This is a genomic window from Pseudomonas sp. IT-P2 (assembly GCF_949767575.1).
GTDB lineage: Bacteria > Pseudomonadota > Gammaproteobacteria > Pseudomonadales > Pseudomonadaceae > Aquipseudomonas > Aquipseudomonas pharyngis.
The window spans coordinates 1-224,780 of sequence record NZ_CATKQA010000044.1; the positions used below are offsets into that span (position 1 = coordinate 1).

Annotated in this window: 217 protein-coding genes, 1 other RNA gene and 1 riboswitch (1 of these 219 running past the window's edge); of the genes, 94 read left to right on the forward strand and 124 right to left on the reverse strand. The window is 62.0% G+C overall.

Going from position 1 to position 224,780, the window contains the following annotated elements:
- The 6 genes from ACM6JM_RS19315 to tkt form a co-directional block, all read right to left on the reverse strand.
- On the reverse strand, window positions 1-711 hold a 711-nt coding region (locus ACM6JM_RS19315), incomplete at its 3' end, for a ketose-bisphosphate aldolase (protein ID WP_414882357.1).
- A 125-nt stretch (window positions 712-836) separates the two neighbouring features.
- A complete protein-coding gene (locus tag ACM6JM_RS19320; protein ID WP_414882358.1) occupies window positions 837-1,169 on the reverse strand; it encodes an MliC family protein in 333 nt (110 codons plus the stop codon).
- Window positions 1,170-1,226: 57 nt separating this feature from the next.
- Window positions 1,227-1,448 carry a hypothetical protein gene (locus ACM6JM_RS19325; RefSeq protein WP_007959706.1) on the reverse strand — a complete coding sequence of 74 codons (222 nt, stop codon included), beginning with the start codon at window positions 1,446-1,448 and terminating at the stop codon, window positions 1,227-1,229.
- A gap of 34 nt (window positions 1,449-1,482) precedes the next feature.
- Entirely contained in the window at window positions 1,483-2,646 is a 1,164-nt protein-coding gene (locus ACM6JM_RS19330) for a phosphoglycerate kinase (protein ID WP_103385366.1), read from the reverse strand.
- Window positions 2,647-2,658: 12 nt separating this feature from the next.
- Window positions 2,659-3,711 carry an erythrose-4-phosphate dehydrogenase gene (gene epd, locus ACM6JM_RS19335; RefSeq protein WP_039767974.1) on the reverse strand — a complete coding sequence of 351 codons (1,053 nt, stop codon included), beginning with the start codon at window positions 3,709-3,711 and terminating at the stop codon, window positions 2,659-2,661.
- A gap of 165 nt (window positions 3,712-3,876) precedes the next feature.
- A complete protein-coding gene (gene tkt / locus ACM6JM_RS19340; protein ID WP_414882359.1) occupies window positions 3,877-5,874 on the reverse strand; it encodes a transketolase in 1,998 nt (665 codons plus the stop codon).
- A gap of 271 nt (window positions 5,875-6,145) precedes the next feature.
- Here tkt and ACM6JM_RS19345 point away from each other — a divergent pair, with 271 nt between their 5' ends.
- The 4 genes from ACM6JM_RS19345 (at window position 6,146) to ACM6JM_RS19360 (ending at window position 10,663) form a co-directional block, all read left to right on the forward strand.
- Entirely contained in the window at window positions 6,146-7,141 is a 996-nt protein-coding gene (locus ACM6JM_RS19345; RefSeq protein WP_074692072.1) for an ArsR/SmtB family transcription factor, read from the forward strand.
- A gap of 18 nt (window positions 7,142-7,159) precedes the next feature.
- Window positions 7,160-8,350: a methionine adenosyltransferase gene (gene metK, locus ACM6JM_RS19350; RefSeq protein ID WP_011336330.1), complete on the forward strand. Its 1,191-nt coding sequence runs from the start codon at window positions 7,160-7,162 to the stop codon at window positions 8,348-8,350.
- Window positions 8,351-8,493: 143 nt separating this feature from the next.
- Window positions 8,494-10,170 (forward strand): NAD-dependent DNA ligase LigB, encoded by a 1,677-nt coding sequence (gene ligB / locus ACM6JM_RS19355; protein ID WP_414882360.1) that lies wholly within the window; start codon window positions 8,494-8,496, stop codon window positions 10,168-10,170.
- A gap of 97 nt (window positions 10,171-10,267) precedes the next feature.
- On the forward strand, window positions 10,268-10,663 hold the full coding sequence (locus ACM6JM_RS19360; RefSeq protein ID WP_007959697.1) for a DUF1090 domain-containing protein: 396 nt from the start codon (window positions 10,268-10,270) through the stop codon (window positions 10,661-10,663).
- 42 nt (window positions 10,664-10,705) lie between these two features.
- Here the strand turns inward: ACM6JM_RS19360 and ACM6JM_RS19365 are convergent, their stop codons facing one another.
- Window positions 10,706-11,155 carry a c-type cytochrome gene (locus ACM6JM_RS19365; protein ID WP_039767969.1) on the reverse strand — a complete coding sequence of 150 codons (450 nt, stop codon included), beginning with the start codon at window positions 11,153-11,155 and terminating at the stop codon, window positions 10,706-10,708.
- Window positions 11,156-11,283: 128 nt separating this feature from the next.
- Here ACM6JM_RS19365 and ACM6JM_RS19370 point away from each other — a divergent pair, with 128 nt between their 5' ends.
- Window positions 11,284-12,456: a murein transglycosylase A gene (locus ACM6JM_RS19370; protein WP_414882361.1), complete on the forward strand. Its 1,173-nt coding sequence runs from the start codon at window positions 11,284-11,286 to the stop codon at window positions 12,454-12,456.
- Window positions 12,457-12,505: 49 nt separating this feature from the next.
- Here the strand turns inward: ACM6JM_RS19370 and ACM6JM_RS19375 are convergent, their stop codons facing one another.
- Together ACM6JM_RS19375 and ACM6JM_RS19380 are read right to left on the reverse strand one after the other, a co-directional pair.
- Window positions 12,506-12,889: an MAPEG family protein gene (locus ACM6JM_RS19375; protein WP_085746665.1), complete on the reverse strand. Its 384-nt coding sequence runs from the start codon at window positions 12,887-12,889 to the stop codon at window positions 12,506-12,508.
- Between the two features lie 39 nt (window positions 12,890-12,928).
- Window positions 12,929-13,762: an EamA family transporter gene (locus ACM6JM_RS19380; RefSeq protein WP_414882362.1), complete on the reverse strand. Its 834-nt coding sequence runs from the start codon at window positions 13,760-13,762 to the stop codon at window positions 12,929-12,931.
- Window positions 13,763-13,980: 218 nt separating this feature from the next.
- On the opposite strand from ACM6JM_RS19380, the gene ACM6JM_RS19385 reads away from it, so the two are divergent.
- Together ACM6JM_RS19385 and ACM6JM_RS19390 are read left to right on the forward strand one after the other, a co-directional pair.
- Window positions 13,981-15,150, forward strand: coding sequence for an MFS transporter (locus ACM6JM_RS19385; RefSeq protein ID WP_007959692.1), 1,170 nt, complete (start codon window positions 13,981-13,983; stop codon window positions 15,148-15,150).
- A 106-nt stretch (window positions 15,151-15,256) separates the two neighbouring features.
- On the forward strand, window positions 15,257-16,522 hold the full coding sequence (locus ACM6JM_RS19390; RefSeq protein ID WP_039767965.1) for a cation:proton antiporter: 1,266 nt from the start codon (window positions 15,257-15,259) through the stop codon (window positions 16,520-16,522).
- Here the strand turns inward: ACM6JM_RS19390 and ACM6JM_RS19395 are convergent, their stop codons facing one another.
- Together ACM6JM_RS19395 and ACM6JM_RS19400 are read right to left on the reverse strand one after the other, a co-directional pair.
- Complete coding sequence (locus ACM6JM_RS19395; RefSeq protein ID WP_414882363.1) at window positions 16,523-17,428, reverse strand: formate/nitrite transporter family protein; 906 nt, start codon at window positions 17,426-17,428, stop codon at window positions 16,523-16,525.
- A gap of 73 nt (window positions 17,429-17,501) precedes the next feature.
- Window positions 17,502-17,909: an acyl-CoA thioesterase gene (locus ACM6JM_RS19400; protein ID WP_011336338.1), complete on the reverse strand. Its 408-nt coding sequence runs from the start codon at window positions 17,907-17,909 to the stop codon at window positions 17,502-17,504.
- A 192-nt stretch (window positions 17,910-18,101) separates the two neighbouring features.
- Window positions 18,102-18,200: riboswitch (S-adenosyl-L-homocysteine riboswitch) on the forward strand.
- A 23-nt stretch (window positions 18,201-18,223) separates the two neighbouring features.
- Here ACM6JM_RS19400 and ahcY point away from each other — a divergent pair.
- From ahcY to ACM6JM_RS19420, 4 genes are all read left to right on the forward strand, one after another.
- Window positions 18,224-19,633 (forward strand): adenosylhomocysteinase, encoded by a 1,410-nt coding sequence (ahcY, locus tag ACM6JM_RS19405; RefSeq protein WP_039767963.1) that lies wholly within the window; start codon window positions 18,224-18,226, stop codon window positions 19,631-19,633.
- 193 nt (window positions 19,634-19,826) lie between these two features.
- Window positions 19,827-20,672: a methylenetetrahydrofolate reductase [NAD(P)H] gene (metF, locus tag ACM6JM_RS19410; RefSeq protein ID WP_007959683.1), complete on the forward strand. Its 846-nt coding sequence runs from the start codon at window positions 19,827-19,829 to the stop codon at window positions 20,670-20,672.
- 148 nt (window positions 20,673-20,820) lie between these two features.
- The gene (locus ACM6JM_RS19415; RefSeq protein ID WP_039767962.1) at window positions 20,821-21,633 is read left to right on the forward strand and encodes a substrate-binding periplasmic protein; all 813 of its coding nucleotides are present in this window, start codon (window positions 20,821-20,823) and stop codon (window positions 21,631-21,633) included.
- Window positions 21,634-21,855: 222 nt separating this feature from the next.
- A complete protein-coding gene (locus tag ACM6JM_RS19420) occupies window positions 21,856-23,724 on the forward strand; it encodes a DEAD/DEAH box helicase (protein ID WP_064600025.1) in 1,869 nt (622 codons plus the stop codon).
- Window positions 23,725-23,862: 138 nt separating this feature from the next.
- Here the strand turns inward: ACM6JM_RS19420 and ACM6JM_RS19425 are convergent, their stop codons facing one another.
- From ACM6JM_RS19425 to ACM6JM_RS19435, 3 genes are all read right to left on the reverse strand, one after another.
- Window positions 23,863-24,456: a YceI family protein gene (locus ACM6JM_RS19425; protein ID WP_039768113.1), complete on the reverse strand. Its 594-nt coding sequence runs from the start codon at window positions 24,454-24,456 to the stop codon at window positions 23,863-23,865.
- Between the two features lie 32 nt (window positions 24,457-24,488).
- Entirely contained in the window at window positions 24,489-25,040 is a 552-nt protein-coding gene (locus tag ACM6JM_RS19430; protein WP_064600029.1) for a cytochrome b, read from the reverse strand.
- A 277-nt stretch (window positions 25,041-25,317) separates the two neighbouring features.
- Window positions 25,318-27,096, reverse strand: coding sequence for a flavin monoamine oxidase family protein (locus ACM6JM_RS19435; protein ID WP_039767959.1), 1,779 nt, complete (start codon window positions 27,094-27,096; stop codon window positions 25,318-25,320).
- Between the two features lie 223 nt (window positions 27,097-27,319).
- Between ACM6JM_RS19435 and ACM6JM_RS19440 the strand changes: the two genes are divergently transcribed.
- Window positions 27,320-28,726, forward strand: a complete 1,407-nt coding sequence (locus tag ACM6JM_RS19440) for an adenosylmethionine--8-amino-7-oxononanoate transaminase (RefSeq protein WP_163976701.1) — start codon at window positions 27,320-27,322, stop codon at window positions 28,724-28,726.
- Window positions 28,727-28,871: 145 nt separating this feature from the next.
- The gene (locus tag ACM6JM_RS19445) at window positions 28,872-29,591 is read left to right on the forward strand and encodes a 16S rRNA (uracil(1498)-N(3))-methyltransferase (protein WP_108563458.1); all 720 of its coding nucleotides are present in this window, start codon (window positions 28,872-28,874) and stop codon (window positions 29,589-29,591) included.
- 4 nt (window positions 29,592-29,595) lie between these two features.
- Here the strand turns inward: ACM6JM_RS19445 and ACM6JM_RS19450 are convergent, their stop codons facing one another.
- Entirely contained in the window at window positions 29,596-30,498 is a 903-nt protein-coding gene (locus ACM6JM_RS19450; RefSeq protein ID WP_414882365.1) for a transporter substrate-binding domain-containing protein, read from the reverse strand.
- 41 nt (window positions 30,499-30,539) lie between these two features.
- Window positions 30,540-31,781: a D-amino acid dehydrogenase gene (locus tag ACM6JM_RS19455; RefSeq protein WP_414882366.1), complete on the reverse strand. Its 1,242-nt coding sequence runs from the start codon at window positions 31,779-31,781 to the stop codon at window positions 30,540-30,542.
- Between the two features lie 108 nt (window positions 31,782-31,889).
- Here ACM6JM_RS19455 and ACM6JM_RS19460 point away from each other — a divergent pair, with 108 nt between their 5' ends.
- Window positions 31,890-32,801 carry a LysR family transcriptional regulator gene (locus ACM6JM_RS19460; RefSeq protein ID WP_414882367.1) on the forward strand — a complete coding sequence of 304 codons (912 nt, stop codon included), beginning with the start codon at window positions 31,890-31,892 and terminating at the stop codon, window positions 32,799-32,801.
- On the opposite strand, the gene trhA is transcribed toward ACM6JM_RS19460, so the two are convergent.
- Window positions 32,798-33,415 carry a PAQR family membrane homeostasis protein TrhA gene (trhA, locus tag ACM6JM_RS19465; protein ID WP_011336351.1) on the reverse strand — a complete coding sequence of 206 codons (618 nt, stop codon included), beginning with the start codon at window positions 33,413-33,415 and terminating at the stop codon, window positions 32,798-32,800. The genes ACM6JM_RS19460 and trhA overlap by 4 nt on opposite strands.
- Before the next feature lie 141 nt (window positions 33,416-33,556).
- Here trhA and ACM6JM_RS19470 point away from each other — a divergent pair, with 141 nt between their 5' ends.
- The gene (locus tag ACM6JM_RS19470; protein WP_039767953.1) at window positions 33,557-34,477 is read left to right on the forward strand and encodes a LysR substrate-binding domain-containing protein; all 921 of its coding nucleotides are present in this window, start codon (window positions 33,557-33,559) and stop codon (window positions 34,475-34,477) included.
- 61 nt (window positions 34,478-34,538) lie between these two features.
- Here the strand turns inward: ACM6JM_RS19470 and madM are convergent, their stop codons facing one another.
- The 15 genes from madM to pilG form a co-directional block, all read right to left on the reverse strand.
- Window positions 34,539-35,303, reverse strand: a complete 765-nt coding sequence (gene madM / locus ACM6JM_RS19475) for a malonate transporter subunit MadM (protein WP_007953314.1) — start codon at window positions 35,301-35,303, stop codon at window positions 34,539-34,541.
- Between the two features lies 1 nt (window position 35,304).
- Window positions 35,305-35,721, reverse strand: coding sequence for a malonate transporter subunit MadL (gene madL, locus ACM6JM_RS19480; protein WP_414882368.1), 417 nt, complete (start codon window positions 35,719-35,721; stop codon window positions 35,305-35,307).
- Between the two features lie 64 nt (window positions 35,722-35,785).
- On the reverse strand, window positions 35,786-36,706 hold the full coding sequence (mdcH, locus tag ACM6JM_RS19485) for a malonate decarboxylase subunit epsilon (RefSeq protein ID WP_414882369.1): 921 nt from the start codon (window positions 36,704-36,706) through the stop codon (window positions 35,786-35,788).
- Window positions 36,703-37,323, reverse strand: a complete 621-nt coding sequence (locus tag ACM6JM_RS19490; protein WP_414882370.1) for a malonate decarboxylase holo-ACP synthase — start codon at window positions 37,321-37,323, stop codon at window positions 36,703-36,705. Before ACM6JM_RS19490 ends, mdcH begins: the two co-directional genes overlap by 4 nt.
- Window positions 37,317-38,102, reverse strand: coding sequence for a biotin-independent malonate decarboxylase subunit gamma (gene mdcE, locus ACM6JM_RS19495; RefSeq protein ID WP_414882371.1), 786 nt, complete (start codon window positions 38,100-38,102; stop codon window positions 37,317-37,319). Before mdcE ends, ACM6JM_RS19490 begins: the two co-directional genes overlap by 7 nt.
- Complete coding sequence (locus tag ACM6JM_RS19500; protein WP_414882372.1) at window positions 38,099-38,950, reverse strand: biotin-independent malonate decarboxylase subunit beta; 852 nt, start codon at window positions 38,948-38,950, stop codon at window positions 38,099-38,101. The genes mdcE and ACM6JM_RS19500 overlap by 4 nt, the downstream gene beginning before the upstream one ends.
- Window positions 38,943-39,242, reverse strand: a complete 300-nt coding sequence (locus ACM6JM_RS19505; protein ID WP_039767948.1) for a malonate decarboxylase subunit delta — start codon at window positions 39,240-39,242, stop codon at window positions 38,943-38,945. The genes ACM6JM_RS19500 and ACM6JM_RS19505 overlap by 8 nt, the downstream gene beginning before the upstream one ends.
- Window positions 39,242-40,114, reverse strand: a complete 873-nt coding sequence (locus ACM6JM_RS19510; RefSeq protein ID WP_074690174.1) for a triphosphoribosyl-dephospho-CoA synthase — start codon at window positions 40,112-40,114, stop codon at window positions 39,242-39,244. Before ACM6JM_RS19510 ends, ACM6JM_RS19505 begins: the two co-directional genes overlap by 1 nt.
- The gene (gene mdcA / locus ACM6JM_RS19515; RefSeq protein WP_134334149.1) at window positions 40,114-41,784 is read right to left on the reverse strand and encodes a malonate decarboxylase subunit alpha; all 1,671 of its coding nucleotides are present in this window, start codon (window positions 41,782-41,784) and stop codon (window positions 40,114-40,116) included. Before mdcA ends, ACM6JM_RS19510 begins: the two co-directional genes overlap by 1 nt.
- Window positions 41,785-41,883: 99 nt before the next feature.
- Complete coding sequence (locus ACM6JM_RS19520; RefSeq protein ID WP_414882373.1) at window positions 41,884-42,354, reverse strand: chemotaxis protein CheW; 471 nt, start codon at window positions 42,352-42,354, stop codon at window positions 41,884-41,886.
- A complete protein-coding gene (locus ACM6JM_RS19525; RefSeq protein WP_414882374.1) occupies window positions 42,347-48,262 on the reverse strand; it encodes an Hpt domain-containing protein in 5,916 nt (1,971 codons plus the stop codon). Before ACM6JM_RS19525 ends, ACM6JM_RS19520 begins: the two co-directional genes overlap by 8 nt.
- 35 nt (window positions 48,263-48,297) lie before the next feature.
- Complete coding sequence (locus ACM6JM_RS19530) at window positions 48,298-50,358, reverse strand: methyl-accepting chemotaxis protein (RefSeq protein ID WP_414882375.1); 2,061 nt, start codon at window positions 50,356-50,358, stop codon at window positions 48,298-48,300.
- A 13-nt stretch (window positions 50,359-50,371) separates the two neighbouring features.
- Window positions 50,372-50,911 carry a chemotaxis protein CheW gene (locus ACM6JM_RS19535; protein WP_039767942.1) on the reverse strand — a complete coding sequence of 180 codons (540 nt, stop codon included), beginning with the start codon at window positions 50,909-50,911 and terminating at the stop codon, window positions 50,372-50,374.
- A 10-nt stretch (window positions 50,912-50,921) separates the two neighbouring features.
- Entirely contained in the window at window positions 50,922-51,287 is a 366-nt protein-coding gene (gene pilH, locus ACM6JM_RS19540; protein ID WP_011336365.1) for a twitching motility response regulator PilH, read from the reverse strand.
- Between the two features lie 60 nt (window positions 51,288-51,347).
- Window positions 51,348-51,752, reverse strand: a complete 405-nt coding sequence (gene pilG, locus ACM6JM_RS19545; RefSeq protein WP_007953330.1) for a twitching motility response regulator PilG — start codon at window positions 51,750-51,752, stop codon at window positions 51,348-51,350.
- Between the two features lie 224 nt (window positions 51,753-51,976).
- On the opposite strand from pilG, the gene gshB reads away from it, so the two are divergent.
- The 7 genes from gshB to ACM6JM_RS19580 all read left to right on the forward strand — a co-directional run bounded on the left by gshB (window position 51,977) and on the right by ACM6JM_RS19580 (window position 57,908).
- Complete coding sequence (gene gshB / locus ACM6JM_RS19550; protein WP_039767940.1) at window positions 51,977-52,948, forward strand: glutathione synthase; 972 nt, start codon at window positions 51,977-51,979, stop codon at window positions 52,946-52,948.
- A gap of 106 nt (window positions 52,949-53,054) precedes the next feature.
- Window positions 53,055-53,954: an energy transducer TonB gene (locus ACM6JM_RS19555; protein ID WP_039767939.1), complete on the forward strand. Its 900-nt coding sequence runs from the start codon at window positions 53,055-53,057 to the stop codon at window positions 53,952-53,954.
- 59 nt (window positions 53,955-54,013) lie between these two features.
- Window positions 54,014-54,586: a YqgE/AlgH family protein gene (locus ACM6JM_RS19560; RefSeq protein WP_039767938.1), complete on the forward strand. Its 573-nt coding sequence runs from the start codon at window positions 54,014-54,016 to the stop codon at window positions 54,584-54,586.
- Window positions 54,586-55,023, forward strand: coding sequence for a Holliday junction resolvase RuvX (gene ruvX / locus ACM6JM_RS19565; RefSeq protein ID WP_007953334.1), 438 nt, complete (start codon window positions 54,586-54,588; stop codon window positions 55,021-55,023). Before ACM6JM_RS19560 ends, ruvX begins: the two co-directional genes overlap by 1 nt.
- An 81-nt stretch (window positions 55,024-55,104) precedes the next feature.
- Window positions 55,105-55,608, forward strand: coding sequence for a bifunctional pyr operon transcriptional regulator/uracil phosphoribosyltransferase PyrR (pyrR, locus tag ACM6JM_RS19570; protein ID WP_039767937.1), 504 nt, complete (start codon window positions 55,105-55,107; stop codon window positions 55,606-55,608).
- Window positions 55,609-55,635: 27 nt separating this feature from the next.
- Window positions 55,636-56,640, forward strand: coding sequence for an aspartate carbamoyltransferase catalytic subunit (locus tag ACM6JM_RS19575; RefSeq protein ID WP_007913665.1), 1,005 nt, complete (start codon window positions 55,636-55,638; stop codon window positions 56,638-56,640).
- The gene (locus ACM6JM_RS19580; RefSeq protein WP_085611974.1) at window positions 56,637-57,908 is read left to right on the forward strand and encodes a dihydroorotase; all 1,272 of its coding nucleotides are present in this window, start codon (window positions 56,637-56,639) and stop codon (window positions 57,906-57,908) included. The genes ACM6JM_RS19575 and ACM6JM_RS19580 overlap by 4 nt, the downstream gene beginning before the upstream one ends.
- A gap of 35 nt (window positions 57,909-57,943) precedes the next feature.
- Here the strand turns inward: ACM6JM_RS19580 and ACM6JM_RS19585 are convergent, their stop codons facing one another.
- On the reverse strand, window positions 57,944-58,378 hold the full coding sequence (locus tag ACM6JM_RS19585; RefSeq protein ID WP_064600078.1) for an NINE protein: 435 nt from the start codon (window positions 58,376-58,378) through the stop codon (window positions 57,944-57,946).
- Between the two features lie 247 nt (window positions 58,379-58,625).
- On the opposite strand from ACM6JM_RS19585, the gene ACM6JM_RS19590 reads away from it, so the two are divergent.
- Complete coding sequence (locus ACM6JM_RS19590) at window positions 58,626-59,243, forward strand: C40 family peptidase (protein ID WP_039767935.1); 618 nt, start codon at window positions 58,626-58,628, stop codon at window positions 59,241-59,243.
- Window positions 59,244-59,418: 175 nt separating this feature from the next.
- Here ACM6JM_RS19590 and ACM6JM_RS19595 read toward each other — a convergent pair whose 3' ends face one another.
- Entirely contained in the window at window positions 59,419-60,453 is a 1,035-nt protein-coding gene (locus ACM6JM_RS19595; RefSeq protein ID WP_414882376.1) for a type IV pilus twitching motility protein PilT, read from the reverse strand.
- A gap of 56 nt (window positions 60,454-60,509) precedes the next feature.
- Between ACM6JM_RS19595 and ACM6JM_RS19600 the strand changes: the two genes are divergently transcribed.
- The 10 genes from ACM6JM_RS19600 (at window position 60,510) to ACM6JM_RS19645 (ending at window position 67,484) form a co-directional block, all read left to right on the forward strand.
- Window positions 60,510-61,196, forward strand: a complete 687-nt coding sequence (locus ACM6JM_RS19600; RefSeq protein ID WP_103385348.1) for a YggS family pyridoxal phosphate-dependent enzyme — start codon at window positions 60,510-60,512, stop codon at window positions 61,194-61,196.
- Window positions 61,197-61,219: 23 nt separating this feature from the next.
- A complete protein-coding gene (gene proC, locus ACM6JM_RS19605) occupies window positions 61,220-62,038 on the forward strand; it encodes a pyrroline-5-carboxylate reductase (RefSeq protein WP_085667385.1) in 819 nt (272 codons plus the stop codon).
- 10 nt (window positions 62,039-62,048) lie between these two features.
- Window positions 62,049-62,639 carry a YggT family protein gene (locus ACM6JM_RS19610; RefSeq protein WP_011336374.1) on the forward strand — a complete coding sequence of 197 codons (591 nt, stop codon included), beginning with the start codon at window positions 62,049-62,051 and terminating at the stop codon, window positions 62,637-62,639.
- On the forward strand, window positions 62,636-62,923 hold the full coding sequence (locus tag ACM6JM_RS19615) for a DUF167 domain-containing protein (protein ID WP_039767931.1): 288 nt from the start codon (window positions 62,636-62,638) through the stop codon (window positions 62,921-62,923). The genes ACM6JM_RS19610 and ACM6JM_RS19615 overlap by 4 nt, the downstream gene beginning before the upstream one ends.
- Before the next feature lie 194 nt (window positions 62,924-63,117).
- Window positions 63,118-64,257, forward strand: coding sequence for a homoserine O-succinyltransferase MetX (gene metX / locus ACM6JM_RS19620; RefSeq protein ID WP_103385346.1), 1,140 nt, complete (start codon window positions 63,118-63,120; stop codon window positions 64,255-64,257).
- A 7-nt stretch (window positions 64,258-64,264) separates the two neighbouring features.
- Window positions 64,265-64,885 (forward strand): methionine biosynthesis protein MetW, encoded by a 621-nt coding sequence (metW, locus tag ACM6JM_RS19625; RefSeq protein WP_011336377.1) that lies wholly within the window; start codon window positions 64,265-64,267, stop codon window positions 64,883-64,885.
- Between the two features lie 26 nt (window positions 64,886-64,911).
- Window positions 64,912-65,346, forward strand: coding sequence for a DUF4426 domain-containing protein (locus tag ACM6JM_RS19630; protein ID WP_011336378.1), 435 nt, complete (start codon window positions 64,912-64,914; stop codon window positions 65,344-65,346).
- Window positions 65,343-65,939: an RdgB/HAM1 family non-canonical purine NTP pyrophosphatase gene (gene rdgB, locus ACM6JM_RS19635; RefSeq protein ID WP_103385345.1), complete on the forward strand. Its 597-nt coding sequence runs from the start codon at window positions 65,343-65,345 to the stop codon at window positions 65,937-65,939. The genes ACM6JM_RS19630 and rdgB overlap by 4 nt, the downstream gene beginning before the upstream one ends.
- A complete protein-coding gene (gene hemW, locus ACM6JM_RS19640) occupies window positions 65,936-67,141 on the forward strand; it encodes a radical SAM family heme chaperone HemW (protein WP_103385344.1) in 1,206 nt (401 codons plus the stop codon). The genes rdgB and hemW overlap by 4 nt, the downstream gene beginning before the upstream one ends.
- 19 nt (window positions 67,142-67,160) lie before the next feature.
- The gene (locus ACM6JM_RS19645) at window positions 67,161-67,484 is read left to right on the forward strand and encodes a DUF3392 domain-containing protein (protein ID WP_074690154.1); all 324 of its coding nucleotides are present in this window, start codon (window positions 67,161-67,163) and stop codon (window positions 67,482-67,484) included.
- A gap of 144 nt (window positions 67,485-67,628) precedes the next feature.
- On the opposite strand, the gene trmB is transcribed toward ACM6JM_RS19645, so the two are convergent.
- The 4 genes from trmB to ACM6JM_RS19665 all read right to left on the reverse strand — a co-directional run bounded on the left by trmB (window position 67,629) and on the right by ACM6JM_RS19665 (window position 69,872).
- Window positions 67,629-68,354 (reverse strand): tRNA (guanosine(46)-N7)-methyltransferase TrmB, encoded by a 726-nt coding sequence (trmB, locus tag ACM6JM_RS19650; RefSeq protein WP_103385343.1) that lies wholly within the window; start codon window positions 68,352-68,354, stop codon window positions 67,629-67,631.
- 9 nt (window positions 68,355-68,363) lie between these two features.
- On the reverse strand, window positions 68,364-69,158 hold the full coding sequence (locus ACM6JM_RS19655; protein ID WP_103385342.1) for a thiazole synthase: 795 nt from the start codon (window positions 69,156-69,158) through the stop codon (window positions 68,364-68,366).
- Window positions 69,159-69,218: 60 nt separating this feature from the next.
- Window positions 69,219-69,419: a sulfur carrier protein ThiS gene (gene thiS, locus ACM6JM_RS19660; RefSeq protein WP_007953386.1), complete on the reverse strand. Its 201-nt coding sequence runs from the start codon at window positions 69,417-69,419 to the stop codon at window positions 69,219-69,221.
- Between the two features lie 72 nt (window positions 69,420-69,491).
- The gene (locus tag ACM6JM_RS19665) at window positions 69,492-69,872 is read right to left on the reverse strand and encodes a DUF423 domain-containing protein (protein ID WP_103385341.1); all 381 of its coding nucleotides are present in this window, start codon (window positions 69,870-69,872) and stop codon (window positions 69,492-69,494) included.
- A 74-nt stretch (window positions 69,873-69,946) separates the two neighbouring features.
- Between ACM6JM_RS19665 and mtgA the strand changes: the two genes are divergently transcribed.
- Entirely contained in the window at window positions 69,947-70,669 is a 723-nt protein-coding gene (gene mtgA / locus ACM6JM_RS19670; protein ID WP_103385340.1) for a monofunctional biosynthetic peptidoglycan transglycosylase, read from the forward strand.
- A gap of 71 nt (window positions 70,670-70,740) precedes the next feature.
- On the opposite strand, the gene rpoH is transcribed toward mtgA, so the two are convergent.
- The 4 genes from rpoH to ftsY all read right to left on the reverse strand — a co-directional run bounded on the left by rpoH (window position 70,741) and on the right by ftsY (window position 74,906).
- Window positions 70,741-71,595, reverse strand: a complete 855-nt coding sequence (gene rpoH, locus ACM6JM_RS19675) for an RNA polymerase sigma factor RpoH (protein WP_007953393.1) — start codon at window positions 71,593-71,595, stop codon at window positions 70,741-70,743.
- 115 nt (window positions 71,596-71,710) lie between these two features.
- On the reverse strand, window positions 71,711-72,736 hold the full coding sequence (ftsX, locus tag ACM6JM_RS19680) for a permease-like cell division protein FtsX (RefSeq protein WP_007953395.1): 1,026 nt from the start codon (window positions 72,734-72,736) through the stop codon (window positions 71,711-71,713).
- Window positions 72,733-73,404, reverse strand: a complete 672-nt coding sequence (gene ftsE, locus ACM6JM_RS19685; protein ID WP_007953396.1) for a cell division ATP-binding protein FtsE — start codon at window positions 73,402-73,404, stop codon at window positions 72,733-72,735. The genes ftsX and ftsE overlap by 4 nt, the downstream gene beginning before the upstream one ends.
- Entirely contained in the window at window positions 73,401-74,906 is a 1,506-nt protein-coding gene (gene ftsY, locus ACM6JM_RS19690; RefSeq protein WP_103385339.1) for a signal recognition particle-docking protein FtsY, read from the reverse strand. The genes ftsE and ftsY overlap by 4 nt, the downstream gene beginning before the upstream one ends.
- On the opposite strand from ftsY, the gene ACM6JM_RS19695 reads away from it, so the two are divergent.
- From ACM6JM_RS19695 to ACM6JM_RS19730, 8 genes are all read left to right on the forward strand, one after another.
- Window positions 74,905-75,099: a hypothetical protein gene (locus ACM6JM_RS19695; RefSeq protein WP_039767922.1), complete on the forward strand. Its 195-nt coding sequence runs from the start codon at window positions 74,905-74,907 to the stop codon at window positions 75,097-75,099. The two genes, ftsY and ACM6JM_RS19695, sit on opposite strands and share 2 nt — an antisense overlap.
- 151 nt (window positions 75,100-75,250) lie before the next feature.
- Entirely contained in the window at window positions 75,251-76,606 is a 1,356-nt protein-coding gene (locus ACM6JM_RS19700; protein WP_085605895.1) for a M16 family metallopeptidase, read from the forward strand.
- Window positions 76,599-78,086, forward strand: a complete 1,488-nt coding sequence (locus ACM6JM_RS19705; RefSeq protein ID WP_414882377.1) for a M16 family metallopeptidase — start codon at window positions 76,599-76,601, stop codon at window positions 78,084-78,086. The genes ACM6JM_RS19700 and ACM6JM_RS19705 overlap by 8 nt, the downstream gene beginning before the upstream one ends.
- On the forward strand, window positions 78,086-78,691 hold the full coding sequence (gene rsmD, locus ACM6JM_RS19710) for a 16S rRNA (guanine(966)-N(2))-methyltransferase RsmD (protein ID WP_085611985.1): 606 nt from the start codon (window positions 78,086-78,088) through the stop codon (window positions 78,689-78,691). The genes ACM6JM_RS19705 and rsmD overlap by 1 nt, the downstream gene beginning before the upstream one ends.
- A gap of 116 nt (window positions 78,692-78,807) precedes the next feature.
- A complete protein-coding gene (locus ACM6JM_RS19715; RefSeq protein ID WP_414882378.1) occupies window positions 78,808-80,151 on the forward strand; it encodes a M16 family metallopeptidase in 1,344 nt (447 codons plus the stop codon).
- A complete protein-coding gene (locus ACM6JM_RS19720) occupies window positions 80,144-81,637 on the forward strand; it encodes a M16 family metallopeptidase (protein WP_235375878.1) in 1,494 nt (497 codons plus the stop codon). The genes ACM6JM_RS19715 and ACM6JM_RS19720 overlap by 8 nt, the downstream gene beginning before the upstream one ends.
- 45 nt (window positions 81,638-81,682) lie before the next feature.
- Complete coding sequence (locus tag ACM6JM_RS19725; protein ID WP_052266540.1) at window positions 81,683-82,720, forward strand: hydrolase; 1,038 nt, start codon at window positions 81,683-81,685, stop codon at window positions 82,718-82,720.
- 4 nt (window positions 82,721-82,724) lie between these two features.
- The gene (locus ACM6JM_RS19730; protein WP_102716712.1) at window positions 82,725-83,555 is read left to right on the forward strand and encodes an AraC family transcriptional regulator; all 831 of its coding nucleotides are present in this window, start codon (window positions 82,725-82,727) and stop codon (window positions 83,553-83,555) included.
- A gap of 4 nt (window positions 83,556-83,559) precedes the next feature.
- On the opposite strand, the gene ACM6JM_RS19735 is transcribed toward ACM6JM_RS19730, so the two are convergent.
- Window positions 83,560-84,414 carry a sulfurtransferase gene (locus ACM6JM_RS19735; RefSeq protein ID WP_414882379.1) on the reverse strand — a complete coding sequence of 285 codons (855 nt, stop codon included), beginning with the start codon at window positions 84,412-84,414 and terminating at the stop codon, window positions 83,560-83,562.
- A 28-nt stretch (window positions 84,415-84,442) separates the two neighbouring features.
- On the reverse strand, window positions 84,443-85,114 hold the full coding sequence (locus tag ACM6JM_RS19740) for a TetR/AcrR family transcriptional regulator (protein ID WP_039767914.1): 672 nt from the start codon (window positions 85,112-85,114) through the stop codon (window positions 84,443-84,445).
- A gap of 146 nt (window positions 85,115-85,260) precedes the next feature.
- Between ACM6JM_RS19740 and ACM6JM_RS19745 the strand changes: the two genes are divergently transcribed.
- The 5 genes from ACM6JM_RS19745 to ACM6JM_RS19765 all read left to right on the forward strand — a co-directional run bounded on the left by ACM6JM_RS19745 (window position 85,261) and on the right by ACM6JM_RS19765 (window position 89,848).
- Window positions 85,261-86,691 (forward strand): coniferyl aldehyde dehydrogenase, encoded by a 1,431-nt coding sequence (locus tag ACM6JM_RS19745; protein ID WP_103385335.1) that lies wholly within the window; start codon window positions 85,261-85,263, stop codon window positions 86,689-86,691.
- Between the two features lie 24 nt (window positions 86,692-86,715).
- Window positions 86,716-87,261 (forward strand): twin-arginine translocation pathway signal protein, encoded by a 546-nt coding sequence (locus tag ACM6JM_RS19750; protein ID WP_103385334.1) that lies wholly within the window; start codon window positions 86,716-86,718, stop codon window positions 87,259-87,261.
- Window positions 87,262-87,303: 42 nt separating this feature from the next.
- Entirely contained in the window at window positions 87,304-88,899 is a 1,596-nt protein-coding gene (locus tag ACM6JM_RS19755; RefSeq protein ID WP_103385333.1) for a GMC family oxidoreductase, read from the forward strand.
- Window positions 88,900-89,014: 115 nt separating this feature from the next.
- Complete coding sequence (gene coaD, locus ACM6JM_RS19760; protein WP_007953414.1) at window positions 89,015-89,494, forward strand: pantetheine-phosphate adenylyltransferase; 480 nt, start codon at window positions 89,015-89,017, stop codon at window positions 89,492-89,494.
- A 102-nt stretch (window positions 89,495-89,596) separates the two neighbouring features.
- Window positions 89,597-89,848, forward strand: a complete 252-nt coding sequence (locus tag ACM6JM_RS19765; RefSeq protein ID WP_003195146.1) for a YfhL family 4Fe-4S dicluster ferredoxin — start codon at window positions 89,597-89,599, stop codon at window positions 89,846-89,848.
- Between the two features lie 38 nt (window positions 89,849-89,886).
- Here the strand turns inward: ACM6JM_RS19765 and ACM6JM_RS19770 are convergent, their stop codons facing one another.
- From ACM6JM_RS19770 to ACM6JM_RS19780, 3 genes are all read right to left on the reverse strand, one after another.
- Complete coding sequence (locus ACM6JM_RS19770) at window positions 89,887-90,210, reverse strand: multidrug transporter (RefSeq protein ID WP_074690137.1); 324 nt, start codon at window positions 90,208-90,210, stop codon at window positions 89,887-89,889.
- A gap of 69 nt (window positions 90,211-90,279) precedes the next feature.
- On the reverse strand, window positions 90,280-91,092 hold the full coding sequence (gene mutM, locus ACM6JM_RS19775; RefSeq protein ID WP_007953423.1) for a bifunctional DNA-formamidopyrimidine glycosylase/DNA-(apurinic or apyrimidinic site) lyase: 813 nt from the start codon (window positions 91,090-91,092) through the stop codon (window positions 90,280-90,282).
- A 29-nt stretch (window positions 91,093-91,121) separates the two neighbouring features.
- Window positions 91,122-91,934 carry an HDOD domain-containing protein gene (locus ACM6JM_RS19780; protein WP_163976907.1) on the reverse strand — a complete coding sequence of 271 codons (813 nt, stop codon included), beginning with the start codon at window positions 91,932-91,934 and terminating at the stop codon, window positions 91,122-91,124.
- A gap of 227 nt (window positions 91,935-92,161) precedes the next feature.
- Here ACM6JM_RS19780 and ACM6JM_RS19785 point away from each other — a divergent pair, with 227 nt between their 5' ends.
- From ACM6JM_RS19785 to ilvD, 6 genes are all read left to right on the forward strand, one after another.
- Complete coding sequence (locus ACM6JM_RS19785; protein ID WP_103385332.1) at window positions 92,162-92,701, forward strand: type 1 glutamine amidotransferase domain-containing protein; 540 nt, start codon at window positions 92,162-92,164, stop codon at window positions 92,699-92,701.
- 123 nt (window positions 92,702-92,824) lie between these two features.
- Window positions 92,825-94,021: a class I SAM-dependent rRNA methyltransferase gene (locus ACM6JM_RS19790; RefSeq protein ID WP_074690133.1), complete on the forward strand. Its 1,197-nt coding sequence runs from the start codon at window positions 92,825-92,827 to the stop codon at window positions 94,019-94,021.
- 441 nt (window positions 94,022-94,462) lie between these two features.
- Window positions 94,463-95,536, forward strand: coding sequence for a SagB family peptide dehydrogenase (locus ACM6JM_RS19795; RefSeq protein ID WP_103385331.1), 1,074 nt, complete (start codon window positions 94,463-94,465; stop codon window positions 95,534-95,536).
- Entirely contained in the window at window positions 95,533-96,489 is a 957-nt protein-coding gene (locus tag ACM6JM_RS19800; RefSeq protein ID WP_414882380.1) for a diiron oxygenase, read from the forward strand. The genes ACM6JM_RS19795 and ACM6JM_RS19800 overlap by 4 nt, the downstream gene beginning before the upstream one ends.
- Window positions 96,482-97,699, forward strand: a complete 1,218-nt coding sequence (locus tag ACM6JM_RS19805; RefSeq protein ID WP_414882381.1) for a multidrug effflux MFS transporter — start codon at window positions 96,482-96,484, stop codon at window positions 97,697-97,699. The genes ACM6JM_RS19800 and ACM6JM_RS19805 overlap by 8 nt, the downstream gene beginning before the upstream one ends.
- Window positions 97,700-97,954: 255 nt before the next feature.
- Entirely contained in the window at window positions 97,955-99,796 is a 1,842-nt protein-coding gene (gene ilvD / locus ACM6JM_RS19810) for a dihydroxy-acid dehydratase (protein WP_011336405.1), read from the forward strand.
- Window positions 99,797-100,003: 207 nt separating this feature from the next.
- Here ilvD and ACM6JM_RS19815 read toward each other — a convergent pair whose 3' ends face one another.
- Window positions 100,004-101,065, reverse strand: coding sequence for a phosphorylcholine phosphatase (locus ACM6JM_RS19815; protein WP_011336406.1), 1,062 nt, complete (start codon window positions 101,063-101,065; stop codon window positions 100,004-100,006).
- 241 nt (window positions 101,066-101,306) lie between these two features.
- On the opposite strand from ACM6JM_RS19815, the gene ACM6JM_RS19820 reads away from it, so the two are divergent.
- Window positions 101,307-102,695: an L-cystine transporter gene (locus ACM6JM_RS19820; protein WP_039767903.1), complete on the forward strand. Its 1,389-nt coding sequence runs from the start codon at window positions 101,307-101,309 to the stop codon at window positions 102,693-102,695.
- 93 nt (window positions 102,696-102,788) lie between these two features.
- Here ACM6JM_RS19820 and ACM6JM_RS19825 read toward each other — a convergent pair whose 3' ends face one another.
- On the reverse strand, window positions 102,789-103,301 hold the full coding sequence (locus ACM6JM_RS19825; RefSeq protein WP_414882382.1) for a dihydrofolate reductase: 513 nt from the start codon (window positions 103,299-103,301) through the stop codon (window positions 102,789-102,791).
- Window positions 103,302-103,386: 85 nt separating this feature from the next.
- On the opposite strand from ACM6JM_RS19825, the gene ACM6JM_RS19830 reads away from it, so the two are divergent.
- On the forward strand, window positions 103,387-104,760 hold the full coding sequence (locus tag ACM6JM_RS19830) for a DUF2868 domain-containing protein (protein WP_414882383.1): 1,374 nt from the start codon (window positions 103,387-103,389) through the stop codon (window positions 104,758-104,760).
- Window positions 104,753-106,138, forward strand: a complete 1,386-nt coding sequence (locus tag ACM6JM_RS19835; protein ID WP_414882384.1) for a GTPase/DUF3482 domain-containing protein — start codon at window positions 104,753-104,755, stop codon at window positions 106,136-106,138. Before ACM6JM_RS19830 ends, ACM6JM_RS19835 begins: the two co-directional genes overlap by 8 nt.
- Here ACM6JM_RS19835 and ACM6JM_RS19840 read toward each other — a convergent pair.
- The 8 genes from ACM6JM_RS19840 to ACM6JM_RS19875 all read right to left on the reverse strand — a co-directional run bounded on the left by ACM6JM_RS19840 (window position 106,135) and on the right by ACM6JM_RS19875 (window position 115,795).
- Complete coding sequence (locus ACM6JM_RS19840) at window positions 106,135-106,560, reverse strand: hypothetical protein (protein WP_039767899.1); 426 nt, start codon at window positions 106,558-106,560, stop codon at window positions 106,135-106,137. The two genes, ACM6JM_RS19835 and ACM6JM_RS19840, sit on opposite strands and share 4 nt — an antisense overlap.
- Before the next feature lie 86 nt (window positions 106,561-106,646).
- A complete protein-coding gene (locus ACM6JM_RS19845; protein ID WP_414882385.1) occupies window positions 106,647-107,213 on the reverse strand; it encodes a phosphonate degradation HD-domain oxygenase in 567 nt (188 codons plus the stop codon).
- The gene (locus tag ACM6JM_RS19850; RefSeq protein ID WP_414882386.1) at window positions 107,207-108,346 is read right to left on the reverse strand and encodes a TIGR03364 family FAD-dependent oxidoreductase; all 1,140 of its coding nucleotides are present in this window, start codon (window positions 108,344-108,346) and stop codon (window positions 107,207-107,209) included. Before ACM6JM_RS19850 ends, ACM6JM_RS19845 begins: the two co-directional genes overlap by 7 nt.
- 152 nt (window positions 108,347-108,498) lie before the next feature.
- A complete protein-coding gene (locus ACM6JM_RS19855; protein ID WP_074690117.1) occupies window positions 108,499-109,524 on the reverse strand; it encodes a putative 2-aminoethylphosphonate ABC transporter substrate-binding protein in 1,026 nt (341 codons plus the stop codon).
- A 47-nt stretch (window positions 109,525-109,571) separates the two neighbouring features.
- Window positions 109,572-111,296, reverse strand: coding sequence for a putative 2-aminoethylphosphonate ABC transporter permease subunit (locus ACM6JM_RS19860; RefSeq protein ID WP_414882387.1), 1,725 nt, complete (start codon window positions 111,294-111,296; stop codon window positions 109,572-109,574).
- Window positions 111,296-112,372, reverse strand: coding sequence for a putative 2-aminoethylphosphonate ABC transporter ATP-binding protein (locus tag ACM6JM_RS19865; protein WP_007953451.1), 1,077 nt, complete (start codon window positions 112,370-112,372; stop codon window positions 111,296-111,298). Before ACM6JM_RS19865 ends, ACM6JM_RS19860 begins: the two co-directional genes overlap by 1 nt.
- A 233-nt stretch (window positions 112,373-112,605) precedes the next feature.
- Window positions 112,606-113,469 carry a LysR family transcriptional regulator gene (locus ACM6JM_RS19870; protein ID WP_414882388.1) on the reverse strand — a complete coding sequence of 288 codons (864 nt, stop codon included), beginning with the start codon at window positions 113,467-113,469 and terminating at the stop codon, window positions 112,606-112,608.
- A gap of 16 nt (window positions 113,470-113,485) precedes the next feature.
- Window positions 113,486-115,795 (reverse strand): heavy metal translocating P-type ATPase, encoded by a 2,310-nt coding sequence (locus tag ACM6JM_RS19875; protein WP_414882389.1) that lies wholly within the window; start codon window positions 115,793-115,795, stop codon window positions 113,486-113,488.
- An 84-nt stretch (window positions 115,796-115,879) separates the two neighbouring features.
- On the opposite strand from ACM6JM_RS19875, the gene cadR reads away from it, so the two are divergent.
- A complete protein-coding gene (gene cadR, locus ACM6JM_RS19880; protein ID WP_007953454.1) occupies window positions 115,880-116,329 on the forward strand; it encodes a Cd(II)/Pb(II)-responsive transcriptional regulator in 450 nt (149 codons plus the stop codon).
- A 119-nt stretch (window positions 116,330-116,448) separates the two neighbouring features.
- Here the strand turns inward: cadR and ACM6JM_RS19885 are convergent, their stop codons facing one another.
- From ACM6JM_RS19885 to ACM6JM_RS19895, 3 genes are all read right to left on the reverse strand, one after another.
- A complete protein-coding gene (locus tag ACM6JM_RS19885) occupies window positions 116,449-117,420 on the reverse strand; it encodes a thymidylate synthase (RefSeq protein ID WP_011336420.1) in 972 nt (323 codons plus the stop codon).
- Window positions 117,421-117,470: 50 nt separating this feature from the next.
- Entirely contained in the window at window positions 117,471-118,286 is an 816-nt protein-coding gene (gene lgt / locus ACM6JM_RS19890) for a prolipoprotein diacylglyceryl transferase (RefSeq protein WP_039767887.1), read from the reverse strand.
- A gap of 96 nt (window positions 118,287-118,382) precedes the next feature.
- Window positions 118,383-119,165, reverse strand: a complete 783-nt coding sequence (locus ACM6JM_RS19895; RefSeq protein WP_085612006.1) for a sulfite exporter TauE/SafE family protein — start codon at window positions 119,163-119,165, stop codon at window positions 118,383-118,385.
- Window positions 119,166-119,296: 131 nt separating this feature from the next.
- On the opposite strand from ACM6JM_RS19895, the gene ACM6JM_RS19900 reads away from it, so the two are divergent.
- Window positions 119,297-120,043, forward strand: coding sequence for an NRDE family protein (locus ACM6JM_RS19900; protein WP_414882390.1), 747 nt, complete (start codon window positions 119,297-119,299; stop codon window positions 120,041-120,043).
- A 225-nt stretch (window positions 120,044-120,268) separates the two neighbouring features.
- Here the strand turns inward: ACM6JM_RS19900 and ptsP are convergent, their stop codons facing one another.
- The gene (gene ptsP / locus ACM6JM_RS19905) at window positions 120,269-122,545 is read right to left on the reverse strand and encodes a phosphoenolpyruvate--protein phosphotransferase (RefSeq protein WP_414882391.1); all 2,277 of its coding nucleotides are present in this window, start codon (window positions 122,543-122,545) and stop codon (window positions 120,269-120,271) included.
- 22 nt (window positions 122,546-122,567) lie between these two features.
- Window positions 122,568-123,047, reverse strand: coding sequence for an RNA pyrophosphohydrolase (locus tag ACM6JM_RS19910; RefSeq protein ID WP_003229203.1), 480 nt, complete (start codon window positions 123,045-123,047; stop codon window positions 122,568-122,570).
- 143 nt (window positions 123,048-123,190) lie between these two features.
- Between ACM6JM_RS19910 and ACM6JM_RS19915 the strand changes: the two genes are divergently transcribed.
- Window positions 123,191-123,847 carry an HAD family hydrolase gene (locus ACM6JM_RS19915; RefSeq protein ID WP_039767882.1) on the forward strand — a complete coding sequence of 219 codons (657 nt, stop codon included), beginning with the start codon at window positions 123,191-123,193 and terminating at the stop codon, window positions 123,845-123,847.
- A 104-nt stretch (window positions 123,848-123,951) separates the two neighbouring features.
- Here the strand turns inward: ACM6JM_RS19915 and ACM6JM_RS19920 are convergent, their stop codons facing one another.
- A complete protein-coding gene (locus tag ACM6JM_RS19920) occupies window positions 123,952-124,365 on the reverse strand; it encodes a DUF2269 family protein (RefSeq protein ID WP_039767881.1) in 414 nt (137 codons plus the stop codon).
- Window positions 124,366-124,406: 41 nt separating this feature from the next.
- Window positions 124,407-125,921 (reverse strand): threonine ammonia-lyase, biosynthetic, encoded by a 1,515-nt coding sequence (gene ilvA / locus ACM6JM_RS19925; RefSeq protein ID WP_011336426.1) that lies wholly within the window; start codon window positions 125,919-125,921, stop codon window positions 124,407-124,409.
- A gap of 146 nt (window positions 125,922-126,067) precedes the next feature.
- Between ilvA and rpiA the strand changes: the two genes are divergently transcribed.
- The gene (gene rpiA, locus ACM6JM_RS19930) at window positions 126,068-126,742 is read left to right on the forward strand and encodes a ribose-5-phosphate isomerase RpiA (RefSeq protein WP_007953476.1); all 675 of its coding nucleotides are present in this window, start codon (window positions 126,068-126,070) and stop codon (window positions 126,740-126,742) included.
- Window positions 126,743-126,826: 84 nt separating this feature from the next.
- Here the strand turns inward: rpiA and ACM6JM_RS19935 are convergent, their stop codons facing one another.
- The 4 genes from ACM6JM_RS19935 to ACM6JM_RS19950 all read right to left on the reverse strand — a co-directional run bounded on the left by ACM6JM_RS19935 (window position 126,827) and on the right by ACM6JM_RS19950 (window position 131,150).
- Entirely contained in the window at window positions 126,827-127,744 is a 918-nt protein-coding gene (locus tag ACM6JM_RS19935) for an SdiA-regulated domain-containing protein (RefSeq protein WP_039765416.1), read from the reverse strand.
- Between the two features lie 117 nt (window positions 127,745-127,861).
- The gene (locus ACM6JM_RS19940; RefSeq protein ID WP_074690097.1) at window positions 127,862-128,785 is read right to left on the reverse strand and encodes an SdiA-regulated domain-containing protein; all 924 of its coding nucleotides are present in this window, start codon (window positions 128,783-128,785) and stop codon (window positions 127,862-127,864) included.
- Between the two features lie 264 nt (window positions 128,786-129,049).
- Window positions 129,050-129,715, reverse strand: a complete 666-nt coding sequence (locus ACM6JM_RS19945) for a fumarylacetoacetate hydrolase family protein (protein WP_007953483.1) — start codon at window positions 129,713-129,715, stop codon at window positions 129,050-129,052.
- A 40-nt stretch (window positions 129,716-129,755) separates the two neighbouring features.
- The gene (locus ACM6JM_RS19950; RefSeq protein WP_039765411.1) at window positions 129,756-131,150 is read right to left on the reverse strand and encodes an FAD-binding oxidoreductase; all 1,395 of its coding nucleotides are present in this window, start codon (window positions 131,148-131,150) and stop codon (window positions 129,756-129,758) included.
- Window positions 131,151-131,354: 204 nt separating this feature from the next.
- Here ACM6JM_RS19950 and serA point away from each other — a divergent pair, with 204 nt between their 5' ends.
- Window positions 131,355-132,584, forward strand: coding sequence for a phosphoglycerate dehydrogenase (serA, locus tag ACM6JM_RS19955; RefSeq protein ID WP_007953487.1), 1,230 nt, complete (start codon window positions 131,355-131,357; stop codon window positions 132,582-132,584).
- 112 nt (window positions 132,585-132,696) lie between these two features.
- Here serA and ACM6JM_RS19960 read toward each other — a convergent pair whose 3' ends face one another.
- Window positions 132,697-133,122: a DUF4399 domain-containing protein gene (locus ACM6JM_RS19960; RefSeq protein WP_007953489.1), complete on the reverse strand. Its 426-nt coding sequence runs from the start codon at window positions 133,120-133,122 to the stop codon at window positions 132,697-132,699.
- Window positions 133,123-133,254: 132 nt separating this feature from the next.
- Between ACM6JM_RS19960 and ACM6JM_RS19965 the strand changes: the two genes are divergently transcribed.
- Window positions 133,255-133,833, forward strand: coding sequence for a transporter substrate-binding domain-containing protein (locus tag ACM6JM_RS19965; protein ID WP_074690095.1), 579 nt, complete (start codon window positions 133,255-133,257; stop codon window positions 133,831-133,833).
- 11 nt (window positions 133,834-133,844) lie between these two features.
- Here ACM6JM_RS19965 and ACM6JM_RS19970 read toward each other — a convergent pair whose 3' ends face one another.
- Together ACM6JM_RS19970 and ACM6JM_RS19975 are read right to left on the reverse strand one after the other, a co-directional pair.
- Complete coding sequence (locus ACM6JM_RS19970; RefSeq protein WP_414882392.1) at window positions 133,845-134,330, reverse strand: DUF523 domain-containing protein; 486 nt, start codon at window positions 134,328-134,330, stop codon at window positions 133,845-133,847.
- A 1-nt stretch (window position 134,331) separates the two neighbouring features.
- Complete coding sequence (locus ACM6JM_RS19975) at window positions 134,332-134,964, reverse strand: 2OG-Fe(II) oxygenase (RefSeq protein WP_163976753.1); 633 nt, start codon at window positions 134,962-134,964, stop codon at window positions 134,332-134,334.
- A 108-nt stretch (window positions 134,965-135,072) separates the two neighbouring features.
- Between ACM6JM_RS19975 and ACM6JM_RS19980 the strand changes: the two genes are divergently transcribed.
- Entirely contained in the window at window positions 135,073-135,825 is a 753-nt protein-coding gene (locus ACM6JM_RS19980; protein ID WP_007953496.1) for a DUF2059 domain-containing protein, read from the forward strand.
- Between the two features lies 1 nt (window position 135,826).
- Here the strand turns inward: ACM6JM_RS19980 and ACM6JM_RS19985 are convergent, their stop codons facing one another.
- Window positions 135,827-136,777 (reverse strand): alpha/beta hydrolase, encoded by a 951-nt coding sequence (locus tag ACM6JM_RS19985; protein ID WP_039765400.1) that lies wholly within the window; start codon window positions 136,775-136,777, stop codon window positions 135,827-135,829.
- Between the two features lie 97 nt (window positions 136,778-136,874).
- Here ACM6JM_RS19985 and ACM6JM_RS19990 point away from each other — a divergent pair, with 97 nt between their 5' ends.
- Window positions 136,875-137,453, forward strand: coding sequence for a DUF6436 domain-containing protein (locus tag ACM6JM_RS19990; RefSeq protein WP_039765399.1), 579 nt, complete (start codon window positions 136,875-136,877; stop codon window positions 137,451-137,453).
- A gap of 103 nt (window positions 137,454-137,556) precedes the next feature.
- Complete coding sequence (locus tag ACM6JM_RS19995; RefSeq protein ID WP_414882393.1) at window positions 137,557-139,968, forward strand: penicillin acylase family protein; 2,412 nt, start codon at window positions 137,557-137,559, stop codon at window positions 139,966-139,968.
- A gap of 14 nt (window positions 139,969-139,982) precedes the next feature.
- On the opposite strand, the gene ACM6JM_RS20000 is transcribed toward ACM6JM_RS19995, so the two are convergent.
- A complete protein-coding gene (locus ACM6JM_RS20000; protein ID WP_074690220.1) occupies window positions 139,983-140,948 on the reverse strand; it encodes a GlxA family transcriptional regulator in 966 nt (321 codons plus the stop codon).
- 190 nt (window positions 140,949-141,138) lie between these two features.
- Here ACM6JM_RS20000 and ACM6JM_RS20005 point away from each other — a divergent pair, with 190 nt between their 5' ends.
- Window positions 141,139-141,780: an HD domain-containing protein gene (locus tag ACM6JM_RS20005; RefSeq protein ID WP_414882394.1), complete on the forward strand. Its 642-nt coding sequence runs from the start codon at window positions 141,139-141,141 to the stop codon at window positions 141,778-141,780.
- Between the two features lie 58 nt (window positions 141,781-141,838).
- Here the strand turns inward: ACM6JM_RS20005 and ACM6JM_RS20010 are convergent, their stop codons facing one another.
- The 7 genes from ACM6JM_RS20010 to ACM6JM_RS20040 all read right to left on the reverse strand — a co-directional run bounded on the left by ACM6JM_RS20010 (window position 141,839) and on the right by ACM6JM_RS20040 (window position 150,208).
- Window positions 141,839-142,729 (reverse strand): ABC transporter permease subunit, encoded by an 891-nt coding sequence (locus ACM6JM_RS20010; RefSeq protein ID WP_007953503.1) that lies wholly within the window; start codon window positions 142,727-142,729, stop codon window positions 141,839-141,841.
- Window positions 142,726-143,607 carry an ABC transporter permease subunit gene (locus ACM6JM_RS20015; RefSeq protein ID WP_170844921.1) on the reverse strand — a complete coding sequence of 294 codons (882 nt, stop codon included), beginning with the start codon at window positions 143,605-143,607 and terminating at the stop codon, window positions 142,726-142,728. Before ACM6JM_RS20015 ends, ACM6JM_RS20010 begins: the two co-directional genes overlap by 4 nt.
- Window positions 143,608-143,642: 35 nt before the next feature.
- A complete protein-coding gene (locus ACM6JM_RS20020) occupies window positions 143,643-144,785 on the reverse strand; it encodes an ABC transporter ATP-binding protein (protein ID WP_007953506.1) in 1,143 nt (380 codons plus the stop codon).
- A gap of 73 nt (window positions 144,786-144,858) precedes the next feature.
- Window positions 144,859-145,956: a polyamine ABC transporter substrate-binding protein gene (locus tag ACM6JM_RS20025; protein ID WP_085667368.1), complete on the reverse strand. Its 1,098-nt coding sequence runs from the start codon at window positions 145,954-145,956 to the stop codon at window positions 144,859-144,861.
- 187 nt (window positions 145,957-146,143) lie between these two features.
- A complete protein-coding gene (locus tag ACM6JM_RS20030) occupies window positions 146,144-147,256 on the reverse strand; it encodes a polyamine ABC transporter substrate-binding protein (RefSeq protein ID WP_011336446.1) in 1,113 nt (370 codons plus the stop codon).
- Window positions 147,257-147,428: 172 nt separating this feature from the next.
- Window positions 147,429-148,793 carry an aspartate aminotransferase family protein gene (locus ACM6JM_RS20035; protein ID WP_039765388.1) on the reverse strand — a complete coding sequence of 455 codons (1,365 nt, stop codon included), beginning with the start codon at window positions 148,791-148,793 and terminating at the stop codon, window positions 147,429-147,431.
- 56 nt (window positions 148,794-148,849) lie between these two features.
- Window positions 148,850-150,208, reverse strand: a complete 1,359-nt coding sequence (locus ACM6JM_RS20040; RefSeq protein ID WP_007953514.1) for a glutamine synthetase family protein — start codon at window positions 150,206-150,208, stop codon at window positions 148,850-148,852.
- Window positions 150,209-150,937: 729 nt separating this feature from the next.
- On the opposite strand from ACM6JM_RS20040, the gene ACM6JM_RS20045 reads away from it, so the two are divergent.
- Together ACM6JM_RS20045 and ACM6JM_RS20050 are read left to right on the forward strand one after the other, a co-directional pair.
- A complete protein-coding gene (locus ACM6JM_RS20045) occupies window positions 150,938-152,314 on the forward strand; it encodes a glutamine synthetase family protein (protein ID WP_039765386.1) in 1,377 nt (458 codons plus the stop codon).
- A gap of 227 nt (window positions 152,315-152,541) precedes the next feature.
- Entirely contained in the window at window positions 152,542-153,174 is a 633-nt protein-coding gene (locus ACM6JM_RS20050; protein ID WP_039765384.1) for a TetR/AcrR family transcriptional regulator, read from the forward strand.
- A 180-nt stretch (window positions 153,175-153,354) separates the two neighbouring features.
- Here ACM6JM_RS20050 and ACM6JM_RS20055 read toward each other — a convergent pair whose 3' ends face one another.
- The 8 genes from ACM6JM_RS20055 to ACM6JM_RS20090 form a co-directional block, all read right to left on the reverse strand.
- Window positions 153,355-153,570, reverse strand: a complete 216-nt coding sequence (locus ACM6JM_RS20055) for a TOBE domain-containing protein (RefSeq protein ID WP_007953520.1) — start codon at window positions 153,568-153,570, stop codon at window positions 153,355-153,357.
- Window positions 153,571-153,676: 106 nt separating this feature from the next.
- Window positions 153,677-154,483 (reverse strand): aliphatic sulfonates ABC transporter ATP-binding protein, encoded by an 807-nt coding sequence (gene ssuB / locus ACM6JM_RS20060; protein WP_039765381.1) that lies wholly within the window; start codon window positions 154,481-154,483, stop codon window positions 153,677-153,679.
- Window positions 154,480-155,262 (reverse strand): aliphatic sulfonate ABC transporter permease SsuC, encoded by a 783-nt coding sequence (gene ssuC, locus ACM6JM_RS20065; RefSeq protein ID WP_011336451.1) that lies wholly within the window; start codon window positions 155,260-155,262, stop codon window positions 154,480-154,482. Before ssuC ends, ssuB begins: the two co-directional genes overlap by 4 nt.
- Window positions 155,263-155,271: 9 nt before the next feature.
- Window positions 155,272-156,420, reverse strand: a complete 1,149-nt coding sequence (gene ssuD, locus ACM6JM_RS20070; protein WP_011336452.1) for an FMNH2-dependent alkanesulfonate monooxygenase — start codon at window positions 156,418-156,420, stop codon at window positions 155,272-155,274.
- Between the two features lie 25 nt (window positions 156,421-156,445).
- Window positions 156,446-157,426 (reverse strand): sulfonate ABC transporter substrate-binding protein, encoded by a 981-nt coding sequence (locus ACM6JM_RS20075; protein ID WP_007953529.1) that lies wholly within the window; start codon window positions 157,424-157,426, stop codon window positions 156,446-156,448.
- Between the two features lie 89 nt (window positions 157,427-157,515).
- On the reverse strand, window positions 157,516-158,109 hold the full coding sequence (ssuE, locus tag ACM6JM_RS20080; RefSeq protein ID WP_011336454.1) for an NADPH-dependent FMN reductase: 594 nt from the start codon (window positions 158,107-158,109) through the stop codon (window positions 157,516-157,518).
- Window positions 158,110-158,354: 245 nt separating this feature from the next.
- Window positions 158,355-158,993: a peroxiredoxin gene (locus ACM6JM_RS20085; RefSeq protein ID WP_011336455.1), complete on the reverse strand. Its 639-nt coding sequence runs from the start codon at window positions 158,991-158,993 to the stop codon at window positions 158,355-158,357.
- Between the two features lie 295 nt (window positions 158,994-159,288).
- Complete coding sequence (locus tag ACM6JM_RS20090) at window positions 159,289-160,632, reverse strand: OprD family porin (protein WP_039765378.1); 1,344 nt, start codon at window positions 160,630-160,632, stop codon at window positions 159,289-159,291.
- Window positions 160,633-160,997: 365 nt separating this feature from the next.
- Between ACM6JM_RS20090 and tauA the strand changes: the two genes are divergently transcribed.
- A complete protein-coding gene (tauA, locus tag ACM6JM_RS20095) occupies window positions 160,998-161,987 on the forward strand; it encodes a taurine ABC transporter substrate-binding protein (RefSeq protein ID WP_414882395.1) in 990 nt (329 codons plus the stop codon).
- A 39-nt stretch (window positions 161,988-162,026) separates the two neighbouring features.
- Here tauA and argA read toward each other — a convergent pair whose 3' ends face one another.
- A complete protein-coding gene (gene argA / locus ACM6JM_RS20100) occupies window positions 162,027-163,325 on the reverse strand; it encodes an amino-acid N-acetyltransferase (protein ID WP_007951778.1) in 1,299 nt (432 codons plus the stop codon).
- A gap of 135 nt (window positions 163,326-163,460) precedes the next feature.
- The gene (gene argE, locus ACM6JM_RS20105) at window positions 163,461-164,609 is read right to left on the reverse strand and encodes an acetylornithine deacetylase (protein ID WP_085667367.1); all 1,149 of its coding nucleotides are present in this window, start codon (window positions 164,607-164,609) and stop codon (window positions 163,461-163,463) included.
- A 156-nt stretch (window positions 164,610-164,765) separates the two neighbouring features.
- Here argE and ACM6JM_RS20110 point away from each other — a divergent pair, with 156 nt between their 5' ends.
- A complete protein-coding gene (locus tag ACM6JM_RS20110) occupies window positions 164,766-166,136 on the forward strand; it encodes an inorganic triphosphatase (RefSeq protein ID WP_007951783.1) in 1,371 nt (456 codons plus the stop codon).
- A gap of 158 nt (window positions 166,137-166,294) precedes the next feature.
- Here ACM6JM_RS20110 and ACM6JM_RS20115 read toward each other — a convergent pair whose 3' ends face one another.
- Window positions 166,295-166,765 carry an Lrp/AsnC family transcriptional regulator gene (locus ACM6JM_RS20115; protein WP_007951785.1) on the reverse strand — a complete coding sequence of 157 codons (471 nt, stop codon included), beginning with the start codon at window positions 166,763-166,765 and terminating at the stop codon, window positions 166,295-166,297.
- A gap of 126 nt (window positions 166,766-166,891) precedes the next feature.
- Between ACM6JM_RS20115 and ACM6JM_RS20120 the strand changes: the two genes are divergently transcribed.
- From ACM6JM_RS20120 to ACM6JM_RS20130, 3 genes are all read left to right on the forward strand, one after another.
- Window positions 166,892-167,230 (forward strand): hypothetical protein, encoded by a 339-nt coding sequence (locus ACM6JM_RS20120; RefSeq protein WP_039765371.1) that lies wholly within the window; start codon window positions 166,892-166,894, stop codon window positions 167,228-167,230.
- A gap of 90 nt (window positions 167,231-167,320) precedes the next feature.
- Window positions 167,321-169,105: a GspE/PulE family protein gene (locus tag ACM6JM_RS20125; RefSeq protein ID WP_414882396.1), complete on the forward strand. Its 1,785-nt coding sequence runs from the start codon at window positions 167,321-167,323 to the stop codon at window positions 169,103-169,105.
- A gap of 69 nt (window positions 169,106-169,174) precedes the next feature.
- Window positions 169,175-169,492 (forward strand): DUF2388 domain-containing protein, encoded by a 318-nt coding sequence (locus ACM6JM_RS20130; protein WP_007951791.1) that lies wholly within the window; start codon window positions 169,175-169,177, stop codon window positions 169,490-169,492.
- 52 nt (window positions 169,493-169,544) lie between these two features.
- Here ACM6JM_RS20130 and gcvP read toward each other — a convergent pair whose 3' ends face one another.
- The 10 genes from gcvP to ACM6JM_RS20180 all read right to left on the reverse strand — a co-directional run bounded on the left by gcvP (window position 169,545) and on the right by ACM6JM_RS20180 (window position 181,929).
- Window positions 169,545-172,418, reverse strand: a complete 2,874-nt coding sequence (gene gcvP, locus ACM6JM_RS20135) for an aminomethyl-transferring glycine dehydrogenase (protein ID WP_414882397.1) — start codon at window positions 172,416-172,418, stop codon at window positions 169,545-169,547.
- 134 nt (window positions 172,419-172,552) lie between these two features.
- Complete coding sequence (gene gcvH / locus ACM6JM_RS20140) at window positions 172,553-172,936, reverse strand: glycine cleavage system protein GcvH (protein ID WP_103385899.1); 384 nt, start codon at window positions 172,934-172,936, stop codon at window positions 172,553-172,555.
- Window positions 172,937-172,985: 49 nt separating this feature from the next.
- Window positions 172,986-174,068 carry a glycine cleavage system aminomethyltransferase GcvT gene (gcvT, locus tag ACM6JM_RS20145; protein ID WP_414882398.1) on the reverse strand — a complete coding sequence of 361 codons (1,083 nt, stop codon included), beginning with the start codon at window positions 174,066-174,068 and terminating at the stop codon, window positions 172,986-172,988.
- Window positions 174,069-174,225: 157 nt separating this feature from the next.
- Window positions 174,226-175,842, reverse strand: coding sequence for an ABC transporter permease (locus ACM6JM_RS20150; RefSeq protein WP_039765360.1), 1,617 nt, complete (start codon window positions 175,840-175,842; stop codon window positions 174,226-174,228).
- Window positions 175,843-176,005: 163 nt separating this feature from the next.
- A complete protein-coding gene (locus tag ACM6JM_RS20155) occupies window positions 176,006-177,010 on the reverse strand; it encodes an extracellular solute-binding protein (protein ID WP_007951802.1) in 1,005 nt (334 codons plus the stop codon).
- Window positions 177,011-177,117: 107 nt separating this feature from the next.
- Window positions 177,118-178,335, reverse strand: coding sequence for a 2-octaprenyl-3-methyl-6-methoxy-1,4-benzoquinol hydroxylase (locus ACM6JM_RS20160; RefSeq protein ID WP_414882473.1), 1,218 nt, complete (start codon window positions 178,333-178,335; stop codon window positions 177,118-177,120).
- Window positions 178,336-178,344: 9 nt separating this feature from the next.
- Window positions 178,345-178,830 carry a DUF4442 domain-containing protein gene (locus ACM6JM_RS20165; protein ID WP_074690061.1) on the reverse strand — a complete coding sequence of 162 codons (486 nt, stop codon included), beginning with the start codon at window positions 178,828-178,830 and terminating at the stop codon, window positions 178,345-178,347.
- Window positions 178,823-180,010, reverse strand: coding sequence for a 2-octaprenyl-6-methoxyphenyl hydroxylase (gene ubiH, locus ACM6JM_RS20170; protein WP_011336470.1), 1,188 nt, complete (start codon window positions 180,008-180,010; stop codon window positions 178,823-178,825). The genes ACM6JM_RS20165 and ubiH overlap by 8 nt, the downstream gene beginning before the upstream one ends.
- Window positions 180,007-181,341 carry a Xaa-Pro aminopeptidase gene (gene pepP, locus ACM6JM_RS20175; RefSeq protein ID WP_039765352.1) on the reverse strand — a complete coding sequence of 445 codons (1,335 nt, stop codon included), beginning with the start codon at window positions 181,339-181,341 and terminating at the stop codon, window positions 180,007-180,009. Before pepP ends, ubiH begins: the two co-directional genes overlap by 4 nt.
- Window positions 181,342-181,368: 27 nt before the next feature.
- Complete coding sequence (locus ACM6JM_RS20180; protein WP_039765349.1) at window positions 181,369-181,929, reverse strand: YecA family protein; 561 nt, start codon at window positions 181,927-181,929, stop codon at window positions 181,369-181,371.
- A 125-nt stretch (window positions 181,930-182,054) separates the two neighbouring features.
- Here ACM6JM_RS20180 and ACM6JM_RS20185 point away from each other — a divergent pair, with 125 nt between their 5' ends.
- From ACM6JM_RS20185 to ACM6JM_RS20200, 4 genes are all read left to right on the forward strand, one after another.
- The gene (locus tag ACM6JM_RS20185) at window positions 182,055-182,264 is read left to right on the forward strand and encodes a TIGR02449 family protein (RefSeq protein WP_007940359.1); all 210 of its coding nucleotides are present in this window, start codon (window positions 182,055-182,057) and stop codon (window positions 182,262-182,264) included.
- On the forward strand, window positions 182,261-182,578 hold the full coding sequence (locus ACM6JM_RS20190) for a cell division protein ZapA (RefSeq protein ID WP_039765346.1): 318 nt from the start codon (window positions 182,261-182,263) through the stop codon (window positions 182,576-182,578). The genes ACM6JM_RS20185 and ACM6JM_RS20190 overlap by 4 nt, the downstream gene beginning before the upstream one ends.
- Before the next feature lie 30 nt (window positions 182,579-182,608).
- A non-coding RNA gene (gene ssrS, locus ACM6JM_RS20195) (6S RNA) lies at window positions 182,609-182,787 on the forward strand.
- An 80-nt stretch (window positions 182,788-182,867) separates the two neighbouring features.
- Entirely contained in the window at window positions 182,868-183,473 is a 606-nt protein-coding gene (locus ACM6JM_RS20200) for a 5-formyltetrahydrofolate cyclo-ligase (RefSeq protein ID WP_039765344.1), read from the forward strand.
- A gap of 35 nt (window positions 183,474-183,508) precedes the next feature.
- Here ACM6JM_RS20200 and ACM6JM_RS20205 read toward each other — a convergent pair whose 3' ends face one another.
- On the reverse strand, window positions 183,509-183,664 hold the full coding sequence (locus tag ACM6JM_RS20205) for a hypothetical protein (protein WP_007911192.1): 156 nt from the start codon (window positions 183,662-183,664) through the stop codon (window positions 183,509-183,511).
- A gap of 197 nt (window positions 183,665-183,861) precedes the next feature.
- Between ACM6JM_RS20205 and ACM6JM_RS20210 the strand changes: the two genes are divergently transcribed.
- Complete coding sequence (locus ACM6JM_RS20210; protein WP_414882399.1) at window positions 183,862-184,314, forward strand: EVE domain-containing protein; 453 nt, start codon at window positions 183,862-183,864, stop codon at window positions 184,312-184,314.
- Between the two features lie 156 nt (window positions 184,315-184,470).
- Here ACM6JM_RS20210 and ACM6JM_RS20215 read toward each other — a convergent pair whose 3' ends face one another.
- Window positions 184,471-184,878 (reverse strand): flagellar basal body-associated protein FliL, encoded by a 408-nt coding sequence (locus ACM6JM_RS20215; RefSeq protein ID WP_007951814.1) that lies wholly within the window; start codon window positions 184,876-184,878, stop codon window positions 184,471-184,473.
- Between the two features lie 150 nt (window positions 184,879-185,028).
- Between ACM6JM_RS20215 and ACM6JM_RS20220 the strand changes: the two genes are divergently transcribed.
- Window positions 185,029-186,006 (forward strand): NADPH:quinone oxidoreductase family protein, encoded by a 978-nt coding sequence (locus tag ACM6JM_RS20220; protein WP_414882400.1) that lies wholly within the window; start codon window positions 185,029-185,031, stop codon window positions 186,004-186,006.
- 338 nt (window positions 186,007-186,344) lie between these two features.
- Complete coding sequence (gene glpT, locus ACM6JM_RS20225) at window positions 186,345-187,694, forward strand: glycerol-3-phosphate transporter (RefSeq protein WP_007951819.1); 1,350 nt, start codon at window positions 186,345-186,347, stop codon at window positions 187,692-187,694.
- Here the strand turns inward: glpT and ACM6JM_RS20230 are convergent.
- From ACM6JM_RS20230 to ACM6JM_RS20260, 7 genes are all read right to left on the reverse strand, one after another.
- Entirely contained in the window at window positions 187,670-188,338 is a 669-nt protein-coding gene (locus tag ACM6JM_RS20230) for a gamma-glutamylcyclotransferase (protein WP_103385894.1), read from the reverse strand. The genes glpT and ACM6JM_RS20230 overlap by 25 nt on opposite strands.
- 197 nt (window positions 188,339-188,535) lie before the next feature.
- On the reverse strand, window positions 188,536-189,504 hold the full coding sequence (locus ACM6JM_RS20235) for a CDP-6-deoxy-delta-3,4-glucoseen reductase (RefSeq protein WP_414882401.1): 969 nt from the start codon (window positions 189,502-189,504) through the stop codon (window positions 188,536-188,538).
- Window positions 189,504-190,970 carry a 4-hydroxy-3-polyprenylbenzoate decarboxylase gene (ubiD, locus tag ACM6JM_RS20240; protein WP_039765334.1) on the reverse strand — a complete coding sequence of 489 codons (1,467 nt, stop codon included), beginning with the start codon at window positions 190,968-190,970 and terminating at the stop codon, window positions 189,504-189,506. The genes ACM6JM_RS20235 and ubiD overlap by 1 nt, the downstream gene beginning before the upstream one ends.
- 69 nt (window positions 190,971-191,039) lie before the next feature.
- On the reverse strand, window positions 191,040-193,037 hold the full coding sequence (locus tag ACM6JM_RS20245; RefSeq protein WP_414882402.1) for an acyltransferase family protein: 1,998 nt from the start codon (window positions 193,035-193,037) through the stop codon (window positions 191,040-191,042).
- Between the two features lie 169 nt (window positions 193,038-193,206).
- A complete protein-coding gene (gene rho / locus ACM6JM_RS20250) occupies window positions 193,207-194,466 on the reverse strand; it encodes a transcription termination factor Rho (protein WP_011336486.1) in 1,260 nt (419 codons plus the stop codon).
- Window positions 194,467-194,714: 248 nt separating this feature from the next.
- Window positions 194,715-195,044, reverse strand: a complete 330-nt coding sequence (gene trxA, locus ACM6JM_RS20255) for a thioredoxin TrxA (RefSeq protein WP_003206727.1) — start codon at window positions 195,042-195,044, stop codon at window positions 194,715-194,717.
- A 120-nt stretch (window positions 195,045-195,164) separates the two neighbouring features.
- A complete protein-coding gene (locus tag ACM6JM_RS20260) occupies window positions 195,165-195,872 on the reverse strand; it encodes a FadR/GntR family transcriptional regulator (protein ID WP_039765330.1) in 708 nt (235 codons plus the stop codon).
- Between the two features lie 256 nt (window positions 195,873-196,128).
- Between ACM6JM_RS20260 and ACM6JM_RS20265 the strand changes: the two genes are divergently transcribed.
- The 5 genes from ACM6JM_RS20265 (at window position 196,129) to ppx (ending at window position 200,752) form a co-directional block, all read left to right on the forward strand.
- Window positions 196,129-196,914, forward strand: coding sequence for a transporter substrate-binding domain-containing protein (locus ACM6JM_RS20265; RefSeq protein WP_414882403.1), 786 nt, complete (start codon window positions 196,129-196,131; stop codon window positions 196,912-196,914).
- Window positions 196,915-196,935: 21 nt separating this feature from the next.
- A complete protein-coding gene (locus ACM6JM_RS20270; protein ID WP_039765327.1) occupies window positions 196,936-197,616 on the forward strand; it encodes an amino acid ABC transporter permease in 681 nt (226 codons plus the stop codon).
- Window positions 197,613-198,263 (forward strand): amino acid ABC transporter permease, encoded by a 651-nt coding sequence (locus tag ACM6JM_RS20275; protein ID WP_011336490.1) that lies wholly within the window; start codon window positions 197,613-197,615, stop codon window positions 198,261-198,263. The genes ACM6JM_RS20270 and ACM6JM_RS20275 overlap by 4 nt, the downstream gene beginning before the upstream one ends.
- The gene (locus ACM6JM_RS20280) at window positions 198,250-198,987 is read left to right on the forward strand and encodes an amino acid ABC transporter ATP-binding protein (RefSeq protein WP_064600296.1); all 738 of its coding nucleotides are present in this window, start codon (window positions 198,250-198,252) and stop codon (window positions 198,985-198,987) included. The genes ACM6JM_RS20275 and ACM6JM_RS20280 overlap by 14 nt, the downstream gene beginning before the upstream one ends.
- 262 nt (window positions 198,988-199,249) lie before the next feature.
- Window positions 199,250-200,752, forward strand: a complete 1,503-nt coding sequence (gene ppx / locus ACM6JM_RS20285; protein WP_039765323.1) for an exopolyphosphatase — start codon at window positions 199,250-199,252, stop codon at window positions 200,750-200,752.
- Between the two features lie 66 nt (window positions 200,753-200,818).
- Here ppx and ppk1 read toward each other — a convergent pair whose 3' ends face one another.
- Window positions 200,819-203,044 (reverse strand): polyphosphate kinase 1, encoded by a 2,226-nt coding sequence (gene ppk1, locus ACM6JM_RS20290; protein ID WP_064600299.1) that lies wholly within the window; start codon window positions 203,042-203,044, stop codon window positions 200,819-200,821.
- A gap of 18 nt (window positions 203,045-203,062) precedes the next feature.
- Entirely contained in the window at window positions 203,063-204,076 is a 1,014-nt protein-coding gene (hemB, locus tag ACM6JM_RS20295) for a porphobilinogen synthase (RefSeq protein ID WP_007951836.1), read from the reverse strand.
- Between the two features lie 208 nt (window positions 204,077-204,284).
- Between hemB and ACM6JM_RS20300 the strand changes: the two genes are divergently transcribed.
- Entirely contained in the window at window positions 204,285-204,941 is a 657-nt protein-coding gene (locus tag ACM6JM_RS20300; protein WP_039765319.1) for a DedA family protein, read from the forward strand.
- Here the strand turns inward: ACM6JM_RS20300 and ACM6JM_RS20305 are convergent.
- Window positions 204,922-206,157, reverse strand: coding sequence for a sterol desaturase family protein (locus ACM6JM_RS20305; RefSeq protein ID WP_414882404.1), 1,236 nt, complete (start codon window positions 206,155-206,157; stop codon window positions 204,922-204,924). The genes ACM6JM_RS20300 and ACM6JM_RS20305 overlap by 20 nt on opposite strands.
- 115 nt (window positions 206,158-206,272) lie before the next feature.
- Between ACM6JM_RS20305 and elbB the strand changes: the two genes are divergently transcribed.
- Window positions 206,273-206,941 (forward strand): isoprenoid biosynthesis glyoxalase ElbB, encoded by a 669-nt coding sequence (elbB, locus tag ACM6JM_RS20310; RefSeq protein ID WP_039765316.1) that lies wholly within the window; start codon window positions 206,273-206,275, stop codon window positions 206,939-206,941.
- A gap of 154 nt (window positions 206,942-207,095) precedes the next feature.
- On the opposite strand, the gene ACM6JM_RS20315 is transcribed toward elbB, so the two are convergent.
- Window positions 207,096-207,551: a YaiI/YqxD family protein gene (locus ACM6JM_RS20315; RefSeq protein ID WP_085654031.1), complete on the reverse strand. Its 456-nt coding sequence runs from the start codon at window positions 207,549-207,551 to the stop codon at window positions 207,096-207,098.
- A gap of 4 nt (window positions 207,552-207,555) precedes the next feature.
- On the reverse strand, window positions 207,556-209,451 hold the full coding sequence (locus tag ACM6JM_RS20320; RefSeq protein WP_414882405.1) for an FTR1 family protein: 1,896 nt from the start codon (window positions 209,449-209,451) through the stop codon (window positions 207,556-207,558).
- Window positions 209,452-209,602: 151 nt separating this feature from the next.
- Between ACM6JM_RS20320 and ACM6JM_RS20325 the strand changes: the two genes are divergently transcribed.
- The 5 genes from ACM6JM_RS20325 (at window position 209,603) to ACM6JM_RS20345 (ending at window position 214,335) form a co-directional block, all read left to right on the forward strand.
- Entirely contained in the window at window positions 209,603-210,976 is a 1,374-nt protein-coding gene (locus tag ACM6JM_RS20325) for a COG3014 family protein (protein ID WP_103385889.1), read from the forward strand.
- Between the two features lie 203 nt (window positions 210,977-211,179).
- On the forward strand, window positions 211,180-212,574 hold the full coding sequence (locus ACM6JM_RS20330; RefSeq protein ID WP_414882406.1) for a COG3014 family protein: 1,395 nt from the start codon (window positions 211,180-211,182) through the stop codon (window positions 212,572-212,574).
- Window positions 212,575-212,589: 15 nt separating this feature from the next.
- Complete coding sequence (locus tag ACM6JM_RS20335; protein ID WP_011336502.1) at window positions 212,590-212,964, forward strand: YcfL family protein; 375 nt, start codon at window positions 212,590-212,592, stop codon at window positions 212,962-212,964.
- Between the two features lie 36 nt (window positions 212,965-213,000).
- On the forward strand, window positions 213,001-213,588 hold the full coding sequence (gene lpoB, locus ACM6JM_RS20340) for a penicillin-binding protein activator LpoB (RefSeq protein ID WP_007951848.1): 588 nt from the start codon (window positions 213,001-213,003) through the stop codon (window positions 213,586-213,588).
- 3 nt (window positions 213,589-213,591) lie between these two features.
- A complete protein-coding gene (locus ACM6JM_RS20345; RefSeq protein ID WP_210710247.1) occupies window positions 213,592-214,335 on the forward strand; it encodes a penicillin-binding protein activator LpoB in 744 nt (247 codons plus the stop codon).
- Window positions 214,336-214,396: 61 nt separating this feature from the next.
- On the opposite strand, the gene ACM6JM_RS20350 is transcribed toward ACM6JM_RS20345, so the two are convergent.
- From ACM6JM_RS20350 to ACM6JM_RS20360, 3 genes are all read right to left on the reverse strand, one after another.
- Window positions 214,397-215,029, reverse strand: a complete 633-nt coding sequence (locus ACM6JM_RS20350) for a LysE family transporter (protein ID WP_064600316.1) — start codon at window positions 215,027-215,029, stop codon at window positions 214,397-214,399.
- Window positions 215,030-215,143: 114 nt separating this feature from the next.
- On the reverse strand, window positions 215,144-215,725 hold the full coding sequence (locus tag ACM6JM_RS20355; protein ID WP_011336505.1) for a mechanosensitive ion channel family protein: 582 nt from the start codon (window positions 215,723-215,725) through the stop codon (window positions 215,144-215,146).
- Entirely contained in the window at window positions 215,725-217,635 is a 1,911-nt protein-coding gene (locus ACM6JM_RS20360; protein WP_414882407.1) for an ATP-binding cassette domain-containing protein, read from the reverse strand. The genes ACM6JM_RS20355 and ACM6JM_RS20360 overlap by 1 nt, the downstream gene beginning before the upstream one ends.
- 50 nt (window positions 217,636-217,685) lie before the next feature.
- Between ACM6JM_RS20360 and ACM6JM_RS20365 the strand changes: the two genes are divergently transcribed.
- Entirely contained in the window at window positions 217,686-218,147 is a 462-nt protein-coding gene (locus ACM6JM_RS20365; RefSeq protein ID WP_414882408.1) for a TIGR02444 family protein, read from the forward strand.
- On the opposite strand, the gene ACM6JM_RS20370 is transcribed toward ACM6JM_RS20365, so the two are convergent.
- A complete protein-coding gene (locus tag ACM6JM_RS20370) occupies window positions 218,144-219,325 on the reverse strand; it encodes an AlgP family protein (RefSeq protein ID WP_414882409.1) in 1,182 nt (393 codons plus the stop codon). The two genes, ACM6JM_RS20365 and ACM6JM_RS20370, sit on opposite strands and share 4 nt — an antisense overlap.
- A 192-nt stretch (window positions 219,326-219,517) precedes the next feature.
- On the opposite strand from ACM6JM_RS20370, the gene ACM6JM_RS20375 reads away from it, so the two are divergent.
- Entirely contained in the window at window positions 219,518-220,183 is a 666-nt protein-coding gene (locus ACM6JM_RS20375) for an FKBP-type peptidyl-prolyl cis-trans isomerase (RefSeq protein WP_085612051.1), read from the forward strand.
- A 60-nt stretch (window positions 220,184-220,243) separates the two neighbouring features.
- Here ACM6JM_RS20375 and ACM6JM_RS20380 read toward each other — a convergent pair whose 3' ends face one another.
- From ACM6JM_RS20380 to ACM6JM_RS20400, 5 genes are all read right to left on the reverse strand, one after another.
- Complete coding sequence (locus ACM6JM_RS20380) at window positions 220,244-220,702, reverse strand: Rsd/AlgQ family anti-sigma factor (protein ID WP_007951863.1); 459 nt, start codon at window positions 220,700-220,702, stop codon at window positions 220,244-220,246.
- A gap of 185 nt (window positions 220,703-220,887) precedes the next feature.
- Window positions 220,888-221,439, reverse strand: coding sequence for a disulfide bond formation protein B (locus ACM6JM_RS20385; protein WP_039765294.1), 552 nt, complete (start codon window positions 221,437-221,439; stop codon window positions 220,888-220,890).
- A 221-nt stretch (window positions 221,440-221,660) separates the two neighbouring features.
- Window positions 221,661-222,899 carry a heme biosynthesis protein HemY gene (locus tag ACM6JM_RS20390; protein ID WP_414882410.1) on the reverse strand — a complete coding sequence of 413 codons (1,239 nt, stop codon included), beginning with the start codon at window positions 222,897-222,899 and terminating at the stop codon, window positions 221,661-221,663.
- The gene (locus ACM6JM_RS20395) at window positions 222,896-224,038 is read right to left on the reverse strand and encodes a uroporphyrinogen-III C-methyltransferase (protein ID WP_414882411.1); all 1,143 of its coding nucleotides are present in this window, start codon (window positions 224,036-224,038) and stop codon (window positions 222,896-222,898) included. The genes ACM6JM_RS20390 and ACM6JM_RS20395 overlap by 4 nt, the downstream gene beginning before the upstream one ends.
- A gap of 16 nt (window positions 224,039-224,054) precedes the next feature.
- Window positions 224,055-224,780 carry the 3' portion of a uroporphyrinogen-III synthase gene (locus ACM6JM_RS20400; protein WP_414882412.1) on the reverse strand. It continues 42 nt past the right edge of the window, so 726 of the gene's 768 nt are visible here — the last part of the coding sequence; the start codon falls outside the window, past its right edge; it ends in the stop codon at window positions 224,055-224,057.

The following is a 224,780-nucleotide window of genomic DNA, read 5'->3' on the forward strand; positions in this document are numbered from 1 at the left end:
AACCGACGAGGAACCGTGCATCACCAGGTGGGTGTTCGGGATGCGTTTGTGGATTTCCTTGATGCGGTCGATCGCCAGCACGTCACCGGTAGGTGGCTTGGTGAACTTGTAGGCGCCGTGGCTGGTGCCGATGGCGATGGCCAGGGCATCAACTTGAGTCTTCTTGACGAAGTCAGCGGCTTCTTCCGGGTCGGTCAGCATCTGGCTGTGATCCAGAACGCCTTCGGCGCCGATGCCGTCTTCTTCACCGGCCATGCCGGTTTCCAGCGAACCCAGGCAGCCCAGCTCGCCTTCTACCGAAACGCCGCAGGCGTGAGCCATGGCCACGGTTTGTTGGGTCACGCGGACGTTGTATTCGTAGTCGGTCGGGGTCTTGCCGTCTTCACCGAGGGAGCCGTCCATCATGACCGAGCTGAAGCCCAGCTGGATCGAGCGCTGGCAGACGTCAGGGCTGGTGCCGTGGTCCTGGTGCATGCACACCGGGATGTGCGGGAATTCTTCGATTGCCGCCAGGATCAGGTGACGCAGGAACGGGGCGCCGGCGTATTTGCGGGCACCGGCCGAAGCCTGAACGATCACCGGGGAGTCAGTCTTGTCAGCGGCTTCCATGATGGCGCGCATCTGCTCAAGGTTGTTGACGTTGAAGGCTGGAACGCCGTAGCCGAACTCGGCTGCGTGGTCCAGCATCTGGCGCATGCTGATAAGTGCCATTGTGTGTGTCTCTCCCGGTTTGGGTCGTTAATCGTGCCAGCCTGCCGGAGCGGCGGCGGCTATTCAAGTGATTGCAGATCGGGGGTTGAGGCCCGGCCTGGTGATTCGATAAAGCAAATTCTGTTTTATTCGGCTTTGCAGCCCCGGCCGATCAAATCATTGGTGGCGACCCAGTAAACCAGGCCTTCATTACCTTTGATGTGAAACGCCAGCATGTCGTCGCTGTACAGCGCGCCCGAGGCGCCCGGCTCTTCCTTCAGGCGATAGACCTGATCACCGCCGCCCAGACGCACATCGACTTTCTTGCGGGCGGCATCGGTGTAGCGCCACAGCACCTTTGCCTGGCTGTCGCAGGTCCAGGTGGTCCAGTTATCCACAGGGGCGGACGACTGGAACGGGTTCCACTGCGCGCAACCACCCAACAATCCCAGCGCCGCAACGGCGATCAAGCCTTTCATCCGTGTTCCTCGACCGGCAGCGCACGCCGCCGGCCCTGAGTTAAAGAGTCAGACCGGTCAAGGACAACCATGTTCCTTGGCCGGGGTTTGCGTCTCGTATTTGTCCAGACCGTCCGGGCCCGAGCGCTTGTTCAGCACCGGGTTGGTTTCGGCCTGCCAGTCGGCCTGGTAGCAGCCTTTCTGGGCCTCGCCCGGTGCCGGTGTCGGCTCGGCCTTCGGGTTACTCCCGCAGGCCGCCAGCGTACCGGTCAGCAGCAACAGCGCTAACGACTTGACCATCTGAACACTCCTTTGCCTGGCCAATCGGGCGGCCTCAGGCCTTGGCCCGGCTTTCCAGGACTTCAACGGCCGGCAGCACCTTGCCTTCGACGAATTCGAGGAACGCGCCACCGCCGGTGGAAATGTAGGAGATCTTTTCAGCCACGCCATATTTATCGATGGCCGCCAGGGTGTCGCCACCGCCGGCAATCGAGAACGCCGCGCTTTCGGCGATGGCTTCGGCCAGCACTTTGGTGCCGTTGCCGAACTGGTCGAATTCGAACACGCCGACCGGGCCGTTCCACAGGATGGTTTTCGACGACTTCAGCAGTTCGGCGAAGTTGGCCGCGGTTTGCGGGCCGATGTCGAGGATCATGTCGTCGGCAGCCACGTCAGCGATCAGCTTCACGGTCGCTTCAGCGCTTTCGGCAAATTCCTTGGCAACCACCACGTCGACCGGCAGCGGCACGCTGACTTTGGCGGCGATGGCGCGCGCGGTGTCCAGCAGGTCCGGCTCGTACAGCGACTTGCCGACCGGGTGACCGGCCGCAGCGAGGAAGGTGTTGGCGATGCCGCCGCCGACGATCAGTTGATCGCAGATCTGGCTCAGGCTGTTCAGCACGTCGAGTTTGGTCGAGACCTTGGAACCGGCAACGATGGCCGCCATCGGCTTGGCCGGGGCGCCCAGGGCTTTGCCCAGTGCATCGAGTTCAGCGGCGAGCAGCGGGCCGGCAGCGGCGACTTTGGCGAACTTGGCGACGCCGTGGGTCGAGCCTTCGGCGCGGTGAGCGGTGCCGAAAGCGTCCATCACGAACACGTCGCACAGGGCGGCATATTGCTGGGCCAGTTCGTCGGCGTTCTTTTTCTCGCCGTTGTTGAAGCGCACGTTTTCGAACAGCACGATGTCGCCGGCCTTGACGTCAACGCCGCCCAGGTAATCAGCCACCAGCGGCACTTCGCGGCCCAGAGCCTTGCTCAGGTAATCGGCGACAGGCTTGAGGCTGTTCTCGGCAGAGAATTCGCCTTCGGTCGGACGACCCAGGTGCGAGCAGACCATCACGGCCGCGCCTTTTTCCAGGGCCAGCTTGATGGTCGGCAGCGAAGCCAGGATACGCGCATCGCTGGTGACAACACCGTCCTTGACTGGGACGTTGAGGTCTTCGCGGATCAATACGCGCTTACCTTGCAGATCGAGGTCGGACATCTTCAACACGGTCATGGGTCGCACTTCCTACGGTTTTTTTGAAGTCGCTGTTTGCAGATAGTGTTCTGCAACATCCAGCATTCGGTTGGCAAAACCCCACTCGTTGTCGAACCAGGCCAGGATGTTCACCAGCCGAGGGCCGGAAACGCGGGTCTGACTGGCATCGACGATGGCCGAATGTGGGTCATGGTTGAAATCACAACTGGCGTGAGGCAATTCGGTGTAGGCCAGCAGACCTTTGAGCGGGCCGCTGGTGGCGGCGTCGCGCAGGATCCGGTTGACCTCGCCGGCGTCGGTGTCGCTCGCGGTCTGCATCGTGATGTCGAGGCAGGACACGTTGACCGTCGGCACGCGTACGGCTTTGGCCTGAATTCGCCCGGCAAGTTCCGGCAGCAGGCGCTCGATACCACGCGCCAGACCGGTGGACACCGGGATCACCGACTGGAACGCAGAACGGGTGCGGCGCAGGTCTTCGTGGTGATAGGCGTCGATCACCGGCTGATCGTTCATCGCCGAGTGAATCGTGGTGATCGACACGTAATCCAGGCCGACCGCCTGATCCAGCAGACGCAACAGCGGCACGCCGCAGTTGGTGGTGCAGGAGGCGTTGGACACCAGCAGTTCGTCGCCGGTCAGGCAATCCTGATTGACGCCGTAGACGATGGTGGCGTCGACATCCGCCTCGCTGGCCATTGGCTGCGAAAACAGTACACGCGGCGCGCCGGCGTCGAGGAAACGCTGGCCATCTGCGCGGGTGTGCCAGGCGCCGGAGCATTCGAGCACCAGATCGACGCCCAGCGATGCCCAATCGATGCCTTCGGGGGTGGCACTGCGCAGGACCTTCACGCAGTCGCCATTAATATGCAGACAATCGCCGTCGACCTTCACTTCGCCGGGGAACCGGCCGTGGGTGGAGTCGAAGCGTGTCAGGTATTCGATGCTGGCCATGTCGGCCAGATCGTTGATCGCGACAATCTCGAACCCGGCCTTCTCGCCTCGCTCGAACAACGCACGCAAGACGCAACGACCAATGCGGCCGTAGCCGTTGAGTGCAACTTTGTAGGGACGCGGTTGAGGCATGGGGTTCTCGATTACCGTGGTGAAACCGTCAGTGTTGCGGTGCTTCAACTACCGCTATCGCGAGCAGGCTCGCTCCCACAGGAAAATGCATTCCAATGTGGGAGCGAGCCTGCTCCGGGCGGCGTTCCGACGATGGACCGCAGTCCAGACGACAAAACTTCTGGATCAGTCTTCCAGCAGCTCTTCAGCCTGACCCAGGATGTTTTCCAGGGTGAAGCCGAACTCTTCGAACAGTGCCGAAGCCGGAGCCGATTCGCCGTAGGTGGTCATGCCGATCACGCGACCTTCCAGACCCACGTACTTGAACCAGAAGTCGGCATGGGCCGCTTCGATCGCAATACGTGCGCTGACCTGCAACGGCAGGACCGATTGCTTGTAGCTGGCGTCCTGAGCGTCGAACGCGCTGGTGCATGGCATGGAAACCACGCGAACCTTGCGGCCCTGCTCGGTGAGTTTGTCGTAGGCCTGAACGGCCAGACCAACTTCCGAACCGGTGGCGATCAGAATCAGCTCAGGCTCGCCTGCGCAGTCCTTCAGCACGTAGCCACCACGGCGGATGTCGGCGATCTGGCCGGCATCACGGGTCTGGTGCTGCAGGTTCTGACGCGAGAAGATCAGCGCCGACGGGCCGTCCTTGCGCTCCAGCGCGTTTTTCCAGGCCACTGCCGATTCAACGGCATCGGCTGGACGCCAGGTGTCGAGGTTCGGCGTGCTGCGCAGACTGGTCAGTTGCTCGATCGGCTGGTGCGTCGGGCCGTCTTCGCCCAGACCGATGGAGTCGTGGGTGTAGACGTGGATCACGCGCTGCTTCATCAGGGCGGACATGCGCACTGCGTTGCGGGCGTACTCCATGAACATCAGGAAGGTCGCGCCGTAAGGCACCAGACCGCCGTGCAGGGCAACGCCGTTCATGATCGCGGTCATGCCGAATTCGCGCACGCCGTAGTACATGTAGTTGCCGCTGGCGTCTTCGGCGCTGACGCCTTTGCAGCCTTTCCACAGGGTCAGGTTGGAACCGGCCAGGTCAGCCGAACCGCCCAGCACTTCCGGCAGCAGCGGACCGAACGCGTTCAGGGCGTTCTGGCTGGCCTTACGGCTGGCGATGGTTTCGCCTTTGGCCGCAACGTCGGCGATGTAGGCGTCAGCCTTCTCGGAGAAGTCAGCCGGCAGCTCGCCGCTCAGGCGACGGATCAATTCGTTGGCTTCGGTCGGGAACGCGGCGGAGTAAGCAGCGAAACGCTGGTCCCACTCGGCTTCGGCGGCACGGCCTTTTTCCTTGGCATTCCACTCGGCATAGATGTCGGCCGGGATTTCGAACGGGCCGTGGTTCCAGTTCAGCGCCTGACGGGTCAGGGCGATTTCCGCGTCACCCAGCGGGGCGCCGTGGCAATCTTCCTTGCCTTGCTTGTTCGGCGAACCAAAACCGATGGTGGTCTTGCAGCAGATCAGGGTCGGCAGCGGGCTCTTGCGAGCGGTCTCGATGGCGGTCTTGATCTCTTCCGGGTCATGACCGTCAACGTTGCGGATCACTTGCCAGTTGTACGATTCGAAACGCTTCGGCGTGTCGTCGGTGAACCAGCCCTCGACTTCGCCGTCGATGGAAATGCCGTTGTCATCGTAGAAGGCGATCAGCTTGCCCAGGCCCAGAGTGCCGGCCAGGGAAGCGACTTCGTGGGAAATGCCTTCCATCATGCAGCCATCACCCAGGAACACGTAGGTGTGGTGGTCGACGATGTTGTGGCCGGGACGGTTGAACTGCGCGCCCAGTACTTTTTCTGCCAGGGCGAAGCCCACAGCGTTGGCCAGACCCTGACCCAGCGGGCCGGTGGTGGTTTCAACGCCCGGGGTGTAACCGAATTCCGGGTGGCCCGGGGTACGACTGTGCAGTTGACGGAATTGCTTCAGGTCGTCGATCGACAGGTCGTAGCCGGTCAGGTGCAGCAGCGAGTAGATCAACATCGAGCCGTGGCCGTTGGACAGCACAAAGCGGTCACGGTCGGCGAACGATGGATTGCTCGGGTTGTGCTTGAGGTAGTCGCGCCAAAGCACTTCGGCGATATCTGCCATACCCATAGGGGCACCGGGATGGCCGCTGTTGGCTTTTTGCACGGCATCCATGCTGAGGGCACGAATGGCGTTGGCACGCTCACGACGGCTAGGCATCGCTGATCTCCTGGGTGTGAATAGATTGAAACGGAAAAAAGGAGGGCATTTTCCCTCACCCGAGCGCCTCGGGGCAATGACAGATAGTCATCCGGAGGCGTTTTTCCATTGGATAACATCGGTTTCGGTTGGTGAAACCTTTCCGCTGTTCGTTTGTAGAGTTGATCGGGCAGTGAGAAGTGCAATCGAATGCGCCATCCATCGAGCAATATCAAAACTTTTTGATATAGACCTTGCGATGCTTCCGGGCCGTCACTAGACTGCCAGCCCTATGAACTTACGCGTGCCTTCCATTCGCCATGACGATTGCGACGAGCTGGCGGCCCTGTGCAAGGCCGGCGGCGATCCGCTGCGGCTGAATGTATTGCGTGCCCTGGCCAACGACTCGTTCGGCGTACTGGAACTGGCGCAGATTTTCGGTATCGGCCAGTCCGGCATGAGCCATCACCTTAAAGTGCTGGCGCAGGCGGATCTGGTGGCGACTCGCCGCGAAGGCAATGCGGTGTTCTATCGCCGCGCCCTGCCCCACACCGAGTTGCTGGGAGGCAAGTTGCACGCTGCATTGTTAGAAGAAGTCGACAATCTGGCGCTGCCGGCCGACGTGGAAACCCGGATCGCACTGGTTCACGGGCAACGCGCGGCCAACAGCCAGGACTTTTTCGCAAGGGTTGCAGAGAAATTCCGCGCCCAGCAGGATTTGATTGCCGGCCTGCCGCAGTACCGTGAAAGCGTGCTGGCCCTGCTCGACAAACTGAATTTCGATGGCGCAGCCACGGCCATTGAAGTCGGCCCCGGCGATGGTGCATTCCTGCCGGAACTGGCGCGTCGCTTCGACACCGTAACCGCACTGGACAACAGCGCGGCGATGCTCGAACTGGCTCGCCAGGTATGTGAACGTGAACAGCTGGCTAACGTCAGCCTGCAATTGGCCGATGCATTGAATGGCGTGAGCCTTCAGGCCGATTGCGTGGTGTTGAACATGGTGTTGCACCATTTCGCCGCGCCGGCCGAAGCGCTCAAGCACATGGCCAGCCTGCTGCAACCGGGCGGTAGCCTGCTCGTGACAGAGTTATGTAGCCACAACCAGAGTTGGGCCAGGGAGGCCTGCGGTGATCTGTGGTTGGGGTTTGAACAGGACGATCTGGCCCGTTGGGCCACCGCTGCGGGACTCGTTCCCGGGGAAAGCCTCTATGTAGGCTTACGTAATGGTTTCCAGATCCAGGTCCGCCATTTTCAGCGACCGGCTGGCGACACTCACCATCGGTAAATTCAGGAAAACATCGAGATGAGCGAATACTCCCTCTTCACCTCCGAGTCCGTGTCTGAAGGACATCCGGACAAAATCGCCGACCAGATTTCCGATGCAGTGCTGGACGCCATCATTGCCCAGGACAAGCACGCACGCGTTGCGGTGGAAACCCTGGTCAAGACTGGCGTGGCCATCGTTGCCGGTGAAGTGACCACCAGTGCCTGGGTCGACCTGGAGCAGATCGTTCGTGACGTGATTTGCGACATCGGCTACACCAGCTCCGACGTCGGCTTCGACGGCGCGACCTGCGGCGTGATGAACATCATCGGCAAGCAGTCCCCTGACATCAACCAGGGTGTTGACCGTGCCAAGCCTGAAGATCAAGGCGCCGGCGACCAGGGCCTGATGTTCGGCTACGCCAGCAACGAAACCGACGTGCTGATGCCAGCACCGATCACCTTCTCGCACCAGCTGGTGCAGCGTCAGGCCGAAGCCCGTAAATCGGGTCTGCTGCCTTGGCTGCGTCCGGACGCCAAGTCGCAAGTGACCTGCCGTTATGAAGGCGGCAAGGTTGTCGGTATCGACGCCGTGGTTCTGTCGACCCAGCACAACCCTGAAGTGTCGTACAACGACCTGCGCGAAGGCGTGATGGAGCTGATCGTCAAGCACGTGCTGCCTGCCGAACTGCTGAGCAAGGACACCCAGTTCCACATCAACCCGACCGGCCAGTTCATCATTGGCGGCCCGGTAGGTGACTGCGGTCTGACCGGTCGCAAGATCATCGTCGACAGCTACGGCGGCATGGCCCGTCACGGCGGCGGCGCGTTCTCCGGTAAAGATCCATCCAAGGTTGACCGTTCGGCTGCCTACGCTGGCCGTTATGTTGCCAAGAACATCGTGGCGGCCGGCCTGGCCGAGCGTTGCGAGATTCAGGTTTCCTACGCGATCGGTGTAGCCCAGCCTACCTCGATCTCGCTGAACACCTTCGGCACCGGCAAGATCAGCGATGACAAGATCATCAAACTGGTCCGCGAAGTGTTCGACCTGCGTCCATACGCGATCACCACCATGCTGGACCTGCTGCACCCGATGTACCAGGAAACCGCAGCCTACGGCCACTTCGGCCGCGCTCCGCAGACCAAGACCGTTGGCGAAGACACCTTCTCGACGTTCACCTGGGAAAAAACCGACCGCGCCGACGCTCTGCGTTCCGCTGCCGGCCTGTAATTTTCCTGGCGGTACAAGAAGCCCCGCACGGTTCGCCGTGCGGGGCTTTTTCATGGCCGCGAAACAACCGGCAAAACAGCCGCCCGGCCCGCTTCAAAATCCCGGCTAGCCTTCAGGTATCTCTCTGAGCAAGGACGCTCACGATGCTTGCCACACTGCGCCTGTTTTTGTTTTTCCTGCCGTTTTTCCACCTCAACACCTTCGCTGCCGACTGCCCCGACTGGGCCGCCGCCCGGGCTTCGAGCGAAGTCGCCGCCCTGCAACAACAGATCGACCGCTGGGACGACGCCTATCATCGCGAAGGTCGTTCGGTGATCGCCGATGAGCTCTACGATCAGTCCCGCCTGCGCCTGAACCAATGGCGCCGGTGCTTCAAACTTCCCTCACCGCCCGAGCCGTTGCGCACCGCATCAGGCCCGGTTGCGCACCCGGTCGCTCACACCGGTCTGGACAAGCTTCACGACGCGGCGGACATCGCGACCTGGCTGCGCGACCGCCAAAACGTCTGGGTACAACCCAAGGTCGATGGCGTGGCGGTCACCCTGATCTATCGCAACGGCCGACTGCATCAGGCGATCAGTCGCGGGGATGGGGTTCGCGGGCAGGACTGGACGGAGTCGGCAAAAAGGATCGGAGCCATTCCACAGCGGCTGACGCAACAGCAGGATCTGTTGGTGCAAGGCGAACTCTACTGGCGCTTGAACGGCCATAAGCAGGCACGTGCCGGCAGCGCCAACGCCCGCGCCACCGTGGCCGGGCTGCTGGGGCGTAAGGATCTCGACGCGGAACACGCTGCAGGCATCGGGCTGTTTGTCTGGGACTGGCCGCAAGGGCCGAAGGACTTGCCGGAGCGAATCGCGGCGCTGACGCAGTTCGGTTTTCCCACCACGGAGCCCTACACCCAGGCCGTCGCCAGCCTGAACGAAGCGCAACACTGGCGCGATCACTGGTATCGCTCGCCACTGCCATTTGCCACGGACGGAGTGGTTCTGCGCCAAAGCCTGCGGCCACCGGCAGAGCGCTGGCAAGCTCGTCCGCCCTATTGGGCTGTCGCCTGGAAATACCCTTTTGCCCAGGCGCTGGCCGATGTGCGCAAAGTAAATTTCAAGATCGGCCGCACCGGGCGCATCACGCCGGTGCTTGAACTGTCGCCGGTGATGCTCGATGACCGGCAGATCAAACGGGTCAGTGTCAGTTCGCTCAGGCGCTGGCAGGAACTGGACATTCGCCCCGGCGATCAGGTGGCAATCAGCCTGGCCGGGCTGACGATTCCGCGCCTCGACAGCGTGGTGCTGCGCAGCACTGAACGCGTGGATCTGAACGTTCCGCTCGCCAGCGACTTTCACGCCCTGAGCTGCTGGCAACCGACGCCGGGCTGCGAAAGCCAGTTCCTCGCCCGCCTGACCTGGCTCAGCGGCAAGCAGGGACTGGCCCTGCCCCATGTCGGTCGCGGCACCTGGGAGAAACTTCTGGAAACAGGCCGCCTGAACAGCCTGCTGGATTGGTTGACCCTCGACGGGCCGGAGCTTGCTAACATTGCCGGTCTCGGCGAGCGCAGCAGTGCCCGCCTGCTGCACAGTTTTCACAGCGCCCGCCAACGGCCGTTCCTGCAGTGGCTCAAAGCCCTGGGGCTGCCACCGACCGGTCAGGCAACACTCGCCGATTCATGGCAGACGCTGGCACAACGCAACACCGAACAATGGCAGGCAGAAGCCGGAATCGGCCCGGGTCGCGCGGCGCAATTGAGCGCCTTTTTTCGTGACCCGCAGGTACTGGCCCTGAGTAAAACCTTGCAAGCCGCCGGTGTCGACGGCTTCTGAACACGCAATCCCCGGCCCACCGGGAACCCAAGTCCGCCGGAGCGCTCCAACAGCGCAGTGCTTCACCGATACGATTGCCTTTGCACATGGAGCTTTTATGAAATTTCTCGCACCGCTCGCCCTGCTGTCTTTCTGCGCAGTCCTCGCCGCCCCCGTGATGGCCGACGAAGACGCGCCGGGCCTGACCGGTTGTGCTGCCAAGAAGCAGGGCATCATCAATCAGATCGAACAGGCCAAGTCCCGCGGCAATGCCGACCAGCAGGCCGGCCTCGAAACCGCCCTGCGCGAAGTCACCGAACACTGCACCGACGCCGGCCTGAAGAAAGAGCGGGAAAACAAGGTACTCGACGCCAAGCACGAAGTGAGCAAGCGTCAGGCCGATCTGGACAAGGCCATGAAGAAGGGCGATCCGGAGAAGATCGACAAGCGCAAGAACAAGCTCGCCGAATCGCGCAAGGAATTGCAGGACGCGCTGGACGAACTCGACAAGTAAGAAAGCCGGGGATCACGGCCAAAGGCTGTGATCCCTTGAACATCAGTGGTCGCGAAACTCTTTATGGCAGGCACTGCAGGCATCTTCGACTCTCTGCACCGCCGGCCCCAGGTTACTGGCCTTGTAGGGTTGAACCTTGCTGGCGATCACCAATTCACCGGTGGCCGCTTCAAGGGTGCGGGCCATTTCCTGGAAGCGGGCCTGTTTCTGCCAGACATCGTCCTTGGCGCTGGTGTGATCTTCTTCGCGCACCTGCGGGAAATGTTTCCACGGCTCATGGGACAACGCATCGAGCTTGACCGCGCCTTCGGCGAATTTCGCTCCGTCGAACGGGATGCGCCCACGCAACATGCCACCCAGGTCTTCGCCGGTTTTGAGCATCTGCTTGAAGATCGCCTTGCGCTGGCCCAGCGGGGAATTCGGGTCGACACCGCCACAGGCGGACAAGGTCAGACAGGCCAGCAATACAACAGAAATTCTTTTAAGAGTCATGGTGGCTTCAGGTCACGGAAATCGGCGGCCAGTATCCTCGGGTCACCGCCAAACACCAATAGCCCTATTAACAATAAGGGTTGCTTGAGCGCATGGAGCACTTCTGCAACCGGCACAGGAAATTCTCCATGAACAGCCGCTTCAAGGCCTGGCGTCATCCGCTCATCGTCACCCTTCCGCTGCTGGCGATCCTCGCCGGGTGCACCGGTGGCGACAGCGCCAAGCCGAAAACCCACGCCCTGGCTACCTACTCCAGCGCCACTTGGGAAGCGTTGCCTGCGGTGTCCGACAGCGATCTGGTGGCCGGATTCAGCTCGTGGCGCAGCGCCTGCACCCGGCTCAAGGCTGACCCGGTCTGGGGCCCGACCTGTGCAGCCGCCGCCAATGTCCCGCAAAGTGCCGGCGACATCCGCGCCTTCCTCAAGCAGAACCTCGACGTGTTCGGCCTGCGCGCCGAAAACGACAATCCCAACGGCCTGATCACCGGCTACTACGAACCGGTCTATCCCGGCAGCCTGACGCAAACCGCCACCGCCAACGTGCCGGTGTATGGCGTGCCCGAAGACATGATCATTGTCTCGCTGGACAGTATTTACCCGGAACTCAAAGGCAAGCGCCTGCGCGGCCGCCTCGAAGGTCGCGTGCTCAAGCCTTACGACGATGCGGCGACCATCGAAAGCCAAGGCGTCAAGGCGCCGGTCGTGGCCTGGCTGACCGACCCGATGAACCTGCAATTCCTGCAGATTCAGGGTTCGGGGCGGATTCAGACCGAGGACGGTCGCCAGCTGCGCATCGCCTATGCCGACCAGAACGGTCACCCGTACCGACCGATCGGCCGCTGGCTGGTGGAACAGGGCGAGCTGAAAAAAGAAGAAGTCACCATGGGCGCGATCAGCAACTGGGCCAAGGCCAACCCATCGCGCATTCCGGAACTGCTGGCGAGCAATCCGAGCTACGTGTTTTTCACCCGCAACCCGGACAGCAACGAAGGGCCGCGCGGCTCGCTGAACGTGCCATTGACCGCCGGTTACAGCGCGGCGGTGGATCGCAAGGTGATTCCGCTGGGCAGCCTGTTGTGGCTGTCGACCACTCGCCCCGACGGCACGCCGCTGGTACGCCCGGTGGCTGCGCAGGACACTGGCGGCGCGATTGCCGGTGAGGTTCGCGCGGATCTGTTCTGGGGCACCGGCGATGCCGCCGGGCAACTGGCGGGCGACATGAAGCAGCAAGGGCAGATCTGGATGCTCTGGCCGAAAGGTGCGGCGTTGCCGCAAGTACCGCAGGTTGCCGACAAGCCGTAAGCACAATGCAAAAGATCGCAGGCCTCGTCAGCCTGCGATCTTTTCAGGTTCAGACCGAAACGAAGAAGAAGCTGGCAATCAGCACCATCCCGACGAACCAGACCAACGAGCGCAAAGCCGCCCAGTCCGCCAGATAGCAAATGATGTAGAGCAGGCGACTGGTGATGAACAGCACCGCCAGCACATTGACCGTCACCAGCTCTGCCGTGCCCACCAGGTGCGCGACGATCACCGCCGCCGCAAACGCCGGGGTCACTTCAAAACTGTTCAGTTGCGCCGCATGGGCACGGCGCGCCACGCCATCCACGCTGTCCAGAAAGTCCCGGGGATCATGATTGTCCCGCAGTCTGAAACCGCCCGAGGCCTTGGCCACGACGGTGCACAGATAGGGCAGAAAAATCGCGATCAACACACACCACAAAGCCACCGTCATAACACCGTCCTTCTTTCGAGTTTTAGAGTTGCCGGGCGGTCAGAACTTCATCACCAGCATACCGATCAGCACCAGCCCACAGGCTAAGAGCCGCGGCCGGCCGAAAGGTTCTTTCAGGTAACGCATGCCGAACAGCACCACCAGGATCACGCTGATTTCACGCAACGCCGCCGCTTCGGCAATCGAGCCCAACTGCATCGCCCACAGCACCAGAGCGTAGCTGAACAACACGCAGAACCCGACCGCCAGTCCCAGCTTCCATTGCTCGCGCCAGAACAGCTTGAACGCCGGACGCTTGGCCACCCACGCCAGCAGCGGGAACGGCCAGGCACTGAGCAGCGTGACCCAGACCAGGTAATCCAGCGGATGCGACCAGCGCCGCAACGCCTGACCGTCGATGTAGGTGTAGCAACCGATGCACAAGCCGATCAGCGCCACCACCGGCAGCATCGCCCACGGCAAATGTTTCCCGCCGCCGCCCTGCCAGAGCAGGCAAGCCATGCCCAGCGGGATCAACAGGATTCCGAAGATTTGCTGGGTGGTCAGCACTTCGCCGGCGAAGATCAGGGTCAGCGCCAGTACCACCAGCGGCGACAATCCGCGCATCAACGGATAGACCAGCCCCAGGTCGCCGACCCGATAGGCCTGGATCAACAGATAGCGATAGAGCAGCTCGAACGCCGCCGACGCCAGAATCCACGGCCAGATTTCCGCCGGCGGCAGGCTGATGAAAGGCATCGTCAGCGCCACGAACAACAGCGCCACGGTGTCCATGCAGGCCACCACCAGCAGCCGTTCGGCGCTGAACTTGATCAACGTGTTCCACGCTGCGTGCAACAGCGCCGCCACCAACACCAGAGCTGTCGCCAGCACGTGCCACTCCTTTGTTCTTGTTGTTGAACCTGAGCCAATTAGTCAGATTATTGATTCGCGATGTGTCAGCAGCTGTTTATACTGCAAGCGACCACGCCGCACTCAGTTGCGCACAGATAAATTCCAATAATTCCTGCCTGCCCGTTCTCGCCCGAGACCGGTCGCCGGCCTGCGTATGCCTGATCAAAGCGTCAAGACTACCGACAGAGACCTTGCGCATGCCACTCGCTTTGCTTGCACTCGCTGTTGCCGCTTTCGGCATCGGCACCACTGAATTCGTCATCATGGGCCTGCTGCCCGATGTCGCCCGCGACCTCGCGGTGAGCATTCCCCACGCTGGCCTGTTGATCACCGGCTACGCCCTGGGCGTAGTGTTCGGTGCGCCGATCCTCGCGATCGGCACCGCCAACATGCCTCGCAAGGCCACGTTGCTGGGCATGACGCTGATGTTCATCCTCGGCAACGTGCTGTGCGCACTGGCACCGAACTACGCAACGCTGATGGCGGCGCGAGTGGTCACCGCGCTGTGCCACGGCGCGTTCTTCGGCATCGGTTCGGTGGTGGCCGCCGGGCTGGTCGCACCGAACAAGCGGGCGCAGGCGATTGCCATGATGTTCACCGGCCTGACCCTGGCCAACGTTCTCGGCGTACCGCTGGGCACGGCGCTCGGCCAGTACGCCGGCTGGCGCTCGACCTTCTGGGCGGTCTCGGTGATCGGTGTGATCGCCGCCCTCGCTCAATGGCTGTGGTTGCCGAAACACATCCCGATGGACAAGGCCAACCTCGCCAGCGAGTTCAAGGTGCTGGGCAAGGTCAACGTGTTGCTGGCACTGGGCATGAGCGTGCTGGCGTCCACCAGTCTGTTCAGCGTGTTCACCTACATCGCGCCGATTCTGCAGGACATCACCGGCGTCAGCCCCCACGGCGTGACGGTGATGCTGCTGTTGTTCGGTGTCGGCCTGACCGGCGGCAGCATGCTCGGCGGACGCCTGGCCGACAGCCGTCTGTTGCCGTCGCTGGTGGGTGTTGCGCTGGCGGTGGTGGTGATTCTGGCGGCGTTCAGCCAGACCAGTCGCTCGGTGGTTCCGGCGGCGATCACGCTGGTGCTGTGGGGAATTTTCGCCTTCGCCCTGTGCCCGATCCTGCAACTGCTGATCATCGATCAGGCTCACGAGGCACCGAACCTCGGTTCGACCCTGAACCAGAGCGCGTTCAACCTCGGCAATGCCGCCGGCGCTTGGATCGGCGGGCTGGTGGTGGCCAGCGGCGCGGACCTGGCGGACCTGCCGTGGACCGGCGCGCTGGTAGGCGTGCTGACCGTGCTGACGGCGCTGTTTTTCATCTACCTGCAACGTCGGGGTGTCGCTGCGGTCAATGTGTCCGGCTGATTTTCCCGGGGGACACAATTGTGTCCCCACCCGGCGTCAGCCCATCCAACCCTTGCGTCCATGAACGGGCGCGCTGTCTTTCCATCCCCCATCCAAAGGACCCCGGATGCTTGAACTCGTCGCCGCTTTCATCTGCCTCACCACCCTCCTCACTTTCGTGAATTTCCGCTTCATCGGCCTGCCCCCGACCATCGGCGTGATGGTTACCGCACTGATGTTTTCCCTGTTGCTGCAAGGCTTGAGCCTGCTCGGTTACCCCGGTCTGGAAGAGCGCGTGCAGCAACTGATCGGCCAGATCGACTTCGGCGATCTGCTGATGAACTGGATGCTCTCGTTCCTGCTGTTCGCCGGTGCGTTGCACGTGAACCTCAACGACCTGCGCAGTTACCGCTGGCCCATCGGCCTGCTGGCGACCTTCGGCGTACTGATCGCCACCGCCGTGATCGGCAGCCTCGCCTATTACATTTTTGCCCTGTTCGGCTGGCACGTGAGCTTCCTCTACTGCCTGTTGTTCGGCGCGCTGATTTCCCCGACCGACCCGATCGCGGTACTCGGCGTGCTGCGTACGGCCAACGCCTCGAAACCGCTGAAGACCACCATCGTCGGCGAATCGCTTTTCAACGACGGCACCGCCGTGGTGGTGTTCACCGTGCTGCTGGGCATCGCGCAACTGGGCGAAACCCCGACTGTCGGCGCCACGGCCATGCTGTTTGCCCATGAAGCCATCGGTGGCGTGCTGTTCGGCGGGCTGATCGGTTATCTGGTGTACCTGATGATCAAAAGCATTGAGCAGCATCAGATCGAAGTCATGCTGACCCTGGCCCTGGTGATCGGCGGTTCGGCGATGGCCACCGAGCTGCACGTGTCGGCGCCGATTGCGATGGTGGTCGCCGGTCTGATCATCGGCAACCTCGGTCGCAACCTGGCGATGAACGACATGACGCGCAAATACCTGGACGGTTTCTGGGAGTTGCTCGACGACATGCTCAACGCGTTGCTGTTCGCACTGATCGGGATGGAGCTGTTGCTGCTGCCGTTCAACTGGCTGCACGTGGCGGCGGCAAGCCTGCTGGCGCTGGCGATTCTGCTGTCGCGGCTGCTCACCGTGGCCCCGGCCATCGTCTTGCTGCGGCGCTGGCGCACGGTGCCGCGCGGCACCATCCGGATCCTGACCTGGGGTGGTTTGCGCGGCGGTGTTTCGGTGGCACTGGCCCTGGCCCTGCCGCTGGGCCCGGAGCGCGATCTGCTGCTGAGCATCACTTACATCGTGGTGCTGTCGTCGATCCTGTTGCAGGGCCTGACCATCGGCAAACTGGTCAAGCACGCAACCCGCGACGAGCCGGTGACCGCTGCCGAGCCGGCGCACCACTGATCATTTTTTGATCTGCTGCGGATCGGGCTTTTCGGCCTGATCCGCAGATTCCTTCGGCGCATCCGTTTCTTTCGGCGCACCGCTTTCACTGCGGATCTGCGCATGACTGATCAGGGCAAAGATGAAACTGCCGCCGATGATGTTTCCCGCCAGGGTCGGCCCGGCAAACACCGCCCAGAAATCACTCCACGGCAACTCGCCGGCAAACACCAGATACGACACCTCCGCCGACCCCACCACGATGTGAGTGAAATCGCCCAGTGCCATCAGATAGGTGATGAGGATGATGATCCACATCTTCGCGCTTTCCATGGACGGGATCATCCAGACCATGGTGGCGATCATCCAGCCCGAGACGATGCCCTTGGCGAACATCTGACTCGCATGGTTCTCCATGACCTTGCGGCCGATTTCGAGGAAGGCCTCGTCGGTCTTGCTGTCGAAGATCGGCAGTTCGAGCATCACGTACGCCACCAGAATCGTCCCGCACAGGTTGCCGAACAGCACCACGGTCCAGAGCCGGATCAGCCGGCCGAAATTTCGGATCGTCGGTTTGGTCATCACCGGCAGTACGGCAGTCAGGGTGTTTTCGGTGAACAGTTGCTGGCGGGCGAGGATCACCGCGAGAAAGCCTGCGCAGTAGCCGAAGCTGGCAATCACCTTGAATTCGTCGCCCTCGGGCAGACGCGAGTTGAGCAGGCCCATGCCCATCAGCGACAGGCCCATGGTCAGCCCGGCCGCCAGCGCCGACCACCACAGCGCGGCGATGCTGCGTTCCAGTTCCTGGTCGCCCTGTTTGCGGATGATTTCATGCAGGACCGCCGCCCGGGGCGGCTGGTTTTTCTCGACTTCGTGTTGTTCCTTGGCCGAGAGGTCGGGGGTCTTGCCGTCTGTTGGTGTGGTCATGGCGGGAAACCGGTGGCGGGGTCATAAGGCTACGACACGCGCCGCTCGGCTTCCGTTCGCCGGTGTGACGCGATTACTCGGTAACGGGCACGTCATCCTTGAACTGGTCTTTGACATACCTGATCTCGGTCCGCCCGTGCGGCGCCGGCAAGCCGTCTTCGCCGAGGTTGACGAAGACCATCTTCTCGACGGTCAGGATGCTCTTGCGGGTGATCTTGTTGCGCACTTCGCAGGTCAGGGTGATCGAGGTGCGGCCGAATTCGGTGGCGGTGATGCCCAGTTCGATGATGTCGCCCTGGCGCGAGGCGCTGACGAAGTTGATTTCGGAAATGTACTTGGTCACCACGCGCTGGTTGCCCAGTTGAACGATGGCGTAGATCGCCGCCTCTTCGTCGATCCAGCGCAGCAGGCTGCCGCCGAACAGGGTGCCGTTGGGGTTGAGGTCTTCGGGTTTTACCCACTTGCGGGTGTGGAAATTCATGGGGGGGCGGCCTCCGAGTTGTTTGTGCAATAGGGTTACGCCCCCAGCTTCAAGCTTCAAGCGACGAGCTGCAAGTTAAAAGCCGAGCCGCTGTTACTTGTCGCTTGCGGCTTGCCACTCGCAGCTCAAAGAAAGCTATAATCGCCCCCGTTTCAAAACGGTAACCTTCACTTGATACCGTTTTCCCGCCACCTGTCCGAGGGGCGCTGCAGCAGGTTCAACCTGTCAGGCTCGGATGGGGCGTTGACCGGCTCAGGCCGGACACTAAACGCACAACGGCGCCCATTCGCATACATTACGAATGGAGGCTCTTCATGAGCGCTGTTATCACGCCTGCCGATTTTAACGATTACAAAGTTGCCGACATGTCCCTGGCTGCCTGGGGCCGTCGCGAAACCATCATCGCCGAATCGGAAATGCCGGCCCTGATGGGTCTGCGCCGCAAGTACGCTTCCGAGCAGCCTTTGAAAGGCGCAAAAATCCTCGGCTGCATCCACATGACCATTCAGACCGCCGTGCTGATCGAAACCCTGGTTGCCCTGGGAGCCGAAGTGCGCTGGTCGTCCTGCAACATTTTCTCGACTCAGGATCAGGCCGCTGCTTCCATCGCCGCTGCCGGCATCCCGGTTTTCGCCTGGAAAGGCGAGACTGAAGAAGAGTACGAGTGGTGCCTGGAGCAGACCATCCTGAAGGATGGCCAGCCATGGGACGCCAACATGATCCTCGACGACGGTGGCGACCTGACCGAGCTGTTGCACAAGAAATACCCACAGGTTCTGGACCGCGTCCACGGCGTGACCGAAGAAACCACCACCGGCGTGCACCGTCTGCTGGACATGCTGGCCAAGGGCGAGCTGAAAATCCCGGCCATCAACGTCAACGACTCGGTGACCAAGTCCAAGAACGACAACAAGTACGGCTGCCGTCACAGCCTGAACGATGCCATCAAGCGCGGCACCGACCACCTGCTGTCCGGCAAGCAAGCGCTGGTCATCGGCTACGGTGACGTGGGCAAGGGTTCGGCCCAGTCCCTGCGTCAGGAAGGCATGATCGTCAAGGTCTCCGAAGTCGACCCGATCTGCGCCATGCAAGCCTGCATGGACGGTTTCGAACTGGTTTCGCCGTTCATCGACGGTATCAACGACGGCACCGAAGCGAGCATCGACAAAGCGCTGCTGGGCAAGATCGACCTGATCGTGACCACCACCGGCAACGTCAACGTTTGCGATGCAAACATGCTCAAAGCCCTGAAGAAGCGCGCCGTTGTCTGCAACATCGGTCACTTCGACAACGAAATCGACACCGCTTTCATGCGCAAGAACTGGGCATGGGAAGAGGTGAAGCCACAGGTACACAAGATCCACCGTACCGGTGCTGGCTCGTTCGACCCACAGAACGACGACTACCTGATCCTGCTGGCCGAAGGCCGTCTGGTGAACCTGGGCAACGCCACCGGTCACCCGAGCCGCATCATGGACGGTTCGTTCGCCAACCAGGTGCTGGCACAGATCTTCCTGTTCGGCCAGAAGTACGCCGACCTGTCGCCAGCCCAGAAAGCCGAGCGCCTGACCGTTGAAGTACTGCCGAAGAAACTCGACGAAGAAGTGGCCTTGGAAATGGTTCGCGGCTTCGGCGGCGTGGTCACTCAACTGACCAAGCAACAGGCTGACTACATCGGCGTGACCGTAGAAGGCCCGTTCAAGCCGCACGCTTACCGCTATTAAAAGCAGCTGCGAGCTTCAAGCTGCAAGCTGCAAGCTGCAAGTAGAAGCGGTTGGTTTACTTGCTGCCTGCGGCTGTCGCTGGCTACTTCATCGTCATTATGCAGCCGCTGGCCGCAAGCTTCAGGTGCAAGGTTTGGGCGCTCCGCTCTCTTGCAGCTTGAAGCTTGCAGCTCGTAGCTGGAGGTCCCCTCCGATGTCCCAAGACCGTCGCTACAGCTTCGAGTTCTTCCCGACCAAGACCGATGCTGGGCATGAAAAACTGCTCGCCACTGCCCGTCAGTTGGCCACCTACAACCCTGACTTCTTTTCCTGCACCTACGGCGCGGGCGGTTCGACCCGTGACCGCACGCTGAACACCGTGTTGCAGCTGGAAAGCGAAGTCAAAATCCCCGCCGCCCCGCACCTGTCGTGCGTCGGCGACAGCAAGGACGACCTGCGCGGCCTGCTGAACGAGTACAAGGCCGCCGGCATCAAGCGCATCGTCGCCCTGCGCGGCGACCTGCCGTCCGGCATGGGCATGACCAGCGGCGAGCTGCGTCACGCCAATGAACTGGTTGAATTCATTCGTGAAGAAACCGGCAATCATTTCCACATCGAAGTCGCCGCCTACCCGGAGATGCATCCGCAAGCGCGCAACTACGAAGACGATCTGGCCAACTTCGTGCGCAAGGCCCGTGCCGGCGCCGACAGCGCGATCACCCAGTACTTCTTCAACGCCGACAGCTACTTCTACTTTGTCGACCGTTTGCAGGCGCTGGGCGTGGACATTCCGGTCGTGCCGGGGATCATGCCGATCACCAACTACAGCAAACTCGCGCGCTTCTCAGATGCCTGCGGTGCGGAAATCCCGCGCTGGATCCGCAAGCAGCTGGAAGCCTACGGCGATGACAGCCAAAGCATTCAGCGTTTTGGCGAACAAGTCGTCACGGAAATGTGCGAACGCCTGCTGCAAGGCGGCGCACCCGGTCTGCACTTCTATTCCATGAACCAGGCCGAACCGAGCCTGGCGATCTGGAACAACCTGAAGCTGCCGCGCTAAAAAGACGTAACCGCAGAACCAGAAGATCGCAGCCACGACAGTGCCTACAGCGCTTTCGCCGCTGCGATCTTTTGCTTTTAAACGCCCGAAACAGAGCTTCTGCGGCCAGTTTCTGGCTCTTTGCCGTTTCTCGTCGTAATCTCAAGCCATGCCTTTGATCACGCAGTTATTCGCCGTGCTGGTTTTTGCTTGCCTGAGCTTTGCCGCTCGGGGCGAGAAGCTGCGTATCGTCACCGAACCGTGGGCGCCGTACGTCTATGAACAAGACGGCAAGAACCTCGGACTGGACTACGAAACCACCGCCATCGTGTTCAAGCGTTTGGGCATCGAAGTCGAATGGCAGTTCCTGCCGTGGAAACGCTGCCTGTCGATGCTCGAAACCGGCCAGGCCGACGGCGCGCTGGACATCTTCCATAGCGACGAACGCGACGCCACCCTGCTCTATCCGAGCGAACCGCTGTCGGACGTCGAGTTCGTGATGTTTTACGCCAACGACCGCCCGCACCCTTTTCGCAGCCTCGAAGACCTCAAGGGCCTGACCATCGGCACCTCACCGGGCTATCTGTACAGCCCCGACTTTCGCGAATCGACGCTGTTCACCCGCGAGCCGGCCCCGACCCACGAAGCCAATTTCGGCAAACTGGTGCGCGGGCGTATCGACCTGCTGATCACCGACCGCCGCGTGGGCCAGCATTTGCTCGATGAATTGGATATCCGCAACCAGATCACTGAAAACCCCACGGTCATCAGCCGCCAGAGCCAGTTTCTGGCCGTGCGACGCAATGCCGGAATGGATTTGCTGGTGCAGCGCTTCGGCGCCGAACTCAAGCGTTTCAAGCGCGAACCGGCCTATGCCGAGCTCAGCGCTCGCTACGGCGCGGCCCCCGCCCTGGCGGCACCGCTGGGCAACGCCACCGCCAGCGGCAAAACCGTTGAGCAGCAGGAAAGCGGCGCGCAGTGATTGCTCTGTTATACTCCGGCGTTCCCGCCAGGCTCACGCCCGGACGCCCGGAACCGTAACAGGCCTCCCGACCCGCTACAGCGCAGCTTTTCAGCCCGCGCGAGCGCTCCGGACGTGCCTTCGGAACCGCAGCAGGACCGGACGGGATTGCGTCCTCTTAAACGCCATTCGCGCCAGGCAAGACTCCCATTGGGCCAAGCCCTAACTGAAACAGGATTACTCATGTCCTTTGCTTCCCTCGGTCTCTCCGAGGCTTTGGTCCGCGCTATCGAAGATGCGGGCTATACCGAGCCTACTCCGGTGCAACAGCGGGCCATTCCCGCCGTGTTGCAAGGTCGCGACCTGATGGTTGCGGCTCAGACAGGTACTGGTAAAACCGGCGGTTTCGCCCTTCCGATCCTGGAGCGGCTGTTTCCCAACGGTCACCCGGACAAATCCCAGCGTCACGGCCCGCGCCAACCGCGCGTGCTCGTGCTGACCCCTACCCGCGAACTCGCGGCGCAGGTTCACGACAGTTTCAAGATCTACGCCCGCGACCTGAAATTCGTCAGCGCGTGCATCTTCGGCGGCGTCGGCATGAACCCGCAGGTTCAGGCCATGTCCCGTGGCGTTGACGTGCTGGTGGCGTGCCCCGGTCGACTGCTCGACCTGTGCGGCCAGGGCAGCGTCGATCTGTCCCACGTCGAAATTCTCGTGCTCGACGAAGCCGACCGCATGCTCGACATGGGCTTCGTCCATGACGTGAAGAAAGTCCTCGCGCGTCTGCCGGCCAAGCGCCAGAACCTGCTGTTCTCGGCGACCTTCTCCAAAGACATCACCGATCTTGCCGGCAAACTGCTGCACAACCCGGAACGCATCGAAGTGACGCCGCCGAACACCACGGTCGAGCGCATCGAACAACGCGTGTTCCGTCTGCCGGCCAGCCACAAGCGTGCGCTGCTGGCCCACCTGATTACCGCCGGCGCGTGGGAACAGGTGCTGGTGTTCACCCGCACCAAGCACGGCGCCAACCGTCTGGCCGAGTACCTGGACAAACACGGCCTGCCGGCTGTGGCGATCCACGGCAACAAGAGCCAGAACGCCCGCACCAAAGCCCTGGCCGACTTCAAGGCCGGTGAAGTGCGCATCCTGGTTGCCACCGACATCGCCGCCCGTGGCCTGGACATCGACCAGTTGCCACACGTGGTCAACTTCGAACTGCCGAACGTCGATGAAGACTACGTGCACCGTATCGGCCGTACCGGCCGGGCCGGTCGTTCGGGCGAGGCGATCTCGCTGGTCGCACCGGACGAAGAAAAACTGCTGAAAAGCATCGAACGCATGACCAAGCAGAAAATCGCCGACGGCGACCTGATGGGCTTCGATGCCAGCACCATCGAGGCCGAGAAGCCGGAAGCCCGTGAACGTCCGGACATGCGCAACCCGCGCAATGCCCGTGGCCCACGCGGCGACGGCCCGAATGGCGGCGGCGGTGGCGGCGGTCGTAAAGACAAAGGCAAAGACAAGGGCAAGGAAAAACCTGCCGGTGAGCGTGGCGAGCGTCCAGCCCGTCAACAGAAGCCGCGTGAAGGCACTCCGGCCCGCGAACAGCGCCAGCCAAGCCAGCCGCCACGCGCCGCTGCTGACCGTGCTCCGGACGAATTCCTCGACGACGATATCGATAACTTCGGTAACCGCGTCGACTACGTGCCGAAGCAGGCTCCGGCCGGTGGTCGCAACCGTCGTCCAGGCGCTCCGGCGCAAGGCGCAGGTTCGGGCGCCCCCCGCGGCGGTCAGTCGCAAGGTCGCCAGAACGGCCCGCGCAACAGCAACGGTTCGAGCACCGGCACCCCGCCAGGCAAACGCAGTGGCCCACGCAACGGTGCACCGCGTGACGGTCAGGGTCGTCGCGACGAAAACCCGCGCAACCGCCGCCCGGCCCGTGACGATCAGCAACGCGCTGAACCGGCCGTGCAGAACCCGCGCAGCAGCGGGCCGAAGATCATGCACAAGGAGTCGAAAGCCGACCGCTTCCCGACGCCTGAGCAACTGGATCAACTGCCAAGCCGCCCACGCGGTGAAAAACCGGCCTTGCTGACCCGTAATCGCTGAGTTTTCGACTGCAATGAAAAATGCCCCGGCCTGAAAACCGGGGCATTTTTTGTGCGCCGCTGAAACGAAAGTGGCGGCAGGCAATAAAAAACGCCCCCGATCGCAAGACCGGGGGCGTTTTTGTATGGCCGGCGAAAATTACTTCGCTTTGACACCTTCGAACGAGATGTACAGGTCGACTTTGTCAGACTGTGGACCCAGGTCCATCATCTTGCCGAAATCAGAACGCTTGATGCTGGTAGTGCCTTCGAAGCCGGCACGGTAGCCGCCCCATGGATCCTTGCCTTCACCCAGGAAAGTGGCCTTGACCACGATCGGCTTGGTCACGCCGTGCAGGGTCAGGTCACCCGTCACGTCGGCAGTGTCTTTGCCATCGGCGTTCTTGCCGGTGGACTTGACGCTGGTGGAGACGAACTTGGCATCAGCGTATTTGCCCACGTCCAGGAAGTCTTTGCTGGAGATGTGCTTGTCACGCTCGGCGTGGTTGGTGAACACGCTGGCGGTCTTCACGTCGAACTCGATCTTGCTGTCTTCAGGCTTGGCAGCATCGAAGCTGAACTTGCCGCTGATGTCCTTGAAGGTACCGGTGATGTAGCTGTAGCCCAGGTGGCTGATCTTGAAGTCGACGAAGGCGTGCTGGCCTTCTTTGTCGACTACGTAGTCAGCGGCCATCACATTGGCGGACAGGACGGCAGAGCCGATTGCCAGAGCGGCCAGAGTCTTTTTCAACATGCTTTGTTTTCCTTTGGAGTCGAGGTTGAACATCAGGCTTTGCGTCCCAGCATTCGTGTCAGGGTCGCATCACGATCGATAAAGTGGTGCTTCAATGCTGCCAACGCATGAAGGCCGGAAAAAATTACCAGCGCCCATGCCAGGTACAGATGAATCACACCGGCGGTATCTGCCTGATCCGGTAGTCCGGAAACCAGTGCAGGAACTTCAAACAGGCCAAACACCGGAATCCCGACACCGTCTGCGGTGGAAATCAGGTAACCGGCAATCATCACGGCGAACAGCGCAAGGTAGAGGAACCCATGGCCGAACTTGGCGCCGATGCGGGTCATGCGGCTGTAGCTCTGGAGCGTTGGCGGCGGTGGGCTGACAAAGCGCCACAACACCCGCAACACCATCACACCCAGCAGCACCAGACCGATGCTCTTGTGCAGATCCGGCGCGTCTTTGCGCCAGGTGCTGTAGTAATCCAGCCCCACCATCCACAGACCGAGCGCGAACAGCCCGAAGACCACCAGCGCCACACCCCAGTGCATGAAGATGCTGACCCAACCGTAGCGCGAAGAAGAGTTACGTAGCTGCATTGCCCAAATCCTGTGAGAACTGCGAACCAAGACTAGCGAGTTATCTATCGAATTAAAGCGGAAAATTTCGCTTTGAAATATCGAGAAATACGATCAAGAGTCTTGAACAGGGGAGTTAAGGAAAGATTAAAGACAAAAGTGTGACTGGAGGTTAGCTGAGAGGTCTTCAAATTTCAGTGCCCGCATTGATCCCATCGCGAGCCTGCTCGCGATGGCGATCTTTCAGGCAAAAAAAAGCGCGGCCTGAAAGCCGCGCTTTTTCATTCACCGCCAAGCCTTACTGCGCTTTGGTCTCGGTGCTTGCCGCCGGTTTGGCCGCTGGCTTCTTCGCCGGTTCAGCTTTTTTCGCCGCAGGTTTCGCTGCAGGTTTTTTCGCTTCGGTCTTGGCCGCCGGTTTCTTCGCTGCTGGTTTGGCTGCCGCTTTCTTCGCCGGCTCGGCTTTCACCGGGGCCGCTGGCTTCGGTGCTTCCACCGGGGCTGGCGCAGGGGCCGGAGCCGGTGCAGGCGCTGGGGCGGCTGGAGCAGGTGCCGGCTCTGGCGCTTTCACCGGTTCTGGCTTCTTGTCGTCGTCCGAACCGCCGAACAGGTTGGTGAAGAAGTTGCCTTTCTTCGCCGCTACTGCCGCGCCCGCACCCGCCGCTGCGGCGGTGGCCGCTGCCGGGCCGACCTTGGCCGGTTCGAAGGATTTGCCCGCCGCCAGGTCTTCAACCTGACTGGCTGCGCGCTGACCGGTGCGCAGTGCGCCTTCCAGCGTGCCAGGGTACAAGGTGTCGGTGTGTTCGCCGGCAAACGCTACGCGCTGCAGCGGACGCTCCCACAGGCGCCAGTATTTGCTGATCTGGCCAGGGCCGAAGGCCAGGTAGGAACCACCGGTCGATGGATCGGTGCTGTAGCGACGGATTTCATAACCGGTGAACGAGCCACGGGCCTGTGGATAAAACGTGTGCAGGCGAATCAGCACCTGATCGACCATCTGCTTGTCGCCGAAGGCCTGCATGACGCGGGCGTTATCGCCGGACAGGTTGATCACCACGTTGGCGCCGCCCTTCAGGGCCGGCTCGATCCACAACATGCCAAGGCCAGTGTTGCTGTAGATCTCGCCGGACATCCGCGCCTTGCTTTCCCATACCGGCGTCTTGAACTTCAGCATGATCTGGTCGCGCCAGCCGTAGTTGGTGCCTTTGATCGCGGCCAGGTGCTGGGCGTCCAGCGCCGGAGTCAGCTGGATCTTGTTGAGGGCGCGCAACGGCACCGCCAGCACAACGTAATCGGCCTGGTAGCCGACGCTGCCGACCTTGACGGTCACGCCGTCCTTGTCCTGGGTGATGGCAGATACTGGCGAGTTGGTCTTGATGGTTTTCAACTGTTTGACGAAGGCCTGGGCCAGCACCGGGCTGCCACCGACCAGACGCGAAGCGCGCAGGTCACGGTCGGACACGCCGCGATACACCCGGCTTTGCTGTGCGAAGTACAGCAGCGACAGGCGCGAAGGCTCGTCGTAGTGGGTGCGGATGTCCTGGTTGATCAGCTGACGTGCGGTGGCCGGCAGGTTCTGCTTGTCGAGCCAGCTCGAGACGTTGATCTGGTCCAGGGCGTGCAGGGTGTTGGTCGCCGCCGGGTTCTGCGGATCGTCGATCGAACGCGCCAGATCGTCACGGGTTTTCTCGTAGCGCTTGAGCGCTTCGGCCGTGGCGGGCTGTTTGGTGGTCAGGTCCGCGGCGGAGAAATACTCGCCGTCGATCAGGTAACCCGGAGTCCGTACGAATTCAGGCGCCGGCGTGGTGCTCAGCTTGAACGTCGAAACGTACTTGTTCAGCACCGGTTGAGTCTTGTCGTTGCCGATCCACTCGCTGGTGGCCATGCCCGAGCGACCGCCCAGGCTCGGCTTGGCTTCGAGCAGCGTGACCTGCCAGCCCTTGTTTTGCAGTTCGTAAGCCGCCGTCAGGCCCGACAGGCCGCCGCCGATCACGATCGCGGTTTTATCCTTGGCCAGCGCCGTAACGCTGAACAGCCCCAACACCACCAGCGCACAGGCGCGCAGCCAACCGACAGACATTCAGCGAACTCCGGAAATACACGTAGGAAAAAGCAGTTTTGCGGGTCAGACGACCCAAAGAACCGCGAAGAATACGTCAGCCATCAAAACGCCGCCAGCGACGTCTATCGGCCCATACAAAGTAGCTCAATCGACACAATGGGTTGTTCCGGCGCGATGCATTGCATAGGCTTGCGCGATTGTTTGCCCGCGCCTGACGCGAGCCGCCTCGAGGAGACTGAACATGGGCCTGAACAACCAGTGGATGCAACGCGATCTCGCGGTGCTGTGGCATCCCTGCACCCAGATGAAAGACCACGAACAGCTGCCGCTGATCCCGATCAAGCGCGGTGAAGGCGTCTGGCTGGAAGACTTCGAGGGCAAGCGTTATCTGGATGCGGTCAGCTCCTGGTGGGTCAACGTGTTCGGCCACGCCAACCCGCGCATCAATCAGCGCATCAAGGATCAGGTCGATCAACTGGAGCACGTGATTCTGGCCGGTTTCAGCCATCAGCCAGTGATCGAGCTGTCCGAGCGTCTGGTGAAGATGACGCCGGAAGGCCTGAACCGGGTGTTCTACGCCGATAACGGTTCGTCCTGCATCGAAGTCGCGCTGAAAATGAGCTTTCACTACTGGCTCAACCGCGGTCAGCCGAACAAGAAACGCTTCGTCACCCTGACCAACAGCTACCACGGCGAAACCATGGCGGCGATGGCGGTTGGTGACGTGCCGTTGTTCACCGAAACCTACAAAGCCCTGCTGATGGACACCATCAAGGTGCCGAGCCCGGATTGCTACCTGCGCCCGCAGGGCATGAGCTGGGAAGAGCATTCGCGCAACATGTTCGCGGCCATGGAACAGACGCTGGCGGAAAATCATGACAGCGTCGCTGCGGTGATCGTCGAGCCGCTGATCCAGGGCGCCGGCGGCATGCGCATGTATCACCCGGTGTACCTCAAGCTGCTGCGCGAGGCCTGCGACCGTTACGGCGTGCACCTGATCCATGACGAAATCGCCGTCGGCTTCGGCCGCACCGGGACGATGTTCGCCTGCGAACAGGCCGGCATCCGCCCGGACTTCCTGTGCCTGTCGAAAGCCCTGACCGGCGGTTATCTGCCGTTGGCCGCGTGCCTGACCACCGACGAGGTGTACAGCGCGTTCTACGACGATTACCCGACCCTGCGCGCCTTCCTGCATTCGCACAGCTACACCGGCAACCCGCTGGCGTGTGCGGCGGCGTTGGCGACCCTGGATATCTTCGAACAGGACAACGTGATCGAAAACAACCGGGCGCTGGCTCAACGCATGGCGTCGGCGACGGCGCATCTGGCGGATCATCCGAATGTTTCGGAAGTCCGGCAGACCGGCATGGTCCTGGCGATCGAGATGGTCAAGGACAAAGCCACGAAAGAGGCTTATCCGTGGCAGGAACGTCGCGGCCTGAAGGTGTTCCAGCATGCGCTGGAGCGTGGTGCGCTGCTGCGTCCGCTGGGCAGCGTGGTGTATTTCCTGCCGCCGTACGTGATCACCCCGGAGCAGATCGACTTGCTCGCCGAAGTCGCCAGCGAAGGCATCGACATTGCCACCCGTGACAACGTCAGTGTGGCGGTGCCGAAGGATTTCCATCCCGGGTTTCGTGATCCGGGCTGATCCAAACACTTAAGTTGACGGCTCGTTCCCATGCTCTGCGTGGGAACGCCTCACAGGACGCTCTGCGTCCGCTCTTGGGACGCAGAGCGTCCCGGGCTGCATTCCCACGCGGAGCGTGGGAACGATCTAATCAGAGAGACCCGAAATGAGACTGTCCCGCTTTTTTATCGACGCCCCGCTCAGCACTGGCGAACACGAACTGCCGGAAGCCCAGGCGCATTACATCAGCCGCGTGCTGCGCATGGCCGAGGGCGATGCGGTGCAGTTGTTCGACGGCTCCGGCCATGAGTTTCGCGGATCGCTGGTGGAAGTCGGCAAGAAGCGCGTGGTGGTGCAGATCGACGAGCAGTTCGCCGGTCAGGTCGAATCGCCGCTGCACATCCACCTCGGCCAGGGCCTGTCCCGGGGCGAGCGGATGGACTGGGCGATCCAGAAAGCCACCGAACTGGGCGTGACTGAAATCACCCCGATCTTCAGCGAGCGCTGCGAAGTCCGCCTCAAGGACGAACGCGCCGACAAACGCCTGCTGCACTGGCGTCAGGTGGCGATCAGCGCTTGCGAGCAATGTGGTCGTTCGCGGGTGCCGGTGATTCATCCACCGCTGTTGCTGGCCGACTGGCTAAAGCAGACCGAAGCCGAACTGAAACTGGTGCTGCACCCGGTGGCCGAACCGCTGGTCAGCCATGCCAAGCCATCAACGCTGGCGTTCCTGATCGGCCCCGAAGGCGGCCTGTCCGACACCGAAGTCGAGCAAGCCAAGGCCAACGGCTTCCACGCCGCCCGCCTCGGCCCGCGCGTGCTGCGCACCGAGACCGCGCCGGTTGTGGCACTGGCGGTGGCGCAGCAACTGTGGGGTGATTTCTAACCCGTCACTGCACCGGATCACTGGTTGGTCTGGCGATGATTGCCTTGAGTTCGCTGGTCATCGGGAACTCAAGGTTCAGGCCCTTCGGCGGGATCGGCTGCTCGAACCACTTGCGGTAGATCCCGTTGATCTCCCCCGAGCTGTACAGGTCGGCCAACACGCCGTTCACCAGCGCAAGAAACTGCGGATCATCCTTGCGCACCATGCAGCTGTAGATTTCCCGCGACTGCTCCTCCCCCACCACGACCCAGTTGTGCGGATCGCGTGCCTTGGCCCGCTCGCCGTAGAGCAGCGCATCGTCCATGTAGAACGCCGCCGCGCGCCCTGATTGCAGCATCTGGAACGCCTCGCCGTGATCCTTGGCGCTGATCACGAACATATTCAGTTTGTGGTCGAGGTTGTAGTTCTTCAGATAGCGCTCGTTGGTGGTGCCGGCGGTGGTCACCACGTTCTTGCCGCGCAGGTCGTCGAAGCTGTGGATGCCGCTGTCCTTGGCGGTCAGCAGCTGACCTTTGACGTAGATGAAACCGTAGGAGAACGCGACCTGCTTCTGCCGCTCGGCCGTTACGCCGGTGGAGCCGCATTCAAGGTCGACCGTGCCGTTCTGCACCAGCGGAATCCGCGTCTGCGACGTCACCAGGTTGTACTTCACCTTCAGCTCCGGCAGCACCAGTTGTTGCTTGATGCGCTCGACGATCTTGTCCGCCAGCTCCACCGAATACCCCATCGGCTGCCCGGTGTGATCGCCCACATACGAGAACGGCACCGACGCATCGCGATACCCCAGGGTAATGCTGTTGGCGCTGGCAATCTTGCCAAGCGTACCGGTCAGCGGAACTTCATTGGCCTGCGCCTGAGCGCCGAAAACCAGCGCCAGTGTGCAGCCGAGCAACGTGATTTTTTGCATTGTTATTCTCCGTTGTGGGTGGGGTGTTTTAGCAGAAACCGTCACGCCGCACGGGGATTGAACCCGTGTAGGTCAATGGATGTGCGCTGCTCGCCAATCAGTTCGCTGAGCAACTGCCCGCTGCCGCAGGCCAGGGTAAAACCCAGCGCGCCGTGGCCGAGGTTGAGCCACAGATTGCGATAGGCCGTGGCGCCCAACAGCGGAACGCCGGTGGGCGTGGCCGGGCGCATGCCAGCCCATTCGACGGCGGCGTCATAGTGGCCGGCGTCGGGAAAGGTGTCGCGGGCCTGGCGCTTGATCAGCGCCAGCCGCTCGGGGTCCAACGCCGGGTCGAAACCGACGATGTCGACCATTGCCGCTACGCGCAGTTGTTCGCCGATACGCGCGTAGACGATCTTGCGGTCGTAGTCGGTGATGCTCACGTCCGGCGCCCGGTGCTCGTTGCCAATCGGCACGGTCAGGCTGTAGCCCTTCAGCGGATACAGCGGCAGGCGCAGGCCGGGCAGCGCGAGCAACGGGCTGCGATGGCCGGCGGCGATCACCAGTTGTTCGACCGGCAAAGTCTCTTCGCCAAGTTCAATGGCCGTGACGGCGCCGTGACTATGGCGAATGCCGGTGACTGCCTGACCGAGACGAAATTCGCAACGGCCCGACGTCTTCAATCGCGCCGCCAGCTGCTGGCAGAAACCGTGACAGTCGCCAACTTCTTCATCCGGCGTGTAGATCGCGCCCACAAACAGCGCATCGGTCAGTGCCGGCTCCAGTCGCGCACATTCGGCGGAGGACAACACCTGCTGTTGCTGCGGATCGGCCAGGCCTTTACGTGCATGCTCGAAGCTGGCGGCGTTGCGAAAAGTCACCAGTTTGCCGTTGCGTCGCCAGTTGAAGCCGACGAGTCCGTCGTCCTCACGCCAGCGTTTCAGCGTGCTCTGGCTGAACAGCGCCAGACGCAACAGATGCGCGGCGTTTTCGCGGTTGACCGAGGTGCGGCACGCGGCGAGAAACGAGGCCATCCAGCGCCACTGCGCCGGGTCCAGGCGCGGGCGAAGTTTCAGCGGTGAGTCGCCACGCAGCATCCAGCCGATTGCCTGCAACGGCACGCCGGCATCGGCCAGTGGCGCGACGTAGCGGTAGGACAACTGGCCGCCGTTGGCGAAACTGGTTTCACTGCCCAGCGACTGCCGCGCCTCGACCACTGTCACTTCGAAACCGTCGCGCACCAGCGCCCAGGCCGTTGCCAGCCCGATCACGCCGCCGCCGATGATGCACACACGCTGAGCCATGTCCGTCCTTAATCGTTCTTGAAGACGAGGCCGAGGTTAGGGTGAGGTGACAGGCGCCGAACAATGAATAAAGATGCCAAACCTATAAACAAAGGTTATGGGATCGTCATGCGCCTTCGTCACATCGAGATTTTCCAGGCCATTCGCCAGACCGGCTCGGTCAGCGCTGCTGCGCAGTTACTGCACGTCTCGCAACCGGCGGTGACCAAGGTGCTGCAGCACGCCGAGCAGCAATTGGGCTTTCCGTTGTTTCTGCGGGTGCGCGGCAAGTTGCAGGCGACCCCTGAAGCGCTGGAACTGGAACGCGAAGTCGACAAGGTCACCGAAAGCCTTCAAGGCGTACGGCGTCTGGCCCAGAGCCTGCGCCGCGAACCCGGCCACAGCCTGCGGATCGGCGCGACCCCGGCGCTGGCGCTGTCGTTGCTGCCGCCGGCGATCCAGCAGTGGACGGCGCAGTTCCCGGACATCGCCTGCGAACTGTCGAGCGCCCACAGCCGCGAGCTGATGCAGAACCTGCTGATGCGCGAAGTGGACGTGGCGCTGACGTTGCAGTTGCCGGACCATCCAGGGCTGAAGGCCCAGGCTTTGGCCTCGGGGGTTCTGGTGGCGCTGGCGCCGAAAGGTTACTGGCCGGAAGAAGACGCTGGTCAGCCGTTGCCGCTGATGGCGTTGGCGGGAGCGCCGCTGATCGGCCTGTCCAGCGCCGATCCATTGGCCGCCCGCCTCGATAGTTATCTCGAAGCGGTCGAACCGCCGCCGCGTGTGCGGATCGCCGTGCAGACGTATTCGCTGGCCCGAGCGATGGTGGAGTCTGGCGCTGGTGTCACGGTGATCGATCCGTTCACCGCGCTGGGTGCCTCATCGGCCACCACCACTATCCGCCCTCTCGCCCCGCCGCTGCCGATCACGCTGTACGCGGTGACTCGCGCCACCGAACCACCGCCACATACGCTGAATGATTTGCTGCAGATCTTCAGTCAGCGCGCCAGCGAACAACTCGGCCGACTGATAGGCGCTTAAAGGACGTAAAACAGAATCGCCACAAAGTGCAGCAAACTCCCGGCGATCACGAACAGATGCCAGATCCCGTGGGCATGCCGCAACCGATGGTCGAGGGCAAAGAAGATGATCCCCACGGTGTACAGCACGCCACCCGACGCCAGCCAGGCAAACCCCGCCGTCCCGAGCGCGGCGATCAGCGGCTTGACCGCCACCAGCACGATCCAGCCCATCACCGCGTAGATCACGATCGACAGGATCCGCGCCTCCGAGCGTGGCTTGATCTCCTGCAGGATGCCGATCAGCGCCAGCCCCCAGACAATCCCGAACAGCGTCCAGCCCCACGGCCCGCGCAGGGTCACCAGGCAGAACGGCGTGTAACTGCCGGCGATCAGCAGGTAGATCGAAAAGTGATCGACCTTCTTCATGATCGCTTTCTTGCGCCCGCGCACGCTGTGGTACACGGTGGACGCGCTGTAAAGCACCAGCAACGTAAAGGCATAAATCGCCACGCTGACGATCTTCCAAGGGCTGCCGTCGAGGCTGGCAATCACCAGCATCCAGACGCCCCCGACAAACGCCGCTACCGCACCGACCAGATGCGTCCAGGCGTTCAGTTTTTCTCCGTGATACATGTGTCGCACACCTCGATTTCGTTACCGCAACGCGCAAGGCTCGGGCCTTGAGCGTAAAAGCGCAATGTTTCCGTTCAACGCAGGCAGGCACCTGTCCTGATATTTGGGCACAATCGAGCGATACCAAGAAGAGTCCGCGCCATGCTGATCGACGAAGAATTGACCCTGAAGAAACTCGAGGTGTTCCTCGCCTTCATGCGCACCGGCAACCTCGCCCGCGCCGCCGCCGAGTTGCAGACCAGCAACGTCAGCGTGCACCGCGCGATCCATTCGCTGGAAAGCGCCCTGCGCTGTCCGCTGTTCAAACACGAAGGGCGCAACCTGACACCGCTGGAAAGCGCCTACGTGCTCGAAGAACGGGCGCAGAAGCTGATTCAGGACGTGGTCGAAAGCGTGCGCCTGACCCGCGAAGCCGCCGGGTTCTCGGCTGAACGCTTCAAGCTCGGCTCACTGTATTCGCTGACGGTGAAGACCGTGCCGCAATTGATCATGGGTTTGAAGATCCGCCGCAGCGAACTCAACATCGACCTGATTCTCGGCTCGAACATCGACCTGCTCTACAAGCTGAAAAACATGGAAGTCGACGCGATCCTGGTGTCGCTGGACGACACCGTCAACGACCCGGACTGCGAGCAGATTCCACTGTTTTCCGACGACATTTTCCTCGCCACTCCGGCCGATTCGCGCTTCGCCCAACGCAGCGAAGTGGATCTGGCGGAGGTGCGCGACGAAACCTTCATCACCCTCACCCAAGGCTTCGCCACCCACCAGGACGGCATCCGAGTGTTTCGGCAGGCGGGGTTCGAGCCAAAGGTAGCGATGCAGGTCAACGACATCTTCACCCTGCTGAGCATGGTCAGCTCCGGGGTCGGTTATGCGTTGCTGCCGGGGAGGATTGCGGCGGTGTACGAGAACCGGGTGAAGCTGATTCCGCTGCAGGAGAAGTACCGGTTGCAGCAGCACATTGGGGTGGTGTTTTTGAAGGCTAAAGAGCGGGATCCGAATCTGCTGGCGTTGTTGGCGGAGTGCCGGATGTATGCGAATCGCCAGACTACCCAATGATCGCGGCTGATGATCGTTCCCACGCTCCGCGTGGGAACGATCATGAGGGCGCTTTTGACGTTCAGCCAACAATCCCGCGAACAATGAAGAACAGCAGCGAAGGCCCCAGCAGGCAGCCAAGCCCGGTGTGGAACGTCGCCGTCAACGCCCCATAAGGCACCAACCGCCGATCCGTCGCCGCCAGCCCCGCCGTCACGCCACTCACCGTCCCGGCCAGCCCGCCGAACACCATCGCCGAGCGCGGGTTATCCAGGCCCATCCAGCGCGCCGCCACCGGCGTGCCGACCATCACCAGAATCGCCTTGATCAACCCGGTGGCAATCGACAGCGCCATCACATCCGACGTCGCGCCAATCGCCGCACCGGTCACCGGCCCGACAATGTAAGTCACCGCACCGGCGCCGATGGTGGTCATGCTCACCGCATCGCGATAACCGAACGCGTAGGCCATGCATGCGCCGACAATGAACGGCAGGATCGTGCCCAGCAGCAGCGCAATCACGCCGATCATCCCGGCCTTCTTCGCCTCGGTCGCCTGCACTTCAAACGCCGTGGCAACGATGGCGAAATCCCGCAGCATCGCGCCGCCCATCAGGCCGATGCCGGAGAACAGCGTCAGGTCCGCCAGGCCCTTCTGCCCGCCGGTCATGGTGCCGCCGACCCAGGCCAGCACCAGGCCGATGACGATGGCAATCGCCGAGCCGTGAATCCGCCCGAAGGTCAGGCGTTTGGAGAGAATCACCGAGACCCACATGATCACGCCGACGAAGGCAAAGGCAGTGATCAGACCGTTGTGCTCCAGACCTTTTTCAATGAGATCCCACATGTCAGCGACCTCCTACCGGTGTGCCGACCGGGGAGATTTCCGCCGGCTCGTCGGGCAAAGGCTCGCCTTTATGGGTGCGGCTGATCAAAGCAATGGTGCAGCCACAGACCACCACCGAGCTAATCGCCGCCAGCACCGCCACCGGGCCGCCGTGCAGGGCGGTGACGACGTTCTGTTGCGCGGCCATCGCCACCACCACCGGAATGTACATGGCGCCCCAGAAGCCAACGCCCATCTCGCAATCCTTGGTCATGCCGCCGCGTTTCTGCATCCACAACCGCGCGCAGATCAACAGGATCATGGCGATGCCGACCCCGCCGACGTTGGATTTGACGCCCAGAAGAACACCGAGCATGTCACCCATGATCACCCCTGCCAGCGTACAGATCGCCAGCAGCGCCACACCGTAAATAATCATTGTTGTAGTCCTCAAAGTGCATCGTCGAATTGTTTTTGTTGTTCGAAGCCTGAGTCGCGGCGGTCTAGAGTCGGCGGCTACCCTCCTCACGCAACAGCGCCTGCAAGGTGTCGAGGCGGGCACTGTCGAAGGCAGCGACAGTCCCCTGTTCGAACACCCGGCGCGCCAGCCCGGTCAGCACCGCTCCAGGCGGCAGTTCGATCTGTAGACGTACGCCGCGCTCGTAGGCGCTTTGCACGGTGCCGCGCCAGTCCACCACGCGGCACATGTTGAAGGCGAGGTCGTCGCGCAGCGCTTCTACCTGGGTCACAGGCCTTGCGCGACTGCCGCTCAGGTAAGCGATTTTCGGTGTTTGCATTTCTACCCTGATGAACGCTTCGGCGAGGGTTTGCGCAGGCTCATCCAGCAACGGGCAGTGCGACGGCACGCTGACCGCCAGACGTTTTGCCAGACCGGCGCCACGACTGCGCGCCAGCTCGGCGACCGCTTGCATCGCCTTGTCGCTGCCGGCAATCACCACCTGGTTATCGGCATTGATGTTGGCCAGGTACACCGGTGTTTCTGCGCCGTGCACCTGAGCCAGCAAATCTTCGACTGTGGATAATTGCAGACCGATGATCGCGGTCATGCCGAAGCCCTGTGGATAAGCCTGCTGCATCAACTCGCCGCGCAGGCTGACCAGATGCAGCGCATCGCTGAAGCTCAAGGCTCCGGCGACCACCGCTGCCGGGTAGGCACCGATGGACAGGCCGGCGACGTAATCTGTGGTGAGTCCGTCCTGCAACAACTGACGCGAGGCTGCAACGCCGGCGATCAGCAAGCAGAGCTGAACCGCCCGGGTGCTGCGCAGCGCTTCACTGGAATCCAGCCGCAAGACATCCTCACCGAGCTCGTCGCTGGCCTCGATCAGCGTTTCCCGAGGCAAACGCTGGAGCATGCCGGGCTGCTGCGCGCCCTGGCCGGGAAACACCAGCAGGCTGCTCACGCTGCCTGCTCCTGCGGGTTCCACGGATCAGACACCAGACAGGCTTCATGGGCGTTTTTCAAAAGCACCCGCGAAGCATTTCCGGCCCATTCGCGCAGGGCGACGGCACCGAACGGCGTCTGCAATTGCAGGTCGACCCGGCAGATCGCCTGATCGAAATGCGCCACCAGTTTGCGCGCCTGGTTACGGGTGATGAGTTGCGGTGTCCGCAGGATCAGGTCGAGATCGCTGGCCTCATGCATGGCCGCAAACCCGCTCGCCAGTTCAAACCCGACACTGCCACTGACGCCCCAGATCCATCCGCAATCTTCGAGCACCGGCCGCAGTTGCCGCAGCGCCTGCATGACCGGCAGATCACGCGCGCTCTCGACCTGACAAAGCGCTTCCGGGCTGACCCGGCAAGCAATCGAATCGACAGACATAAACGCCGCCAGCCGCTGCTCGCGAAACCGACCGCGCACGCCCACCGCCACGCATCCGTCTTCACTCAACGCCCGCCGCACCACCACCGGTTGCCCGGCAGCCAGCGAATCAATCGCCCACTGCGGCGCATCCGCCGGCAACTGCGCCGGCGTCATGCCCCACAGCAAGTCGTGGGCGAGAACGCTGTTCACCACTGCGCCCTCAGCAGTTCACGTACGCGGCTGGAGGCTTCGCGGTTTTTCGCGCCGAGACGATTGCTCAAATCAGTCGCACCAACATCTTCGATGGCTTGCTTCAGGCATTCGCCGACCCGCGCCAGATCCTCCGCCGTCGGCTGTTCGATCTGCTGCACCGACAAGGTTTCCCAAAGCAATCCGAGGCTGGCGTAGCTGTCGATATCATAGGCCATCGGCGGCACGCTGGACGCCAGAGCTTCCAGTTCTTCGACGCTGCGCAACGTCACCCGCGCCGCCGACGCCTTGCCCATCGCATGCACCATCACCCCCGGATCACGCAGGGCGATCAAGCGATTGGCCTGATATCCGTGAGCGAGAAACGCCCCGGACATGGCCTTGCCCACCAGCAGCGCAATCACCGGATGCCCGACCAGCCGCGCGCGGGCATAAGCGTCTGCCGCACCGGCCAAAGCCTGATGAATGCCGAGGGCTTCTTCGCGGCGACCGTAGGCCTGGCTCGGCACATCGACGATGGCGATCAAGGGCCGTTTTTGCGATTTGTCCTGGTCGGCGGTGATCGCGTCATCCACCGCCTTGGCCAGACCCCAGCCTTCGAGCAAACCGACTTCGCCGTTGCGAGCGCGAGGAAAACGGTTTTGCGGATCGGCGACCACCGCGATAAAGCGCCCGAGTGGCCCGTCAGCGACCTTCAGCGAGGGCGGTAAACCTTCAACGGCATTCGCACCCGCGCTCAAGGCGTTGAACCAGTTCAAACCGCGCACGGAATAACCACTCATGAGCGCTCTCCTTGATACAGATCGCGAACCACCGAGGGCTCGATTTGCTTGTCAGTGTCCAGACTCGTCAGGCGTTGCAGGAACCACTCGGCCCGTTGACTGCGCGGTTGCGCCGGCAAGCCTTGTTGCAGCAACTCGCCGACCTGCTGGCGAATCTGCGCCACGTCATCGGCGACATAGCGATCCACCAGACCACTGGCGAAACGTTGCTCGCCACCGGTCAGGCTCCAGATGAAGGGCCGGTCGCGGGAGTCGTATTCCTCGATCCCGGCTTCCTGCTCGATCACCTGCGGGCCGTTCAGGCCTAGGCGTGCTTCCTGAGTCACCAGCAAGTAGCTGCACAGCGCAGCGGCAATCGACATCCCGCCAAAGCATCCGACGCTGCCGGCCACTACGCCGACCACCGGTTGGTATTGCTGCAGATCGACAATCGCCGCGTGGATGTCGGCAATCGCCGCCAAGCCAAGGTTGGCTTCCTGCAGGCGCACGCCGCCGGTTTCCAGCAGCAGGATGGCGCGGGTCGGAATGCCTTTGCGGTTGTCTTCGGCGGCCAGCTCCAGCGCGCCGGCGATTTTTGCGCCGCCGACTTCACCGAGGCTGCCGCCCTGAAACGCGCCTTCAATCGCCGCGATCACCACCGGCAAACCGTCGAGGCTGCCCTTGGCGATCACCACGCCGTCATCGGCCTGCGGCACCACGCCCTGGCGTTCCAGCCATGGCGACATGACGCGCTGAAACGGGTCGAGCAGTTCGCGGAAAGTGCCGGCGTCGAGCAAGGCGTTTGCCCGCTGCCGTGCGCCGAGTTCGACGAACGAATGTTTGTGTAGAAGCGCTGAGGTGTCAGTCATGGCCGATCTCCTCGAAGCCTTGTTCCAGCCGCAGGCGCACCACGCCCGGGGTCGCACCGAAGTCGTGGATATCAATGGCCATCGCCGGTGGTGTGGTGCCGTCGAACATCCGTGCGAACAGATGCTGCCAGCGCTGCTCGGCACCGTTGACCGAAGTCTGCACGTTGATCGTCAGCTTGCCGGCCAGGCCCGGTTCGATCAGCACTTCCAGATCGCCCGAACCGACACAACCGACCAGCGCCCGACCGCGTGGCGGCTGCCCGGCGGGGAATTCAAAGGATAAGGTTTCCATCAAAACGCTCCCTGAAGGATGCCGTCGCGCTCGATTCGATCGAGCAGCAGGCTGGCGGCGAGCAAGTCGGCGGCGCCACCGGGCGAGGCATTCAATGCGATGAGTTGTTGATCCAGTTCGTGCAGGCGGCGGCGACCGGTGAGGCTGGCGCTGCCACCGGCGTCGAGCACTGTCTGGGCGCCGTGTTGCATGGCGTGCAGGCCCGGTTCGCCAGCGCGATAGAGGACGCAGGTGTCGACGAGGTCGGTCATGATTGCGAGCAAGGCGTCGAGCCGGGCGTTCTGTTCGCCATGGCCGGCGGCGCGGCTGCGTTTGAGCTGCGGCAGGCCGCGTTGCACTACCGACGGGAAACCAAGTTGTGCTTCTTCGCGGGCACCGCGAGCGCCGTAGCGTTGGGCGACTTGGGCGCCATGACTCAGCGGACGCGGCGCATAACGGTCATCGAGCAATGCCAGACGCGCAGCGCGCAGAGTCACGGCGCTGGCGCTGGTGGATTTCGTGTCCAGCGCAGCAGCCGTGACCAGCAGGCCCAGCGCCCAGATCGCCCCGCGATGGGTGTTCACGCCATTGGTGGTGGCGAGCATCGCTTGCTCGCCTTCCCGGCCGATGCGGCCAATGGCTTCGCGCAGGGGAAAGCCGATCTCGCCGAACTCAAGTGCCGCTTCGGCCATTTCCTTGAACGCCGGCCACAGCGCCAATGCCGAGGCATGCATCAATCCCAGGTGCAGATCGGTGTGGGCACCGTTGCCGCGACGGTCGACCAGCGCCGGTTTCGGCGACAGGTCGGCTTCGTCGATCAGCGCGTCCACGGCCAGGTCCGCCAGCCGTTCCGCGAGGGTGATGGTTTTGGGTTGCAGGTTGAGTGCGTGCATTACCAACTCCTGAACTTGGCGGGCGGGTTGTAGAGGCCGCCGGACCACTCGACCAGATCGGCCACGCTTTTCGCCGCCAGCAATTCGCGGGTGGCGTCGGTGCGACGGATGCCGAGGTCTTCGGGCAAGGCAATCAGGCCTTCGCGGCGCATGCGTTCGGTGTCTTTCGGGTTATGGCGCAGGCCGATGGCGGTGACGCCGGCGACCGCAGCGATCATCGCCTGACGCTCTTCCAGCGAGCGCGCCTTGTACAGGTAGGCGATGCCTTCTTCGGTCAGCAGGTGGGTGACGTCGTCGCCGTAGATCATGATCGGCGCCAGCGGCATGCCGCTTTTTTTCGCGACCTCCACCGCATCGAGGGTTTCGACGAAGGTCGGTTTGCCGCCCTCCTGGAAGGTCTCGACCATCTGCACCACGAGTTTCTTGCCGCGTTCGAGCATCGGTTGCTGCGAATCATCGTGGCGCATATCAAGCCACGCCGGGGTGCCGTGACGACGGCCGCGCGGGTCGTGGCCCATGTTCGGCGCGCCACCAAAACCGGCGAGACGACCACGGGTGACGGTGGAGGAATGACCATCGCCATCGACTTGCAGGGTCGCGCCGATGAACAGGTCCACCGCGTACTGCCCGGCCAGTTGGCAGAACATCCGGTTGGAACGCAGCGAGCCGTCGCGACCGGTGAAGAACACGTCGGGGCGAGCGGCGATGTAGTTTTCCATGCCCAGTTCGGTGCCGAAGCAATGCACGCTTTCGACCCAGCCGCTTTCAATCGCCGGGATCAGCGTCGGGTGCGGGTTGAGCGTCCAGTTGCGACAGATCTTGCCCTTGAGGCCGAGGGATTCGCCGTAGGTCGGCAGGATCAGTTCGATGGCCGCGGTGTTGAAACCGATGCCGTGGTTCAGCGACTGCACGTTGTGTTTTTCGTAGATCCCGCGGATCGCCATCATCGCCATCAGCACGTGCACAGGCTTGATGTGCCGAGGGTCGCGGGTGAACAGCGGTTCGATGTAGAACGGCTTGTCCGCCACCACCACGAAATCGACCCACGATGCGGGGATGTCCACACGAGGCAGTTCGCTGACGTCGTCCACCAGTTGATTGACCTGGACGATGACGATGCCGTCGCTGAAGGCTGCCGGTTCGATCAGCGCCGGAGTGTCTTCGGTGCTTGGGCCGGTGTAGATGTTGCCGGCACGGTCGGCCATGAACCCGGCCGAGAGCACGACATTGGGAATCAGGTCCACCACCAGCCGGGCGTAGAGTTCGATGTAGGTGTGGATCGCGCCGATTTCCAGCAGACCGTCTTCAAGCAACTGGCTGATGCGCAGGCTCTGGGTGCCGGCGAAGGAGAAATCCAGCTTGCGGGCGATACCGCGCTCGAACAGGTCCAGATGCTCGGAGCGACCGACACTGGGCATGATCATGTGCAGGTCGTGGAGCTTTTCAGGATCGGCCTTGGCCAGAGAGCGCGAGAGGAAATCCGCCTGCTTCTGGTTGTTGCCCTCCAGCACCACACGGTCGCCGGGCAGGATCAGCGCTTCGAGTGCCGCGACGATCCTGTCGGTGGGCAACACCGCACCGTCGGCCAGCCCGCGCACCTTGTCGAGGCGCCGCTGCTTCTCGTCACGCCGCCGCGTCCAGCGCGAGTCGGGGGAATTGGTTGTTGTCATGCTCACTCCACGGGGTTCGCTGTCGTGGAGCTACCTTAGGAGTGTCGAGTGGGGGCATCAATCAAGCGCGGTGATGAATCATTACGGTCAGCGTAACGATCAGTCGACAAGCCCCGCATCTACCAACAACGTCTCCAGCGCCAACAAATCCGGCACCTTCGCCACCTGCTCCCCCACCTGCACCGCCGCCTGCTCCAGCGCACACAACGGCACGTCGACATAACTCAACTGACTGTCGAGCTTGTACGAGCGCGGAATCCCCTGCACCAGCAGCGCGATGAACTTCAATTCCGGCCGCCCGCCGAGGGCGTTGAGGATGACGATCCGTGCCCGTTCGCCGATGACGATCCTGTTGCCGCACGCCGACTCGAAACTCAGCAGCGGAATCTGCCGCTCACGCCAGGTCACCCGACCGAGATACCACGGCGGTGTGTCGAGATCGAAGGCGCTGGACTGGTAGTCGATCAGCTCGGCGACGGCGACGTTGGGCAGGATCAGGTTGCGATCCGCCAGCGGCAGCAGCAGCCCGGTGAGCTGGCTGGCGCGTTGATTGTGCTGGCGTTCATGCATGTTTTTTGCTCCACAGGGCGATGCTTTCGAGCAGCACCGATTCCTGGTACGGCTTGCCGAGGTAGTCGTTGACGCCGATGGCCATCGCGCGGTCGCGGTGTTTCTGCCCGGTGCGCGAGGTGATCATGATGATCGGCAGATGTTGCAGGCGTTCGTCGTGGCGCACCTGGGTCGCCACTTCGAAGCCATCCATGCGCGGCATTTCGATGTCGAGCAGCATCAGGTCCGGCATGTGTTCTTCCAGCAGCAGCATGGCATCGACCCCGTCCTTGGCGGTCAGCACGTTCATGCCATGACGTTCGAGCAGGCGGCTGGTGACCTTGCGCACCGTGACCGAATCGTCGACCACCATCACCAGCAACGGCTTGTGCGGTTCGCTCTCGATTTCATGGCCGGCCGGACGCTGCGGCAACCGCGCCTGCATCGCGCGGATCGGCGCCAGCAGGTCGAGAATCAGCACCACCCGACCATCGCCGAGAATCGTCGCCCCGGACACGCTCTGCACCGATGCGAACTGCGGGCCGAGGCTCTTGACCACGATCTCGCGGGTGCCGGCCATCGTGTCGACCTGCACGGCGATGTGCCGGTCGCCGCACTGTACCAGCAACACCGGCACCGGCAGGCTCTGGCCGGACAGCTTCGGCCGTGGCGCGGTTTTCAGTAGCTCGCCCAGGTAGCACAGCTCATAACGCTGGCCGCCGTACTGATAAGTCGGCGGATCGAGGCGGAAATGCCCGTCCAGTTCATTCGGCAGCACGCGGACGATGCCGTCGATGGTGTTCAGCGGAATCGCGTATTGATCCTCGCCACACTGCACCATCAGCGCACGGTTGACCGATACGGTGAACGGCAGGCGAATGCGAAAATGCACGCCCTGCCCCGGCACCGAATCGATGCTCATGCTGCCGCCCAATTGCCGGACTTCTTCGTGCACCACGTCCATGCCCACGCCGCGCCCGGAAATCTGGGTGATTTTCTCGGCCGTGGAAAAGCCTGGCTGGAGGATGAACTGCAACACTTCGCGGTCGCTGATGTCGGCGTCCGGCGCCAGCAGACCGCGCTTGATCGCCTTGCGCCGCACGGCATCCAGCGGCACACCGGCGCCATCGTCGCGGATGTCGAACACGATGTCGCCGCCCTCGCGGGACAGGTCGAGGCTGATCTGCCCTTGCGCCGGTTTGCCCGCCGCCAGTCGGACGTCGGCGGACTCCAGACCATGGTCGACGGCATTGCGCAGCATGTGTTCCAGCGGCGCCGCCATGCGTTCGAGGACATTGCGGTCCATCTCGCCTTCGGCGTTGCCGACGCTGAACGCCACGTCCTTGCCCAACTCTTCGGCGACCTGTCGGACGATGCGTTTCAGACGCGGCAACATGCGCTCGAACGGCACCATGCGCGTGCGCATCAGGCCTTCCTGCAACTCGGTGTTGATCCGGCCCTGCTGCTGCAACAGGTTCTCGGCGTCGTGGGTGCGCCGGTCGAGGGTTTCCTTCAAATCCAGCAAGTCGGAAGCGGATTCGAACAGCGCCCGAGACAGCTGCTGCAACTGCGAATGGCGGTCCATTTCCAGCGGGTCGAAATCTTCGTAGCCGAGGCGTTCGGCGTCCACTTGCTGGCGGCTGAGGATCCGTCCCTGGGTTTCGGTGTCGAGCCGGCGCAACTGGTCGCGCATACGCTCGATGGTGGTTTCCATCTCGTGCAGGGCGGTCTGCGCATCGTTGACTTGCTGCTCGATGCGCCCACGGAAAATCGAGGTTTCGCCAGCGAGGTTGACCAGTTCATCCAGCAGTTCGGCGGAGACCTTGACCATGTCCGCCCCGGTCTCGGGCGCCGGGGCCGCAGGCTCGGCCTTGACCGCAACCGGCGGCACGGGCGCCGGGGTTTGCACCGGCACGGGATGGCTGAAATTCTGGATCGCGCTGATCAGGCGGTCCGCCGGCGGACACGGCTGACCGGCGCGCACCCCGTCGAGCATCTGCGCCAAGCGGTCATGGCCACGCTGCAACAGCGCGAACAGTTCGGCGCTGCCCTGCAGGGTGCCGGCAGACAGGCTTTCGTAAAGGTTTTCCAACTCATGAGCAAGGTCGCCGATCGGGCCGATTTCCACCATCCGCGCGCCGCCCTTGAGGGTGTGCAGATCGCGCAGCAGGGTTTCCACTTCCTGGCGATTGCCGGGTTCGGCCTGCCAGCGCAGCAACGCGGCGCCGGAGTTTTCGATGATGTCGAAACCTTCCTCGAGGAAGATCTCCAGCAGCTCCGGATCGTGTCCGGGGCCATCCTGTGTGGCGGAAACGGTCGGCGTCTCAGGACTGGCGCTCGGGCCCTGGCGAAAGCGGCGGATCGCCTCGATCAGGTCCTGCGCCGGATCCAGCGGCTGGTGCCGGTGCAACTGTTCGAGGAACAGCGCCAGGCGCTCGTGGCTCTGGCGCAGCAATCGATCCAGAGCTTCGCTGTGGCTGTACCGACGATCCACCAGCCCTTGGTAAAGGCCTTCCAGTTCATGGGCCAGATCACCGACGGCCGCCACCTCGGCCATCCGCGCGCCGCCCTTGAGCGTGTGCAGATCCCGTTGCAGCGACGACAGCGGTGCGCCGTTTTCCGGATCCTTCAGCCAGCGCTGCAAGGCTTGGCCGGCGCTGTCGAGAATGTCCACCGCTTCTTCGAGGAAGATCTCGACGATCTCGTCGTCCGCCCCGCTGTCGATGCTGTGTTGCTGCAGTTCGGCGGTGGCGCTGCCCAGTTCACGGATGCTCAGGGTGCGGCTGCCGTCGCTGCGGATCAGACCCATGGACGACGGATCGAGGCTCTCGTCGAGCAACTCGTGCAAGGCGCGGATGCGCTGCGGTTGCGGGGTAATTTCCTGGCCGGCGGCCAGTTCGTCGAGCATGTTGATCAGCGCTTCATGAGCCTGCTGCGCCTCATGGAAAAACCGCTCGCTGACCGCCAGGCTGCTTTCTTCGACAGCGCCGTAAAGATCGAGCAAGGCTTCACACAGCACATCCACCGGCAGCAGATCCGCCAGGTGCGCGCCCTCGCCCAGGGTGGTCAGCTCATCCAGCAGCGCGCTGAGTTCCTGACGTTCGCCGGGGTGCTGCTGCCAGCGCTGCAAGAGGCTTTCGGCGTCGAGCAGGATGTCCATGCCCTGGGCCAGAAAGTTGTTGATCAGTTGCGGATCGCGTTTGACCCGCAAGGCGCTGCTGGGGGCGCTGAGGATCGACTCCAGGCGCTCGCCGAGCAGGGTTTCGGTACGTTTGATCAGCGACTGCGCGCCGACAATCGGCGCCAGCGGATCGTGTTTGAGCTGACGCAGACCGACGCGAAACAGGCCCTCGGCTTCGAGCAGCAGTTCCACTTCGTCGAGGTCCAGCGCCAGCTGATGGGCCTTGAATTCCCGGGCGAGCTTGTCGAGCGGTGCCGCCAGTTCGGCAATCGGTGACACCCCCGCCATCGAGGCGCTGCCCTTGAGGGTGTGCAGCGCGCGCTGCAACTCGTCGCTGGCCTGCAACGGCACATGCTCGGCAGCCTGATCGAGAAAACGATTGAGGCTGGCGAGGTGGGTTTCGGCTTCGTTGCGGAAGATCTCCAGCAACAGCGGATCGAGGGCCGCGACATCTTCCACATCTTCGGCCGGCAGCGGCGTGTCGCCCTTGGCCAGCGCGTGGGCGCGGGCCGCCAGTTGATCGACATCGTGGCGTTGGCGCTGGCCGTTGGTGGCGAATTCGCCGATCAGGTCCGGCAACAGCAGCAGCGTGTCGGCCAGCAACTGGCGCACCGCCGGGCCGGGTTCGACGCTGTGTTCCAGCACGCGGTTGAGCAGGTTTTCCACTGCCCAGGCCAGCTCGCCGAGGACCAGCGCGCGCACCATCCGGCCGCTGCCCTTGAGGGTGTGGAAGGCGCGGCGCAGTTCACTCAGGGCGGCGCGGTCATCGGGCGCGGCAGACCAGCGCGGCAGGTATTCGCTCAGCACCTCGAGCACTTCCCCGGTCTCTTCGAGGAACACTTCGCGCAGCTCGTCGTCCACCGGTTCTTCATCGGCCGGTGGCGGCAGCAGGCTGCCCGGCGTGGTCAGCGCCGGCGGGTTGACCGCCGACACCGGGCTGGCCAGCACTTCCGCCAACGACTGCACGATCTGCGGGTCGTCCAGCTCCTGCAAATCCTGCATCACCAGCGCTTCGCTGGGGCTGAGCACATCATCGAGCACAGGCACATGCGGCTCGCCGGGCTGTTCGTCAGGAAAGAAACCGAGACTGGCGAGGCTTTTCTGCGCGATATCCAGCAAGTGCTCGCTGGGTGCCTGCGGGTCGTCGCTCAGGCGCTCGAGGTAGTACTCGAGGCTGGTGATGGCGTCGGCGAGGCTGTCGAGTTGCTGCCACCCCGGCTCGTGCGGGTCGAGCAACAGGTGCTCGCGGATAAATCCGTTGCAGGCTTCGAGCAGGCTGGCCGCCCGCGCCAGCGGAATCATCGCCAGCGCGCCGCGCACCTGGGTCAGCAGCGCCGGCAGGCTTTGCAGTTGCTGGCGATCCCAGTCGGCGTCGATGTAGTCGACGATCATGTCCTTGGCCTGTTGCAGACAGATGCGCGCTTCCTTGATCACGATCTGATGAATCTGCGTCAGGTCGGTGGTCGGCAGCCGCGAGTCATCCGGGCTCTCCGGCTCCACCGTACCGACCATCCCGGCCAGCGTCGCCTCGACGTAGAGCAAGGCGCCGGCGACGTCCATCAGCGTGGCGTCGTTCGGTTCGCGCTGACCCTGGGCGAGACTGAGCACCACCGCCAGTTGATCGATGATCACCTTGCGCGGCTGGCCGAAACCGAGCACCGCCAGGGTGTCGGCGATCTGCCGCAGCGGCGCCAGCAGGCTGTCCAGGTCCGAGGCGTGCTGGCGGTCGCTGCGCACGAACAGGTCGAGGCGTTCCTTGACCCGCACCAGCTCTTCGCACAGCGCCGCGAGCACCGAGCGCATGGCATCGCGGTCGGGGCCGGCCAGACGCGCGCGTTCTTCGTCGACCATCGCGCTGTCGGGCAGCGCGTCGTCCAGGGAGTAGCGATCTTTCATGGTCAGCATCTGCCCGGTGGGATGTTCGGCTTTGGCGATATAAAACAGCAGGCTTTTCAGCAGTTCAGGCGGTGGCGGCTGGTTGAGGCCGGGCATGCCCTGTTCGAGCAGGCGCTTGAGTTCCTTGTCGGCGTCCTTGAACAGGCTGCGCAGGGCCGGACTGTTGGCGATCCGCCCCTCACGCATGCCCTCGACCAGCGCCGACGCGACCTGCCACAACGGGCTCAGCGGCGAGTTACCGCTCAACGCTTCGAGGCGGGTGAAGACCTTGGCCAGATAACCGAGGTGCGTCTGGTCATCCTGTTCGCGGAGCAATCCGACCAGCGCCATTTGCAGCATCTGGCGCAATTTGCGCAGCACATTCGGCAGTTCTGCCGGTTCAAGCAGGGCCAGCGCTTGCGGACTCAGGGGTGACAGCTCGGGCAACTGCGGGCTGAACAGGCTGGTTTCCGACAACAGGCTTTCGCCCCGGGCGCTGCGCAAGTCGTTGATCAGCGGCAGCACCACCAGCGGCAGGTCACGGCGGGCGCCCTGCACCCGGTCGAGGTAGGTCGGCAATTGACCCAGCGCCTGCAACAGCAAGTGCAGCGCTTCGTCGCGGTGGCTGACGCGGTCGTTCTGCAACGCTTCGACCAGGTGTTCCATTTCTTCGGCGAGCAATGCCGCGCCGTAGAACTCGACCATCTGCAGGCTGCCGTGTACCTGATGGATGCAGGCCAGGCATTCGTCCAGCCCGGGCACGGACTGCGGATCGTCGAGCACGGCTTCGATGGCCTGATGCGCCTGCCTCAGCGTCTCGGCGATTTCACCCTTGACCCATTCGAGGGCCACGTAATCGTGCCGGTCACCCATAACCACTCCGCTCGACATTGCCTCGCCCGCAGGCCTCACGCCTTGTCCGCGACGGGCGCTGGCGCCGCCGGCAAGGTGAACCCGGACACCGAGCGGCGCAACTGGCTGGCCATTTTCGCCAGGTTGCCGATGCTCTCGGCGGTGGCCGTGGAGCCGGACGAGGTCTGCGAGGTGATCTGCTGGATCACGTTCATCGTCAGGGAAATCTGCCCGGCCGAAGACGTTTGCTGCTGCGCCGCGTTGGAAATGCTCTGGATCAGCGCCGCGAGGGTCTTGGACACGCCTTCGATTTCTTCCAGGGCCACACCGGCATCCTGCGCCAGCCGCGCGCCGCGCACCACTTCGGTGGTGGTCTGTTCCATGGAAATCACGGCTTCGTTGGTGTCGGTCTGGATCGCTCGCACCAGCGTTTCGATCTGTCGGGTCGCGGCGGACGAGCGCTCGGCCAGCCGCTGCACTTCGTCGGCCACCACGGCAAAACCGCGCCCGGCATCACCGGCCATCGACGCCTGAATTGCCGCGTTGAGGGCGAGGATGTTGGTCTGGTCGGCAATGTCATCGATCAGGCTGACGATGTCGCCGATTTCCTGGGACGACTCGCCCAGGCGCTTGATGCGCTTGGCGGTGTCCTGAATCTGTTCGCGGATGTTGTCCATGCCGTGGATGGTGTTGTGCACCACTTCGTTGCCCTTGTTGGCGATCTCCACCGAACGCTCGGCCACCGCCGAGGATTCGGCGGCGTTGGCCGACACCTGATCGATGGATTGGGCCATGTCGCTGATCGCGGTCGAGGCTTCGGAAATCTGCTGGGCCTGATGCTCCGAGGCCTGGGCCAGGTGCATGGCGGTGGCCTGGGTTTCCTGCACCGCAGCGGCGACCTGGCCGGCGGTGAGGTTGATGGTGGCGACCAGATCGCGCAACTGGTCGACGGAATAGTTGATCGAGTCGGCGATGGTCCCGGTGAAGTCTTCGGTCACCGAGGCGGTTACGGTCAGGTCGCCGTCGGCTAGGTCTTCAATCTCGTCGAGCAGGCGCATGATCGCGTTCTGGTTGCGCTCGTTCTTTTCTGCGGTCTCGCGCAACTGACGGTTGGTTTCCCGGACCATGACCAGGCCGATCAGGATGATCGAGGCCAGCGCCAGCAGGCCCAGTACGTAGCCGCCGATGGTGTCGGTGTTGCGCCCGCCGGCAAGGTTTTCGAAACGGCTGGCCAGGTGCGAGGCTTCGTCGAGCAGGGTCTGCGACAGGCTGAAGATATTGGTGGCCGACTCACGGACCTTGAACAGCTCCGGCGAGGTTTCGAGGATTTCATCCACGGAACCCGAGACGAACTGGAACAGCTCGGAAATCTCGCTCAAGCGAGCGCGGGCATCGCGGTCTTCGACCTGGCTGACTTTCAGCGCCGGGTTGCCTTGCAACATGCCGTTGAGCACCTGGCCGAAGCGTGCGGCATCGCGACCGAACGCGTCGGCAGCCTGCTGGGAGTTTTCATCGCCCGAGAGTACGGTGTTCACCGCACCGAGAATCCGTTCGGCCAGCAGCGACTGACGCTGGGCCATCGCCACCTGCGCCGCCGGCGCGCCGCGTTGCAGGAGGATTTCCACGACCTTCTCGTATTCGATCTGCAACTGCGGCACGGTTTCGGCCAGAGTCGCGGCCACTTGATGCAGGGACAGCACGGTCTGCTCGCTGGAGAGAATCGCGTCGGTGTTTTTCAGCAGGCGTTCCCAGTCCAGCTGCACGGCGCGCATTTCCGGGCGCACGACGGATGGCGCCGGCGGCAGGCCGGTGCTCGGGTCGCCCTTCTTGAGGTAACCCCAGCGTTGGGCAAAATCGTTGCGCGCATCGCTGAGCAGCTTGAACGCGGCGGCTTTGCCGGCGGCGGCTTCGGTGGCGTTCTTGGCGATCCGCTGCGACAGCACCCGCAGCTCGCCGGCGTGGCCGATGTACTGCTTGTCGTAGTTGGCCTGGGTGTTGAGGTAAGCGAAGTTGGCGAACAGCAGCATGATGAACACGATCAGCGCGATGAACAGCACGATGATCTGCGAGCGGCTGCGCGAGCCTTCTGCGGGCTTGCCTGTTTTTGCTTTGATCATCGGTCCTCGCCTGTTAAACCGCGACGTGCATGAAACTCGGTGACTGCGCCAGCGCAAACAGGCTGAACACCCGCCAGTTCTGCTCGCGCCGGAAATAGCCCTTGATGAACTCGCCCTTGGAGCCTTGCCGCTTACTGATCGAGACGGATTCGAAACTGTCCTGCTCGAAGTGCTGCAGGCCGAAGACTTCATCGACCAGCAACCCGGCAAACACGTCCTGATGCTCTACCACCAATACCCGCCGCTGCTTGCGCATCGGTGACAGTTCATGGCCGAAAAAGCCGCACAGGTCCATGACCGGCAGCAGCCGTCCGCGCAGGTTGGCCACGCCCTTGACCCACGTTTTGACGCCCGGCAACTGCGTGACACGCAGTTCGGGCAGCACTTCGCTGACTTCGCCCATCGGCGTGACGTACCAGTGCTCGCCCAGACGAAAGCCGATGCCGCTCCAGCGATCCTGGCGCGCCGGTTGCGACGGCAGGTCCGCCGCCAGCAGGCGACAGCGCTGGTCGATCTGCCACAACAGTTCGAACGCGGTCAGCGACTCGCTCATGGCGGCGCGATCAACCGGCCAGCACGTTGTTCAGGGTCTTGATCAGCGTGTCTTCGTCGACCGGTTTGGTCAGGTAGTCCCTGGCGCCCTGGCGGGTGCCCCAGACCTTGTCGGTCTCCTGATCCTTGGTAGTAATGATGATCACCGGGATGTGGCTGGTTTCCGCATCCTTGGTCAGCTGACGGGTAGCCTGAAAGCCGTTGAGGCCGGGCATGACGATGTCCATCAGCACCGCGTCGGGTTTTTCCTGACGAGCCAGGGCCACGCCGTCGGCGCCGTTTTCGGCTTTCAGCACTTCGTGCCCGTGCTTTTCCAGCATGCCGGTGAGTTTGTACATTTCGGTCGGCGAATCATCGACGATCAGGATACGTGCCATGGTCTTCCCCATTTTTCTTGTCGACACCGGGCCCGCTGGCCGAGCGTCTCTGTGCGTGTCTTACTGCGGCAAAGCGGCAGCGAAGCCCGGAACATGGGCCGAAATCGCGTCGAGCAGTTCTTCCTTGCTGAAAGGCTTGGTCAAAAATTGATCGGAACCGACAATCCGCCCCTTGGCCTTGTCGAACAGCCCGTCCCGGGACGACAGCATGATCACCGGCGTGCCCTTGAACGCATTGTTGTTCTTGATTAAAGCGCAGGTCTGATAACCATCCAGACGCGGCATCATGATGTCGACAAAGATGATCCCGGGATGGTGGTCGGCGATCTTCGCCAGGGCGTCAAAACCGTCGATCGCGGTGATGACTTCGCACCCTGCATTTTTCAACAGGGTCTCGGCGGTGCGACGAATCGTTTTCGAGTCGTCGATCACCATGACCTTCAAGGCGCTGGACTGCTGTTCCATAAGGGGGCTCTACCGTCGCCTTTGCGAATCAATTTGTCCGTTTTGCGATGACTGATGGCTGGAAACCCTTGATGCTCAAGGGCCAGCGCGGCTGGGAGCCTTTTTAGCACAGTCTCCAGACGCAATCTATCGACGGGTTTTTCCTTGACCGAAAACCCGCCCGGCGCCACTCTGGCGGCACTTTTTTCATACCGATCCGGTAGCCAATTTTCGAGGAAAACCCAATGAGCGTTCGCGTCGGGATTGTCATGGACCCTATCGCCAGCATTTCCTATAAGAAGGATAGCTCGCTGGCCATGCTGCTGGCGGCGCAGAAGCGCGGCTGGGAACTGTTCTATATGGAACAGAAAGACCTTTATCAGGGTGAAGGCCAGGCACGGGCGCGGATGAAGCCGCTGAAAGTCTTCGCCAACCCGGAAAAATGGTTCGAACTGGGCGCCGAACAGGATTCGCTGCTCAGCGACCTGAACGTGATCCTGATGCGCAAGGATCCGCCGTTCGACATGGAGTTCGTCTACTCCACCTACCTGCTCGAACAGGCCGAGTCTGCCGGGGTGCTGGTGGTCAACAAGCCGCAGAGCCTGCGCGACTGCAATGAAAAACTGTTCGCCACGCTGTTCCCGCAGTGCACGCCGCCGACCGTGGTCAGCCGCCGCGCCGACGTGCTGCGTGAATTTGCCGCCAAACATGGCGACGTGATCCTCAAGCCGCTGGACGGCATGGGCGGCACCTCGATTTTCCGTCACCGTGCCGGCGACCCGAACCTGTCGGTGATCCTGGAAACCCTGACCGCCCTCGGCGCCCAGCAGATCATGGGCCAGGCCTACCTGCCGGCGATCAAGGACGGCGACAAGCGCATCCTGATGATCGACGGCGAGCCGGTGGATTACTGCCTGGCGCGGATTCCGGCCCAGGGCGAAACCCGTGGCAACCTCGCGGCCGGCGGTCGTGGCGAAGCCCGTCCGCTGACCGACAAGGATCGCTGGATCGCGGCCCAGGTCGGCCCGACCTTGCGCGAAAAAGGCCTGCTGTTCGTCGGCCTGGACGTGATCGGCGAGCACCTGACCGAAATCAACGTCACCAGCCCGACCTGCATCCGCGAAATCGACAATGCCTTCGGCACCGACATCGGCGGGATGCTGATGGATGCGATCGAAGGCAAGCTGCAAGCGTCGAGCCGCAAGCCGCAAGCTTAAAGCCAGTGGTGTGCAGCTTGTCGCTTGAGACTTCAAGCTTGCAGCTAAAAACCAACATTGCGTTATCATGCCGAGCCCGTAAAAACGCGATGTTGGTTTTTCTCGAATGACACTTCCGTCCGATCTGCCCGCTGAACTCGCCCATAAAGGCGTGCGCCCGGTCGATCGCCTCGGATTTACCCTGTTTCTCGCGGCGCTGATCCATCTGGCGCTGTTGCTCGGCGTGGGTTTCACCATGGTCGAGCCCAAGCAGATCAGCAAAACCCTGGAAATCACCCTCGCTACCTTCAAGAGCGAAAAGAAGCCGGCGAAGGCTGATTTCCTCGCCCAGGAAAACCAGGAAGGCAGCGGCACCCTCGACAAGAAGGCGATCCCCAAGACCACCGAGGTCGCGCCGTTCCAGGCAAACGAAGTCAAGAAAGTCACCCCGCCACCGGCCGCCAAGCCGGAGGTGCAGGAAGCCGCACCGAAAGCGGCGGTGACCACCGTCGCGCCGAAACCGAAAAAGGCGCCGACCAAGAAAGAAGAAGCCAGGACCGAGACCAAACCGACGGTCGATGCGCCGACTTTCGACAGCTCGCAGCTCTCCAGCGACATCGCCAGCCTCGAAGCCGAACTGGCCAACGAACAACAGCTGTACGCCAAGCGTCCGCGCATCCACCGCCTCAGCGCCGCGTCGACCATGCGCGACAAGGGCGCCTGGTACAAGGACGAGTGGCGCAAGAAGGTCGAGCGCATCGGCAACCTCAATTACCCCGACGAAGCCCGGCGCAAGCAGATCTACGGCAATCTGCGCCTGATGGTGTCGATCAACCGCGATGGCTCGCTGTACGAAGTGCTGGTGCTGGAGTCTTCCGGCCAGCCGCTGCTGGATCAGGCAGCACAGCGCATCGTGCGCCTGGCGGCACCGTTTGCACCGTTTACCGGGGACCTGTCGGACATCGACCGGCTGGAAATCATCCGCACCTGGAAATTCGCCCGGGGTGACCGGCTGTCCAGTAACTGAGTCGATCTTTTGCCCGCTCCAGCTTGTCAGTTCGCCCCCCGAACGCCACACTAGCGCACATGAAAAACGTCAGCCCCAGCTACCTCAAGCATCACTTCCTGATCGCCATGCCACACATGGCCGACCCGAACTTTGCCCACACCTTGACCTACATCGTCGAGCACACGGCCAATGGCGCCATGGGGCTGGTGGTCAACCGACCGCAAGAGCTGAATCTGGCCGACATCCTCGAACAACTGCGCCCGGACATCGATCCGCCAGCGCTGTGCCAGCATGTGCCGATCTTCATCGGCGGCCCGGTGCAGACCGATCGCGGTTTTGTCCTGCACCCGGCGGGCAAGACGTTCCAGGCCACCGTCGAGCTGGAGGGCGATCTGGCCCTGTCCACCTCGCAGGACGTGCTGTTCGCCATCGCCGACGGCGTAGGCCCGGCCAAAAGCGTGATCACCCTCGGTTATGCCGGCTGGGAAGCCGGGCAACTGGAGGCCGAGTTGGCCGACAATGCCTGGCTGACCTGCCCGTACGACGCCGACATCCTGTTCAACACCAGTAGTGAACTGCGCCTGGAAGCAGCGGCCAAGCACCTGGGGATCAACCTCAGCCTGCTGACCAGCCAGGCAGGACACGCCTGATGGCCCTGCGCCTGATCCTCGGCTTCGACTACGGCACCAAACAGATCGGCGTGGCGGTCGGCCAGGTGATTACCGGCCAGGCCCGCGAACTGTGCACCTTGAAGGCGCAAAACGGTGTGCCGGACTGGAATCAGGTCGAAGCCCTGATAAAGGAATGGAAACCCGACGCCGTGGTGGTCGGCCTGCCGCTGAACATGGACGGCACGCCCAGCGAAATGTGCGCCCGCGCCGAGAAATTCGCCCGCCGCCTCAATGGCCGCTTCAACCTGCCTTTCTATACCCACGATGAACGCCTGACGACCTTCGAAGCCAAGGGCGAGCGACTGGTACGCGGCGGACAGAAAGGCAGCTACCGCGACAACCCGGTGGACGCCATCGCCGCCGCCCTGCTGCTGCAAGGCTGGCTCGACGAAAACACCGCACTATTTGAATCCTGACAAGCGCTACGGCGCTTTTCTTTTGGTTACAACCCGAGCCCCGGTTCGCGAGAACCGGCTCGACCCCGAGAAGGAGCAACCATGAGCCTGCCCAATCCCGCCGATCTGATCAGCCAGATGGCGACCCGCCTCAAGGCGCACCTTGCCCAGCGTGATATCAGCGAACCGCGTTACATCGGCATCCGCACCGGCGGCGTCTGGGTCGCCCAGGCCCTGCTCAAAGAGCTGGGCAGCGATGCGCCATTGGGCACGCTGGATGTTTCCTTCTACCGCGACGACTTCAGCCAGAACGGCCTGCACCCGCAAGTGCGTCCGTCCGCCCTGCCCTTCGAAATCGAAGGCCAGCATCTGGTGCTGATCGACGACGTACTGATGAGCGGCCGGACCATCCGCGCCGCCATGAACGAACTGTTCGACTACGGCCGCCCGGCCAGCGTGACGCTGGTCTGCCTGCTGGACCTGGACGCCGGCGAATTGCCGATCCGCCCCAACGTGGTCGGCGCGACGCTGTCGCTGGCCGCCCACGAGCGGGTCAAGCTGTCCGGGCCGGAGCTGGCCCTCGAACTGCAAGACCTTGCCCTTTAATCCGCCCTATTGAGAGTCCCCCTCGCGATGACGCCTCTAGATACCAAGCGCCCGCTGCAGCTCAATGATCAGGGCCAGCTGCGCCACTTCCTCTCGCTCGACGGCCTGCGCCGCGAGTTGCTGACGGAAATCCTCGACACCGCCGACTCGTTCCTCGAAGTCGGTGCCCGGGCCGTGAAAAAGGTTCCGTTGTTGCGCGGCAAGACCGTGTGCAACGTGTTCTTCGAAAACTCGACCCGCACCCGCACCACCTTCGAACTCGCGGCCCAGCGGCTGTCGGCGGACGTGATCACCCTGAACGTGTCGACCTCGTCGGCCAGCAAGGGCGAAACCCTGCTCGACACCCTGCGCAACCTGGAAGCCATGGCCGCCGACATGTTCGTCGTGCGCCACGGTGACTCCGGCGCTGCGCACTTCATCGCCGAACATGTCTGCCCGCAAGTGGCGATCATCAACGGCGGCGACGGCCGGCACGCGCACCCGACCCAGGGCATGCTCGACATGCTGACCATCCGCCGCCACAAGGGCGGTTTCGAGAACCTCTCGGTGGCCATCGTCGGCGACATCCTGCACTCGCGGGTGGCGCGCTCGAACATGCTCGCCCTGAAGACTCTCGGCTGCCCGGACATCCGCGTGATCGCGCCGAAAACCCTGCTGCCGATCGGCATCGAGCAGTACGGCGTGAAGGTCTACACCGACATGACCGAAGGTCTGAAAGACGTCGACGTGGTGATCATGCTGCGTCTGCAGCGTGAGCGCATGACCGGCGGCCTGCTGCCGAGCGAAGGCGAGTTCTACCGCCTCTTCGGCCTGACCACCGCGCGCCTGGCCGGCGCCAAGCCCGATTGCATCGTCATGCACCCGGGGCCGATCAACCGCGGCGTGGAGATCGAGTCGGCGGTGGCCGACGGCCCGCACTCGGTGATCCTCAATCAAGTCACCTACGGCATCGCGATCCGTATGGCCGTGCTGTCCATGGCCATGAGCGGACAGACTGCCCAGCGCCAATTCGAGCAGGAGAACGCCCAGTGAAGCTCAGCATTCTCGGCGCCCGCGTCATCGATCCAAGCAGCGGCCTGGATCAAATCACCGATATTCACGTTGAAGCCTGCAAGATCGTCGCCCTCGGCGCTGCTCCGGCCGGTTTCACCGCCGTCGAAACCATCGACGCCACAGGCCTGGTGGCCGCTCCGGGGCTGGTCGACCTGAACGTCGCCCTGCGCGAGCCGGGCTACAGTCGCAAAGGCACCATCGCCAGCGAAACCCGCGCTGCGGCGGCCGGTGGCGTAACCAGCCTGTGCTGTCCGCCGAAAACCAAACCGGTGCTCGACACCTCCGCCGTGGCCGAACTGATCCTCGACCGCGCCCGCGAGGCCGGCAACACCAAGGTGTTCCCGATTGGCGCGTTGAGCAAAGGTCTGGATGGCGAACAGCTTGCAGAACTGGTTGCTCTGCGTGACGCCGGTTGTGTTGCGTTCGGCAACGGCCTCGAAAGCTTCCGCAACACCCGCACCCTGTGCCGGGCGCTGGATTACGCGGCGACCTTCGACCTGACGGTGATTTTCAACTCGCAGGATCACGACCTGGCCGACGGCGGGCTGGCCCACGAAGGCGCTACCGCCAGTTTCCTCGGTTTGCCGGGCATTCCGGAAACCGCTGAAACCGTGGCCCTGGCCCGTGATCTGCTGCTGGTCGAGCAGACCGGCGTGCGTGCGCACTTCAGCCAGCTGACCAGCGCTCGCGGCGTGGCCCTGATCGCTCAGGCCCAGGCTCGTGGCTTGAAAGTCACGGCGGATGTCGCCCTGTATCAGTTGATCCTGACGGACGAAGCGCTGATCGACTTCAGCAGCCTGTATCACGTGCAACCGCCGCTGCGCACCCGTGCGGATCGCGACGGTCTGCGCGAGGCGGTGAAGTCCGGCGTGGTTTCGGCCATTTCCAGCCATCACCAGCCCCATGAACGCGATGCCAAACTGGCACCGTTCGGCGCCACCGAACCGGGCATCAGCAGCGTCGAGCTGTTGCTGCCGCTGGCGATGACGCTGGTCGAGGATGGTCTGCTGGACCTGCCGACCCTGCTGGCCCGCCTGAGCGCCGGCCCGGCCGAGGCCCTGCGCCTGCCGGCGGGCAAACTGGCGGTGGGGGGTGCGGCGGATATCGTGCTGTTCGATCCGAAGGCCTCGACCGTTGCCGGCGAAACCTGGCTGTCGAAAGGCGAGAACTGCCCGTTCCTCGGCCATAGCCTGCCGGGTGTGGTGCGCTACACGCTGGTGGATGGCCGGATCAGTCACCAGGCGTAAAAAAATGGCGAGGGAGTCAGCTCCCTCGCCATCACTTACTGAAAGGCACCGCGCCCTTCGGCATTACGCACCGACACCTGATCGTTCAGCGTCCAGAAGTCATACAGCACCCCAAGAAAGAACAACCCGCCGGTCAGCAGATACACCAACCCGCTGATCCACTTGCCCTGATACATCCGGTGCACGCCGAGCGCGCCGAGGAAGGTCAGCAGAATCCACGCCACGTTGTACTCGATAGGACCCGCGGCGAAACGCAGGTCGGCTTCGCGATCCATCGCCGGGATCAGGAACACGTCGATCAGCCAGCCGATCCCCAGCAACCCGAAAGTGAAAAACCAGATCGTGCCGGTCACCGGTTTGCCGTAATAGAAGCGGTGGGAGCCTGTGAAACCGAAAATCCACAACAGGTAACCGATCACCTTGCTGTGGGTGTCTTTTTCCTTCACACGGGGCAGTTGATAGCCGTTCATTAAGACCTCGATACACGCGATAGATAAATATTCTTTAATTCTTTGTGACTTTTTTACAGGTAGCCGACGTATGGCAAATGCTACCTTGTGTCCCGTCAAAGCCTTATAGCACCGGACTTCTGTCCGACAATTGCGTCTTTTTGCCGCTTATTTGGTTCCGTTGGCATCGGATTGAATCGACCAACGGCCTCGGAAGTGACAAAAAAGCTGTTATAAAGTTGCGCTAACACATCAAGAGCCCTGCCTAATGCGTCCATTTTTCAAGACATGGCTAACTATTTGCCTATTAATGCCACTGGCCGCCCACGCCACCAATCGTGAGCAACGTCTTCCCAACGTTAACGGTTTCACCCCTAAATCCCATGCCTCTGCTCCTTCGAACAAAGGCAAACAGGTCAAACACACCACGCTGAGCAGCACCGGCCGCAGCAAGCTGGTGCCACCGATGGCGACCAAGGAAAGCAGCAATGTCCTCAGTCGCGCGGTAAACGTCCTCGGTACGCCTTACCGTTGGGGCGGCAGCAGCCCGAGTAAAGGCTTCGACTGCAGCGGTCTGGTGAAATACGCGTTCAACGACGCCACGTTCGATCTGCCACGCACCTCGAACGCCATGGCCAGCGGTCACGGCGAGAAAGTCGAACGCAAGGACCTGAAGCCGGGCGACCTGATTTTCTTCAACATCAAGAGCCGTCGGGTCAATCACGTTGCCATCTACCTGGGCAACGACCGTTTCATCCATGCACCACGGCGCGGCAAAGCGGTGAGCATCGACACACTGAACAAGCCGTACTGGGAAAAGCATTACGTAGTGGCCAAACGCGTATTGCCGAAAGAGCAAGGGCAGATGCGCGTCGTTCAGCGCTAACACCATACCGATCGTTCCCACGTCGAGGCGTCGAACCGTCCGCGTGGGAATGCCTCAATGGACGCTCCGCGTCCGCTTCGGCAGGGACGCGGAGCGTCCCGGGCTGCATTCCCACGCAGAGCGTGGGAACGATCAGAACGAAAAATCGCAGCCCACGGGCTGCGATTTTTTTTGCCTAGAAGTTATCTGGCGTGCGCGCTTTCTCCCGCGCATGTTCGCGGCTGATCAAGCCCTTGGTCACCAGATCCTTCAGGCACATGTCGAGTGTCTGCATTCCCAGCGAGCCACCGGTCTGTATCGCCGAATACATCTGCGCCACCTTGTCCTCGCGGATCAGGTTACGGATCGCCGACGTGCCCAGCATGATCTCGTGCGCCGCCACCCGACCGCCGCCGATCTTCTTGATCAGCGTCTGCGAGACTACCGCCAGCAACGACTCCGACAGCATCGAGCGCACCATGGATTTTTCGTCCCCGGGGAACACATCCACCACCCGGTCGATGGTCTTGGCTGCCGACGTGGTGTGCAAGGTACCGAACACCAGGTGCCCGGTCTCGGCCGCGGTAAGCGCCAGGCGGATGGTTTCCAGATCACGCATCTCGCCCACCAGGATCACGTCCGGGTCTTCGCGCAGTGCTGAACGCAACGCGGTGGCGAAACTGCGGGTATCGCGATGGACTTCGCGCTGATTGATCAGGCATTTGCGCGATTCGTGGACGAATTCGATCGGATCTTCGATGGTCAGGATGTGGTGATGACGATGGGTGTTGAGGTAATCGATCATCGCCGCCAGGGTCGTCGACTTGCCGGAGCCGGTCGGCCCGGTCACCAGCACCAGCCCGCGCGGCGCATCGGTGATTTTGCGAAAGACGTCGCCCATGGCGAGGTCTTCCATACTCAGCACTTTCGACGGGATGGTCCGGAACACCGCGCCGACGCCCCGGTTCTGGTTGAAGGCATTGACCCTGAAGCGCGCCACGCCGGGGACTTCGAAGGAAAAGTCGGTTTCCAGATGTTTCTCGAAGTCCACCCGCTGGGTGTCGTTCATGATGTCGTAGATCAGCTCGTGCACTTGCTTGTGATCCAGCGCCGGCAGATTGATCCGCCGCACATCGCCATCCACGCGGATCATCGGCGGCAGACCGGCCGACAGGTGTAGGTCGGAAGCGCCCTGTTTGGCGCTGAAGGCCAGCAGTTCAGTGATATCCATAGCGTCCCTCAATTCCAGTAGAATGCCGCGAACCTTCAGACCGCTGGCGCCTCTTGATGTCCACGATAGCAGACAACATTCTCCAGGTTAGTTCGCGTATTCATGCCGCCACCGCTGCCGCCGGACGCGATGAAAACAGCGTCCAGCTGCTGGCCGTGAGCAAGACCAAACCGGCCGAAGCCCTGCGCGAAGCGCACGCCGCCGGCCTGCGCGACTTTGGCGAGAACTACCTGCAAGAGGCCTTGGGCAAACAGCTCGAACTGGCCGACCTGCCCTTGATCTGGCACTTCATCGGCCCCATTCAGTCGAACAAGACCCGCTCGATTGCCGAGCATTTCGCCTGGGTGCACTCCGTGGATCGCTTGAAAATCGCCCAACGCCTGTCCGAACAACGCCCGGCGGATCTGCCGCCACTGAACATCTGCATTCAGGTCAACGTCAGCGGTGAAGCCAGCAAGTCCGGCTGCACCCCGCAAGACCTGCCAGCCCTGGCCCAGGCCATCAGCGCCCTGCCGCGCCTGAAGCTGCGCGGGTTGATGGCAATTCCCGAGCCGACCGAAGATCGCGCCGAGCAAGACGCTGCATTCGCTGCCGTTCAGAGATTGCAGGCCAGCCTCGATCTGCCGCTCGACACACTTTCCATGGGCATGAGCCACGACCTCGAGTCGGCCATTGCCCAGGGCGCGACCTGGGTCCGTATCGGTACGGCCCTGTTCGGCGCCCGCGACTATTCCCAATCTTGAGCATTTCCAGATAAGGACCTGACATGAGCAACACACGTATTGCCTTTATCGGTGCCGGCAACATGGCCGCCAGCCTGATCGGCGGCCTGCGGGCCAAGGGTCTGGAAGCTGCACGGATTCGCGCCAGCGATCCGGGCGAAGAAACCCGCGCCAAAGTCAGCGCCGAACACGGCATCGAAACCTTCGCCGACAACGCCCAGGCCATCGACGGCGCTGACGTTGTCGTGCTGGCGGTCAAGCCACAAGCCATGAAGCTGGTGTGCGAAGCGATTCGCCCGAGCCTGAAACCGAATCAACTGGTGGTCTCGATCGCCGCCGGCATCACCTGCGCCAGCATGACGGCCTGGCTGGGTGAGCAGCCGATCGTGCGCTGCATGCCGAACACCCCGGCACTGCTGCGTCAGGGCGTGAGCGGCCTGTACGCCACCGGCGCAGTGAGCACCGAACAACGCCAACAGGCTGAAGAACTGCTGTCCGCCGTGGGCATCGCCCTGTGGCTGAACGAAGAGCAGCAACTGGACGCGGTCACCGCCGTTTCCGGTTCCGGCCCGGCGTACTTCTTCCTGCTGATCGAAGCCATGACCGCCGCCGGCGTCAAACTCGGCCTGCCGAAGGAAACCGCCGAGCAACTGACCTTGCAGACCGCGCTGGGCGCCGCGCACATGGCGGTGTCCAGCGACGTCGACGCGGCCGAACTGCGCCGCCGCGTGACCTCGCCGGCCGGCACCACGGAAGCTGCGATCAAATCGTTCCAGGCCAGCGGCTTCGAAGCCCTGGTGGAAAAAGCACTCGGCGCCGCCGCGCACCGCTCGGCCGAAATGGCCGAACAACTGGGCAAATAAGGAGCCTTACATGATTGGATTGAATACCGCAGCGGTCTACGTGCTGCAAACCCTCGGCAGCCTGTACCTGCTGATCGTGCTGCTGCGCTTCGTCCTGCAACTGGTGCGGGCGAACTTCTACAACCCGCTGTGCCAGTTCGTGGTCAAGGCCACCCAGCCGCTGCTCAAGCCACTGCGCCGGATCATCCCGAGCCTGTTCGGCCTCGACATGTCGTCGCTGGTGCTGGCGATCCTCGTGCAACTGGCGCTGATGGCGCTGACCCTGCTGCTGACCTACGGCACCACCGGCAACCCGCTGCAACTGCTGATCTGGTCGCTGATCGGCGTAACGGCGCTGTTCCTGAAGATTTTCTTCTGGGCCATGATCATCAGCATCATCCTGTCCTGGGTCGCACCGGGCAGCCACAATCCGGGCGCCGAGCTGGTGAACCAGATCTGTGAGCCGGCCCTTGCGCCGTTCCGCCGCATCCTGCCGAACCTCGGCGGTCTGGACCTGTCGCCGATCTTCGCCTTCCTCGTGCTGAAGCTGATCGACATGCTGGTGATCAACAACCTCGCGGCGATGACGATGATGCCGGAAATCCTGCGCCTGCTGATGTGAGCTGGTTTCGCTGGGACGGTGACGACCTGATTCTGGAGTGTCACCTGCAACCGGCCGCCCGCAGCGACGACTTCTGCGGGCTGCACGGTGATCGCCTGAAGATCCGCCTGACCGCGCCGCCGGTCGAGGGCAAGGCCAATGCCTATCTGATGGGGTTTCTGGCCAAGGCCTTTGGGGTCTCCAAAAGCCAGGTCAGTTTGCTCAGCGGTGAGTTGAACCGGCAGAAGCGGGTGAAGATCTGCTCGCCGAAGAAGTTGCCGGATCTGCCCGGACTAGTCAGCTGATCGTTCCCACGTCGAGGCGTCGAACCGTCCGCGTGGGAATGCATCCCGGGACGCTCCGCGTCCCCCGCCGAAGCGGACGCGGAGCGTCCAATGAGGCGTTCCCACGCGGAGCGTGGGAACGAGCGCAGGTAGTTGCTTGCCGCTAACCCCACCGGTCTTTAGACTTACGCCTCATTTCAACGAGAGCAGGGTCGATGCCAGCTGCCTTTCCCCCCGATTCTGTTGGTCTGGTGACGCCGCAAACGGCGCACTTCAGCGAACCGCTGGCCCTGGCCTGCGGCCGTTCGCTGGCCGATTATGACCTGATCTACGAAACCTACGGCACGCTGAACGCGCAAGCGAGCAATGCCGTACTGATCTGCCACGCCTTGTCCGGCCACCACCACGCTGCGGGTTACCACAGCATCGACGACCGCAAGCCCGGTTGGTGGGACAGCTGCATCGGCCCCGGCAAACCGATCGACACCAACAAATTCTTCGTGGTCAGCCTGAACAACCTCGGCGGTTGCAACGGTTCCACCGGCCCGAGCAGCCTCAACCCGGAAACCGGCAAGCCGTTCGGCGCCGACTTCCCGGTGCTGACCGTGGAAGACTGGGTGCACAGCCAGGCACGTCTGGCCGACCTGCTCGGCATCGGCCAATGGGCCGCGGTGATCGGTGGCAGCCTCGGCGGCATGCAGGCGCTGCAATGGACCATCACGTATCCGGATCGCGTTCGCCACTGCCTGGCCATCGCCTCGGCCCCCAAGCTGTCGGCGCAGAACATCGCCTTCAACGAAGTGGCGCGCCAGGCGATCCTCACCGACCCGGAGTTCCACGGCGGCTCGTTCCAGGAACACGGCGTGATCCCCAAGCGCGGCCTGATGCTGGCGCGGATGGTCGGACACATCACGTATCTGTCCGACGACTCCATGGGCGAGAAATTCGGCCGTGGCCTGAAGAGCGAAAAGCTCAACTACGACTTCCACAGCGTCGAGTTCCAGGTCGAAAGCTACCTGCGCTATCAGGGCGAAGAGTTCTCCGGGCGCTTCGATGCCAACACCTATCTGTTGATGACCAAGGCGCTGGACTACTTCGATCCGGCGGCGAACTTCAACGATAACCTGGCGAAAACCTTCGAAGGTGCAAAAGCCAAGTTCTGCGTGATGTCGTTCACCACCGACTGGCGCTTCTCCCCGGCCCGCTCGCGGGAACTGGTGGATGCGCTAATGGCCGCGCGCAAGGACGTCAGTTACCTGGAAATCGACGCACCCCAGGGCCACGACGCCTTCCTGATTCCGATCCCGCGTTATTTGCAGGCGTTCGGCAATTACATGAACCGCATTACGTTGTGAGAAAGCCATGAGAGCTGATCTGGAAATCATCCAGGAATGGATCCCCGCCGGCAGCCGCGTGCTCGACCTCGGTTGCGGTGACGGCGAGTTGCTGACCTGGCTGCGCGACCACAAGCAGGTCACCGGCTATGGCCTGGAAAACGACCCGGACAACATCGCCGAGTGCGTGGCCAAGGGCATCAACGTCATCGAGCAGGACCTGGACAAGGGCCTGGGCAACTTCGCCAGCAACAGCTTCGACATCGTGGTGATGACCCAGGCCCTGCAAGCCGTGCATTACCCGGACAAGATCCTCGACGAAATGCTGCGGGTCGGTCGCCAGTGCATCATCACCTTCCCCAACTTCGGTCACTGGCGCTGCCGCTGGTACCTGGCGAGCAAGGGCCGGATGCCGGTGTCGGAATTCCTGCCGTACACCTGGTACAACACGCCGAACATCCACTTCTGCACCTTCGAAGACTTTGAAGAACTTTGTCGCGAACGTGAGGCGAAGGTCATTGATCGGCTTGCCGTGGATCAACAGCACCGCCACGGGTGGGCCAGTAAGCTATGGCCTAATCTGTTAGGTGAGATCGGTATCTACCGCGTCAGCAGCCCGGGGCTTGCGGATCACAGGATCGCGGTCTGAACCACGACATTGCGAGGAGAACGAACATGGGACGCTTGATTACCGCGCTATTGGCCGCCTGCCTGAGCCTGTCGGCCGTGGCTGCCGATGCCATCAAGGGCGAACGCAAGGAAGTGTTCGGTGATGTCACCGTGCATTACAACACCTTCAACTCGACCTTCCTGACGCCGGACATCGCCAAGGCTGCCGAGCTGATCCGCAGCAAGAATCAGGGCGTGATCAATGTCTCGGTGATCAAGGACGGCAAACCGCTGATCGCCCAGGTCACCGGCACCGTCAAGGACCTGACCAGCCAGAGTGTGCCGCTGACCTTCCGCCAGATCACCGAACAGGGCGCGATCTACTACATCGCCCAGTACCCGGTGGAGCAGCAGGAAACCCGCACCTTTGAAATCAAGGTGCAGACCGGCGACAAGATCAACACCCTCAATTTCAACCAAGAGCTTTTCCCTGGCCAATGATCAATCTCACGCAACTCGTACTGGCCAGCCATAACGCCGGCAAACTCAAGGAACTCCAGGCCATGCTCGGCGAATCGGTGCAATTGCGCTCGATCGGCGAATTCAGCAGCGTGGAGCCGGAAGAAACCGGTCTGTCGTTCGTCGAGAACGCGATCCTCAAGGCCCGCAATGCTGCGCGCATTTCCGGGCTGCCGGCGCTGGCCGACGATTCGGGCCTGGTGGTGGATTTCCTCGGCGGTGCGCCGGGCATCTACTCGGCGCGCTACGCCGACGGCAAGGGTGACGCGGCGAACAACGCCAAACTGCTAGACGCCTTGAAGGATGTGCCTGAAACCGAGCGCGGCGCGCAGTTCGTCTGCGTACTGGCACTGGTGCGTCATGCCGATGATCCGCTGCCGATCCTCTGTGAAGGTCTGTGGCACGGGCGCATTCTGACCGCCGCCAGCGGTGAGCACGGTTTCGGCTACGACCCACTGTTCTGGGTGCCGGAGCGCAACGTGTCCAGCGCCGAGCTGAGCCCGAGCGACAAGAACCAGATCAGCCACCGCGCCCGTGCAATGGATCTGCTGCGCCAGCGTCTGGGCTTGAAATGACCGATAGTTCCTCCGCGTCGTCGCTGATTATCGGCGGCGCCGCCTCCTCGCCTCGGGCGCCGTTGCCGACGCTGCCGCCCCTGGCGCTGTACATCCACATCCCGTGGTGTGTGCGCAAATGTCCGTATTGCGACTTCAACTCCCACACCGCCAGCCCGGTGCTGCCGGAGCAGGAATACGTCGACGCGCTGCTCGCCGACCTCGATCAGGATCTGCACGCAGTGTATGGCCGTGAGTTGAGTTCGATCTTCTTTGGCGGCGGCACGCCGAGCCTGTTCAGTGCCGAAGCCCTTGGTCGCTTGCTGGAAGGCGTGAAACAACGCATTGCGTTTGCCGATGACATCGAAATCACCCTGGAAGCCAACCCCGGGACCTTCGAACAAGAGAAGTTCGTCGCCTACCGCAAACTGGGGATCAATCGCCTGTCGATCGGCGTCCAGAGCTTCCAGCAGGAAAAGCTCAAGGCCCTCGGCCGTATCCACAACGGCGACGAAGCGGTACGCGCCGCCGGCATGGCGCGCCAGGCCGGGTTCGATAACTTCAACCTCGACTTGATGCACGGTTTGCCGGACCAGTCGCTGGACGATGCTCTGAGCGACCTGCGCCAGGCCATCGCCCTGAAGCCGACGCACATTTCCTGGTATCAGCTGACACTGGAGCCGAACACCGTGTTCTGGAACCAGCCGCCGGTGCTGCCGGAAGACGACACGCTGTGGGACATTCAAGAGGCCGGGCAGGCGCTGCTGGCCGAGCACGGTTACGCGCAGTACGAAGTTTCGGCCTACGCGCAACCCGGTCGCCCGGCGCGGCATAACCTCAATTACTGGAGCTTCGGCGACTTCATCGGCATCGGCGCCGGCGCTCACGGTAAGCTCAGCCATCCGGACGGGCGCATCGTGCGCACCTGGAAGACGCGCCTGCCGAAGGACTACCTCAACCCGGCCAAAAGTTTCCAAGCCGGCGAGAAAGCCCTGACCAACGACGAGATGCCGTTCGAATTCCTGATGAACGCCCTGCGCCTGACCGCCGGCGTCGAATCGCGCCTGTACCCGGAGCGCACCGGCCTGCCGCTGGAGAGCCTCGACGAACACCGGCGCGAGGCCGAACAAAGCGGTCTGTTGCAGGTCGAACCGTCACGTCTGGCGGCCACCGAGCGCGGACAACTGTTCCTCAACGACTTGCTGCAGAAATTTCTGAGCTGATCGCTCTTAAGGAAACCGCATGGATTTGATACTCGACTTGCTCGCCACCGTGTCCCGCTGGAGCCGCAGCAACCTCTCGGAAATCGCTCTGGCCCTGGTGGGCTGTCTGCTGGTGCTGTTCGGCGCTGACTTCAAGGGCTGGGTCGAGCAACGCCTCGGCAGCATCGCCGGCGCCCTGCGCGTGCCGCTGATGGCCCTGCTGTGTCTGATCGGCAGCGGCGCGGCGCTGATCTACGCCACACCCTGGGTGGTGAAGGGCTTGAGCCAGTTCAACAACTACAGCCTGGCGCCGGTGTTGTTGGTGGTGCTGGTGTTGATTGGCGTGGTCGCTGACCGCCGCTGATCTCCAACGTGCTCGTTCCCACGCTCCGCGTGGGAATGCAGCCCGGGACGCTCTGCGTCCCTGAAGCGGACGCGGAGCGTCCATCGAGGCATTCCCACGCAGACGGTTCGACGCCTCGACGTGGGAACGATCACTGCGCAGTACTTACGACTGCTTTTCGAACTTCAGATCCCACACGCCATGCCCAAGACGTTCGCCGCGGCGTTCGAACTTGGTGATCGGGCGTTCGGCCGGGCGTGGCACGCACTTGCCGTCTTCGGCGAGGTTGCGATAGCCCGGGGCGACGTTCATCACTTCCAGCATGTATTCGGCGTACGGTTCCCAGTCGGTGGCCATGTGCAGAATGCCGCCAACCTTCAGCTTGCTGCGCACCAGCTCAGCGAAGGACGCCTGAACGATGCGGCGCTTGTGGTGACGGCTCTTGTGCCACGGATCCGGGAAGAACAGCATCAGGCGATCGAGGCTGTTGTCGGCGATGCAGCGGTTGAGCACTTCGATCGCGTCGCAATCATAGACCCGCAGGTTGGTCAGGCCCTGAGTCAGCACGCCGTTGAGCAGTGCGCCGACACCCGGACGGTGAACCTCGACACCAATGAAATCCTGCTCCGGCGCAGCCGCGGCCATTTCCAGCAGCGAGTGACCCATGCCGAAACCGATCTCCAGCGAACGCGGCGCGGAACGGCCGAACACCTGGTCGTAATCCACCGGCGCATCGGCCAGCGGCAGGACGAACTGCGGCGCGCCCTGATCCAGGCCGCGCTGCTGGCCTTCGGTCATGCGCCCGGCGCGCATCACGAAACTCTTGATGCGGCGGTGTTGGCGCTCGTCGCCTTCTTCCGTCTGGATTGGCGTGTCGTTCGATTCAGTCATCAATAGCTCTTACTTGATCAGACCATCCAGCGGCGAAGAGGCGCTGGCATAGAGTTTTTTCGGCATGCGGCCGGCGAGGTAGGCCAGACGGCCCGCGACGATCGCGTGTTTCATGGCTTCGGCCATCATGATCGGCTGCTGGGCGTGGGCGATGGCCGAGTTCATCAGCACCGCGTCACAGCCCAGCTCCATCGAGATGGTAGCGTCGGAAGCGGTGCCGACACCGGCATCCACCAGCACCGGGATCTTGGCTTCTTCGAGGATGATCTGCAGGTTGTACGGATTGCAGATCCCCAGGCCCGAACCGATCAGACCGGCCAGCGGCATGACCGCGATGCAGCCGATTTCCGCCAGTTGCCGGGCGATGATCGGGTCATCACTGGTGTAAACCATCACGTCGAAGCCTTCCTTGACCAGCACTTCGGCGGCCTTGAGGGTTTCGATCACGTTGGGGAACAGGGTTTTCTGGTCGGCCAGCACTTCCAGCTTCACCAGGTTGTGGCCGTCGAGCAGCTCACGGGCCAGGCGGCAGGTGCGCACGGCTTCGATCGCGTCGTAGCAGCCCGCGGTGTTCGGCAGGAAGGTGTAGCGATCCGGCGACAGCACTTCGAGCAGGTTCGGCTCGCCTTCGATCTGGCCCAGGTTGGTGCGGCGCACGGCGAAGGTGACGATCTCGGCACCCGAGGCTTCGATGGCCAGGCGGGTTTCTTCCATGTCACGGTACTTGCCGGTACCGACCAGCAAACGCGACTGGTAAGTACGACCGGCCAGAACGAAAGGCTTGTCGCTACGAACGATGCTCATGGGGAATCCTCTGTTGGGGTGAGGGTCTTGCAGAATTCTCGGCCCATGCAGGCCTGGCGATCAGCCGCCGCCGATGGCGTGCACGACTTCGACGTTGTCGCCGTCGTTCAAAGTCGTGTCGGCATGCTGGCTGCGCGGGACGATATCCAGATTGAGTTCGACCGCGACGCGGCGTCCGGTCAGATCCAGACGGGTCAGCAGGGCCGCAACGGTTTCACCGTCGGGCAGTTCAAAGGATTCACCGTTCAACTGAATGCGCATGCGCAACGCCGCCATCACTTTTTAGGGGGTGGCATTCTAGCCCGATCATGACCTAAAGGTCAGCACCAAGCGTCAAGCGGTTGGATACAGGCGCCAGGCGGCCAGCCCCAGGCACATCCAGCCAATCAGGAATGCCAGACCGCCCAACGGGGTGATGATGCCGAGCTTGCCGATGCCGAGGGTGGTCAGCAGGTACAGGCTGCCGGAAAACAGCAGGATGCCGACGCTGAACGAGATGCCGGCCCAGGCGACCAGCCGCCCCTGTAGCTGCGTGGCCAGCAGTGCCACGCCAAACAGCGCCAGCGCATGCACCAGTTGATAGGTAACGCCGGTGTGGAAGATCGCCAGGTATTCGGGTGTCAGGCGATTTTTCAAGCCATGGGCGGCGAACGCGCCGAGGCCGACACCGGTGAAACCAAAGAAGGCAGCCAGCATCAGAAAGCTACGCAGCATGTAGAACTCCAGTCAGACTCGATCGGCAGGGTCTGTATAATGGCCCGCTCAACCGGTTCGGCCAAGCCATCTCTATGCTGCGTATATTTCTCCGTCGTTTCACGAAGGCCCTGCTCTGGTTCGCGGGCGGCAGTGTATTGCTGGTGTTGGTGTTTCGCTTTGTGCCGCCACCGTTCACGGCGCTGATGGTCGAGCGCAAGATAGAGTCCTGGGCCGACGGCGAGCCGATCGATCTGCAACGCACCTGGAAGCCATGGGACGAGATCTCCGATGACCTGAAGGTCGCGGTGATTGCCGGCGAAGACCAGAAATTCCCCGAGCATTGGGGTTTTGACCTGAGTGCGATCAAGGCAGCACTGGCCCACAACGAACTCGGCGGTTCGATCCGTGGTGCCAGCACCTTGAGCCAGCAAGTGTCGAAGAACCTGTTTTTGTGGTCCGGCCGCAGTTATCTGCGCAAGGGCCTGGAGGCGTGGTTTACCGCGCTGATCGAAGTGTTCTGGCCCAAGCAACGGATTCTTGAGGTGTACCTGAACAGCGTCGAGTGGGATGACGGCGTGTTTGGCGCCGAAGCGGCGGCAAGGCATCACTTTGGCGTAGGCGCCAGGTCGCTGTCCCGGCAGCAGGCGAGTTATCTGGCGGCTGTGCTGCCGAATCCCCGGGTCTGGAGCGCCAGTCATCCGACCGCTTACGTGTCGCGCCGGGCCGGCTGGATTCGCCAGCAAATGAGCCAGCTGGGTGGCGACAGCTACCTGCTGACACTGAATGATTCGCGCCGCGCGCCCTGGGCCCAATGACGTTCTGACAGGCAAACAAAAACGCCCCGATCATCACTGATCGGGGCGTTTTTTTATTGCCGGACTACCGGTTATGCGGCAATCGACAACTTGAGCTTGTTCATCGCGCTCTTCTCGAGCTGACGGATCCGCTCGGCCGACACGTTGTACTTCTGCGCCAGGTCGTGCAGCGTGGCTTTCTCTTCTGCCAGCCAGCGCTGGTAGAGGATGTCGCGGCTGCGTTCGTCCAGCACTTCCAGCGCTTCGTGCAGATTGTGATTGGAGTTGTCGCTCCAGTCGGCGTCTTCCAGTTGACGCGCCGGGTCGTACCGGTGGTCTTCCAGGTAGTTGGCCGGCGACTGGAAAGCGCTGTCGTCGTCGGCTTCAGCAGCCGGGTCGAAGGCCATGTCATGGCCGGTCAGGCGACTTTCCATCTCACGCACTTCACGCGGCTCGACACCGAGGCTTTCCGCCACACGGTGGACTTCCTCGTTGTTCAGCCAGGCCAGACGTTTCTTCTGGCTGCGCAGGTTGAAGAACAGCTTGCGCTGGGCCTTGGTGGTCGCGACTTTAACGATCCGCCAGTTGCGCAGGATGAACTCGTGAATCTCGGCCTTGATCCAGTGCACCGCGAAGGACACCAGACGCACGCCCATTTCCGGGTTGAAACGCTTCACGGCCTTCATCAGGCCGACGTTACCTTCCTGGATCAGGTCAGCCTGAGCCAGACCGTAGCCGGAATAGCTACGGGCGATGTGTACGACAAACCGCAGGTGGGCGAGCACCATCTGCCGAGCCGCCCCCAGATCCTGCTCATAGTAGAGACTCTCGGCCAGTTCACGCTCCTGCTCCGGCGTCAGCAATGGAATGCTGTTGACGGTGTGCACGTAGGCTTCCAGGTTTGCGCCTGGAACCAATGCATACGCAGGTTGCAAAGAATTGGACATACGGAAAAACCTCCGACTTACATACTCATGCTTTTCAGCATTGCGAAAAATTGACCGGAAACTCAAATGAAAGTTTCCTTAACCACTGAAAGGTCAATCACGCGCAAAAAAGATTCTACTTCGGCGCCAGCTCCCTGAGATGACGTGCGACTGCAATCCATGCACCGATATAACCCAACAGCACCGCGCCAAGCAAGAGCGACAGACCGTCGGCAACTGGCACGCCGGCCAGTGCGAAATCGCTGCCGTACAAGCCGGCCAGCCCGACCACCGCATCGTTCAGCCAGTTCAGGCCGAACGCCAATACACCCCAGGACAGCAGCCCCGCACCGAAGCCATACAACGCGCCCATATAAAGGAAGGGACGACGCACATAGCTGTCGGTGCCGCCGACGAGTTTAATCACTTCTATCTCGGTGCGGCGGTTTTCAATATGAAGACGAATGGTATTGCCTATCACCAAAAGTAATGCGGAAACCAGCAACACCGTCAGACCGAACACGAAACGGTCGCCGAGCTTGAGGATGGCGGCCAGACGCTCGACCCAGACTAGATCAAGTTGCGCCTGTTGTACCTTGGGCAGCTCGGAAAGTTTTTGTCTTAATGCTTCCAGGGTCGACTTGTCGACCTCGTTCGGCGTCACCAGCACCACACCCGGCAGCGGGTTTTCCGGCAGTTCGCGCAGGGCTTCGCCCAGTCCCGACTGCTGCTGGAACTCTTCCAGCGCCTGGTCGCGGCCGACATATTCAGCATCAGCTACGCCCGGCATACCTTTGATCTGGTCGCGCAATGCTTCGCCCTGAGCCGGGCTCGCCTCAAGCTCCAGGTACAGCGAAATCTGCGCCGCACGCTGCCACGAACCGCCCAGGCGCTCGACATTGCTCAGCAACAGCGAAAGACCCATCGGCAGACTCAGCGCAACCGCCATCACCATGCAGGTGAAGAAGCTGCCGATCGGCTGCTTGCCGAGACGGCGCAGGCTGTCGATCCAGCTGGCGCGATGGCTTTCGATCCAGGCACGGAACAGCGTGGCGAAGTCCGGGCCGTCGTCATCGTCGTGCTTTTTCTTCTTTGGCGGTTGCGGATCGGCGGCCTTCGGGGCCACACGCTCGGAAACCTTCGGACTACGTGTCGCACTCATACGCCGGCCTCCCCGTCGCCGATCAATCGGCCGCGTTGCAGGGTCAGCATGCGATGGCGCATGCGCGCGATCAGCGCCAGGTCGTGACTGGCGATCAGCACGCTGGTGCCCAGACGGTTGATGTCTTCGAACACGCCCATGATCTCGGCCGCCAGACGCGGGTCGAGGTTACCGGTCGGTTCGTCCGCCAGCAGCAGGGCCGGACGGTGAACGATGGCGCGGGCAATGCCGACGCGCTGTTGCTGACCGGTCGACAGGTCGCCCGGATACAGCTCGGCCTTGTCCGACAGCGCCACGCGCTCCAGCGCCGAATCGACACGTTTGGCGATTTCGACCTTGGACAGCCCGAGAATCTGCAACGGCAGCGCGACGTTGTTGAACACCGTGCGATCGAACAGCAGTTGATGGTTCTGGAACACCACGCCGATCTGCCGACGCAGGAACGGAATCTGTGCATTGCTGATGGTGCTCAGGTCTTGCCCGGCCAACAGCAGCTTGCCACTGGTCGGACGTTCCATCGCCAGCAGCAGGCGCAACAACGTGGATTTACCGGCACCGGAGTGGCCGGTGACAAACAGGAACTCGCCGCGACGGACTCGAAAGCTCAGCTCATGCAAGCCGACGTGACCGTTCGGGTAGCGCTTACCGACCTGTTCGAAACGAATCATGAACGCTCCCGCTCGGCAAACAGTGCCTGGACAAAGGGTTCGGCTTCAAAGGTACGCAGATCGTCGATGCCTTCACCGACGCCGATATAGCGGATCGGCAGGCCGAACTGCTTGGCCAGGGCGAAAATAACCCCGCCCTTGGCGGTGCCGTCGAGCTTGGTCAGCGCCAGGCCGGTCAGTTCGACGGTCTGGTTGAATTGCTTGGCCTGGTTGATGGCGTTCTGGCCGGTGCCGGCGTCGAGCACCAGCAGCACTTCGTGCGGCGCGTCGGCGTCGAGCTTGCCGATCACCCGGCGAACCTTTTTCAGTTCTTCCATCAGGTTGTCTTTGGTGTGCAGACGACCGGCGGTGTCGGCGATCAGCACATCAATGCCACGGGCCTTGGCGGCCTGCACGGCGTCGAAGATCACCGAAGCCGAGTCCGCGCCCGTGTGCTGGGCGATCACCGGAATCTTGTTGCGCTCGCCCCAGACCTGCAACTGCTCGACAGCCGCGGCACGGAAGGTGTCACCGGCAGCGAGCATGACTTTCTTGCCTTCCAGTTGCAGTTTCTTCGCCAGTTTGCCGATGGTGGTGGTCTTGCCGGCGCCGTTGACGCCAACCACCAGAATCACGAATGGCTTGTTCTGGGAAGCGATCTTCAGCGGCTGCTCGACCGGTTTGAGCATTGCGGCCAACTCGGCCTGCAGGGATTTGTACAGGGCGTCGGAATCGGCCAGCTCTTTACGCGCGACCTTCTGGGTCAGGCGCTGGATGATCACCGAAGTCGCCTCGACGCCGACGTCGGCTGTCAACAGGCGGGTTTCGAGATCGTCGAGCAGATCGTCATCGATGGCTTTCTTGCCGAGGAACAGGCTGGCCATGCCCTCGCCGATGCTGGCGCTGGTCTTGGACAGGCCTTGCTTGAGGCGGGCGAAGAAGCCGGCCTTGGTTTCTTCGGTGCGCGGGGCTTCTACCGGGGTTTCAGCCTGGATTTCCACAGGAGCGACTGGCGCTACGGCGACCGGTGCAGGTGCAGGTGCAGGTGCAGGCTCGGGCGCTTCAACAATCGGAGCAGCCGGAGCAACCGGGGCAACAACCACAGGTTCTGGAATGACCGGAGCAGCTTCCACCACCGGCGCAGGAACCGGCTCGGGGGCGAACGCAACCGGCGCAGGAATCGGCGGCGTAACGTGCGGTGCAGCCTCTTCAACCAGCGCCACCGGCTCTTCCGCCACCGGTAAGCTCAGCCACGGCTCGCTGGCCGGGGACAGCGGCAATTCGGCGGCAGCCGGCGCTTCAGGCTCGGCCTCGACCACCGGTTGCAGCACCGGCTCGGCGATCGGCAGCACAACCGGCGCCGGCGCTTCTTCTATTACGGGAGCGGGCGCAGGGGCTGGCTCAGGAATGGCAGTCGGCTGTTCGACGACGGGTTCCTGCGGTTTCTTGCGCAGCCATCCGAACAGGCTTTTCTTCTCGCCAGCCGCAGCTGGGGTCTTCTTGTCGTCGTTGGAACCAAACATGGAGGACGGCTATCTCACGGTAGCGACGCGCCACAGGGGCGCCCCGGCAAATAAATATTCGATGCAGAACAGACTGTGTTTCACCCAGCTTGTTCACGCGCAACATTTTGTCGAGGCACCAACGGCACCTCAAAAGAATCGTTTTAATAAAGGACTGGCCGGCAAAATCGGCGAAAAAGCGAAGTTTAGCTGATAAACCAAAGCCTTCTGCCGCAAACCCATACAACCTGATCAGGTTTCAAAACCGGATAGGCGTGGTCGCCGGTAAAACGGATCAGTATCCTAGCACCCTCTCGCCCGCCGACGCTAAGACCAAGCGGGCAGCCCAACAGGTTTAAAAACGAATGAATGCTCTAGCCCGCCGCGCCGCAGGCCTGCTGCTCAGCACAGTCTGCCTGCCCCTTTCGGCCCTGGCGGCCGATCCGCAACCGACCCATGAATTCACTCTCGACAACGGTTTGAAGGTCGTCGTGCGCGAAGACCATCGCGCGCCAGTGGTGGTGTCGCAGGTCTGGTACAAGGTCGGTTCCAGCTACGAAACCCCGGGCCAGACCGGTCTCTCCCACGCCCTCGAGCACATGATGTTCAAGGGCAGCGAGAAAGTCGGTCCCGGCGAAGCCTCGCTGATCCTGCGCGATCTCGGCGCCGAAGAGAACGCCTTCACCAGCGACGACTTCACCGCTTATTACCAGGTGCTGGCCCGCGACCGTCTGGGCGTGGCCTTCGAACTGGAAGCCGACCGCATGGCCAACCTGCGCCTGCCGGCCGACGAGTTCGCCAAGGAAATCGAAGTCATCAAGGAAGAGCGCCGCCTGCGCACCGACGACAAGCCGATGGCCAAGGCCTTCGAGCGCTACAAGGCCATGGCCTACCCGGCCAGCGGTTATCACACGCCGACCATCGGCTGGATGGCTGACCTTGAGCGGATGAAGGTCGAAGAGCTGCGTCACTGGTATCAGTCCTGGTACGTGCCGAACAACGCCACTCTGGTGGTGGTCGGCGACGTGACCCCGGACGAGGTGAAGACCCTCGCCCAGCGCTACTTCGGGCCAATCGCGAAGCGTGACGTGCCGCCGGCGAAAAAACCGCTGGAACTGGCCGAGCCCGGTGAACGCCAGATCACCCTGCACGTGCAGACCCAACTGCCGAGCCTGATGCTCGGTTTCAACGTCCCGAGCATCGCCACCGCCGAAGACAAACGTTCGGTCAACGCCTTGCGCCTGATCTCGGCGTTGCTGGACGGCGGCTACAGCGGCCGCATCCCGACCCAACTGGAGCGCGGTGAAGAGCTGGTGTCCGGCGGTTCGTCGAGCTACGACGCCTACACTCGCGGTGACAGCCTGTTCACCCTGTCGGCCACGCCGAACACCCAGAAGAAAAAAACCATGGCCCAGGCTGAAGCCGGTCTGTGGAAACTGCTGGAACAGCTGAAAACCACCGCGCCGTCCGCCGAAGAACTGGAGCGCGTACGCGCGCAGGTCATCGCCGGCCTGGTTTTCGAGCGTGATTCGATCACCAGCCAGGCCACCGCCATCGGCCAGCTGGAGACCGTCGGTCTGTCGTGGAAGCTGATGGACACCGAACTGGCCGATCTGGAAAGCGTCACCCCGCAAGACATCCAGAACGCCGCCAAGCTGTATTTCACCCGCGAACGTCTCAGCGTCGCCCACGTCCTGCCACTGGAGACGACTCATGAGTGAGCGCAAAGTCCCACGCCTGCTGCTCGGCCTGATCGCCGTGGCCATCATCGGCTCCGCTGCGTTCTACCTGGTGCCGAGCGACAACACCAAGGCCAGCGAAGCGCTGGATAACGCCAAGTCCAGCCAGAAACTGCAATCGCTGGCCGAGCTAGACGGCAAGGCCCCGGCCAGCCGCAAGCTCGACGTGCAGACCTGGAACACCGCCGAAGGCGCCAAGGTGCTGTTCGTCGAAGCCCGCGAACTGCCGATGTTCGACATGCGCCTGATCTTTTCCGCCGGCAGCAGTCAGGACGGCAACGCGCCGGGCCTGGCCCTGCTGACCAACGCCATGCTCAACGAAGGCGTGGCGGGCAAGGATGTCGGTGCCATCGCTCAGGGCTTTGAAGGCCTGGGCGCGGATTTCGGCAACGGCGCCTATAAAGACATGGCCATCGCGTCGCTGCGCAGTCTGAGTGCCGCCGACAAGCGCGAGCCAGCGCTGAAGCTGTTCTCGGAAGTGGTGGGCAAACCGACCTTCCCGGCCGATTCCTTCGCGCGCATCAAGAACCAGATGCTCGCCGGTTTCGAGTACCAGAAACAAAACCCCGGCAAACTCGCCAGCCTGGAGCTGATGAAGCGCCTCTACGGCGATCACCCGTACGCCCACGCCAGCGACGGCAATGCGCAAAGCGTGCCGAAGATCACGCTGGCGCAACTGCGTGAGTTCCACGCCAAGGCCTATGCAGCCGGCAACGTGGTGATCGCGCTGGTGGGCGATCTGTCCCGTAGCGAAGCCGAGGCGATCGCCAATCAGGTGTCCGCCGCACTGCCAAAAGGCCCGGCGCTGGCGAAGGTCGAGCAACCGACCGAGCCGAAACCCGGCATCGGCCACATCGAATTTCCGTCGAAGCAGACCAACCTGATGATCGCGCAACTGGGCATCGACCGTGACGACCCGGATTACGCCGCGCTGTCGATGGGCAACCAGATCCTCGGCGGTGGCGGTTTCGGCACCCGGCTGATGAGCGAAGTGCGCGAGAAGCGCGGCCTGACCTACGGCGTGTATTCGGCATTCAGCCCGATGCAGGCGCGCGGCCCGTTCATGATCAACCTGCAGACCCGCGCGGAAATGAGCGAAGGCACCCTGAAACTGGTGCAGGACGTGCTCGCCGACTACCTCAAGACCGGCCCGACCCAGAAAGAACTCGACGACGCCAAGCGCGAACTGGCCGGCAGCTTCCCGCTGTCCACCGCGAGCAATGCCGATATCGTTGGCCAGCTCGGCGCCATGGGCTTCTACAACCTGCCGCTGAGTTATCTGGACGACTTCATGCGTCAGTCCCAGAGCCTGACGGTCGAGCAGGTTCGCGACGTCCTCAACAAACACTTGAGCACGGATAAACTGGTCATCGTCAGCGCTGGCCCGACCGTGCCGCAAAAGCCGTTACCGGCCCCATCTGATAAACCTGCCGAGCAGCCGCTCGGGGTTCCGGAGCATTAATGGCCAGTCCAAAGAAACCTGTACAAAAACTGCACAACGGTGTGAACCAGTTGCGCATCATCGGCGGCGAATGGCGCAGCCGAAAGCTGAGCTTTCCTGATGCGCCGGGCCTGCGTCCGACCCCGGACCGGGTGCGCGAAACCCTGTTCAACTGGCTCGCGCCGTACGTTGCCGGGGCCAAGGTGCTCGACCCGTTCGCCGGCAGCGGCGCGCTGTTTCTGGAAGCGCTGTCCCGTGGCGCGGCCCTGGGTCAGGCGCTGGATGCCAGCCATGTCGCGGTGTCCAGCCTGAAAGAACACCTCGGCACGCTGCGCTGCACCAACGGTCACGTACAGACCGCCGATGCGCTGCGATATCTGGAAACCCAGACCGCCACTGCGTTCGACCTGGTGTTCCTCGACCCGCCGTTCAATCAGAACCTGCTGCCCGCCGTGTGCACGCTGCTGGAAGAGCGCCAATGGCTGGCCGACGATTCGTGGATCTACACTGAAAGCGAAACCGCGCCATCGACCCTCGGCCTGCCGGGCAACTGGCGCCTGCACCGCGAGCAGAAATCCGGGCGGGTGTACTACGCATTGTGGCAACGGGGCCTGCCCTCTCTCTGACAATCGTCTGGCGAACGCCGAATCTGGCGCGCGGTAGATAACTACCGCACGCCGCCCACACAAAATCTCCACAGTGGATTACGCCATTTCAGTAATCCATTGAGGACCCATCATTTATGGACACTTTGTGCAGCAGGATGCTGCCTTGCCTGGCCCTGGCCCCGCTGTTGGCGCTGGCCGCCCCACCACCGACCACCCATGAGTTTCTGCTGGACAACGGCCTGAAGGTCATCGTCCGCGAGGATCACCGGGCCCCGCTGGTCACTTCCCAACTGTGGTTCAAGGTCGGATCGGCTGACGAAGCACCGGGCCAGACCGGACTGTCACACGCGCTGGAACACATGCTTTACAAGGGCAGCAGCAAGACCTGTCCGGGCGAGGCATCCGCCATACTGGAATCCCTGGGGGCATCGGAAAATGCCTTTACCGGCAAAGACGTCACTGCCTACCACCAGACTTTGCCCAAGCCTTATCTTGGGGTCGCATTCGAACTGATGGCCGACCTGATGTCGACTGCTCACCTCAAACCTGAAGATTTCGCTTCCGAGATAAATGTCATTCAAGAAGAGCGCCGCTTGAGTGTGGAAGACAGTCCCCTGGACACTGCAATGGAGCGTCTGGAAAGCCTGGCCTATCCCTCCAGCAGCTATCGGACCCCCGTCATCGGCTGGATGAACGACCTGCGCACCTTGAACACCGCTCAGTTGCGCGACTGGTATGAGTCACGCTATGCCCCTGGCAATGCCACATTGGTTGTCGTCGGCGACGTCACCCTCGATTACGTTCAACCTCTGGCTCAACGCTACTTCGGCGGCCTCGCCAGTCGCCCCCCCACCCAAACCGTAAAACCGCGCGAATTGCCGCAGCCAGGCGAACGCCGCCTCATCCTCAACCAACCGGTGCCCGCCTCGCAGTTGATCATGGCGTTCAACGTTCCCAGCCTGGCTACGGCAGATACATACCGGACTGCGCATGCGCTGCGCCTGATGGAAATGTTGCTGGCAGGCTCCCAGAGCGCTCGCCTGCAAAAACACCTGCAACACAAGGAACATGTATTCAGCCATGTCAGCGCCAGCTACGACCTTTACAGTCGCGGCGATACTCTTCTGACATTGAGCACCCGCCTCGACAGCTCACAACCCACCAGCCCGGAAACCGCACAAATGCGCGTCTGGGATCTGCTCGAAGAACTGCGCACCACGCCCCCCTCTCCCGAAGAACTGGAACGCGCACGGACCCAACTGATCGCCCAGAGAGTTTTTGCCCGGGATTCGATCATGAACACTGCCATACATCTGGCCGCCCTCGAGAGCGCTGGCCTGTCGTGGCAATTGCTCGATCAGGAGATCGCCGAGCTCAAGAAAGTGACCCCCGAGGACCTCCGCCAGGTCGCTGAAAAGTACCTGATCCGCGAACGCCTCAGCACAGCCCACGTGCTTGCGGAGAAAAAACATGGATAAATCTGCGCACCTCTTTCGGTCTGCCATGGCCGGTTTTGCATTCATCCTCTGGCTGTCTGCCAGTCCGGTTGCTGCCGATACTGCGCCAGCCGGTTTTCCCAAATCACGATTGCAATCGCTGTCGGAAACAGACACGTCCCGACAGACGCCACGCCCATTGACCATCAAGGGCTGGAAAACCACGACGGACATCAAAACGTTATTCATCCGTACGACGGAGTTGCCGATGTTCGATGTTCACGTCAGTTTCGCCGCCGGCAGTGCACACGATGGCGACAACCCCGGCCTGGCAGCGTTGACATTCAGCCTGTTCAACGAGGGGGTGAGCGGCAAGAATGACCATGCAGCGATCGCCGAAGTCTTTGACGGGGTGGGTGCAAAAGTCGGTATGGTTCTGGATCAGGAGCGTGCCACGTTCACGTTGCGCAGCCTCAGCGATCCAGACAAAAGCGCCCCGGCGCTGCAACTGTTTACGCAAATGCTGGGGCAGCCCTCCCTTTCCGATGAAGCGCTGCTGAGGGTCAAGAGCGAGCTTCGTGGCTTGCAGCTGGCACAACAGCAACAACCTGCTGACATTGCCAGGCAACACCTTCAGGAGCTGCTGGCTCCGGACACGCCCTACGCCCGCTCGATCTACGGAACCGATACCGACATGACCTCGATCACCCGTCAGGCCGTTCAAACGTTCCACCGACAAACCCACTCGGCAAGACAGACACAAATTACGTTGGTGGGAGACCTTTCCGTCGAACAGGCACAGGCCATCAGCCTGCAAATCGCCAACGCGCTACCCGCGCCCATCGTTGCACTGCCCGCAGTCGAACCGCCCAAAGCGTTCGGCACTGAAATGCATCACCATGTCGAGCGCACACAAGAACAGACTCACGTATTGCTTGGGCAACCCAGCCTGTCGCGCCAACACGAGGATTTCATTGCGCTGTATGCCGGGACGCTGATTTTCGGCAGTGGTGCGAACTCCCGCCTGATGACAGAACTGCGCAACAAACGAGGCCTGGTATACGGCGTCAGCATTCGCACCAAAGACTGGGCAGGCGGCGGACTGACATCAATCGCTCTGCAGACCAGCCCCCAATTCGCGAATGAAACAGTGGCACTGGTGAAATCGATGCTCAGCAATTTCCGGCGTGACGGCCCCTCGCAGGAGGAACTCGATCACTTCAAACGCCGACTGGCCAACGCCAACATCACAGACAGTGCCAGCAACGAGCAGATTCTCGCGCGCCTGACCGAGATCAACCGTCATCACTTGCCGCTCGACCTGGATTTCTTCGCGCAACAGGTGCAGAGCCTGACGCTGGAGCAGATCAGAATGGCAGTGGACAAACATCTGCCTGACGATCAGTGGCGGGTAGTGACCGTGGGCCCGACGGTACCCCAACTGCCGCTGCCGCAACCGGCCACTGTCCCGACCGTCGAGCCGTCCGGGCATTCGTGTCGCGCTGATGCAGGCTTTGTGGCAAGTTAGATCTCCCTTGAAGTGGCAGCCCTTTGTGTGGCGACCACTTCATGCATGACACCGTCGAGATTTACTGTGCGCGCACCTCTTTCTCCTTCAGAACCCGGATTTCGCTTCACACCCGCCTTCGGCCTCGGCAATCCACACCTGCAAACCTTGTGGGGGCCGCTATGGCGTAAAACCGTGCACCTTGATCGCCAGCGCGAACGGCTGTGGCTGGACGACGGCGACTTCCTCGACCTCGACTGGCACGGCCCGCACAGCGCCGACGCGCCTCTAGTGCTGGTGCTGCACGGGCTGACCGGTTCTTCCAATTCGCCTTACGTCGCCGGAATCCAGGCAGCCCTCGCCGCGCAAGGCTGGGCCAGTGTTGCGCTGAACTGGCGCGGCTGCTCCGGCGAGCCGAATCTGTTGCCCCGCAGCTACCATTCCGGGGCCAGCGAAGACCTCGCCGAAACCATCCGCCATCTGAAAGCCAAGCGGCCATTGGCGCCGCTGTATGCGGTCGGCTATTCCCTCGGCGGCAATGTGCTGCTCAAGCATCTGGGGGAAACCGGCAGTGCCAGCGGCGTGCTCGGCGCGGTGGCGGTGTCGGTGCCGTTTCGCCTCGATCAATGTGCCGACCGTATCGGCCAAGGCTTCTCGAAGGTCTATCAGGCGCACTTCATGCGCGAGATGGTCGCCTACATCAAGAACAAGCAGCGCCAGTTCCAGCATGACGGCCGCGAGGACGGTCTCGCCGCACTGGCTGCCCTCGGTTCGCTGGAAAACATGCGCACCTTCTGGGATTTCGATGGCCGGGTGACCGCGCCGCTGCACGGGTTCGTCGATGCCGAGGATTACTATCGCCGCGCGTCGAGCCGCTATTTTCTCGGCGAGATCCGCACACCGACCCTGATCATTCAGGCAGCGGACGATCCGTTCGTGTTTCCCCACAGCCTGCCTTCGGCCAGTGAATTGTCGGCCACGACCCAGTTCGAATTGCAGAACAAGGGCGGGCATGTAGGTTTCGTCGACGGCACGCTCCGTCAGCCGGGTTATTACCTGGAACGACGGATTCCGCAGTGGCTGGCCGACGCGGGGCGCGGGTGAGGTCATGAGCGATCAGGGCGAGTCGATCCGCTTCTGGCAAGCCGCGCCCCTGGCCGGGGTCGAGCTGTTGACCGCGCGCTACATCGAGCATCGTTTCGCCCCGCACGTCCACGACGGTTATGTGATCGGCATGATCATGGCCGGCGCCCAGCGCTACCGTTATCGCGGCGCCGAACACCTGGCGGGCAGCGGCACGCTGGTGCTGATCAATCCGGACGAAGTGCATAACGGCCACAAGGGCACCGAGGACGGCTGGCTGTACCGGGCGTTTTATCCCGACACCGGGCAGATCGTCGCGCTGTTGAATGAACTGGAACTGCCGACCGCACCGATGCCGGCCTTCGGTGCGACGTTGTATCGCGATCCGGACCTGGTCAACGGGTTCTGTCAGTTGCACCGCTTGCTCGAAAGCCCCGCCACCGCACTGCAACAGCAAACGGTGTGGCGCGAGATGATGATGTTGCTGTTGCAGCGTCACGCGGCGGTGCAGATCAACGGCAATCCCGGCAAGGAGCATCGCGCGGTGGCAATGGCCAAGGAGTTGCTGCACGCGCAATTGGCGGCGCCGCCCTCGCTGGAAGAACTGGCGGCGGCGGTGAACCTCTCGCCCTTCCACTTCGCCCGGGTGTTCCGCCGCGCCACCGGCATGCCGCCGCACAGCTGGCTGATGCAGCAGCGAATCGCCTGCGCGCGCGGCTTGTTGCAGAGCGGCTGCCTGCCGGTGGAAGTCGCCACGCAGCTGGGATTTGCCGACCAGAGCCATCTGAGCCGGCAGTTCAAACAGGTTTACGGCGTAGGCCCCGCAGCCTATCGCAGCGCGCGGCTGGATCGCTGAGCGTTTACTCGCCGGTGGCGATACCGCGCGCAGGATCGTTGATCCACTCGCTCCACGATCCGGCATACAGCGAACCCAACGGGTAACCCGCCAGACACAGGGCAAACAGGTTGTGACACGCCGTCACCCCGGAGCCGCAGTAAGCCACCAGATCGTTCGGCGAACGCCCGCCGAGTTTCGCGGCGAAACGCTGCTTGAGCTGATCGGCCGGCAGGAAACGCCCGTCGCTGCCCAGGTTGTCGGTAAACGCCGCGCATTGTGCGCCGGGGATGTGCCCGGCGATCGGGTCGATCGGTTCCACTTCGCCCTTGAAACGCGGCAGCGCTCGGGCATCGAGCAGGGTCAGCGCCGGCTGGCCGAGGCGCTGTTGCAATTGCTCGGCGCTGAGCAGCAGGCTCATGTCCGGCTGGCCGCTGAAGTTGCCCCGGGCCGCTGACGGTGGATCGAGACTCAACGGCAGCCCAGCCGCATGCCAGGCCTTGAGCCCGCCATCGAGAATGAACACGCCGTCGCGTTTGCCCAGCCACGCCAGCAACCACCAGGCCCGTGCCGCATAGGCACCGGGACCGTCGTCATACAGAACCACGTCACTGTCATTGTTGATGCCGAACGCTTGCAGGCGTTCGATCAGCGCCACCGGCTCCGGCAGCGGATGGCGTCCGGTGACACCCTTGGTCACTAAGCCGCTGAGGTCGCGCTCAAGATCGGCGAAATGTGCCCCGGCAATGTGCCCCTCGGCATAGCTGCGCTGGCCATAATCCGGGTCTTCGAGGGCAAAACGGCAATCGAGAATCACCAGCCCCGGTTGCGCCTTGCGGGCATCCAGTGCGGTCGGGCTGATCAGTTGCGCAATCGGCATAGCGAACGACTCCAGTGAGGAAATGGGATTAGGGTCTTTCTTCGAGGGCCTGGGCCAGCGGCACGTAGAATTCTTCGAACAAGGCGTTGACCTCATCGCGGGCCTGCTCGGTGACGAACCCTGCTTCCAGCACCAGCACCTGATACACGCCACGTTTGATGGCCTGTTCGCTGAGGTAGTTGGAATTTTCCCGGGTCGTGCACAGGAAGCGCACCCACGAGGTGAGAATGATCCACGCGTTGAGAGTCAGGGATTCGATCTGCACCCGATCCATTTTCAGGATGCCGGCGGCAACGAACCCTTCATAGATCGCCGCGCCCTGGATCACGCAGCGCTGGGAGAAGCGCCGGTAGCGCCCGGCCAGCTCAGGATCGCTGTCGAGCAGATGCTCGAGATCGCGGTGCAGGAAACGGTAGCGCCACATTGCCGACAGCAGCTCCTTGAGATAGAAGCGCTTGTCTTCGACCGTCGCAGCACGGCCCTGAGGCGGACGCAGGAAGCTGTCCACCAGGCTTTCGTACTCACTGAACAGCACGGCGATGATCGCCTGCTTGTTGGGGAAGTGGTAGTACAGATTGCCCGGAGAAATCTCCATGTGGGCGGCGATGTGATTGGTGCTGATGCTGCGCTCGCCCTGCTGATTGAACAGCTCGAGGCTGTTCTGCACGATGCGCTCGCTGGTTTTGATCCGTGGGGCCATGGCTTGAGCTTTAATTCAGAGTGCGTTGGGGGGCATCTTACGGCCTAACCGGAACGGGATAAAACCAGGATGCGCAAGGAAGCCATTTGACTTTCTAGAGCATAGACTCTAAAAGGCTCCTCACAACAACAACTCCGGAGCCGCCGATGACTGCCGATATTGCCTACCTGCAAACGCTGCAACAGCCGCTGGAAGAGCTTAACCGGCTGTTTGACGCGCAGCGTGCCGCCTACGCCGCCAACCCGATGCCGCCTGCGGCCCAGCGCCAGCAATGGCTCAAAGCCCTGCGCGATTTGCTGAGCAGCGAGCGGCAGGCCCTGATCGACGCCATCAGCTCCGACTTCAGCCACCGCAGCGCCGATGAAACCCTGCTCGCCGAACTGATGCCGAGCCTGCACGGCATTCACTACGCCAGCCAGCACATCAGTCAGTGGATGAAACCTTCAAAACGCAAAGTCGGCGTTGCCTTCCAGCCCGCATCGGCGAAAGTCGTGTACCAGCCGCTGGGCGTGGTGGGCGTCATCGTGCCGTGGAACTACCCCTTGTTCCTGGCCATCGGCCCGTTGACCGGCGCCCTTGCGGCCGGCAATCGGGTGATGCTCAAGCTCAGCGAATCGACCCCGGCCACGGGCCTTTTGCTCAAGGAACTGCTGGCGCGGATCTTCCCCGAAGATCTGGTGTGCGTGGTGCTCGGCGAGGCCGATGTCGGCGTGGCGTTTTCGAAGATGCGCTTCGACCACCTGCTGTTCACCGGCTCCACCAGCGTCGGCAGGCACGTGATGCGCGCAGCGGCGGAAAACCTGACGCCGGTGACCCTGGAACTGGGCGGCAAATCCCCGGCCATCGTCTCCCGCGACGTACCGCTCAAGGACGCCGCCGAGCGCATCGCTTTCGGCAAGACCCTCAACGCCGGCCAGACCTGCGTGGCCCCGGACTACGTGCTGGTCCCGGAAGAGCGCATCGGCGGCTTCGTCGAAGCCTATCGCCAGGCCGTGCGCGGGTTTTATCCGACACTCGCCGACAACCCGGACTACACCGCCATCATCAACGAGCGCCAACTGGCGCGGCTCAACAGCTACCTCAGCGACGCCACCAGCAAAGGCGCGCTGCTGATTCCGCTGTTCGACCAGGGCCAGGGCCGGCGCATGCCGCACAGCCTGCTGCTGAATGTCAGCGACGAGATGACGGTGATGCAGGACGAGATCTTCGGCCCGCTGTTGCCGATCGTGCCGTATCAGGATCTGGATCAGGCATTTGCTTACATCAATCAGCGGCCACGTCCTCTGGCTCTTTACTACTTCGGCTACGACAAGCACGAACAGAAGCGCGTGCTCAGCGAAACCCATTCCGGTGGCGTCTGCCTCAACGACACGCTGCTGCATGTGGCGCAGGACGACATGCCGTTCGGCGGCATCGGCCCGTCGGGCATGGGCCATTACCACGGACACGAAGGTTTCCTGACGTTCAGCAAGGCCAAGGGTGTGCTGTTCAAACAACGCTTCAACGCGGCGAAGCTGATCTACCCGCCTTACGGTAAACCCATTCAGAAACTGATCCAGAAACTGTTCATTCGCTAACGTCACCGCCGGGTAATAACAATAATGCACCCAAGCCTGACCGAAACACCTGCCCTGTCGCGCCGTGGCCTGCTGAAATTCAGCCTCGGCGCCACGGCTTTCCTCGCCACCGCTGGCCTTGGTGCCAGCCTCAGCGGCTGTTCGTCGAACGTTTCAGCCAACGGGTTCGCCACGCTGCGCAGCGCTGATCTGCTGTTTCTGCGTGCGTTGATTCCAGTGATGCTGGATGGCGCCGTTGCTGTGGAAAAGATGCCCGCTGCTGTCGACGGAACGCTTAAGTCGCTGGACTACAGCCTCGATCACCTGTCGCCGGAAATGCTCAAGCTCACGCGACAACTGTTCGACGTGCTGGGCATGGCGGTGACGCGCGGGCCATTGACCGGAATCTGGGGCAGTTGGGAAAACGCCAGCCCCGAGGCGATCCGCCACTTCCTCGAGCGCTGGGAAAACAGCTCCCTGAGCCTGCTGCGCATGGGCCACAGCTCATTACTGCAAATGGTGATGATGGCCTGGTACACCCGCGCCGAATCCTGGGCCCATTGCGGTTACCCCGGCCCGCCCGCCGTTTGAGCCTGGCGACCCACGCATAACAATAATAAGAGAACCTGATCGATGCCCGTACCCGACCCGTTTCGCGAAGGCCTTGCCCGTGGCTGGAAAACCTACAACGGCGCGCAACTCACCGATGACCTGACTCTGGAAGCCGATGTCGCCATCATCGGCAGCGGCGCCGGCGGCGGGACCACGGCGGAAATCCTCAGCGCCGCCGGCTATAAAGTTCTGCTGATCGAAGAAGGCCCGCTCAAGACCAGCAGCGATTTCAAACTGCTGGAGGACCAGGCCTACAGCAGCCTCTATCAGGAAGGCATCGGCCGCATGAGCAAGGACGGCGCGATCACCATTCTTCAGGGCCGCGCGGTCGGCGGCACCACGCTGATCAACTGGACATCGAGTTTTCGCACCCCCGAACCGACCCTCGAACACTGGGCCAGGGAACACGACGTCAAAGGCCACAGCCCCGCCGACATGGCGCCGTGGTTCGAAAAAATGGAGCAACGTCTCGGCGTCGCCCCGTGGATGGTGCCGCCCAACGCCAACAACGACGTGATCCGCAAAGGCTGCGAACAACTCGGCTACAGCTGGCACGTGATCCCGCGCAACGTGCGTGGCTGCTGGAACCTCGGCTACTGCGGTATGGGCTGCCCGACCAACGCCAAGCAATCGATGATGGTCACGACCATTCCGGCGACTTTGGAAAAGGGTGGCGAACTGCTCTATCTGGCCCGGGCCGAAAAGCTTTTGATCAGTGGCGACAAGGTCACCGGCCTGCAATGCGTGGCGATGGACGAACGCTGCGTCGAGCCGACTGGACGCAACATTACCGTCAAGGCGCGGCATTACGTCCTGGCCGGCGGCGGGATCAACAGCCCGGCGCTGCTGATGCGCTCGGATGCACCGGATCCGCACCAACGGCTGGGCAAGCGCACCTTCCTGCATCTGGTGAACATGTCCGCCGGGCGTTTCGACGAAGTCATCAACCCGTTCTACGGCGCGCCGCAGTCGATCTATTCAGATCATTTCCAGTGGAAGGACGGCACCACTGGCCCGATGGCCTACAAACTCGAAGTGCCACCGCTGCACCCGGCGCTGGCCGCCACGTTGCTCGGTGGTTTCGGTCAGGAAAGCGCGCAACACATGGCGGACCTGCCGCACACCCACGCGATGCTGGCCCTGCTGCGTGACGGTTTTCACCCGGACAGCCCGGGCGGCAGCGTCGAGCTGCGCGGTGACGGCTCGCCGGTGCTCGACTATCAGGTGTCGCCTTACACCTGGGAAGGCTTGCGCCGATCCTTCCACAGCATGGCCGAGATCCAGTTCGCCGGCGGCGCCAAAGCGGTGATGCCGATGCACGCCGATGCGCGCTACGTGAACAGCCTGGCCGAGGCCCGCTCGTTGATCGACAGCCTGAGTCTGGAGTTGTATCGCACCCGTCTGGGCAGCGCCCACGTCATGGGCGGTTGCGCGATGGGCGAGGACCCGAAAACCGCGGTCACCGACAGCCTCGGCCGCCATCATCAACTGAGCAATCTGTCGATCCATGACGGCTCGCTGTTCCCCACCAGCATCGGCGCCAACCCGCAGTTGTCGGTGTACGGTCTGACGGCGCAACTGGCGACATCCCTCGGCGAACGGCTGAGAAACCCGTGAAAAAGACGAAAATTCCGATCGTCTATAGTGCTTTCTTACCCAACAGCCGACTTTCCCGACCGGGACGGCTGCGATACCATCCGACTCCCCAACGGATTCCCGCCAGGACGACGCGATGAACCGAGTGTTGTACCCAGGTACCTTCGACCCTATTACCAAGGGCCATGGCGATCTGGTCGAACGCGCCTCGCGCCTGTTCGACCACGTGATCATTGCCGTCGCCGCCAGCCCCAAGAAGAATCCGCTGTTCCCGCTGGAACAACGGGTCGAGCTGGCCCGCGAGGTCACCAAACACCTGCCGAACGTGGAAGTGGTCGGCTTCTCGACGCTGCTGGCACATTTCGCCAAAGAGCAGAACGCCAACGTGTTCCTGCGTGGCCTGCGCGCGGTATCGGACTTCGAATACGAATTCCAGCTGGCCAACATGAACCGCCAGTTGGCGCCGGATGTGGAGAGCCTGTTTCTCACCCCGTCCGAACGTTATTCGTTCATTTCCTCGACTCTGGTGCGGGAAATCGCCGCCCTGGGCGGCGATATCAGCAAGTTCGTCCACCCGGCGGTGGCCGAAGCCCTGACCCTGCGCTTCAAGAAGTAACGACCGTTCAAACGGCGCCCGCGTGCACTACGGGCGCCAATGCGGCACAATTGCGCGCATTGATTCATAGCGCCCGGGCTCCCCGCCCCGGCTGGAGTTAGCATGTCCCTGATCATCACCGACGATTGCATCAACTGCGACGTCTGCGAACCCGAGTGCCCGAACGCCGCCATCTCCCAAGGCGAAGAGATCTACGTGATCGACCCGAACCTGTGCACCCAGTGCGTCGGCCACTACGACGAGCCGCAGTGCCAGCAGGTCTGCCCGGTGGATTGCATTCCACTGGACGAAGCCCATCCGGAGACTGAAGAACAGTTGATGGAGAAGTACCGCAAGATCACCGGCAAGGCTTGAGCCACTGAATCCGATCGCAGCTCCCGGCTGCGATCGCGTCATTCACGCTGCTCGAACCCCTCCCCTGTGCAGCCCAGGCAACGCACGAACGCCGCTTTCGCCGGCGCCACCACCAGCGCCTCTCCCGCATCGCCAATCCCGCCACCCAGCGCGGTGAACGGCAACGACACGACAAATGCCCCGGCGCCGATCACCGTCGCCACCACCAGCAATGGTCGGGCAATCAGCAGATCGCCGAGCATGGCGTAGGCCGGTGGATTCTGGATGGCGTAACGCGGATCACCGCTGCCGCCTTCGGTGGCCTGAACGGTCAGACTGAAGCACAGCAGCAGTGCGGCGATGAGGGTTTGCAAGGACTTCATGGCACGATCCTTCGGGCTGAACAGTGAGACATCTCACTATAGACCGTAGGACTTTTTCGGACGCCCTGCTCAGCTCTGGCAGCGCGGACACCAGACGCTGGCGCGCTGGCCGAGCTTCATTTCCCGCAGGCCCGTGCCACAGACCTTGCAGTGCTCGCCACCGCGACCGTAGACAAACAGTTCCTGCTGGAAATACCCCGGCTGCCCATCGCCACCAATGAAATCGCGCAACGTGGTGCCGCCGCGCTCGATGGCGGCAGCGAGGATGCGTTTGATCTCGATCGCCAGCTTCAGGTAACGCGCCCGGGAAATGCCCTTGGCTTCGCGGCGCGGATCGATGCCGGCGGCGAACAGCGCTTCGGTCGCGTAGATATTGCCGACCCCCACCACCACGGCGTTGTCCATGATGAACGGCTTGACCGCCATCGACCGCCCGCGTGACAGCTGATACAACCGCTCGCCATCGAACAGATCGGTCAACGGCTCCGGACCCAGACGGATCAGCAATTCGTGATTGAGCGGGTCGGTGCTCCAGAGCATCGCCCCGAAACGCCGCGGATCGGTGTAGCGCAGGGCCAGGCCCGACTCCAGTTCGATATCGACATGCTCATGCTTGGCCGCCGGCATCCCGACCTCAACCAGCCGCAGGTTTCCCGACATGCCCAAGTGGCTGATCAGCGTGCCGACTTCGGCGTTGATCAACAGATACTTGGCGCGCCGCTCGACCAGCACGATGCGCTGCCCGGACAGCCGCACATCAAGGTCTTCGGGAATCGGCCAGCGCAAACGCCGGTCACGCACGATCACCCGGCTGACACGCTGGCCTTCCAGGTGCGGGGCAATACCGCGGCGGGTGGTTTCGACTTCCGGCAATTCAGGCATGAGTGTCTCGAATCAAGGGTCTTTTTAAATCAGTGCGCGCCAAGTTCGCGGATGGTCTGCTTCAACGTTTCAAAGTCGTAATCCGAGAGGCCGATGTACTCCAGCACCAGCGGCCCGACCGCCTGCCATTCGAAGTCTTCGGTCTGGTTACCCAAAACCCGATACGACGCGCAGATGTGCTCGGCCATTTTCAGGATCGCCAGCAGGTTTTTCATCTGACTGTTGCGCGAAGTTTCGTCGCTGAAGATCGCCAGGGCATTGTGGTGGTTGGCGATGGCCGCGCTGACATGCTCCGGCAAGCGCCAGGACTTGGCGGTGTAATAACCGACCACCGAGTGGTTGGTGTTGTAGACATCGTTCTCGGTGTCCACGACCCGGCGCTCGGCACCCGCGTTGGCGTAAGCCGTTTCGAGCGTCGTCATGTAGTCCGGGAAACGCTGAAGCATCAGCGGCACGCCGCAGTCATGGAACAGGCCCAAGGCATAAGCCTCGTCGCTCGCCTCGGTGCCGACGCGTTTGGCCAGGGTCAGGCAGGTCATGGCCACGTCCTGGGCGGTATCCCAGAATCGGTTGAGAGTGACGATGGTGTCGTCGTTCATCTCGCCCTTGATCGACATCGCGTTGATCAAATTGATGATCGAACGGCTGCCCAGCAGGTTAACCGCGCGCTTGATCGAAGTGATCTTGTTGCTCAGGCCGTAATACGGCGAATTGACGATTTTCAGCAGCGAGCCGGACAGTCCGGGATCCTGGGAGATCAGCTTGGCGATCGTCTCCAGATCCGGGTCGGGCATGTACTGCTCCATTTGCAGATCCACCATGATCTGCGGCTGCGCGGGCACACTGATGCCCTGCAGGGACTGTTGAATCTGTTCGGTGGTCAGCTCTTGGGACATAAGTACACACTCTGGGACAGGCGGCGATTCTAACCTCTAAAAACCGACGCACGACACACCAGTGGGCAATTCGCAGGAACTTTCACTTTCCACCAGGCTTCGGAATCTGTAGTGCCCGGAGCAGTTCTCCATCTGTCTCGGGCAGTAATTCCAACAGACTCAGGAGCTTATCGATGGCCACTTCTCTCAGCGGCAAGCGCGTCGCTTTTCTGGTAACCGATGGATTCGAGCAGGTCGAGCTGACCGGCCCGAAACAGGCACTGGAGCAGGCTGGCGCGCAGGTCGACATCCTTTCTGCCGAAGCCGGCAAGGTCAAAGGCTGGAACCATGACAGACCGGCGGACGACTTCAAGGTCGACCAGACGTTCCGGGGCGCAAGCATCGAACAATACGACGCAGTGGTGCTTCCCGGCGGTGTGCAGAACTCTGACACCATCCGCATCGACCAGGACGCCCAGCACCTGGTCAAGACCGGCACCTCCGCCGGCAAACCGATCGCGGTGATCTGCCATGGCAGCTGGCTGTTGATTTCGGCAGGACTGGTCAATGGCAAGACCATGACCAGCTACAAGACGGTCAAGGACGATCTGGTCAACGCGGGGGCAAACTGGGTCGATCAGGAGGTGGTCAAGGACGGCAACCTGATCAGCAGCCGCCAACCGGACGATATTCCGGCGTTCAGCGGCGCACTGATCGACGCGCTGTCGGCATAGGGCTCAGGCCCACAGACGCGGGGCGGGCCTGCTCGTGACGGGGTCTGCCGCGTTTCATCGCACGCCAGACCCGGCATCAGGTGCAACACGGTATACTCCCGCTCTTTTTTCCGGAGCGACGTCATGTCCCTGCCTAGCTTGCGCCTCAAAGCCAACGCCGACCGTCGCCTGCGCGCCGGTCACCTGTGGATCTACAGCAACGAAATCGACGTGGCCGCGACCCCGTTGCACGGCTTCAAGGCCGGCGACCAGGCGATCCTCGAAGCCGCCGGCGGCAAGCCGCTGGGCATCGTTGCCATGAGCCCGAACAACCTGATCTGCGCGCGCCTGCTGTCGCGCGACATCAAGCTGGCGCTGGACAAGTCGCTGCTGGTGCATCGCCTGAACGTGGCCCTGTCGCTGCGCGAGCGCCTGTTCGACAAGCCGTTCTATCGTCTGGTCTACGGCGATTCCGATCTGCTGCCGGGTCTGGTGGTCGACCGTTTCGGCGACATCCTCGTGGTGCAACTCGCCTCCGCGACCATGGAAGCCCATAAAGATGACGTGATCGCGGCGCTGACCCAAGTGCTCAAGCCAAGCGGCATCCTGTTCAAGAACGACTCCGCCGCCCGCGATGCCGAAGGCCTCGAGCGTTACACCGAAACCGTATTCGGCGTGGTGCCGGAGTGGGTGGCTCTGGAAGAGAACGGCGTGAAATTCGAAGCGCCAGTGGTTCAAGGTCAGAAAACCGGCTGGTTCTACGATCACCGCATGAACCGCGCGCGCCTGGCCCCTTACGCCAAAGGCAAACGCGTGCTGGACCTGTACAGCTACATCGGTGGCTGGGGTGTGCAGGCCGCTGCGTTCGGCGCCAGCGAAGTGTTCTGCGTCGACGCTTCGGGCTTCGCCCTCGATGGTGTTGAGCGCAATGCTGCGCTGAACGGTTTCGCCGACAAGATGACCTGCATCGAAGGCGACGTCTTCGAAGCCCTCAAGGAACTCAAGGCCAGCGAAGAGCGCTTCGACGTGATCGTTGCCGACCCGCCTGCGTTCATCAAGCGCAAGAAAGACCTGAAAAACGGTGAAGGCGCCTACCGTCGCCTGAACGAGCAAGCCATGCGCCTGCTCAACAAGGACGGCATCCTGTTCAGCGCTTCGTGCTCGATGCACCTGCCGGAAGACGACCTGCAGAACATCCTGCTGACCAGCGCCCGTCACCTGGACCGCAACATTCAGCTGCTGGAGCGTGGCGGTCAGGGCCCGGATCACCCGGTACACCCGGCCATCCCGGAAACCCGCTACATCAAGAGCATCACCTGCCGCCTGCTGCCGAACAGCTGACAGACGCAAGGCTTTGACGCTATCGGAAGGGGGGCCCACGGGGCCCCCCTTCTTTTTGTCCTGAACTTTCCTACATTTATCGTCCTACCGACGCGCAGGAAATTTCCTTAAATATTTTATTTACGGAATTTAACTTACACACTCACCCCTATACCAAAGATCACTCCGACAGAATTACTGGATTATTCCTACTTAATATTTGCTTGCGATTAATCCATTACAAACTATTATTAAGTCGTCACCACGAAGGTGGCACCAACTAACCACGAAGCAAAATGAACAAGGAGTTCAATCATGAAAGCAATTACTCTGGAATCCCGCACCCTCGCAAACCTGGCTTTTCTGGTCGCACCTAAAGCTCGTTAAGTAAGGTTGGCGCTGGGTATAGCCGGCTACCCAGCGCCTCTGAGAATTTACCTGTCCAGAGCAGCGCGATCCAACATGCATATAAACCCTTATTTATTCATATTGCCCCGAACGCCCGGCCAGATAGTCTGGAATTACAAAGACCATGCTCAACATGAACTTGATCTTGAGTACGCTTCCCGACTGGCGCAACTTGTTCACAACCCTGACTTATACGACAACAACAACATAATAGATACGCAGCTTTTAAATGCAGGAATACTGACTTCTTATAAAATCCCGGCGCCTGCCTGGGGCTGGGATGAACTGTCCAGGATCTACCATATCGGGACCCGGGATATCCCCTGCGAACACACTCCCCGAAATATTCAGGAATGGTCTCGGCAGTACCTGGAACACTGCAACACAGTGCTTACCATTCCACCGCCGGCCGATGCCCCTGTGGATACCGGTCCGAACGCACTTATCGCACTGCCCGAACCGCTGGCACTGAATGACGACAGCCTGTTGAACTCACTGACCCGGCGAAAAACCTGCCGCTCCTTCACCGGTGCCGCCGTTTCGCTGGACGATGTCGGCACCTTGCTTTACCTGTCACTCGGTTACCTGCGAGAACGCGAAGCCGACCGCGACGACAGCATTGCCGATGGACTGAGCGCACGACGCAGCAGCCCTTCCGGAGGCGGCCTCAATGCCTGCGCCGGGTTCGTGCTGGTGCAGAACGTCGACGCTTTGGCGCCTGGCGCGTATGCCTACCACCCTGCCGAACACGCCTTGAGCTTTATCAGTCCCTTGCCCGACAGCGAATTTGGCAATCTGCTGGGGGGCCAGCACTTCATCAACAACCTGCCATTGGGCCTGTTCATCACCGCCCGCTTCGACCGGCTCTGGTGGAAATACCCGCATTCGCGCGCCTATCGAATGGCGTTCGTCGAAGCCGGGCACCTTTCGCAGACGTTTCAACTGGTGGCGACAGCGCTCGGCATGAACACCTGGCTCACAGGCGCGTTTTCCGATGAGCAGGTCGAAGCGTTGCTGAAGCTCGAGAACAGTGCGGAACAACCCTTGTTCTTTGTCGGTTGCGGGGAAAGCGACGGCCAGGCGATGTGTGAGGAAATGCGCGACCTGTTGCGTGAGGCACAGCCATGAACGCCCTCGCCCCGGAGCCGGTCTTTCAGTTCACCCTGAGCGACTGGAACAGCCGCGCCTCGGTTCGCACCAGTCCTCACGATTACCGCTTGCCGGACAACGTGCAGGAACAACTGGAGACCCGGCACTGGTTTCCGCCGGCGTTCCTGCCGTATCTGGCCCATCCAGCCATCGAAGCGGCGGGCCGTTCGATGCTGCATCGACTTACGGCTCGACATCTGGTGCATTTTCTCGACTACACCACGCTGCTCGAACACCGGATCGTCAATCGCGCCGTCGAAACCATCGTCCACGGCGAGCTGCCCGTCGCGGTGCCGGCGCCGATGAAAACCGCCGCGCTCCAGCTCTACACCGACGAGGGCTACCACGCCCTGTTTTCCAGTCAGGTGGCCGAGCAGATCGCCAGCCTCTACGCCATCACCGGGCGCCCGGTGATGCCCAGACGGATCACCCGGATGAACCTGCTGATAGCTCGCACCAGTCAGGAGCAACGGCCACTGGCGTGCTTTCTTCTGGGTTTCGTCTCGGAAACCATCATTGCCCGTGAACTGCTGGATGTCTGCCGCGACAGTCTGGTGTCCGGCGTCAACGACATGTTGCGCGATCACCTCACCGACGAAGCGCGTCACAGCCGCTATTTCACCGAAGTGTTCCACTACCTCTGGCTGCACTTGAATTCGCGACAGCGAACGTTTGCCGCGACGACCTTGCTCGACATTCTGCAAATCTTCTTCGAAGTGGATGAGCACTGGCTGCAGGAAAGCCTCGGTGGCGCGGGCATTGCAAACACCACGGTGAGAGACATTCTCGGCACGATGACAACGACCCAGGCCAGTCGGCAACGAGCGCGAGCTGGCAGCCTCGCCACATTGAGCGCACTGAAAAAAGCCGGTTTTTTCGCCGAACCTCAAAACCAGACACTATTTGCCAGGGCAGGACTGATCGATGGATGACGGACAATCTATGGTGACCCGACGACAGCGGCGCGGGGCTGTCAGTCTTTTGCTGGCAATGGTGTTGCTCGGCGTCTTTCCGCTGGATGTCCTGCTGCCTTCGTTTCCGGCACTGGCGGAGCACTTTCGCCGCACCCCGGCGGACATCGCCCTGTCGATCAGCCTGTTTGCGGTCGGGATTGCCTTCGCCCAGTTGCTGATCGGGCCGCTGTCGGATGTGATCGGACGCAAGGGGCTGCTGCTCGCCGGCATGAGCGTTTCCATACTCGGTGCCCTCGGGTGCGTGATGACCTCGGACTATTCGCTGTTTCTGATTTTTCGGGTGGTGCAGGCGCTGGGGTGCGGTTGCTTCGTGCTGTCACAGGCGCTGGTGCAGGACCTGTTTGAAGGCGAGCAACGTGATCGCCTGCGGATCCTGATGGTGACCGCCGGCGGAATCTTCATCTCGATATCGCCGCTGGCTGGCACCTTTCTTCAGGCGACATTGGGCTGGCGCGGCAGTTTCTGGGTGTTCATCGCATTATCAGCCGCAGTACTGCTCAAGGCCTGGCTGTTTCTGGAGAACACCCGACCGATCGCCAGTGGCACCCGGACGAACTTCCTCACGGCCTATCGACAGGTTCTGGGAGATTTCGACTTCGTCGGCTACTGGCTGATTTCGGCATTTGCGTTCGCCTGCCACTTTTCATTCATCGTGATCTCGCCGCTGATCTTCATGGATCGGCTGCAACTGTCCGCTTACGAATTTTCGTTGATCCTGCTGATCTACGGTGCGGCTTACGTCACCGGGGGTATCCTCGCCAGCGTGCTGAGCAGGCGCATCAACAGCGGCCAGCAGATGGTCGTCGGCTTGAGTCTGATCCTGTTCGCCGGCGTGACCCTGGTGTACCTGTCGTCAAGCTTTGCACTGGCTCCGGCGACCGTGCTGATCCCGATGCTGATCTGTACCGCCGGCACCACCATTGCCCGGCCGGCGGCCACGTCCCGAGCCATGAGTCTGTTTCCGGAAAACGCCGGCACCTCGGCCTCGGCCGGCAGCACGATCATTTTCATCTGCGGAGGCTTGATCAGTGCCTTGATCAGCCTGAGCCCCACCAATCTGCAATCCACGCTGGGCTACAGCTTCGTGATACTCAGCGGGGTGGCACTGGCGTTGAACGCGCGGATCAGTCGGCGCAACGATCTGGTGGGGCAACCGGACAGCGATTAATCCTGCCGGTCGTCATCCCGCACGCTTCGTCAGCACTGGAACAACGCTTTGCGCCATTCCCTCCTGACGCCAGCGGTGTAGAATCGCGAGATTCATCGCCATTCATCCCCGGCGGGTTTATGAGCTCAGGCTGAGACCAGCGGCGATCCCGCAACGTCATCGGCAACATCAGGACACACGGCCATTTCTGAGTGTTCCAGACGTCAATAGAAGCTCACTCCCCTTTGATACCTGATTAGCCGCCCGGAGTGCTCCATGCCAGATTACCGCTCGAAAACATCCACCCACGGCCGCAACATGGCCGGCGCCCGCGCACTGTGGCGCGCCACCGGGATGAAAGATGACGACTTCAAGAAGCCGATCATCGCCATTGCCAACTCCTTCACCCAGTTCGTACCGGGCCATGTGCACCTGAAGGACCTGGGCCAACTGGTTGCCCGCGAGATCGAACGCGCTGGCGGCGTTGCCAAAGAATTCAACACCATCGCCGTGGACGACGGCATCGCCATGGGCCACGACGGCATGCTCTATTCGCTGCCGAGCCGCGAGATCATCGCCGACTCCGTCGAGTACATGGTCAACGCCCACTGCGCCGACGCCATCGTCTGCATCTCGAACTGCGACAAGATCACCCCGGGCATGCTGATGGCCGCTCTGCGCCTGAACATCCCGGTGATCTTCGTCTCCGGCGGCCCGATGGAAGCCGGCAAGACCAAACTGGCCAGCCACGGTCTCGACCTCGTCGACGCCATGGTCATTGCCGCCGACTCCAGCGCTTCTGACGAGAAGGTTGCCGAGTACGAGCGCAGCGCCTGCCCGACCTGCGGTTCGTGCTCCGGCATGTTCACCGCCAACTCGATGAACTGCCTGACCGAAGCCCTGGGCCTCGCACTGCCGGGCAACGGTTCGACCCTGGCCACCCACAGCGACCGCGAACAGCTGTTCCTGCAGGCCGGCCGCACCATCGTCGAGCTGTGCAAACGCTACTACGGCGAGAACGACGAGTCGGTACTGCCGCGCAACATCGCCAACTTCAAGGCGTTCGAGAACGCGATGATGCTCGACATCGCCATGGGCGGTTCGACCAACACCATCCTGCATTTGCTGGCCGCTGCCCAGGAAGCCGAGATCGACTTCGACCTGCGTGACATCGATCGTCTGTCGCGCAAGGTGCCGCAACTGTGCAAAGTTGCGCCGAACATCCAGAAGTACCACATGGAAGACGTTCACCGCGCCGGCGGCATCTTCAGCATCCTCGGTTCGCTGGCCCGTGGCGGCCTGCTGCACACCGACCTGCCGACCGTGCACAGCCGCAGCATGGAAGAAGCCATCGCCAAGTGGGACATCACCCAGACCGACGATGAAGCCGTGCACCATTTCTTCAAGGCAGGCCCGGCGGGCATTCCGACGCAAACCGCGTTCAGCCAGTCAACCCGCTGGGAAACCCTGGACGACGACCGTGAAAACGGCTGCATCCGCAGCTTCGAACACGCCTATTCGAAAGAAGGTGGCCTGGCCGTGCTGTACGGCAATATCGCCCTGGACGGCTGCGTGGTGAAAACCGCCGGCGTCGACGAGTCGATTCACGTCTTTGAAGGCAACGCGAAGATCTTCGAAAGCCAGGACAGCGCGGTACGTGGCATCCTCGCCGACGAAGTGAAGGAAGGCGACATCGTCATCATTCGCTACGAAGGCCCGAAAGGCGGCCCGGGCATGCAGGAAATGCTCTACCCGACCTCGTACCTGAAATCCAAAGGCCTGGGCAAAGCCTGCGCCCTGCTGACCGACGGCCGTTTCTCCGGCGGCACTTCCGGTCTGTCCATCGGCCACGCTTCGCCAGAGGCTGCGGCCGGCGGCGCGATCGGTCTGGTACAGGACGGCGACAAGGTGCTGATCGACATTCCGAACCGCTCGATCAACCTGTTGATCAGCGACGAAGAACTGGCAGCCCGCCGGGTCGAGCAGGACAAGAAAGGCTGGAAACCGGTCGAACAGCGTCCACGCAAAGTGACCACCGCCCTCAAGGCCTACGCCTTGCTGGCGACTAGCGCCGACAAGGGTGCGGTGCGCAACAAGGCGATGCTCGACGGGCTGTAAGCGTCAAATCGCAGAAACAAAAATGCCCCGCCAAGTGCGGGGCATTTTTTTGCCTTCAGTTTGATCGTTTGATCGTTCCCACGCTCCCGCGTGGGAATGCCTCAAGGGACGCTCTGCGTCCAGTGACGCGGAGCGTCACGGGCTGCATTCCCACGCGGAGCGTGGGAACGATCATCGCGCTCTGCTCGAGAGCGATCACCGTAGCAATTACTGGATTTCTTCCGGCTTCACGATCACCCAGTTCTTGTCCGCCGTCACCGGCAAACCTTCTTTCGCCTGGGCCGCCGCATGCTTGGCCATCATGCCCTGAATCTGGGTCATGTATTTGTCCTTGCGGTTGACCCACAGGTGAATGCCGCCCTTGGCCACGTCCACATCGTGGAACAGCATGTAGCCGTCGCTGGTCGGGGTGTCGCCACCCACCAGTACCGGTTTTTTCCATTCGTCGATGTAGGTCAGGATCGCCGCGTGCTTGCCGGCCATCCAGGTCGCCGGGGTCCACAGGTATGGGGTCAGTTCGAGGCCGAGGTTGGCTTTCTCGTCATACTTGCCGGCGGTGATCTGCTTGCGCGCGGTGGTCAGCTCGCCGGTCTCGCGGTTCTTCAGCAACGTGGTCACGCCGATCACATTCTGCGGTTTGACGTTGTAGCCATACTTCGGATCGGCCGCGACCATCCGCACCAGTTCTTCGGAGGCGGCGGTCATCACGTAGACCTCGATGCCGTTCTCCATCAGCTTGTTGTACAGCTCTTTCTGGCCAGTGAAGATCTTCGGCGGATTCACATCCAGATTCTTGACCACGTCACCTTCGTAATAGGTCGCCGGCACCGGTTTGCCCGAGGCCATCAGCTCATCGACGTAGCCCTTGAGTTCCTTGAGGGTGAAGCCGGAAAACACCTGAGCCACCCATGGATAGCAGACCATGTCGTCGACTTCGCAGAGGCGGTAGTAATAGCTGAACAGGCTTTCCTTGTGGTCGGCGGTGTCCTTGAACGGCATCAGTTTCAGGGAAGGGTCGAGCTTGTCGCGGGTGATCAGGCCCTTGTTTTCCATGAACGGCAGCAACGACTCTTCGAGGTCGTAGCGGTAACTGGTGTTGTCCATGTCGAACACCGCGTAGTTACCCTTGTTGGCGTTGGCAGCGATCATTGCGTCCAATGCCTTGGCCTGATCCGCCGGCCAGTGTTTCAGGTCGGTGGCGAATGCCTGAGTGGCCAGGCCCATCCCCACAGTCAGTGCGACAGCCAGAAATTTCGGTGTGAACTTCATTGGCGCTTTCTCCCTGGGTCAAAGAAATCGACGCTAACAAATATGTGTGACAGTCCTCGTCTGTCAGCGACCGTCCACGTCCGTTTCGCGCCAGCTGCATCCCCGAGAGCGACACCCGCTTATTCCAAAAACGACGGACGACCTCTGATTTCGGTATTAAATCATTGCAAATCAAACTGTTAGGCTTGCCGGTTCGCAGCAGCCCCGGAAGGCTGTTGGCACAGTCTTTTCTGGAGTCCTCATGAATCTGCCCCTGATTCTCAACCTGCTGGTGTTCCTCGCCCTGCTCTTCGGCCTGGCGCAAACCCGCCACACTTCGTGGAGCCTGGCGAAAAAAGTCCTGCTCGCGCTGGTGCTGGGCGTGGCATTCGGTGTCGCGCTGCACACGATTTACGGTGCCGGCAACCCGGTACTGAAAGCCTCGATCGGCTGGTTCGATCTGGTCGGCAACGGTTACGTGCAACTGCTGCAAATGATCGTGATCCCGCTGGTATTCGCCTCGATCCTCAGCGCCGTGGCCCGTCTGCACAACGCTTCTTCGCTGGGCAAGATCAGCTTCCTGACCATCGGCACGCTGCTGTTCACCACCGCGATTGCGGCGGTGATCGGCATCGGCCTGACCAACCTGTTCGGCCTGACCGCCGAAGGCCTGGTCGCCGGCACGCAGGAAATGGCCCGTCTGCAAACCATTCAGACCGACTACGCCGGCAAGGTCGCCGACCTGAATGTGCCGCAACTGCTGTTGTCGTTCATCCCGCAGAACCCGTTCGCCGACCTGGCGCGGGCCAAACCGACCTCGATCATCAGCGTGGTGATCTTCGCCGCGTTCCTGGGGGTTGCCGCGCTGCAACTGCTCAAGGATGACGTCGAGAAAGGTCAGAAAGTGATCAACGCCATCGACACCCTGCAAGCCTGGGTGATGCGTCTGGTGCGTCTGGTGATGAAGCTGACCCCGTACGGCGTGCTGGCGCTGATGACCAAAGTGGTGGCCGGTTCCAACCTGCAGGACATCATCAAGCTCGGCAGTTTCGTGGTGGTGTCGTACCTCGGCCTGGGCCTGATGTTCGTGGTGCATGGCTTGCTGGTATCGGCCGCCGGGATCAATCCGCTGCGTTTCTTCCGCAAGATCTGGCCGGTGCTGACCTTCGCGTTCACCAGCCGCTCCAGTGCGGCGAGCATCCCGCTGAGCATCGAAGCGCAGACCCGTCGTCTGGGCATTCCGCAATCGGTGGCAAGCTTCGCCGCATCGTTCGGTGCGACCATCGGCCAGAACGGCTGCGCCGGTCTGTACCCGGCGATGTTGGCGGTGATGGTTGCGCCAACCGTCGGCATCAACCCCCTGGATCCGCTGTGGATCGCGACGCTGGTGGCGATCGTGACCTTAAGTTCGGCCGGTGTGGCGGGCGTGGGTGGAGGTGCGACCTTCGCCGCGCTGATCGTGCTGCCGGCCATGGGCTTGCCGGTTTCGCTGGTGGCGTTGCTGATTTCGGTCGAGCCGCTGATCGACATGGGCCGTACGGCGCTGAACGTGAGTGGTTCGATCACGGCCGGTGCGATTACCAGCCAGGTGATGCAGCAGACCGACAAGGCCCTGCTGGATGCCGATGAGCATGCGGAGCTAGCGAGCTAGCAAGCTGCAAGCTGCAAGCTGCAAGCTGCAAGCTGCAAGCTGCAAGAAGAGCATTCCAGCTTTTACTTGCGGCTTGCAGCTCGAAGCTTGTAGCTATCTTCTTTCCCAGACTTCGAAATTGTAAGCCGGTTTGTCGCCTTCAGCCGGATTCGGCACGTTCGACACCAGCTTCCACTGGTTCAGATCGAACTCCGGAAACCACGCATCCCCTTCCGGGCTCAGTGCCACGCGAGTCAGATACAAACGATCCGCCTGCGCCAGCCCCTGCGCATACAATTGCGCCCCGCCAATCAGCATCAATTCGTCGACGCCCTGCTCTTTCGCCCACGCTTCGGCGCGAACCACGGCCGCTTCCAGCGACGGATAGACTTCCGCGCCTTCCAGCACCAGACCGGTCTGGCGGCTGACCACGATATTCAAACGCCCCGGCAACGGACGACCCAGCGAGTCCCAGGTCTTGCGGCCCATGATGATCGGCTTGCCGAGCGTCGTGGCCTTGAAGTATTTGAAGTCCCCCGGCAGGTGCCAGGGCATGCTGTTGTCGACGCCGATCACACGGTTTTCACCGAGGGCTGCGATCAGGCTGAGGGGGAGTGATTTAGTCATGCCGGCGAGGATACCAGAGCCGCCCTTACCCCGATAAGCGCCACAGCGGTTATGCTCACGGCTCAATCAAGCAACGGGATGCCGCGTGACTGAACTGACTTCACTGCAAAACCTCTGGCTCACCGAAACCGTGCGCCTGCGCGAAGAACACGCAGGCCCGCTGGACGATCTGGAAGCCAATCGCCTGGCCCGCGCGGCCGGCGGCGATCTGCCGGGACGCATTCAGCGCCGCGCCCTGTGGCTGGCCGAGCGCGACGGCCTGACCGCCGCGCTCAAGCACTGGCTGCAAGGCGCGCGTCTGGCGCTGGTGCTGCTGGCGATCTTCGCGGTACTGAGCGGCGCAGGGCTGGCCTTCGCCGCACTGGGCCAGACGCCGGTCAATGTGTTCTGGGCCCTGGGCAGTCTGCTCGGGCTGAACCTGATTCTGCTGTTGAGCTGGGCGCTGGGGCTGATCTTCGCTGGCGAACATGGCGCCACCCTCGGCCGCTTGTGGCTGTGGCTCAGTGAAAAACTCGCCCGCGACGCCAAGGCGGCGCAACTGGCGCCGGCTCTGCTGCTGATGCTGCAACGCAAGAAGCTCAATCGCTGGGCACTCGGTACGCTGGTCAATGGCCTGTGGTTGCTGGCGATGGTCAGCGCGCTGTTTTTGCTGCTGACGCTGATGGCGACCCGGCGCTACGGCTTCGTCTGGGAAACCACGATTCTCAGTGCCGACACATTCATCAACATGACCCAGTCCCTCGGCGCATTGCCGGCGCTGCTGGGCTTTAACGTGCCCACAGTCGAAATGATCCGCGCCAGCGGCGACACCGCGCTGAACATCGAAAGCGCCCGTCAGGCCTGGGCGACCTGGCTGGTCGGCGTGCTGGTGGTGTACGGCGTGTTGCCGCGCCTGCTGTTGGCGCTGTTTTGCTTCTGGCGCTGGAACAGCGGCAAGGCTGCGTTGCGCCTGGACCTGAACCTGCCCGGTTACGCCCAGTTGCGCGAACGCCTGATGCCGACCAGCGAACGCCTCGGCATCACCGACCCGGAGCCTGCGCAATTGCACCGCGTCGAAAGCACCGTGGGCGAACACGCCAGCGATGGCGCGTTGCTGGTGGCAATCGAACTCGACGATCAACACTCATGGCCGCCGACGCTGCCGAAAAACGTCAGCAACGCCGGCATCCTCGACAGTCGGGAATCGCGCAACAAACTGCTCGAACAGCTCAGCCGCTTCCCGCCGGCGCGCCTGGCGATTGCCTGCGACCCACGGCGTTCGCCGGATCGCGGCAGCCTGGCGCTGATTGCCGAGCTGGCGCGCAACGCCGCCGCAACCCGTGTCTGGCTGTTGCAAGCGCCGCAAGGACAAGCGCTGGACGCCGAACGCCTCGGTGACTGGCACGTGGCATTGCATCAGCTGGAACTGCCGTTCGCCGATTGCGCCCCGTTGAACTGGCTGGAGCACGGACATGACTGATGCCTGGAAAGCGCCGCTGAAACTGGCAGTGGTCGGCCACACCAACGTCGGCAAGACTTCGCTGTTGCGCACCCTGACCCGCGACGTCGGCTTCGGCGAAGTCTCTCATCGCCCGAGCACCACGCGGCATGTCGAAGGCGCGCGGTTGTCGGTGGATGGCGAGCCGTTGCTCGACCTCTACGACACACCCGGTCTGGAAGATGCCATCGCCCTGCTGGATTTTCTCGAGCGTCTGGAACGCCCCGGCGAACGCCTCGACGGCCCGGCACGGCTGGCGCGGTTTCTCGACGGCAGCGAGGCGCGCCAGCGTTTCGAACAGGAAGCCAAAGTCCTGCGGCAACTGCTTGATTCCGACGCCGGCCTGTATGTGATCGATGCACGCGAACCGGTGCTGGCCAAGTACCGCGACGAACTGGAAGTGCTGGCCAGTTGCGGCAAACCGTTGCTGCCGGTGCTGAATTTCGTCAGCAGCGCCAACCACCGCGAGCCGGACTGGCGCGAAGCACTGGCGCGTCTGGGACTGCACGCGCTGGTGCGTTTCGACAGCGTCGCCCCGCCGGAAGATGGCGAGCGGCGGCTGTATGAAAGCCTCGCACTGTTGCTGGAAAACGCCCGCCCACAACTGGAACGGCTGATCGCCGATCAACAGGCCCAGCGCCTCGCCCGCGAGCAAAGCGCCGCGCGCTTGATCGCCGAACTGTTGATCGACTGCGCCGCGTGCCGACGCAGTGTGGCGAGCAACGCTGAACAGGAACAACAGGCCATCAGCGAACTGCGCAAAGCCGTGCGCCAACGCGAACAACGCTGCGTCGAAGCGCTGCTCAAGCTCTACGCTTTCCGCCCGCAGGACGCCGCCGCCAGTGATCTGCCGCTGCTCGACGGGCGTTGGGGCGATGACCTGTTCAACCCGGAAACCCTTAAGCAGCTTGGCGTGCGAGTCGGCGGCGGGATTGCCGCGGGTGCAGCCGCCGGTGCGGGTGTGGACTTGCTGGTCGGCGGCATCACCCTCGGGGCAGCAGCCCTGGCCGGCGCGATTGCCGGCGGTGCCCTGCAAACTGCCCGCAGCTACGGCAACCGCCTGCTGGGCAAGATCAAAGGGCAGCGAGAGCTGACGGTCGACGACAACGTTTTGCGCCTGCTGGCCCTGCGTCAGCGGCAACTGCTGCAAGCGCTGAACGCCCGTGGCCATGCGGCGCTGGACAGCATTCAGGTGGCCGCGCCGCAGGACAAGACCTGGCGCGAAGGCAAGCTGCCGGAGGCCCTGAACATCGCCCGGGCCCACCCGCAATGGTCATCGCTCAATCCGCATTCGAAGCTGAATCAGGCTCAGCGTCAGGAACAGATCGATGAGCTGGTGAGCAAAGTGCTCGAACTCTAGAACCAGCCGAGCTTGAGGAACGGTTTGACCAGCGCCGTCACCCGGCTGCGATCGGTGCGATTGGCGCGCCCGTCGTTGTCGACGTCCGAACACAGGACAACCTCGAAACCGCCATCGTTATCCAGGTCGTGGACGGCGGCCTTGTAAGCGATGGTTTCGCCCTTATGAAAGTGCAGCCTCACTGATTCCGGCGTTCCATCGCGGCCGGGGTTCAGAGCGAAGATCCGCAGATGCCGCGTGTCCTCATCGGCCGCGTTGAACCAGGCACATTTCAGATAGGTTCGGGTGAAGCTGCGCAGTTGCGCGACTTCACGGGCAGAGGCTTCGCGCCAATCCTGTTCGCTGTCATGAAAGCGCAACTGGACAGTGTCCCCTGCGCCGCTGCCGGATCGATCCCGGGCAATCACTTTCAAAAAACGCATCCGTGCGCTCCTTCGGCAAAAAGACCAGTCTGGGCCGAAGGGGCAATACCTGCCATGCACCGTTTCCCGGTTTGGCGTAAGAAGGTTCAGCGCGTCTCGCCGGACAGCACGGTGAAGGCCTTGTGCTTCAGCTCCGCAAGATCCATCACCGGCACGGCCATTTCCTTCGCCAACTCATCCCACTGGCGCATCCGCAGACTGACGGCGCACAACGGATCCTGCTCGAACGCATCGGCTTCAGCCTCGGTCATCACACCGCCCTGATAGTCCAGGGTGCGGCGGCTGGCTTCGCTCAAGCGCTCGTAATAACCCGACTCCCTGAGCGTCAGATAGCGCTTGGCCTGGACGTGATATTCCACCAGCCGCGCCATGCGTTCGCTGAAGCCGGCCTCACGCAAGTAATCCGCGCCGAGGCGTTCGTGGCTGACCACGCCGTAACCGCCCATGTTCTCTGCGCCTACGGCACACAAATGACCGATGTCGTGGAAGAATGCGGCGAGCACCACTTCGTCGTCGAAGCCTTCGGCGATGGCCAGTTGCGCTGCCTGGGACATGTGCTCGATCTGCGACACCGGTTCGCCGATGTAGTCGCTGGCGCCGAAGCGCTCATAGAGGCCGAACACCCGGTCGATGACTTGTTCGTGACTCAACATCCGTTCTCTCCAAAAAGCTGTGCCACATTGCGCTCGGCCATGGCCGGGCCGACGCTCATGCCGACGCCGCTGTGCATCAGCGCAACACTCAGCCCCGGCGCCGGACGCAGGAATGAAAACGGCCCCGGCCCCCGGGCACCATAGACACCCTGCCAGCGCTCGACCACTTGCACCTTGCAACCGAGGGTGTGCTCGGCCAGTTCGAGCATCCAGTCATCGACCTGCTCGGCGTTGAACGGCGATGGATCGCTGCCGTAATGGTGAGAATCGCCAATGATCAGTTCGCCATACGGCGTCGGGCTGATCAGCAGGTGAATGCCGTTTTCCTGCAAGTGCGGTTGCTCGCGCAGGATCTGCGCCTGCACCGCCGCCGCTTCCGGCAAGTCAGCGAAAGCGCCGTAATGCACGCAACTGAGGCCGGTGAGCAAGGCGTGTTGCAAGTTCAGGTCGATCTGCGGCCGGACGCGGAGCATTTGCAGGCGGCAGATTTGCGGGTCGAGGGCGGCAATCGGCCCGGCCAGCAAGGTCTGATAGTCGTGGCCGGAGCAGACGATGATCTGTTCGGCGGAGAAGATCCCGGCGGTGCTGTGCAGGCGCCCAGGCTCGACGTCGCGCACCAGCGTCGAGAAGTGAAACTCGACGTCGAGTTCGCGACGCAGGTATTCGATCAGCGCCGGAATCGCTTCCCGGGAATACAGCTGTTGATCGTCCATCCCGTGCAGCGCGGCGCGGTGATGGCTGAACTGGCCGCCGTACAGATCGCGCAGCGCGGCACCGCGCAGCAGTTCGACGCGGTAGTCGTGCTCCACGGCGCGCCCGGCGCAGAAGGTTTCGAGCAAGTGCTCTTCGGCCTCGGTGCGGGCGAACAGGTACGAGCCGTTGCGCTTGAGTTGCAGGCCGGCGAGCTGCGCCCACTGGCCCCAGATGTCGCGGGTGGCCTTGGCCAGTTCGAGCATCGGACCCGGTGGCTGGCCGGTGACCAGTGCCTGGCCGAAGTTGCGCACCGACGCGCCGAGTGGCGTGGCAGTGCGTTCGAAAACCGTGACCTTGAGACCGCGCCGGGCGGCGGCCCAGGCGTGGGACAGGCCCAGGATGCCGGCGCCGACGATCAGCAAGTCTTTGTGTTGTGTCATGTAGCTACCTCAATGATCGTTCCCACGCTCTGCGTGGGAATGAATACCGTGACGCTCTGCGTCACAGAGGACGCAGAGCGTCCTTGGCTGCATTCCCACGCGGAGCGTGGGAACGATCAAAGCTCCGTCAGGGAACGATCGGGTAAGAAGATTTACTTGGCAGCGACTTTCTCGGACTTGCCGTCATAACGCTTGCGCCATTCGGTCAGGATCTCGTCGCGGTTCTTCGAGGCCCAGGCGAAGTCGTTCTTGATCAGGCGCTGCTCGTAGTCGGCCGGCAGCTCCGTCTGTGGCTTGGCGATGCCCGGCTGGGCGAGGACGGCGAAGTTTTCCTTGTACAGGTCCATCGCCGGGGCGCTGGCGGAGAAGTCGGCCAGTTTCTTCGCAGCTTCCTCATGCGGCGTGCCTTTGATCACGGCAGTCGCTTCGATCTCCCAGCCCAGGCCTTCCTTCGGCAGGATGATGTCCAACGGTGCACCTTGGCGCTTCAGCTGAACGGCCGGGTATTCGAAGGAAATCCCGATCGGGAATTCGCCCGCCGCCGCCAGTTTGCAAGGCTTGGAACCGGAGTGAACGTACTGGCCGATGTTCTGGTGCAGACCGTCCATGTAAGCCCAGCCCTGTTTCTCGCCGAAGGTTTGCAGCCAGGCGCTGACGTCGAGAAAACCAGTGCCGGACGAGGCCGGGTTCGGCATCACGATCTTGCCTTTGTACTCCGGCTTGGTCAGATCCTGCCAGCTCACCGGTTTGGTCAGGCCCTGTTTTTCGGCCTCGACGGTGTTGAAGCAAATGGTTGCGGCCCAGACGTCCATGCCGACCCAGGCTGGCGGGTTGGCGGCGTCGCGGTAGTTCGCGCCGATCTTGCCCAGATCCTTCGGTGCATAGCTTTGCAGCATGCCTTGCTGATCGAGGATCGCCAGACTCGACGCCGCCAGGCCCCACACTGCGTCAGCCTGCGGGCGATCCTTTTCGGCCAGCAGTTTGGCGGTGATGATCCCGGTGGAATCGCGCACCCACTTGATCTCGACGTCCGGGTTGGCCTTTTCGAAGGCCTCTTTGTAGGACTTCAACTGCTCGGCTTCGAGGGCGGTGTACACCGTCAACTCGGTTTTTGCCGCGAAGGCATTCAGGCTGAAAGCAGCGAGCACAGCAGCGGCCAGGGCCATAGGCTTGAACATGATCGTTTTCCTGTAGGTGAGTTGAGGCAATAGGGATAAGTCGTAGATCAGTGACCGGGCGCCGTTTGCCGCCAGGCCTGGGAACGGCGCAGCAAGCCGCGCGAAGCCCACGCCAGCAGCAAGGACACGCCCGCCGAGGTGAACAGAATCAGGGTCGACATCGCCGCCGCGCCGCCGACGTTGCCGGCGTCATCCATGTTCAATACCGCTACCGCCGCGAGGATGGTGTCGGGGCTGTAGAGGAAGATCGCGGCGGACACGGTGGTCATGGCCGAGACGAACAGGTAGCGCACGATGTCCAGCAGCGCCGGCAGGCAGATCGGCACGGTGACCCGCAGGTAATGCCGGTACAGCGGCGCCTTGAGCGACAGCGCGGCGGCTTCGAATTCGGCGTCGAGCTGACGCAGCGCGGTGGTGGCGGTCATCTGCGCAGTGGTCAAATAGTGAGCAATGGTGCAGACGATCAGCAGGGTCATGGTTCCGTACAACACGTGCAGCGGGTTGCCGGTCAGGTTGAAGAAGAAGACGTAACCCAGACCGAGCACCAGCCCCGGCACCGCCATCGGTACGAAACTGAGCATGCGCAGTGTCAGATTCAGCCCGCGCTGGCTGCGGGTCTTTTCCATCAGATAGGCGCCGGTGAAGATCAGCATGCTGCCGATCAACGCCGTGCCCAGCGCCATCTTCAAACTGTTGCCGTAGGCCAGCCAGCCACCGCCAGCGGTCTCGTTGAACTGATAGTGGTTGAGCGACAGCGACAGGTTGTACGGCCAGAACTTCACCAGCGACGAGAACACCGCCATGCCGAATACCAGCAGCAACGCGGCGCTGATCAGCAGGACCAGGCTGAGATAAAAGGCATCGCGCTTCTTCGACGGTGCCGGTTTGAACACCTGGGCGCGGCCGCTCATGGAATCACCGTGACGCCGACGCAGCCAGGCATCGACGCCGAAGCTGAACAGTGCCGGCAGCAACAGAACCATGCCGATCAGCGCACCGCGCCCGAATTGCTGCTGGCCGACCACCGCTTTGTAGGCTTCCAGCGCCAGCACTTGATAGTCGCCACCGACCACCACCGGCACACCGAAATCGGTGATGGTCAGGGTGAACACCAGACAGAACGCGGCGAACACAGCCTGGCGGGTCGCGGGCCAGGTGATGCTGCGGAAGGCTTTCGCCGGACTGGCGCCCATGCTCGACGCAGCGTCGAACAATCGCGCATCCGCCAGCGACAGGGCTGACAGCAAAATCATCAAGGCGTGTGGGAAGGTGTAGATCACCTCGCCCAGAACAATCCCCCAGAAACCGTAGATGTTGTCCGACAGCAGTCCGCGCAACAGGCCCTGATTGCCGAACAGATAGACCAGCGCGATCCCCGGCAACATCGAAGGTGCCATCAGCGGCAGCAGCGAAATCCCGCGCCAGATGCCTTTTGCCGGAATCATCGTGCGCTGCAAGGCGTAGGCAAACAGGTAGGCCAGCGGTACGACGATCGCCGCGACGCTGAGGGAAACCTTCAGGCTGTTGCCGAGCAGCCAGTGGAAATTGTCGCTGGTCACCAGTTCCTTCGCAGCGAGCCAGCCACCGCCCTGCCCGGCTTCGCTGCTGAAGCCGCGCCAGAAGATCGCCAGCAATGGCAACAGCACCGCCACACCGAGCAGCACCAACAGCAGGAGTTTGCCGCCGAGGACGAAGATCCGGTCGCCGACCTCGGCCCCGGACACCTGCCGCGCCTGCTTTTGCGGTAGCGGCAGTGCGAGGTTGCTGTTCATCAGGCAAACACCTGCAGGCTGCGTGGCGGCAAGGCGACCATGATCTGCTGGGCGCCGAGGCGTGGCATGGCTTCTGGTGCCAGTTCGGCGAGCAAGGCGTGACCGGGAAGTTGATCGAGCTCGAAGCTCATGCGGCAGCGGTTGCCGAGGAAGGTGATCTCGCGGACCTTGGCCGGGAACAGGTTTTCTTCGTGCACCAACGGATTGACGTTGATCGCTTCCGGACGGCAGAACAACCGGCCCGATGGGCTGTGGACGCTGCCGTCGGCCAGGCGCAGGTTCATCCCGCCGACCTTGGCGTGGCTGTCGCTGCTGCGCTGGAACGGCAGCCAGTTGCCCTGGCCGACGAACTCGGCCACGAACGGCGTGGCCGGGCGGTTGTAGATTTCCTGCGGGGTGGCGTACTGCTCGACCTTGCCGTTGTTCATCACGGCGATGCGGTCGGCCATCAGCATGGCTTCGTCCTGATTGTGGGTGACCATCAGGGTGGTGATGCCGAGGTTGCGTTGCAGCTGGCGCAGCTCGGTGCACAGATGCTCGCGGACCCGGGCGTCGAGGGCCGACATCGGTTCGTCGAGCAACAGCAACGACGGCGCGGGAGCCAGGGCGCGGGCCAGTGCCACCCGTTGCTGCTGGCCACCGGACAATTGGCCCGGGTACTTTTTCTCACTGCCGGTGAGGCCGACCAGTTCCAGCATCTGGCCGACGCGACGGCGCACTTCATCGCGACCGCTGCCGGCGAGGCCGTAGGCAATGTTCGCTTCGACGGTCAGATTGGGGAACAGCGCGTAGGACTGGAACAGGATGCCGTAATCCCGAGCCTGCGGCGCGAGGTGGGAAACGTCGCGCTCGCCGAGGTACAACTCGCCGCTGTCCTGCTTCTCCAGACCGGCGATGCAACGCAGCAACGTGGTCTTGCCACAGCCCGACGGGCCGAGCAGGCACACCAGCTCACCGGCCGCGACATCGAGGGAGACGTTATCCAGCGCCGTGAAAGCGCCGAAGCGCTTCTGCACGCCGCGCACTTTCATCGGTGCGCCGGGGTTGGTCAGGGCAGTTGCGATTGCAGGGTTCATGGACAGGCCTCATCAAGCAGATGAGACGAATCCTAGAGTTGTAATGCGTCGGTCATATGGCAACAAGGCAAAATCGACCGATAGTGGTATTCAGGGATTTTGGTTCACCGCGGATCGCGGATCGTTCCCACGCTCTGCGTGGGAATGCAGCCCGGGACGCTCCGCGTCCCAAGAGCGGACGCAGAGCGTCCAATGAGGCATTCCCACGCAGAGCGTGGGAACGATCATTACGATCAAGCCGGGGACATTTCCTGCGCCAGCCCGAGAAACGCCGCCGGCAACCGGGCGTTCTTGCGTTCCTTGAGGCAGTAGAGGTATTCGGGAATCTGCGGCGCATTTTCGAGGGTCAGCACCCGCAACTGCGGATCGTGCGGCACTTCCTGGCGGGCGATGATGCTGATGCCGATGTTGCGCAGCACCGCTTCGCGGATCGACTCGCGGCTGCCGATCTCCAGCAGCGGGCCGAAACTGACGCCGGCACTGGCCAGCAATTCTTCGGTCAGGCGACGGGTGGTCGAGCCCGGCTCACGCATCAACAGGGTATGCCCGGCCAGCGCGCTCAGCGCCACATGGTCGTGCGCCGCCAGCGGATGATTGCGATGCACCGCCAGCACCAGCGGATCGCTGCCGAGCACCCGGCGGATCAGCCGCGCATCGTCGAGCAACTGCGAGGATGCCGCGACATCCACCCGGTAATCCTCCAGCGCTTCGAGCACCTGCTGCGAGTTGCCGATTTCCACCGACACTTCCACCTGCGGCAGGCGCTCGCGGAAGGTCTTCACCAGATCGAGGATGTAATACGGCGCGGTGGCGGCGATGCGCAGCGTGCCCTGGACCTGGCCGCTGTTGCGCAGGAAGAATTCGATATCGGCTTCCTGCTGCAACAGCGCCTTGACCATCGGCAACAGCCGCGCGCCTTCGTCGCTGACGCTCAGACGCCGGCCGCCACGGTAGAACAGCTCAACCGAATACTGGCTTTCCAGATTGCGGATCTGCGTGGTCACGGTCGGTTGACTGAGGCCGAGCTTTTTCGCCGCCAGCGTGATGCTGCCCAAACGGGCCACCATGTAAAACGCTTTCAGCTCGGCACTCAGCACAACCGCCCCTCTTCCTCTATTTGCGCAACAGGCGCAAACCGTTGAACACCACCAGCAGGCTCACGCCCATGTCGGCAAACACCGCCATCCACATGGTGGCGAGCCCGGCGAAGGTTACCCCAAGAAAGATCGCCTTGATCACCAGCGCCAGCGCGATGTTCTGTTTGAGGATAGCGGCGGTATGGCGCGACAGGCTGATGAACGCCGGAATCTTGCGCAGATCGTCGTCCATCAGGGCGACATCGGCGGTTTCGATCGCCGTGTCGGTGCCTGCCGCCGCCATCGCAAAACCGATCTCCGCCCGCGCCAGTGCAGGCGCGTCGTTGATACCGTCGCCGACCATGCCGACCCGATGGCCCTGCGCGTACAGGTCTTCGATGGCTTGCAGTTTATCGGTGGGCAGCAAGTCGCCCTTGGCCTGATCGATCCCGACCTGCGCCGCAATCGCCTGGGCGGTGTGGACGTTGTCGCCGGTGAGCATCAGGGTTTTCACGCCCAGTTCGTGCAATTGGCGGATCGCCTCGCGGCTGGTTTCCTTGACCGTATCCGCCACGGCGAACAGCGCCAGCGGGCCGGAGCGGTCGAGCAGCAGCACCACGGACTTGCCCTGTTTCTCCAGCGCGAACAGTTTTTCTTCCAGTTGCGGCGAGCACAGGCCCAGCTCTTCGACCAGACGGTGGTTGCCCAAATGGTAGACCTGACCGTTGACCTCGCCTTTTACCCCACGGCCGGCCAGCGCTTCGAAGTTATCCACAACCCGCGCCGCCAAACCTTTATCCACAGCAGCGTTGGCGATGGCCAGCGACACCGGGTGATCGGAGCGCCCGGCCAGCGCGGCGGCAATGGCCGGGGCCGTGGCGTCGGCGGTCGGGTCGAGGGACAGGTAATCGGTCTGCACCGGTTTGCCGTGGGTGAGGGTGCCGGTCTTGTCGAGGGCCAGATAGTCGAGTTTGAAACCGCCCTCCAGGTACACGCCGCCCTTGACCAGAATGCCTTTGCGCGCCGCTGCGGCGAGGCCACTGACGATGGTCACCGGGGTGGAAATAACAAGCGCACACGGGCAAGCGACCACCAGCAGCACCAGCGCGCGGTAGATCCAGTCGAACCACGCGGCGCCCATGAACAGCGGCGGGATGATCGCCACGGCCAGGGCCAGGACGAAGACCACCGGGGTGTAGATTTTCGAGAACTGATCGACGAAGCGCTGAGTCGGCGCCCGTGCACCTTGCGCCTGTTCCACGGCGTGGATGATTCGCGCCAGGGTGGAATTGTTCGCCGCAGCGGTCACCGCATATTCCAGCGAACCGGCCTGGTTGATGGTGCCGGCGAACACCTTGTCGCCAACGGTTTTTTCCACCGGCAGGCTTTCACCGGTGATCGGCGCCTGATCAATGGTCGAACTGCCGCTGACGACTTCACCGTCCAGCGCGATACGCTCACCGGGCTTGACCCGCACGCGGGCGCCGAGATCGATACTTTTGACGTCCAGTTCGACCCAGTTGCCGTCAGCCTGCAACACCGTCGCCTGCTCCGGAGTCATCTGCATCAGGCCGCTGATGGCGTTGCGCGCGCGATCCAGCGAGCGCGCTTCGATCAGCTCGGCCACGGTGAACAGGAACATCACCATCGCCGCTTCCGGCCACTGGCCGATCAACACGGCGCCGGTCACGGCGATGCTCATCAGCGCATTGATGTTGAGGTTGCGGTTCTTCAGGGCGATCCAGCCCTTTTTGTAGGTGGTGAGGCCGCCGCTGAGGATCGAGATCAACGCGATGATCGCCACCACCCAGGTCGGCGCGGCGCTGGTGAAGTGGATAACTTCAGCAGCCAGCGCACCGACGCCGGACAGCGCCAGTGGCCACCAATGTTTTTTCACCGGCGCTGCAACCGGCGATTCAACGCCCGCCTCCAGCGGCTCGGCCTGCATACCGAGGGATTTGATCGCGTCGATGATTGGCGCGGTGTCCGGCAGATTGTGGGTCACGCCGAGCACGCGATTGATCAGGTTGAATTCCAGCTGCTGGATCCCGGCCAGTTTGCCGAGCTTGTTCTGGATCAGCGTCTGTTCGGTCGGGCAGTCCATCGCTTCGATGCGGAAGCTGCTCAGCCGGGCGTCGGCGCTTTTTGCCTCGCTCAGTTGAACAAGCGAAGGTGCGGCGACTTTCGACGAACAGCACGAGTCTTCACTCGAATGAACCGGCGCAGGCGTAACGGTTTTCGACCCGCAGCAGGAATCGCCGGCGTGGGCATGTTTATGCACAGGCTGCAGTTTGTGACTGTGATCGTGCCCGTCGCCGGGCTTGTGGGTGTGCAGGGAATCGCTCATTGGTCGCGTCCATGAAGGTGCCTGTTGCCAAGTAAAGACCCTGTAGCCACTATAGGGTCAAGCACCCTTTTGGAGATTGCCGTCATGAAGATCGGAGAACTGGCGAAACAGACCGATTGCGCCGTGGAAACCATCCGCTACTACGAGCGTGAAAACCTGCTGCCGGAACCGGCCCGCAGCGACGGCAACTACCGCGTCTACACCCAGGCGCATGCCGAGCGCCTGACCTTCATCCGCAACTGCCGCACACTCGACATGACCCTCGAAGAAATCCGCAGCCTGCTCGCCCTGCGCGACAGCCCGCAGGATCAGTGCGAAAGCGTGAATGCGCTGATCGACGAACACATCCAGCACGTCAAGGCGCGGATCGACGGGCTACTGGCGTTGCAGACGCAACTGCTCGACCTGCGCCAGCGTTGTGGCGAAGGGCCGGAGGCGGATCAGTGCGGGATCCTGCAGCGGCTGGAAGTGAGTGGCGGGGTTGTGGCGGCGGAGGTTGAGCATTCGCATGTGGGCCGCAGCCACGGCCACTAACGATTGACGCTCGTTCCCATGCTCCGCGTGGGCATGCCGCCATGGACGCTCCGCGTCCAAAGTGACGCGGAGCGTCACGGGATTCATTCCCACGCAGAGCGTGGGAACGATCCTGCCGACTAGACCGCCATCGGCGCGGTCATCGGCGCATGGTGCTCGTAGCCTTCCAGCGAAAAATCACTCGGTTCAACCAGCTCCAGCCACTCCGGCTGATAAACACCGGTCTTGGCAAACTCCGGCACGCGATCCGAAATCTTCAGTTTCGGCATGGCGAACGGCTCGCGCTTGAGCTGTTCGTTGAGCATGTCCAGGTGGTTTTCGTAGACGTGGGCGTCACCGATGAAATAGGTGAACCAGCGCGGCGTGTAGCCGGTCAGGCGACCGATCAGGCTCAGCAGCGCGGCGCCTTCGGTGAGGTTGAACGGCGTGCCCAGGCCCAGGTCGTTGGAGCGGATGTAGAGGGTCAGGGAGATTTCCTTGGTCTCGACATTCGGGTGGAACTGGTACAGCAGATGGCACGGCGGCAGGGCCATTTCATCGAGCTGGGCGCAGTTCCAGCCGTGGAACAGGATGCGCCGGCTGCCCGGATCCTTGATGATCGTGTCGACGCACTGGCGCACCTGATCGATGGCCTTGTACAGCACCACGTAGGCCTGGCCGTCTTCTTCGCCCTGGGCAATCTGCTTGTAGCCGTTGCTCAGGGTTTGTTCGATGGCGGCGGTGTTGCTCAGCGGGATCTGCTTGTACGCCGGCCATTTGCGCCATTGCACGCCGTAGATTTCGCCGAGGTCGTCTTCGCCCTGACGGAACGGATTGGCCAGCCACTGAGCGTTTTCGTTGGCGTTCTGATCCCAGACCTTGCAGCCCAGCGCACGGAATTCGGCGGCGTTGTTCACGCCACGCAGAAAGCCGCACATCTCGCCGATGGCCGATTTGAAGGCCATCTTGCGGGTGGTGATCGCCGGGAAACCTTCCTGCAGATCGAAGCGCAGCATGGCGCCCGGAAAGCTGATGGTGTTCACGCCGGTACGGTTGGCCTGTTTGGTGCCGTTGTTGATGACGTGCGACACCAGATCGAGATATTGCTTCATGAGTTACCTGTGTCCTTGAGCCCCGGCAGACATCGCCGGGGTTCGAATATTTAAGCTGTCGGTGCAACCGGCGCCGCCGGGGCGCGGTGGTAGGCCAGCCAGATCAGGAACAGCCCGCCGATGATCATCGGTACGCAGAGTACCTGACCCATGGTCAGCCAGTTCCAGGCCAGATAGCCCAGTTGCGCGTCCGGCACGCGGACGAATTCGACGATGAAACGGAAGATGCCATAAAACAGCGCGAACATGCCCGAGACCGCCATGGTCGGCCGTGGCTTGCGCGAGAACAGCCAGAGGATCAGGAACAGCGCCACGCCTTCGAGCGCGAACTGATACAGCTGCGACGGGTGACGAGGCAGTTGCGCCGGGTCGCTGAACGGCGGGAACACCATGGCCCACGGCACGTCGGTGGCCTTGCCCCACAACTCGGCGTTGATGAAGTTGCCGATACGCCCGGCGCCCAGGCCGATCGGCACCATCGGCGCGACGAAGTCCATCAGCTGGAAGAACGACTTGCCGTTACGCTTGCCGAACCACAGTGCGGCCAGCATCACGCCGATGAAACCGCCGTGGAACGACATGCCGCCCTTCCACACTTCGAAAATCAGTGTCGGGTTGGCCAGGTAAGCGCTCAGGTCATAGAACAGCACATAACCCAGACGCCCGCCGACAATCACCCCCATCGACAGCCAGAACACCAGGTCGGACAGTTTTTCCTTGGTCCAGGTCGGGTCGAAACGGTTGAGCCGGCGCGATGCCAGCAGCCACGCGCCGCCGATGCCGACCAGGTACATCAGGCCGTACCAGTGGATTTTCAGCGGACCGATGGCCAAAGCCACCGGATCGATCTGCGGGTAAGGCAGCATTGCGACTCCTCGTTAGCGTTCAAATCTTCAAAAATTCCCGGGCGACGCTGTCACCTCAGGATTAAGCCAGGATTGCGACCTGCCAAAACAGACGGCTCAGAACAGAAAGCTCAGGCCCACGCAAAACAGCAAAGCCGCGAACAGCCGTTTCAGCAACTTCGGCGACAACCTGTGCGCCAGCCGCGCGCCGAGACGGGCGAACACCATGCTGGTCAGGGCAATGCCCAAAAGCGCCGGCAAATACACAAAACCGAGACTATGGGCCGGCAGCAACGGATCATGCCAGCCCAGAATCATGAAACTTATGGCACTGGCGACGGCGATCGGCAGGCCACAGGCCGACGAGGTCGCCACCGCCTGCTGCATCGGCACGCTGCGCCAGGTCAGGAACGGCACGGTCAGCGAACCGCCGCCAATCCCGAAAATCGCCGATGCCCAGCCGATCACACTGCCGGCCACGGTCAGACCGAGTTTGCCCGGCACCGTTCGGCTGGCCTTGGGTTTGACGTCCAGCGCCAGCTGCGCGGCGATTATCAGGGCGAACACACCGATGATCTTTTGCAGGTTCGGACCGGATATCGCTTCGGCGGTCAATGCACCGAAACCGGCGCCGAGCAGAATGCCCACGGTCATCCAGCGGAAGATCGGCCAGCGCACCGCACCGCGCCGGTGATGCTCACGCACGGCGTTGACCGAAGTGAAGATGATCGTCGCCAGGGACGTGCCGACCGCCAGATGGGTCAGGATCGACGGATCGAAGCCCTGCAAGGTGAAACTGAACACCAGCACCGGGACGATGATGATCCCGCCGCCCACCCCGAACAGCCCGGCCAGTACGCCCGCACAGGCGCCCAGCGCCAGATAGAGCAGAAATTCCATGACTGCCTCCCAAGGCGCGTCCCCAAAACCGGAGCGGCATGGTAACGGATGGATACCCTTCGGCTCCACTGGCGATGGATGCACGGACGATGTCTGCGTAGAGTGGGCAAAAAACACACAAGGACCACCTTATGTGCCTGATCGTTTTCGCCTGGCGGCCGGGGCATGCCCAGCCGCTGATCGTCGCGGCCAACCGTGACGAGTTCTACGCCCGGCCCAGCCTGCCGCTGGCGCAGTGGCCCGAGTCGCCGCACGTTCACGCCGGTCGCGATCTTGAGGCTGGGGGAACCTGGCTCGGTCTGGGCGCCAACGGTCGTTTTGCGGCGCTGACCAATATTCGTGATCCGCATCAGCCGCCGGCCCGACGCTCTCGGGGCGAGTTGGTGGCGGGTTTTCTGACCGGAAACCTGTCGATCGATGACTATTTGTCCGACGTTGTCACCCGTTCGCCGGACTATGCCGGCTTCAACCTGCTGCTGGGCAATGCCAACGAGCTGTGGCACTTCAATGCGCGGTCTTCGGAACCGGTGATGTTGCAGCCCGGCGTCTATGGCCTGTCCAACGCCGGGCTGGATACGCCGTGGCCGAAACTGCTCAAGGCCAAGGCGGCATTGAGTGCGGTGCTGGATGATCCGCAGCCCGAGCGGCTGCTGGCCTTATTGAGCGATGCCCAGACCGCGCCGTTTGCCGAGCTGCCGGACACCGGCGTGGGCCTGGCGACCGAGTCGTTGTTGTCGAGTGTGTTTATTGCCAGCCAGAGCTATGGGACTCGGGCGAGTACGGCGTTGATTGTGCAGGCGGATGGGACGCGGCGGATGGTGGAGCGGAGTTTCGGGCCGTATGGCGGGCACTTGGGGGAAGTTGAGATTTACCTTTAAAAGCAAGCCCTCATCGGAACGCCGCCCACCCAGCCCTCTCCCGGAGGGAGAGGGGGCCGACCGAGGTGTCTTGAGCTAGACATCGACCTGAAAAACCTGTGTCGATTATGGATTCACTACAGCAACTCCAGGTCGACGGATCTCTGCAGCAACCCCCAATCAGTCCCCTCTCCCTCCGGGAGAGGGTTAGGGTGAGGGTAAGCTTTTGATCTCAGGCTTTTGACTTCAGACCTTGGCCGCCGCCGGATTGACCATCTTCGCCAACCCAAGATTCTTCAGCGCCAGTTGCAGCGAGCTGTGGATGACCTGCGGGTTGTCGATGGTCATCAGTTCCGCCAGCAGGTCCTTGGCCTTGCTCAGGTTGATCTGACGCAGCATCCACTTCACCTTCGGCAGGTTGGTGGCGTTCATCGACAGGCTGTCGAAACCCATCGCCATCAACAGCACCGCGGCCGCCGGGTCACCGGCCATCTCGCCGCAGATGCTCACCGGCTTGCCTTCGGCATGGGCGTCGCGCACCACGGTTTGCAGGGCTTGCAGCACCGCCGGGTGCAGGTAGTCGTAGAGATCGGCCACCCGCGGGTTGTTGCGGTCCACCGCCAGCAGGTACTGGGTCAGGTCGTTGGAGCCGACCGACAGGAAGTCCACCATCCGCGCCAGCTCTTTGGTCTGGTAGACCGCCGCAGGAATTTCGATCATCACGCCCACCGGCGGCATCGGCACGTCGGTGCCTTCGTCGCGCACTTCGCCCCAGGCCCGGTGGATCAGGTGCAGCGCCTCTTCGAGTTCGTGGATGCCGGAGATCATCGGCAGCAGGATCCGCAAGTTGTTCAGGCCTTCGCTGGCCTTGAGCATCGCACGGGTCTGCACCAGGAAGATTTCCGGGTGGTCGAGGGTGACGCGAATGCCGCGCCAGCCGAGGAACGGGTTGTCTTCCTTGATCGGGAAGTACGACAGCGACTTGTCACCGCCGATGTCCAGGCTGCGCATGGTCACCGGTTGCGGGTGGAATGCAGCGAGCTGCTCGCGGTAAATCGCCAGTTGTTCCTTCTCGCTCGGGAAGCGCTGGTTGATCATGAACGGCACTTCGGTGCGGTACAGACCGACGCCTTCGGCGCCGCGCTTCTGCGCTCGCGCCACGTCCGCCAGCAGGCCGGTGTTGACCCACAGTGGCATGCGGTGGCCGTCCAGGGTCACACACGGCAGGTCGCGCAGGGTATCGAGCCCCAGCGCCAGTTGCTTCTCTTCCTCCACCACCTCGGTGAACTGCTTGCGCAGCACTTCGCTGGGGTTGGTGTAGACCTCGCCCCGTGTGCCGTCGACGATCATTTCGATGCCGTCAACCTTGGCGTACGGCAGATCGACCAGACCCATTACTGTCGGGATGCCCATGGCCCGGGCCAGGATCGCGACGTGGGAGTTGCCCGAACCGAGTACCGACACCAGACCGACCAGCGTGCCTTCCGGCACCTCGCCGAGCATCGCCGGCGTCAGTTCTTCGCTGACCAGAATGGTTTTTTCCGGGTAGACCAGGTTCTGCTGACGCTCTTCCTGCAAATAGGCGAGCAGCCGGCGGCCCAGGTCCTTGACGTCCGACGCCCGCTCCCGCAGGTACTCGTCGTCCATCAGATCGAAACGGTTGACGTGATCGGTCACGACCTGGCGCAGTGCGCCCTGGGCCCACTGCCCGGTCTTGATCACGTTGGTGATTTCGCTGCCCAGCGAGGCATCGTCGAGCATCATCAGGTAGACGTCGAACAGCGCGCGCTCTTCCGGCCGCAGCTGGGTCGCCAGTTTGGCCGACAACGCACGCATGTCGGCGCGCACGCCTTCGATGGCGGTCTTGAACAGCGCCAGTTCCGCGTCGATGTCGGTGATGGTCTTGTCCGGCACCACGTCCAGATCCGCCGGTGGCAGCATGACCACCGCGGTACCGACCGCTGCGCCCGGCGAACCCGGGACGCCGACGAACTTGGCTTCCTGGATGCCCTTGCCCTGACGGCCCAGACCACGGATCGAGCCGGTGGCCTCGGCGTGGGCGATTACGCCGGCGAGCTGCGCGCTCATGGTCACGAGGAAGGCTTCTTCACCCTCATCGAACTGGCGGCGTTCTTTCTGCTGGATGACCAACACGCCGACGACGCGGCGGTGGTGAATGATCGGCGCCCCGAGAAACGAGGCGTAGCGCTCCTCGCCGGTCTCGGCAAAGTAGCGGTAGCGCGGGTGATCCGCGGCGTTTTCGAGGTTCAGGGGTTCTTCACGCGTGCCGACCAGGCCGACCAGACCCTCGTTGGGTGCCATGCTGACCTTGCCGATCGAGCGCTTGTTCAAGCCCTCGGTGGCCATCAGCACGAAGCGATTGGTCTCTGGATCAAGCAGGTAGACCGAGCAGACCTGGCTGCCCATGGCCTCTTTGACGCGCAACACAATAATCCCCAACGCCGCCTTGAGATCCTTGGCGGAGTTAACTTCCTGGACGATCTTGCGCAGCGTATTGAGCATGGCTCGGGGTCGAACTCCGTCGTCAGTCGCGCGCTAAAAGGCGCGGGGCAAGCTCTTTGAGAGCGCGGCGATACACTTCGCGCTTGAATGTCACCACCTGGCCCAACGGATACCAATAACTGACCCAGCGCCAGCCATCGAACTCCGGTTTACCGGTCAAATCCATCCGCACCCGCTGCTCGTTGGAGATCAGGCGCAGGAGAAACCATTTCTGTTTCTGGCCGATGCACAGCGGTTGGCTGTGGGTTCGCACCAGACGTTGCGGCAAACGATAGCGCAACCAGCCCCGGGTGCAGGCCAGTATTTCAACATCTTCGCGTTCCAGGCCAACTTCTTCGTTCAGCTCGCGGTACAAGGCGTCTTCGGGCGTCTCCTCGGGGTTGATTCCCCCTTGCGGAAACTGCCAGGCATCCTGATTGATACGGCGAGCCCATAGCACCTGGCCGGCGTCATTCGTCAGAATGATCCCGACATTAGGGCGGAAACCATCGGGGTCGATCACGGCAACAACCTCGCAAACGCATGTCGCCGCATTGTTCCACAAAGGTTGTGAAGGCGGCAACGAAGGTTCCGAGCTTATGTGCACTCTTGTGAAAAGACCGTATTCTTGTGGCCTTTTTACTGACTTTTCAGCGGGTAACTGCAATGCGCCTGGCTTTATTCGATTTGGACAACACCCTTCTGGGCGGCGACAGCGATCACGCTTGGGGCGATTATCTGTGCGAACGCGGCTTCCTCGACCCGATCGCCTACAAGGCGCGCAACGACGAGTTCTATCAGGATTACCTGGCCGGCAAACTGGATAACGCCGCTTACCTGAACTTCTGCCTGGAAATCCTCGGCCGTACCGAGATGGCCGTGCTTGAGCAATGGCACAGCGATTACATGCGCGACTGCATCGAGCCGATCGTCCTGCCCAAGGCGCTCGATCTGCTGAAAAAGCACCGCGATGCCGGCGACAAACTGGTGATCATCACCGCCACCAACCGCTTCGTCACCGCGCCGATCGCCGTGCGCCTGGGCGTCGAAACCCTGATCGCCACCGAGTGCGAGATGCAGGACGGTCGCTACACCGGACGCAGCACCGACGTGCCGTGCTTCCGCGAAGGCAAGGTGACGCGCCTGAACCGCTGGCTGGAAGAAACCGGATATTCGCTGGAAGGCAGCTACTTCTACAGCGACTCGATGAACGACTTGCCGCTGCTGGAGCAGGTGACGAATCCGGTGGCGGTCGACCCTGACCCGAACCTGCTGGCCGAAGCCGAGAAACGTGGCTGGCCCGTCATCAGTCTGCGCGGCTGATATCGCCATCGCTGGCAAGGCCAGCTCCCACAAGGAATTTGTGAACGCATCAGATCAATGTGGGAGCGAGCCTGCTCGCGAACGGGTCGACACGATGCCAAGCCTCAAACCGGCTTGGCCCCCATCAACGCCGCAATGGCCAGAAATCCGACGCCGCTGACAATCGCCAGCGCCAGATTGAATTTCCGGTTGCCGACCCCGCTTGTCCACAGCCGATTAAGCCGAACAAGCAGCCAGACCGCACTGAAGGTGGCCACGGCATAGATCACGCTGGACCCCAGAATCCAGAACTGCCCCAGTGGCCAGCCAACCAGGTGCACCAGCCACCAGCCGGTGAAAGGCATGCTGAGCACGCCGATCAGCATCAGACACCAGACGAACAGCCAGGGTCGCTGCATCGTGCTGGCCGGCCCTTCGCTGCGATTACGCCAGGAAGCAGCGGCGAGCCCCAGCCCGCTCGCCAGGATTACCACGGTCGCCGCGACGTGAAGGACTTTCAGGGTGGTCAGGGTTTCCATGTATTTCTCTTTCCTTGGGCCATACCCATCAGCGTAGCCGTTCAGCCAAGAAACAGCTGATAGGCCGGGTTGTCGCTTTCGTCCCAGTACGGGTAGCCGATTTCCTCAAGGGCTGCGGGAACCAGATGACGTTCGTCGTGGGGCACTTGCAGGCCCGCCACTACTCGTCCGTCCGCTGCTCCGTGGTTGCGGTAGTGGAACATCGAGATGTTCCAGCGACCGCCGAGCTTGTTGAGGAAGTTGAACAGCGCGCCCGGACGCTCCGGGAACTCGAAGCGCAGCACCACTTCATCGACCACGTGCGCGGCGCGCCCGCCGACCATGTGACGGATGTGCAGTTTGGCCAGTTCGTTGTCGGTCAGGTCGAGTACCGGGAAACCCTGCTCGGTCAGGCTCGCCAGCAGTGCACTGCGCGGGTCGTTGTCCGGGTGGGTCTGCACGCCGACGAAGATGTGCGCTTCGCTGCCATTGTTATAGCGGTAGTTGAATTCGGTGATCTGGCGCTTGCCGATGGCCTCGCAGAACGCCTTGAAGCTGCCGGCCTTCTCCGGGATGGTCACGGCGATAATCGCTTCGCGGCCTTCACCCAGTTCGGCGCGCTCGGCGACGTGGCGCAAGCGGTCGAAGTTGACGTTGGCCCCGGAGTCGATGGCCACGAAGGTCTGGCCGCTGACGCCGCGCTGCTCGACATACTTCTTGATACCGGCCACGCCCAGGGCACCAGCCGGTTCGGTGATCGAACGGGTGTCGTCGTAGATGTCCTTGATCGCCGCGCAGATTTCGTCGGTGCTGACGGTGATCACTTCGTCGACGTAATCCTTGCAGATGTCGAAGGTGTGCTGGCCGATCTGCGCCACCGCCACGCCATCGGCGAAGATACCCACGGTCGGCAGAACAACGCGTTCGCCCGCGGCCATCGCCGCTTGCAGGCAGTTGGAGTCGTCGGGCTCGACGCCGATGACCTTGATGTCCGGGCGCAGGTATTTCACGTAGGCCGCGATGCCGGCGATCAGACCGCCGCCGCCCACCGGAACGAAGATCGCATCCAGCGGCTGCGGGTGCTGGCGCAGAATTTCCATCGCCACGGTGCCCTGCCCGGCAATGGTGTGCGGATCGTCGTACGGGTGGATGTAGACGTAGCCTTTTTCGTCGACCAGCTTCAGCGAGTAGGCCAGCGCTTCCGGGAAGGAATCGCCGTGCAGCACCACTTTGCCACCGCGCGAGCGCACGCCTTCGACCTTGATCTCCGGGGTGGTCTTGGGCATCACGATGGTCGCTTTCACGCCCAACACTTTCGCCGCCAGGGCCAGGCCCTGTGCATGGTTGCCCGCCGACGCGGTGACCACGCCGCGAGCGCGCTCTTCGTCGCTCAACTGGGTCAGCTTGTTGTAGGCGCCGCGAATCTTGAACGAGAACACTGGCTGCAAGTCTTCACGCTTGAGCCAGATGTCGTTGCCCAGCCGCTCGGAGAGCTGGCGGGCGTTCTGCAGCGGGGTTTCTACGGCAACGTCATAAACGCGCGAGGTGAGGATCTTCTTGACGTACTGTTCGAGCATCGGAAAGCATCACTGGCGATTGGGCGGGACCAGCGAGTCTAACCCGGCTTTTGGGCGCACGACCACACGAATCCAGAGGTTTTAGCCCGGCTTGAGGCTATAATGCCGGCCTTTCCGTTCTTACCTTGCCCGCTTCCGGAGCCCGCATGACCCAGGATCAACTCAAACAGGCCGTAGCCCAGGCCGCCGTCGACTTCATCCTTCCGAAACTCGACGACAAGAGCATCGTGGGGGTCGGCACCGGCTCCACCGCCAACTGCTTCATCGACGCCCTGGCCCAGCACAAGGGCGCGTTCGATGGCGCGGTCGCAAGCTCCGAAGCCACTGCCGCGCGCCTCAAGGGCCACGGGATTCCGGTGTACGAGCTGAACACCGTGAGCAACCTGGAGTTCTACGTCGACGGCGCCGATGAAAGCGACGAACACCTGAACCTGATCAAGGGCGGCGGCGCAGCCCTGACCCGCGAGAAGATCGTCGCGGCCGTGGCCCAGACCTTCATCTGTATCGCCGACGCCAGCAAACTGGTGCCGGTGCTCGGCGCGTTCCCGCTGCCGGTGGAAGTGATCCCGATGGCCCGCAGCCACGTCGCCCGCCAACTGGTGAAACTGGGCGGCGACCCGGTCTATCGCGAAGGCGTGCTGACCGACAACGGCAACATCATCCTCGACGTGCACAACCTGCAGATCACCAACCCGGTGGAGCTGGAAGCGCAGATCAACGCGATCGTCGGCGTGGTCACCAACGGCCTGTTCGCGGCGCGTCCGGCGGATCTGTTGTTGCTGGGGACTTCCGAAGGTGTGAAGACCCTGAAGGCTGAGTAAGCCGAAACTGCCCACATTTTTGTGGGCAGATGAAAAAACTGTGGGAGCCAGTTTGCTAGCTCCCACATTGTTTGAAGGTGTTGGTTAGTTCTGCACAGGCTTCCTGAAGACATAAAACAGATTCGGCTCGCTCACCAGATACAACGCCCCATCGTCATCCATCGCGATACCTTCCGCCTGCGGCACGGTTTTCTTCAGACCCTGCCGGCCACCGCTCAACGACATGGTGCTCAACGGGCGCCCGTCCACATCCAGCTCCAGAATCAGCCGCGACTCGTCGGACAGCGCCAGTAAATGACCGCTGCGCTCGTCATATTGCAGGCTCGACAGATCGCGCACGAACATCCCGGCATCGCGCTTGGGATTGTTGATCACGTGTACTGCGTAGGATTTTTCCGGATTGAAGTGCGGGAAACCGTGCACTTCATAGATCAGCATCGGGTCCCGCTCCTTGGCCACGAACAGGCGCTTGCCCACCGAGTCGTACGCCAGGCCTTCAAACCCCTTGTTGCCGCTCATGTGCACACCGAGGGTCATTTGCTCGGCGTCCGCCGCATCAAGGAACGTGGTGTCGTGCTCCAGATGGATCTTGATCAGGCGCTGCTGGCGCTCGTCGGTGATCACATAGGTGTCGGCGCTGATGAACTCCACCGCCTCCGGATCGCCGAAGCCGATCAAGGCGACACGGCGCAGGATCGTGCCATCCAGCGACAGCTCGATCAGTTCGGCATTCTTGTTGGTCACGGTGAACAGGCTCTTGCGCACCGGATCGTAGGTCAGCGCGGACACGTCGTCGTTCAGCCCATCGATGACTTTCGCTTCAATCTCTGCCCGATATTGATCCAGCCCGATGGACTGGCTGCTCATCGGCTGCCAGAGCGTATGCAGGTTGAACCAGGCACGCTCGAACAGGCGCATGTATTGGCCGATCGCAATCAATGCGACCAGGGCAATCATCGACAGGGTGATGAACAGAGGCTTGGGGCGGGCAAGTCGACGCATTCAGGCAGGCTCGGAGTCAAAACAGGCGGATGAAATATCACGCCTGTCTGAACTGAAGCTTAATGGCCACTTGCCTCAGGCCACAACTGCACAGATCTGCAATTGCTGTAGGAGAGATTACTTCTGCTTTTCGAAGCGGTAGAACAGGTTCGGCTCGCTGACCATGTACAGCGTGCCCGAGTCGTCCATGGTTACGCCTTCGGCGCGGGGAATGGTTTTCTTCAAACCGTTGAAACCGCCGAGCAGGGTCATGAAGCTGACCTGTTCGCCCTTCTCGTCCAGCTCCAGCAACAGGTGCGAATCAGCGGACAGAACGAGGGTGTGACCGGTGCGCGGATCGATCGCCAGGGCCGACAGGTTACGAATATCGAGTTCGTCGCTGTCGAGTTTCTGCTTGTCGCCCTTGAGCGTCTGGCTGCCGTCGCTTTTCCAGGTGAACAGCGCGGGTGGACGCTCTTCGCCCAGTAGCAGTTGCTGGTTACGGGCGTCCCAGGTGATGGCTTCGAAGGCCTTGTTCTGGTCCTTTGACGGGCCGAGGTCGTATTTAGGGAAATCGTCACGCTTCAGTTCACGAGTCTCGGCATCGACCTTGACGATGGAGAGCAAGTGCTCGCGCTCATCGACAATCGCCATCAAGCCGTTTTCCATCACCGTAAGGCCTTCCGGATTGCTCCAGCCCACCAGGGGCATCTTGCGCAACACGTCGCCCTGCAGGGTCAGCTCGACCAGGAACGGATTCTTGCCCATCACCGAAAACAGGGTTTTGGTCTGCGGGTTATAGGAAAGGTCCGAAGCTTCGTCCTTTTCCATGCCCGGCAACAGCTTGGCGTCGATGACCACCCGGTAGTCCGGGAGCCAGACGCTTTCCTGCTTCTCGGCCGTACTTTCGAAGCGCTCCAGCAGCCACAGCACACCCCGATCATCCCAATGCATGGCAAACGCCAGCCCGTACGCAGCGGCGGCTGCCAGCAACAGCCAGGAATACCAGCGCAGGGCGAAGCGTGAACGGCGGGCGGGTTTGAGCTGAGTTTGAGATGACATCAAAGGACGCGTTCCGAAAATTCAGGCTACGGGTAATAGCACAAAGAGGCCGGCTCAGACGCCAGAATGGCCGGAATTATCCGGACAGAATGTGAAAAAAACGGTAAATGGCCGGAATGCCTTATGTGTTTGCGGGCTACAACACAAAAACAAACGTGGGAGCCAGCCTGCTGGCGATGGCGGTGTATCAGTCGAATGAAACATCAACTGACAGTCCGTCATCGCCAGCAGGCTGGCTCCCACAAAGGTATTTCAGAGTTGCAGTCAGCGAACGCTGCTGGTGAAGCGACTGGCGCCCGGCAGCTCCAGCACGATCTCATCACCGACATTCAGCGGGCCGACGCCCACCGGCGTGCCGGTCAGGATCACGTCACCGGCCTGCAGCGAGAAGCAGCCGGCCATGTGCTGGATCATCGGCACGATCGGGTTGAGCATTGCGCTGCTGTTGCCGTCCTGGCGCACTTCGCCGTTGATGGTCAGGCGAATGCCGATGTCGGTCAGGTCGGCAAAGGTGCTGCCCACCACGAATGGCGCAATCACCGCCGCGCCGTCGAACGACTTGGCGATTTCCCACGGCAGGCCCTTGGACTTGAGCTCGGCCTGCTTGTCACGCAGGGTCAGGTCCAGCGCCGGGGCGAAACCGGAGATCGCGTCCAGCACTTCTTCACGGCTCGGTTTGGTCGACAGCGGTTTGCCGATCAACACGGCGATTTCCGCCTCGTAATGCACCGAGCCACGCTCGGTCGGAATGCTGAAACCGCCTTCCAGCGGCACCACGCAACTGCCCGGTTTGATGAACAGCAACGGCTCGGTAGGCACCGGGTTGTCCAGTTCCTTGGCGTGTTCGGCGTAGTTACGGCCGATGCACACCACTTTCCCCAGCGGAAAATGAATCCGCGTACCGTCGACATACTGGTGCTGATAGCTCATTACCGACTCCTGCCTTTATTGATTCATCAGGGATTGCCAATCAAACCGCGAAAATCTTGCCCGGATTCATGATGCCGTTCGGGTCGAACACCGCCTTGACCGCTTTCATGTATTCGATTTCCACCGGTGAGCGGCTGTAGGTCAAGTAGTCGCGCTTGGTCATGCCCACCCCGTGTTCGGCGGAAATCGAACCGTTGTACTTCTCGACGGTTTCGAATACCCATTTGTTGACGGTGGCACACTTGGCGAAAAACTCGTCCTTGCTCAGGTTGTCCGGCTTGAGGATGTTCAGGTGCAGGTTGCCATCGCCGATGTGGCCGAACCAGACGATTTCGAAGTCCGGGTAGTGTTCGCCGACGATCGCGTCGATTTCCTGCAGGAACGCCGGGACTTTGGAGACGGTGACCGAGATGTCGTTCTTGTACGGAGTCCAGTGGGAGATGGTTTCGGAGATGTACTCGCGCAGCTTCCACAGGTTCTGCAACTGGGTTTCGCTCTGGCTCATCACGCCGTCCAGCACCCAGCCCTGCTCCACGCAATGCTCGAAGGTTTCCAGGGCGGTGTTGGCCACTTCTTCGGTGGTCGCCTCGAATTCCAGCAAAGCATAGAACGGGCAGTCGGTTTCGAATGGCGCCGGGACATCGCCACGGCCCATGACCTTGGCCAGCGCCTTGTCGGAGAAAAATTCGAACGCGGTCAGGTCGAGCCGGCCCTGAAAGGCGTGCAGCACCGGCATGATCGAATCGAAATCAGCGGTGCCGAGGACCATCGCGGTCAGGTTCTTTGGCGCACGGTCCAGGCGCATGGTGGCCTCGACCACAAAACCGAGAGTGCCTTCGGCGCCGATGAACAGCTGCCGCAGGTCATAACCGGTGGCGTTCTTGATCAGATCCTTGTTCAGTTCCAGCACGTCGCCCTTGCCGGTCACGACTTTCATGCCTGCCACCCAGTTGCGGGTCATGCCGTAGCGAATGACCTTGATTCCGCCGGCATTGGTGCCGATATTGCCGCCAATTTGGCTGGAACCTGCCGAAGCGAAATCCACCGGGTAGTACAAGTCATGTTCTTCGGCGGCGTTCTGCAATTGCTCGGTGACCACACCCGGCTGACAGACGGCGGTGCGGTCGGTCAGGTTGATGTCGAGAATCTGGTTCATGTAGTCGAAGGACACGACCACTTCGCCATTGGCCGCCACGGCTGCGGCGGAAAGCCCGGTGCGCCCGCCCGACGGCACCAGCGCCACTTTGTGTTCGTTGGCCCAGCGGACGACGGCCTGCACCTGCTCGATGGTCTTGGGAAACACGATGGCGCTGGGCGCCGGGGCGAAGTGTTTGGTCCAGTCCTTGCCGTAAGCGTTCAAGGAGTCGGCATCGGTCAGGACTTTGCCAGGCTCGACCAGGGTCTTCAGTTCATCAATCAGGGCAGGATTGGTCATCGACGGAACTCTCGAACAATTCATGGTCATCCTGAGAACGCTTCACGTCGCAGGAATGAGTGTTTAGCGGGGTGGCTATGCTAGCATACCGACCCCGCAGGCCAGTGCCCAAGGCCGGTTCTGCGGTGACGGCTTTCTTGTCGTCCAGGTCAATGTCTGTTGACCATTTCCTGCCATTTTTCTCCGGGATACAGGTTTACGCAGATGAGCAAGACTTCTCTCGATAAGAGCAAGATCAAGTTCCTTCTTCTCGAAGGCGTCCACCAATCGGCTGTCGACGTCCTCAAGGCGGCGGGCTACACCAGCATCGAATACCTGACAGGCTCCCTGCCGGAAGCCCAGCTCAAGGAAAAGATCGCTGACGCTCACTTCATCGGCATTCGTTCGCGCACCCAACTGACCGAAGAGATCTTCGATCACGCGAAGAAGCTGGTCGCGGTCGGCTGTTTCTGCATCGGCACCAACCAGGTTGACCTGGAAGCGGCCCGCGAGCGCGGCATCGCCGTGTTCAACGCGCCGTACTCCAACACCCGCTCCGTGGCCGAGCTGGTGCTGGCCGAAGCGATCCTGCTGCTGCGCGGCATCCCTGAGAAAAACGCTTCCTGCCACCGTGGCGGCTGGATCAAGTCCGCAGCCAACTCCTTCGAGATCCGTGGCAAGAAACTGGGCATCGTCGGCTACGGCTCGATCGGCACTCAGCTGTCGGTCCTGGCTGAAGGCCTGGGCATGCAGGTGTTCTTCTACGACACCGTGACCAAGCTGCCACTGGGCAACGCGACCCAGGTCGGCAACCTGCACGAGCTGCTGGGCATGTCCGACATCGTCACCCTGCACGTTCCGGAAACCGCTGCGACCCAGTGGATGATCGGCGAGAAGGAAATCCGCGCCATCAAGAAGGGCGGCATCCTGATCAACGCTGCACGCGGCACCGTGGTCGAGCTGGATCACCTGGCCGCTGCGATCAAGGACAAGCACCTGATCGGCGCCGCCATCGACGTGTTCCCGGTCGAGCCGCGTTCCAACGACGAAGAGTTCGAAAGCCCGCTGCGTGGCCTGGACAACGTGATCCTGACCCCGCACATCGGCGGTTCCACCGCTGAAGCACAGGCCAACATCGGTCTGGAAGTGGCAGAGAAACTGGTCAAGTACAGCGACAACGGTACTTCGGTATCGTCGGTGAACTTCCCGGAAGTGGCCCTGCCGGCTCACCCTGGCAAGCACCGCCTGCTGCACATCCACGAGAACATTCCGGGTGTGATGAGCGAGATCAACAAGGTCTTCGCCGAAAACGGCATCAACATCTCCGGTCAGTTCCTGCAGACCAACGAGAAGGTCGGCTACGTGGTGATCGACGTCGACGCCGAGTACTCGGAGCTGGCGCAAGAGAAGCTGCAACACGTCAACGGCACCATCCGTAGCCGCGTGCTGTTTTAAGAGCAGCTGCGAGCAGCAAGCTTCAAGCGGCAAGTGAACAGCGCTTTTGCTTGAAGCTTGAAGCTCGCAACTCGCCACTGATAAAAAAGGGAGCCCCGAAGGGCTCCCTTTTTTATTCGACGTTGACGGTGATCTTCTTCGACACGATCGGCGGATCGAACGCCATGTGGCCGCTGTCACCCAGCTCCAGCTGCAGGGTGTGCTTGCCCGGCGCGAGTTTGATGTCGGCCTGGGTCTGCGCCTTGCCGAAGTGCATGTGGTTGGCGTCGGTCGGCACGACGGAGCCGGCCGGAACGATTTCCTTGGCATCGATCAGCAGGTGGTGATGACCGGTGTTCTTGGTGACGTCACCGGCCGGTGCCAGCGCGATGTCCTTTACACCGAACTTGACCGTGAAGGTCTGCGGAACCGTGGCTCCGTCCTCGGGAGAAACGATGAACACTTCGGCGCCCTTCGGTGCCGGTGTGGCCGCACTGGCCAGTACCGAAACACCCATCAGCACACCGGCCAACGCTGCACGTGACATAAAGCTTTTCATTTTCTTCTCCAGTTTTTCCGTAAAATCCGCACGGTCATGACAACTTCATGACCATTCGTTGTCGAAGGCACTCGACAACCATAGCAAAGCGAGCCTGGAAAACAGGCCGATATCGATTTCAAAGGAGTGACCATGCGTTTTCTGCCTGGCCTGATCTGCCTGCTTCCCCTTCTGAGCCCTCTGGCTCACGCCGAACTGATTGATGACGTCTACGACCGTGGCGAGTTGCGCATAGCCCTTGAGGCTAATACACCGCCCTTCAATTTCAAGGACGGCGACACGCTCACGGGGTTCGAGGTCGAGCTTGGGCAACTGCTGGCCAACGAACTGGATGTGCGGGCCGACTTCATCGTCACCGACGAGGCCGACCTGCTCCAGGGTGTTGAAAGCGGCAAGTACGACATCGCGCTCAACCACATAGCACTGACCCCGGAACTCAAGGATCGTTTCGACGTCAGCGAACCTTACACGCAGGTCAATGCGCAGTTGCTGGCGAAAAAGGACGAGCAACCTCGGCCGATGGTGCTGGTGCAGACGTTGACTGAGGAAAAGCCGAAGGTTGGGCCGCCGGTAGATCTGGCGATTCCGTTTCAGAAGGGCAACCCGGCGTTTCACGCGAGTCTGGAGAATGCCTTGCAGCGGATCAGGGCGGATGGGCGGTTGGAGGCATTGAGGCAGAAGTGGCTGAGTGTGCAGGCTACGGAAAACTGAAGTGAACGTGACTAGTCGAGCACGTTGAGGGCCTGTGCGGCTTGCGGCAGTTCGAGTTCGCTGAAGACCTGCACCCCATGGCGCTTCAGCAACGCGGCGGTAACCCCCTCGCCACTCACCTTCACCCCACTGAACGTGCCGTCATAGGTCAACAGATTCCCGCACGAAGGACTGTTGGCCTTGAGCACTGCCACCCGAATCCCGTGCTTTTGCACCAGCGCCAGCGCCTGCCGCGCACCGTCGAGAAACTGCGCACTGACGTCTTCGCCGTCGGTGGTGATCACCGAGGCAAGCCCGTCCAGCACTTCGCGGCCCTGCCCGCCCGGAATCTCCGCCGCCGCCCGTGGCGTCGGCAAACCACCGGCGACTTCCGGACACAACGGCACTACCCGGCCTTCGCTGATCCACTGCTCCAGCAGATCGAACGGCCCGCTGGCTCCACCGTCGTAACGCACGCGATGGCCCAGCAGGCAGCGACTGACCAGAATCCTGTGCATCTCAGAACGGCTCGTTGCCACGGCGGCGGAACCAGCCTGTCAGCGACAGCCGCTCGCGATTGGCCGGCAACACTTCATGAGGGACTTCGCCGGAGAGGAACACCACCAGACAACCGCCCGTAGGCTGTACGTCATGAACGCGGTCATGCTCCAGGTACATACGCAGTTGCCCGCCATCCTCCGGCAACCAGCCGTCATTGAGGTAGATCACCGCCGAGACCATGCGCCGGTCATCGTCGCGGAAACGGTCGACATGCTTGCGATAGAAAGCACCCGGCGGGTACAGGGCGAAGTGGCACTCGAAGTCTTCAAGCCCGAGGAACAGGCCCCGGTTGAGCGCTTCACGCAAGCTGTCCATCAGGTTCAGGTAACGGTCGCTGGCTTCGGCCTGACCAGGATCGATCCATTGGATATGGTCGCCACGAATCCCCTCGCGGATCTCCGAAAACGGGCCACGTCCGACCCCCGCCGGCGCCAGTTCACCTTCGGCGTCACGTTTGCGGCACTCGGCCGCCAGTGCGCGGGTCAAATCCGCAGGCAGGAAAATGTTCTGCTGCGACCAGCCGCGCTCGGCCAGGTCGTCGACGATACGTAACAGCAGCGGGTGATCAGAGGATATTTGCATGGCGCGCATAGTATGCCTGCGGCAAGAAATCCGACAGAGCCACGCGGCGGCTTGATACGAATTCTCGACAAGTACTGGCACCGCACGGAGAATAGTCGGCTGCCGACAGGAGTCCTTATGCGCCGTTTGCTTTTTTCACTGTTGATGTTCTGCGTTTTGCCCGCCTGGGCGGACGGCCACGACCAGTTGTACAAGGTCGCCGGCTGGCCAGAACAACGCGCGCATTTCAACGACGCCCTGAGTGCCGCGCAGCAGCGTTACCAGAACAGCCTGCCGCCGGCGGTGTTTCAGGCGCTGGTGAACAACAGCAACCAGCGCTTCGCCCCCCAGGCCGTGGATCAACGCGCCGAAGCGCAACTGCGCAAGAACCTCGCTGATCCGAAACCGGCCCTGTCGTTCTTTCAGTCTCCGTTGGGCAAGAAGATCGTCGCCGCCGAACTGCTGGCGACCCGCCGCGATCAACTGGCAAAAAACGCCAAGGGCCTGCCGAAGATGCCGGCCAGCGACAGCCGCCTGCTGATCATCGGCCACCTCGCCCAGGCCCTTCCCGCCCGTGAAGCCGGCGCCGAAGTCAGCCTGGCGATTGCCGGCGTGGCGGCGGACAGCCTGAGTTCGATGATCCCCGGCCTGCTCGGCGGCGGTCAGGCCCAGGGCATGTTGAACGGTCAACGCCAGCGCCTGATGGATCAGATCGGCGCCGACCTGAACAACACGCTGCTGTACGTCTATCGCGACCTGTCGGATGAAGAACTGGAAGAGTTCGCGACCTTTGCCGAATCCACCGAAGGCAAGGCCTACTATCAGGCCGCGCTGGCAGCAATCCGCGCCGGGCTCGCCGTCGGCCAGAGCACCTCGAACCTCAACCAGTGATCTAGGGATTGCGGCCCTTGATCCGCTTGCTCAGAAACTCGAAATACTCCTCGCGCATTTCTGCCGTCTCGTTGGCCAGGTGATGCCGCGCCTCGGCCAGCAACAGAATCTGTGGCCGGTCGAACTTCCACTTCAACACCTGCAGGTTGTGCTGCCAGTCCACGGTCATGTCCGCCTGGCCTTGAACAATCAGCGGCCGGCGCGGACTTTTCTTCGCGTATTCAACGCGGTTGATCCAGCGTGACAACGCCCCGACCCATGCGGTCGGCAAGCGTTTTGGCTGCAATGGATCGGCCTGCAGAAACGGCAGGAAATCCGGGTCATTGGAGTTCTCGCTGAAACGCCGGGCGATACCCCTGACAAAAGGCCTGAGCAGGTAATAACTGAACTGCGACCAGCCCCAGGCACGCGGACGCACCAGCGGCGCCAACAAAATCAACTGCCCCTGCGCCGGGCTGTTTTCACCATGATTGAGCACGTGATCGACAATGATCGCGCCGCCGGTGCTTTGCCCGCACAGGTGCCAAGGCTGCGGCAGGGCCATCGAGCGCGCCTCGGCGAACAGGCCTTGCAGCGCATCCTGATATTCCGAGAAGTCACGGATGCTCGCCCGCTCGCCGCTGGACAGACCATGCCCCGGCAGATCGCAGGCAATCACCGCGAAGCCTTGATCCAGTGCCCACTCGATCACATGCCGGTAAAGACCAGTGTGATCATAAAAACCGTGCACAAGAAACAGCGTGGCCCTGGCCGTTTCCGCCGGCCACCAGCAATGGCTGACCAGTTGATAGCCATCGATGTCGAACCGGCCCATGCCGCGCCAGACATCACGTTCCGGAAAGTCGGTCTTGTAGAACCGCTGATACGCCTTCGCCTCCTCGGACAACGGCTGCCACTCGGCCAGAGGCTTGAGGCTCGCACGCAGATGATCGGGATCGAAAGCAACAGACATGGGCAATTCCAGAACGGTAAACGGACTTTATCGGCCTGCGATATTCATCTGTCGCGGCAAGCATGGCAAGCTAGCCGGCCTTCGAGGAATCAAAACCATGCGTTCGCCCTACCGCACCGCACTGTTTGCCAGCCTGCTCGCCATCGTGTGTGCCGGCGTGCTGTGGGCCGCGTACGACTGGTTTCAGGGCCGCTACCTGCGGGCGTTCAGCGAACACACTGCGGTGTTTTCCGGCGACCCGTTGCGCCTGCCCGACGACCTCGCCGGCCCCGGCAATATCCGTCTGGTGCACTTCTGGGATCCCGCCTGCCCGTGCAACGTCGGCAATCAACAACACCTGACCGAAATGGTCGAACAGTTCAGCCCCAAGGGCGTGGAATTCTTCGCAGTGCAGAAGGCCGGCAGCCACGGCCAGTTGCCCGCCACCCTCAGCAATCTCAAAACCATCGCGGTGCTGCCCGGCTCCGAACAGATTCCCGCGAGCCCGGCCGTGGCGATCTGGGACCGCAGCGGCAGACTGGCGTACTTCGGCCCGTACAGCGAAGGCCTGACGTGCAACTCCAGCAACAGTTTTATCGAACCGATCCTGCAAGCGTTGAGTGATGATCGCCCGGTCAATGCGACTCATACGTTGGCGGTCGGTTGCTACTGTCCGTGGCCGGCGGAGACGAAGTAAGGCATTCCGGACTTTTCAAGGACGGCGATGCGCAGCACACGAGGCGTGTGCTAATTGTTTGCAGCCCGCACGGGCGGCAACCCCGAATGCACAAGGAGTCACCATGAAACGCGTCTTCACCGTTCTTGCCTTGCTCATCGTTGTCCTGCTCGCCGCCGGCGGCTGGTATGTCTACAGCAAGCAACCAACGCGTCAGGGCCAGGTGGAATTGCGCAACCTGCAAGGTTCAGTGACTGTGCGTTACGACGAGCGCGGTGTGCCGCACATCCGTGCCGAAAACGAAACCGACCTCTACCGCGCCCTCGGTTATGTGCACGCCCAGGATCGCCTGTTTCAGATGGAAGCCATGCGCCGTCTCGCCCGAGGCGAGCTGGCCGAAGTGCTCGGGCCGAAACTGCTCGACACCGACAAGCTGTTCCGCAGCCTGCGCATCCGCGAACGCGCCGCCAGTTACGTGGCCGGCCTCGACAAGCAGTCACCGGCGTGGAAGGCCCTGCAAGCCTATCTGGACGGCATCAATCAATATCAGGACTCGCACGCCGCCCCCGTCGAGTTCGACGTGCTGGGCATCCCCAAGCGGCCGTTCACCGCCGAAGACAGCATCAGCGTCGCCGGCTACATGGCCTACAGCTTTGCCGCCGCGTTTCGCACCGAACCGCTGTTGACCTACGTGCGCGATCAACTGGGCGCCGATTACCTCAACGTCTTCGACCTCGACTGGCAGCCCAAGGGCGTGCTCGCCAAGGGCCACGCCAGCAGCGCACCGACCCTCGCCGCCGAAGACTGGAAAGACCTGAACACCCTCGCCCGCGTCAGCCAACAGGCGCTGATCGACAACGGCCTGCCGCAGTTCGAAGGCAGCAACGCCTGGGTCATCGCCGGCAGCCACAGCAAGAGCGCCAAGCCCTTGCTGGCGGGCGATCCGCACATTCGCTTTTCGGTGCCGTCGGTGTGGTACGAGGCACAGCTGTCGGCGCCGGGCTTCGAACTCTACGGTCATCATCAGGCGCTGGTGCCGTTTGCCTTTCTCGGCCACAACCTGGATTTCGGCTGGAGCCTGACCATGTTCCAGAACGATGACCTGGATCTGATCGCCGAGAAGGTCAATCCGGACAACCCGGATCAGGTCTGGTATCGCGGCCAGTGGAGCGACATGGTCAAGACCGAGCAGCAGATCGCGGTGAAAGGCCAGACGCCGGTGACCATCACCCTGCGCCAGTCGCCCCACGGGCCGATCGTCAACGACGCCCTCGGTACAGCCGCAGGGAAAACCCCGATTGCGATGTGGTGGGCGTTCCTCGAAACACCGAACCCGATCCTCGAAGGTTTTTACCAGCTCAACCGCGCCGACACCCTGGCCAAGGCTCGCGCCGCAGCGGCCAAGGTGCAGGCGCCGGGACTGAACATCGTCTACGCCAACGCCAAGGGCGATATCGCCTGGTGGGCCTCGGCGCTGCTGCCCAAGCGTCCGACCGGGGTGAAGCCTGGCTTCATTCTCGACGGCAGCGGCAATCAGGCGGACAAGGACGGCTACTTCCCGTTCAGCGCCAACCCGCAGGAAGAGAACCCGGCGCGGGGCTATATCGTCTCGGCCAACTTCCAGCCCGTGTCGCCGACCGGCATGGAGATTCCCGGCTATTACAATCTTGCCGACCGTGGCCAGCAGCTCAACCGCCAGCTCGCCGACAAGAACGTGAAGTGGGACAACGAGGCCAACCAGAAGCTGCAACTGGGTACCGCCACCGGTTATGGCCCGCGTCTGCTGGCGCCGTTGCTGCCGGTATTGCGTGAAGTGGTGAGTGATCCGGCGCAGCTGAAACTGGTCGAGCAACTGGCCCAATGGCAAGGCGACTACCCGCTGGATTCGGTCAGTGCGACGGTGTTCAACCAGTTCCTCTACGACCTCGCCGACGCGGCGATGCGCGATGAGCTGGGCAATGATTTCTTCGAAACCCTGCTGTCGACACGAGTGATCGATGCAGCCCTGCCCCGGCTCGCGGCGAATGCCGATTCACCGTGGTGGGACAACCGCAGCACGCCGAACAAGGAGACCCGCGCCGACACCGTGCGCGCTGCGTGGCAGGCGAGCATGGCGCACCTGAAGTCGACCCTCGGCGACGACGCTTCCGGCTGGCAATGGGGCAAGGCGCATACGCTGACCCATGGTCATCCGCTGGGTCAGCAGAAACCGCTGGATCGCATTTTCAACGTCGGCCCGTTCGCCGCACCGGGCTCCCATGAAGTGCCGAACAACCTCTCGGCGAAGATCGGCCCGGCGCCGTGGCCCGTGACCTACGGCCCGTCGACCCGGCGCTTGGTGGACTTCGCTGATCCGGCTCACAGCCTGACCATCAACCCGGTCGGCCAGAGCGGCGTGCCGTTCGACAGTCACTATGACGATCAGGCAGAGGCGTATGTGGACGGGATGTATGTGCAGGCGCATTTCAGTGAGGAAGAGGTGACGGCGAATACGCGGAGTACGCTGAAGCTGCTGCCAAAGCGGGCTGAGCCATAAAAGCCGCCCTCGGCTCAAACCATCGCCGCAAAATTCAGCCGAAACTGCTGCGCCGTCACCCCCAACCGCCGGCTGAACACGCTGCGCATATGTTGCGCATCACGAAACCCGCACTGATACGCCACCGTCTTCAGCGGCGCCCTGGTGCTTTCGAGCATCACCCGCGCCGCATCCACCCGCGCCCGTTCGACGAATTCCGCCGGGGTGACTTTCGCCTCCCTGGCAAACACCCGAGAGAAATTCCGCGCACTCATGTTCGCGGCATTCGCCAGATCAGCGATGGTCAGGTCGCCGGTGAGATTGGCCAGCACATACAGCTGCACCATCGCCACCGCCGACGTCGGTTCGGCGTGGGGCGTAAGGAACGGACTGAACTGCGACTGCCCGCCCGAGCGCTGGGTGAACACCACCAGCCGCTTGGCCACACTCAGCGCCACCTCGGCCCCGTGATCACGCGCCAGCAGGTACAGCGACAGATCGATCCCCGCCGTCACCCCCGCCGAGGTGTAGAGCTGGCCGTCCTCGACGTACAACCGATCGGCCTCAACCCGGCTCGACGGGCACAACTGCGCCAGTGCCTCGGCGTCGTTCCAGTGGGTGGTGACCGTGCGCCCATCCAGCAACCCGGCACGGGCGAGCATGAACGCGCCGTTGCAGATCGAGCCAAAACGCCGCGCCCGACCACAGGCCTCACGCAACCAGGCATCGAATGCCTCGCCGAAATCCAGAAACGGCAACTGCGGTCCGCCCGCCACCAGCAGCAAATCGTAGACCTGCGACGCTTCGCTGAAATGCCGATGCGCACTCAGGGTCAGCCCGTTGGAACACGCCATCGGCCCGCGCTCGACGCCGATCACGTCGAGCCGGTAATGATCCTCCGGCGCCAGGAAGCGGTTGGCCTCGGCAAACACGTCCATCGGCCCGCTGACATCCAGCGCCTGCACGCCGGGAAATACCACGATGGCGACGGTTCTGTTCATGACGATGTCAGCTCCCGGGGAATGGCGGATCAGCGCCAACCCTAGCCAATCCTCGCCGCAGAAGCGAGCTGGCACGATTTGCAGGTGCAATGGCAAGGATCGCAGCCATGGATCGATTGTCCGGTCTGGCCCCCGGGAACAGACTTTCTCCATCAGCGCCGTGACGGCGTTTTCGACGAGGAAGCTCAACATGACCACGACCATTGCCGGTATCCGGATCCCCGACAGCGCCCTCGCCCGGGCCACCACCGAATACATCCGCGACATCGAATCCGACCTGCTTTACCACCACTCGCGCCGGGTGTTTCTGTTCGGTGCCTTGAGTGGAGAACGCCAGCAACTGGCCTACGATCCGGAGCTGCTGTACGTCGGCGCGATGTTCCACGACCTGGGTCTGGTCGAAGGCCACCGCAGCGACGACGAGCGCTTCGAGGTCGATGGTGCCAACGCAGCCGCAGCGTTTCTAAAACCGTATGGGCTGAGCGACGACGACATCGAGCAGGTGTGGCTGTCGATCGCCCTGCACACCACGCCGGGGGTGCCGAAGCATCTGCGCCCGACCGTGGCGCTGGTGACCGCAGGCGTCGAGATGGACGTGCTGGGCATGGACTACGCGGCGTTCACCACGGTGCAGCGTGAGGCGGTGGTGCATGCGCACCCACGGGGCCAGAGCTTCAAGGAATGCATCATCTGCGCGTTCGCCGACGGCTTGCGTCATCGTCCGCAGACCACGTTCGGCAATGTGAAGACCGATGTGCTGAAGGATCAGGCGCCGGGGTTCAAGCCGATGAACTTCGTCGAAGTGATTCGCCAGTCGCCCTGGGTTTCCTGACCGGCATAAAAAAACCTCGCGACCGTGACCGGTCGCGAGGTTTTTTGTATCCGCAGACTTAAGCCGCTTCCGGCGTCGGCGCCCGGCGCACGTCCGGTTGCTTCCACGAATCCGCAGCACCTTCTTCGATGGCCTGCTGAATCGCTTTCTTGCGGGCTTCTTCGGCACGGCGGCTGAAGAACCAGACCAGGAAGGTCACCAGCGACACCGCCAGCAGAATCAGGCTGGCCACGGCGTTGATCTCAGGCTTCACGCCCAGACGCACCGCCGAGAACACTTCCATCGGCAGGGTCGTCGAACCCGGGCCGGAGACGAAGCTCGCCAATACCAGGTCATCCAGCGACAGGGCGAACGACATCATGCCGCCCGCCGCCAGCGACGGCGCGATCATCGGGATGGTGATCAGGAAGAACACCTTCCACGGACGCGCACCGAGGTCCATCGCCGCTTCTTCGATCGACAGGTCCAGCTCACGCAGACGCGCCGACACCACCACCGCCACATACGCCGCACAGAACGTGGTGTGGGCGATCCAGATGGTGACGATGCCACGCTCCTGCGGCCAGCCGATCATCTGCGCCATCGCCACGAACAGCAGCAACAGCGACAGACCGGTAATCACCTCAGGCATGACCAGCGGCGCGGTGACCAGGCCGCCGAACAGCGTGCGGCCCTTGAAGCGGGTGATGCGGGTCAGCACGAAGGCTGCCAGCGTACCCAGCGCCACGGCGGCAATCGCGGTGTAGCAGGCGATTTCCAGCGAGCGCACCACCGAGCCCATCAGCTGCGAGTTGTCGAGCAGGCCGACGTACCACTTCACCGACCAGCCGCCCCACACCGTCACCAGTTTCGAGGCGTTGAACGAGTAGATCACCAGGATCAGCATCGGCAGGTAGATGAACAACAGGCCGAGCACCAGCATCAGGCTGGAGAAACGGAAGCGCTTCATTCTTTACCCTCCATTTCCTTGGCCTGACTGCGGTTGAACAGGATGATCGGCACGATCAGGATCGCCAGCATCACCACCGCCAGGGCGGACGCCACCGGCCAGTCACGGTTGTTGAAGAACTCTTGCCAGAGCACTTTACCGATCATCAGGGTTTCCGGACCGCCGAGCAGTTCCGGGATCACGAACTCGCCCACCACCGGGATGAACACCAGCATGCAGCCGGCGATGATGCCGTTCTTGGACAGCGGCACGGTGATTTTCCAGAAGCTGTTGAAGGTGCTCGAACCCAGGTCGGAAGCGGCCTCCAGCAGGCTGGTGTCGTGCTTCACCAGGTTGGCGTACAGCGGCAGGATCATGAACGGCAGGTACGAGTAGACGACGCCGATGTACACCGCGAGGTTGGTGTTGAGGATCTGCAGCGGCTCATCGATCAGGCCCATGCTCATCAGGAAACCGTTGAGCAGGCCGTTGTTGCTGAGGATGCCCATCCACGCATAGACGCGGATCAGGATCGCGGTCCAGGTCGGCATCATGATCAGCAGCACCAGCACCGTTTGTAGCTCTTTGCGGGCGCTGGCGATGGCGTAGGCCATCGGGTAACCGATCAACAGGCACAGCAGCGTGCTGAAAAACGCCATCTTCAGCGAGCCGAGGTAGGCGGCGATGTACAGCTCGTCGTCGCCGAGCATCGCGTAGTTGCCCAGATTCAGCAGCAGTTGCAGCTTCTGCTCGGCGTAGGTGTAGATCTCGGTGTACGGCGGAATGGCCACGTCCGCTTCGGCGAAGCTGATCTTCAGGACGATGAAGAACGGCAGCATGAAGAACAGGAACAGCCAGATGAACGGGACCCCGATGACCAGTTGGCGGCCACCGGGAATTATTCGATTGAGCCGGCGTTTGAATTTGCGCATGTTCATGAGCGAAGTACCACGCCGCTGTCGTCTTCCCACCACACGTAGACCTGATCGCCCCAGGTCGGACGTGCGCCACGGCGTTCGGCGTTGGCCACGAACGACTGCACCAGCTTGCCGCTCGGCAATTCGACGTAGAACACCGAGTGACCGCCGAGGTAGGCGATGTCATGCACCTTGCCGCTCGACCAGTTGTACTCGCAGGTCGGCTGATCGGCGGTGACCAGCAGTTTTTCCGGACGGATCGCGTAGGTCACGGACTTGTCCTGCACCGAGGTGCTGATGCCGTGGCCGACGTAGATCTGCCGGTCGAGATCCTTGCAGGTGATGGTCGCGTGGCCTTCGGCGTCGTCGATCACTTCGCCTTCGAAGATGTTCACGTTACCGATGAATTCGCAGACCAAGCGGCTGGTCGGCGTTTCGTAGATGTCGATCGGGCTGCCGATCTGGGCGATCCAGCCCAGGTGCATGATCGCGATGCGCTCGGCCATGGTCATGGCCTCTTCCTGGTCGTGGGTCACCATCACGCAGGTCACGCCGACGCGCTCGATGATCTCCACCAGCTCCAGCTGCATCTGCGAACGCAATTTTTTGTCCAGTGCGCCCATCGGCTCGTCGAGCAGCAGCAGTTTCGGCCGCTTGGCCAGCGAACGCGCGAGTGCCACACGCTGACGCTGGCCGCCGGACAACTGGTGCGGCTTGCGCTTGGCGTACTGGCTCATCTGCACCAGCTTGAGCATCTCGGCCACGCGGGCGTCGATCTCGGCCTTGGGAATCTTGTCCTGTTGCAGGCCGAAGGCGATGTTCTGCGCCACGGTCATGTGCGGGAACAGGGCGTAGGACTGGAACATCATGTTGATCGGTCGCTCGTACGGCGGCATGTCGGTGATGTCGACGCCGTCGAGGAAAATGCGCCCCTCCGTGGGCCGTTCGAACCCTGCCAGCATCCGCAGCAGAGTGGATTTGCCCGATCCCGAACCGCCGAGCAGGGCAAAGATTTCGCCCTTCTTGATTTCCAGGGACACATCGTCCACGGCAACCGTCTCGTCGAACTTCTTCGTGACCCGGTCGATTTTGACCAGCACCTGTTTCGGTGTCTGGTCGCCCTCGAGGGCTTTCTTATAGGCGCCGGAGGCAACTGCCATTTACGAAACTCCCAGAAAAAAAGAGTGCAGTCCGCCCACGCAAGACGAACCCAGGATAGTTGGTACGTTGACGCTATTTACCCGACTTGACCTTGGTCCAGCTGCGGGTCATCAAACGCTGAATGTTCGGTGGCAGCTCGATCGACACGTAGGTCTTGTCGAGCACCGCCTGCGGTGGATAAACCGACTCATCGGTGCGGATGGACTGCTCCATCAGCTTGTCCGAACCCGGGTTGGGGTTGGCGTAACCGACGTAATCACTGACCTGAGCGATCACCTCAGGTTTCAGCAAATAGTTGATGAAGGCGTGGGCTTCCTTGACGTTGGCCGAATCCTTCGGAATCGCCAGCATGTCGAACCACAGCGCGCCGCCCTCTTTCGGGATCGAGTAGGCGATGTTCACGCCCTTCTTGGCTTCTTCGGCGCGATTCTTGGCCTGGAAGATGTCGCCGGAGAAACCGATGGCCACGCAGATGTCGCCGTTGGCCAGATCACCGATGTATTTCGAAGAATGGAAGTAGGTCACGTAAGGACGCACCGCCAGCAACTTGGCCGTGGCCTTCTCGTAATCCTTGGGATTGGTGCTGTTGGCGTTCAGGCCCATATAGTTGAGCACGGTCGGCATCATTTCATCGGCCGAATCGAGGAACGCCACGCCGCAGCTGTGCAGCTTCTTGATGTTCTCCGGCTCGAACAGCACGCTCCAGGAGTCGATCTTGTCGACGCCGAGCACGGCTTTCACTTTGTCGACGTTGTAGCCGATGCCGTTGGTGCCCCACAGGTACGGCACGGCGTACAGGTTGCCCGGATCGTTCTGCTCCAGACGCTTGAGCAGCACCGGATCAAGGTTGGAATAGTTCGGCAGCTGCGCCTTGTCGAGCTTCTGGAAAGCGCCCGCCTTGATCTGCTTGCCGAGGAAGTGGTTCGACGGCACGACCACGTCGTAACCGGTACGCCCGGCGAGCAGTTTGCCTTCCAGGGTTTCGTTGGAGTCGAACACGTCGTAGACCGGTTTGATCCCGGTTTCTTTCTGGAAATCGGCCAGGGTGGTCTCGCCGATGTAATCCGACCAGTTATAAATATGCACAGTACCGGCGGCGTGGGCACCGACAGCGAACGTCAGGCCGGCAGCGGCCAGCAGGGCATTGCGCAAAGAAGAAAAAACAGGCAAGTGGAGGTCCTCTGATTTAGTTGGGCCCAAGTTGCCCCGTGCTGCATGACAGTCACGGTTGCCCGGCAACAAAACCGGCGCGCAACTTACCTTCGAAAAACCGTTCCAGCAAAACTTTCCGTCATTTAATTGCACCGCTGACCGCCCGGTTGAAGGCGACGGCCAACGGTGGCCGCTTCAAACCGGCTTATTTACCGGATTTGATCTTGGTCCAGCTGCGAGTGATCAGGCGCAGGGTGGCCGCGTCCAGATCGCTGATCGCATAGAGCTGCTTCTTCACTTCAGCCGAAGGGTAGATGCTCGGATCGCTGGTGATTTCCTTGTCCACCAGGGCGGTGGCCGCCTTGTTGCCGTTCGGGAAACGCACGGCGTTGGTGATTTCAGCCATCACTTTCGGCTCGAGCAGGTAGTTCATGAACTTGTAGGCGGCTTCGACGTTTTCGGCATCCTTGGGAATGGCGACCATGTCGTAGAAAGTACCGGCACCTTCTTTCGGAATGGTGTAGGCCAGTTTGACCTTGTCACCGGCTTCCTTGGCGCGGGTCTTGGATTGCTCCAGGTCACCCGAATAGCCGACCGCTACGCAGATGTTGCCGTTGGCCAGGTCCGAGATGTACTTCGAGGAGTGGAAATAAGCCACCGAAGGACGAATCTTGAGGAACAGGTCTTCGGCGGCTTTCAGGTCAGCCTTGTCCTTGCTGTTGGTCGGCTTGCCCAGATAGTGCAGAGCCGCCGGAATCATTTCGGTCGGCGCGTCGAGGAAGCTAACGCCGCAGCTTTTCAGCTTCTCGATGTTTTCAGGCTTGAACACGATGTCCCAGGAATCGATCTTGTCGATGCCCAGCGCAGCCTTGACCTTGGCCGGGTTGTAGCCGATGCCGATCGAACCCCACATGTACGGGAACGCATGCTTGTTGCCCGGGTCGCTGGCGTCGCCAACGGCCTTGAGCAAGTCTTCGTCGAGGTTCTTCCAGTTCGTCAGCTTGGACTTGTCCAGTTCCTGATAAACGCCGGCCTTGATCTGCTTGGCCAGGAAGTTGTTGGAAGGCACCACGATGTCGTAACCGGATTTGCCGGCCAGCAGCTTGGCTTCCAGGGTTTCGTTGCTGTCGAAAACGTCATAGACGACCTTGATGCCCGTCTCTTTTTCGAAATTGGCAACCGTGTCCGGCGCGATGTAGTCGGACCAGTTGTAAACGTGCAACACCTTGTCGTCCGCCTGGACCGCACCCGCCATCACGCCCATCAGGGACATGGCGAGCAGAGTCTTGCCAGCGAGCTTTTTGCCTAATGCCTTCATGCGTTAATGCTCCAAATTTTTCTTTTTTGAACCACTTTGTTCAGCGGCCGAACCCGGACAACTGGAACCGCGGCTAGTCTGGCAAGATCCGAGGCGGTCTTTCAAGAAAAGACCAGCCTTTCTGACAGCTCCGAGCGACAGCGCAACAGCTCCATCGCTCAGAGCCTAGCACTTAGCCCTGCAACGCACTCAGGGTCAGGTCCAGGCACTTGCGTGCCTTTGTCACCAGCTCGTCGATCTCCGCCTTGCTGATCACCAGCGGCGGCGCGATGATCATGGTGTCGCCCACGGCACGCATGATCAGCCCGTTGTCGAAGCAGAACTGGCGGCAGATCATGCCCACACCCTTGCCTTCGTAACGCTTGCGAGTGGCCTTGTCCTGCACCAGCTCGATGGCCCCCAGCAGACCGACTCCGCGCACTTCACCCACCAACGGGTGATCGTTCAGTTCGCGCAGACGTTTCTGCAAATACGGTGCCGTTTCTTCATGGGCGCGTTCGATGATTTTCTCTTCGCGCAGAATCCGGATGTTTTCCAGACCCACCGCCGCCGCCACCGGGTGACCGGAGTAGGTGAAGCCGTGGTTGAAGTCGCCGCCCTCGTTGAGCACCGCCACCACTTCGTCACGCACGATCAGGCCACCCATCGGGATGTAGCCGGACGTCAGGCCTTTGGCGATCGTCATCATGTGTGGCTTGAGGTCGTAGAAATCGCTGCCGAACCATTCACCGGTACGGCCGAAACCGCAGATCACTTCGTCAGCCACGAACAGAATGTCGTACTTGGCGAGGATCTCCTTGATGCGCGGCCAGTAGGTGTCTGGCGGAATGATCACACCGCCGGCGCCCTGGATCGGCTCGGCAATAAAGGCACCGACGTTGTCCACGCCGACTTCCAGAATCTTTTCTTCCAGCTGATTTGCCGCCCAGATCCCGAACTCTTCCGGGGTCATGTCGCCGCCTTCGGCGAACCAGTACGGCTGGGCGATGTGGACGATGCCCGGAATCGGCAGGTCGCCCTGTTCGTGCATGTAGGTCATGCCGCCCAGGCTTGCGCCGGCCACGGTGGAACCGTGGTAGCCGTTCTTGCGGCTGATGATGACTTTCTTGTTCGGCTGGCCCTTGATCGCCCAGTAGTGGCGAACCATACGCAGCATGGTGTCGTTGCCTTCGGAACCGGAGCCGGTGAAGAACACGTGGTTCATGCCTTCTGGCGCCACGTCGGCGATGGCCTTGGCCAGTTCCAGCGCCGGCGGGTGCGCGGTCTGGAAGAACAGGTTGTAGTAAGGCAGTTCGCGCATCTGTTTGGCGGCAGCATCCGCCAGCTCATCGCGTCCATAACCGATCGCCACACACCACAGACCCGCCATGCCATCGAGGATCTTGTTGCCCTCGCTGTCCCACAGGTACACGCCCTTGGCGTTGGTGATGATCCGTGGACCCTTTTCTTTCAGCTGCTTGAAGTCGCTGAACGGGGCCAGGTGGTGATCGCTGCTGAGGGCTTGCCACTCACGGGTTTGCGGGTTGTTGCTGGTCATGCCAATTCTCCTTGTTATCGGTGAAGGCGCGGCGGCTGACCACCGCGCCCGGCGTATCAGACGGCGAAGAGCAGGTACTCACGCTCCCAGGAACTGATCACGCGCTTGAAGTTTTCATGCTCGGCCCGCTTGACCGCGACGTAGCCGGTGATGAAGGTCTTGCCCAGGTACTTCTCGATGGTCGCGCTGTTTTCCATGCGTTCCAGGGCGTCTTCGATGGTCAGCGGCAGGCGCAGGTTGCGGCGCTCGTAACCACGGCCCACGACCGGCGCGCTCGGGTTGATGCCTTCGACCATGCCGATGTAGCCGCAGAGCAGGCTCGCGGCAATCGCCAGGTACGGGTTGGCGTCGGCGCCCGGCAGGCGGTTTTCCACCCGGCGGTTCTGCGGGCCGGCATCCGGGACGCGCAGGCCCACGGTGCGGTTTTCTTCGCCCCACTCCACGTTCACCGGCGCCGAGGTGTCCGGCAGGAAGCGGCGGAACGAGTTGACGTTCGGGGCGAACAGCGGCAACAGCTCAGGGATCAGTTTCTGCAGGCCACCGATGTGGTGCAGGAACAGCTGGCTCATGGTCCCGTCTTCATTCGAGAACACGTTCTTGCCGGTCTCGATGTCGATGATGCTCTGGTGCAGGTGCATCGCACTGCCCGGCTCACCGGTCATCGGCTTGGCCATGAAGGTCGCGGCCACGTTGTGCTTGAGCGCGGCCTCACGCATGGTGCGTTTGAACACCAGGATCTGGTCGGCCAGCGACAGGGCATCGCCGTGACGGAAGTTGATTTCCATCTGCGCCGTGCCGTCCTCGTGGATCAGCGTGTCGAGGTCCAGCTCCTGCAATTCGCACCAGTCGTAGACGTCTTCGAACAGCGGATCGAATTCGTTCGCCGCTTCGATGGAGAACGACTGACGCCCGATCTCCGGGCGCCCGGAGCGGCCGACCGGCGGCTGCAACGGATAGTCGGGGTCGTCGCTGCGCTTGGTCAGGTAGAACTCCATTTCCGGCGCCACGATCGGCTGCCAGCCCTTGTCGGCATAGAGTTTCAGGACTTTCTTGAGGACGTTGCGCGGCGACAGCTCGATCGGGTTGCCTTGCTTGTCGTAGGTGTCGTGGATCACCTGGGCGGTCGGCTCGATGGCCCATGGCACCAGGTACACGGCGTTCTGGTCGGGACGGCAGATCATGTCGATGTCGGCCGGGTCGAGCAGTTCGTAATAGATGTCGTCTTCGACGTAGTCGCCAGTCACGGTCTGCAACAGAACGCTCTCTGGCAGGCGCATGCCTTTTTCGGCGATGAACTTGTTGGTCGGCGAGATCTTGCCCCGGGTAATGCCGGTCAAGTCGCCGATCATGCATTCGACTTCTGTGATCTTGTGGTCTTTCAACCAATCGGTGAGCTGGTCGAGGTTGTTACTCATAAATGCCTCTGGGCTGAGTCTCCTGACAGATGTCAGGCAATGTTTGACGCACCAGGCGTCGCGTTAAAGGGCCTTGCTTGCGCGCAGTGCCGGCTTACGCCCGGCACCGCGCATAGACAATGAAGGAGGAGCTTACCTGCCCTTTACGCTGGCGTTGCATTTCCTGTGCACATCCCGGGCGTGCAGAATCACGGGCACGACGACGGGCGCGGTGCGGGCCGGGAGAGGGAAAGAGATCTATATTGAAAGGAGAACCGCTAAAGAGGATGCCTTCGCACACGTCCAGAATATCGGACGCTGCCGCTCGATCTGCCATGGATCTGGAGATCGCTGACACGTTGCAGGCCTTGCTGGCCGCGCTGCGGACGGACGTGTCGCCACTGATGTGGTAAGCATGCAGACCGGACTGCAAAGAGCAGTCGGTGACGCCGATTAACGGCAGGCGAGACATGAAGCACCCCGGTATTATTGCTGTTATGGGTTTGATCGGAGCTTAGCCTTGTTCATTTTTTTACACAACACCCCCGTAAAAAATACAACACGGCCTGCTCAAGCCTGCGGGTGGCGCGTCCTTCACGGATAAAAAAATGCCCCAAAGTGCCCCATAAACGCCCTCGCGGCGCTTTTTCAGGGCACAAAAGGCCTCGCTTGACTTCGGCAGGCCGTTCGGGTTGACTGAAACCAGAAAAGATCAATGATTGATATTTTTAACAACAAAGGTGTTGCATCATGTCGGTACCCCCGCGTGCCGTTCAGCTTAACGAAGCGAACGCGTTCCTTAAGGAACATCCTGAGGTTCTGTACGTTGACCTTCTGATTGCGGATATGAATGGTGTGGTGCGCGGCAAGCGCATCGAACGCACCAGCCTCCACAAGGTTTACGAGAAAGGCATCAACCTGCCGGCCTCTCTATTTGCTCTGGATATCAATGGCTCCACGGTGGAAAGCACCGGTCTGGGCCTGGACATCGGCGACGCCGACCGTATCTGCTATCCAATCCCCGATACCCTGTGCAACGAGCCATGGCAGAAGCGCCCGACCGCGCAACTGTTGATGACCATGCACGAACTGGAAGGTGACCCTTTCTTCGCCGACCCGCGCGAAGTGCTCCGTCAAGTTGTTGCAAAGTTTGACGAGCTCGGCCTGACCATCTGCGCCGCGTTCGAACTCGAGTTCTACCTGATCGACCAGGAAAACGTGAACGGCCGCCCTCAGCCGCCACGCTCGCCGATCTCCGGCAAACGCCCGCATTCGACCCAGGTTTACCTGATCGACGACCTCGACGAATACGTCGACTGCCTCCAGGACATTCTGGAAGGCGCGAAAGAGCAAGGCATTCCGGCCGACGCCATCGTCAAGGAAAGTGCCCCGGCGCAGTTCGAAGTGAACCTGCACCACGTCGCCGACCCGATCAAGGCATGCGACTACGCGGTCCTGCTCAAGCGTCTGATCAAGAACATCGCCTACGACCATGAAATGGACACCACCTTCATGGCCAAGCCGTACCCGGGCCAGGCAGGCAATGGTCTGCACGTCCACATTTCGGTTCTCGACAAAGAAGGCAAAAACATTTTTGCCAGCGAGGATCCCGAGCAGAACGCCGCGCTGCGTCACGCGATCGGCGGTGTGCTCGAGACCCTGCCCGCGCAGATGGCTTTCCTCTGCCCGAACGTCAACTCCTACCGTCGTTTCGGCGCACAGTTCTACGTGCCGAACTCGCCGAGCTGGGGCCTGGACAACCGCACCGTGGCCCTGCGCGTACCGACCGGCTCCGCCGACGCGGTCCGTCTGGAACACCGCGTGGCCGGCGCCGATGCCAACCCGTACCTGCTGATGGCTTCGGTGCTGGCGGGCGTGCATCACGGCCTGACCAACAAGATCGAGCCGCCGCCTCCCACCGAAGGCAACAGCTACGAGCAGAACGAGCAGAGCCTGCCGAACAACTTGCGCGATGCCCTGCGCGAGCTGGACGACAGCGAGGTGATGGCCAAGTACATCGATCCGAAATACATCGATATCTTCGTCGCCTGTAAAGAGAGCGAGCTGGAGGAGTTCGAACACTCCATCTCCGACCTCGAGTACAACTGGTACCTGCATACCGTTTAAGCGGATTGCAGGAATAAAAAGCGCTGCCGGCTTCATCAGCCCGCAGCGTTTTTTTATGGCCGCCTGCGGCGGATCGCTGGCAAGCCAGCTCCCACAGGGTTCTGTTGTGTACTCAGATCTTGTGTTCGACACAGATACCTGTGGGAGCTGGCTTGCCAGCGATGGCGGCCGACAAGACAACGCAAGAGCCGGCTCGTACAATGCCCGCTGCCCCGCAGGAGACTTTCATGACGCGTCCCGCCCCCGTTCGCAAACCTCGTGCCCGCAGTCAGGCGCGGATCGATTCGATACTCGACGCCGCGCGCACGCTGCTGGCCGCCGAGGGCGTGGCGAGCCTGTCGATCTACAGCGTGGCCGAGCGCGCGCAGATTCCGCCCTCCTCGGTCTACCACTTCTTCGCCAGTGTTCCGGCGCTGCTCGAAGCGCTGACGGCGGATGTGCACGCGGCCTTCCGTGCCTGCCTGCAAGCACCGATCGATCACGATGCCCTGCGCGACTGGCGCGACCTGTCGCGGCTGGTCGAAGAGCGGATGCTGGAGATCTATGGCGAGGATGCCGCCGCCCGCCAACTGATCCTCGCGCAGCACGGCCTCACCGAAGTCACCCAGGCCGACCGCCAGCACGACCTCGAACTCGGCGACCTGATGCACAAGCTGTTCGATCATCACTTCGAACTGCCGCGACTGCCGGATGACGTCGATGTGTTCGCACTGGCCATGGAACTGGGCGACCGCGTCTACGCCCGCTCGGTGCAGCAGCACGGGCAGATCACCCCGCGCATGGCCGAGGAAGGCATGCGGGTGTTCGATGCCTACATCGGGCTGTATCTTCCGCCCTATCTGCCCAAACGGATTCTCTAGCGATGATCGTTGCCACGCTCTGCGTGGGAATGCAGCCCGTGACGCTCCGCGTCACTGGACGCGGAGCGTCCCCAGAGGCATTCCCACGCAGAGCATGGGAACGATCAGCACGGTCAATCTCAAGCCAATAAAAAACCCCGAAGGGCTCACACCCTTCGGGGTTGTTTTTTACTCACAGGCTTACAACTTGGCGATGGACACCTCGGTGGACTTCACGAAGGCGATCACTTCGCTGCCGACCTCCAGTTCCAGCTCCTTGACCGAACGGGTGGTGATCACCGACGTGACGATGCCGGAAGCGGTCTGCACGTCGATTTCCGACAGCACGTCGCCGAGAACGATCTCCTTGATCGCGCCTTTGAACTGGTTGCGTACGTTGATGGCTTTGATAGTCATGATATTTCTCCTGAGGTCGAAATAAGCCGCAAGTTGCGAGCTTCAAGCTGCAAGCAAAAGCACTGAGCTTCTACTTGCAGCTTGTAGCTTGCTGCTCGCAGCTGCTTCATTGCGCCCAACGCAGTTGCGTAGGCAAGGGTGAAACGGGTTCCGGCGCCGGCGGCTCGCCGGGCAGGGACAACACTCGGTTGAGCACTTCGGTTTCCAGCGCGGCCAGGCGATGGGAGCCACGCACCCGAGGACGCGGCAGCTCCACTTGCAGGTCGAGGCCGACTTCGCCGTCCTCGATCAGAATCACCCGGTCGGCAATCGCCACCGCTTCGCTGACGTCGTGGGTCACCAGCAACACGGTGAAACCATGCTGTTGCCAGAGACGTTCGATCAGTTGCTGCATCTCGATCCGGGTCAGCGCATCCAGTGCGCCCAGCGGCTCGTCGAGCAACAGCAGACGCGGCTGATGGATCAAGGCTCGGGCCAGCGCCACGCGCTGCTTCTGCCCACCGGACAGTGCCGCCGGCCATTCATTGGCGCGATCGGCGAGGCCGACTGCATCCAGCGCCTGCAAGGCTTGCGGGCGCCAGTCGCCCTTGAGGCCGAGACCGACGTTGTCGATGATCTTTTTCCACGGCAGCAGCCGCGCTTCCTGGAACATCAACCGGGTGTCATCCCGCGCATCGCTGAGCGGTGCGGCACCGGCGAGCAGATCGCCGCCAGTGGGTTGATCGAGGCCGGCGAGCAAGCGCAGAAATGTGCTCTTGCCGCATCCGCTGCGCCCGACCACGGCGACAAACTGCCCTGCCGGAATGTGCAGATCGATGTCACGCAGTACCTGCCGCGAGCCGAAAGTCTTTTGCAGGTTGCGCACCGCCAGCGGAATCCCGCGCAGCAGGCGTGGAGGTTGTTGAGCGGTCATGCCGCACCTCCTTTCGCCACTTGATACGCCGGATGCCAGCGCAGCCACACACGTTCAAGTCCACGGGCCGCGAGGTCGGCCAGTTTGCCGAGCACCGCGTACAGCAGAATCGCCAGCACCACCACGTCGGTCTGCAGGAACTCGCGGGCATTCATCGCCAGGTAACCGATGCCGGAGCTGGCGGAGATGGTTTCCGCCACGATCAGCGTCAGCCACATGAAGCCCAGGGCGAAGCGCACGCCGACCAGAATCGAAGGCAGCGCGCCCGGCAGAATCACCTGCCAGAACAGGCTGAAACCGGACAGGCCATAACTGCGCGCCATTTCCACCAGCGCCGGATCGACGTTGCGGATGCCGTGATAGGTGTTGAGGTAGATCGGGAACAAGGTGCCCAATGCCACCAGGAAAATCTTCGCCGACTCGTCGATGCCGAACCACAGGATCACCAGCGGAATCAGCGCCAGGTGCGGCACGTTGCGGATCATCTGCACCGAGCTGTCGAGCAGGCGTTCACCCCACTTCGACAGGCCGGTGATGAACCCCAGCACCAGGCCGATGCTGCCACCGATAGTGAAGCCCAGCGCGGCGCGCCAGCCGCTGATTGCCAGGTGCGTCCAGATTTCGCCGCTGCGTACCAGGCTCACGCCGGCTTCGATCACCGCCACCGGCGCCGGCAGAATCCGCGTCGACAGCCAACCGGCCGACACCGACAACTGCCACACCGCCAGCAACAACACCGGCAACGCCCAGGGCGCGAGGCTGTGGATAAATTTCTTCATGGCGGCGCCTCAGCTCTGGGACGCGGCTTTGGGAAGAATGTCGTTGGCCACCATCTCGCCGAACGGGCTGACGTAACCGGCGCTTTTCGGCAGTTCCGGACGCTCGACGTCGAGGTGCGGGAACAGCAGTTCAGCCACACGATACGATTCTTCGAGGTGTGGATAACCGGAGAAGATGAAAGTATCGATGCCCAGGTCCGCGTATTCCTTAACGCGCGCCGCCACGGTCGGGCCGTCGCCGACCAACGCCGTCCCGGCACCGCCGCGCACCAGACCGACGCCGGCCCACAGGTTCGGGCTGACTTCGAGGTTGTCGCGACTGCCACCGTGCAGCGCAGCCATGCGTTGCTGGCCGACCGAATCGAACCGCGCCAGCGAAGCCTGGGCACGTTTGATGGTGTCGTCGTCCAGGTGCGAGATCAGGCGATCTGCCGCTTGCCAGGCCTCGGCATTGGTTTCCCGCACGATCACATGCAGACGAATGCCGAAGCGCACGGTGCGGCCGAGCTTGGCGGCCTTGGCGCGCACCTGTTCAATCTTCTCGGCCACGGCTGCGGGCGGCTCGCCCCAGGTCAGGACCATTTCCACTTGTTCGGCGGCCAGATCCTGCGCGGCTTCCGACGAGCCACCGAAATACAGCGGCGGACGCGGTTGCTGGATCGGCGGATAGAGCAATTTGGCGCCCTTCACGCTGATGTGCTCGCCGTCGTAATCCACGGTTTCGCCTTCCAGCACCCGACGCCAGATCCGGGTGAATTCCACCGAGGCCTGATAGCGCGCTTCGTGATCGAGGAACAGACCGTCGCCGGCCAACTCTTCCGGATCGCCACCGGTCACCAGGTTGAACAGCGCACGACCGCCGGACAACCGATCCAGCGTTGCCGCCTGACGCGCCGCCACCGTCGGGGAAATGATCCCGGGGCGCAGGGCGACAAGGAATTTCAGACGCTGGGTCACCGGGATCAGCGATGCCGCCACCAGCCACGAGTCTTCGCAGGAACGGCCGGTGGGAATCAGCACGCCGCCGAAGCCCAGGCGATCCGCCGCTTGCGCGACCTGTTGCAGATAGCCGTGATCGACGGCGCGGGCGCCTTCGGCGGTGCCAAGGTAATGGCCGTCGCCGTGGGTTGGCAGGAACCAGAAGATGTTGAGGCTCATGGAGTGGTCTCCTTGGGGATTCGATTTACTGGGCTTGGGTGACCGAGCTTTGGGCCACAGCGGCCGGTGGGGTCCAGATCACGTCCTTGATGCTCAACGGCTTGGGAATCAGCTTGAGCTGGTAGAAGGTGTCAGCGATTTTCTGTTGCGCGGCGACCACTTCCGGGGTCAGGAACAGCGCGCCGTAGCCCTGGCGCTTCACCGAGGTCAGGGTGATGTCTGCCGGCAGGCCGAGCAGCGGCGACACCTGTTGGGTCACGTCTTCCGGATTGGCCTTGGACCACTCGCCGACGGCGCGCACTTCTTCCACGAGGGTCTTGATCACCTCGGGATTTTTCTGTGCGTAGGGTTTGGTCGCCAGGTAGAACTGGTGGTTGTCGACGATGCCTTTGCCGTCACGCAGGGTGTGCGCTTGCAGCTGTTTTTCGGCGGCGGCCTGGTACGGGTCCCAGATGACCCAGGCGTCGACGCTGCCACGCTCGAACGCGGCGCGGGCATCCGCCGGCGGCAGGAATACGGTTTGAATGTCGGTGTACTTGAGGCCGGCATCTTCCAGCGCACGCACCAGCAAGTAGTGGACGTTGGAGCCTTTGTTCAGGGCGACTTTCTTGCCCTTGAGATCCGCCACCGATTTGATCGGCGAGTCTTTCGGCACGAGGATCGCTTCGCTGTTTGGCGCTGGCGGCTCGTAAGCCACGTAGAGCAGATCGGCACCGGCCGCCTGGGCAAAGACCGGCGGGGTTTCGCCGGTGACGCCGAAGTCGATCGAGCCGACGTTCAGGCCTTCCAGCAGTTGCGGGCCGCCGGGGAATTCAGTCCATTGCACGTCGACGCCTTGGGCGGCGAGACGTTTTTCCAGGGTGCCCTTGGCTTTGAGCAGCACCAGCGTGCCGTATTTCTGATAACCGATTCGTAGCGTCTCGGCCTGAGCTTGAGTGATGGCGCCGAAGGACACAGCCGCAGCAAACAGAGCGACCAGACCACGACGCAAAAATACAGTGCGCATAGCGCTCTCCTTTTTGCTGTTGGGTTTTGGCTGCACCTGCTTGGCCGTTGGCGGCTGAGTAAGGTGAGTACTTCAAGTTTCGGTGTGGCTCAAATGCTCCAGCGAGCACTCAACAAACGTTCGTTCAGCAGTCCCGGCTCCAGCGGCTTCGGCCGGCGGGCCATGGCGCTGACAAACTGGTCCAGCGCTTCATGCAACCGCTGCTCCAGCGCCGGAGCCAACTGCGCCTGGGCACTGCCTTCGCCGTAAGCGATCTGGCTGTCCTCGGCAAAAATCCCTTGCAGCATTTCCTGGGCCTTCAACGCCGACAGCACAGGCTTGAGGGCGTAATCCACCACCAGCATGTGAGCGATGCTGCCGCCGGTAGCCATCGGCAAAACAATCTTGTGGTTCAGCGCACGCTCGGGCAGCAGATCCAGCACGGTCTTCAGGGCACCGGAAAACGACGCCTTGTACACCGGCGTAGCGATCAGCAGGCCATCGGCGTTTTCAATCTGTTGCAGCAAGTCGAGCACCTTCGGGCTGTCGAAGCGGGCGTGAAGCAGGTCTTCGGCCGGGAAGTCCCGCACCTGATAACTCACCACTTCCACCCCTTGCTGCTGCAACCAGCGTTGCGAGCGTTCCAGCAACACCCCGGAGCGGGAACGTTGACTGGGACTGCCACCGAGTGAGACGACCAGCATTCAGAAAATTCCTTGCGCGTTACAGGCGATTCGCGGGTTGCGATCTCGCTTCGATGTGAGTGACCTTACCAGCTGATTTATATATCCATAAATCATATTTATTCATTTGGTTATTCCTTATGGAGATATGCATTTCACTTTCCTGCGGACAAAAAAACAGGCCGTGAAAACGGCCTGAAACCCTGCATCGTGGTTCCTAGTGACTGATCGTTCCCACGCTCCGCGTGGGAACGATCCGAGATAGGTTATTTGTTCGGCTGTGGGGTGAGGCGCAGGTACGGTTTCACCGCGCGGTAGCCTTTCGGAAAGCGTTGCTTGATTTCGTCTTCGTCCTTGAGCGACGGCACGATCACCACTTCTTCACCGTCCTGCCAGTTGGCCGGGGTGGCTACCTTGTAGTTGTCGGTGAGCTGCAGCGAATCGATCACCCGCAGGATCTCGTGGAAGTTGCGCCCGGTGCTGGCCGGATAAGTGATGGTCAGGCGGATCTTCTTGTTCGGATCGATCACGAACAGCGAACGCACGGTCAGGGTGTCGTTGGCGTTCGGGTGGATCAGATCGTACAGATCGGACACCTTGCGATCGGCATCGGCCAGGATCGGGAAGTTGACGATGGTGTTCTGGGTTTCGTTGATGTCCTCGATCCACTTGTGGTGCGAATCCACCGGGTCGACCGACAGTGCAATGGCCTTCACGCCGCGTTTGGTGAACTCGTCCTTGAGTTTGGCGGTGAAGCCCAGCTCGGTGGTGCACACCGGGGTGAAGTCTGCCGGGTGGGAAAACAGCACGCCCCAGCTATCGCCCAGCCATTCGTGGAAACGAATCTTGCCGGCGCTGGAATCCTGTTCGAAATCGGGGGCGATATCGCCAAGTCTGAGGCTCATGGTGCGGCTCCTGATGAGTGGTTGGAGACCTCAACTGTAGCTCGTGATTCGTTCTTCTGAAAAAGAATAAATAACTAGATATCTATATCTTTATTGAATATTAAACATCTGTTCACTGGACGCCCCGCAGCATCGCGACGAACATCGCGCTCAAGGTTCGAGAAGGCCTTGAGTTGCTGTAAAGAGGGGAACATCGGGAAAGGCTTACGGGGGTGAGCCGGACCCGAAAACGCAAAAGCCCCGTCCGGCGCGATGCCGGACGGGGCTTTTTTTACATCAATGCAGGAGCGCGCTATTACAGCAGCGGGATCGAGTAGCTGACGATCAGGCGGTTTTCGTCCTGCGAACGGGTGTTCGGCAGGTCGGTGCGCCATACAGCGTTTTTCCACATCAGGCCGACGTTCTTGAACGGACCTTCCGGTACGACGTAACCGATGGTGAAGTCGCGTTCCCACTCGGAACGGTTCGAAGCGTTTTCGCGGCCGTTGGTGCCAACGGTGTCGATCGAATCGCCTTTCAGGTAAACCACACCAGCGGTCAGGCCAGGTACGCCGACTTTAGCGAAGTCATACGAGTAGCGGGCCTGCCAGGTTTTCTCGCCGGCACGACCGAACTTCTGGATCTGCATGTCGGTGATGGTGTAGTTCGACGAACCGTCGCCCTGGTTCAGCCAAGGGAAGTCGGAGCTGCCGTTGGAAACCTGGTAACCGCCACCGAAAGTGTGACCTTCAACGGTGTACAGGAACAGGCCGCTGTACAGGTTGTTGTCGACTTCGCCACGACCGGAACGGAAACCGGTGTAGTTGCCGCTGCTGTAGTAGGCCGGATCAGTGCCGTTCTTGCCGTCGTCGGAGCTGTTGAAGTAACGGAAGTCAGACTTCAAGACACCCGGGCCGATGGCCCAGTTGTGTACCAGACCCAGGAAGTGCTGCTTATAGAAGTCTTCCAGGTTGCCGTAGTAGTACTGGGCAGTCAGGTCTTTGGTGATCTTGTAGTCGCCACCGGCATAGATGAATTTGTTGCTGTCACGGAAGCCAGTGCCACGGGTGTTTGCACCGCCGATGGACAAGTTTTCGTTGTTGCTGGAGTTACGGCCTTTCACGGCTTCGATCTGACCACCGACCAGGGTCAGGTCCTTGATTTCGCCGGAAGTGATCTGACCGCCCTGCCAGGTTTGTGGCAGCAGACGACCGTCGTTGGTCACGATCACCGGGTTTTTCGGCTGCAGGGTGCCCAGCTTCAGTTCGGTCTGGGAGATCTTGGCTTTGGCAGTCAGACCCAGGCTGGAGAAGTTGTCCACTGCTTTGCCGTTGGACTCGCTCGGGAACACAGTGCCGCCGTAAGCGGTGCCGCTGTTGCCGTTGGTGCCGCCGCCCGAATCCAGACGCACGCCCAGCAGGCCGATGGCATCAATACCGAAGCCTACGGTGCCTTGGGTGTAGCCGGAGATGAAACGCAGATCGAAGCCTTGGCCCCACTCTTCGTTCTTGTTGGCACCAGCGCCATCGCGGTTGTCAGTGTTGATGTAGAAGTTACGCAGACCCAGAGTGGCCTTGCTGTCTTCGATGAAACCGGCGGCGCCTGCCTGCTGCGCCAAAACCCCTACGGCCACGGCCAGGGCCAAGGTGGACTTGTTCATGTTTCGCTCCTCTCGTTTCTAATTCTTGTGTTCCTGGTCCGGGGTCTGATGCCCCTGGATCCTAAGATGCGCGATTAGCGCCAGACCGTGACTGACAAGTCAATCGTAACCTTGTATGTCTACGACCAAGGTCTAATCGCAGTGATTTGGTCCCTGCAGGGTAAAGACTTCCTGATAAACCCAAAAAGAATTTATTCATTCTTTTTCATACCATTCGGCTATATGGCCAGCCAATTGCCATCTGCACCGGGATACAGCGTATCGGCGACTAAGCTCATTACTAAATGGTATTTGTTAGCCTTTTTTTAGATCGATTAGCTTTGACGCAACCCCGATTCGTCAAACCCTATCGAAAAGGCGACGCCATGATGGCCAAACGCGCACTATCTAGTCAATTTGTTACAGTTTGTGTGTCGGCGCTGATTTCTTTTTCAGCCCATGCCGCCAACCTCACCGTGGGCTACCAGACCGGTATCGACCCAAGCAAAGTCCCCCAGGCCGACGGCGTGTACGAGAAGGCCATCGGCGAGAAAATCGACTGGCGTCGGTTCAACAGCGGCCCGGAAGTTGTGACAGCCATCGCCTCCGGCGATGTGCAGATCGGCAACCTTGGCTCGAGCCCGCTGGCGGCCGCCGCTTCGCGCAATCTGCCGATCGTGGCCTTTATCGTCTCGGCGCAGATCAATGCCGCCGAAGCGCTGGTGGTGCGCAACGGCAGCGGTATCAACAAGCCCGAAGACCTGATCGGCAAGACCATCGCCACCCCGTTCGTTTCCACCTCCCACTACAGCCTGCTCGGCGCGCTCAAGCACTGGGGCCTGGACACTTCGAAAGTCAAAGTGGTGAACCTGCAACCCGCAGAAATCGCGGCGGCCTGGAAACGTGGCGACATCGACGGCGCCTTTGTCTGGTCGCCGGCGCTGGGTGAAATCCGCAAAACCGGCAAGACCCTGACCGATGCCGCGCAGGTCGGCCAGTGGGGCGCGCCGACCTTTGAAGTCTGGGTAGCGCGCAAGGACTTTGCCGAGAAGCATCCTGAAGCCGTGGCCAAATTCGCCAAGGTGACTCTGGACTCGTTCGCTGATTACGCCGCCCATAAAGACAGCTGGACAGCCGATTCCGTACCTGTACAGAAAATCGCCAAACTGACCGGTGCCAATCCTGCCGACGTTCCGGAATTGCTCGCGGGCTCGGCGTTCCCGGACGCCAAGGCGCAACAGACCACGGCGCTGCTGGACGGCGGCACGGCGAAGGCGATTGGTGAGACGGCGAAGTTTTTGAAGGAGCAGGGCAAGGTCGAAAGCGTTCTGCCTGACTACTCGGCTTATGTCAGTGCGAAGTTTGTAGCGGAGTAAAACAATTGCCCCCACGCATCCTGTGGGGGCAATCGCATCTCACAGAGACTTCTCGAAGATCTTCGAATTGCGCTGATAGTTATAAAGAGAAGCCCGAGCCGCCGGCAGACGTTCGACGCTGCTTGGTTCGAAGCCACGCTCGCGGAACCAGTGGGCGGTGCGGGTGGTGAGAACGAACAGGGTTTTCAGGCCTTGCGCCCGGGCACGGGTCTCGATGCGCTCGAGCAGTTCGTCGCCGCGACCGCCATGGCGATACTCAGGATTCACCGCCAGGCACGCCAGCTCGCCGGCATCCGAATCGGCAATCTGATACAGCGCCGCACAGGCGATGATCATCCCTTCACGCTCGACCACGCTGAACTGCTCGATCTCGCGCTCCAGCACTTCGCGCGAGCGACGCACCAGAATCCCCTGCTCTTCCAGCGGGCTGATCAGATCGAGCAAGCCGCCGACGTCTTCAATCGCCGCCTCGCGTACCAGTTCGAATTGCTCCTGGGCCACCAGCGTACCGCCACCGTCACGGGTGAACAGTTCGGTCAGCAGCGCGCCGTCCTCGGCATAACTGACGATATGGCTGCGCGCCACGCCGCCACGACAGGCTTCGGCGGCGGCATCCAGCAGTTCCGCCTGATAGTTGCTGCCCAGACGCTGCAAATGCGCCGGCACTTGCTGCGGACGTAGCTCGCGCACCAGTTTGCCGTTTTCGTCGATCAGACCGAGGTCGGCACCGAACAGCAGCAGCTTGTCTGCGCCCAGATCGATGGCAGCGCGGGTCGCCACGTCTTCGCAGGCCAGGTTGAAGATTTCACCGGTCGGCGAATAACCCAGCGGCGACAGCAACACGATGGAGCGCTCGTCGAGCAGGCGGTTGATGCCTTTGCGGTCGACCCGGCGCACTTCGCCGGTGTGGTGATAGTCGACACCTTCCAGCACGCCGATCGGCCGCGCCGTCACGAGGTTGCCGCTGGCCACCCGCAGGCGCGAGCCCTGCATCGGCGAGGAGGCCATGTCCATCGACAGCCGCGCTTCGATGGCGATACGCAACTGGCCGACCGCGTCGATCACGCACTCCAGCGTCGCGGCATCGGTGATGCGCATGCCGTGGTGGTAATGCGGGGTCAGCCCGCGTGCGGCGAGGCGAGTTTCGATCTGTGGACGGGAACCGTGAACCAGCACCAGCCGCACGCCGAGGCTGTGCAGCAATACGATGTCATGGACGATGTTGCCGAAATTCGGATGCTCCACGCCGTCGCCCGGAAGCATGACAACGAAGGTGCAATCGCGGTGAGCATTGATATAAGGAGACGCGTGGCGAAGCCAATTGACGTATTCGGGCATGAACCTGGGCCTGTAATAAATAGCAGCCGGAAAAAGGGCAGAACGGAAAACGCACAGCGGGCTGATGGTTATCGTCGGAACAGGCTTGGCGACACGCGCGCTCTCCTCATGAATACGGGTGGGTGTTTGGGCAATTTATACAGCTTTGAGACAGTAATGTTCGATCAACTGCCGCAATAGATGCACGGTAGGCTGCAAACGTGACATTTCGAGGTACTCGCCCGGTTGGTGCGCACAGCCGATGTCGCCGGGGCCGAGTACGATGGTTTCGCAGCCAAGGCGCTGAAGATAAGGCGCTTCGGTGCCGAACGCTACCGCTTCGGCCTTGTGGCCGGTGAGTTTTTCGGCAATTCGCACCAGTTCCGCGTCTTCGGCCTGCTCGAACGGCGGCACTTCGGGAAACAGCGGCGCGTAATCGATCTTCACTTTATGCCGCTCGGCGACCGGGTTGAGTTTGCGCAGGATCTCGCTGCGCAAGACGTTCGGGTCCATCCCCGGCAACGGCCGCAGATCGAATTCCAGCGAACACTGGCCGCAGATGCGGTTCGGGTTGTCGCCCCCGTGGATACAGCCGAAGTTCATGGTGGGTTGCGGCACGCTGAACTGCGGGTTGTTGAATTCGCGCTGCCACAGCAGGCGCAGGCCGCGCAGTTCGCCGATGGCATCGTGCATCGCTTCGAGTGCACTGTGCCCCAGGCGCGGATCCGACGAATGGCCGCTCTGCCCGAGGATATCGATGCGCTCCATCATGATGCCCTTGTGCATGCGGATCGGCTTGAGCCCGGTCGGCTCGCCGATCACTGCCGCCCGGCCCAGCGGTCGCCCCGCTTCGGCCAGCGCACGGGCACCGGACATCGAGCTTTCTTCATCGCAGGTAGCGAGGATCAGCAGCGGCTGCTTGAACGATTGATCGAGCAGCGGTTGCACGGCTTCGATGATCAGGGCGAAGAAGCCCTTCATGTCGCAACTGCCGAGGCCGACCCAGCGGCCGTCGACTTCGGTGAGTTTCAGCGGGTCGGTTTTCCACAGCGCATCGTCGTACGGCACCGTGTCGCTGTGTCCGGCCAGCACCAGCCCGCCGGGGCCGCTGCCGAAACTGGCGAGCAGATTGAATTTGCCGGGGTTGACCTGCTGGATGTCGCAGCTGAAACCCAGGTCGCCGAGCCAGCCCGCGAGCAGATCGATCACCGCCCGGTTGGACTGGTCGAGGCCCGGCTGGGTGCAACTGACCGACGGCGCGGCGATCAGTGCAGCGAACTGGTCTTGCATGGACGGCAAAGGCATCGCTGACTCCAACTCCCGAATTGAGGTTCATCATAGAACCATCCGGCGCCGAGAATAAACCGCCGCAAAGCGTAGGAAGGTTCAGTCCTGTACACTGCACGGCCTTGGCAGCCACACATTCCCCCGGCTGCGCTCCCGATCCTGGATTTTCCGGCCATGCAGAAAGAAACCGAAATCAAACTCCGCGTCAGCCGCGAAACCCTCGCCGCCCTGCGCGAGCACCCTCTCCTGAAAAAACGCAACAAAAGTGGCTGGGAACGCCGTGAGTTGATGAATCAGTACTTCGACACGCCTGAGCGTGACCTGGCCCGGGCCAAGGTTGCCCTGCGCCTGCGCAAGGACGGCGAAGAGGTGATTCAGACCCTCAAGACCCGTGGCCAGAGCGTCGCCGGCCTGTCCGAGCGTAACGAGTACGACTGGAACCTGCCCAAAGCCAAGCTCGACGTGAAAAAACTCGACGGTGAATGCTGGCCCGAGTCCCTCGCCGAGCTGGACAAGAAAACCCTGAAGCCGATCTTCACCACCGATTTCGTCCGCGAGCGTGCCGAAATCGCCTGGGGCCGTGGCAAGACCAAAGTGGTCATCGAAGCCGCGCTGGACCTGGGCCACGTGGTAGTCGGCAAACAGAAAGAAGAAATCTGCGAGCTGGAACTGGAGCTGCGCGAAGGCGAGCCTGCCGCGCTGCTGGAACTGGCCGCCGAACTGGCCGAAACCCTGGCCCTGATGCCGTGCGACATCAGCAAGGCCGAGCGCGGCTATCGCCTGTACGACGCCAACAGCTACTCGCTGAGCCTGCCGGCGCCGGCCATTACCGCTGAAACCCCGCTGGACGACGCCTTCGCCGCCCTGGCCTGGCACTTGCTCGGCAGCAGCCAGCGTCTGGCCGAACAGTATCGCTTCAACGGCCACTGGCGCCTGCTGCAGGACTGGGTCGAGAACCTCGCGGAAATGCGCGCCCTGCTGAGCAGCCTCGGCCAGGCCGCACCGCGTCCGTCGACCCACGACTTGCGCGTTGCCCTCGATGCCCTGCTGGAAGACTGGCGTCCGCTGGTGCAGGTCGGCATCGAAGACGAAGACGTGCGCAAGGCCGCGCCGGAGCAGTTCCTCGAAGAACTGGAAGACCCGCGCTGGGGCCTGTTCTCGCTGAACGCTTCGCGCTGGTTGCTGGCCCGTACCTGGACGGCTGACCGCAACACCCGTGGCAATCGTCAGGGTGCCGCGCAGTTGCAAAGCTGGCTGCCGCGCCTGCTGGGCGAAGAAGCCACTTCGCTGCAACTGCAGCGTTATCAGCAGCAGCCGGAAGATCTGGCCGAGCAATTGCCGCGCATCGAACGCATCCAGGTCTGGCTGCACCACGCGCGCAACGTGCTGGAGATCCCGGAAATGGATCGCCTGTACGGCGAGCTGAACAAACTCGCGCAACTGGCCAACGAACCGACCATCACCGACGAACTGCTCGATGCACGCAAGCATCAGGCGATTGCGGTTTACCAGAACCGTGCCTGGAAAATGCTGCTGCGCATGTAACACCGCCATTGCCAGCAGACTGTGATCGTTCCCACGTCGAGGCGTCGAACCGTCTGCGTGGGGAATGCAGCCCGGGACGCTCCGCGTCCCAAAGCGGACGCAGAGCGTCCATTGAGGCATTCCCACGCGGAGCGTGGGAACGATCATCCCCCGCGTGATCAGCGCAGTACCGGCAAACTCGTCGTCGACTTGATCTCCGACAACGCCACAATCGAGTTCACTTCCTGAATCCCCGGCACCAGTGACAGCTTCTCGAAAAAGAACCGCTCATACGCCTCGATGTCCGCCGCGACAATCCGCAACAGAAAATCCACCGCCCCCATCAGCACGTAACACTCCAGCACTTCGGGAAAGCCGCGAATCGCCTCGGTGAACTCAGTGAAGTTCGAACGGCCGTGGGCGTTGAGTTTGATCTCGGCGAAGATCTGCGTGTTCAGGCCGATCTTCTTGCGATCAAGCAATGTCACCTGACCACGAATGATCCCCTCCTCCTTCATCCGCTGAATCCGCCGCCAGCACGGCGACTGCGAAAGGCCCACCTGTTCGGCGATCTGTGCGCTGGACAAGGAAGCGTCCTCTTGCAGCAGGGCGAGAATGCGCCGGTCGTAGCTGTCCAGCTCGCTGTGCATAAATAATCCTCAAATTCAGCCAAACTCGAATTGATCCACCCGATCAATAACGTAATCGGCTCATCTTAGACAAGAAATGCCCGGCATCGAATGTAAAAATTCCTCCACTGATTCCGGAGACCTGCCATGCCACACCTCGAAGCCGTCAACACCCCTGCGCCCCGTGCCGATGTGTGGAACGCCAGCAACGCCCATTGCCTTGCGCAATACCAGATCCTGGCCGAGGCCGAGCCGGATTTGCTGGTGCGGGTGCTGAACCTGTTCGCCTTGCAGTGCCTCACCCCGGAACAGCTCAATGTCCAGCGGCTGGACGACTTGCTGTCGATCGACATCGTCATGAGCGGCCTGAGCTGGCACCGCGCCCAGGTGATCGCGGAAAAACTTCGTAACCTGATCAGCGTCTGCTCGGTGAACCTGCAAAATCCCGACGCGGCGTGGGATGCACCGGCGCAGGCGGCCGGCTGACAAGAACCGAAACGTCTTCGTCGGGTAGTGGCCCAACGGTCGGTGGGGCCACGACTATCCTTTGCGCACTGTCGTTCAAAAGGAGCCCGCATGTCCGTTCAACTCGCCACTCAGGACCGCTGGCTGGATCTCAATGAGGTACTGCGTGAACTGGTCGCCCAGGGTTTCATCAGCCAGGACTCGGCCGAGCAGGCGCTGAATGCCCGGCGCCGGCATGCCGCCCACGGCCAGAAGCACCCGCTGGAATTCATCGCCAGCCAGCAACTGGACGACCTCAGCCGTCCGGGCAAACACCTCGACCTGGAAAGCCTGACCCTGTGGCTGGCGCAGCAGGCCGGCCAGCCGTACCTGCGAATCGATCCGCTGAAGATCAACGTCGCCGCCATCACGCCGCTGATGTCCTATGCCTTCGCCCAGCGCCACAAGATCCTCGCGGTATCGGTCGACCGAGACGCGGTGACCGTGGCCAGCGCTCAGCCCTATGTCAGCGGCTGGGAGGCGGATCTGACTCACGTCCTCAAATTGCCGATCAAGCGAGTGGTGGCCAACCCGGCGGACATTCAGCGTTTCAGCGTCGAGTTCTTCCGCCTCGCCAAATCGGTCAGCGGCGCCAGCAATGCCGATGCGCAGGGCGGCAACCTCGGCAACTTCGAGCAACTGCTCAACCTCGGCGCCAGCGATCAGGAGCCGGACGCCAACGATGCGCACATCGTCAACATCGTCGACTGGCTGTTCCAGTACGCCTTCCAGCAACGGGCCAGCGATATCCACATCGAACCCCGGCGCGAACAAGGCACGGTGCGTTTTCGCATCGACGGCGTGCTGCACAACGTCTATCAATTTCCGCCGCAGGTAACGATGGCCATCGTCAGCCGCCTGAAAAGCCTTGGCCGGATGAACGTCGCCGAGAAACGCAAACCCCAGGACGGCCGGGTCAAGACCAAGACTCCGGACGGCGGTGAAGTCGAGTTGCGGCTGTCGACCCTGCCCACCGCGTTCGGCGAAAAAATGGTCATGCGAATCTTCGACCCGGAGGTGCTGCTCAAGGATTTCGATCAACTTGGCTTTTCCGCCGACGACCTGCGCCGCTGGCAGGACATGACCCGCCAGCCCAACGGCATCATCCTGGTCACCGGCCCGACCGGTTCCGGAAAGACCACCACGCTGTACACCACGCTGAAAAAACTGGCGACCCCGAAGGTCAACCTCTGCACCATCGAAGACCCGATCGAGATGGTCGAGCCGGCCTTCAACCAGATGCAGGTCCAGCACAACATCGACCTGACCTTCGCCGCCGGTGTGCGCGCGCTGATGCGGCAGGACCCGGACATCATCATGATCGGCGAGATCCGTGACCTGGAAACCGCCGAAATGGCGATCCAGGCGGCGCTGACCGGGCACCTGGTGCTCTCGACCCTGCACACCAACGACGCGCCGAGCGCCATCAGCCGTCTGCTGGAACTCGGCGTGCCGCATTACCTGATCAAGGCCACCGTGCTCGGTGTGATGGCGCAACGACTGGTGCGAACCCTGTGCCCGCACTGCAAGGCGCCGCTGACTCTTGATGAAGAAGACTGGCAAACCCTGACCCGGCCGTGGCAGGCGCCGCTGCCGGGCAATGCGCAACGGGCCATCGGTTGCCTGGAGTGTCGCGACACCGGTTATCACGGGCGCGCCGGGGTCTACGAAATCATGCAACTGAGCGACAGCCTCAAGGCCTTGATCAGCCCCGACACCGATCTCACCGCGATCCGTCGGCAGGCGTTCAAGGAAGGCATGCGCAGCCTGCGATTGTCCGGCGCGCAGAAAGTCGCGGCGGGGCTGACAACTCTTGAAGAAGTATTGCGGGTGACACCACAGAGCGAGCAGAAATAGCCGCTCACGGAACCGGATCGGGGAAACGGCGATCCAAGCGGTTATTCAACACCAGTGGAGTCACCCAACATGCGTCTCAAACTTGCTGTCGCCACCCTCGCCTTGCTGTCCCTCCCTGTTGGTTCAGCGATGGCCGACAGCTTTTGGCGTAACGTCATTTCGTCCGGTGCCACCACCGGCTCGACCTACCTGACCTTCAAGGATCACAAACTGATCGTTGCCGCCCAGGACGACGCGGGCAGCTTCGTCGCCAGCGACGGCGGTATCCGTGGCCCGTACCTGGAAGCGGCGATGCAGAAAGTCCGCGCCGACAACCCGGGCCTGCAGGCCACCGATATGGAACTGGCGAACGCGATCCTGGCGAAGAATGCCGTGGCGTCGGAATAAGAGGCTCAAAAAAAATGCCGCTCTACATGAGCGGCATTTTTTTGCCCGCTGATCAGCGGTAATCGTCCACCGGCACGCAAGCGCAGAACAGGTTGCGGTCGCCGTAGACGTTATCGACCCGGTTCACTGCCGGCCAATACTTGTGCGCCTTGGTGTGTGCATCCGGCGTGATGCCCTGCTCGATGCTGTACGGCCGCTCCCACACGCCGGTGATATCGGCCAGGGTATGCGGCGCCCGTTTGAGCGGGTTGTCCTCGGCCGGCCAGTTGCCGTTCTGCACCTCGGTGATTTCTGCGCGGATGCTCAGCATCGCGCCGATGAAGCGATCCAGTTCGGCCTTGGACTCGCTCTCGGTCGGCTCGACCATCAAGGTGCCTGGCACCGGGAATGACATGGTCGGCGCGTGGAAGCCGTAATCCATCAGGCGTTTGGCGACGTCTTCTTCGCTGATGCCGGTCTGCGCTTTCAGCGGCCGCAGATCCAGAATGCATTCGTGGGCGACTCGCTCGTTGCGGCCGGTGTACAGAACGGGGAAAGCACCGGATAGATGCTGCGCCAGATAATTGGCCGCGAGGATCGCCACCTCGCTGGCATCCGCCAGTTGCGGCCCCATCATCGCGATGTACATCCAGCTGATCGGCAGAATGCTCGCACTGCCCCACGGCGCGGCACTGACCGCTCCGTTCTGCGGTTGCGGCCCGTCGATCGGCACCACCGGATGGTTGGCAACGAACGGCGCCAGATGCGCACGCACACCAATCGGCCCCATGCCCGGCCCGCCTCCGCCGTGGGGTATGCAGAAGGTCTTGTGCAGGTTCATGTGTGACACGTCGGCGCCAATGTCCGCCGGCCGCGCCAACCCGACCTGGGCATTGAGGTTGGCGCCGTCCATGTACACCTGGCCGCCGTGCTGGTGGATAACTTCGCAGATTTCGCTGATGCCTTCCTCGTACACACCATGAGTCGACGGGTAGGTCGCCATCAGGCACGACAGCTTGGCCCCGGCCTCGGACGCCTTGGCTTTCAAGTCCTCCAGATCGACGTTGCCGGCGTCGTCACACTCGACAATCACCACGCGCATCCCGGCCATCTGCGCCGAGGCCGGGTTGGTGCCGTGGGCCGAAGAAGGAATCAGGCAGATGTCGCGCCCACCCTGCTGGCGGCTCTCGTGATATTTGCGGATCGCCAGCAACCCGGCGTACTCGCCCTGGGCGCCGGAGTTGGGCTGCATGCAGATCGCATCGAACCCGGTGATAGCGCACAGCCAGCGCTCCAGCTCTTCGATCATCAGCGTGTAACCAACGGCCTGCTCCCGGGGCACGAACGGGTGCAGGTTGGCGAATTGCGGCCAGGTGATCGGGATCATCTCGCTGGTGGCGTTGAGTTTCATGGTGCAGGAGCCCAGCGGAATCATCGACTGGTTAAGCGCCAGATCCTTGTTCTCCAGTTGCTTGAGGTAGCGCAGCATCTCGGTTTCGCTGTGGTGGGCGTTGAACACCGGATGACGCAGGTACGGCGTGCTGCGTTGCAGCGCGTCGGGAATGCCGGAGGTCAGCGTTTCAGCGTCGAGATCAGCGACGTTCAACCCGTGATCGGCGCCCAGCAGCACATCGAACAGTCTGGCCACGGTGCTTTCATCACAGGTCTCGTCAAGGCTCAGACCCAGTCGGCCACGACCGAGGATGCGCAGGTTGATCTGCGCGGCCCGGGCGCTTTCGATGATCGCGGTTTGCGCCCCGCCCACGTCCAGCGTCAGCGTGTCGAAGAAGTGTTGGTTGAGGCGCTGGATGCCATGGCGTTCGAGCCCGGCGGCGAGAATGCAGGTCAGCCGGTGCACGCGCTGGGCGATTCGTTTCAGTCCTTCCGGGCCGTGATAGACCGCATAGAAACTGGCGATGTTGGCCAACAGGACCTGGGCAGTGCAGATGTTCGAATTGGCCTTCTCCCGACGAATATGCTGCTCGCGGGTTTGCAGGGCCATGCGCAGCGCGACGTTGCCGCGAGCATCTTTCGACACGCCGATGATCCGCCCGGGAATCGCTCGTTTGTATTCCTCGCGACTGGCGAAAAACGCCGCGTGCGGGCCGCCGTAACCCATCGGCACGCCGAAGCGCTGGGATGAGCCGAACACCACGTCGGCACCCAGTTCGCCCGGCGGGGTCAGCAGCAACAGACTCAACAGGTCGGTCGCCACGCAGGCCAGCGCCTGCTGCGCGTGCAGGTGATCGATCAAGGGTCGCAGGTCACGGATCTCGCCGTGGGTGTCGGGGTATTGCAGCAGCGCGCCGAATACCTGGTGCTGCTTCAAGTTATCCACAGCGTCGACGATCAACTCGAAGCCGAAGCCTTCGGCGCGGGTCTGCACCACGGAAATGGTTTGTGGATGACAGTTTTCGTCGACGAAGAACAGATTGCTCTTCGACTTCGCCACGCGCTTGGCCAGGGCCATGGCTTCCGCGGCGGCGGTGGCTTCATCGAGCAGCGAAGCGTTGGCCAGTTCAAGGCCGGTGAGGTCAATGGTCAATTGCTGAAAGTTGAGCAACGCTTCGAGCCGGCCCTGAGCGATTTCCGGCTGGTAAGGCGTGTAGGCGGTGTACCAGCCGGGATTTTCCAGCACGTTGCGCAGGATGACGGTCGGCGTCAGGGTGCCGTGGTAGCCCATGCCGATCAGGCTGGTCCAGACCTGGTTCTGTTCGGCATAACCACGCAGTTTGGCCAGCGCTGCCTGCTCGTCCAGCGCCGGCGGCAGGTCCAGCTCGCGGTTGAGGCGAATGCCCGGCGGCACGGTCTGTTCGATCAGTTCGACCCGGCTGCCGAGGCCGAGGCTGTCGAGCATCGCCTGCTGCTCGGCGGCATCGGGGCCGAGGTGGCGGCGCGGAAAGGCATGGGGATCGCGTAACTGGCTCAGGGATGGCAACTGGGACATGACGGGCTCTCTCTTGGCTGGCGGCTCAGCGTCAATGCAACACGGTCAAACCAGCATAGCAGCCACCCCGAAAGCCAAAGTCCCGGGCAGAAAAAAGCCCCGACGGGTCGGGGCTTTGGGGGCTGGCGTGCAGCTTATTCGCCGATGGCAGCCTTGTAGCCGGCAGCGTCAAGCAGCTTGTCCAGCTCGGCCTTGTCGCTTGGCTTGAGCTTGAAGATCCACGCGGCGTACGGATCGTTGTTCAGTTCTTCCGGCGAACCGGCCAGGTCTTCGTTGACGGCAATCACTTCGCCACCGACCGGGGAGTAGATGTCGGAAGCGGCCTTGACCGACTCGACGACACCGGCGGTATCACCGGCGGCGAACACCTTGCCCACTTCTGCCAGCTCGACAAACACCACATCACCCAACGCTTCCTGGGCGTGATCGCTGATGCCCACGGTGACGGTGCCGTCGGCTTCCAGGCGCGCCCATTCATGACTTTCGGCAAAACGCAGTTCAGCTGGGATGTTGCTCATGCTCGGTGTCCTCAAGAAATTGTCAGCGGTCGTGCCCGCCGGAAAAGGTTTAGATCAGGGTTTTACCATGGCGTACGAAGGTCGGTTTGACCACGCGTACCGGATACCACTTGCCACGGATTTCCACTTCGGCGCGGTCGGCAGTCGCCATCGGTACACGCGCCAGGGCAATCGACTTGCTAAGCGTAGGAGAGAAACTACCACTGGTGATCTCCCCTTCGCCAACATCAGCGATACGAACCACCTGATGAGCCCGCAAAACCCCGCGTTCCTCAAGCACCAGGCCGACCAGTTTGTGCTGCACACCGGCGGCTTTTTCCGCTTCCAGCGCATCGCGACCGATGAACCGGCGCGTGGTCGGCTCCCAGGCGATGCTCCAGGCCATGTTCGAGGCCAGTGGCGAAACGTCCTGGTGGATGTCCTGACCGTAAAGGTTCATGCCGGCTTCGACCCGCAGCGTGTCGCGAGCGCCGAGGCCAATGGGGGAAATACCGGCGCCCACCAGATCGTTAAAAAATCCGGGGGCCTGATCGGCCGGCAGGGCAATTTCCAAACCGTCCTCACCGGTGTAGCCGGTGCGCGCAATGAACCAGTCGCCGTCGACGTGGCCCTCGAAAGGCTTGAGCATCTGGATCAGGTTGGCGCGGGACTGGCTCACCAGTTCGGCAATCCTGTGCCGGGCATGGGGCCCTTGAATGGCGAGCATCGCCAGCTCGGAGCGTTCGGTCATCTGAACATCGAAGCTGCCCAACTGTGCCTGCATCCAGGCCAGATCCTGATCGCGAGTGGAGGCGTTGACCACCAGACGATAACCGTCTTCGAGGCGGTAAACGATCATGTCGTCGACGATGCCGCCGCGCTCGTTGAGCATGGTGCTGTACAACGCACGGCCGGGGCTGTGCAGGCGTTCGACGTCATTGGCCAGCAAATGCTGAAGCCAGGCCTTGGCCTGGGGGCCGGTGACATCGATCACGGTCATGTGGGAAACATCGAACACCCCGCAATCGCGACGCACCTCGTGGTGCTCCTCGACCTGCGAGCCGTAATGCAGGGGCATGTCCCAACCGCCAAAATCGACCATCTTCGCGCCGAGGGCGAGATGCAGGTCATACAGAGGCGTACGCTGTCCCATGGGTTTCTCCTTCCGGGCGTGGCGAAGGTGCGGAGCGCTGCTGCACGGTTCGGAAAACCCTGTAAAAAAGGGCCTTCAGCCGATTTCAGCGACAGGGTCTGTCAGACGGACCGCACCGAATGCCGCGCATTGTAGCCGCATGATTCAGGACTGACGACTAAGTGTTTCGATGCGCCGAACGGCGAATAAGTCCGATGACCGGCAACAGACCGACCAGCACCAGGGTCAGCGCCGGCAACGACGCCCTTGCCCATTCGCCTTCGCTGGTCATTTCGAAGATCCGCACCGCCAGTGTGTCCCAGCCAAACGGGCGCATCAGCAGGGTGGCGGGCATTTCCTTGAGCACGTCGACGAACACCAGCAGCGCGGCGCTGAGCGTGCCGGGCAGCAGCAACGGCAGATACACTTTGAAAAACAGTCGCGGCCCACTGACACCCAGGCTACGTGCCGCTTCAGGCAAAGAAGGCCGTATACGCGCCAGACTGCTTTCCAGCGGCCCATAGGCCACGGCCACGAACCGCACCAGATACGCCAGCAGCAACGCCGCCAGACTGCCCAGCAGCAACGGCTTGCCCGCCCCGCCAAGCCAGCCGGACAGCGGAATCACCAGCTCCCGGTCCAGATAGCTGAACGCGAGCATGATCGACACCGCCAGCACCGAGCCCGGCAAGGCATAACCGAGATTGGCCAGACCGACTGCGGAGTTGATCGTCCGGGTCGGCGCCAGACGCCGGGCGAAGGCCAACAACATCGCCACGCTGACTGTGATCAACGCGGCCATGCCGCCCAGATACAGCGTATGGAGAATCAGCCCGGCGTAGCGCTCATCCAGGTCGAATCGCCCGCGCTGCCAGAACCACACCACCAGTTGCAGCACCGGAATGACAAATGCACAGGCGAACACCAGACCGCACCAACCGGTCGCCGCCCAGGCCTTGGGCCCGCGCAGGTGATACAGCGCCTTGACCCGTGGTCGCTCGTTGCTCGCCCGATTGGCGCCGCGCGCGCGACGTTCGCCGTACAGCACCAGCATCACCACCAGCAGCAACAGGCTGGCCAGTTGCGCAGCGCTGGGCAGACTGAAAAAGCCGTACCAGGTCTTGTAGATGGCAGTGGTGAAGGTGTCGAAGTTGAACACCGACACCGCACCGAAATCCGCCAGCGTTTCCATCAGTGCCAGCGCCACACCAGCACCGATGGCCGGCCGCGCCATCGGCAATGCGACACGCCAGAACGCTTGCCACGGTGACTGACCGAGCACTCGCGCCGCTTCCATCAGGCCCTTGCCCTGAGCCAGGAACGCAGTACGCGCCAATAGATAAACGTAGGGATAAAACACCAGCACCAGCACCAGAATCACGCCACCGGTGGAGCGCACTCGCGGCAGGCGCAGGCCGCTGCCGAACCATTCGCGCAGCAGGGTTTGCACGGGGCCTGCGAAGTCCAGCAGTCCGACGAAGACGAATGCCAGCACGTAGGCCGGGATGGCGAACGGCAGCATCAGCGCCCAGTCGAGCCAGCGGCGACCGGGGAATTCGCAGAGGCTGGTGAGCCAGGCGAGGCTTACGCCCAGCAGGGTTACGCCGATGCCTACGCCGAAGACCAGTGTCAGGGTGTTGCCCAGCAGGCGTGGCATCTGGGTTTCCCAGAGGTGCGACCAGATCTGGTGATCGATGGTTTGCCATGAGAGCAGGAGCACGCTGAGGGGGAGCAGCACCAATGCGGCGATGGCGAAGACGATGGGGTACCAGCGGCGTTGGGCGGGGTGGGCCAAGGAAACAGTCTCGTTCAAATGATTGTGCCCACGCTCTGCGTGGGCACACATTCTGTGACGCTCCGCGTCACGCTGTCGATGATGCGACGCAGAGCGCCGAGGGCTGCATTCCCACGCAGACGGTTCGACGTGGGAACGATCAAACAGTGCTGTCAGGAATGACTCAGTTCCAACCCGCCCGATCCATCATCCGGATCGCTTCAGCCTGACGCTTGCCCGCCACTTCAACCGGCAGCGTATCAGCCACGAACTGTCCCCACGCCGCCACTTCTTCCGAAGGCTTCACCGCTGGATTGGCCGGGAACTCCTGGTTCACGTCGGCAAAGATCTTCTGCGCCTCAGGCGTGGTCATCCACTCGACCAAAGCCTTGGCCGCTTCCGGGTGCGGCGCATGTTTGGTCAGGCCGATGCCCGACAGGTTGACGTGCACACCACGATCCGCCTGGTTCGGCCAGAACAGTTTCACCGGCAGTTCCGGCTTCTGCTTGTGCAGGCGACCGTAGTAGTAGGTGTTGACGATGCCGACGTCGCACTGGCCGGCGTTGATCGCTTCCAGCACCGCGACGTCGTCGGAGAACACGTCGGTGGACAGGTTGTTGACCCAGCCCTTGAGGATCTTCTCGGTCTTTTCGGCACCGTGGACTTCGATCATGGTGGCGGTCAGCGACTGGTTGTAGACCTTCTTCGCCGTGCGCAGGCACAGGCGACCTTCCCAGTTCTTGTCGGCCAGTGCTTCGTAGGTGGTCAGTTCGCCCGGTTTCACCCGTTCGGTGGAGTAGGCGATGGTCCGTGCGCGCAGGCTCAGGCCGGTCCAGGCGTGGCTGGACGAGCGATATTGCAGGGGAATGTTGGTGTCGATGGTTTTCGAGGTGAACGGCTGGAGAATGCCCATCTGCTCGGCCTGCCAGAGGTTGCCGGCATCGACGGTCAGCAGCAGGTCGGCGGTGGCGTTCTCGCCTTCGGCCTTGATCCGCTGCATCAGCGGCGCTTCCTTGTCGGTGATGAACTTGATCTTCACCCCGGTCTTGGCGGTGTAGGCATCGAACACCGGCTTGATCAGCTCATCGATACGCGAGGAGTAGACCACCACCTCGTCGGCGGCCTGGGCGGCGGTGCTGCCGATCAGGGTCAGGGCCAGTGCGGTCAGAACACGCTTGGATGCCAACATGGGAGCGGTCTCTCGGTCGGGAAAAGTGGCCCAAATGATAAGGACTCACATTTACCAGCTCAATCGAACACTTTCCCAAGGAGTTACCAGATGTTGCACAACATTTGTCAGGCCTTGGCCAAGGCCGGCAAGTCGCCGGTCAGACCCAATGCTTCACGCACGAACAACGCCTTGGCCTCAGGCATCTGCTCAACGATTTTCAGTCCGGTGTTGCGCAACCAGCGCAGAGGCAGCGGATCGGCCTGGAACAACCGCTCGAAGCCTTCCATCGCCGCCATCAGCGCCAGATTGTGCGGCATGCGCCGGCGTTCGTAGCGGCTCAGGACTTTCACGTCCGCCAGGCGTTCGCCGCGTTCGTGCGCTTGCAGCAGCACTTCAGCCAGCACTGCGGCGTCGAGGAAGCCAAGGTTCACACCCTGCCCCGCCAACGGGTGAATGGTGTGCGCGGCATCGCCGATCAGCGCCAGGCCTTCGGCCACGTAGCGTTTGGCGTGGCGTTGACGTAACGGCACACACAGGCGCGGGTCGGCGCTGATGACCTCGCCGAGGCAACCTTCGAACGCGCGCTCCAGCTCGCGGCAGAAATCCGCCTCATCCAGCGCCATCAGCCGTTCGGCTTCGCTCGGCGTGGTCGACCAGACGATCGAGCACCAGTCCTGCTGACCGTCACGCTCCAGCGGCAGAAACGCCAGCGGCCCGTGATCGGTGAAACGCTGCCACGCGGTCATACGGTGCGGCTTGCTGCTGCGCACGCTGGTGACGATGGCATGGTGCAAGTAGTCCCATTCGCGGGTGGCGACACCGGTCAGACGGCGCACGGCAGAATTGGCGCCGTCCGCCGCGATCACCAGCGGCGCGCGCAAAGTGCGGCCGTCGGCCAGGGTCAGCAGCCAGTCGTCACCGGAACGGCGCATCTGCTCCAGCCGCGCATTGGCCAGCAGACCCAGGTCGCAATCGTGCAGACGGTCGAGCAAGGCATCCTGGACCACGCGGTTTTCGACAATGTGGCCGAGCACCTCGGCGTGCACGCTGCTGGCCGAGAAGTGAATCTGGCCGGTGCCGCTGCCGTCCCAGACGTGCATGTCGGTGTACGGGCTGCTGCGTCGGTTGACGATGCCGTCCCATACGCCGAGGCGATCGAGGATCCGCTGGCTGGCCGCCGACAGCGCGCTCACCCGCGGCTCGAACGGCGCATCGCCGTCGAAGGGTTTGACGCTCAGCGGGCTGCCGTCGAGCAACAGGACTTCCAGCCCGCTGCCCTGCAACGCCAGCGCCAGGGCACTGCCGACCATTCCGGCTCCGACAATCAGCACATCCGCGCGCATTTCCATGCTTTAAGCCTGTCTCGCTGGCGGCTTGAGCCGCACGTAAAGGGTTTTACCGACCCGCGCCACCAGGTTGCCGGCGCCGTCATGAATGTCGACCTGCAACTGCGGCAGGTATTTCTCGCCACTGGCGGTCTGCCGACGGATCTCGTCGAGCAGGGTGTCGTCGATGTTGAACCGGGCGAACACCGGGCCTTTGCCCGGCGATATGAAATCAATGTCGGCAGCCTTGTCCCAGACAATGTACTTCGAGCCGAGATTCTCCATGAGCATCAACATGAAGAACGGGTCGACCATCGAATACAGACTGCCGCCGAACTGGGTGCCAACGTAATTGCGGTTGTACCAGCCCAGGCCCATCGAGACCCGGATGTCACGAAAGTCATCGCTGATGTGCTGCACCCGGACACCGGCGCCGAAGTACGGCGGGTAAAACGTCATGATCCAGCGCATCAGCCGCGCCTTGCCAAACTGTTTGATCAGCCACTCACGCATCCGGCCGCGTCCCCAGTCCCATGGCCTGACGGGCGAACCAGCGTTTGGCCGGCGGCAGCAGATCAAGGCCGAGCAGACCGATGTTGCGCCCCAGCGATACCAGCGGCTGGGTACTGCCGAACAGGCGCGTGACCTGATCGGAGAAACCGACGGTGAGGTCCTGATCGAGGCGCTGACGCTCGCGATAGGCCTGCAACGTGGCGAAATCCCCCAGCGGTTTGTCGCTGGCCAGCAGCGCGGCGGCCAACGCATCGGCATCGCGCAGGGACAGGTTGAAACCCTGCCCGGCAATTGGGTGCAGGCTGTGGGCGGCGTTGCCGAGAACGGCCAGATGCGAACGCACCTGCTCTTCCGCCTCCACCAGCGACAGCGGATACAGATGCCGCGCGCCAACCTGTTTCAGAGTGCCGAGACGGTAGCCGAACACACCTTGCAGCTCGCTGAGGAAATCACGCTCGCTCAGGTCGGCCAGACGTTGCGCGTCCATGCCCAGACGGGTCCAGACCAGCGCGCAGCGGTTTTCCGGCAGCGGCAGCAGCGCCATCGGGCCTTCGTCGGTGAAGCGCTCGAACGCCATGCCGTTGTGCGCTTCGCTCGGGGTGATGTTGGCGATCAGCGCGCTCTGGTTGTACGGGCGCTTGCGCACGTTGATGCCCAGTTGCTCGCGCAGACCGGAACGGCCGCCATCGGCGAGCACCGCCAGATCGCATTCGACCGTGGTTTCATCGTTGAGGGTCAGCCGATAGCCGTCGGGCAGCGGCTCCATGCGGGAAACTTCCGCCGGGCAGCGCCAACTGATCACGTCTTTGTCGAGGTGCTGCCACAGGCACTGGCCGAGCCAGGCGTTTTCAACGACATAGCCGAGCGCCGGAACGCCCTCTTCCATCGCCGACAGGCGAGCAGTGGAGAACCGACCACGGTCGGACACGTGAATCTGTTTGATCGGCTCGGCGCGGCGGGAGATTTCCTGCCACACGCCCAGCCGCTGATAAATCTGCCGCGAACCGAAAGACAGCGCCGAGGAGCGCGCGTCGTAGCTTGGCTGCCAGGTGTCACCGGGGGCGAACGGTTCGATCAGCACGATCTTCCAGCCACGGGCCTTGGCCCCGGCCTGCAAGGCCAACGCCAGACTGGCGCCGACCAGACCGCCACCGATGATTGCCAGATTGACCCGACTCATGCCGCGCAGGTCCGTGCTTGCGCCATCAGGGCTTCGATCTCGGCGACGGTTTTCGGCACGCCGCCGGTCAGGATTTCACAACCGCTCTTGGTCACTACCACGTCATCCTCGATGCGCACGCCAATGCCGCGCCATTTCTTCGCTACGTTCTGATTGTCCGGGGCGATGTAGATGCCCGGCTCCACGGTCAGCGCCATGCCGACTTCCAGCACCCGCCATTCGCCGCCGACCTTGTATTCGCCAACGTCATGCACATCCATCCCGAGCCAGTGACCGGCGCGGTGCATGTAAAACGCCTTGTAGGCCTCGGAGGCGATCAACTCGTCGACTTCGCCCTGCAACAACCCCAGCTTCACCAGCCCGGTGGTGATGACCCGAACCGTGGCTTCGTGCGCCTGGTTCCAGTGCTTGTTCGGAGCGATTTCGGCGAATGCCGCTTCCTGCGAAGCCAGCACCAGTTCGTAGATCGCTTTCTGCTCGGCGGAAAACTTACCGTTGACCGGCCAGGTGCGGGTGATGTCGCTGGCGTAGCAGTCGATCTCGCAACCGGCGTCGATCAGCACCAGATCGCCGTCCTTGAGCAGCGCGTCATTCTGCTGGTAATGCAGGATGCAGCTGTTGCGCCCGGCAGCGACGATCGAACCGTAGGCCGGCATCTTCGCCCCGCCCTTGCGGAACTCGTAATCCAGTTCGGCTTCGAGGCTGTACTCATACAGCCCGGCCCGGCTGGCCTGCATCGCCCGGATGTGGGCCTGGGCGGAAATCCGCGCGGCCTCGCGCATCACCTTCACTTCTGCCGCCGATTTATACAGGCGCATGTCGTGCAGCAGGTGATCCAAAGCAACGAATTCGTTCGGCGGCTGGGCGCCGAGGTGCGCCTTGGAGCGGATCACGTTGATCCAGTCCATCAGGTGGCGGTCGAATTCCGGGTTGCTGCCCATGGCCGAATACACCCGGTCGCGGCCTTCGATCAGGCCCGGCAGGATGTCGTCGATGTCGGTGATGGGGAAAGCGTCATCGGCGCCGAAATCGCGGATCGCGCCTTCCTGGCCGGCGCGCAGGCCGTCCCAGAGTTCGCGTTCGGCGTTGCGTTCACGGCAGAACAGCACGTACTCGCCGTGTTCGCGACCGGGCATCAGGACGATGACCGCCTGTGGCTCGGGGAAACCGCTGAGGTACTGGAAGTCGCTGTCCTGGCGATAGACGTGCTCGACGTCGCGGTTGCGGATGGCGACCGCGGCGGCCGGCAGGATCGCGATACTGTTGGGTTCCATCTGCGCCATCAGCGCCTTGCGGCGCCGGGCGTATTCCGCTTTCGGGATATGGATCATGGGCAGATGGCTTTCCCTGGCACGCGATCAGTGCAGCGACGGCTTGGCCGCTGGCGGCACGTCGGCCTTTTTGGTTTCGGAGAACAGCAGCAGCGGAGCGACACGCAGGTACTCCATGACTTCCATATAGTCGCTTTCGCCGTCTTCGGATTCTTCCAGTGCGTCTTGCACCTGGGAGATCGCTGCAAGATCCTGCAACACTTCCGTGGCCTCGGTGCTCAGCATGCTGCTGTCGCGGCAGTTCAGGCCGAACCCGGTGAGGAAGCCCTGGCACCATTCGCCCAGCGCGGCGGCACGCTCGGCCAGAGGCGTGTCATCGTTCGGCAACAGCAGAACCACGGTGACGTCATCGCCGGTGAGTTCGCTCTTGACCATTTCCTGCAGACCGATCAGCGCGTTGCGGACGTTGTCCTGCGGCTCACTCTCGAGCAGCTCGGCGGCATCGATCAGCCACTCTTCGGCATTGAAGCCGGCGCCAGCGCAACTGCGGCCCAGCAACAGGCCGTGCAGTTCGGCAGGCGAAACGGAGTGACCGCTGGAGTTCAGCAGGGTGGCAAAGCCTTGGTACGGGGAATTCTGAATGGGCATGGGCAGCTAGGCGCCAGACGGCGCTATGTCTAGAATGAAGGCCTTGTATCCTACATCGACAGACTCGCCAAGACCATTAAAGGCTGTCCGCCAGCCAAACCCATCAGACCGAATCAGTGGACACAATGGAAGACACCGACCTGCAAGCGCTGATGGCCAGACTCGAACTGCTGATTACCCGAGTCGAGCAACTAAAGAGTCAAAATGCACTCTTACTTGCTCAGGAAAAGACCTGGCGCGAGGAACGCGCGCACCTCATTGAAAAAAACGAAATCGCCCGGCGTAAGGTCGAATCGATGATTTCGCGCCTCAAGGCCCTGGAGCAAGACTCATGAGTTCAAGCAATAGCGTTACCGTGCAGATCCTCGACAAAGAGTATTCGATCATCTGCCCCCAGGAAGAGCGCAGCAATCTGATCAGCGCCGCCCGCTACCTGGACGGCAAGATGCGCGAGATCCGCAGCAGCGGCAAAGTCATCGGCGCCGACCGCATCGCCGTGATGGCCGCGCTGAACATCACCCACGACCTCTTGCACAAAGAAGAGCGTCCGGACATCCAGGCCAGCGGTTCGACCCGTGAACAGGTGCGTGACTTGCTCGATCGTGTCGATCTGGTGCTGGCGACCGATCCGGACGTCACCAAGGGCTGATTCGCCAGGCCGCTTGAGTTATACTCGCCGCACTCCCTGGGGTGCTTGCCAGTTGACGATGTCCCTGAGCCGATTTGCACTACCCTGGGGGTTGCACGTTGGGCTGGTGTGCATGTCCGCCAGACGGAAAGCCTTAAAGCCTACTGCATCCTCCACCTTGAACTCTCGGGTTCAAGGGCTAAGTCGACAGCGGCTCATCCGGGGAGCCTGATTCGAATCCGATGCCGGTGCATGCCGGCATCGGATTTTTTATGCGTACGTTTTCGTCCCACCCTGCCGAAGCCGAACCATGACCGAACCCGCGTTGCTGCCCCGCCCCCAACTGCGCCGCCTGTTGCGCAAGGCCCGCCGCTCGCTGACGCGAAGCGAACAACGCCAGGCCGCCGAAGGCCTGTATAAACAACTGGCACAAAACCCGCACTTTCGCCGGGCGAAACACATTTCCCTGTACCTGCCCACCGACGGTGAAATCGACCCGCGCCTGTTGCTCAGCGCTGCCCAGCGTCGCGGCAAGAAAACCTACCTGCCGGTGCTCAGTGCCTGGCCACGGACCAAAATGGTCTTTCAGCAGATCCGCCCCGGCGAAAAGCTCAAACCCAACCGTTTCCGCATTCTTGAGCCGCGCGCCAATCTGGCCCGTCAGCGCAAGGTCTGGGCACTGGACCTGGTGTTGTTGCCACTGGTGGGATTCGACGATGTCGGCGGGCGCCTGGGCATGGGCGGCGGATTCTACGATCGCAGCCTGGCCTATCTGGCCCGACGCCAGAACTGGCGCAAGCCGACGCTATTGGGACTGGCCCATGAATGTCAGAAAGTCGAACGGCTGGCGCAGGCGAGCTGGGATGTACCGTTGCAGGGAACGGTGACGGACAAGGCGTGGTATTTCGCAGGATAGACGCCGCGCGGATCAACGGCGTCGAAAAGGCAGTTTCAGCGCTTGAAGGCTGTCGACTGTTGTACTTGTTGCGCCACTTCAATCGGTGCATCGGCCTTGTTGGCCCACAGACTTTGCGCATAACCGGTGGTCACGACGCCCAGACCGAACAAAATTACCAAAGTCCACAGCAAATCCGGTTTGCGTTTCATCGATTGCCCCCCTCAAGGCACATCATCACGATGACAGCAGCGGTTTCCATTCGTAGGCCGTGCAGCAGCGTCAAGCTTTAAAGGCCGGCATTTTGCGACAACGTGAACCGTCGCGCAAATGCTGACGTCAACCGACCGTCGGTTTGTCATAAAATTGCCGGACAACCTGCCCAATGACCGCTTGAGGAGCACACACCATGGCCTACTGGCTGATGAAATCCGAGCCCGACGAGCTCTCGATCAAGGGCCTGGAAAAGCTCGGCAAAGCGCGCTGGGACGGGGTTCGCAACTATCAAGCGCGCAATTTCCTGCGGGCCATGGCGGTCGGGGATGAATTCTTTTTCTACCATTCCAGCTGCCCGGAGCCGGGGATTGCCGGAATCGGCAAAATAATCGAAGCCGCGTACCCGGATCCCACCGCACTGGAACCGGAAAGCCATTACTTCGATCCGAAAGCCACGCCGGAGAAAAACGCCTGGAGCGCGATCGATGTCGCCCACGTAGAGACATTCAACCGGGTCTTGAAGCTGGATTATCTGAAGCAGCAGACCGCGCTGGCCGAGATGCCGCTGGTGCAAAAGGGTTCGCGGCTGTCGGTGATGCCGGTGACTGCCAAGCAGTGGGCGGCGGTGATGGCGCTCAAACCCTGAATCATCCTTCGCCTGACAAGATGCCTTCGCTGGCAAGCCAGCTCCCACAGGGATTTTTAGTGAACACATAATTTGTGACCACCAGAAATACCTATGGGAGCTGCGGTGCGACGATTCGACTTGCTCGCGAAGGGGCCGGGCCGGACAGCAAAGTTGTTACTGAATGATCAGGTTGTTGAACAACAGGTCTTCAACCACCGGCTTGCCGGTCTCGTCGTTCATCACTTGCTGGGTCTGTTTCAAGGCTTCCTGACGCAGTTTTTCCTTGCCCTCGATGCTGCCCATCGCATCGGTGGTCTGCTGAGTGAATAGCGCCACCAGCTGATTGCGGATCAGCGGTTCATTGGCCTTGACCAGTTTGGTCGCCTCTTCGCCGGTCACCCGCAGTGCCACGTCGGCCTTGTAGACCTTGAGTTTCGGGGTGCCATCCAGCCCGTAGTTGCCCACAAACGGCGGGCTCAGGGTGATGTAGTTGACCTTCGGCGCCTCGCCCTCTTTGGCTTCTTCGGCCAGCGCTGCCACAGGCAGAGACAGGGCCAGCAACAACATGATCCACGCTTTCACAATTCGCTCCTTATCCGGTTTGCGGCCTAGCATAACGACCCGCCGCGCAAGCACAAGCTTATGGCGGACTATCAGGGCCGGGCATGCTCGTTGACCCGTTGACTGCCACACCTACACTTATCGGCCATCACTCCCAAAGGAATAGCCCTGATGAAAGCCGTGCTGTGCAAAGCCTTCGGCCCTGCCGAATCGCTGGTGCTGGAAGACGTCGCCAGTCCTGTCGCCAAGAAGAACGAAATCCTGCTGGACGTGCACGCCGCCGGGGTCAACTTCCCGGACACGCTGATCATCGAGGGCAAGTACCAGTTCAAGCCGCCCTTCCCGTTCTCGCCGGGTGGCGAAGCCTCCGGCGTGGTCAGCGCGGTGGGGGAAAAGGTCAGTCACCTGAAAGTCGGTGACCGGGTCATGGCACTGACCGGCTGGGGCAGCTTCGCCGAGCAGGTCGCAGTGCCGGGCTACAACGTGCTGCCGATCCCGCCATCGATGGATTTCAACACCGCCGCCGCCTTCAGCATGACCTACGGCACGTCGATGCACGCCCTCAAGCAGCGCGGCAATCTGCAACCGGGCGAAACCCTGCTGGTACTCGGCGCCTCCGGCGGCGTTGGCCTGGCCGCCGTGGAAATCGGCAAAGCCATGGGCGCGCGGGTGATCGCCGCCGCCAGCAGCGCGGAAAAACTCGCGGTGGCCAAGGCTGCCGGGGCAGACGAACTGATCAACTACAGCGAAACCAGCCTCAAGGACGAGATCAAGCGCCTGACCGACGGCCATGGCGCCGACGTGATCTACGACCCGGTCGGCGGTGACCTTTTCGATCAGGCTGTCCGCGCCATCGCCTGGAACGGCCGCCTGCTGGTGGTCGGTTTCGCCAGCGGACGCATTCCCGAACTGCCGGTCAACCTCGCCCTGCTCAAGGGCGCTGCGGTACTCGGCGTGTTCTGGGGTTCCTTCGCCCAGCGCCAGCCGCAGGACAACGCGGCGAATTTCCAGCAATTGTTCGGCTGGTTTGCCGAGGGCAAGCTGAAGCCGCTGGTGTCGCAGGTCTATCCGCTGGGCAATGCCGCGCAGGCGATCAATGATCTCGGGCAGCGCAAGGCTGTAGGCAAGGTTGTGGTGCAAGTGCGCTGACCTGCTCGGGCGACCCGGAATTGATGCCCACTTCCGGATCGCCCCTCAGAACATTCCAGGCTGCAAATGTGCCGGCAGCCTCAAACAGAAAGCACCTTCTGCATTGCTCGCAGGACATTTCTCAAACCTGCGTCCTGCAAAATCCTGAAACCCGGCAGGAAGCTGCGGAGGTAACCATTCCCACAACGCCCTGCACTTATATCTGAGCGACATGTTCATAAAGGAACGTGCGACATCCAACATTTCCACTGTTTTGCCGATGGGAAGCGGTGCTATTTTCGGTAACGAAACTGTAACATTCGCATCCGCAGTCAAAACAAGAAATCTGGAGCTCTTGAATGTTTGCTTTCTTTCGTCCTGCCGCACATCAGGCTCCATTGCCTGAAGAAAAAATCGACAGCACCTACCGACGCCTGCGTTGGCAGATCTTCGCCGGCATCTTCTTTGGCTATGCGGGTTACTACCTGCTGCGCAAGAACTTCTCGCTGGCCATGCCGTACCTGATCGACGAAGGCTACAGCCGTGGCGATCTGGGTCTGGCGATGTCGGCAATCGCCATCGCGTACGGTCTGTCCAAGTTCCTCATGGGCCTGGTGTCCGACCGCTCCAACCCGCGTTACTTCCTGCCGTTCGGCCTGCTGGTATCGGCCGGGGTCATGTTCATTTTCGGTTTCGCGCCTTGGGCAACCTCCAGCGTGACCATGATGTTCATCCTGCTGTTCATCAACGGTTGGGCCCAGGGCATGGGCTGGCCGCCGAGCGGACGCACGATGGTGCACTGGTGGTCGCAGAAGGAACGTGGCGGCGTGGTGTCGGTGTGGAACGTGGCGCATAACGTCGGTGGCGGTCTGATCGGCCCGCTGTTCCTGATCGGCATGGGCCTGTTCAACGACTGGCACGCAGCGTTCTACGTCCCGGCCGCCGTGGCTCTGGCAGTAGCGGTGTTCGCTTTCGTGACCATGCGTGACACCCCGCAATCGGTCGGCCTGCCGCCGATCGAGAAGTACAAGAACGACTACCCGGAAGGCTACGACGCCAGCCACGAAGACGAATTCAGCGCCAAGGAAATCTTCGTCAAATACGTGCTGCGCAACAAAATGCTCTGGTACATCGCCATGGCCAACGTCTTCGTCTACCTGCTGCGCTACGGCGTGCTGGACTGGGCGCCGACCTACCTGAAAGAAGCCAAGGGTTTCACCGTGGATAAAACCTCGTGGGCCTATTTCTTCTACGAGTGGGCGGGGATTCCGGGCACGCTGCTGTGCGGCTGGATGTCGGACAAGATCTTCCGTGGCAACCGTGGCCTGACCGGTATGGTGTTCATGGCATTGGTGACCGTCGCGACCCTGGTGTACTGGCTGAACCCGGCCGGTAACCCGACCGTCGACATGATCGCGCTGTTCTCCATCGGCTTCCTGATCTATGGCCCGGTGATGCTGATCGGTCTGCAGGCGCTGGAACTGGCGCCGAAGAAAGCCGCCGGCACCGCTGCGGGCTTCACCGGTCTGTTCGGGTATCTGGGTGGTTCGGTCGCGGCCAGTGCAGCGATGGGCTACACCGTGGACCACTTCGGCTGGGATGGCGGTTTCGTGCTGCTGGTGGGCGCTTGCCTGCTGTCGATGGCCTTCCTGGCCCCGACCCTGTGGCACAAGCAAGTCGCCAGTCAGAGCCGCGAAGCAGTCGCCTGATCAGCCTTTGACTTACAGCGCTTGAGCCGCGCCTCCAGATTCCGGTCTGGCATGGCGTGGCTGCGCAGGGCGAGAGCGGTCTGCTCGACATAATCGCGAGTCGTGCCGTACCGCCCGCAAGCGCTTTCGAACACCTGGCTCAGCACATGATCCGGCAAGTTGCCGGCATAGCTGGGCAGGTGTCGCTCCAATACGAATCCCAACGCCTGAACCTGGCTGCCATCTTCGAGTCGGCAGTTGAGCCAGTGTGGCCGATAGGACGGGAACGGCATTTCGCGTTTCCACAACGCATACAGCGCGCTGTCCAGATTGTCTTCCGGCAACCGGTAGGCGAAGCCGCTGCACGAGCCGCCACGATCCAGACCAAAGACCAGACCCGGCATTTCCGGCGTGCCGCGATGCTCGTGGGACCACAAGTACAAGCCACGGTGATAGCCATGCACGCGCCCACGCACCCGCTCCACGGCTGTGCATTCCGGCCGCCAGATCAGCGAACCGTAGGCGAACAGCCAAACCGGCCCGCCCTTGTGGCGTGCCATGGTCGATTGCATGGATGCGAGAAGTTGTTCGTGCGTCAGCTGCGGCCCAAGATCGAGCCGCGGAGGGTAAGCCAGGTTCAGAAAAGCGTTTTCAATGGCGCTCATGGCGAATAGCGTTCAGCTCCCCGCGGGTGAAGAATTACTTAATAGAACGCACCGCTGTAACAATAAGGCACATATGTTTTAAGGCAATTTGAGTGCCATGGCACAGTTCTTAATTGATTGCCTGTTTGATATATAACCTACCGGCATTTATGCAATTACATAAATACCGATCGGCTATATGAAGAGTTATAACGGACTCAGGCGCGGGGTGCGTAAGCAAACACATCCGCACGCATCTGATGGGCATCCATCCCCGCTTCCACCAGCGCATCCAGCGTGCCGTAGACCATGGCCGGCGAGCCGCTGGCATAGACGTGCAACGGTTTCAGATCAGGGAAATCCTCGCACACCGCTTCGTGCAACATCCCGCAGCGCCCCTCCCAGCCGCACTGGTCACTGACGACTTTGTGCAGGAACAGATTGGGCAATTTCAGCCATTCGTCCCAATGTTCGATTTCGTAGAAATCTTCCGGACGACGCACGCCCCAATACAAGTGCACCGGATGTTTGAAGCCCGAAGCCCGGCAATGTTCGATCAGGCTGTGGATCTGACCCATGCCGGTGCCGGCGGCGATCAGCACCAGCGGCCCGTCCGGCAGTTCCGCCAGATGGGTGTCGCCGAACGGCAGTTCGACCCGCACCATCGGGTTGCGCTTGAGCTGATCGATCAGGCTCAGCGCACTGGATTCGCGCGCCAGCACATGGATTTCCAGATCGCGCCCGCCGTGGGGCGCCGAGGCCATGGAGAACGCCGACTTCTCGCCGTTCTCGCGCTCGATCATCAAATACTGGCCAGCGTGGTAGCGCGGCGGTTTGCCGGCCGGCGCCCGCAGGCGCACGCGAAAGGTATCGCCACCGACGTCCCGGCATTCGATGACCTGACACGACACGCTGCGCACCGGCAGTTCTCCCAGCGCGAGCACGCTATCCCACAGCACGATGCAGTCTTCCAGCGGCTCCGCTATGCAAGTGTAGAACTCGCCGTGGTCGTGCACCTTGCCGGCCTGTTGGACCCGGCCTTCCACCAGCAGCGCCGCGCACACGTGACAATTGCCGTTGCGACAGCTTTGCGGGCATTCGTAGCCCAGGCGCCGCGCACCATCGAGAATCTGCTCTCCGGGCTGTATCTCGAGCACCGCTCCGGAGGGCTGCAGGGTTACACGCATCAATCTATTCCTAACTGATTCCAGATGGCATCGATCCGTTGAGTGACGGCATCATCCTTGACGATGACGCGGCCCCACTCGCGAGTGGTTTCGCCCGGCCACTTGTGGGTGGCGTCCAGGCCCATCTTCGAGCCGAGTCCCGACACCGGCGAGGCAAAGTCGAGGTAGTCGATCGGCGTGTTGTCGATCATCACCGTGTCGCGCTTGGGGTCCATGCGCGTGGTGATGGCCCAGATCACGTCGTTCCAGTCACGCGCGTTGATGTCGTCGTCGGTGACGATAACGAACTTGGTGTACATGAACTGTCGCAAAAACGACCAGACACCCAGCATCACGCGCTTGGCGTGGCCCGGATACGACTTCTTCATCGTCACCACGGCCATGCGGTACGAGCAGCCTTCCGGCGGCAGGTAGAAGTCGGTGATCTCCGGAAACTGCTTCTGCAGGATCGGCACGAACACTTCGTTCAGCGCCACGCCGAGAATCGCCGGCTCATCCGGCGGACGGCCGGTGTAGGTGCTGTGGTAAATCGGTTTGATCCGGTGGGTGATGCGCTCGACGGTGAACACCGGGAAGCTGTCGACTTCGTTGTAGTAACCGGTGTGGTCACCGTACGGGCCTTCGTCGGCCATCTCGCCCGGATGGATCACGCCTTCAAGGATGATTTCGGCAGTGGCCGGCACTTGCAGGTCGTTGCCACGGCACTTCACCAGCTCCGTGCGACTGTCGCGCAGCAGACCGGCGAAGGCGTATTCGGAGAGGCTGTCCGGCACCGGAGTAACGGCGCCGAGAATGGTCGCCGGATCGGCACCGAGGGCCACGGACACCGGGAACGGCTGGCCCGGGTGCTTCTCGCACCACTCACGGAAATCCAGCGCACCGCCACGGTGGCTGAGCCAGCGCATGATGACCTTGTTGCGGCCGATCACTTGCTGACGGTAGATGCCAAGGTTCTGCCGATCCTTGTTCGGACCTTTGGTGACCGTCAGGCCCCAAGTGATCAGCGGCGCCACGTCGCCCGGCCAGCAGGTCTGCACCGGCAGCATCGCCAGATCGACGTCGTCGCCTTCTATGACCACTTCCTGGCACGGCGCGTCCTTGATGACTTTCGGCGCCATCGCAATGATCTTGCGGAAGATCGGCAGCTTCGACCACGCGTCCTTCAAACCCTTCGGCGGCTCCGGTTCCTTGAGGAACGCCAGCAGCTTGCCGATTTCGCGCAGCTCGCTGACCGACTCGGCGCCCATGCCCATGGCGACCCGCTCGGGGGTGCCGAACAGGTTGCCGAGCACCGGGATGTCGTAGCCGGTCGGGTTCTCGAACAGCAGCGCCGGGCCCTTGGCCCGCAGCGTGCGGTCGCACACCTCGGTCATTTCCAGCACCGGCGAAACGGGAATCTGGATGCGTTTCAACTCTCCGCGCTGCTCAAGCTGCTGCACGAAATCCCGAAGATCCTTGAATTTCATTGACGATGGCACCCTCAAAATAGGCGTACATCCTACCTGCTATGCCGGTCGCTGGCAGCCCGTCACTGCTTACTTGGCTGCATTCGCCTGACCTTTTCCCAGATTTGCCCTCGCCTGCAGGTCGACAAACAGCGGTTCAAGGATCGGCGCAACGAAACGCGCGCCGACCTCCGACAGATGATTGTCATCGGTGTACAGTGAATACCCACCGAGCTCGGCACGGCACAGACCGCTTTCATCGCACAGCTTCGGCGCCGGATCGACCACGCGTACCGCCGGGTCTTTCGCCAGATCGGCGAACAGCTGACTGATGAAGGCCTGGCGCTTTTGGTGTTCGGCGACATTCAGCCCGACGTCATCCACCGGACGATCCAGCATCGCCAGTCGCGTCAGACGGTACGGCGGACTGAAAGCCTGCAACGGCGCCTCTTTCACCAGCCAGACCCGATGCCCGCCCGCACGCAATTGCGCCACTCGCGCGCGCAGACCGTCAGCCAGACGCTGCTCGGCGACGGCACGGTCGTAGTGCCCGTCAGGCGTTCTCAAGACATGGCCCAGATCACCTCTGGCATCGCCATAGAGATACAGACTCCAGCGCGCAACCAGCACCACATCACTGACGGTTTGCGGTTTGATTGCCTGCACCACACGTTGGTTGAACCGTGCGCAGCGGGCGTCATGCTCCAGACCTTCCACCGGTATGCACCCCGGCGAACTGGCGAGGATCACACTGACGCCATGGGCTTGCGCACCATCATCGAAGACCGGAATCAACGCCGTGGCATGACTGTCGCCCCAGACCAGCGCTCGCGAAGCCTGGTTCTGCAGACCGTAATGACAGAACAACTTGTCATCCGGGGTCTTGTCGTCCGCCAGACATGCCATCAACTCCGGCCGCCACTCGCGCCCCTTGGCGTATTGCAATGCCTGATCGGACAGGCGCCACGGCAGGCCGTCGGTCCAGCGCAGGGTTTGCCCGGCCAGTCCGATTATCAGCACGCCGAACGCACCGGCGATCAGAATCTGCCGACGTCCGGCCAGCAAGCGCCGCTCGCGGAACGGCGTCTCGACGAATTTCCACGACAGATAACCCAGCACCAGGGTCAGCAGAATAAACCCGGCGCTGTCGAAGGCGCTCGGCTCGTCGACGCTGGCGTAGCTGGAAAACACGAACACCGGCCAGTGCCACAAGTACCAGGAATAGGAAATCAGACCCAGACCTACCATGACCCGACCGCTCAAGAATTGACCTACCCAGGTCTGGCGATGACCGTTGGCCAGGATCAACAGCACCACGCCAAGCACCGGCAGCAATGCGGCCGCACCGGGGAACGGCGTACGCTTGTCGAAACCGAACACCGCCAACAGAATCAGGCCCATGCCGAGCAGGCTCAACAGTTGCGCGGCCATCGGCTTGAGGCGCCAGGCATGCTTCGGTGCGATCGCCAGCATCGCCCCCGCCAGCAGCTCCCATGCGCGCATCGGCAGCAGGAAGAAGGCTTTTTCCGGATGGTGGTGGACCGCCCAGACGCTCAACCCGAATGAAACGAGCAGCACGCCGAACAGCGCCAGCCGCCAGTGCTTCAAGCGGCTCGACATCAGGGTCAGCAATAGCGGGAAGACAATGTAGAACTGCTCCTCTACCGCCAGCGACCAGGTGTGCAGCAGCGGTTTGAGGTCCGAGGCGACATCGAAATAGCCGTCCTGGCGCATGAACAGGATGTTCGAGACGAACAGCACCTGATAGCGCACCGAGCGCCCGAGTTCTTCGTAGTCCTTGGGCGCCATCAGGAACCAGCCCACCGCCAGCACCGCGATGATCATCGCAAACAGCGCCGGCAGGATCCGCCGCGCACGCCGCGACCAGAACTCGACGAAACTGAACCGGCCGGCCTGGCGCTGGTTCCAGATGATCGAGGTGATGAGGTAACCGGAGATCACGAAAAACACGTCCACACCGACAAAACCGCCGGTAAACCCAGGGACGCCAAAATGGAACAGCACCACGGCTATCACCGCGACTGCCCGCAAGCCGTCGATATCCCTTCGATAAGCGAGTGTGCTCATAAATCTTTAATGCCAATCAGATGGTTATTTTGTACAGCATCGAACGCTGCTTCTTGTTTTGCCCAGTCACTGACCTTACCAGATCGCAAACCTCCTATCGGCCGGACAAAAAACAGGCAAAAAAATGGCGCCCTCGAAAGGACGCCATCTTCTGAATCAACCGACGATGTTACTTGCGCTTCATCGACAGGAAGAATTCGTCGTTGGTCTTGGTCGTTTTCAGCTTGTCGACCAGGAACTCGATGGCCGCGACTTCGTCCATCGGGTGCAGCAGTTTGCGCAGGATCCACATACGCTGCAGTTCGTCGTCGGCAGTCAGCAGCTCTTCACGACGGGTACCGGACTTGTTGATGTTGATGGCCGGGAACACACGCTTCTCGGCGATACGACGGTCCAGTGGCAGTTCCATGTTGCCGGTGCCCTTGAACTCTTCGTAGATCACTTCATCCATCTTCGAGCCGGTTTCAACCAGCGCGGTGGCGATGATGGTCAGCGAGCCGCCTTCTTCGATGTTTCGCGCGGCGCCGAAGAAACGCTTCGGTTTCTCCAGGGCGTGGGCATCGACACCACCGGTCAGCACCTTGCCGGAGCTCGGGATCACAGTGTTGTAGGCACGGGCCAGACGGGTGATGGAGTCGAGCAGGATCACCACGTCCTTCTTGTGTTCGACCAGGCGCTTGGCCTTCTCGATCACCATTTCAGCCACTTGCACGTGACGGGTCGGTGGCTCGTCGAAAGTCGAGGCAACCACTTCGCCGCGCACGGTGCGCTGCATTTCGGTCACTTCTTCCGGACGCTCGTCGATCAACAGCACGATCAGGTGAACTTCAGGGTTGTTACGGGCAATGTTCGCTGCGATGTTCTGCAGCATGATCGTTTTACCGGCTTTCGGCGGTGCAACGATCAGACCGCGCTGGCCTTTGCCGATCGGGGCGCACAGGTCGATCACACGACCGGTCAGGTCTTCGGTGGAACCGTTGCCGGCTTCCATCTTCATGCGCACGGTCGGGAACAGCGGGGTCAGGTTCTCGAAGAGAATCTTGTTTTTCGCGTTCTCAGGACGATCGAAGTTGATCGTGTCGACCTTGAGCAGGGCGAAATAACGCTCGCCTTCCTTCGGAGGGCGGATCTTGCCAACGATGGTGTCACCGGTGCGCAAGTTGAAACGGCGGATCTGGCTCGGCGAGACGTAGATGTCGTCAGGGCCGGCGAGGTAGGAAGCGTCAGCGGAGCGCAGGAAGCCGAAGCCGTCCTGGAGAATCTCCAGCACGCCATCACCGGAGATTTCCTCACCGCTTTTAGCGTGCTTTTTCAGCAGGGAGAAAATCACGTCCTGCTTGCGCGAACGGGCCATATTTTCTATGCCCATCTGTTCGGCCAATTCGAGCAGTTCGGTAATCGGCTTTTGCTTGAGTTCAGTCAGATTCATATAGGAATGACGTAATCATTTATGGAGGGGGGAAATTAAGCTTTTGGCTTAATGAGGCCGCGCCGCGGAGAAGGCGACAGGATCGCGTACTTATTCGAAAGGAAGTGCGTCGGCGACGGCTAGCAGGGGGCAGTGGAGAAACCAGTGCGGGGCCGAATGTACCACCTGAGTTTCGGAGCGTCTAGCCCTGAATACGCAAAAAGCCCCGCAATTTGCGGGGCTTTTTGAGGACAACTTTACCGCGACGCTTAGATGTTGGCGTCGAGGAAAGCAGCCAGTTGCGACTTCGACAGAGCGCCGACCTTGGTCGCTTCCACGTTGCCGTTCTTGAACAGCATCAGGGTCGGAATACCACGTACGCCGTGCTTGGCAGGGGTTTCCTGGTTTTCGTCGATGTTCAGTTTGGCAACGGTCAGCTTGCCTTTGTAAGTCTCTGCAATCTCGTCCAGAACCGGAGCGATCATTTTGCAAGGGCCGCACCATTCAGCCCAGTAGTCGACCAGGACAGCGCCTTCGGCCTTGAGTACGTCGGCTTCGAAGCTAGCGTCGCTAACGTGTTTGATCAGATCGCTGCTCATGGAATTCTCCAGGTTGTAAGCAAAAAAACGTGGCCCATCATAGCCGCCCTTCCCTTGTTCAGGAAGCCGCAGATGATTGAGTCTTGCTATGGCACTCGATGAGTTTGGGTATAGCTCAAGTCACGCGCCGGCGGGGGCGATGAAGGCGATTCCGGTACGCAGCGCCGCATTGCGCACGTGCTCCTGCATGGCCTTCTGCGCGGCAGCGGAGGCCCGGCGGGCCAGGGCGCGGAGGATCTTGCGATGTTCCTGCCAGGTTTCCATGGCCCGTTCGGCGCGGATGAACGGTAGTTTCTGGCTCTCCAGAAAGATGTCGGCGCTGGCGGTGAGGATGCTCAGCATCGCCTGATTGCCGCTGGCCAGCAGGATCCGCCGGTGGAATTCGAAATCCAGTTTCGCCGCGGCCTCGAAATCGCCGGCGCGCAGTTGCTCGCGCATGGCGGCGACGTTGTCTTCCAGTTCGTCCAGATCAAACGTACTCAGCGTCACCGCCGCCAGACCGGCCGCGAACCCTTCCAGCGCGTAGCGCAACTGAAAGATTTCCAGCGGCGAAGCCTGGGCGGCAAACGGCCAGGCCGGAGCGCCCTCGCCGCGCGGCAATTCCACCGGTGCCTGCACGAACACGCCCTTGCCCGGCTGAATGCTGACCACACCCAGCGCGCTCAAGGACGACAACGCCTCACGCAACGACGCGCGGCTGACGCCCAGCTGAACCGCCAGATCCCGTTGCGAAGGCAGCGCATCGCCGGGGCCGAAGCCCTGCTCGGTAATCAGTTTGCGGATCGCTTGCAGCGCCACTTCGGGTACGGCGCGGGAGATCGAGTTCATGGTTTTCCAGACGGACCAGGCCAAGGTGCGGCCAGTTGTAATGCTATTCGAGGCATCAGGCAAGTCGTGCCCCAGCGGGGTTCGACGGTGCGCGTCGATGCGCTATCGCAGTGCGAAACCCGACCTGACTGTTCAGACCAGTAAGACCGAACAAACCCGCTAAACCCGTGGCTTTGCGGGGCCGAATCGCTGTCTTGGCACGGCCCATGCTCTGTCCGAACGCAGAATTCACTTCCCGCCGATCCGGAGATTGTCCATGACGAAGCGTTACAGCGCCCTCCTCGCCGCCCTGCTTGCCGGTCTGATGTTGAGCCAGGCCCCCGCCCATGCCGACGGTCTGGATGACGTGGTCAAACGCGGCACCTTGAAAGTTGCCGTGCCCCAGGACTTCCCGCCGTTCGGTTCGGTCGGCCCGGACATGAAGCCGCGCGGCCTCGATATCGACACCGCGAAACTGCTGGCCGAGCAGCTCAAGGTCAAACTCGAACTGACCCCGGTCAACAGCACCAACCGCATCCCGTTCCTGACCACCGGCAAGGTCGACCTGGTGATTTCCAGCCTCGGCAAGAACCCCGAGCGCGAGAAGGTCATCGATTTCTCCCGCGCCTATGCGCCGTTCTACCTCGCCGTGTTCGGCCCGCCGGACGCAGCGGTCAGCACCCTCGACGATCTCAAGGGCAAAACCATCAGCGTCACCCGTGGTGCCATCGAAGACATCGAGCTGACCAAGGTCGCCCCGGAAGGCGTGACCATCAAACGCTTCGAAGACAACAACTCGACCATCGCCGCCTACCTCGCAGGTCAGGTCGACCTGATCGCCAGCGGCAACGTGGTAATGGTCGCGATCAGTGAAAAGAACCCCAAACGCGTCCCCGCGCTGAAAGTGAAGCTCAAGGATTCGCCGGTCTACGTCGGCGTGAACAAGAACGAGCCGGCGCTGCTGGGCAAGGTCAACGAGATCCTGACCACCGCCAAGGCTGACGGCGCGCTGGAAAAGAACGCGCAGACCTGGCTCAAAGAGCCGCTGCCGGCCGACCTCTGACCGGCGACGCGGGAGACTTTCATGGCCTATCAGTTCGATTTTTTGCCGGTGGTGGAAAACACCGACCTGCTCTTGCGCGGGGCGCTGTTCACCCTTGAGCTGACGGCCATCGGCGCACTCTTCGGGGTTGGCGTGGGCATCGTCGGGGCGCTGGTGCGGGCGTGGAACATCCGCCCGTTCTCGGCGATCTTCGGCGTATATGTGGAGTTGATCCGCAACACGCCGTTTCTGGTGCAGCTGTTCTTCATCTTCTTCGGCCTGCCGTCCCTCGGCGTGCAGATTTCCGAGTGGCAGGCGGCGGTGCTGGCGATGGTGATCAACCTCGGTGCGTACTCGACCGAAATCATCCGCGCCGGTATCCAGGCGATTCCGCGCGGGCAGCTGGAAGCCGCAGCGGCATTGGCGATGAGCCGTTTCGAAGCGTTCCGCCACGTGGTGCTGTTGCCGGCGCTGGGCAAGGTCTGGCCGGCGCTGAGCAGCCAGATCATCATCGTCATGCTCGGTTCGGCGGTGTGTTCGCAGATTGCCACCGAAGAATTGAGCTTCGCCGCCAACTTCATTCAGTCGCGCAACTTCCGCGCCTTTGAAACCTACGCCCTGACCACCCTCATCTATCTGTGCATGGCGTTGCTGATCCGTCAGCTGTTGAACTGGCTCGGTCGGCGTTATCTGTCTAAAAGCAGCGCAAGGAGCAGCCAATGAGCGACTTCACGTTCTGGGACATTCTGCGCAATCTGCTGACCGGCCTGCAATGGACACTGGCGCTGTCGCTGGTGGCGTTCATCGGCGGCGGGATCGTCGGGTTGCTGATCCTGATCATGCGCATCTCGAAAAACCCGCTGCCCAGCAGCATCGCCCGCACCTGGATCGAACTGTTCCAAGGCACACCGCTGTTGATGCAGCTGTTTCTGGTGTTCTTCGGCGTGGCCCTGGCCGGGGTGGAAATTTCGCCGTGGATGGCGGCGGCGATTGCCCTGACGCTGTTCACCAGTGCTTATCTGGCGGAGATCTGGCGCGGCTGCGTCGAGGCGATTCCCCACGGTCAGTGGGAAGCTTCGTCGAGCCTGGCGCTGAATCCGCTGGAGCAACTGCGCTACGTGATCCTGCCGCAGGCGCTGCGGATTGCCGTGGCGCCGACCGTGGGTTTCTCGGTGCAAGTGGTCAAGGGCACCGCCGTGACCTCGATCATCGGCTTCACCGAGCTGACCAAGACCGGCGGCATGCTCGCCAACGCCACCTTCGAACCGTTCATGGTCTACGGCCTCGTCGCCCTGGGCTACTTCCTGCTCTGCTACCCCCTGTCCCTCAGTGCGCGCTACCTGGAAAGGAGACTGCATGCCTCTGCTTAGAATTTCTGCCCTGCATAAATATTACGGCGATCACCACGTGCTCAAAGGCATCGACCTGAGCGTCGAGGAAGGCCAGGTGGTGGCGATCATCGGCCGCAGCGGCTCGGGCAAGTCCACCCTGCTGCGCACCCTCAACGGTCTGGAATCGATCAACGACGGCGTGATCGAAGTCGACGGCGAATACCTCGACGCCGCCCGCGCCGACCTGCGCAGCCTGCGGCAGAAAGTCGGGATGGTGTTCCAGCAGTTCAATCTGTTTCCGCACCTGACGGTGGGTGAAAACGTGATGCTCGCGCCGCAGGTGGTGCAGAAAGTGCCCAAGGCCAAGGCACAAGAACTGGCGCGGCAGATGCTGGAGCGCGTCGGCCTGGGCGAGAAGTTCGACGCGTTCCCGGAACGCCTCTCGGGCGGCCAGCAACAACGCGTGGCGATTGCCCGGGCGCTGGCGATGTCGCCGAAGGTGCTGCTGTGCGACGAGATCACCTCGGCGCTGGACCCCGAGCTGGTCAACGAAGTGCTCAGCGTGGTCCGCCAGCTCGCGAAGGAAGGCATGACGCTGATCATGGTCACCCACGAAATGCGCTTCGCCCGGGAGGTCGGGGACAAACTGGTGTTCATGCACCAGGGCAAGGTGCACGAGGTGGGTGACCCGAAAGTGCTGTTTGCCGATCCGCAGACGCCGGAGCTGGCGAACTTTATTGGCACCGTGGAAGCGACTGCCTGAAACAGCCTGCTACCCGATCGTTCCCACGTCGAGGCGTCGAACCGTCCGCGTGGGAATGCAGCCCGGGACGCTCCGCGTCCCAAAAGCGGACGCAGAGCGTCCGTTGAGGCATTCCCACGCAGAGCGTGGGAACGATCAGCGTCGTTGAGTGCGCAACGGTCCCTGGCTTTTATGCGCAGGATCAAGGGTTTGAACCATGCGCGTTGGCGGCAGCGTTTGATCGTGGCACGATGTCGGGGTTATCGACCGAGACCCCCAGACCATGCCGCAATCCCAAGCCAAGAATCTGTCCCTGATCGCCGCGATCGACCTGGGCTCCAACAGCTTCCATATGGTCGTGGCCAAGGCCCAGAACGGCGAAATCCGTATTCTCGAACGGCTCGGAGAAAAAGTTCAGCTGGCCGCCGGCATCGACGATGAGCGTCAGCTCAACGAAGAATCCATGCAGCGCGGTCTCGACTGCCTCAAGCGCTTTGCCCAACTGATCAATGGCATGCCGCTGGGCGCCGTGCGGATCGTCGGCACCAACGCCCTGCGTGAGGCGCGCAACCGTGGCGAATTCATCCGTCGCGCCGAAGAAATCCTCGGCCATCCGGTGGAAGTCATCTCCGGCCGTGAAGAGGCCCGCCTGATCTACCTCGGCGTGTCCCACACCCTCGCCGACACTCCGGGCAAACGTCTGGTCGCCGACATCGGCGGCGGCAGTACCGAATTCATCATCGGCCAGCGTTTCGAACCGCTGCTGCGCGAAAGCCTGCAAATGGGCTGCGTGAGCTTCACCCAACGCTACTTCAAGGACGGCAAGATCACCCCGGCCCGCTACGCCCAGGCGTACACGGCGGCGCGCCTGGAAATCATGAGCATCGAACACGCCCTGCATCGCCTGACCTGGGATGAAGCCATTGGCTCCTCGGGCACCATCCGCGCCATTGGTCTGGCGCTGAAGGCCGGCGGTCATGGCACCGGCGAGGTGAATGCCGAAGGCCTGGCGTGGCTCAAGCGCCGTCTGTTCAAGCTCGGCGATGTCGACAAGATCGATTTCGAAGGCATCAAGCCGGATCGTCGGGCGATCTTCCCGGCCGGTCTGGCGATTCTCGAAGCGATCTTCGACGCCCTCGAACTGCAACGAATGGATCACTGCGAAGGCGCGCTGCGTGAAGGCGTGCTCTACGACCTGCTCGGCCGACATCACCACGAAGACGTGCGCGAACGCACCCTGACCTCGCTGATGGAGCGCTACCACGTCGATCAGGAACAGGCCGCACGGGTCGAGCGCAAAGCCTTGCACGCCTTCGATCAAGTGGCCGTGGATTGGGAGCTGGACGACGGCATCTGGCGCGAACTGCTGGGCTGGGCGGCGAAAGTGCACGAAGTCGGGCTCGACATCGCGCACTATCACTACCACAAGCACGGCGCCTACCTGATCGAACACTCGGACCTCGCCGGGTTCTCCCGCGAAGACCAACAAATGCTCGCCCTGCTGGTGCGCGGCCACCGTCGCAACATCCCCAAGGACAAGTTCGCCGAGTTCGGCGACGACGGCGACAAGCTGATCCGCCTGTGCGTGCTGCTGCGTTTCGCCATCCTGTTCCACCACATCCGTGGCACCCAGGCGATGCCGCAAGTGACACTGCATGCAAATGGCAACCACCTCGACGTGGAATTCCCGGAGAACTGGCTGGATGAAAACCAGCTGACCCAGGCGGATTTCGGGCTTGAGGCCGAGTGGCTGACGCGGGTAGGGATTGTTCTGACCGTTCATTGAGTAACGGGCAGGCACAAAAAAGGCGATCCGGATGGATCGCCTTTTTTATAGCTATGAAACCTGCGGTCAGCTGCTCACCGGCAGAATCGGGCTGCCCAACCGCTCCAGCAAAGTCGCCTGCGCACTGCGCGGGTTCTGGTTGCCGGTCGGCGTGTTGCGGATGTAGCGGCCGTCCGATTGCAGGCTCCAGCTGTGGGTGTTGTCGGTCAGGTACAGCTCCAGCTCTTTCTTGACCCGGGTCAGCAACTTCTTGCCTTCCACCGGGAAGCAGGTCTCGACGCGCTTGTCGAGGTTGCGCTCCATCCAGTCGGCGCTGGAGAGGAACATCTGCTCCTCGCCACCGTTGAGGAAGTAGAACACCCGGGTGTGCTCAAGGAAGCGGCCGATGATCGAGCGCACGTGGATGTTGTGCGAAACCCCGGCGATGCCCGGACGCAGGCAGCACATGCCGCGCACCACCAGATCGATGCGCACGCCGGACTGGCTGGCCTTGTACAACGCGCGGATGATCTTCGGATCGGTCAGCGAGTTGAACTTGGCGATGATGTGCGCCGGTTTGCCGTCGAGCGCAAATTGCGTCTCGCGGGTGATCATGTCGAGCATGCCCTTCTTCAGGGTGAACGGCGCATGCAGCAGCTTCTTCATGCGCAGCGTCTTGCCCATGCCGATCAATTGGCTGAACAGTTTGCCGACGTCTTCGCACAAGGCGTCGTCGGAAGTCAGCAGGCTGTAGTCGGTGTACAGGCGGGCGTTGCCGGCGTGGTAGTTACCGGTGCCGAGGTGCGCGTAACGCACGATCTCACCGGCCTCGCGGCGCAGGATCAGCATCATCTTGGCGTGGGTCTTGAAGCCGACCACGCCGTAGATCACCACCGCGCCCGCCGCTTGCAGGCGGCTGGCCAGTTGCAGGTTGGATTCTTCGTCGAAGCGCGCACGCAGCTCGATGACCGCCGTCACTTCCTTGCCGTTACGCGCGGCGTCCACCAGCGCATCGACGATTTCCGAGTTGGCGCCGGAGCGGTACAGGGTCTGGCGCACGGCGAGGACGTGCGGGTCCTTGGCAGCCTGGCGCAGCAGGTCGACCACCGGGGTGAACGACTCGAACGGGTGCAGCAGCAGGATGTCCTGCTTGCTGATCACGCTGAAAATGTTTTCGCTGTTCTGCAGCAGTTTCGGGATCTGCGGCGTGAACGGCGTGTATTGCAGCTCCGGATGGCTGTCCAGGCCGGTGATGCTGAACAGACGCGTCAGGTTTACCGGACCGTTGACCTGATACAGCTCGGTCTCGCTCAGGTTGAACTGCTTGAGCAGGTAGTCCGACAGGTGTTTCGGGCAGGTGTCGGCGACTTCCAGGCGCACGGCGTCACCGTATCGACGCGAAAACAGCTCGCCACGCAGCGCGCGGGCCAGGTCTTCGACGTCTTCGGAGTCGAGCGCCAGGTCGGCGTTTCGAGTCAGACGGAACTGGTAGCAGCCTTTAACCTTCATGCCCTGGAACAGGTCATCGGCGTGGGCGTGGATCATCGACGACAGGAACACATAGTTGTCGCCGGGGCCGCCGACTTCTTCCGGCACCTTGATGATCCGCGGCAGCAGACGCGGCGCCGGAATGATCGCCAGACCGGAGTCGCGACCGAAGGCGTCGATACCTTCGAGCTCGACGATGAAGTTCAGGCTTTTGTTCACCAGCAACGGGAACGGGTGCGTCGGGTCGAGGCCGATCGGAGTGATGATCGGCGCGATCTCGTCGCGGAAATAGCGGCGGACCCAGGTTTTGATCTTGGTCGTCCAGTGGCGACGACGGATGAAACGCACCTGATGCTTTTCCAGCTCCGGGAGCAGGATGTCGTTGAGGATCGCGTACTGGCGATCTACGTGACCGTGCACCAGCTCGCTGATCCGGGCCAGGGCCTGATGCGGTTGCAGGCCGTCGGCGCCGGCCTGTTCACGGGCGAAGGTGATCTGTTTCTTGAGGCCGGCGACGCGGATTTCGAAGAATTCGTCGAGGTTGCTGGAGAAGATCAGCAGGAACTTCAGCCGCTCCAGCAACGGGTAGGACTCGTCCAGCGCCTGTTCCAGCACGCGGATGTTGAACTGCAGTTGCGACAATTCACGGTGGATGTACAGGCTGCTGTCATCCAGGCCGGGAATCGCGATCGCCGGAACCGCCGCGGCAGGCTCGGTTGCCGGCGCGGGTGGCGCAGGCTCCAGTTCCGGCGGGGTTTCGGTAATCTGCTCGACCACGGGTTGAGCTTCTTTTACGGCAACTTCAGTGAGTCCTTCGGTATTCATCGAATGTTCCTGGGAGGGCTATTTCTGCTCTCGTAACAATTGAGCGGCACGGACAGCAAAGTAAGTCAGGATGCCATCAGCGCCGGCACGTTTAAAGGCGGTCAGGGATTCGAGGATCACGCCTTCGCTCAACCAGCCATTCTGGATCGCCGCCATGTGCATGGCGTATTCGCCGCTGACCTGATAGACGAAGGTCGGCACTTTGAAGGCATCTTTTACCCGGAACAAAATGTCCAGGTACGGCATGCCGGGTTTGACCATGACCATGTCCGCGCCTTCAGACAAGTCCGCACCCACTTCGTGCAGCGCTTCGTCGCTGTTGGCCGGGTCCATCTGATAGGAGGCCTTGTTCGCCTTGCCCAGGTTCGCGGCCGAACCCACCGCATCGCGGAACGGGCCGTAATAGGCACTGGCGTACTTGGCCGAGTAGGCCATGATCCGCACATTGACGTGACCGGCCAGCTCCAGCGCTTCGCGGATGGCCTGGATGCGGCCGTCCATCATGTCCGACGGGGCAACCACCTGGGCGCCCGCAGCAGCATGGGACAAGGCTTGCTTGACCAGTGCATCGACGGTGATGTCGTTCTGCACATAGCCTTCTTCATCGAGAATGCCGTCCTGACCGTGAGTGGTGAACGGGTCGAGGGCGACGTCGGTGATCACGCCCAGCTCGGGGAATCGGTCACGCAGGGCGCGAGTGGCGCGCTGGGCGATACCTTCGGGATTCCACGCTTCGGCGGCATCGAGGGATTTGAGTTCGGGCGGGGTAACCGGAAACAGTGCCAGCGCCGGAATCCCCAGTTCGACCCATTTGGCGGCTTCTTCAAGCAGCAGGTCGATGGTCAGGCGCTCGACACCCGGCATCGAGGCCACGGCTTCGCGGCGGTTTTCACCATCGAGCACGAACACCGGCAGGATCAGGTCATCGACCGTCAGCACATTCTCACGTACCAGCCGCCGGGAAAAATCATCACGGCGATTGCGACGCAGGCGGGTGGCAGGGAACAGACGGTTGGCTGGGGTAAAGCTCACGGCAGACTCCTGAGCCCGCGCAAACGGGCGAGCGTGACAGTTATAGATGGCCATTATGACGGTCGTATGACAGTTATGTGCACCCCTGCGACAGGTAGTCGCTTTCCATTGTCCGTGTAGGAAATGTTCACGTCGAGACACATTTCGACACTTTCCTGAATGTGTCCGAAGGGTTAGGCTGCGCGTTCATTTCGCCAGCACCCAGACAATGCTCCAACAATTTCTGCATGACTTCGGCTACTTTGCCCTGTTTCTCGGGACGTTTTTCGAAGGCGAAACCATCCTGGTGCTCGCGGGCTTCCTCGCGTTCCGTGAATACATGGACATCAAACTGGTGGTGGTCGTGGCGTTCTTCGGCAGCTATGCCGGCGATCAGCTGTGGTACTTCCTGGGCCGCAAGCACGGGCGCAAGCTGCTGGCGCGCAAGCCGCGCTGGCAGATGATGGGCGACCGCGCGCTGGAACACATCCGCAAGCACCCGGACATCTGGGTCCTGAGCTTTCGCTTCGTGTACGGCCTGCGCACGGTGATGCCGGTGGCAATCGGCCTGTCGGGCTATCCGCCGGGACGTTATCTGCTACTCAACGGTATCGGCGCCGCGATCTGGGCCACCGCCCTGGCCGCCGCTGCTTACCATTTCGGCGCCGTGCTCGAAGGCATGCTCGGCAGCATCAAGAAGTATGAGTTGTGGGTGCTGGGCGCGCTGCTGGTGCTCGGCCTGGGCCTATGGCTGCGCCGCCGGTTCAAGAATGCCCGGCTGGCGAAAAAGGTTTACGAGGAAGAACAGGCCGAGCTGCTGGCCAAGGCCGAACGGCACAAAGCCGAAATGACCAACACCGCCGATCCTAAGACGCCAGCCGAGTAAGTCGCTGGCGACAGCCATACAGCCCGATGCCGCTGAGCAGGCTGTAACTGAGCAGGCCGACCCATATCCCCGGGCTGGCCGGCCAGAGTCCGACCAGCGGCGCCAGCCACACCAGCGGCAGGTTCGATGCCAGCCGCAACACTTCAAGCTTCGCCGCCCACGGGCGATTCTCCAGGGCCACGCCCAACACGAACAAACCGAACGCCACCGCGCCCCAGCCGAGCAGCAATGCTCCGGTGGGCAGACTGTGTTCCAGATTCATCAGATAACTGCCCAGCGCCACATACACGCCGAACTGCAACCCCACGTACCACTGCTGACGGCTGTCCAGCGGCACTTCGAATTTGCGGAACTGACTCAGGTCCGGCTTGTTCATCGGGTACTTCGCCGCAACGTCCGCCGGACGCCAGCCGGTGCGCATGAACCAGATCCGGATCTTGTCCCACGTACGCTCGGCCCGGCGCGCGTCGTCCCACAGTTGGGCGTAGAACTGCAGGTTGGCCCACAACGGATTCCAGCTCCCCAGCGGTGTGGTCACGCCGAAAATCACCGGCTCGTTGTCGTCCTCCTCCTGGAACGAGCCGAACAGTCGGTCCCAAATAATGAACACCCCGCCGTAGTTGCGATCCATGTAGAGAGCGTTCTGTGCATGGTGGGCCCGATGATTGGACGGCGTGACGAAGCACCACTCGAACCAGCCGAGCTTGGGAATGTGCCGGGTATGGACCCAGAACTGATACAGCAGATTCAGCGCCGCAACGCTGACGAACACCAGCAGCGGCACCCCGAGCACGGCCATCGGCAGGTAGAAGATCCAGCTCAGCAGGAACCCGGTGCTGGTCTGGCGCAAGGCCGTGGAAAGGTTGTAGTCCTCGCTCTGGTGATGCACCGAATGCGCCGCCCAGAGAATGTTCCGTTCATGGCCCATGCGATGCAGCCAGTAATAGCAGAAGTCATAGAAGACAAAGGCAAACACCCAGACCCAGACGCTGTCCGCAGGCAACCTGACCAGCGCCAGATGCTCCAGGGCAAACGCATAGGTCACCAGGCCCACGCCCTTGGTCAACAGGCCGGTGGTGGTCGACAACACCCCGGTGCTGATGCTGTTCACCGCATCGGCCAGGCGATAGTTGCTCACCCCGCGCCAGCGGTCGGCGATGAGCTCCGCCGCAATCAACACGAAGAAAAACGGTACCGCATACAGGATGAAGTTCATGACGCGCCCTGGTCGGAATCTGTAGCTCAGATCCTAGGTGTAGCCGCGGCTTGATCCTATGGCAACGAACGACAAATTAGAGGACATTTAGCGCCATGAATCTGGAGAGAAACCCATGAGCAAAAAAGTTGCAGTGATCCTGTCCGGTTGCGGCGTTTACGACGGCGCCGAGATCTACGAAAGCGTCATTACCCTGTTGCGCCTCGACCAGCGCGGCGCCCAGGTGCAGTGCTTCGCCCCGAACATCGCGCAATTGCATGTGATCAATCACCTGACCGGTGAAGAAATGCCCGAGTCGCGCAACGTACTGGTGGAATCGGCTCGCATCGCCCGGGGCAACGTCAAGGATCTGCGTGAGGCCGATGTCGAGGACTTCGATGCGCTGATCGTGCCAGGCGGTTTCGGTGCGGCGAAGAACCTGTCGAACTTCGCCATCGAAGGCGCCGGCTGCACCGTGCAGCCGCAAGTGCTGGCGCTGGCCGAAGCCTTTGCCGAAGCGGGCAAACCGGTGGGCCTGATCTGCATTTCGCCGGCGCTGGCCGCGAAAATCTACGGCCCCGGCGTGACCTGCACCATCGGCAACGACGCCAACACCGCCGCCGCCATGAACAAGATGGGCGCCAACCACGAAGACTGCGCGGTGACCGACATCATTGAAGACAAGGCGCGCAAACTGGTGACCACTCCGGCGTACATGCTGGCGCAGACGATCAGCGAGGCGGCTTCAGGGATCAACAAACTGGTGGATCGGGTGCTAGAGCTGACTCACGAAAACGACGCCTGACCGGAGACCGTGATCGTTCCCACGCTCCGCGTGGGAATGCAGCCTTGGACGCTCCGCGTCTGCTTTGCATCGGTGGTGAGGCTGGGACGCGGAGCGTCCCGAGAGGCATTCCCACGCAGACGGTTCGACGCCTCGACGTGGGAACGATCAATGTTCAGGTTTTGCGGGTGAGCCTGGTGAGGATCCGGTCCAGCGCATTGGCGAACGCCTGCTTCTCGCGGTCACCGAACGGCGCCGGGCCGCCAGTGACCTGGCCTTGCTCACGCAGGTCGGTGAACAGGTTGCGTGTCGCCAGCCGCTCACCCATGTTCTGCGCGTCGAACTCCTTGCCGCGCGGGTCCAGCGCTGCAACGCCCTTCTTCACCAGCCGGTCGGCCAGTGGAATGTCGCTGCAGATCACCAGCTCACCCGGCACCGCATGCTCCACCAGATAATCATCCGCCGCATCCGGGCCGCTCGGCACCACGATCAACTTGACGATCGCCAGCGCCGGCTTGCTCTGCGGCTGCCCCGCCACCAGCACCACTTCGAAGCGACGCTTGAGGGCGAACTTCACCACCAGCTCCTTGGCCATCTTCGGGCAGGCGTCGGCATCGATCCATACGCGCATCATCTCAAGCCGCCACTCGGCGCTTTTCAGCCAACCAACTGCGGCCATACAGCACGATGATCGCCGCAATCGCCACGGCCTGCGCCGTCAGCGAGTAGGCATCGGCATGAATGCCCAGCCAGTCGAAATCGAAGAACGCCACCGGCCGGGTGCCGAAGATCCCGGCTTCCTGCAACGCCTTCACACCATGACCGGCAAACACCACCGACAGCGCGCAGAGCAGCGTCGCGTTGATGCTGAAGAACAGCGCCAGCGGCAGTTTCGCCGAACCGCGCAGGATCACCCACGCCAGACCGAACAGCAGCACCAGCGCCGTCGCACCACCAGCAAGTACCGCGTTATGCCCGGCGGGACCGGCCTGCAGCCACAGGGTTTCGTAGAACAGGATCACTTCGAACAGTTCGCGGTATACCGAGAAGAACGCCAGGATCGCGAAACCGAAACGCCCGCCTCCGCCAACCAGACTCTGCTTGATGTAGTCCTGCCAGGCTGCCGCGTGCCGACGGTCGTGCATCCACACCCCGAGCCACAACACCATGACGCTGGCAAACAGCGCCGTGGCACCTTCGAGCAGTTCACGCTGGGAGCCGCTGACATCGATCACGTACGCCGCCAGCGCCCAGGTCCCGAGACCGGCCAGCAATGCCAGACCCCAGCCGACGTTGACGCTGCGCACCGCCGATTGCTGGTCGGTGTTGCGCAAGAACGCGAGGATCGCCGCCAGCACCAGAATCGCTTCCAGACCTTCGCGCAGCAGAATCAGCAGACCGGAGATGTAGCTCAGCGACCAGCTCAATCCATCGCTGCCCAACAGGCCGGCAGACTCCTTGAGTTTGGCCTTGGCCGCATCGAGACGCTGTTCGGCCTGCTCCACCGGCAAGCCGTCCTGCAGCGATTGCCGATAGGCCATCAGGGACTTTTCGGTGTCCTTGCGCACGTTGGCGTCGACGTTGTCCAGCGAGCTTTCGACCAGTTCGAAGCCTTCCAGATACGCCGCCACCGACAGGTCGTAAGCCTGATCGTGTTCACCGGCACGGTACGCCGCCAGGCTCTTGTCCAGGGTCGCGGCGGTGTAGTCGAGCAACTGCGCCGGGCCGCGCTTGACCTGCGGCGGCTGCGCCCGTTGCGCACGGAAGATCGCGGCGGCTTCAGCGCCCTCGGCAGCCTGCACCTCGGCCGGGGTCTGGCGGGCCAGATCAGCAATGTTGTAGGTCTTGTCGGATTTGGCCGTGGCCGGATCGGCGCTGAACTGCGCGATATAGGTCGCCAGATCCCAGCGCTGACGGTCGTCCAGTTGATCGGCAAAGGCTGGCATGTCAGTGCCTTCGACGCCCTGGCCGAGAGTGCTGTAGATCGCGTACAGGCTCAGGCGATCCATCCGCGCGGCGTCGCGCAGATTGGCCGGCGCCGGCGTCATGCCGAGACCCGCCGGGCCGTCGCCGGCACCGGTGTCGCCATGGCACACCGAGCAGTTCTGCGCGTAGAGCGGCGCACCGCGGGTCGGGTCGGGGGTGATGATCGGGGCCTGGCTGACTTCATAAGCCACCGCCAGTTTCGCCCCCAGTTGCCGAGCCTGACGGGCGACGTCCGCACCGTCCTGTTTCGCCGTGATCGCGGCGTGCAAGGCGCTGACGCCCTGTTCCAGCGCCGCTTTCTCCGGTTTGGCCGGCAGGTCGGCGATCAGCCCTTGCAGCACCTGGGTGAATTCCAGTTGCTCGCGGTATTCGCCATCGTCGATGACCTTGCCTGCCGCTACCGTCGGCGGGTAATCGGCGCTGATGTAATCAAGCAGGTGCAACGCTTGCGGCGCGCCTTCCACGGTGTCGGCCAGCAGATTGAAGCTGCTCAGGGCGCACAGCGGGAACACCAGCCAGGCCAGAAATCGGGACGCGGCAGTCATGAATGAGTCTCAAATGGAAATGCGAAGTTACATATTGTTCACTTCGAGCGCGATTCCCTCAAGCTTTCTCTCCAATACCCGGCACATGGCCACTGCCCACCCCTATAATCCTTCACCTTTCGCCTCTCTGCTCCAGGAAGAGCTGCACTCCATGCGCCAATGCCTGCTACTCCCGGTATTAATCAGCACGATCCTGCAACTGAGCGGCTGCGCGGCTTACCGCAATTACGACCTGGAAATGCAGCAAACCAACGACCGGCTGATGCTCGGCGACTATCAGGGTGCCCTGGACCTGCTGGAATGGAACAACCCCTGGGAAGAAAAGGATCTGCTGTATTACTTCGAAAAGGGCTCGATCCTCAGCTTCGCCAACGCACGCCCCCAGAGCCAGAAAGCCTGGCGCAGCGCCGACCGGATGGTGTTTCAACGCGAAGAGGCCGTACCTTCCGCGCCCATGAAGCTGCTCAACCGGTTTGCCTATGAAATGGGCACCCTGCTGGTCAACGACAAGCTCAGCCGCTACGAAGGCTATGACTACGAAAAAGTCATGCTGACCACACAGATGGCCCTCAACCAATTGGGCGAAAGTGATTTCGACGGCGCCCGGGCAGACATCAAGAAGACCCACGAACGTGAAGCACTGATCGCCCGCCAGCGGGAGCGCCAGTATGAAGAGCTCGAGGAACAGGCCAAAGCTCAAGGCATCGTCGTGCAATACAAGGATCTGCAGGGCTATCCCGTCACAACCCTGGACGCGCCAGCGGTTATCGAACTGAAAAACGGCTACCAGAGTGCTTTCAGCCATTACCTGGCCGGGTTCACCTATGAAGCGCTGGGTGAACGGGATCTGGCCGCACCGGGTTATCGCCAGGCAATCGAGTTGCGCCCGAATATCCCCTTCCTCGAACAGGCGTTGCGCAATCTCGACCAGCCGCCGGCCAAGGATGATGAAAGCGATGTTCTGATCGTCGTCCAGAGCGGTCTGGCGCCGGCCCGCAGCTCGGTAACGGTGCCGATCCCGGTGCGGCTCAATGAAAGTCTGGTCATTACCGCACCGATCTCGTTTCCCATCCTGGTGCCGGACACCGTCACACCAGCGTTCGACCACATCCTGGTGGATGGCCGCAAACGCCCGCTGACCGTGATCAACAGCGTCACCGACATGGCGTTTCGTACGCTGCGCGATGACATGCCGGCGATCATTTCCCGGGCAATGTTCCGCGCCAATATGGCCGCCATTTCCCAGGCCCAGGAAAACGAACGCAATCCGGCCAAGGCCTCGCTGGTCGTCACCGAGCACGACCCCTTTGAGGAGGCCGATACCCGAACCTGGCGCACGCTCCCCGACAAGACATTGGTGGCACGCATCCGGCTGAAGAAAGGCGATCATCAATTCAATGCGCCCAATGCACCCGGAGCGTCATCGGTCACCCTGCGCATCGACCGCGATCACCAGTTGGTCAACCTGCGAGTTTTGAGAGATATCGCCAACGTAATCGGCAATGCCAGACTGCCGGATAAGTAATGGCACCCAGCTAACCAGTGCAATTAAAAAGCTATTACATAGCCAGCATCGCCCGCTTATAATGCCGCGCCCGCGCTATCGCGTTGAGGCATTAAAGCTCCTCTTTTTATGAGGAATTGGCAGGAGGCCAGTGCCACTGTCGATCGGTCCCAGCAGCCCGACCCGCACCCGAGGCTGTCGCTACTCATGGAAGAAGTAACCCCATGGCATTCCGCGCTCCCACTCTGATCGCGCTCAGCGCTGTCACCCTGCTGTCCGGCTGTTCGGCGTTTCGCAACTACGATTCCGAACTGGCCCAGACCAACCAGCAACTGGCCACCGGCAACGTCGAGGCCGCCCTGACCCTGCTGGAAAAAAACAACACCGGCCCGGACAAAGACCTGCTCTATTACTTCGAGAAGGGTGAACTGCTGCGCGCCAAGGGCGATCTGTCCGGCAGCCAGAATGCCTGGACCAGCGCCGACCAGGTGGTGGGCAAGTGGGAAGATTCGGTCAAGCTCGACACCGACAAGTACCTGGCCCAGTTCGGCAGTTTCCTGGTCAACGACAAGGTGCGCCGCTACGAAGGCTACGACTACGAAAAAGTCATGCTGACTACGCAGATGGCCCTGAACCTGCTGGCGGTCAACGACTTCGACGGCGCCCGCACCGCGATCAAGAAGACGCACGAACGTGAAGCGGTGATCGCCGACCTGCGCGACAAGGAATACCTCAAGAGCGAAGAGGAAGCCGAGAAAGAAGGCATCAAGACCGAGTACAAGGACTTGCAGGGCTACCCGGTCGCCAGCCTTGACGCGCCGGAAGTGGTCGGCCTGAAAAACAGCTACCAGAGTGCGTTCAGCCATTACCTGGCCGGTTTCGTTTATGAAGCTCTGGGCGAAAAAGACCTCGCTGCGCCGGGCTATCGCAAGGCTGCCGAACTGCGCCCGAACACGCCGCTGCTGGAGCAGGCGTTGGTCAACCTCGACAAACCGGTCAAAAGCGAAGACAGCGACATCCTGATCGTGGTGCAAAGCGGTCTGGCGCCGGCCCGCGATTCGATCCGCGTGCCGTTGCCGCTGCCGATCTCCAACAATGTAGTCATCACTCCGCTGTCGTTCCCGATCATCAAGCCCGACACCTCCACCGCGACGTTCGCGCAGATCGGTGTCGATGGCCAACAGGTCGACCTGACCGCGCTGAACAGCACCACCGCGATGTCCCGCCGCGCCCTGCGCGATGACATGCCGGGGATCATCCTGCGCACCACCGTGCGCGCGATCACCAAAGGTGTGGCGCAGAAGAAGATCAACGAAACCAACCCGCTGGCGGGCCTGGCAGTGGGTATTTCTTCAGCTGTGCTCGAAGGTGCCGATACCCGTACGTGGCGTACCCTGCCGGACATGACTCAGGTTGTACGTCTGCGCTTGAAGAAAGGTGAGCACCTGGTCACTCTGCCGAGCGCCGTCGGTGGCTCTCAGGTCAAGGTCACCGTCGATCAGCGTTATCAGGTGATCACCCTGCGCGCCGTCGGCAATCAGGTGTTCGCTGCCGGCCTCGCCGCCCACGTCACCCCGAGCGCTGGCGCCACCGCCGTGGCCAGCCTCAAACAACCTTAAGAACGGAGTCTTTGCATGCGCTTCAAACTCATCGCCGTCGCTGCCCTCGCCCTGCTGGCGAGCGGCTGCGCTACCCCGCCACCACCGGAGCCGGGCAGTGCCGCGAGCAAGGTCGTGGCCATGGGCCCGCAGAAACACATCGTGGTCGGCGCGATGCGCGTGGCCCGCGAAAACGGCTTCATGACCGTCAACGTGCAGTTGAGCAACACCCTCAACAGCAACAAGACGTTCTACTACCGCTTCGCCTGGCTCGGGCCTGAAGGTTTCCCGATCGCCGAAGAAGAAGTCTGGAAGAGCCAGATGATGTACGGCGCTCAGACCAGCTTCATCCAGGGCATCGCCCCGACGCCAAAAGCCGTGGACTTCCGTCTGGAACTCAAGACGCCTTAAGCCCGACACCCTATTCCCGATTCAGAGAGCATTCCCATGTTTGCACGCTTTTCCTTCATCGCCGTCCTCGCCCTGCTGGCCAGCGGTTGCGCCAACACTTCACCGACCCTGGGCAGCAAGAACATCAGCTACGGCGACACCAAGGCCGTTGAAACCGTGACCAACGAGTTCGGTTCGACCGACCTGCAGATGATCGCCGAGTCGATGACCCGTTCCCTGGCCCAGTCCGGCATTCTGCAGGGTCGCCCTGTGGTGCAGGTCTACGACGTGAAGAACAAGACCAGCGAATACATCGACACCCGCGAAATCACCACCAGCATCAAGACCCAGCTGATGAAGTCCGGCACCGCCCGTTTCGCCAGCGACAACACCGCGATGCAGAGCCAGGTCGACCAGCTCAAGCTGCAAAACCAGAGCGGCCTGTACAAGAAAAGCACCGTGGCCAAGACCGGCAACATGATCGCCGCCAAATACCGTCTTGAAGGTTCGATCAGCTCGATCGTCAAGCGCAGCAGCGACTACAAGGACGTCTTCTACAAATTCAGCCTGCAACTGATCGACGTTGAAAGCGGTCTGGCCGAGTGGATGGACGAAAAAGAGATCCGCAAAACCACGGAGCGTTAATCGATGCGCACATGGATTGGCATGATGGCCCTGGCTTGCGCGTTCAGCGTGCAGGCGGCCCCGAAAGTCGCGGTGACGGATCTGGCGTATCAGGAGCGTGTGGAGCAATACATCCACATCGTTTCGGCCCAGAACAATTACCGCGAGGGCTACTACAGTTCCAGCGGTTCTTCGAGCTACAACGAACTCGAAGCCACCACCAGCTACATCGAACAGACCGAGCTGCGCAAGTTCACCGGCGACATCAAGGGTGAAATCCTGCGTACCGGCATGTTCCAGCTGGTGCAAGGCACGCCGTACACGGCGTCGTCCAAGGGTGACGTCTACGACGTGATCAAGCGGATCAAGGCCGGCAACTTCAAGGGTGCCGACTACGTGCTGTTCGGCACCGTGTCGGACATCGACTTCACTCAGGACGTAAACGAGCTGGCGAACACCGACAGCTATTCCGCCGTGCTGGGTCTGACGCTGGTGGCCGATTTCAGCCTGATCAACACCAAGACCTACGAAATCACCTCAGCCTTCACGGCGATGGGTGAGGCACAGGACACCAAACTGGTGAACCACCGCGACATCAAGATCTCGCTCAACCGCCCGCGGGTGGTGCGTGACGTGTCGAAGGCGCTGGGCGAAGACGTGGCCGGGCAGCTGAGCATGCAACTCGGCGGTGGCGGCTACGAGCAGCCGCGCGAACCGCAGCCGCGCAACAATCTGCCGCGCGATACGGCGCCAGTGATTCTTCACTGACCGACTGCCGGAAACGAAAAAGGCGACCTTCTCAGGTCGCCTTTTTTTGTGGCTGCACGCTTTATGCGGCCGCTTTGCGCAACGTCGCCATGAACGCCGCAGCGCCAATGAACAGCCCGGCAAACGTGCGGTTCATGCGTCGCTGCTGGGTCGGTGTACGCAACAGGCGCAAGACCTTCGACGCCAGACCGGTGTAGCCGGCCATGACGATCAGGTCGACCGCGATCATGGTCACGCCGATCACCACGTACTGGATCAGCAGCGGCGCATGCGGATTGATGAACTGCGGCAGCACCGCGAGCATGAACACCAGGGCCTTGGGGTTGCTGATGTTCACCAGAAAACCACGGAACACCAGCGCCAGCGGCTTGCCGATCGGCCGGACCGCCGCGTCGTCACTCATGTCCATCGGCAGTGCGCGCCACTGCTTGATCGCGAGATAAACCAGATACGCGACACCGAACCATTTGATCGCGTGAAACGCAGTGGCCGAAGCGGTGAGGATCGCGCCGACACCGGCGCCGACGATGGCAATCTGCACAGCCAGGCCGATCTGCAGGCCCAGGGCGTTCCAGTAGCCGCGCCAGAAACCGTATTGCAGACCGCTGGACATCGACGCAATGGCGCCGGCACCCGGAGAAAGACTGATCACCCAGCAGGCGGCAAAAAACGCCAGCCATGTTTGAAGCTCCATCGCACACCTCGACTCGGACTCGTGACAATCCTCAAAGCTAATGCGGAATTGGCTGGATGACTACCGATTTTTTGCAGGATGTTGCGGGCGCCGACCAATGTGGCCGGCGTCCGATCACTTTTCGAAACCGCTGGAAGGGAACACATCAGTGCCGCGCCAGCGGCGCACCGAACGCTGGAAGAACAGGCTGTTGGGCACCTGCACCATGGCGCTGCCGGTGCCGAGCTCTTCGGCTTCGATCAGCGTGGTGTAGAGCAGATTGATCGCCACCACCCGGCCTTTGACGCCGGGCTTGTCAGTGGTGTCCACCAACTCGACCACGTCGCCCAAACGGAACGGGCCCACGGTGAAGATCAGAATCGCGCAGAGCAGGTTCGACAACACGCTCCACATGGCGAAGAACGCCACCGCCGCCACCGCGACGAAGCCCGACAGCGCCGTCCACAGCACCGTGGCCGACACCCCGAGACGCTCCAGCACAAAGATCAGCGCACTGCCCATGATCAGCCAGCGCAGACCGCCGCGCAGCGGCATCAGCAACTGCGGCGGGAACGGATACTTCTCGCCCAGGCGAGTCAGGAATCGGGCGACGACGCGCTGGGCGAAGTAGCCGGCCAGCAGGATCAGCAGAATCTGCACGCCGAGCCAGATCGGCTCGACCCACATCGCCGGCAATGGAAGTTTGAAGGCTTCCATCAGGACAACGCCTCCAGCTCCGCCTGCATGCTTTCCAGAGTTTCCAGGGCTTGCATCCACGCTTCTTCAAGTTCGCCTTCGCGGACTTTCAGCTTGGCCTGTTCGGCCAGCAGGTCACGCAATTCGTTCTTGCGCGCCGGCTCGTAGAGGTCGCTGTCGCCGAGGCTGGCATCAACCTTGGCCAGTTTCTCGTGCAGCTTGCCGAGCTCGGCTTCGAGCTTGTCGGCTTCGCGCTTGTGCGGCGCAAGTTGCTGACGCAGCGCAGCAGCGGCCTGACGCTGGGCCTTCTTGTCGGTCTTGTCCGGGTTGACCGGTGTGTTGCTGACCGGGGCGTTGCGCTGACGGTATTCCACCAGCCAACGGGCGTAGTCCTCGAGGTCGCCATCGAACTCCTCGACCTTGCCGTCCGCGACCAGGAAGAAGTTGTCGGTGGTGCTCTTGAGCAAATGCCGATCGTGGGAAACCACCAGCACCGCGCCGCTGAATTCCTGCAACGCCATGGTCAGCGCCAGGCGCATTTCCAGATCGAGGTGGTTGGTCGGTTCGTCGAGCAGCAACAGGTTCGGCCGTTCCCAGGCGATCAACGCCAGGGCCAGACGGGCCTTTTCGCCACCGGAGAAATTCAGCACCGGCTCATCGATGCGTGCGCCACGGAAGTCGAAACCACCAAGGAAATCGCGCAGGGTCTGCTCGCGTTCGGTTGGCGCCAGACGCTGCAAGTGCAGCAACGGGCTGGCCTTGGAATCCAGCGAGTCGAGCTGATGCTGGGCGAAGTAACCAACCACAGTGTTCTCACCGCGAGTCAGGCGCCCGGCCAGTGGTTCGAGTTCGCCGGCAAGGTTCTTGATCAGGGTCGACTTGCCCGCGCCGTTGGGGCCGAGCAAGCCGATCCGCGCGCCGGGGGTCAGTTGCAGCTTGACCTTCTCCAGCACGGTTTTCTCGCCATAACCCAGACGCGCATCGGACAGATCGATCAGCGGGCTGGAGATCTTGGTCGACTCGCGGAACACGAAATCGAACGGCGAATCGACGTGGGCCGCCGACAGCTCTTCCATGCGCTCCAGCGCCTTGATCCGGCTCTGGGCCTGACGGGCCTTGGTGGCTTGGGCCTTGAACCGGGCGATGTAGCTTTCCATGTGCGCACGCTGCGCCTGCTGCTTCTCGTAGGCCTGTTGCTGCTGGGCCAGACGCTCGGCACGGGCGCGTTCGAACGCGGTGTAGCCGCCACGGTAGAGCGTCAGCTTGCGCTGATCGACGTGGGCCACGTGATCGACGACTTCATCGAGGAAATCGCGGTCGTGGGAGATCAGCAGCAAGGTGCCGGGGTAACTTTTCAGCCACTCTTCGAGCCAGATGATGGCGTCGAGGTCCAAGTGGTTGGTCGGCTCGTCGAGCAGCAACAGGTCCGATGGGTACATCAAAGCCTGCGCAAGGTTCAGACGCATCCGCCAGCCACCGGAGAAATCTCCTACCTGGCGATCCATCTGCTCGTTGGTGAAACCAAGACCGGCGAGCAACTTGCGCGCCCGCGCATCGGCGGTGTAGCCGTCGGCGCTGTCGAGCTCGGCGTGCAGGCGGGCCAGCGCAGTGCCGTCGTGGGCCTCTTCGGCCGCTGCGAGCTCACGCTGCACTTCGCGCAGGCGCAGGTCACCGTCGAGTACATAGTCGACCGCCAGACGCTCGAGCGTGTCGACCTCCTGGCGCATGTGGGCGATACGCCAGTCGGACGGCAGCAGGCAGTCGCCCGAGTCCGGGTGCAACTCACCGCGGAGCAAGGCGAACAGGCTGGATTTGCCGGCGCCGTTGGCACCGATGAGGCCGGCTTTGTGGCCGGCGTGCAGGGTCAGCTCGGCGTCTTCTAGCAGACGTTGCGGGCCACGCTGTAAAGTCAGGTTCTGAAGTCGGATCATAATGGCGGCGGAGTCTACCAGCTTCCCCCGCAACTGGCGCGAGTAGCACGATGTCCTCTGACCTGTGGAGCTTTGCCCTTGCCGTCTACGCCCGTCCCGGCGTGGAGGATGCCTGCCTGCGCCTGCAATCGGCGGGGGCCAACGTGTGCCTGATGCTGTGCGGTTTATGGCTGGAACAACGCGATGCCACCTGCAACGAGGTGCGAGCCCGGCAGCTTCTGGAATTGACAGAGCCTTGGGATCGGGAAGTGGTCCAGCCGTTACGCGCATTGCGCATGCAGTGGAAAACCCTGGCCGACACCGATCCGGTGCTCAAGGGGATGCGTGAGCAGATCAAGGGATTGGAGCTGGAGGCGGAGCGTGCGCTGCTGTCACGACTTGAAGGCGCCGCACAAGGCTGGAAGCGGAATTCGAAGGAATCGAGTGACTGGCTGCAAGTGCTGGCCGGCCCTGCGGCCAACCTGAACCGCGACGCGCTGCAAGTGCTGCGCGTCGCGGCGACCGGCGCTTAGGAAGCGCTGGACGGGTTGCTGGCGACGCTCGACACCGGCGCCGACGATGGCGTGGTTGCGGTGGTCGAGGTAGTGGCGGCGGGTGCAGGTGCAGCGGTCGCAGCCGGAGTTGCCGGTGCGGCAGGTTTGGCAGCAGGAGCAGCGGTCGGTTTTGCTGCAGCGGGTTTCGCGGCAGCCGGCTTGGCAGCGGCAGGTTTTTTCACTGCTGGTTTTGCAGCGGGTTTCGCGGCTGGCTTGGCGGCCGGTTTAGCAGCGGTCGCTGGCTTGGCTGCGGTGGTTGCAGGCTTCGCTGCAGCAGCCGGTTTGGCCGCTGGTTTTGCAGCGGGTTTGGCCGCAGCTTTTGCCACAGGCTTGGCCGCTGGTTTCGCCGCCGCTTTGGCAGCAGGTTTGGCAGCGGTTTTCGCCGCAGGCTTGGCAGCAGCTGTTTTGGCGGCTGGTTTAGCGGCGGCTTTAACGGCTGGTTTTGCTGCCGGCTTGGCGGCTGCTTTGGCAGCAGGTTTCGCAGCGGCAGTTCTCGCTGGAGCCGCTTTCGCAGCAGCGGTTCTCGCCGCAGGTTTGGCGGCTGGTTTTGCAGCAGCTGACTTGGCGGCAGCCGGTTTGGCCGCTGTGGTTTTGGCCGCAGGTTTGGCAGCGCTGGCGGCTGCGGGTTTCTTCGCGGCTGGTTTTGCAGCGGCTTTCACTGGCGCTTTTGCCGGGGCTTTCGCAGGCGCTTTGGCCGGTGCTTTTGCAGCAGGCTTGGCGGCTGCTTTTTTCGCAGGTGCCGCTGCAGGTTTGGCCGAACGCAGGGACAGCGCCTTGCCGACGGCTTCTTGAACACGACCGACACCCTGGGCCAGTTTCAGGCTTTCCTGGGCATCGCGCTTGAGTTGCAGAATGTAGCTGCGGGTGTCGGACTGACGTTCCTTCAGCGCATCGAGCAGGTCTTCGAGTTCCTTCACGGCAGCCTTGGCCTTGGTCTGCGCCTTGGCTTTACCGGCTGCTGCTGCGTCCTGCAGTTTGGTGCGGGATTTGTGCAGCTTTTCTTGCGCCTTGCCGCGTTGCTTTTCCAGTTTGGCGAGCAGTTTTTCAGCATCAGCCAAGGCTTGGGAGCAAGCGTTTTCCAGATGCTCGAGCAAGCTGCCCGAGAGTTGTTGGAGTAAATGCAACGGAGTGTTTACAGGCTTCTTGGTGGCCGACATGGTTTACCTCCTGGCTGACGTGAGTGCGGCTCATACTAGACCTCTGCTGCTACCGCCGCTAGGGCATGTTGACAGTATCGAAAGCACTCGGTTGCAGGCTTGCAAAAAACTTCTGCGCATTGGCAAAAGCAGTTCACCGTTGCAGACGTTCGCGCTGGCATAATCCACCGCAATTCAGGATGGAGAGTGCCCATGTCGCGCTACTTTTTTTTATCCCTCTGCATGATTTTTTCCGTGGCTCAGGCCGACGAAAAAACGACGGCGAATGACGCCCACGATCTGGCTTACAGCCTCGGCGCCAGCCTCGGCGAACGACTGCGTCAGGAAGTACCGCAGCTCCAGATCCAGGCGTTGATCGAAGGTCTGCAGCAGGCCTATCAAGGCAAGCCGTTGGCACTGAGCGAGGCACGCATCGAGCAGATCCTCGCCGATCACGAATCGCAGGCAGCCGAGCAGGCGGCGATGCCTTCGACTGAAGCCGCGATGGAAAACGAGCGACGTTTTCTCACCGCCGAAAAAGCCAAACCGGGTGTGAAGGAGCTGGCCGACGGCATCCTGCTGACCGAGCTTGCGCCGGGGAATGGCACGAAGGCCGGCCCGGATGGAAAAGTGCAGGTGCTGTACATCGGCCGACTGCCGGACGGCACCGTGTTCGATCAGAACAGCCAGCCGCAGTGGTTCAATCTCGACAGCGTGATCGCCGGCTGGCGCACCGCGCTGCAGAACATGCCGGTCGGCGCGAAGTGGCGTCTGGTGATTCCATCGGATCAGGCTTATGGCGCCGACGGTGCAGGCGACTTGATCGCGCCGTTCACACCGCTGGTGTTCGAAGTGGAATTGCGCGGCGCGACCAGTTGATCGCCCAATAAAAAACGGTGCGTTTGGGGCGCACCGTTTCTGTGTCTTGCGAGGTTCGGTTCAGGCCTGAACCGAATCCTCTTCCTTGTGTGCGGTATGCAGCACTTCGATCAGGCAGTCTTCCAGTTCGAAGCGCTCGTGAAGCAGGCCGCCCAGCTCCTTGAATTTCTCCGCAACGCATTTGCCTTCATCGCAAAGGTCGTTGAACGCGAGCAGTTTTTCGGTGATGACATCGATCCGCGGATAGATCGTCTCGGCCAGTTCCAGGCCGCGTTTGTCGTTGAAGGCCTTGGCCTCGCCCGTCAGCTGTTCGTAGATCTCGAAGTGCCCGGCCGAGACGTAATCGACCAGCACACCGCAGAATTCCTGCAAAGGCTTTCGATCCTCGGACAGCGCCTGAGGTTTGGCGCCCAGCTTGTCATAGGCAGCGATCAATTCCTCACGCTCCTGCAGCCAGCGGTCGATCAGCAGATGAACTCCACCCCAACGTTCCTGAGCATTCTGACAACTTTCGAGCATGGTGATCTCTCTTCCCTTGTGGGTCATGCTGCCCTACACCCGCGCCTCTTCTTGTGAATATTGCTTTGAGAGGCGGCCAGGCAGAGCGTCATCGAGCAACACAATTCCAATGACACGTGCGGGCCAGATTATGCCCGCACGCCTATGGCTTCAAGGTACGCAGGAGAGAAAGTTCATACAAGTGTTTAATCCCTGACCAGCGCCGGGTGCGACGGTTGGCCGCTAAGTGGTCGCTGTAAAGCCATCCAGACCTGTCGCAGCAACTGGTAAGCGGCAAGGATCGACATCCCCACGAAGAACAGCAGGCTCCACTCCGGAATGCTCAAATCGAACAGTGTCCAGGACAACTCCGTGCAATCGGCAGTGTCGTTGAACATACGCATCAGTGCGCATAACCACGGCAGGCTGCTGAACATTTCCTCCGGCCCTGGCCCGCAATGCGCCAGCCTTTGCAGGGAATCACTTTGCAACAGCACTTGTCGCCAGGCCGCCGTCATCCCGCCAAGACTGGTCAGCAACGCCATCATCCAGTACAGCGACAGACCGACACGCTGCGGCCCATGGACCGCCGCCACACCACAAAACATGGTGAGCACACACATGAACAGACGCTGGACCAGACATAGGCTGCAGGGCACCAGACCGACCGCGTATTCGAGGTAATAAGAAGCTCCCAGGGCCAGAATCCCCGCAGTGAAAGCCATAAAAAACAGGGAGCGTGAGCAGGCCAACGACATGGCTTATCCGTAACAATAAAGACAGGCAGTTACGGTAGAGGAAAGCGCCTCGGGCTTTCAAGGCAGGTCACTGGCGACACTTCATCAGAAGTGTAGGGAAATCCCGACAGGCACCGAAGGATTCGGTGTAGCCCACTGTAGGATTTTGCTCGGGAGGGGATTTACCGGTAACAATTCAGTCGCCGGGAAAGAAATGGAGGAGCAACGCTCCCCCTTTCTGATCATGCTCGAACGGCTACCGGCAATGGTGCAGCCAGCAGGCGCTCATCCAGCATACCCAGCCCTTCCTGGAACAGCAGATTGCTGCGCTCGGTGTCACCGAGCCGGGCCAGCAGCCGCGCCAACTCGGCGCACGCTTCCGGATTGCGCTGCACTCGCAGACTGCTTTCCAGGTAGTCCCGCGCCTTGCCCCACAGACTGGCTTGCAGGCACAGGCGTCCCAGCGTCAGCAGCAGGCTGGCATCGCCCGGATGATCCTTGAGCCAGCCCTCGGCCGTCTGCAACTGACGCGCTGGATCGCTGCCGCGCACCAGACCGTAAAGGCGGGCCAGATGACTGTCGTACTTGCGCTTGAGCGCCGTGCGCAGCACTTCTTCCGCTTCGACCTGGGCGCCCAGCTGACGCAGCTGCTCGGCGTAGGCCAGCACCAACGCCGGCTCCTGGCGCTGGGCAGAAGTCAGTTGCTGCCATGCGCGGTTGAGCGACTGTAAACCGACTGCGCCGTCCTCTTCACGCTGGGCCGCGAGGGACAGGTTTTCCCCCCAGGCGCGACGTTCGAGTTCGGTCAGTTCGGACGGTGGCAGGACTTTGTCCTTGCGCAGCTCCGGCAACAACCGAATCACGGACGACCAGTCACCGCGCTGCTGATGCAGGCGCTGCAACTGGCGCAAGGTCTGGACATTGTGCGGATGGCGTTCGTGCATCGCCTGCAAGGTGACCAGCGCCCCATCGGTATCGCCACGATCGGTCTGCAACTGCGCATGGCTGAGGGCGATCGCCAGCTCGGCCTGCGGCTGACGCTCGAGGGCGCGTTCCAGCAGGCGATCGCTTTCCTCGTAGTTGCCTTGTTCGTTGGCGGCTCGAGCAGCCCCCAGGTAATACAGCAACGGTTGACGCTCGGCTTCAGCGGCCCGGTACAGGTGACGCTGGGCGCTGGCCCAGCGACCTTCGGCCAGGTCGAGCTGACCATGCTCGATTGCTACCTGCACGCGGCGGCTGCGGTTACGACGCGACCATGGATTGACCACACCGCCAGAGGTCAGCACCAGCTCGACCAGCGCCTTGATGCCCCAGACCAGCAGCCACAGCACCGCCACCACCGCCAGGGTCGCCCACAGGCTCGATTCATAACGAAAGCTTTTGTAGGCGACCAGCACGTAACCGGAATGCTCGGCAATCGCCAGGCCCAGCGCCGCCGTTGCCGCGATCACAAGAAACACGATCACATACAGGCGCTTCATGGTGTCGCCTCCTGCGCAGTACTGGCGGCCGGTTTGGCGAAGGGTTTCACCGAGTCTTCGGCGTTGACGTTGCGGCGCTCCAGATAGGCCTGCACCGCACTTAAGGTTCCAGCGAGATCCGGCGTGTTGACGGTAACCGGTTGCTTGCTCAATTCCGCGACCTGCTCGAGCATGATTTTGCTCTGCGGGTTGTCCGGGTTGAAGTTGCCCGTGAGCACGTCACGCGCTTCGGCCAGGGCCTGGGTGTACACCGGTGCCTGACCGTTGAGCGCGGCCCATTGCGCCTGTTCGAGCGCAAGGCTCAGGGCCAGACGCACCTGGCTCAGGCTCTGACCGGCGAGCAGCGGCCGGACGTTTTTGTCAGCGTTGAAATCGATGCGGATGTAGCGCGAGATCTGATCCCACCACTGCGCCCAGCGACTGGCGCCGTCGCCATCGGAGGTCAGGCCCAGCAGCGAATCACCGCGATCCTTGTATTCCGGCGCCAGCTCGGTGAGGCCGACGACCTGATCACGCAAAGCGCCCAGGCGCAGGAACAACCCGGTACGATCCGGCTGCTCGGTGCTGCGCAGCGCCACCAGGGTTTTCGCCACTTGCTCACGGGCGGCGAACGAGCCGGGATCATTCTGTTCGCGCAGGATTTCGTCGGCACCCTGCACCAGCGCCTGGGCGCTGCTGATGTCCTGGAGGGCGGAAAGACGCAAGCTGGCCAGCCGCAGCAAGTGCTCGGCCTCGGCCAGGCGCCAGTCCTTGCGGCTGGCGCCGAGGACTGTTTCCAGACGCTGGTTGAGGCGTTGCTGATCGCCCTGAAGCTGGGTCACCAGACGCTGGCGTTCGGCAAGTTCATCGGCGCCGGGCAATTGCCCGAGGCGCTCGGTCAGTCGTTGCTCATTGAGCTTCAGGGTCTGGGCCTGATCGTTCAACGCCTGAACCTGACTCAACTGATTCTGAGTGCTGGCCTGCAGGTGTCGCACCTGCCAGACACCCCAGCCACCCACTGCAACACCGGCGGCGCCGAGCAGCAGCGCGAGAATGGCCAATCCGTTGCCTCGGCGCGGTTCGGCGGCCGGTGGCGGTACATCAACCGGTGCATCGATCACAGGTTGAACGTCATCTTTAGGCAAGGCTGTTTCGCTCACGTATCCATCCTTTGCATTAGAGAACGGGCACGGGATGCTCCCGTAACGCCGTCAGCAAGGCCGCGGCACTGGCGCCGCGACAATCCACAACTGTTCGGGCCCCGGCGGCACTGGCCTGCTCGGCAACCCTTGGGCTTGGAACAAACAACGGCAGCCGCGCAAGTGCAGGCCAGCTGTCGCCGGCCAGTTGGCGCAGGTGCTCGAAACCCTGTCCACTGCTGACCACCAGCCCGTTCAGGCGTTCCGCTGCAATCCTGCGGGGAAGCTCCTGCGGCGGATAGTCCGGCAGGTCGCGACGGTACAACTCCAAGTATTCGACACTAGCACCAAGCGCGCGCAGGCGCTCGGCCAGCAGCTCGCGTCCGCCCTCCCCGCGCAGGATCAACACCTGCGAACCGGGCGCGGCCACCGCCTCAAGCAGACGCGGCAATTGCAGCAAGGCTTCGCTGTCGTCGCCCGCGTCCGGGAAGCTCACATCCAGCCCCCGATCCCGAAGGATGGCTGCGGTCGCCGCGCCTACGCTGAACCACGGCATCGTCGGCGTCGCCAGACCCAGAGCGTCGAGCAGATCCACCGCGATCCGCGCCGCCGGTTTGCTGACCACGATCACCGCGCTGTAACGCGGCAGTTGCGTGATCGTGCGGCGCATTGTGTCAGAGACCGACAGTGGCGCGATTTCCAAAAGCGGCAGACAGCTGCTGAAAATCCCTTGTTCGGCCAGCACGGTGGCGAGCGCCGAACA

Bases quoted from the DNA above. Each gene is read 5' to 3' on its own strand.
- ACM6JM_RS19845 (WP_414882385.1), bottom strand. From the start codon at position 107,213: ATGTTGAGTCACGAACAAGTCATCGACCGGGTGTTCGGCCTCTATGAG.
- ACM6JM_RS20120 (WP_039765371.1), top strand. From the start codon at position 166,892: ATGCCACACCTCGAAGCCGTCAACACCCCTGCGCCCCGTGCCGATGTG.
- metW (WP_011336377.1), top strand. From the start codon at position 64,265: ATGAGAGCTGATCTGGAAATCATCCAGGAATGGATCCCCGCCGGCAGC.
- ACM6JM_RS19440 (WP_163976701.1), top strand. From the start codon at position 27,320: ATGGGCCTGAACAACCAGTGGATGCAACGCGATCTCGCGGTGCTGTGG.
- ACM6JM_RS19370 (WP_414882361.1), top strand. From the start codon at position 11,284: ATGAACAGCCGCTTCAAGGCCTGGCGTCATCCGCTCATCGTCACCCTT.
- ACM6JM_RS19665 (WP_103385341.1), bottom strand. From the start codon at position 69,872: ATGCTGCGTAGCTTTCTGATGCTGGCTGCCTTCTTTGGTTTCACCGGT.
- ACM6JM_RS20075 (WP_007953529.1), bottom strand. From the start codon at position 157,426: ATGCGCACTGTATTTTTGCGTCGTGGTCTGGTCGCTCTGTTTGCTGCG.
- ACM6JM_RS19855 (WP_074690117.1), bottom strand. From the start codon at position 109,524: ATGTTCAAGCCTATGGCCCTGGCCGCTGCTGTGCTCGCTGCTTTCAGC.
- gshB (WP_039767940.1), top strand. From the start codon at position 51,977: ATGAGCGTTCGCGTCGGGATTGTCATGGACCCTATCGCCAGCATTTCC.
- hemW (WP_103385344.1), top strand. From the start codon at position 65,936: ATGACCGATAGTTCCTCCGCGTCGTCGCTGATTATCGGCGGCGCCGCC.
- tkt (WP_414882359.1), bottom strand. From the start codon at position 5,874: ATGCCTAGCCGTCGTGAGCGTGCCAACGCCATTCGTGCCCTCAGCATG.
- ilvA (WP_011336426.1), bottom strand. From the start codon at position 125,921: ATGCTCGAACAGTACGTCAAGAAGATCCTCACCTCGCGCGTTTATGAC.
- ACM6JM_RS20205 (WP_007911192.1), bottom strand. From the start codon at position 183,664: ATGAAACGCAAACCGGATTTGCTGTGGACTTTGGTAATTTTGTTCGGT.
- ACM6JM_RS19975 (WP_163976753.1), bottom strand. From the start codon at position 134,964: ATGCGCGCCATGCAAATATCCTCTGATCACCCGCTGCTGTTACGTATC.
- ACM6JM_RS19365 (WP_039767969.1), bottom strand. From the start codon at position 11,155: ATGACTCTTAAAAGAATTTCTGTTGTATTGCTGGCCTGTCTGACCTTG.
- ACM6JM_RS19785 (WP_103385332.1), top strand. From the start codon at position 92,162: ATGGCCACTTCTCTCAGCGGCAAGCGCGTCGCTTTTCTGGTAACCGAT.
- ACM6JM_RS20265 (WP_414882403.1), top strand. From the start codon at position 196,129: ATGACGAAGCGTTACAGCGCCCTCCTCGCCGCCCTGCTTGCCGGTCTG.
- ACM6JM_RS19645 (WP_074690154.1), top strand. From the start codon at position 67,161: ATGGATTTGATACTCGACTTGCTCGCCACCGTGTCCCGCTGGAGCCGC.
- ppx (WP_039765323.1), top strand. From the start codon at position 199,250: ATGCCGCAATCCCAAGCCAAGAATCTGTCCCTGATCGCCGCGATCGAC.
- ACM6JM_RS19970 (WP_414882392.1), bottom strand. From the start codon at position 134,330: ATGCACAGGATTCTGGTCAGTCGCTGCCTGCTGGGCCATCGCGTGCGT.
- ACM6JM_RS20320 (WP_414882405.1), bottom strand. From the start codon at position 209,451: ATGACTGCCGCGTCCCGATTTCTGGCCTGGCTGGTGTTCCCGCTGTGC.
- rho (WP_011336486.1), bottom strand. From the start codon at position 194,466: ATGAATCTGACTGAACTCAAGCAAAAGCCGATTACCGAACTGCTCGAA.
- ACM6JM_RS20220 (WP_414882400.1), top strand. From the start codon at position 185,029: ATGAAAGCCGTGCTGTGCAAAGCCTTCGGCCCTGCCGAATCGCTGGTG.
- ACM6JM_RS20390 (WP_414882410.1), bottom strand. From the start codon at position 222,899: ATGAAGCGCCTGTATGTGATCGTGTTTCTTGTGATCGCGGCAACGGCG.
- ACM6JM_RS19800 (WP_414882380.1), top strand. From the start codon at position 95,533: ATGAACGCCCTCGCCCCGGAGCCGGTCTTTCAGTTCACCCTGAGCGAC.
- metX (WP_103385346.1), top strand. From the start codon at position 63,118: ATGCCAGCTGCCTTTCCCCCCGATTCTGTTGGTCTGGTGACGCCGCAA.
- ssuB (WP_039765381.1), bottom strand. From the start codon at position 154,483: ATGACCGCTCAACAACCTCCACGCCTGCTGCGCGGGATTCCGCTGGCG.
- ACM6JM_RS20010 (WP_007953503.1), bottom strand. From the start codon at position 142,729: ATGAAGCGCTTCCGTTTCTCCAGCCTGATGCTGGTGCTCGGCCTGTTG.
- gcvT (WP_414882398.1), bottom strand. From the start codon at position 174,068: ATGGGACAGCGTACGCCTCTGTATGACCTGCATCTCGCCCTCGGCGCG.
- ACM6JM_RS19770 (WP_074690137.1), bottom strand. From the start codon at position 90,210: ATGAAGTCCTTGCAAACCCTCATCGCCGCACTGCTGCTGTGCTTCAGT.
- ACM6JM_RS20360 (WP_414882407.1), bottom strand. From the start codon at position 217,635: ATGATCCGACTTCAGAACCTGACTTTACAGCGTGGCCCGCAACGTCTG.
- ACM6JM_RS19740 (WP_039767914.1), bottom strand. From the start codon at position 85,114: ATGGCCCCACGGATCAAAACCAGCGAGCGCATCGTGCAGAACAGCCTC.
- ACM6JM_RS19530 (WP_414882375.1), bottom strand. From the start codon at position 50,358: ATGATCAAAGCAAAAACAGGCAAGCCCGCAGAAGGCTCGCGCAGCCGC.
- ACM6JM_RS19750 (WP_103385334.1), top strand. From the start codon at position 86,716: ATGCACCCAAGCCTGACCGAAACACCTGCCCTGTCGCGCCGTGGCCTG.
- ACM6JM_RS20020 (WP_007953506.1), bottom strand. From the start codon at position 144,785: ATGGCAGTTGCCTCCGGCGCCTATAAGAAAGCCCTCGAGGGCGACCAG.
- lpoB (WP_007951848.1), top strand. From the start codon at position 213,001: ATGTTTGCACGCTTTTCCTTCATCGCCGTCCTCGCCCTGCTGGCCAGC.
- ACM6JM_RS20230 (WP_103385894.1), bottom strand. From the start codon at position 188,338: ATGAGCGCCATTGAAAACGCTTTTCTGAACCTGGCTTACCCTCCGCGG.
- ACM6JM_RS19425 (WP_039768113.1), bottom strand. From the start codon at position 24,456: ATGTTGAAAAAGACTCTGGCCGCTCTGGCAATCGGCTCTGCCGTCCTG.
- ACM6JM_RS20210 (WP_414882399.1), top strand. From the start codon at position 183,862: ATGGCCTACTGGCTGATGAAATCCGAGCCCGACGAGCTCTCGATCAAG.
- ACM6JM_RS19560 (WP_039767938.1), top strand. From the start codon at position 54,014: ATGAAAAACGTCAGCCCCAGCTACCTCAAGCATCACTTCCTGATCGCC.
- ACM6JM_RS19705 (WP_414882377.1), top strand. From the start codon at position 76,599: ATGAGTGAGCGCAAAGTCCCACGCCTGCTGCTCGGCCTGATCGCCGTG.
- ACM6JM_RS19825 (WP_414882382.1), bottom strand. From the start codon at position 103,301: ATGACTAAATCACTCCCCCTCAGCCTGATCGCAGCCCTCGGTGAAAAC.
- mdcA (WP_134334149.1), bottom strand. From the start codon at position 41,784: ATGACAACAACCAATTCCCCCGACTCGCGCTGGACGCGGCGGCGTGAC.
- glpT (WP_007951819.1), top strand. From the start codon at position 186,345: ATGTTTGCTTTCTTTCGTCCTGCCGCACATCAGGCTCCATTGCCTGAA.
- ACM6JM_RS19885 (WP_011336420.1), bottom strand. From the start codon at position 117,420: ATGAAGCAATATCTCGATCTGGTGTCGCACGTCATCAACAACGGCACC.
- ftsY (WP_103385339.1), bottom strand. From the start codon at position 74,906: ATGTTTGGTTCCAACGACGACAAGAAGACCCCAGCTGCGGCTGGCGAG.
- ACM6JM_RS20030 (WP_011336446.1), bottom strand. From the start codon at position 147,256: ATGAAGGCATTAGGCAAAAAGCTCGCTGGCAAGACTCTGCTCGCCATG.
- ACM6JM_RS20130 (WP_007951791.1), top strand. From the start codon at position 169,175: ATGCGTCTCAAACTTGCTGTCGCCACCCTCGCCTTGCTGTCCCTCCCT.
- ACM6JM_RS19945 (WP_007953483.1), bottom strand. From the start codon at position 129,715: ATGAGCTATCAGCACCAGTATGTCGACGGTACGCGGATTCATTTTCCG.
- ACM6JM_RS19445 (WP_108563458.1), top strand. From the start codon at position 28,872: ATGAGACTGTCCCGCTTTTTTATCGACGCCCCGCTCAGCACTGGCGAA.
- ACM6JM_RS20245 (WP_414882402.1), bottom strand. From the start codon at position 193,037: ATGAGCACACTCGCTTATCGAAGGGATATCGACGGCTTGCGGGCAGTC.
- ACM6JM_RS19940 (WP_074690097.1), bottom strand. From the start codon at position 128,785: ATGTCATCTCAAACTCAGCTCAAACCCGCCCGCCGTTCACGCTTCGCC.
- ACM6JM_RS19510 (WP_074690174.1), bottom strand. From the start codon at position 40,114: ATGCACGCACTCAACCTGCAACCCAAAACCATCACCCTCGCGGAACGG.
- ssuC (WP_011336451.1), bottom strand. From the start codon at position 155,262: ATGAAGAAATTTATCCACAGCCTCGCGCCCTGGGCGTTGCCGGTGTTG.
- ACM6JM_RS19715 (WP_414882378.1), top strand. From the start codon at position 78,808: ATGGACACTTTGTGCAGCAGGATGCTGCCTTGCCTGGCCCTGGCCCCG.
- ACM6JM_RS19720 (WP_235375878.1), top strand. From the start codon at position 80,144: ATGGATAAATCTGCGCACCTCTTTCGGTCTGCCATGGCCGGTTTTGCA.
- proC (WP_085667385.1), top strand. From the start codon at position 61,220: ATGAGCAACACACGTATTGCCTTTATCGGTGCCGGCAACATGGCCGCC.
- ACM6JM_RS19985 (WP_039765400.1), bottom strand. From the start codon at position 136,777: ATGTCTGTTGCTTTCGATCCCGATCATCTGCGTGCGAGCCTCAAGCCT.
- gcvH (WP_103385899.1), bottom strand. From the start codon at position 172,936: ATGAGCAACATCCCAGCTGAACTGCGTTTTGCCGAAAGTCATGAATGG.
- cadR (WP_007953454.1), top strand. From the start codon at position 115,880: ATGAAGATCGGAGAACTGGCGAAACAGACCGATTGCGCCGTGGAAACC.
- ACM6JM_RS19395 (WP_414882363.1), bottom strand. From the start codon at position 17,428: ATGACCACACCAACAGACGGCAAGACCCCCGACCTCTCGGCCAAGGAA.
- ACM6JM_RS19795 (WP_103385331.1), top strand. From the start codon at position 94,463: ATGCATATAAACCCTTATTTATTCATATTGCCCCGAACGCCCGGCCAG.
- ACM6JM_RS19360 (WP_007959697.1), top strand. From the start codon at position 10,268: ATGAAATTTCTCGCACCGCTCGCCCTGCTGTCTTTCTGCGCAGTCCTC.
- ACM6JM_RS19730 (WP_102716712.1), top strand. From the start codon at position 82,725: ATGAGCGATCAGGGCGAGTCGATCCGCTTCTGGCAAGCCGCGCCCCTG.
- ahcY (WP_039767963.1), top strand. From the start codon at position 18,224: ATGAGCGCTGTTATCACGCCTGCCGATTTTAACGATTACAAAGTTGCC.
- ssuD (WP_011336452.1), bottom strand. From the start codon at position 156,420: ATGAGCCTCAACATCTTCTGGTTCCTGCCAACCCACGGCGACGGCCAT.
- ACM6JM_RS19320 (WP_414882358.1), bottom strand. From the start codon at position 1,169: ATGAAAGGCTTGATCGCCGTTGCGGCGCTGGGATTGTTGGGTGGTTGC.
- ACM6JM_RS19840 (WP_039767899.1), bottom strand. From the start codon at position 106,560: ATGCGTTTTTTGAAAGTGATTGCCCGGGATCGATCCGGCAGCGGCGCA.
- ACM6JM_RS19655 (WP_103385342.1), bottom strand. From the start codon at position 69,158: ATGAGCATCGTTCGTAGCGACAAGCCTTTCGTTCTGGCCGGTCGTACT.
- ACM6JM_RS19755 (WP_103385333.1), top strand. From the start codon at position 87,304: ATGCCCGTACCCGACCCGTTTCGCGAAGGCCTTGCCCGTGGCTGGAAA.
- ACM6JM_RS19345 (WP_074692072.1), top strand. From the start codon at position 6,146: ATGAACTTACGCGTGCCTTCCATTCGCCATGACGATTGCGACGAGCTG.
- mtgA (WP_103385340.1), top strand. From the start codon at position 69,947: ATGCTGCGTATATTTCTCCGTCGTTTCACGAAGGCCCTGCTCTGGTTC.
- ACM6JM_RS20315 (WP_085654031.1), bottom strand. From the start codon at position 207,551: ATGCGCGTATGGATCGATGCCGACGCCTGCCCGAAGATGGCCAAGGAG.
- ACM6JM_RS19765 (WP_003195146.1), top strand. From the start codon at position 89,597: ATGTCCCTGATCATCACCGACGATTGCATCAACTGCGACGTCTGCGAA.
- ACM6JM_RS20050 (WP_039765384.1), top strand. From the start codon at position 152,542: ATGACGCGTCCCGCCCCCGTTCGCAAACCTCGTGCCCGCAGTCAGGCG.
- ACM6JM_RS19745 (WP_103385335.1), top strand. From the start codon at position 85,261: ATGACTGCCGATATTGCCTACCTGCAAACGCTGCAACAGCCGCTGGAA.
- ftsX (WP_007953395.1), bottom strand. From the start codon at position 72,736: ATGAGTGCGACACGTAGTCCGAAGGTTTCCGAGCGTGTGGCCCCGAAG.
- ACM6JM_RS19430 (WP_064600029.1), bottom strand. From the start codon at position 25,040: ATGCAGCTACGTAACTCTTCTTCGCGCTACGGTTGGGTCAGCATCTTC.
- gcvP (WP_414882397.1), bottom strand. From the start codon at position 172,418: ATGTCCCAGTTGCCATCCCTGAGCCAGTTACGCGATCCCCATGCCTTT.
- ACM6JM_RS20090 (WP_039765378.1), bottom strand. From the start codon at position 160,632: ATGAACAAGTCCACCTTGGCCCTGGCCGTGGCCGTAGGGGTTTTGGCG.
- ACM6JM_RS19325 (WP_007959706.1), bottom strand. From the start codon at position 1,448: ATGGTCAAGTCGTTAGCGCTGTTGCTGCTGACCGGTACGCTGGCGGCC.
- epd (WP_039767974.1), bottom strand. From the start codon at position 3,711: ATGCCTCAACCGCGTCCCTACAAAGTTGCACTCAACGGCTACGGCCGC.
- ppk1 (WP_064600299.1), bottom strand. From the start codon at position 203,044: ATGAATACCGAAGGACTCACTGAAGTTGCCGTAAAAGAAGCTCAACCC.
- ftsE (WP_007953396.1), bottom strand. From the start codon at position 73,404: ATGATTCGTTTCGAACAGGTCGGTAAGCGCTACCCGAACGGTCACGTC.
- ACM6JM_RS19505 (WP_039767948.1), bottom strand. From the start codon at position 39,242: ATGGAAACCTTATCCTTTGAATTCCCCGCCGGGCAGCCGCCACGCGGT.
- ACM6JM_RS20325 (WP_103385889.1), top strand. From the start codon at position 209,603: ATGCGCCAATGCCTGCTACTCCCGGTATTAATCAGCACGATCCTGCAA.
- ACM6JM_RS20165 (WP_074690061.1), bottom strand. From the start codon at position 178,830: ATGCGTGAGTGGCTGATCAAACAGTTTGGCAAGGCGCGGCTGATGCGC.
- ACM6JM_RS19965 (WP_074690095.1), top strand. From the start codon at position 133,255: ATGCGTTTTCTGCCTGGCCTGATCTGCCTGCTTCCCCTTCTGAGCCCT.
- ACM6JM_RS19860 (WP_414882387.1), bottom strand. From the start codon at position 111,296: ATGAACAGCAACCTCGCACTGCCGCTACCGCAAAAGCAGGCGCGGCAG.
- tauA (WP_414882395.1), top strand. From the start codon at position 160,998: ATGATGGCCAAACGCGCACTATCTAGTCAATTTGTTACAGTTTGTGTG.
- ACM6JM_RS19935 (WP_039765416.1), bottom strand. From the start codon at position 127,744: ATGCGTCGACTTGCCCGCCCCAAGCCTCTGTTCATCACCCTGTCGATG.
- ACM6JM_RS19595 (WP_414882376.1), bottom strand. From the start codon at position 60,453: ATGGATATCACTGAACTGCTGGCCTTCAGCGCCAAACAGGGCGCTTCC.
- ACM6JM_RS20190 (WP_039765346.1), top strand. From the start codon at position 182,261: ATGAGTTCAAGCAATAGCGTTACCGTGCAGATCCTCGACAAAGAGTAT.
- ACM6JM_RS20000 (WP_074690220.1), bottom strand. From the start codon at position 140,948: ATGAACAGAACCGTCGCCATCGTGGTATTTCCCGGCGTGCAGGCGCTG.
- ACM6JM_RS19790 (WP_074690133.1), top strand. From the start codon at position 92,825: ATGTCCCTGCCTAGCTTGCGCCTCAAAGCCAACGCCGACCGTCGCCTG.
- ACM6JM_RS20365 (WP_414882408.1), top strand. From the start codon at position 217,686: ATGTCCTCTGACCTGTGGAGCTTTGCCCTTGCCGTCTACGCCCGTCCC.
- ACM6JM_RS20200 (WP_039765344.1), top strand. From the start codon at position 182,868: ATGACCGAACCCGCGTTGCTGCCCCGCCCCCAACTGCGCCGCCTGTTG.
- ACM6JM_RS19990 (WP_039765399.1), top strand. From the start codon at position 136,875: ATGCGTTCGCCCTACCGCACCGCACTGTTTGCCAGCCTGCTCGCCATC.
- ACM6JM_RS19960 (WP_007953489.1), bottom strand. From the start codon at position 133,122: ATGAAAAGCTTTATGTCACGTGCAGCGTTGGCCGGTGTGCTGATGGGT.
- ACM6JM_RS20300 (WP_039765319.1), top strand. From the start codon at position 204,285: ATGCTCCAACAATTTCTGCATGACTTCGGCTACTTTGCCCTGTTTCTC.
- ubiD (WP_039765334.1), bottom strand. From the start codon at position 190,970: ATGAAATTCAAGGATCTTCGGGATTTCGTGCAGCAGCTTGAGCAGCGC.
- ACM6JM_RS20235 (WP_414882401.1), bottom strand. From the start codon at position 189,504: ATGCGTGTAACCCTGCAGCCCTCCGGAGCGGTGCTCGAGATACAGCCC.
- ACM6JM_RS19330 (WP_103385366.1), bottom strand. From the start codon at position 2,646: ATGACCGTGTTGAAGATGTCCGACCTCGATCTGCAAGGTAAGCGCGTA.
- ACM6JM_RS20335 (WP_011336502.1), top strand. From the start codon at position 212,590: ATGCGCTTCAAACTCATCGCCGTCGCTGCCCTCGCCCTGCTGGCGAGC.
- ACM6JM_RS20085 (WP_011336455.1), bottom strand. From the start codon at position 158,993: ATGAGCCTCAGACTTGGCGATATCGCCCCCGATTTCGAACAGGATTCC.
- pilH (WP_011336365.1), bottom strand. From the start codon at position 51,287: ATGGCACGTATCCTGATCGTCGATGATTCGCCGACCGAAATGTACAAA.
- ACM6JM_RS20355 (WP_011336505.1), bottom strand. From the start codon at position 215,725: ATGGAAGCCTTCAAACTTCCATTGCCGGCGATGTGGGTCGAGCCGATC.
- ACM6JM_RS19535 (WP_039767942.1), bottom strand. From the start codon at position 50,911: ATGAGCGAGTCGCTGACCGCGTTCGAACTGTTGTGGCAGATCGACCAG.
- ACM6JM_RS20305 (WP_414882404.1), bottom strand. From the start codon at position 206,157: ATGAACTTCATCCTGTATGCGGTACCGTTTTTCTTCGTGTTGATTGCG.
- serA (WP_007953487.1), top strand. From the start codon at position 131,355: ATGAGCAAGACTTCTCTCGATAAGAGCAAGATCAAGTTCCTTCTTCTC.
- ACM6JM_RS19525 (WP_414882374.1), bottom strand. From the start codon at position 48,262: ATGGGTGACCGGCACGATTACGTGGCCCTCGAATGGGTCAAGGGTGAA.
- ACM6JM_RS19555 (WP_039767939.1), top strand. From the start codon at position 53,055: ATGACACTTCCGTCCGATCTGCCCGCTGAACTCGCCCATAAAGGCGTG.
- ruvX (WP_007953334.1), top strand. From the start codon at position 54,586: ATGGCCCTGCGCCTGATCCTCGGCTTCGACTACGGCACCAAACAGATC.
- ACM6JM_RS19875 (WP_414882389.1), bottom strand. From the start codon at position 115,795: ATGAGCGATTCCCTGCACACCCACAAGCCCGGCGACGGGCACGATCAC.
- ACM6JM_RS19455 (WP_414882366.1), bottom strand. From the start codon at position 31,781: ATGGCTCAGCGTGTGTGCATCATCGGCGGCGGCGTGATCGGGCTGGCA.
- ACM6JM_RS19835 (WP_414882384.1), top strand. From the start codon at position 104,753: ATGACTGATGCCTGGAAAGCGCCGCTGAAACTGGCAGTGGTCGGCCAC.
- argE (WP_085667367.1), bottom strand. From the start codon at position 164,609: ATGCCTTTGCCGTCCATGCAAGACCAGTTCGCTGCACTGATCGCCGCG.
- ACM6JM_RS20045 (WP_039765386.1), top strand. From the start codon at position 150,938: ATGTCGGTACCCCCGCGTGCCGTTCAGCTTAACGAAGCGAACGCGTTC.
- ACM6JM_RS19630 (WP_011336378.1), top strand. From the start codon at position 64,912: ATGGGACGCTTGATTACCGCGCTATTGGCCGCCTGCCTGAGCCTGTCG.
- argA (WP_007951778.1), bottom strand. From the start codon at position 163,325: ATGCCCGAATACGTCAATTGGCTTCGCCACGCGTCTCCTTATATCAAT.
- ACM6JM_RS20345 (WP_210710247.1), top strand. From the start codon at position 213,592: ATGCGCACATGGATTGGCATGATGGCCCTGGCTTGCGCGTTCAGCGTG.
- ACM6JM_RS20270 (WP_039765327.1), top strand. From the start codon at position 196,936: ATGGCCTATCAGTTCGATTTTTTGCCGGTGGTGGAAAACACCGACCTG.
- ACM6JM_RS20125 (WP_414882396.1), top strand. From the start codon at position 167,321: ATGTCCGTTCAACTCGCCACTCAGGACCGCTGGCTGGATCTCAATGAG.
- ACM6JM_RS20040 (WP_007953514.1), bottom strand. From the start codon at position 150,208: ATGAGTAACAACCTCGACCAGCTCACCGATTGGTTGAAAGACCACAAG.
- ACM6JM_RS19520 (WP_414882373.1), bottom strand. From the start codon at position 42,354: ATGCATGAACGCCAGCACAATCAACGCGCCAGCCAGCTCACCGGGCTG.
- ilvD (WP_011336405.1), top strand. From the start codon at position 97,955: ATGCCAGATTACCGCTCGAAAACATCCACCCACGGCCGCAACATGGCC.
- ACM6JM_RS19585 (WP_064600078.1), bottom strand. From the start codon at position 58,378: ATGAACGGCTATCAACTGCCCCGTGTGAAGGAAAAAGACACCCACAGC.
- ACM6JM_RS19415 (WP_039767962.1), top strand. From the start codon at position 20,821: ATGCCTTTGATCACGCAGTTATTCGCCGTGCTGGTTTTTGCTTGCCTG.
- ACM6JM_RS20275 (WP_011336490.1), top strand. From the start codon at position 197,613: ATGAGCGACTTCACGTTCTGGGACATTCTGCGCAATCTGCTGACCGGC.
- metK (WP_011336330.1), top strand. From the start codon at position 7,160: ATGAGCGAATACTCCCTCTTCACCTCCGAGTCCGTGTCTGAAGGACAT.
- ligB (WP_414882360.1), top strand. From the start codon at position 8,494: ATGCTTGCCACACTGCGCCTGTTTTTGTTTTTCCTGCCGTTTTTCCAC.
- madM (WP_007953314.1), bottom strand. From the start codon at position 35,303: ATGTGGGATCTCATTGAAAAAGGTCTGGAGCACAACGGTCTGATCACT.
- trmB (WP_103385343.1), bottom strand. From the start codon at position 68,354: ATGACTGAATCGAACGACACGCCAATCCAGACGGAAGAAGGCGACGAG.
- ACM6JM_RS19385 (WP_007959692.1), top strand. From the start codon at position 13,981: ATGCCACTCGCTTTGCTTGCACTCGCTGTTGCCGCTTTCGGCATCGGC.
- ACM6JM_RS19820 (WP_039767903.1), top strand. From the start codon at position 101,307: ATGAATCTGCCCCTGATTCTCAACCTGCTGGTGTTCCTCGCCCTGCTC.
- ACM6JM_RS19450 (WP_414882365.1), bottom strand. From the start codon at position 30,498: ATGCAAAAAATCACGTTGCTCGGCTGCACACTGGCGCTGGTTTTCGGC.
- coaD (WP_007953414.1), top strand. From the start codon at position 89,015: ATGAACCGAGTGTTGTACCCAGGTACCTTCGACCCTATTACCAAGGGC.
- ACM6JM_RS19915 (WP_039767882.1), top strand. From the start codon at position 123,191: ATGCGCCTGGCTTTATTCGATTTGGACAACACCCTTCTGGGCGGCGAC.
- ptsP (WP_414882391.1), bottom strand. From the start codon at position 122,545: ATGCTCAATACGCTGCGCAAGATCGTCCAGGAAGTTAACTCCGCCAAG.
- ACM6JM_RS20350 (WP_064600316.1), bottom strand. From the start codon at position 215,029: ATGGAGCTTCAAACATGGCTGGCGTTTTTTGCCGCCTGCTGGGTGATC.
- ACM6JM_RS19420 (WP_064600025.1), top strand. From the start codon at position 21,856: ATGTCCTTTGCTTCCCTCGGTCTCTCCGAGGCTTTGGTCCGCGCTATC.
- ACM6JM_RS20110 (WP_007951783.1), top strand. From the start codon at position 164,766: ATGCAGAAAGAAACCGAAATCAAACTCCGCGTCAGCCGCGAAACCCTC.
- ACM6JM_RS19575 (WP_007913665.1), top strand. From the start codon at position 55,636: ATGACGCCTCTAGATACCAAGCGCCCGCTGCAGCTCAATGATCAGGGC.
- rpoH (WP_007953393.1), bottom strand. From the start codon at position 71,595: ATGTCCAATTCTTTGCAACCTGCGTATGCATTGGTTCCAGGCGCAAAC.
- pyrR (WP_039767937.1), top strand. From the start codon at position 55,105: ATGAGCCTGCCCAATCCCGCCGATCTGATCAGCCAGATGGCGACCCGC.
- ACM6JM_RS19600 (WP_103385348.1), top strand. From the start codon at position 60,510: ATGTCCACGATAGCAGACAACATTCTCCAGGTTAGTTCGCGTATTCAT.
- ACM6JM_RS19815 (WP_011336406.1), bottom strand. From the start codon at position 101,065: ATGAAGTTCACACCGAAATTTCTGGCTGTCGCACTGACTGTGGGGATG.
- ACM6JM_RS20385 (WP_039765294.1), bottom strand. From the start codon at position 221,439: ATGTCGTTGGCCTGCTCACGCTCCCTGTTTTTTATGGCTTTCACTGCG.
- ACM6JM_RS19695 (WP_039767922.1), top strand. From the start codon at position 74,905: ATGGAGGACGGCTATCTCACGGTAGCGACGCGCCACAGGGGCGCCCCG.
- ACM6JM_RS19500 (WP_414882372.1), bottom strand. From the start codon at position 38,950: ATGACTGACACCTCAGCGCTTCTACACAAACATTCGTTCGTCGAACTC.
- ACM6JM_RS19435 (WP_039767959.1), bottom strand. From the start codon at position 27,096: ATGTCTGTCGGTTGGCTGCGCGCCTGTGCGCTGGTGGTGTTGGGGCTG.
- elbB (WP_039765316.1), top strand. From the start codon at position 206,273: ATGAGCAAAAAAGTTGCAGTGATCCTGTCCGGTTGCGGCGTTTACGAC.
- ACM6JM_RS20185 (WP_007940359.1), top strand. From the start codon at position 182,055: ATGGAAGACACCGACCTGCAAGCGCTGATGGCCAGACTCGAACTGCTG.
- metF (WP_007959683.1), top strand. From the start codon at position 19,827: ATGTCCCAAGACCGTCGCTACAGCTTCGAGTTCTTCCCGACCAAGACC.
- trxA (WP_003206727.1), bottom strand. From the start codon at position 195,044: ATGAGCAGCGATCTGATCAAACACGTTAGCGACGCTAGCTTCGAAGCC.
- ssuE (WP_011336454.1), bottom strand. From the start codon at position 158,109: ATGCTGGTCGTCTCACTCGGTGGCAGTCCCAGTCAACGTTCCCGCTCC.
- ACM6JM_RS20180 (WP_039765349.1), bottom strand. From the start codon at position 181,929: ATGCCCATTCAGAATTCCCCGTACCAAGGCTTTGCCACCCTGCTGAAC.
- ACM6JM_RS19460 (WP_414882367.1), top strand. From the start codon at position 31,890: ATGCGCCTTCGTCACATCGAGATTTTCCAGGCCATTCGCCAGACCGGC.
- ACM6JM_RS19470 (WP_039767953.1), top strand. From the start codon at position 33,557: ATGCTGATCGACGAAGAATTGACCCTGAAGAAACTCGAGGTGTTCCTC.
- ACM6JM_RS20035 (WP_039765388.1), bottom strand. From the start codon at position 148,793: ATGACCAGCAACAACCCGCAAACCCGTGAGTGGCAAGCCCTCAGCAGC.
- ACM6JM_RS19895 (WP_085612006.1), bottom strand. From the start codon at position 119,165: ATGGAATTTCTGCTCTATCTGGCGCTGGGCGCCTGTGCGGGCGTACTG.
- ACM6JM_RS20280 (WP_064600296.1), top strand. From the start codon at position 198,250: ATGCCTCTGCTTAGAATTTCTGCCCTGCATAAATATTACGGCGATCAC.
- ACM6JM_RS20330 (WP_414882406.1), top strand. From the start codon at position 211,180: ATGGCATTCCGCGCTCCCACTCTGATCGCGCTCAGCGCTGTCACCCTG.
- ACM6JM_RS19950 (WP_039765411.1), bottom strand. From the start codon at position 131,150: ATGACCAATCCTGCCCTGATTGATGAACTGAAGACCCTGGTCGAGCCT.
- ACM6JM_RS19900 (WP_414882390.1), top strand. From the start codon at position 119,297: ATGTGCCTGATCGTTTTCGCCTGGCGGCCGGGGCATGCCCAGCCGCTG.
- ACM6JM_RS19375 (WP_085746665.1), bottom strand. From the start codon at position 12,889: ATGACGGTGGCTTTGTGGTGTGTGTTGATCGCGATTTTTCTGCCCTAT.
- pilG (WP_007953330.1), bottom strand. From the start codon at position 51,752: ATGGAACAGCAGTCCAGCGCCTTGAAGGTCATGGTGATCGACGACTCG.
- thiS (WP_007953386.1), bottom strand. From the start codon at position 69,419: ATGCGCATTCAGTTGAACGGTGAATCCTTTGAACTGCCCGACGGTGAA.
- trhA (WP_011336351.1), bottom strand. From the start codon at position 33,415: ATGTATCACGGAGAAAAACTGAACGCCTGGACGCATCTGGTCGGTGCG.
- ACM6JM_RS19995 (WP_414882393.1), top strand. From the start codon at position 137,557: ATGAAACGCGTCTTCACCGTTCTTGCCTTGCTCATCGTTGTCCTGCTC.
- ACM6JM_RS19400 (WP_011336338.1), bottom strand. From the start codon at position 17,909: ATGAATTTCCACACCCGCAAGTGGGTAAAACCCGAAGACCTCAACCCC.
- madL (WP_414882368.1), bottom strand. From the start codon at position 35,721: ATGATTATTTACGGTGTGGCGCTGCTGGCGATCTGTACGCTGGCAGGG.
- ACM6JM_RS19700 (WP_085605895.1), top strand. From the start codon at position 75,251: ATGAATGCTCTAGCCCGCCGCGCCGCAGGCCTGCTGCTCAGCACAGTC.
- mutM (WP_007953423.1), bottom strand. From the start codon at position 91,092: ATGCCTGAATTGCCGGAAGTCGAAACCACCCGCCGCGGTATTGCCCCG.
- ACM6JM_RS19865 (WP_007953451.1), bottom strand. From the start codon at position 112,372: ATGAACCCTGCAATCGCAACTGCCCTGACCAACCCCGGCGCACCGATG.
- ACM6JM_RS19805 (WP_414882381.1), top strand. From the start codon at position 96,482: ATGGATGACGGACAATCTATGGTGACCCGACGACAGCGGCGCGGGGCT.
- lgt (WP_039767887.1), bottom strand. From the start codon at position 118,286: ATGCTGCCTTACCCGCAGATCGATCCGGTGGCTTTGGCCATCGGTCCG.
- ACM6JM_RS19390 (WP_039767965.1), top strand. From the start codon at position 15,257: ATGCTTGAACTCGTCGCCGCTTTCATCTGCCTCACCACCCTCCTCACT.
- ACM6JM_RS20160 (WP_414882473.1), bottom strand. From the start codon at position 178,335: ATGCGCGCGGATGTGCTGATTGTCGGAGCCGGAATGGTCGGCAGTGCC.
- ACM6JM_RS20005 (WP_414882394.1), top strand. From the start codon at position 141,139: ATGACCACGACCATTGCCGGTATCCGGATCCCCGACAGCGCCCTCGCC.
- ACM6JM_RS20370 (WP_414882409.1), bottom strand. From the start codon at position 219,325: ATGTCGGCCACCAAGAAGCCTGTAAACACTCCGTTGCATTTACTCCAA.
- pepP (WP_039765352.1), bottom strand. From the start codon at position 181,341: ATGATCCATATCCCGAAAGCGGAATACGCCCGGCGCCGCAAGGCGCTG.
- ACM6JM_RS19735 (WP_414882379.1), bottom strand. From the start codon at position 84,414: ATGCCGATTGCGCAACTGATCAGCCCGACCGCACTGGATGCCCGCAAG.
- ACM6JM_RS20380 (WP_007951863.1), bottom strand. From the start codon at position 220,702: ATGCTCGAAAGTTGTCAGAATGCTCAGGAACGTTGGGGTGGAGTTCAT.
- ACM6JM_RS19980 (WP_007953496.1), top strand. From the start codon at position 135,073: ATGCGCCGTTTGCTTTTTTCACTGTTGATGTTCTGCGTTTTGCCCGCC.
- ACM6JM_RS19725 (WP_052266540.1), top strand. From the start codon at position 81,683: ATGACACCGTCGAGATTTACTGTGCGCGCACCTCTTTCTCCTTCAGAA.
- ubiH (WP_011336470.1), bottom strand. From the start codon at position 180,010: ATGAGTCGGGTCAATCTGGCAATCATCGGTGGCGGTCTGGTCGGCGCC.
- ACM6JM_RS20055 (WP_007953520.1), bottom strand. From the start codon at position 153,570: ATGACTATCAAAGCCATCAACGTACGCAACCAGTTCAAAGGCGCGATC.
- ACM6JM_RS19920 (WP_039767881.1), bottom strand. From the start codon at position 124,365: ATGGAAACCCTGACCACCCTGAAAGTCCTTCACGTCGCGGCGACCGTG.
- ACM6JM_RS20375 (WP_085612051.1), top strand. From the start codon at position 219,518: ATGTCGCGCTACTTTTTTTTATCCCTCTGCATGATTTTTTCCGTGGCT.
- mdcE (WP_414882371.1), bottom strand. From the start codon at position 38,102: ATGAGTGGTTATTCCGTGCGCGGTTTGAACTGGTTCAACGCCTTGAGC.
- ACM6JM_RS20260 (WP_039765330.1), bottom strand. From the start codon at position 195,872: ATGAACTCGATCTCCCGCGCCGTACCCGAAGTGGCGCTGCAAGCGATC.
- ACM6JM_RS19590 (WP_039767935.1), top strand. From the start codon at position 58,626: ATGCGTCCATTTTTCAAGACATGGCTAACTATTTGCCTATTAATGCCA.
- ACM6JM_RS20155 (WP_007951802.1), bottom strand. From the start codon at position 177,010: ATGTTGGCATCCAAGCGTGTTCTGACCGCACTGGCCCTGACCCTGATC.
- ACM6JM_RS19610 (WP_011336374.1), top strand. From the start codon at position 62,049: ATGATTGGATTGAATACCGCAGCGGTCTACGTGCTGCAAACCCTCGGC.
- ACM6JM_RS20115 (WP_007951785.1), bottom strand. From the start codon at position 166,765: ATGCACAGCGAGCTGGACAGCTACGACCGGCGCATTCTCGCCCTGCTG.
- ACM6JM_RS19850 (WP_414882386.1), bottom strand. From the start codon at position 108,346: ATGACACAACACAAAGACTTGCTGATCGTCGGCGCCGGCATCCTGGGC.
- rdgB (WP_103385345.1), top strand. From the start codon at position 65,343: ATGATCAATCTCACGCAACTCGTACTGGCCAGCCATAACGCCGGCAAA.
- rpiA (WP_007953476.1), top strand. From the start codon at position 126,068: ATGACCCAGGATCAACTCAAACAGGCCGTAGCCCAGGCCGCCGTCGAC.
- rsmD (WP_085611985.1), top strand. From the start codon at position 78,086: ATGGCCAGTCCAAAGAAACCTGTACAAAAACTGCACAACGGTGTGAAC.